This window comes from Salinicola sp. DM10, from assembly GCF_017306975.2.
Lineage (GTDB): Bacteria > Pseudomonadota > Gammaproteobacteria > Pseudomonadales > Halomonadaceae > Salinicola.
The window spans coordinates 1,751,754-1,915,105 of sequence record NZ_JAFLEN020000001.1; the positions used below are offsets into that span (position 1 = coordinate 1,751,754).

A 163,352-nucleotide genomic window follows, 5' to 3' on the forward strand; every position below is an offset into this window, starting at 1 on the left:
ATAGTTATAACGGTTTCACTATTATTCATTTACCCCGGCCGCAAAGGCCCTGCTACCGTCGACGGCCACCCGTGCATACCCAGATGCCGTTACCGGATAGTCGTCACCCTATCGCCATGACCAACGACACATCGTCATGACCAACAACAGCTACAAGGAACCCTTGCCGATGCGCTCTCATCCGCTCGCCCTCGCCATCGGTCTGGCCGCCGGCCTGACCTCGCTCTCACTGCCCGCTGCCACGCTGCACATGGGGATCTCGGGCGATCCCGCCTCGCTCAGCCCGGCCAAGATCACCGGTGGCGTATGGGAAGAGGACGTATTGCGCGATCTGTTCGAGGGGCCGATCGCGATCGACGCCGAGGGCCATATCATCCCCGGCGCGGCGAAGAGCTGGGAGATCTCCGACGACGGCAAGACCTATACCTTTCATCTGCGCGACGGGCTCGAGTGGTCCGATGGCCAGCCTTTGACCGCCGACGACTTCGTCTTCGCCTATCGTCATCAGGTCGACCCCAAGACCGCCTCCAACTACGCCCACCGCCTCTATCCGGTAGTCAACGCCCAGGCGATCAACGCCGGCAAGAAGCCGCTCGAGACGCTCGGCGTCGCTTCTCTCGACGATGGCAAGACGCTTCGGATCACCCTCAACGAGCCCACGGTCTACTTCCTCAAGACCCTGGTACTGCCGTTCGCCTATCCGATCCCCCAGCATCTCTACGCCAAGTACGGCGACGACTGGAGCGACCCGTCGCATATCGCGGTCAACGGCGCCTTCAAGCCAGTCAAATGGGTCTCCAACACCGAGCTGGAAACGGTCAAGAACACACACTTCCATGATGCCGACAACGTCAGCCTGGATGGCGTCGACTACTATCCGCTGGAGGACAAGGTGGCCGGCATCCAGCGCTTCCGCGCCGGCGAGCTGGATATCCTGCGCGACTACCCCGCGGCGCAGTATCCGCGTCTCTCGAAGACGCTCGCCGATGCCACCCACCGCTTTCCGTCGCTGGGTACCTACTACTACGTCTACAACCTGCGCGACGGCTCGCCGGTGGCCGACAAGCGGGTACGCGAGGCGCTGAGTCTGGCGATCCGCCGCGACGTGATCGCCGAACAGCTGCTCAAGGGCGCGGTCACCGCGGCCACCTCGCTGGTGCCGCCGGGGACCAGCGACTATCAGGCGCAGTCGCAGCCAGGGCTCGACGACCCCATCGATACCCGCCTGGCCAGGGCCAAGACTCTGATGCGGGAGGCCGGCTACGGCCCGGACAAGCCGCTGAAGCTGACCCTGCGCTTCAACAGCGGCGACGAACACCGCCAGATCGCGGTCGCCGTGGCCGCCATGTGGAAACCGCTGGGGGTCGATGTCGAACTGCGCAACACCGAGGCCAACATCCACTACGCCGACCTGATGCAGGGGGATTTCCAGGTCGCCCGCGCGGCCTGGATCTCGAGCTACGACGACGCCCAGAACTTCCTCCAGCTGCTCTCCGCCGAGACCAACAACTACGGCGCCTACCACGACGCGCGCTACGATCAGTTGCTGAGTGAATCGGATCGCGAGCAGGACCCGGCCAAGCGGGCCAAGCTGATGCAACAGGCCGAGGCGCTGGGGCTTGCCGACTATCCGCTGACGCCGATCTACACCTACAGCTCGCGCAATCTGGTCGCACCGGCACTCACCGGCTGGGACGACAACGCCCTCGACATGCATGCCTCACGCTGGGTGCACAAGCCGGAGTGATGCTCGCCCGCCGGCGGCCACGGAGCTCAAGCGCGCTGTGCCGCCGCCGATAAAAGGTGCGAGTGGCGGCAGGGCGCGGCGGTGCCGGCGTGACCGGCACCGACCTTCGAACTGCCCCGGGAGAGCTTCATGCGGCACCTTGCGCCAGCCGTCACCAAGCCGCGTCGCGCTATCCATGATCACTACTTCCGTGCCCACTGTGCCCGTCTCTGCCTGCTCCTGCTGGCGCTCGTCACGCTGATACACACCGGTCCGGCCCGTGCCGGCGCCCTAAGTCAGGGCGACTGGCTGCTGCGCGGTCTGGTGCTAGGCAGTCATGCCTCCCAGGTTCATTCGACGATATCGACCATCGGCGGCGAAGTGGAGATCGCCTCACGCGTCCAGCCGGGCGCCGACCTCAGCTACTTCCTGAGCGAGCGCTGGGCACTCCAGTTCACCGGCGGCATCTCGCGCACGCACTACCGGGTACGCGATTCCCTGATCGGCGACTTCGACGTCGGCCGCGTCGACAGCTACAGCGGAGCACTCTCGCTGCAGTACCACTTTACTCCCTGGGGCGCACTGACGCCCTACCTCGGCGCCGGCCTGTACCATGCCCGCGAACGTCGTGTCGAACCCGCAACCGGCATCCCCGATTTCTCGGTCGAGCCGGTTACCGGCCCCCTACTGGTGGCCGGTGCCGACTATCATGTGAGTGGTGACTGGTTCGTCAGTGCCAGCCTGCACTACCTGAAGGTGCCCACCTATCGTTTCGAAGGCGAAGGCTTCAGCAGCGAACTGCGGGCCAACATCTGGACGCTCGGCGCCGGGCTCGGCTACCGCTTCTGACACCGACGAGCCGGCACGGCCAGGGAAAAGATCATGCATATGACCGACGATGCCCTGCTCACGGCGACGCTGAGTCGCGCAGCCTTTCTGCTGGTATTCCTGACCGTGGTCCTGAGCCAGCTACATGAGCGTTTCCTGTGGCATTGGCTGTCGGCACTGATCGGCTCGTCTCTGGGGACGGCGCTGATGGCACAGTTTCCGGTCGACGGCGAGCCCGGTCTGGCACTCGGCCTGGCAACCTATCTGCTCTTCATGATCAGCCTGATCGGCTCCTGGAGCGGCGTGCGGCTCTTCTATCGACGGCGCGTCGACCCGCGCCTGCTGGGCGCCATAATACTGCTGCCACTACTGATCTATACCGTACTCGATCTTTTCCAGGTGGCACTGAACTACCGCCGCTTCGTCATCACCTTGGCCTGCACGCTACCGGCCTGCCTGACGGTGTTCGAGATCCTCAGACCCGCCTCGGAGCGCCTGTTTTCGCCGATCGTCGTGGCGCTGGCGTTCATCGCCTACGCCGTGGCCCTGGCCGGTACCGGCGTGGCGCTGCTGCTGAATCTCACGCCGCCGACGCAGGAGGCGGTCAACTACCCCTCCTTCGCCGTCGACCGTGTCGCTAGCATCCTGGTCTACTTCGGCTATATCGCCATGGCTGGCGAGCGCGCCAACCGCGCCCTGCGCCAGCAGGCCGAGACCGACCAGCTCACCGGGCTGGCCAACCGCCACGGCGCCCAGCGCGCTCTGAACCGTCTGGAGACAGCGCGCACGACGGGCGCAGAGGGAGTTCGGACCAGCGTATTGCTCGCGGATGTTGACCACTTCAAGCGCATCAACGACACCTATGGCCACGAGGTCGGTGACAGCGTGATCGTCGCGGTCGCCGCGCGCCTGCGCGGGGCCGTGCGCGACGGCGACGTCGCGGTGCGCTGGGGCGGAGAAGAGTTTCTGGTACTGCTGCCCGCCACGGACGCCACAGCGGCACAGGTGATCGCCGAACGCCTGCGCGATGCGGTGATACACACGCCGGTGCACGCCGACGGCCATGATATTCCGGTGACGCTCTCGATCGGCATCGCCGAGGCGACATCGGAGGGCGAGACGCTCAGCGCGGCCATCGTCAGCGCCGACCGCGCCCTCTACCGGGCCAAACGCCAGGGCCGCGACCGTGTATGTCTCGACACCACGCAGAGCGACGAGATCACGATCAGCTCCGCGTCTTGATCTGGCCACGCCGGGCCCAGCTTCCCCGCACGACCTCGCCATAGCACCCGCCACACTCCTCGCCGCCTGCCATCCGGCCTGCTATGCATGAGATGAAATACGTCATCGAGCATTTGAATTAGACGCATCAGGCCGATCGCGCGATGGTGTCGCATCGGCCGCTCGCCGGGCACTGTTCGAGCCCCGCGTGCGCGCCACAACAACAAACACATTCGGAGACATCGACGATGCCCTTCCCCGCTCTTCCCCGCGGCCTCTACGCCGTCAGTGCCCTCGCGCTCGCCATCGGCAGCCTCGCCGCCCCGGCCCAGGCCGACACGCTCAATATCGGCATCCAGGGCGAACTCGCCTCCTTCGACACCTCCCAAGTGTCAGGCGGGGTGTGGGAATCCCAGGTACTGATGGATGTCTTCGAAGGCCTGGTCGTGCAATCACCGACAGGCGAGCTGCTGCCGGGTATGGCGACGCGCTGGGAGGTCTCCGACGACGGCAAGACCTATACCTTCCATCTGCGCGACAACGCCAAGTGGTCGGACGGCGAGCCGGTCACCGCCGAGGATTTCGTGTTCGGCTGGCAGCATCTGCTGGCGCCCAAGAACGCCTCCAAGTACGCCTATATGCTCTACCCGATCGCCAATGCCGAGGCGATCAACACCGGCAAGCAGCCGGCCGAGAGCCTGGGCGCCAAATCGCTGGATGGTGGCAAGACCCTCGAGGTGACGCTCAATCACCCGACGCCCTATTTTCTGCAGCTGCTGACCCACTACACCGCCTATCCGGTGCCCAAGCATCTGGTCGACAAGTACGGCCGCGACTGGGTCAAACTGGACCACATTGCCACCAATGGCGCCTTTCACCCGGTACAGTGGGTCTCGCAGTCGCGCATCAGCGTCGAGAAGAGCCCGACCTACTATGACGCCGACGAGGTCGCGCTGGATGGGGTCAACTACTACACCACCGAGGATCGCAACGCCGGTATCTCGCGTTTCCGCGCCGGCGAACTGGACGTGCTGGCGGACTACCCTTCCAGCCGCTACCAGTGGCTCAAGGAGAACCTGCCCGACGCCACGCACATGAGTCCGATGCTGGGCTCTTACTACTACGTGCTCAACTTCCGCGACGGGCACCCGACCACCGACAAGCGGGTTCGTGAAGCGCTCAATCTGGCGATCCGCCGTAATGTCATCTCGCAGCAGATCATGGCCGGCTCGTTCAAGGCATCAACCGGGCTAGTGCCGCCGGGCACCAACCACTACCAGGCCCAGCATATGGACCTGGGCAGCGACGACATGAACGCGCGCATGGCCAAGGCCAAGGCACTGCTCAAGGAGGCCGGTTACGGCCCGGACCATCCGCTGACGCTGCGCCTGCGCTACAACACCAGCGACGAGCACAAGAAGATCGCCATCGCCGTGGCGGCGATGTGGAAACCGCTCGGCGTCGACGTGCAGATGGTCAACTCCGAAGCCACCGTCCACTACCAAACGATTGCCCAAGGGGATTTCGATGTCGCCCGGGCCGGCTGGATCGCCGACTACAACGATGCAGAGAACTTCCTCGCCCTGCTGCACACCGGTGTGGGCAACAACTACGGCGCCTACTCCAACCCCGCCTACGACAAGCTGATGGATCAGGCGGCGCAGACCCTGGACCTGGATGCGCGCGAGAAACTGCTCGAACAGGCCGAGGATCTGGCGCTGAATGACTACGCACTGGTACCGCTGCTCACCTACGTCACCCGCAACCTGGTCAACCCTGACCTACAGGGTTGGGAAGACAACGTCGAGGATGACCATCCGTCGCGCTGGGTGAGCTTCAAGGACTGAGCGCGCTCGCGCCGCACCGGGGGAACCGACCATGCCGCGTATCGCCGTCTCCGTCGCCGGCCTGTGGCGCTCGCCGCAGGCCGCCCGCACCCTCGATGCCCCGGCGCTGGCGGCGCCGGTCCAGCTCGAGCGCTGGCTGGCGGCACTCGATGACGACACCCGTCTGGCGCTGTGCCGCGACAAGCTGCTGGTCAGCCAGGTGCTGTTCGATGCCCCGGTGCAAGTGCTCGAACGCACCACCGACGCCGCCGGCCGCGAGTGGTGCCGGGTGGTGGTGCCGAGCCAATCGAGCACCCTCGATCCGCGCGGCTACCCCGGCTGGCTGCCGGCAGCGCAGCTCGCCGAGGTCGTCGACGAGACCGAGGGTGACATCGAGGGCGAGGTGGTGGTCACGGCGCCGCTCACGGAGCTGGTGGTGACATCCCCGCAACCCGGCCAGCCCGTGACCGACCGGCTGCCGCTGAGCTTTATGACCCGGCTGCGTCGGCTGGCCGTGACGCCGACACGGGTCGAGGTGATCTCACCGCTGGGCCGTGGCTGGCTGCCGCGCGACAGTGTACGGCTGGCGGAGACCCCGCTGCCCGCGGATGCCGCCACCCTGGCCTGGCTGGGCCGACGCTTCGAGGGGCTGCGCTATCTGTGGGCGGGCAATTCGAGCTTCGGCTATGACTGCTCGGGGCTGGTGCACAGCCTGTTCGCGGCGGTCGGGATCGCGCTGCCGCGGGACGCCGGCGATCAGCTCGCCAGCGGCACGCCGGTGGCTCTGGAGGCACGCCGCGCCGGCGATCTGCTCTACTTCGAGAAACCGGATGCCAGCGGGCGCCTGGTGGTCGACCACGTGGGGCTCTATCTGGGTGACGACACCCTGCTCCACGCGCCGACCAACAACGCCCGCGTCGAGCGCCGCCGGCTCAGCGGAAGCCACTATGCCGAGCAGTTGTGTGCGGTACGCCGCCACCTCGACTGAGTAAGTCGTCGTCAGCACAGGCCCCGGAGAGCCGTCAGCGCTGTATCGATAGAGAGCCCTCAGCGCTTTTATAGAGAGCCTCAGCGCTATCGAGTGCCGGCCTCCCCGGGATGACATAGGATCGAGACGGGTAAGGCGTCCATACAACGCCCCCGGGCGGTGCAGCCCCGAACGCTGCGCCTCGCATAACAACACAAGGACTCGATCATGTTCGATTCACGCACACGCCGTCTCACGGCCCGCTGCCTCCCCCTGCTGCTGGGGGCGCTGTCGCTCTCCGCCCCGGCCGCGGCGGCGACACTGGCCATCGGCATCCAGGGTGAGCCCGCCTCGCTGGACAGCGCGCGCATCGGTGGTACCACCTGGGAGAACGACGTGCTGGGCGACCTGTTCGAGGGGCTGGTCACCCTCGATCCCGCCGGCCACTATGTCCCCGGCGCCGCCCGCAGTTGGGACATCAGCGACGACGGCAAGACCTACACCTTTCACCTGCGCGACGACGCCGACTGGTCGGACGGCCAGCCGGTGGTGGCGGCAGACTTCGTGCTCGCCTTCCAGCGCCTGTTCGACCCCGCCAACGGCGCCGTCTACGCCAATCTGTTCTACCCCATCCGCGGCGCCGAGGCGCACACCAAGGGCAGAGCCGATGCCCTGCCGCTGGGCGTCGTCGCGCTGGACGCCAAGACGCTCCAGATCACCCTCGAGCGTCCCACGCCCTACTTCACCACGCTGCTGGCGCATATCGCCGCCTCACCGGTGCCAGCCCACGTGGTCGAGCGCTACGGCGATGCCTGGACCCAGATGGACCATATCGTCACCAACGGCGCCTTCACGCCCACCTCGTGGGTCTCCCACGACCATATCGCGGCACGCAAGAATCCCGAGTTCCACGCCGCCGCCGAGGTCACCCTCGACGGCGTCGACTACTACCCGGTGGAGGATCGCAGCGCCGCGCTGCAGCGCTTCCGCGCCGGGGGCCTGGATATCGTTCGCGACTTCTCGCCGGATCGCTATCAGTGGCTGCAAGACAACCTGCCCGACGCCGTCCACCTGGCGCCGCAGCTCGCCAACTACTACTTCGCGCTCAACCAGCGCGACGGCCATCCGACGGCCGACAAGCGCGTGCGCGAGGCGCTCAATCTGGCCATCCGCCGCGAGGTGATCGCCAAGCAGATCATGGGTGGCGTGGTCGCGCCGGCCAGCGGCTTCGTGCCCGGCGGCGTCGCCCACTACGACGCCCAGCGCATGCCCGGCCTGGATCGGCCGATGGATGAGCGGATTGCCCAGGCCAAGAGCCTGCTCGAAGACGCCGGCTACGGTCCCGACCACCCGCTCGAACTGACCCTGCGCTACTCCACCACCGAGGCCAACAAGCGCATCGCCGTGGCACTGGCGGCGATGTGGCAGCCGCTGGGGGTGAAGACACAGCTGATCAACGCCGAGGGCGCGGTCCACTATGCCGAGCTGGCCAACGGCAACTTCGACGTCGGCCGTGCCAGCTGGGTCGCCGACTTCGACGACGCCAGCAACTTCCTCGGCATCCTGCAGAGCGATGCGCCCAAGAACTACGGCGGCTATCGCAGCCCGGCGTTCGACGCGCTGATGCGTGCGGCCAGCCAGGAGACCGACGCCGACGCCCGCCAGCAGCTGCTCGAACAGGCCGAGCGCCAGGCTCTGGGCGACTACGCCATGGCGCCGATCTACATCGACGTCTCGCGCAACCTGGTCGCCCCCGACCTCTCGGGATGGCAGGACAACGCGCTCAACCGCCATCTGTCGCGCTGGCTCTCCCGCGACGATTGACATTCACCCCGCCGCCGGAGAGCGATGATCCGCGCGGCGGCCCGACAAGAACGCCAAAAAGATGCTTTCACGACAGCTCATGGCCGCCCTCGGCGGACTCGCGCTCGGCGCCCTGGCCACCTCGGCCCAGGCCTTCAGCGTCAATATCGCCAACGGTGCCGAACCGGGCACCCTCGACCCGCAGAAGACCAGCGGCACCTGGGAGACGCGCATCACCCGCGCGCTGTTCGAGGGGCTGGTCACCTATGCCGCCGACGGCAGCCTGGTGCCGGGGCTGGCCGAGCGCTGGGAGATCAGCGCCGACGGCAAGACCTACACCTTTCACCTGCGCGATGCCGAGTGGTCCGATGGTGAACCGATCACCGCCGAAGACGCCGCGTTCGCCCTGCGTCGGGTGCTCGAGCCGGCCATCGCCAACCACAATGCCAATCTCTACTACCCCATCGTCGGCGCACGCGCGATCAACGCCGGCGAGGCCGACCCGGCAAGCCTGGGCGTGGAGACGCCGGACGCCCACACCCTGAAGATCCACCTGACCCAACCCACCGCCTGGTTCCTGCAGGCGCTGGCGATGACCGAAGCCGCGCCGCTACCGGCACACGCCATCGAGGCCGCCGGCGAGCACTGGGTCGAGCCGGGCAAGACGGTCTCCAGCGGCGCCTTCACCCTGAGCGAATGGCAGCCCCAGGCGCGCATCGTGATCGCCAAGAACCCGCACTTCCACGCCGCCCAGAACGTCGCCCTGGATCAGGCCACCTTCTACCCGATCGACGACGCCGGCTCGGCGCTCAACCGTTTCCGCACCGGCGAGATGGATATCGCCTACTCCAGCGTGCCGTCGTCGCGCTTCGCCTGGGCCAAGCAGAATCTGGCGGACGCGCTGCGCGTGGGCCCGCTGACGGCGGAGTACTTCTACATGTTCAACCTGCGCGACGGCCAGCCGCTGGCCGACCGTCGCGTGCGCGAAGCGCTCAACCTGGCGGTACGCCGCGAAGTGATCACCGGCCAGATCCTGGGCCAGGGGCAGACGCCCTCGACCTGGTTCGTGCCGCGCGGCACCGCCAACGCGCCCGGCGGCCAGATGGCCTTCGCCGACATGTCGATGGAAGACCGCCTGACCCGCGCCCGGCAGTTGATGAAAGCGGCCGGCTACGGCCCCGAGCATCCGCTGCGGCTGACGCTCAACTACAACACCCTCGAGGATCACAAGAAGATCGCAGTGGCAGTGGCGGCGATGTGGAAGCCGCTGGGGGTCGAGGTCGCGCTGGTCAACTCGGAGGCGGCGGTGCACTACGCCACCATCCGCCAGGGCAAGTTCGAAGTCGCCCGCTACGGCATGGTGGCGACGATCAACGACCCGTTCGATTTCCTCGGCTCCTACGCCGACGACGGCTCGGCCAGCCGCGCCAGCGGCTATCACGACGCCGAGTACGACGCCCTGGTGGCCAGAAGCACCGGCGAGCTCGACCCGGCGACGCGCCAGCGCACCCTGACCCAGGCGCAGCAGCGGCTGCTCGACGACTATGCCCTGCTGCCGCTCTACGACTACGTTTCCGTGCACCTGGTCTCACCCAAGCTCGACGGCTGGCAGAGCAACCCGATGGACGTCCACCCGCTGCGTTATCTGGAGGAGCGCGACTGATGATCGATGCCCAGACCCCGCCGCGCGCGCCGCGAGGTGCGCCGACATGTTGAGTTACACCCTCAAGCGGCTGCTGATGGCGATCCCCACGCTGCTGATCGTGATCACCATCTCGTTCTTTTTGATGCGGGTGGCCCCGGGCGGGCCGTTCGACGGCGAGCGCCAGCTGCCGCCGGAGATCGAGGCCAACCTCAAGGCGGCCTACCATCTCGACGAGCCGCTGCCGATGCAGTATCTGCGCTATATGGGCAATCTGCTCCAGGGCGATTTCGGCCCCTCGTTCAAGTACAAGGACTTCAGCGTCACCGAGCTGATCATGCAGGGCTTCCCGGTGAGCCTGGAGATCGGCGGGCTGGCGATCCTGCTGGCCTTGATGATCGGCCTGCCGCTGGGGATCGCCGCGGCGATCAGGCGCAACTCCACCGTCGACTATCTGGTCATGGGCACGGCGCTGACCGGCATTGCAGTGCCCAATTTCGTCATCGCGCCGATCTTCGCCCTGGTCTTCGGCGTGCTGCTGGCGTGGCTGCCGGCCGGCGGCTGGAACGGCGGCGCCTGGCCCAATCTGGTGCTGCCGGTGGTGGCGCTGTCGATCCAGCAGATCGCTTACATCGCACGCATGATGCGCGCCAGCATGATCGAGACCCTGGGCAGCCACTTCATCCGCACCGCTCGCGCCAAGGGGCTCTCCGAACGCGAGGTGATCTGGCGCCACGCCATCCGCCCGGCGATGCTGCCGGTGGTCTCCTACCTCGGCCCGGCGATCGCCGGGATCATCACCGGCTCGGTGGTGATCGAGCAGATCTTCGGCATCCCCGGCATCGGCCGCTACTTCGTGCAGGGGGCGCTCAACCGCGACTACACCCTGGTGATGGGCACCGTGGTCTTCTACGGCGTGCTGATCGTGCTGATGAACCTGATCGTCGATCTGCTCTACTCCGCGCTCGACCCGCAAATTCGTTACGACGACTGACTCATGAACAACGACCGCCTCATGAACAACGACAGAGCCTCAACGCCATTCATTCGTGCCACCGGGGAGGCCGCCAATGACATCTGATTCCAAGCCCTACAGCGGCGAACAACGGGACGGCGCCCCGCTGCCCGCCGGCGGCCCCAACCCGCCGCCGGGCCCGGACCCCACGCCCGACCCGCGCGCCGCAGACGCCCCGGTGGGCGAAAGCCTGGCCAAGGACGCCTGGCGCCGGCTGACCCAGAACCGCGCGGCGATGGCCAGCCTGGGCCTGCTGATCGCCATCGTGGTGGTCTGCGTCGCCGGCCCCTGGTTCCTGCCCTGGGGCCTGGCCGAGGTCGACTGGAACGCCTTCGGCACCGGCCCGACGCTGGAGAACGCCCACTACCTGGGCACCGACGCCAACGGCCGCGACCTCTTGACCCGGGTGCTCTATGGCGGCCGTGTCTCGCTCTCGGTGGCGCTGGTGGCGTCTTTCGTCAGCCTGGTGATCGGGGTGCTCTACGGCGCCATCTCCGGCTATCTCGGCGGGCGGGTCGACAGCCTGATGATGCGCTTCGTCGACATCATGTACTCGCTGCCGTTCATGTTCCTGGTGATCCTGCTGATGGTGGTGTTCGGGCGCAATATCTTCCTGATCTACGCCGCCATCGGCGCGGTGGAGTGGCTCGACATGGCGCGCATCGTGCGCGGCCAGACCCTGGCCCTGAAGCGCCGCGAGTTCATCGAGGCGGCGCATGCCCTGGGCGTGCGCGACAGCAAGATCGTCACCCGCCATCTGATCCCCAACGCCATCGGCCCGGTGATCGTCTACGTCACGTTGACCGTGCCCAAGGTGATCCTGCTCGAGAGCTTCCTGTCGTTTCTGGGGCTCGGCGTGCAGGAGCCGCTGACCAGTTGGGGGGTACTGATCTCCGAAGGCGTCGACATGATGGAGAGCGCACCGTGGATGCTGCTGGTGCCGTCGTTCTTCCTCGCGGCCACGCTGTTCTGTCTCAACTTCCTGGGCGATGGGCTGCGTGACGCCCTCGATCCCAAGACCCGCTGAGGACGATTCGATGACGCACTCACTACTGGAAATCGACAAACTCAGCGTGACCTTCCAGCTCCCCACCGGCGCGGTGACGGCGGTCAAGGAGGTCAGCTTGCGCATCGCCGAGGGCGAGACCCTGGCGCTGGTGGGCGAATCGGGCTCGGGCAAGTCGGTCACCTCGACCGCCACCCTGCGCCTGCTGCCGGAGCTGGCCCAGACCCAGGGCGCGATCCGCTTCGACGGCGAGGACCTGCTCGCGGTCACGCCACGGCGCATGCGCCGCATCCGCGGCAACGACATCTCGATGATCTTTCAGGAGCCGATGACCTCGCTCAACCCGCTGCACCGGGTCGGGCGCCAGATCGGCGAGGTGCTGACCAAGCACAAGGGCCTGCACGGCAGCGCCAAGCGCCGCCGGGTGCTCGACCTGCTCGAGCAGGTCGGCATCCCCGAACCCGAGCGGCGCATCGACAGCTACCCCTACGAGCTCTCCGGCGGCCAGCGCCAGCGGGTGATGATCGCCATGGCGTTGGCCTGCGAACCGCGCCTGCTGATCGCCGACGAGCCGACCACCGCCCTCGACGTGACCGTTCAGGCGCAGATCCTGGACCTGCTCAAGTCGCTGCAGGCCCAGTACGGCATGGCGATCCTGTTCATCACCCACGATCTGAGTATCGTGCGCCACTTCGCCGACAAGGTGTGCGTGATGCGCTACGGCGAGGTGGTCGAGAGCGGCCCCACCCAAGAAGTGTTCGACGCCCCGAGCCACGACTACACGCGCATGCTGCTCGACGCCATCCCGCGCGGTCGCAAGACGCCCGCCCCGGCGGATGCCCCGGTGCTGCTGAGCGCACGCGACGTCAAGGTGCGCTTCGCGCTCAAGAAGCGTCTGTTCGGCAAGAGCGACTACTTCGAAGCGGTGCGCGGCATCGACCTCAGCATCCGCCGCGGCGAGACGCTGGGCATCGTCGGCGAGTCCGGCTCGGGCAAGTCGACCCTGGGCCGGGCGCTGCTGCGCCTGCTCAAGTCCGAGGGCGATATCCGCCTCGGCGAGACCGACCTCTCGGCGCTGGACAAGTCCGGCATGCGCCCGCTGCGCTCGCGTCTCCAGGTGGTCTTCCAGGACCCCTTCGGCTCGCTGTCGCCGCGCATGACCGTTGGCGACATCATCAGCGAAGGGCTCAAGGTGCACCACCCGGAGATGAACCGCCGCCAGCGCGAGGCCGAAGTGATCGCCGCCCTCGAGGAGGTCGCCCTAGACCCGGGAATGCGCAACCGCTACCCCCACGAGTTCTCCGGCGGCCAGCGCCAGCGCATCGCCATTGCCCGCGCGCTGATCCTCAAGCCCGAACTCCTGCTGCTGGACGAGCCGACCTCGGCGCTGGACCGCTCGGTGCAGGTACGGGTGATCGACCTGCTGCGCAATCTGCAGCAGAAGTACGGCCTCACCTACCTGTTCATCAGCCACGACCTCTCGGTGGTGCGCGCACTCTCCGACGACGTGCTGGTGATGAAGGAGGGGCAAGTGATCGAGCAGGGCCCGACGGAGCAGCTCTTCTCCGCCCCCCGCGAGGCCTATACCCAGGCGCTGATCAAGGCCGCCTTCCTCGACGACGACGCGGCCTGAGATGACGCAGAGCGTCAGCGGCGGCGCCACGCAATAGGCGCCGCCGTTCGACCCGGGAGAGACACGCTGACAATAAAAGACGGTTCGCACCGGATCCAATTTAATCAAGACACATGACAACGACTTTGGCCGCGCTTGCCCTGTGGCAGGCGTCACGGACAACTGCGGCCGAAAAACGGGGTTTTACCCCTTCATCCACTCCTTCAAGGGAGACATCCATGACCACGACACAAGGTCTTTTGAGCGCCGCCATCCTGGTGGCACTGGCGGGCTGCCAGAACACCCTGCCGTTCGGCGACGGCGCCGGCAGCTTCGAGCGCGCCAAGCTGGAGGGCAGCGCACCGCCGGCGCTGGCCGCGCAATTCCATCGGCTCGACAAGAACGGTGACGGCGTCATCGACCCGAGCGAGGCGCGCTCGGACGCCGATCTGATGGGTGCCTTCGGCACCGCCGACCGCGACGGCGATCGTCAGCTATCGCTCGAGGAGTTCCTCGACAGCCAGGCCACCGAGTCGCCCTGATCGCCGGCTCCGGTAATCCACTGGCTCACCTGGGAACTCATTTTGCCTTCAACAACAAATAGGTAACGCTTCACCATGTACAACAAGACTCTCTTGGCGAGCCTTCTCGCCACCGGCACGCTGCTGGCCAGCCAAACGGCCTTCGCCCTGACGCTCTACGAGACCGCGCAGGACAAGCTCACCTTCAGCGGGCGTATCGCCGCCGGCAGCAGCTTCGTCGACGATACCCACGACGATCACGACCCGACCAATGCCGGCTCCCGCGTACGCCTGATCCACGAACACAATTTCGCCGACGGCTGGTCGTCGATCGCCCGCGCCGAGTGGGCCTTCGATCCTTTCTTCGAGGATGGCACCGACAACCACTACAGGCGTCTGCTCTATGCCGGTGTCAGCAACGATGACTACGGCACCATCCTGATCGGGAAGCAGTATTCGCTGTGGTACGACATGGTCGCCTACTGGACCGACTGGTTCTGGTACAACGGCGCCACCGCCCAGGGCAGCTTCAACGGCGCCTCCAGCGACGGCGGCTTCGACGGCAACGGCCGCCCCGACAACGCCATCTCCTATCAGAATCGCTTTGGCGACTGGACCCTGGGGGTGCTCTATCAGACCTCGCGCAACGACGTGCCCCGCTCGGTGGGCTACAGCGGCAATCTCGTCGACCTTAAGCGCAAGTACACCGCCCAGGGTGCCGCGGTCTATCAGCCGAGCGACGAATGGGCGTTCGGTTTGACCTATACCCACAGCGAGATCGACGGCGAGCTCCAAGGCGGCAGCGACCGCGACGAGAACGTCGACGCCGGCCTGCTCGCGGCGCGCTGGACCCCGGGTAACTGGTACTTCGCGCTGACCGCCGGCGAGTATCACAACCTGGTTCGCGACGGTGAGTTCAAGGGTGTCACCAACAGCGACGGGATCGTCGACGAGGCCCGCGGCTACGAGGGCGTGGCGCTCTACAACGTCAAGCAACAGGTTCCCGGCACCGTGCAGCTCTACACCGGATTCAACCGCCTCGAGGATCGCGACTCCGACGCGCGCAGCGCCTTCTATCTCGCCGGCGCGGCCTGGCTGCTGTTCGACGACAACCTGATCCTCGCCGTCGAGCGCAAGTTCGACGACTCGCGCCGGGCCGACGACGGCCATACCGGCCATGACGAGACCGATCTGCTGGTGCGCTACGACTTCTGAGCGACACCGGTTCCGGGGGCGGACGCTCCCACTGCACGATCGTTTGCCGCTGCCCCGCGCAGCGGCTTTTTCATGCGGCTCGTGTGGGAGTCCGAGACTCCTATCCGCGGTGCGCGGTGCGCGGTGCGTGGGGCGTGGGGCGTGGGGCGTGGGGCGTGGGAATGAGAGTACGCCGCGCCAACGAAAAAACCCCGGCAGCGCTGGGCTGCCGGGGTCGTCGAGGGGGCACGCAGCCCGGGTATTACTCGTCGAGGAACGAGCGCAGCGGCTCGGAGCGCGACGGATGACGCAGCTTGCGCAGCGCCTTGGCTTCGATCTGGCGGATACGCTCACGGGTGACGTCGAACTGCTTGCCGACCTCTTCCAGGGTGTGGTCGGTATTCATGTCGATGCCGAAGCGCATGCGCAGCACCTTGGCCTCGCGCGCGGTGAGCCCACCGAGCACGTTGCGGGTGGCTTCGATCAGACCTTCGCCGGTGGCGGAATCGATCGGCAGCACCATGGTGCTGTCCTCGATGAAGTCGCCCAGGTGCGAGTCCTCGTCGTCACCGATCGGGGTCTCCATGGAGATCGGCTCCTTGGCGATCTTGAGCACCTTGCGCACCTTGTCTTCCGGCATCTCCAGACGTTCGCCCAGCTCTTCCGGCGTCGGCTCGCGGCCCATCTCCTGGAGCATCTGACGCGAGACCCGGTTGAGCTTGTTGATCGTCTCGATCATGTGCACCGGGATACGGATGGTGCGCGCCTGATCGGCGATCGAGCGGGTGATCGCCTGACGAATCCACCAGGTGGCGTAGGTCGAGAACTTGTAGCCGCGGCGGTATTCGAACTTGTCCACCGCCTTCATCAGGCCGATGTTGCCCTCCTGGATCAGGTCCAGGAACTGCAGGCCGCGGTTGGTGTACTTCTTGGCGATCGAGATGACCAGACGCAGGTTGGCCTCGACCATCTCCTTCTTGGCCCGGCGCGCCTTGGCCTCGCCGATCGAGAGGCGACGATTGACCTCCTTGAGCTGGCTTACCTGGAGCTGGACCATCTCCTCCTCGAAGCCGATCTTGCGCTGGGCGCGCTGGACGTCACCGCGGAACGGCGTGAGCCGATCGGCATACTTGGCGTGCTTGGCCACGAACTCGTCGAACCAGGCGTCGCTGGCTTCGTTGCCGAGGAAGGCGCTGATGAACGTCTTGCGCGGCACCTTACCCTGCTTGACGAACACCTGCATGATCGCCTTTTCCTGCTCACGCACCTGCTCCACGCTGATGCGCACCTGGCCCACCAGGCGCTCGAAGTGCTTGGGCGAGAGCTTGATCGGCGAGAACAGCTCGGCCAGACGCGCCAGCTCGGCCTTGGCCGCCTCGGCGTCGAAGCCGTGCTTGGCTACTGCCGCCTTGGCCGCCTCGTTCTGCTCGCGGATCTGCTCGAAGCGTACGCGCGCCTCTTCGGGATCGGGGCCGCCTTCGCTGGAGTTGTCGTCGCTGTCTTCTTCGTCTTCTTTGTCTTCATCGTCCTCGTCGTCGTCGTCACTCGCGGCGAGGCTACTCTCTTCCACTTCCGGCATCTCGACCTCGGCGACGCCGGGTATGCCCTCGTCGGGGTCGATGAAACCGGAGAAGAGATCGGAGAGGCGGCCCGGGGCCTCCTCGTCCTGGGTCTGATCGTAGGCGGCAAGGATGGAGTCCACCGCGCCCGGCAGATAGGCCAGCGACGACATCACTTCGCGCAGGCCCTCCTCGATGCGCTTGGCGATCTCGATCTCGCCTTCCCGCGTCAGCAGTTCCACCGTCCCCATCTCGCGCATGTACATGCGCACCGGGTCGGTGGTCCGCCCGACATCGCTCTCCACCGCCGCCAGGGCCGCGACCGCTTCCTCCGCCGCCGACTCGTCGGTGGAGTTGTCGGACATCATGAGGGTGTCTTCGTCAGGCGCTTCCTCGACGACGTTGATCCCCATGTCATTGATCATGGCGATGATGTCTTCCACCTGATCGGGATCGGCGATATCTTCGGGGAGGTGATCGTTGACCTCGGCATAGGTCAGGTAGCCCTGCTCCTTGCCGCGTGCGATCAGCTCCTTCAAACGTGACTGCTGTGCGTGTCCAGCCATAGAAACCCTACTCGACGAAGAAGAATGAAGCACCTGGGGTGACAGCGCGACGCCCCAAAAGCCTGCTAGTATAGCGCGTACCGGCATTTTGCTGCCAGTATCTGTTTGCCTTGTCTGCCAGGTGTGCTAGTGTGTTTGGTTACCCTATCTGGAGGCTTTCGCCGCCATTTCAACCGCTTCGATGCTCCTGCCGCGGTTCTTCACGCTTCCCTGTCGTATCCCGCCTATTTTTTCCTTGCTGATCGAACGTGCGGCCTGTCTGCTATATCGACCTGACGCGCTCGATTTACAGCCATCTCGATTTATAGCCCTATCGATATACCCTGTCGCATGAGGCCGTCCGGCAGGTGCACTCCCCCGCCGCGCCCCTGGGGCCATGCCGGTCTCGGCGATCCCGTCATGCCGAGCCGCCGGTGGCGAGCATGCCGATCAGCTCGCGCAGGCGCTGCTTCTCCTCGGCGCTCAGCGCGCCGGGCTGGCGACTCTTCGCCAGCAGCTGCTGATACTCCTGGGCCGGCGTCAGGCGCTCGCTCTGGCGTTCGAGATGGCGCACCCAGTTGGCCAGCTCGCTGGCCCTGACCTCGCGCGGAATCGCCATCTCGCGCCGCGCCAGCTGATCCAACCGCTCCCCCTCGGGGGTGCCGTGGAAATGCGCCAGCAGCACCTGCGGGCTACGGTAGCGACCGGCCCGCAGTAGCTTGACCACCTCACGGCACAAACGCCCGTCGGGCTCCGCCTCGGGGCACCAGTCGAGACGCTCCGGCAGCGTCTCGGCCAGCCCCGGCTCGTGCAGCAGCAGCTGCACGATACGCGCCGGCCAGCTCAGGGATAGCGTAGCAGTTCCGCTACGCGCCGCCGTCAGCCCACCCCGGGGGCCGCCGCTGCCGGCGCGGCTTTCTCCATACCCGGACCCATCGCCATATTCGGCCATGGGCGCCGACTCGACCTCGCCGGAGATCGCCATCATCGCCTCGAAACCGTCGTCGCCGGGCTCCGCCGTCGGCCGCGGCACGGGCGGTGCATGGCTCGCCAGCCAGTCGCTGAACTGCGAGGTTTCGATACCGCTGCGCGACGAGAGTTCCTTGAGCAGCAGCGACTTCAACACCCCGTCGGGCAACTGCTTCAACGCTTCCAGTACGGCGCTGACGAAACGCTCGCGCCCTTCGACCTGCTTGAGATCGTGGCCCTCGGCGGCCTGCTCGAACAGGAACTCGGACAGCGGACTGGCACAGGTGACGCGATTCTCGAACGCCTCGCGCCCCTCCTGGCGCACCAGGGTATCCGGGTCCTCGCCCTCGGGCAGAAACAGAAAGCGCACCTGGCGGCCATCGATCATCGACGGCAGGGCCGTGGTCAACGAGCGCCGCGCCGCCTGGCGCCCGGCGTTGTCACCGTCGAAGCAGAACACCACCTCGTCGACCAGCCGGAACAGGCGCTGCAGGTGATCCGCGGTGAGCGCGGTGCCCAGGGTGGCACAGGCGTTGCGAATGCCGAACTGGGCCAGCGCCACCACGTCCATGTAGCCCTCGACCACCAGCACCCGGGAGAGCTGGCGATTGGCCTGACGCGCCTCGAAGAGCCCGTAGAGCTCGCGCCCCTTGTGGAAGACCGGCGTCTCCGGCGAGTTGAGGTACTTGGGCTTGGCATCGCCCAGCACGCGCCCGCCGAAGGCGATGGTGCGGCCTTTCCAGTCGCGGATCGGAAACATCACCCGATCGCGAAAGCGGTCGTAGGTGCGTCCGGTCTCCTCACGATGGACCAGCAGGCCGTACTCGACCTGCACCGCCTCGCTGATGCCCTGGGCACTCAGATAGCGCTTGAGTGCTTCCCACTCGTCCTCGGCGTAGCCGATCCCGAAGTCGCGGATCACCTCCTGGCTCAGGCCACGCCGCTCGAGGTAGGCGCGCGCCGTCTTGCCCTGCCCCAGCGCCAGGCGCTCGCGAAAGAAGCGCGAAGCGAGTTCGAGCAGATTGACGCCCTCCTCACGCTTCTGCTGGCGCTTGGCCGCGCCCGGGTCATCGCCGCCCTCGCGCTCCACCTGCATGCCGGCACGCCCGGCCAGCTGCTCCACCGCCTCGGGGAAGCGCAGGTTGTCGTACTCCATCAGAAAACGCAGGGCATTACCGTGCGCGCCGCAGCCGAAGCAGTGGTAGAACTGCTTGTCATGGCTGACCGTGAAGGAGGGCGAGTTCTCCTGATGGAAGGGGCAGAGACCGCTGTGGTTGCGCCCGCTCTTCTTGAGCTGCACGCGCTCGGAGACGACGTCGACGATATCGGTCCGCGCCAGCAGGTCATCGATGAAGCGCTGTGAAATCTGTCCGGCCATGGCGTCAAACGCTCTCGTTGCGCCGGCCGCGGGCGCCCGGCGCCGACGGCCACTGTCTCGGGAATGGGACAGTCGAGGAGAGAGGGTCTACGCAGCGGACGACGCTGCGCGTGGGCCGCGTCTTGCGGCCGCCGGCTGGGTAGACACCCTCCGGGGGCGAGGAACAAAAACAAACGGCCACCGAGGCGGCGGCCGTTTGGGCTATCCCTCTGGAGTGACTCGCGTCACCCCCAGTACGGATCAATACAAGCGTTCGAAACGCTTACGCTCACGCTGGAGCTTCTTGGCGTGACGCTTCACGGCCGCGGCAGCTTTACGCTTGCGCACGGAAGTGGGCTTTTCGTAAGTTTCGCGACGGCGGACTTCAGACAGGATTCCGGCTTTTTCGCAGGAACGTTTGAAGCGACGCAGCGCGACGTCGAACGGCTCGTTATCACGTACTTTGACAGAAGGCATTAAGCACTCACCTACCTTGGGAATTGAGTTCGGTTTGAACGCACGCCCATGATGATCCGAGGGGATTCAGACGGCGCTACGGCTCACCCTGAGGGCGTGCCGCGTCGCAATCCCGGATCCGCCTCTTGCGCGGTATCGCACCGAAAAATCCGGCTTGACGACCGCTCGAGGGGCGTTAGAGCGCACGACCCAGTCCTGCAGAGCAGCGTATTCTAGTGCCGGCCTTCACGCTTTGCAAACGACTTTTCCTGACCGCCGCGCGTCCCGGCCGGCGTCGGGCGCGCCCTGCCGCAGGCTCAGTGGCAGGGGGACCACTCTTGAAGGCGCTGACCACTCTTGAAGGCGCTCCGTGGGGGCATGATCGGGGCCATGCAAAGCCCATCGCCAGCGCGTAGAATAGTGCGCCTTGTCATCCCCCTCCCCCTTTTGATTAGCGACGGAACCTTCGACCATGCGCGTGCTGGGCATCGAAACCTCCTGTGACGAAACCGGCGTGGCCCTCTACGATAGCGAGCAGGGCCTGCTGGCGGATACGCTCTACAGCCAGGTCGCGCTGCACGCGGAGTTCGGCGGCGTGGTGCCGGAGCTCGCCTCCCGTGACCACACCCGCAAGCTGCTGCCACTGATCGATCAGGTGCTGGCCGATGCCGGCCTGGAGAAGCGCGACATCGACGCCATCGCCTATACCGCCGGCCCGGGACTGGTCGGCGCGCTGATGGTCGGCGCCTGCACCGCCCACGGCATGGCGCGGGCGCTCGCGGTGCCGATCCTCGGCGTGCACCATATGGAAGGGCATCTGCTGGCGCCGATGCTGGAGCCGGAGGCGCCGGAGTTCCCGTTCGTGGCGCTGCTGGTCTCCGGTGGCCACACCCAGCTGGTCGACGTGCGCGGGCTGGGCGATTACCGCCTGCTCGGCGAGTCGGTCGACGACGCCGCCGGCGAGGCCTTCGACAAGGTCGCCAAGATGCTCGACCTGCCCTACCCCGGCGGCCCCCAGGTGGCGGCCCTGGCCGAGCAGGGCGACAGCAGCCGGTTCCGCTTCCCGCGTCCGATGACCGACCGCCCGGGTCTCGATTTCAGTTTCTCCGGGCTCAAGACCCACACCCTGACCGCGCTGCGCAGCCTGGAACAGCAGGCGGCGCTGGATGCCCAGGCGCGTGCCGATGTCGCCCGCGCCTTCGAGGATGCGGTGGTCGATACCCTGGCGATCAAGTGCCGCCGCGCGCTGGAGGCGAGCGGACGCCAGCGTCTGGTGGTGGCGGGCGGCGTCAGCGCCAACCGCCGGCTGCGTGCGACCCTGGATCAGGCCCTGGCCAAGCGCGGCGCCCGCGCCTACTACCCGCGCGGGCGCTTCTGCACCGACAACGGCGCGATGATCGCCTACGCCGGTGCCCAGCGCCTGCTGGCGGGCGAGCGCAGCGATACTCCTCAGCCGCGGCCGCGCTGGCCGCTGGCCGAGCTTACGCCGCCGCAGCCCTGAGCCTATCGGCTGTCGCCGCTAGTCGCTATCGAGACGCTGCCCAAGCGCGCCAACGTCACGCCGATCCTCGAGCGCGTCCTCTTCATCCAGCGGGTCGGCCAGCGCCGGCGCGACGGTCTCACGCCGGCGCTCGCGCCAGGTGCGGATATTGAAGGCGTGGCGGATGAGCACCAGGGTCGAGAACACACAGATCACCCCGCTCATCGGTGGCACCAGCCAGTAACTCAGCAGCGGCGCGATCAGCGCCGTGGCCAGCGAAGCCACCGCCGCGGTACGCACCCGCCAGGCGAGCAGGAACCAGCACACCGCGCAGATCAGCGCGACCGGGGTGGCCAGCATCAACAGCACGCCGAAAGCGCTGGCCACCGCCTTGCCGCCACGCCCGCGATGCCAGACCGGGCAGCTGTGACCCAGCAGCACGCCCAGCCCCACCAGCCCCTGTGCCCACACCGACAGCGACGCATGGCCGGCCAGCCACAGCACCGGCATGCCCTTGCCGGCGTCGATCACCAGGGTCGCCAGCGCCGGGCGCCAGCCGAAGGCGCGCAGCACGTTGGAGAACCCCGGGTTGCCGGAGCCGGCCCGGCGCGGGTCGCCCAGGCCCCACAGCCGGCAGACCCAGATCGCCCCCAGCAGCGAGCCGCTGAGATAGCCGGCTGAAGCCAGCGCGATGGTGATGAGCGTGGATGACGGCATCCGCCCTCCGGCAGTGGACGATCGGCATGGGTCGCGGACGACGCGAGCCCTGATTCTGCCACTCTCATGACGTACAATCGACGCTCGCGAGCGCAGCGCGTGGCGCGAATCAACCGGATGTGTACCGAACCTGGGTGGACTCAATCAGGATGGACCCAATCAAGATGGATCAAGTACTGATCGAAGGGCTGCGCGTCGAGACCGTCATCGGCGTCTACGAGTGGGAACGCCACGTGCAGCAGTCACTGGAGCTCGACCTCGAGCTCGCCACCGACATCCGCGCCGCGGCGCGCGACGACGACCTCAGCCACACTCTGGACTACGCCGCGATCTGCGAGCGTCTCACCGCCTATGCCGCCGACAACGCCCATGGCCTGGTCGAGACCTTCGCCGAGCGCGTGGCGCAGCTGGTGATCGCCGAGTTCGGCGTGCGCCGCCTGCGCCTGACCGTGCGCAAGCCCGGCGCCGTCGCCAGCGCCCGCGCGGTGGGCGTGCGCATCGAGCGCGAGGCCGGCTGATGCCGCTGGCGGTACTCGGGCTAGGCAGCAGCATCGAGCGCCAGCGCCACCTGGTCGGCGCTCTGGATGCCCTAGCGGCACTCGCCGCCCCGGCGACGCTGCGCGTATCGCGGGTATTCGAGAGTCCGCCGGTGGGCTTCAGCGACCCGCGCGACTTCTACAACCTGGTGGTAGCGTTCGACACCCCGCTCGAACCCGACGCGCTCAACGCCCGCTGCAAGGCGATCGAGCAGGCCCACGGCCGCCCCGCCGGCCCCACCAAGCAGGTCGCGCGCACCCTGGACATCGACCTGCTGCTGTGGGGTGAGGCCTGCGGGCGCCACGGCGACACCACCCTGCCGCGGGCGGACATCGAGCGCTACGCCTTCGTGCTGCACCCGCTGGCAGAGCTGCTGCCTGACCACCGTCATCCCGCTCGGGGGCTCACCTTCGCCGAGCTGTGGGCACGCTTCGATGCCCGCGCCCAGCCGCACTGGGCTGTCGCCTTCACCTGGCATGGCCGCGAGATATCGGCCCCCGACTGACGCGACCGACACGACCGGCGCTGGCGCCCGCCCGGATGCACGCCGGCGCCGGACAGGTCACAATCATCCCGATCGCTTCGCCCACTGATCGCCCTGATCGTCCCGATCGCCACATCCGCCGGCGCCGGCGATCTCCACGATCTTTACCCATTGGCTGGATCATCGCTGCATTGTGCGGCGGCATACTGATGAGGTCTTCCCGGTTCGTGAAAAAAACCGACCCCATGGCGCTAACCCTCAAAAGCCCGCGCGACTGGCCGCGCCTGTCGCGACTCAGCCTCAAGCTGTTCGTCATCATCCTGCTGACCAACGTGCTGATCAGCGGTCTCGTCTTCGTGTTCGTCTCGCGCAGTCTCGACCAGGGCTTCGTCAGCTACCTCGAGCGCAGCCAGGCCTCCCGCGCCGAGACCCTGGCCAATGCCCTCGGTGAGCAGTGGGCGAGCCGCGGCAGCTGGCGCTGGCTGCGAGACAACCCGCGCGCCTGGCAGAGCCTGGTGCGCAGTCAGCTATGGTCGAGCGAGCGCCGCCCGCCCAGCGGTATCGACCGCGAGCTGAGCGATGCCCGCGGCTACGTGCTGCTCGACGAGCTGAGCAACCCGGTGATCGGCGAGCCGCTGCTCGACCCGCCGCCGCAGCGCGATCCCAACCTGCCACCGCCGCCGGAGCCGCACTTCGTGCCCATTCGCAGCGGCGACAAGACCGTCGGCCAGCTCGGCTACCTGCCGCCGGAACGGCTGATGGCGCGCATGGACCAGATCTTTCTCGACCGCCAGCAGCGCAACCTGATGATCATCGTCGGCTCGCTGTTCCTCGCCTCGCTGCTGCTCGCCAGCGGGCTGGCCTGGTGGCTGGGGCGGCGCGCCCGCCACATGACCCTGGCCACCCGCCGGCTGACCCTGGGCGACTACAGCGTGCGCCTCTCCGAGCGCGGTCGCGACGAGCTCTCCAGCCTCTCCGCCGACTTCAACCAGTTGGCCGAGACGCTGGAGGCCAACCGCCGCGCGCGCCAGCGCTGGGTGGCCGATATCGCCCACGAGCTGCGCACCCCGCTGGCGGTGCTGCGCGGCGAGATCGAAGCGATGCAGGATGGCGTGCGCGAGCTGAGCGCGGACAATCTGGGCTCGCTGCAGCAGGAAGTGGATCAGCTCGGCCACCTGGTCGAGGACCTGCGCCTGCTGGCTCAGAGCGATGCCGGCGCGCTCGACATGCACCTGATTCCGCTGGATCTCGAGGATTCGCTGGTCCAGCGTCTCGAGGACAGCCGCCTGCGCCTGGAGAGCCTCGGCCTGGCGCTGACCCTTGAGACCGAACCCGCGCTGGTGCGCGCCGACAGCCAGCGCCTGCGCCAGCTATGGGACAACCTGCTCTCCAATACCATTGCCTACACCGATAGCCCCGGCTCGCTACGGGTGACCCTGAAGCGCCAGGCGCGCCACGCCGAGGTGGTCTGGGAGGATACCGCCCCGGGCGTGGCCGAGGGCGACCTGCCGCGGCTCACCGAACGCCTCTACCGGGTGGAAGGCTCGCGCAACCGCCGCAGCGGCGGCAGCGGCCTGGGGCTGTCGATCGCCAGCGCCCTGATCGAAGCCCAGGGCGGCACCCTGGTACCCTCGCGCTCGCCCTTGGGCGGGCTGCGCTGGACCCTATCCTTTCCGCTGGAGATGGCGACCACGCCATCCGACAAGGAACCGGCTTGATGAACGACACCATTCTGATCGTCGAGGACGAACCCAAGATCGCGCGACTGATCGCCGACTACCTCTCCAAGAGCGGCTACGCCTCGGACCATATCGACCACGGCAACGCAGTGATGGAGTGGCTCGCCGAGCAGACGCCGATGCTGGTGCTGCTCGATCTGATGCTGCCCGGCACCGACGGCCTCACCCTGTGTCGGCAGATTCGCGAGCGCTACCCGGCGCTGCCGGTGATCATGCTCACCGCCCGGGTCGAGGAGGTCGACCGCCTGCTGGGGCTGGAACTGGGCGCGGACGACTATATCTGCAAGCCGTTCAGCCCGCGCGAGGTGGTCGCCCGAGTCAAGGCGGTGCTGCGCCGCACCCACGGCGCCGCGGCAGGCGCCGAGAGCGGGCTTTCCGAGGAGGAGCGCCTGGTGCTCGACGAGGATGGCTGGCGCGCCCTGGCCGGCGGCCAGGACCTGGGCCTGACTGCGGTCGAGTTCCAGCTGCTCAAGGTGATGATGCAGAGCCCCGGGCGGATCTTCTCCCGCGACCAATTGATGGATCACATGTACCGCGACCACCGTATCGTCTCCGAACGCACCGTCGACAGCCACGTCAAGAAACTGCGGCGCAAGATCGCCGACATCTGGCCGGAGCGCGACATCATCCGCTCGGTCTACGGCGTCGGCTACAAGTACCAGCCGGAGGAGTGACGGCGGCGCGACAACGGCGCGACAACGGCCCTACCAGCCCGCCACCTGCACGAAGGCCTCGGCGTCCGCTGCGGAGAAGAACACTAAGGTGACCTCCAGACCCGGCAGTTGGGGTAGCCGCTCACGCATTACCTCGGCCACCACTGCCGCCGCCTCGGCGCTCGGGTAGCCGTAGACCCCGGTGGAGATGGCGGGAAAGGCCAGCCGGGTGAAGCCCTCCTCCTCAGCCAGCGCCAGGGCGTTGCGATAGCAGGCGGCGAGCTGCCCGCGCGGGTCCTCGGACTCGGCATACACCGGCCCCACGGTATGGATGACGTAACCGGCCGGCAGCCGAAAGCCCGGTGTCAGCGCCACCTCGCCCACAGGCAGGCCATCCGGCCAGTCGCGCTGGCGCAGGTCGCGGCACGCCTCGAGCAGTTGCGGCCCCGCCGCGCTATGGATCGCGCCATCGACGCCGCCACCGCCGAGCAGGCTGCGGTTGGCGGCATTGACGATGGCATCGCCGTCGAAACGGGTGATATCGCCTTCGGCGACCGTGAGGCCCGCCTGGCGGTAGTGAATCTGCATCGCAACCTCCTCTGACGGCTATCGCCTTCACTCTAGTCCCGCCAGCGGCGGGCGGCGAACGCCATCGCGAGTCTTCCTTCTGGATACCCCGCCCTCTTCTGGATATCCCGCCCCCAACGCAAGACGCCGGCGCAGGGCGCCGGCGTCGATAGCGTGGAGTGTGTCGGGCGTCAGCCGGCGCGCTGCTCGCTGGCAACGGCGCCGCTGCCCGCGTCGGCGACCGCCGGCAGTTCGCTCTCGCCGCGCTTGAGCAGCGCATAGCCGACCCCGGTGACCAGCGACCCGGCGGCGATGGCGACCAGATAGAGCAGTGCCATGTTGACCGCGTTGGGGATCAGCAGCACGAACAGGCCGCCGTGGGGCGCCATCAGCTTGATCCCGAACCACATCGACAGCGCCCCGGTGACCGCGCCCCCGATCATCGCCAGCGGGATTACCCGCAGCGGGTCCTTGGCGGCGAACGGGATCGCCCCCTCGGTGATGAAGCACAGTCCCAGCACGAAGGAGGCCTTGCCCGCCTCGCGCTCCGGCTGCGAGAACTTGCCCCGCGCCAGCAGCGTGGCGATGCCCATGGCGATCGGCGGCACCATGCCGGCGGCCATGATCGCCGCCATCGGCATGTAGGTTTCGGTGGAGAGCAGGCCGACCCCGAAGGTATAGGCCGCCTTGTTGACCGGGCCACCCATGTCGAAGCACATCATCGCGCCCAGCAGCAGGCCCAGCAGCACCGCGTTGGTGGAGCCCATGTTGTTGAGGAACTGGGTCAGCCCGGCGAGGATCGCCGCCACCGGCGTGCCCACCACGTAGATCATCACCAGGCCGGTGAACAGGCTCGCCAGCAGCGGGATGATCAGGATCGGCTTGAGCGACTCGACGCTGGCCGGCAGCTTGACGTAGCGGGTCACCGCCGAGGCCGAGTAGCCGGCCAGGAAGCCGGCGAGAATCCCGCCGATGAAGCCGGCGCCAAGGGTCGAGGCCAGCATGCCGCCGATCATCCCCGGGGCGATGCCGGGGCGGTCGGCGATCGAGTAGGCGATATAGCCGGCCAGAACCGGCACCATCAGCTTGAATGCGGTGCCGCCGCCGATCTGCATCAGCGCCGCGGCCAGGGTGCCCTCCTGCTCGAAGGCCTTGATCCCGAAGACGAACGAGAGCGCGATACACAGACCGCCCGCCACCACCATCGGCAGCATGAACGACACCCCGGTCAGCAGGTGCTTATAGAGACCGCGCTCCTTGACGCTCTTGCGCGCCCCGCCGCTGGCCCCTGCACTGCCGCCCTGAGGCGCGCCGCTCGACTCCACCTGGGCCTCGACCAGCGCCGTCTCCAGGGTCTGCTTGGGCTGCTTGAGTGCCGCGCCGGTGGAGGTGCGATAGATCGGTTTGCCGGCGAAGCGGGTGTCGTCGACCTCGATATCGCAGGCCAGCACCACCACGTCGGCGGCGGCGATGTCATCGGCGCTCAGCGCGTTCTGCGCCCCCACCGAGCCTTGGGTCTCGACGTGGATCGCGTGTCCCATCGCCTTGCCCGCCTGAGCCAGGGCCTCCGCCGCCATGAAGGTGTGCGCCACCCCGGTGGGGCAGGCGGTCACCGCGACGATGCGCCGCTGGGCGCTGCCGCCGGCCTGGGGCGCCTGCACGGCGGTGGCGGGCGCGGGCGCATTCGCGCTCGCGGCGTCGAAGGTCGCCGCCTCGCGCGCGGCGCGCTCGAGGAAGGCGTCCGGGTCGGGCAGCGCCTGATGGATCGGCGCACGGAACAGCCGCTTGCCGTCGAAGCGCTGCGGCTCGGGCACGCGCTCGGCCGCGACCACCACCAGCTCGGCCGCCGCGATCGCCTCGGCGGAGACCGGGGTCACCGCCTCCAGCTCGCCGTGCATCTCCACCGACACCTGCCAGCCCAGCCGCTTGGCGGCCTGTTCGAGCCGGCGCGCGCCGAGAAAGGTCGTCGCCATGCCGCTGGGGCAGGCGGTAATCAGAATCACGTTCATGCGCTCTCCCCCGCGTACGTCGCCTCGTCGAGCCGCTGCACGCGCGTTTGTTGAAGTAGTTCGGAAAAGTCTGCGGCCTCGGGCCGGCCCACGCCGACATGCCGTACCGCGTCCGCCGCCAGCGCCGTGGCGAAGCCCAGCACCTGGGCCGGCGGCTGGTCGGCGAGAATGCCGTGGAGCATGCCGGCGACCAGGGTATCGCCGGCGCCCACGGTGTTGACCACGCTCACCCGGGGCGGCTCGGCCAGCCACTCGCCGCGCCGGCTGACCCAGATCAGGCCCGCGCCGCCGAGCGACAGCAGCGCCTCCTCGACCCCCGCCCGATGCAGCCGCCGCGCCGCCTCGCGCTGGGCCTCGCGGGTCTCCAGCGGCGCGCCGGCCCAGGCCGCCAGCTCATGCTCGTTGGGTTTCACCGCGCTGGGCGGCACCGCCAGCGCCGCCGCCAGCGCCGGCCCGCTGGTATCCACCCACACCGGCACACCGGTGGCCTTGAGTGCGGCTACCAGCGCGGCGAAGTCCTCATCCGAGACCCCGGGCGGCAGGCTGCCGGTGAGCACCACCGCCCCCGGCGTCCGCTCGCGGCAGTGCGTGTCGAGGCGCTGGCGCAGCGCGGCCAGCGCCTCGGCCGAGACGCTCAGCCCGGGGCCGTTGATATCGGTCACCCGGCCGTCGGCTTCGGCGATCTTGGCATTGATGCGCGTCTCGCCCGGCAGGCGCAGGCTGGCGTCCGCGATCCCCGCACTGGCGCAGGCGGCGACGAAGGGGGCGTCGTTGTCCTCTCCCAGCAGTCCGGAGAGCGTCACCCGATGGCCCAGCGCGGCCAGCACGCGAGCCACGTTGAGGCCCTTGCCGGCGGCGGCCAGCTGGCTCGACTGGGTACGGTTGACCGCGCCCAGCGTCAGCGTCGGCAGCCCGATCGAAAGATCCAGCGCCGGATTGAGGGTCACCACCAGGAGCTCGTGCGCGCTCGCCATCACAGCGCCTCCAGCGCGTCACGCACGGCCTGGCTGGTGGCCTGGGCGAGTGCGGTGCGCGCATGGCGCTCGGCGCTCTCCTGGGTGATACCGCGCAGGCGCGCCTTGACCATCGGCACCTGACGCACCGAGACCGACAGCTCGTCGACCCCCAGACCCACCAGCACCGGCACCGCGGCGGCATCCGAGCCCAGCTCGCCGCACACCCCGACCCACTTGCCCTCGGCGTGGGCGGCGTCGACCGTCATCTGGATCAGCCGCAGCACCGCCGGATGCAGGCCATCGGCCTGGGCCGAGAGGGTGGCGTGGCCGCGGTCGATCGCCAGGGTGTACTGGGTCAGGTCGTTGGTACCGATGGAGAAGAAGTCGACCTCTGCGGCCAGGCTCGGCGCCAGCAGCGCCGCCGAGGGGATCTCGATCATCACCCCGACCTGGACGTCGCCAGCGCCGATCTCCGCCTGCAGGCGGTCGACGATGGCGCGCGCCTGGCGGTACTCGTCGACGTCCTTGACCATCGGGAACATGATCCGCAGAGGCCGCTCGCCGGCGGCGGTCAACAGCGCCCGCAGCTGGGTCTCGAGCACCTCGGGCCGGGTCAGCGCCAGGCGCAGCCCGCGCAGGCCGAGGAAGGGGTTGTCCTCCGCCGGCACCGGCCAGTAGGGCAGCGGCTTGTCGCCGCCCACGTCGAGCGTACGCGCCACCAGCGGGCGCCCGTCGAGGGCGTCGAAGGCGCGCCGATACTCGCCGATCTGGGTCTCCAGATCGGGGGCCTCCGGGTGCGCCATGAAGATGAACTCGGTGCGCAGGAGCCCCACGCCCTCGGCGCCCTGCTCCACCGCGTCGGCGGCGTGGGCGGTGTTGCCCAGGTTGGCGGCGACCTCGATACGCTTGCCGTCGGCGGTACGCCCCTCTTCGAAGCGCGCCCCGTGCGCCTCGCGGCGCAGCTTTTCGAGCTCCTTGAGGCGCAGCTCGGCGCGGTCGCGACGCTCGGCGGAGGGGCGCACGATGACACGACCGAGATCACCGTCGAGGATCAGGTCGTCGTCGTTGTTCAGGGTCAACGCGCGCTCGCCGGCACCGACCACCGCGGGGATACCCAGCGCCCGCGCCAGAATGGCGCTGTGCGAGGTGGCACCGCCGCGTGCGGTGAGCAGGCCGCGCACCTGAGCGGTATCCAGCCGCGCCACGTCGGAGGGGCCGATATCGTCGGTGACCAGAATGTAGGGGCGCTGCGGCGGCGTCGGCAGCTCCACGCCGCACAGCACGCCGAGCACCCGGCGACCCACGTCGCGCAGGTCGGCGGCGCGCTCGGCCAGCAGCCGGTCGGCGAGTACTTCCTGGGCCCGGGCCGCGGTGTCGATCGCCTGCCACCAGGCCGCCTCGGCGCTGAGACCGTCGCGCATGCCCTCGAAGGCCGCCTCGTGCAGCTCCGGGTCGTCGAGCATCTCGGCGTGCATGGAGAGGATCTCGGCCACGTCACCGCCCTTGGCGGTGCCGATCAGCGCCTGCAGCTGGCGCCGCGCCTCGTCGAGCGCCGCCTGCAGCCGCTCACGCTGGCGCTCGGCCGGACCCTGCTTGTCGGCCGCCAGATCACGGGCGCGTTCGGGGTAGTCGAAGTCCGGCGCGCGCATCACGTAGGCCGGGGCGATCGCCAGGCCCGGCGAGGCCGCCGTGGCCGGCAGCACGCCGTCGTCCTCGAGCGGTTCGAGCGGCGCCTCGGCCTCACGCCGGGCAGCGCGGTTGGCGCCCGCGGCAGCCACTTCGGCGAGCGGCCGTACCGCCTCGCCCAGACCGCTCTCCACGGCGTCGACCATCGCCGCCAGCGCGCCCTCGGCGCCCTCGCCCTCAGCCGAGAAGATCAGTGTCTGGCCGCGCCGCGCGCCGAGCCCGATCACCTTGGTCAGGCTCGCCGCCGAGACCGACTCGGCGCTGCCTTCGAGCAGGCGCACGCGCACCGGCAGCGCCTGCTCGCGCGCCTTCTGCACCAGCACCTTGGCCGGCCGCGCGTGCAGCCCGTGGGCGTTGAGCAGGGTGACCCGGGCGGTCTGGGCACTGCTCGACTCGCCGGAGAGGCGCATCAGCACGCCGTCGGCGTCGGCATCCACCAGCGCCTCGCCCTGGCCGCTGTCGAGCAGCTCGGCGAGACGTGCCAGCAGGTCGCGGTGGGCGTCGTCGAGGGCCGCCACGCAGAAGACCCCATTGACCGGCCCGCGCGGGCCGCTGAAGGCGCGCTCCGGCGTCGCCAGCGACAGCGCCGGCTGCTTGACACCGCGGTCGGCGCTGACCAGCCACAGCCCCTGCCCCAGCGCGACCGGCTCCTGAGCGTTGATCGCGGCGACGAAGCTGGCGTCGACACACTCCGCCTGGCGCAGCCGCGCCGCCGCCGCCAGCGCCAGCTCGAAGCGGTCACGCGCGGGGAAGTTGAGACACAGGGTGTCGGCATCCAGACGCGCCTTGGGCCGCGGGCGCGACAGCAGCGCGATCATCTCCTCGGCGCTGTCGGCGGCGGCCAGGCGTTCGGCCACGCCTTCAGCGTCGAGCACGTGGGTGAGCTGGCGCAGCACGTCGAGGTGCTCGTCGCTGGAGGCGGCGATGGTGACCAGTAGATAGACGCGATTGCCGTCGTGCCACTCGACCCCCTGCGGGAACTGCAGCAGGCGCACCCCAGTGTGGTGGATCTGGCTGCGGCTCTCCGGGGTGCCGTGGGGAATCGCGATGCCGCTGCCCAGGTAGGTCGAGCCCTGGGCCTCGCGGGCGTGCAGCGCATCGCGGTAGGCAGGCTCGACCAGCCCGGCCTGGTGGAGCGATGCCGCGGCCTGGTCGAGGGCGTCCTGCCAGCCGTCGGCGCGGCAGTCGAGGGCCGCGTCTTGCGGCGTGAGGGTCAGCATGTCGGTCTCTCCCGGAAGCGGTGTTGGCGACGCTCAGAGCCCACTCTACCCAGCTGCGGTCGGCGGCGTCACCGCTGCCGCCCTGGATGCGGCGGTCGCCGCCCACAGGCGCTGAGTCGACGTCGCGATCCAACAGCCGGCCGCAACGTCGTTCAGAATAAGCTGAATCGTGTCACCTAATGGCGTTATGCTCGTCGTTACGCGGGCATTTGACAAGCTAGACCTTCGCAGGACGCCGCCGCCCGCGGCATCGACCACACGCCTGGGGCTGGGCCGCCCTGGCGCGACGGGTTATGGTGCCAGGCGTTCGCACGCTCCGGAGACCGCTCGATGAAACTCGCCGATATCGCCCGCCTGGCGGGTGTGTCCCGCACCACCGCCAGCTATGTCCTCAACGGACAGGCGCGCGCACGGCGCATCAGCGAGGCCACGGTGGAACGGGTGCTGACGGTGGCCCGCGACCACGACTACCGCATCGACGCCCAGGCCGCGGCGCTGCGCGGCGGCGACAGCCGCACCCTGGGGCTGATCGTCCCCGACCTGGAGAACGGCAGCTATGCGCGCCTGGCCAAGCGCCTGGAGCATGGCGCCCGCAGCCAGGGCTATCAGCTCTTGATCGTCGGCTCCGACGACGACCCCGAACGCGAGCGCACCCTGGCGCGCTCGCTGCGCGCCCAGCGCTGCGATGCGCTGATCGTCGCCAGCAGCCTGGCCCCGGACGACGACTTCTACGCCGAGCTACTCGCCGCCGGGCTGCCAGTGATCGCCGTCGACCGCCCGCTCGACCCGCAGCACTTCATCAGCGTGGTGACCAACGGCCGCAGCGCCGGCGAAGCCTTGACCCGCTCGGTGCTCGACCCGGACGTGAACGAGATCGTGTGGTTCGACGCCGTGCCCCAGCTGTCGATCAGCACCGAACGCCGCCAGGGCTTTCTCGCCGCCTGCCGTAGTTTCGCCGGCGAGTATCGCTGCATCAGCGCCGCGCGCTACGACCGCGCCAGCGGCGCCGCGGCCATGCGCCAGCTACTCGGCGAATCGCGCCTGCCCGACGCCATCGTCACCGCCTCCTACACCCTGCTGGACGGCCTGCTCGACGCCCTGCTCGAACGCGGCGCACTACCCACCGGCCTGCGCCTGGCGACCTTCGGTGACGACCGCCTGCTCGACTTCCTGCCGTGCCGGGTCAACTCGCTGCCCCAGGACCACGACCGCGTCGCTGCCCAGGCGCTGGCGCGCGCGCTGCAGGCGGTGCGCGGCGACTACCGCCCCGGCCTCGATGTGATCGAGCGCACGCTCAAGCGCCGGCGGTGACCACCGCCGCCCGCCCGGGCTATGCTGAGGCCGCGTCGTCGACGCGCACGCCCTCCTCCCCCGAGCTGGAAGCGTTCATGCAAGAGACCCTGCCCGATATCCTGGCCGGCCCGCTGCTGCGCCGCTGCGATCCGCAGCGCCTGGTGCTGTGGCTGGTGGCCACGCGCCCGCTCGCACTGCGGCTGACACTGAGCGCCGACGGCGAGTCGCGCACCCACGACCTGGACGCTGCCACCACCTGCCTGGCCATCGGCGACCACGCCCACTGCCATCTGATCGATCTGGCGCTGGAGACACCGCTGCCGCAGGAGACGCGCATCGCCTACGACCTGGCCTACCGGGATCGCCAGGGCACCTGGTGCTCGCTGCGCGACTGGGGCCAGGCGCTCGCCTACCCCGGCGAGCCGCTGCCCACTCTGGTGCTGCGCGCGCGCCACGACGCCCTGCTCCACGGTTCCTGCCGCAAACCCCACCACCCGAGTGCAGATGGCCTGGCTCGTGGCGACCGCTGGCTGAGCGAACGCCACCAGGACGCCGCTGCCCGCCCGGCCGCGCTGATCCTGAGCGGTGACCAGATCTACGCCGACGATGTCGCCGGCCCCATGCTCGCCGCCATTCATGCGCTGATCGCGCGCCTGGGGCTCTACGACGAGTGCCTCGAAGGCACCGAGATCGCCACCGGGGAAGCGCTCTACGCGCGTGACGACACTTACTACCACCGCGACGCGCTGCTCCCCGCGGTAGCGTCGAACGCCGCGCTGCGCGACAAGTTCTTCGGCGGCAAGCGCAAGCCGATCTTCACCAGCGCCAGCGCCGAGAACCACCTGATCACCTTCGCCGAAGTGATGGCGATGTATCTGCTGGTGTGGTCGCCCACCCCCTGGCAACTGATCACGCTCGAGATGCCCACCCTCGACGCCGCCGAGGGCGAGCGTTACCGCCGAGAGCAGCGCCACATCGACGACTTCGTCGCCGCGCTGCCGCAGGTCGCGCGACTGCTGGCGCACCTGCCGACGCTGATGATCTTCGACGATCACGACATCACCGACGACTGGAACCTGACCGCCGCCTGGGAGGCCGCCGTCTACGGCCACCCCTTCTCGCGGCGCATCGTCGGCAACGCGCTGCTCGCCTATCTGCTGTGCCAGGGTTGGGGCAACGACCCCGACGGCCTGGCCGCGCCGCTGGCGGCGACCCGCGAGTGGCTCGCCCGGCGTGGCGCCGATGGCCGCCTCGACTGCGCCCGCCACGGCGACCTGATCACCCAGCTTCTGCGCTTCACCGGCTGGGGCTACACCCTGGATACCCAGCCGCGTCTGGTGGTGCTGGATACCCGCACCCGACGCTGGCGCAGCGAGCGCAAGCGCCACCGCCCCTCAGGGCTGATGGACTGGGAGGCGCTGAGCGAGTTCCAGCAGGACCTACTCGAACAGTCAGAAGTGATCATCGTCTCGCCGGCGCCGATCTTCGGCGTCAAGCTGATCGAAGGGGTACAGCGGCTGTTCACCGCCCTGGGCAAGCCGCTGATGGTGGATGCCGAGAACTGGATGGCACACCCGGGCTCTGCCCATACCATGCTCAACATCCTGCGCCACAGCCGCACGCCGCAGCGCTACGTGATCCTATCCGGCGACGTCCACTACTCCTTCGTCTACGCCATCACCCTGCGCCAGCGACGCCACAGCCCGCGGATGTGGCAGGTGACCAGCAGCGGCCTCAAAAACACCTTCCCCACCACCCTGCTCGACTGGTTCGACCGCCTCAACCGCTGGCTCTACGCCCCCTGGTCGCCGCTCAACTGGCTGACCAAGCGCCGGCGCATGCTGGTCGAACCCTATCGCCCGGCCCACGCCAGCCACGGCGAGCGGCTGTGGAACCGCGCCGGTATCGGCTACGTGCGGCTCGACGCCGAGGGCGCGCCGAGCGAGGTCAGGCAGCTGGGCGCCGATGACGTCGATACCCATTTCGATCGTATCCCCGACTGAAGCGCGGTGCTCAGTGGCGGCATACCTCACTCACGCGACCGCCGCCGGCTGACGGGCCGGCGGCGGTGGAAGTGACGATACGTCGAGTGGCGGCTGCCGTGGCTCAGGCCGGACGCAGCAGCGCGGCGTCGCCATCGACATCGCCATAGGTGCCACTGGTGCCCTCGACGTCGCGCAGCTCGACCACGATGCCCCGGTTCGGCGCGCTGTCGATGAAGCGCGCGATGTCCTCACGGATATCCGGGTCGACATAGTTGGCCCCGGTGGCATCGACGATCAGCTCGCCGCCATCGGGCACCGCGTCCAGATACTGGCGCATCTCCTCGCGGTTGAGAAACGACACATCCTGCTGAAACTTGAGCAGCACGTGATCGCCGCGACGGGTGTGGGCGATCGCCGAGCGATAGCCGGACTGCAGCAGGAAGTAGAGGCTGCACACCAGCCCCACCAGCACCCCCATCAGCAGATCGGTGGCGAGGATCGTCACCACGGTGACGGTGAACGGCACGAAGCGGCGCATGCCCTCGCGATAGTGGGCGACGAACAGCGACGGCTTGGCCAGCTTGTAGCCGGTATGCAGCAGAATCGCCGCCAGCGTCGCCAGCGGAATCAGCTCCAGCCACATGGCCAGGAACGCCACGCTCACCAGCAGCAGCCCGCCGTGAATGATGCTCGCCAGGCGCGTGCGGCCGCCGGCATTGGCGTTGGCCGAGCTGCGCACGATCACCGCGGTGACCGGCAGCGCGCCGAGCAGCCCGCAGACCATGTTACCGATGCCCTGGGCCTTGAGCTCGCGGTGCGGCGGCGAATGACGCTTGAGCGGGTCGAGCTTGTCGACCGCTTCCAGGCTCAGCAGGGTCTCCAGGCTGGCGATGATGGCAATGGTGATGGCCACGGTATACACCGCCGGGTTAGCGAGTGCGCCCAGGGCCGGGCTGGTCATCTCGGCGAGCAGGTCAGCCGGACCGCTGAGCCCGCCGAGCTGCACGTGGTGCGCCGTGTCCAGCGCCAGCGCCGGCATCGCCGTCCCCACCAGCCGCTCGATCAGGATGCTGCCGAGCACCGCCAGCAGCGGCCCAGGCACCAGGCTCAGCAGCCGCCGGCGCTTGATCAGCGGCTGCTCCCACAGCACCAGCACGGCGAGGCTGAACAGCGCAATCCCCACTGCCAGCGGCGCGACGCCGCTGAACAGCGCCACCGGGTCGGTGATCGCCGGCATGTCGTCCAGCGGGTGGCCCAGCGCCATGGGGAACTGTCCGAGCACCAGGATCAGGCCGATCCCCGCGAGCATGCCCTTGATCACCGCGGTCGGCACGAAGGCGCCGATCCGCCCGAGCCGGAAGATCCCCATCGCCAGCTGCAGCACGCCGGCCAGGATCACCGCGGTGAGAAAGGCGGAGAAGCTGCCCAATGTCTCGATCGCGTCGAGCACGATCACCGTGAGCCCGGCGGCGGGGCCGCTGACCGACAGCGCCGAGCCGCTGAACAGCGTCACCACCAGCCCGCCGACCATGCCTGCCACCAGTCCGGCCAGGGGCGGCGCGCCGGAGGCCAGCGCAATCCCCAAACAGAGCGGAATCGCCACCAAAAAGACCACGATGCCGGCGGGCAGATCGCGGGCCAGGTGGCGCAGGGAAAATGTTTCGGCACGCTCCACGTGCGCGTCGTTAGAAGTCTGAGTCGTCATTGTCTTGTCCTTGACCTGAAAAATCCGTCGATGTCGCGGGGTGCCAGCCTCAGCCCGCCGCGCGACGCCAACCGTTGGCCTCGGGGATGGCGTCAGCATCCGCCGGGGCGCGGCTCACCACGTCGTCGAGCTGGCCGCTGGCGAGGTCGTAGACCCAGCCGTGCAGGGTCGGCGCGCGCCGTGCCGCCCAGCTCTCGCGTACCAGTGACAGCTCGGCCAGGCGTTCGACCTGAGCGATGACGTTGAGCTCGACCACGTGATCGACCTTGTCACTCAGCTGCGTGAAGTGGCTCAGCTCGCTGGCGTGGGCCGCCACCAGCTGTCTGAGCTGGGCGACATGGGAGTCGACCCGGGGCAGCCCCGCCAGCGCCTCGTCACCGCTGATCGCGGCCTGGATGCCGCCGCAGCCACGATGGCCGCAGACGATGATGTGCTCGACCTCGAGGGCCTTGAGCGCATACTCGAGCACGCTCATCACATTGGCGTCGTCGTCGTCGACCAGGTTGGCGATATTGCGATGGATGAACAGCTCTCCGGGATTGGCGTTGCAGATCTGCTCGGCGGGCACGCGGCTGTCGCAGCAACCGATCCATAGCGCACCGGGCGCCTGGCCCTGATGCAAGCGGGAAAATAGTTCCGGGTCGGCGGCGCGCATGCCGGCAGCCCAGGCGCGGTTCTCGAGTAGCAGACGATCGGTGAATTGCATGGAAACTCCTCGGCAGCATTGGGGTCGCCAGTCGTGATCACACCCAGTCGTGCTCACACTGCGCTCGCATGGCGACGGATGAATGGCGATGACGGGAGCCGTCCGCGCCCCGGGTAACATGGCGGCGCCGGCTTCGCCTAAAGTCGTAACGGGAGAGCCAGGTCGGCGGCAACCATTAACCGCTTTGCACGCTGAAAATTTTGTAAGCCGAGGTGAAGGATTGTGCGCCTGGCGCCATTGATGACGACCGGCTCGCAGACAGGAATGAGGCACCATACCAGACCCGAAATGCCCACTAGCGCGGGCGATTCGAAACTATTCGGGTCGAAATAGTGATGAAGATGAATACCGCATGAACCGGGCGCTCATGCGGTTATCAACCAGCGAGGAACGTTTAAAATTTAATAAAAACTAATGTAACAGAAGCCGCGATTACCTGTCGCCAGGATGAACGCCTGATGAGCCCTGTTGCCCCACCCTCTGGGCATAGACAGCATGAATGTCAAAACGACTCACCGATTCATCTGACATTCATGAAAGTGCCGATTTTCACGATTAAAAGCGTGCAGCTGGATGCTGTCTCTGCAGAGATCAGATCTCTTGTCCTGGCGAGAGAGCCAGGCTATTCGAGCACCACCAGCGCATCGTTGACGCTCACACTGCCGGCATTTTCGGCCACCAGATTCTGCCCGAAATAGACCTTTCCACGCTCCCCGCGACGGTAGCCGGCCAGCGCCTTGAGCGGCTCGCGGTCGGCGCGTTTCTCGCCGCGTGCCGGGTCCACCGTGACCATGGCGCAGCGCGAACAGGGCGCATCGACGCGAAACGTCACCTCACCGATACGCACCCGCCGCCAGCCATCCTCGGCATAGGGCTCGGTGCCCGTCACCACCAGGTTGGGACGGAACTGAGCCATGACATGGGTGCCGTCGGTGCGCCGGTTGAGATCATCGAGAGAGGCTTGCGAGATCAACAGCAGCGGATAGCCGTCGGCGAAGCTCACGCGCACGCCGATGGCTTCACGGTAGCGCGGCGAGCGCTCGCCCAGCCACAGCAGCCGCGCCGGCTCACCGGCGACCTCGCTGAACCAGGCGTCGAGGGAGGCGTGGGTGGCCAGCGCGGAGAACTCGTCGCCCCATACCTGAGTCGTCACCGCCTCGCCGCTGAACTCCTCGCGGGAGACGTCGAGCGGCGCCAAGCTGTCGTGGGTCAGGGTCAAACGCTCGCCGTCGAAGCTCGGGCGCACCCGCTGCAGCTGCGGATGCGTGCGTGCGGTGAGAAAGGTGCCATCCGGCTTGATTGCCATGAAGCGGCGATCGAGCACCAGCCCCTCCTCCTCGACGCGGGCCTGGGCGAGCGATTCGCCGGCGGCGGACTTGATCGGATAGCGGTGGATCGCGGAGAGCGTGGGCATGAGTAGGCTCCTGGCAGGGAATCGGCTTAGGCTTTGTACGAAAACTGCCTGCGCTCGGCAATACGGCGTTAAAAATCGGCTGGAGCGCCAGCCCGGTCAAAAATGCTCATTTACACCCCGTAAACTGGAGCGCCAGCCCGGTCCGTTTTTCACCAATTTTTGCCTTAGCTACGCGCCCCGGTCTGGCCGTCGCTCGCCGACTTTTCGTACAAACCCTAACAAGGGTCTAAATGCATCAGCGGCGGCGCTGCTGATGCGCGCGCTTGGCACGCTTGTAGGTGGTGTCGGCGCGCACCGCATGGAGTGCGCGCTGGTAGTGTTCGGCAATACGTGCCTTCTCGGCATCGGCATCCCGCGGCTCGATCGGTCTGCCGCGCTGGTCACGCTTGCGCCCACCCGGGTAGCGGGCATAGCGACGCGCGCGGGTATAGCCCATCTGCAGGTACTTGCGCGCCATGTCCATGCCGACGAAATCGTCGGCGTCGCGATAGTCACGAAAACGCGCCGAGAGCGCCGTCACCGCCGCGCGGGCATCGGCCTCGTTGCGGATCGCCCACAGCGGCAGCAGCTCATCCTTGTAGGGCTGGACGTGGAACACGCCGCGCTCGCCGCGGCCGATGCGGTAGGCCTCGGGGTGGCGGCGGTAATCGATGCGGCTGTCGGGAAACGCCATCTTTGCTCTCCTTGAACACCAGCTGCGCGCCTTGAACATCAGCCCCGCGCCTTGAACACCAGCTTCGCGCCTTGAAACAAACGCCGCGCCGTGAAAAACCGCTTCACGCGCCTCGAGCACGCGCTTCGAAGGCAGGACGGCCGCCTCTGGCGAGGCGGCCGTCTGCATGACACCGAATGGCATACTGCCCGTCTATCGGGGGTGGCGCACCATCAGGCGAGCGCCTCGCGCGACTTGCCGGCGGCGCGACGACGGCGCTGCAGCAGCACGACCAGGGCGAACAGCAGCAGCCCGGGTATCCACATCAGCTCCTTGGGCAACTGATCGCGCGGAATACGCACCGAGACGATCTGCTGATCGAAGTCGAAGCCGAGCTTATCCGCCTGACTGCCGAAGTCGGTGGTGTCGACCAGTACCTTGCCATCTTCCTGCATCAGGTGCAGCCCCAGGCTATCGAGGCGTTCGCTGCCGCTGGCACCCTCGGTCGCCGGCACCTGGACCACGAAGCTGGTCGGCGCGCCGTAGGCATCCAGCCCGTCGACCCGTACCATCAGGTGATCACGCGGGCCGATCTCGCCCAGCGCCTGCTCGAACTGGGCCGGCGGCACCTCGCGGTAGGGCGCATCGGCCATGTCCATCCAGAAGCCGGGGCGGAACAGGGTGAAGGCGACCAGCAGCAGCAGCGCGCTCTCGTACCAGCGGCTCTTGACCAGCATGAAGCCCTGGGTCGCGGCGGCGAAGATCAGCATCGCCGCGGTGGCCACGACAAAGATCACGATGCCGTGCCACAGGTCGACGTTGATCAGCAGCAGATCGGTGTTGAAGATGAACAGGAACGGCAGCGCAGCGGTGCGCAGGCTGTAGTAGAACGCCTGGAAGCCGGTGCGGATCGGGTCGGCGCCGGAGATCGCCGCCGCCGCGAACGAGGCCAGCCCCACCGGCGGCGTGACGTCGGCCATGATGCCGAAGTAGAACACGAACAGATGCACCGCGATCAGCGGCACGATCAACCCGTTCTGCTCGCCCAGCTGCACGATCACCGGCGCCAGCAGTGCCGACACCACGATATAGTTGGCAGTGGTCGGCAGTCCCATGCCGAGGATCAGGCTGAGCACCCCGGTGAGTAGCAGCATCAGCAGCAGGTTGCCCATCGACAGCGTTTCGACCAGATCCGCCAGTACCAGGCCGACACCGGTCTGCGCCACGGCACCGACGATGATACCGGCGGTGGCGGTGGCGATGCCGATACCGATCATGTTGCGCGCACCGTCGATCAGGCCTTCCCACAGGTCGTGTGCACCGCGTTTGAGGTCGCCGGCGAAATCGCTGCGCCCGCGGAACAGCGCATCGAGCGGGCGCTGGGTCAGAATGATGAAGATCATGAAGGCGGTGGCCCAGAATGCCGACAGGCCCGGCGACAGACGCTCCACCATCAGACACCACACCAGTACGATCACCGGCAGCAGGTAGTGCAGCCCCACCATGACGGTGGGCTTGGTGCGCGGCAGCTGGGTGATCTCCTGATTGGGGTCGTCGACCTCCAGCTCGGGGTAGTTCGAGCCGAGCTTGAGCAGCAGCACGTAGACCGCGATGACCCCGGCACCGATCACCCAGGTGGCGGACTCGCCCAGGGCCGGCTTGAGCCAACCGATCCCGTAGTAGACCGCCGCCGCCAGCCCCATCACCCCGACCAGCCCGGTCAGGAAGCCAAATATCTTCGCCAGCCAGGGGCGCTGCGGATTACCGCTCGGCAGCCCCTGCATGCCCGCCTTGAGCGCCTCCAGGTGGACGATATAGAGCAGCGCGATATAGGAGATGACCGCCGGCACGAAGGCGTGCTTGATCACCTCGATGTAGGGAATGCCGACGTATTCGACCATCAGGAAGGCCGCCGCGCCCATCACCGGCGGCATGATCTGGCCGTTGACCGACGACGACACTTCCACCGCACCAGCCTTGGTGGCACTGAAACCGACCCGCTTCATCATCGGAATGGTGAAGGTGCCGGTGGTCACGGTATTGGCGATGGAGGAGCCGGAGATCAGCCCGGTGAGCCCCGAAGAGACCACCGCGGCCTTGGCCGGTCCGCCGCGATAGTGGCCCAGCAGCGAGAACGCGACCTTGATGAAGTAGTTACCGGCGCCGGCCTTGTCGAGCAGCGCACCGAACAGCACGAACAGGAACACGAAACTGGTCGAGACGCCCAGGGCGATGCCGAAGACCCCCTGGGTGGTCAGCCACTGATGGTTGACCAACCCCGAGAAGCTCACCCCGCGGTGGGCCAGAATACCCGGCATGTAGGGCCCGGCCAGCGAATAGATCAGAAAGATCAGCGCAATGATCGTCAGCGGCGGCCCCAGTGAACGGCGGCACGCCTCGAGCAGCAGCACGATACCGATCACGCCGACGATCACGTCCTGCAGGATCGGCGCGCCAGGGCGCTGTGCGAGCTGATCGTAGAAGAAATAGAGGTAGGATGCACAGAACGCCCCCACCAGGGCCATCGCCCAGTCGGACAGCGGCATGCGCTCGCGCGGCGAACGCTTGAATGCCGGATAGGCCATGAAGGCGAGAAATATGGCGAACGCCAGATGGATCGAGCGCGCTTCGGTGGCGCTGAACACGCCGAAGCCGAACACGAACGGCAGCGGCGAGGCGATCCACAGCTGGAACAGCGACCAGGCGGCGGCAACGCCCAGGAGCAATCGGTTGGGAAAGCCGGTCAGCTTGCGGCCACCGGTGTCGGTAGCGGCCAGCTCGTCCAGCTTGGCCTGATCGGGGCCGGAAGTCTTGGTATCGGTCATGGTGAGATCCTGACTGGGAAACACGCAGGCGCCGAGGAAGTGGCCCGCTCACGGCAGGGACGAAACGTCTGCTTGCGGCAACGCTTGGCGGACGGAGCCGGGCGTCGGTGCCCGACTCCTTCCAGGGCGCGGCGGCTGACGCCTCGGTGAGACGTCAGCCCACGCGTGCTTACAGCCAGCCCTGCTCTTGATAGTAACGCTTGGCGCCATCATGCAGCGGAGCAGAGAGCCCTTCGCTGATCATGTCCTTCGGCTCGAGGTTGGCGAATGCCGGATGCAGACGCTTGAAGCGGTCGAAGTTGTCGAACACCGCCTTGACGGTCTGGTAGACGACTTCGTCCGGCACCTCGGCAGAGGTCACGAAGGTCGCGCGCACGCCGAAGGTCTGGACGTCGTCCGGGTTGCCTTCGTACATCCCGCCGGGGATGGTGGACATGCTGTAGTACGGGTATTTTTCGACCAGCCCTTTGACCGCGTCATCGTCCAGCGGCACCAGGTTGGAAGCCACGGTGGTGGTCGCTTCCTGGATCGCGCCATTGGGGTGGCCGACGACGTAGGCCATGGCGTCGATGTTGTTGTCGGCCAGCGCCGAGGCCATCTCGGCGGCACCCAGCTCGGAAGCCAGCGAGAACACGCTGGTGTCCCAGCCTTCGGCGTTCATCAGCACTTCCATGGTGGCGCGCTGGCCGGAGCCCGGGTTACCGATGTTGACGCGCTTGCCCTTGAGATCCTGGATCGAGTGGATGTCGGCATCCTTACGCGCCAGGATGGTCAGCGGCTCACCGTGCAGCGAGAACACCGAGCGCAGATCCTTCATCGGCGTGTCGAACTGGCCGTCACCGTTGTAGGCGTTGTACTGCACGTCGGACTGGGCGACGCCCATGTTCAGCTCACCCGACTTGATGCCGTTGATGTTGGCCACCGAGCCGCCGGTGGACGGCGCGTTGCAGCGGATGCCGCTCTCTTCGGCGCTGCGGTTGACCATCCGACAAACGGACTGGCCGACCACGTAGTAGACGCCGGTCTGGCCGCCGGTACCAATGGTGATGTACTGCGTGTCCTGCGCCATAGCGGGGGCGGACAGCGTGGCCGCACCCATCAGGGCGGAGGAGAATAAGGCTGCAGTCAAAGCGTGGCGTTTCATGCGCATACCTCGAGTTTCCCGTTTATTGTGTGAGGCCGAACTGGCGACCCCGAACGTCGAGTGGTGGCGTGGCCCGGGCTTGTGTTGATTCTACCCCGGTTCGTCATGCCTGCCGCACCCTCCCTGGATGGAGCGCGGCGGGCGCGCCATGTCTCCCGATGCCGCGGCGTGACGCTTGGCGCGCGTCATGCCGGGTAGCCGGGAGCGTGTGCCGCGGCCGTAGCGGCCTCCGGCGCGGAGTCCGGTTCGAACGGCACTCTTTTACGTAGCCGATTCCCTACGTAGCCGACTCCCTACGTAGCCGACTCCCTACGTAGCCGATTCCCTACGTAACCGACTCTCTACGTAACCGACTCTCTACGTAACATAGCTTATCCCGACGGCGAGCCATCTTATAGAGAGTTTCGTGCTGGCAAAACCCGCGCCTTGCCACTTCTGCCTCGGGGTACGCGCGTGGCGCAGCGAAGACATACCGCCAGACACGCCGAAAGAAGAGGATCTCTCGCTGCCGGCCACGGCTGGGGCGGCGAACCGGGCGCGACCGCTATGGGGTATGCGCGACCGGCATGGGCTCAAGGCACCGTGAGCCAGGGGGCGAGATCGACCCGGTCACCCACGCCGAGGCCACGCTGCGCGAAGTAGCCGGCGTTGGTCTCCAGCGCGGCACGAAAGGCCACCCCCGCCGGGTACGCCGGGCAGCGGCTGGGCATCTCGGCGCGACACGGCGGCATCGTCTTGAGCGCGCGGATAGTGCCATCCGCGCCGAGAAAAGCGATATCCAGCGGAATCCGCGTGCGGTACATCCAGTAGGCACTGCTGCCGGGCTGCTCGGCGGGGTAGAGGAACAGCATGCCGGCGTCCTCGGGCAGAGCGTCACGCGCCATCAATCCGCGCGCGCGCTGCTCGGCGGTGGCGGCCACTTCGATCCGCAGCGTGTAGTCTCCGCTCGCCCCGCTCAGGCCCAGCCGGCCCGTCTCCGCGGCCCCCGCCACTACCGCCCATGCCAGCAGCGCCAGCGCCGTACCCCAGCGCAGCGTCGCTGCCGGCAACCGAAGCCCGGCTCGCCGCCGGGCGGTCTTACCCGAGTTCAGCATCGTCATCCTCACGGGTACGCGGTAACGCCTGGACGCTGGTGACCTGGCGCTGGACGGACTCACTGCCACCCTGGCGATGGTCGATCCAGGAGAGCATGGCCAGCTGCGTCACCAGCAGGCAGAGACAGATCGCGATTCCCTTCAACATCTTCGTATCCTCGATGGTCGACGACGGCGAGTGCCGGGCTCAAGATACCGCGTCGGCCGGGCTTGCCATAGCCCCCGGCATCCGGCTCGTCATAGTCCCCACCCCCGGGTCTGACATGGCCCCCACTCCCAGGCCTGGCATGGCCCCTTGACGGCCACGCCCGCGGCGTTGAAAGTCTGGACCTACGAGCCCCTCAGGGGCCTAGCCCAGTCATATCAAAGGAACTCCGCACGTGCCCCTCAAGGATTTGTCGATCGGCCTGGGCGTGATTGCCATCTGGGCACTCAACATCATCGTGATCAAGCTCGGCGTCGCGGAGATGCCGCCGCTACTGGTCATGGTGCTGCGCTTCATGCTGGTCGCCGCGCTGGTGGTGCCGTTCACGCGTATCACTCGCGACCAGCTACGCTGGGTCCTGCTGCTCTCGGTCACCTTCGGCGGGCTCCACTTTCCGCTGCTGTTCGTCGGTCTCGAACACGCCGAAGCCGGCACCGGGGCGCTGCTGGTACAGATGGGCACCCCCTTCGCCACCCTGCTGGCGGCGCTGTTCCTCAAGGAGCAACTGGGCCCACGTCGTATCGCCGGGCTGGTGCTGGCATTCGGTGGCGTGGTGGTCCTGGCCGGCGGCCCGTCGCTGCCGCCGCCGCTCTCCACCGCGCTGCTGCTGGCGAGCGCGCTGGCCTGGGCGGTGTCGACGCTGATCATCAAGCTGGCACCGCCGATACCGCCGCTGACTCTGACCGGCTGGATCGCGCTGTTCGCCACGCCGCTGGTAGCCCTCGGCAGTGCGCTGTTCGAATCCGGTCAGTGGCAAGCCATCCAGCACGCCGGCTGGGCCGGCTGGGGTGCGGTAGTCTATACCGCCGTGATGTCTTCGATCGCCGCCTACGGACTCTGGTATCGCCTGCTGCAGAAGCATCCGGTCAATCGAGTGGTGCCACTGACACTACTGATGCCCGTCTTCGCAGTGGCGCTGGGTGTCTGGCTGCTGGACGATCCGCTGGGCCTACACAAGGTGGTCGGTGGGCTGCTGGTGGTCGCGGGCCTCGCCGTGATCAATCTACCGCTGCGCCGCTGGTGGCGCATTCGTCGCACACCATGAAGCACGCCGGCGGCATTGCCGCATGGCGTCTCCCGGCCCCGCCGGACGAAGATCCACCTGCTGTACGGGATCTCCCGAACTGACAGGACCGACACCGGCACGCCGAGATGAGCGCAGCCCAAGAAATCATTTGAGGAACCCGCATGACCCGACCCGTCGATGCCGGCGTGATGATCGCCACCATGACCCTGGACGATCACCCCGATTTCGTCGCCATGATGCAGCGCACCCCTGGCGTGGTGCTGCGCCAAGCCGACGGCCGCGAAGCCACTGCACGCTATCTGGCCCGTAACCCGGGCATGAGCTTCGTCGCCCGCTGGCCCGGCAGATCGGGTATCGTCGGCTGCGCCATGGCGGGGCACGATGGTCGCCGCGGCTACCTGCAGCACGTCATGGTCGAGCCCGAGTGCCGCGGACTCGGCCTGGGGCGCCAGCTGACCGAGCGCTGTCTGCAGGCGCTGCTGGCCGCCGGCATCGAGAAAGTGCACCTGGACACCCTGGCCGACAACACGGCCGCACACCAGTTCTGGACACACCTGGGCTGGTCCAACCGCAACGCCGAGATCGTCAGGTTCTCGCGGCTGCTAGTCGACGACCCCAACGCCTGAGCGACGCCCCCGACGGCCAGGAGCCAACCCGAACATGACCATACTCTCCGCCAGCCATAACCAGCGTGTGCCCCGCGCATGCCGCATCGGCCCAGTTCAGGTGCTGAAATGGCTGCTGCTGGTGCTAGCGGTCAGCATGGCCCTGCCGGCATTCGCCGACACGCCCGGTAGCGCCCCCGAGACGCCGCCTTATCCCCGCGACATGCCACTGCTGCGGCTGACCGATACCGCCGGCAAGCCGCTCGCCACGCTGACCCTCGACGACCTCGAAGCGCTGCCCGGCCGCGAGGTGGTGGGGCCGATTCCGGACAGCGGCCTGGGCTCGTCCCGCTGGTACGGCGTCTCCCTGCGCACGCTGCTGGCGCGTCAAAAGCTGCCGATTCCGGAGAGCCTGCACGCCTACGCGCTCAACGACTACGATGCGATCATCCCCGCCGGCGACCTCACCCGCTACGACCCGATCGTCGCCTACCGGCGCGATGGCCACTACCTGCCGGTGGACGCCTACGGGCCGCTGATCGTGATGTACCCCTACGACAGCCATCCCGAGCTCTATACCCGTACCTACTACAACCGCACCGTATGGCAACTCGACGAACTGCAGCTGCGCTGAAAGCGGCGGTGCCGGATGCTGGCCGCTCATGGCACGCGCTGGCGCTGATGCTGCTGGCCGGCATCATGATGGGGGTGGCACTGGCAGGGCTGCGCACGGTGGCCGATCGTGGCCAGGAGTTCGCCTCGCCCGGGCGCTACAACGAGGTGTGGCAGAGCTACAACCTCAGCCGCCAGGTCACGGCTCTGGCCGCGACCGCCGACGCCGTGGCGAGCGGCGTCGAGCCGCCTATCCGGCTCAAGCTGCGCCTGGGGGTGATGCGTACCGCGCTGCTGCCGCTATTGCACACGCGGATCTTCGACGAACAGGCCGTGCAGCGTCCTGAGATCCAGGCCACCCTGACGCGCCTGGACCTGGCAAGCCAGCGCTGGAATCGCGCGCTGAGCTGGCAGGAGATGAAGGCCGCGCGCGAGTCGAGCGCCGCGCGCGAATTGGCCACCACGATCGCCGCGTCCCTTGCCAGCGAAGGGCCGGCACTGCACTCACTGGTCGTCGCCGCCAATATCGCCGTCGCCACGCAGACGGACCGTCAGCGCCAGGCGTTACAGCATACCTTCCACTGGCTCTCGCTGGCTCTGCTGCTGCTGGCCGCCGGCTGTGCGCTGCTGGCGCTGAAGATCATCCTGGGCCAGCGGCGCGCGCGGCGCCTGGCCAACGATCTGCACCAGCTCAATCTGTCGCTGGAACGCCGCATTCAAGAGCGGACCCAGGCGCTGCGCGACCGCGAGGCGCTCTTGCAGACCATCCTCGACTCCTCGCCCAGCGATGTCACTCTGATCAGCGCCGATCAGCAGCAAGTGTTCTATGTCAGCGACAATCTGCTCGTCCAAAGCGGCGCCGAACGTGTCGGCCGCTTCGACCTGGCGGCGCTGTTCGTGGATCCTGCCGAACACGCGCGCTTCGTCGCGCGGCTCGAGCGCGGCGAGCTGATCTATCAGATGGAAGCGCGACTATGCCCCGGGGCGCCCTACTGGGCACTACTCAACGCGCGCCAGCTGCGGGTGGGCGAGCAGCCGGCGTGGCTGGTGTGGTGCTTCGACATCACCCAGCGGCGGCGCCAGCAGGAGCGCCTGACCCAGCGCGCCGATACCGACGACCTGACCGGACTGAGCAACCGCCGCGCGCTGCTGCGAGCGACCGTGAAGCAGTTGCGCCGTCACCGCGATATGCCGCTGAGCGTGCTGTTGATCGATATCGACTACTTCAAGCGGGTCAACGATCTGCATGGCCACGATGTCGGCGACGAGGCGCTGCGTGCCGTCGCCAGCCAACTGCGCAGCGCGGTGCGTGACCCCGCTCTGGTCGGGCGGGTAGGCGGCGAGGAGTTTGCGGTGGTGCTGCCGGAGACGGTGCTCAGCGAAGCGGCAGGGGTCGCCGAGCGCCTGCGCCAACGCGTGGCCACCACCCCGCTGGCGGTGACCTCGGGGCCGAACCTGACGCTCACGCTTAGTATCGGCGTCGCCGAACGTCACGCCTCGGAGTCGCTCAAACAGTTGATGCGCCGCGCCGATCGTCATCTCTATCAAGCCAAGCGCAGCGGCCGCGATCGGATCAGCCAGGGCGACGGTTCAGCGCCTGAGTCGCAGGTTGGTGAGTAGCGGGCTGCCGGTGGCAGGATCGTCGATCAGCGTGCACTCGATGCCGTAAAGCTCGCGCACCAGCGCCTCGGTCACGATTTCGCGGGGCGGTCCCGCGGCGACGATACGCCCTGCGTACATGGCCACCAGATGGTCGGCGAAACGACAGGCGCTGGCGAGGTCGTGCAGCACCAAGGCCAGCGTCTTGCCGGCGGCAGCCAGCGCGCGGACGAGCTCGAAGACCTCGAGCTGATGGCCGAGATCGAGAGCGGATGTCGGCTCGTCGAGCAGCAACAGTGGCGTCTGTTGGGCGATCGCCATGGCGATCCAGGCGCGCTGGCGCTGCCCGCCAGACATCGCATCCAACCGTCGATGCGCCAGGCAGCGCAGGTCAGCTGCGGTGAGCGCCGCCTCGACGACCCGCTCGTCCTCGGCCGACCACTGCTGGAACATCCCCTGATGAGGCTGGCGGCCGAAGCGGATCAGCTCGCTGACGGTCAACCCTTCCGGCGCCTGCGTCTCCTGCGGCAACAGCGCCAGACGGCGGGCCATCTCTCGGGCCGGCAGGCGCTGGATGTCGTGACCGTCGAGCAGCACCGCACCGGCATCCGGCACCTGCAGCCGGGACAGGCTCGCCAGCAGTGTCGACTTGCCACAGCCATTGGGCCCGACGATAGCCGTCACCTGCCCGGCCGGTAGTTGCAGATCGAGCCCTTCGATCACCCGGCGACGCGTGCGCCCGCGACCGTAGCTCACCGCTAGCTGATGGGCCGCGAGGGGAGATTCCGCGGAAGAAACAGACGTCATGACACGAACCTCGAGGTGGGACGTAATAGCATCCAGAGCAGACATGGCGTACCCACGATCGCCGTGACGATGCCTACCGGCACCTCGACCGGCGCCAGCAATAGACGCCCGACCAGGTCCGCCGCCGTCATCACCAGGGCCCCGGCGAGCATCGCGGCGGTCAACGGTACGCCACGCGGTGACGACAGCTGGCGCGCGATCTCCGGGCCGATCAACGCGACCAGTCCGACAGGTCCGGCCACCGCAACGGCCAGCCCGGTCAAGCCTACCGCGATCACCAGCGCCAGATAGCGGCACGCCTTGACCCGATAGCCGAGCCCGCGGGCCACGGCGTCGGAAAAATGCAGCACCGTCAGCGCCCGCGACAACCAGGCTGCCCCGATACCGGCGACCAGAAGACCGACCCAGAGCCACGCTAGCGCAGAGGTATTGCGCGTATTGAGGCTGCCCACGGTCCATGGATAGGCAGCGTTGGCGGCATCGATCGCCACGCGTGCCAGCATCAGTTGGGTCAGCGCGCCGAACATCGCCCCTACGCCGATCCCGGCAACGATGAAGCGATAGCCACGTGTCCCGATATCCCCGGCCAGCGCGAAAGTGACCACGGTCGCGGTGGCCGCGCCAACCAGCGCCATTGGCGGCGGCGCAAGGCTGGTCCCGATGCCGACCACAGAGGCGACCGCAAAGGCGGTGGCACCGTTGTCGATGCCGATGATCCCGGGCGTGGCCAGACGATTGCGTGCCAGCGTCTGCATCAGGCAGCCGGCCAGCGCAAAGGCCCCTCCTGTCGCCAGGCCGGCTAGCAGGCGCGGCAAGCGCAATGCCTGTACCACGAAAACGGGCATGGCCTCGCCCTGGCCGAACAGCGCCAGCAGCGTCGTCGAGGGATCGAGCGCCACGCTCCCCAGACACAGCGAGAGCAGCGCCACCGTAGCGAGCGCCAGCAGCAGGGAGAGATTGGCCAGCGCCGCCCGCTGGTCGATCAGCAGCGAGAGATCGCGGCCGGCGACGCGCCAGGCCAGCCGCCAAGTGCCGCGGGGCGCCGCGATGCCGGTGTGGCGGTGATGCCGTCGAGGGAACCACAGTCTGCGTGTCTGCATGACCTTCATACCGCCGGTAACCGATGGGCGCGGACGACCGCGATCAGCACCGGTGCACCGACCAGCGCGGTGAGGACACCGAGCGGCATTTCCGAAGGTGCGACCAGCAGCCGCGACAACACATCCGCGCCCAGTACCAGGATCGGCCCCAGCGGGAGCGCCAACCATAGCGTGCGACGGATGTCCGGCCCGGCCAACGCCCGCGCCGCGAACGGGACCACCAGACCGACGAAGGCGATCGGCCCGGCGACCGCCGTCGCCGCCCCGACCAGCAGCGCGACCGCGACCACCGTCGCCAACCGCACCAGGCGCGGCCGCTGGCCCAACCCCACCGCGACGCGCTCCCCCAGGGCGAGGGCCGCCAGCGGGCGCGCCACAGCGAGCGTGATCGCTCCCGCCGCCGCCAGGCTCGGCAGAATCGCCTGCAAATCCGCGAGCCGGCGTCCGGCCAGGCTGCCGACGATCCAGAAGCGGATCTCATCGGCGGAGCGCTGGTCGACCAGCAGGATCAGCGAGGTCAGCGCGCCCAACAGCCCGGAAAGCACCGCACCGGCGAGCACCAGGCGCACCGGATCACTGCCGACACCATCGAGCCGGGCGACGGCGAGCACGCCCAGACAGCCGGCGAGCGCCCCCAGCTGCGCGACCGAGATCCGCAGCGTGGCTGCACTCGCGCCCAGGGCCAGCGCCACGGCGACCGCCAAAGCACTACCGGCACTGACACCGAGCAGGCCGGGCTCGGCCAACGGGTTACGTGCCGCGGCCTGAATCAGCGCACCGGCAACGCCCAGCGCGATGCCGATACCGATACCGAGTGCCGTACGCGGCGCACGCAGTGAGGCGACCACGAAGCGCGCCTCGCTACCGCCACCGCCGATGAGCACCGGCCAGGCCGCCCGCGGGCCGACCTCGCCAGCGCCAAAAAGCAGGCTGGCCAGCATCATCAGGACGAGACCCAACGACAATCCCAGCAGCAGCCGGGGCAGCGGGCAACGTGAAGCCAGATCGGTAGCACTCATGACTCTCGCCTGCGCTCTTGCGCTGCGGCACGCCAGCTCATGGCGCCAACGCAGCGGCGATGTCGTCGAGCACACGAGAAGCCGCTATCGGCCCCGAGGCACTGCTCCAGAGCTGACCATCCACCGGCATCACCCGGTCACGCTGGACCACATCGAGTCGCGCGAACGCCGGCGTCTGGCGCGCCGCTGCCATCGCCGCCTCGCCCTCGGCGTTGAGGGTGGCAAGAAACAGCCAGTCGCTATCGATGAGTGCCAGGTTCTCGAGACTGAGCGGATCGCTGTGCGGCCGCCCCTCGGTAACCAAGCCTCCATCCGTCACCGCGAAGCCAGCGGCGGCCATCAGGCCGGTGGCGAACAGCCGGGTCGACATCACCATCGGCCCATGCGGCATCCATCGGGCCAGCAGCGCCCTGGGGCGGCGCGGTGGCTGGCGCGCAGCCAGCTCGCGCGCGCGTGCGTCGATGGCATCGAGGGCCGCGTTCACCGTCGCCTCGCGATCCAGTGCGCGGGCGAACAGGCGCGCCTCGGCCTTCCAAGCCTCGGCTTCGAATCCCGAGGTCGCCGGCACCACGGTCGGCGCCAGTCGCGACAGCAACGCGTACTGCTCACGGGGCAGCCGCGGGGAGGCGAGTATCAGATCGGGACGCAGGGCCACCACCGCTTCCATGTTGGTCTCGCGCGCCGTTCCCACGATGGCGATGCCGTCGGCCGCCGTGCCGAGGTAAGCGGCGACGCCATCGCCGCCGCGTGTCGCGATGGCACCCAGCGGCGTGACGCCGGCGCTCAGCGCGGTATCCAGCGCGCCTTCGTAGAGCGTGACCACGCGCTGCGGCTGGCCCTCGATCTCGACCTCGCCGTAAGCGGTCTCGAGCGTCCGTGCCTGGGCGGCGTCGAGCATGCCGCCCAGTATCGTCAGGAGCAGCAAGCCCCACCAGCGTGACATCCCGAGACGTCTTGAACACATCTGCATGACACATTTCCTCTTGCGTCGAAACGCCACCGCGGCGAGCGCGATGTCGGTGTTGATGATCCCTGATCCGCCGTGGCGAGCGGCATAATCGTTCGCCACGGCAGCTATTGCCCTGGTCTCAGAAGGCCAGATTGATTCCGACCCAGTAGCGACGTCCGTCCTCGGTCAGGCCGTAGTCGTCGTAATTCACGCCCTTGTCCAAGAGGTTGTAGATGCCGAACAGGAAGCTGGCCTGGGGCGCGATCTCCCAGCTGCCGCCGGCGTCGACCAGGGTGTACGAGGGCGCCTGCAGCGTGCTGGCCGAACTACCGCCGGTCGGCTGGCTCTCCTCGCCACGGTAGGTCAACCGCGACCAGCCACTCAGGCGCCCGCGGGGGTTCCAGTCGAGGGTCGCGGTCGCCAGATGACGCGGCAGCTGGGTCAACGGCTTGCCCTTGTACTCGCCGGACTTCTGCTCGGAATCGGTGAAGGTGTAACTGGCAGTCAGCGACAGCGTTTCGGACAGGGGAGTGGTCAGCGAGAGTTCGACGCCCTGGGTGATCGCCTCGTCGACGTTGATGCGATAGGTCGGGTCGGCGCCAAAGTCGTTGACGCCATCGGTGCAGATATCGATCGGGCAGCCAACCCGGGTGATCTTGTCCTCGAATTCGTTGTAGAACAGCGTCGCACTGGCACTCATGCCCCCGTCACCGCTGTAAACCAGCCCCAGCTCGTGGTTGAGCGAGGTTTCCGGCTCGAGATCGGGATTGCCATAGACGTTGCCGCCGCGGCTCACCTGGCCCCAGCCCGGCGTGATCTCGCGCAGACCGGGCGAACGGTAGCCGGAGGAGACGCCGCCCTTGAGCGTCCAGTCGGGCGTCATGCTCCAGACCCCGTAGAGGCGTGGACTGTAGTGCGTGCCGTAGTTCTCGTTGTCATCCAGGCGCACGCCGCCGGTCAGCGAGAAGTCATCGGTCAGGAACCATTCGTCCTCGATGAACAGCGCCCATTGATAGACGTCTACGCTATCGATACCGGTGGCGAGATCGTTGCTGCTGGCGTCTTCCAGCGCCTGCTTCTCGTAGTTGGCACCGACGCTCAGGATATGCGCGGAAAACGGCATCACCAGGCGCGAATCGGCCACCGTATTGGTGATCTCCATCTCGCGAGTTTCGTTCTTGGCGATCTCGCGCTGGACATAGGAGTCGCTGGTGCCGATGCCCCAGCGCCCGGTATGCGTGATGGCAAAGTGCTCGCGGGTGAACTCGTCGTCGGTGTCCGTACAGGGCCCACGGCAACCGGTGTCGGAAGCCGACACGCCGACGCGGGATCGACGCTCCTGCTCGGTGCGGCCCGCCTCGAAGGTGAAGTCATGATTCGCACTCGGCGTCAGCGACAGACGCGCGGTGCCACTGCGCAGCGCCTTTTCCTCATAGCCATCGATGATCCGATCCTCTTCGCGCGTGGCGTAACGGCCGCTCACCTGGAGACCGAGTAGCCCCGGCTGGAGCGGGCCGGCAGCGTAGAACTGGGTCTGCTGTTCGTCGCCGGAATCGCGATCTTCCTGAAGGGTGGCATCGACCTGGAGGTTGCCATGCCAGGTATCGGCCACCTTGCGCGTGATGACATTGATGACCCCACCGATGGCGTCGGAACCATAGAGCGTCGACATCGGCCCACGGATCACCTCGATGCGCTCGATCGCCTGCAGCGGCGGCAGCCAGTCCTGCTCGAACCCTGCGCTACCGTTGGGGCGGGTCTCTCGGGTCGACTGGCGGCGCCCGTCGACCAGTATCAGCGTGTACTCGGGTGGCATGCCGCGAATGCTGATGTCGGCACCATTGTCTCCCGCCCCACCACCGGTAATGACGACACCCGGTACGCTACGCAGCGCGTCGGTGATGTCCCGGTAGCGATGATCCGCCAACTGCTCGCGGGTGATCACACTGATCGAGGCCGGCGCAGTGGCGACCTGCTGGGCATAACCGGCGGCGGTGACCACCAGCGGATCGAGCGACTCCTGGGCATGGGCATGACCGGCAGCGGCCACTGCCAGCGATAGGGTGGAGACACGCAACGGTGTGGACAGCGTCATGGAGGATCCCTTGAATGACATGCTCTCGGGCGGGACGAGGCCGTACCGCCGAGAAACTTAATACGAATATTTATCATTTAGATTCTTTCATACTCTTCTGGTAACGTTGCGCGACAGCGTGTTGCGTGTCGCGCAACGCCCACGGATTCCCATGTCCCCCGACGCCCGTTGACACCGCCACAGACGTCGGGCCCGACTTCAGAGCCACTTCCACATGTACGATCTCGATTCGCTGACCACTTTTGCCGACGTGATGCACAGCGGCAGCCTGACCGTGAGTGCCCGGCGTCTGGGCGTGGCCAAGTCGACCCTTAGCCGTCGGATCGCGCATCTCGAAGCCCAACTCGGGCAGCCGCTACTGAGACGCCAGGCCAACCGGTTACTGCCGACCGAGGCCGGCAGTCTGTTTCTGGGCTATGCCCGGGAGATGTTGCAGATCGCCGAATGCAGCCAGCGGACCTTGGACGACCTGCGCGCGGAGATCAGTGGAGAGGTGGTGATCGAAGTGCATTCGGCGCTCGCACGCGGGTGGATGGCACGCCAGGCGGAGCATTTCCTGGCCCAGCATCCGCAGGCGCAGTTGGTTCTGCGCACGCTACAGGCGCCGCCACTGGCCTCGGATGCCAACGCCATCTACGTCTGGCTGGGAGAGATCGACGAGTGCGGACTGCGCCAGGAGCGTCTCGGCTGGTTAACCTACGGTATCTACGCCAGCCCCGACTACCTCAGCCGCCACGGCACGCCCCAGCACCCGCGGGATCTGCGCCGCCACGATTGGATAGATCGTCTCGGTGAGGCGGAGAAAGGCATGGTGCTGCGACACCCGGAGCACGGTGGCTATCCGCTGCCGGCATCGACCTCGCGTCTGCAGGTCGACCAACTGGTACTGCATGCCGATGCCATCGTTCGCAGCCAAGGGCTCGGACTGATGCCGCACTGGATGGCTCAGCTGCGTCTGCGCCATCATCCGGGGTCGCTGGTCCCCTGCCTGCCCGACTGGCAGGCTCCGGCACAGCCGATCACGCTGCTCTACCCCTACGGCCACCAGCCGCGTAAGATCGCCGCGCTGCTGGAACAGCTAAGACACGCCGTCCCCGAGGCCTGGCAAATCGCCACGCCCGCTTCTCCCGGGCTCGCCATTTGCAGCTAGACTTGCCGATATGGCAGGTGTCTGCTGACCATGATCATCTGTCGACAATTTATTAAGCATGCTAATATTATCGCCGCTTCGACGGCTGCGCCAAGGGATGCCATGGGTCTTCAGGAAATCGCGCTAGGTGGCATCTATCTCAGCCCCCTACTGATCTACGCCATACTCGGCCTCGTCGCGACCCTGGTCACACGAACCCTGCTGCACTGGTTGGTGGGGCACCGCGCACTGTGGTACGAAGCCTGGTTCGACGTCTCGCTGTTCGTGATCTTCACCGCCGCGATCACCTTTCTGTTTACCGTCCTGCTCGAGAGCTCTTGATGCGCAACTCGCTACGTATCCTCTTGACCCTGATCGTCGTGGCCATCGCCGTCGCTGCCGGCGTATGGCTGTGGAACTACTACCTGTTCACCCCCTGGACCCGGGACGCTCGCGTGCGCGCCGAGGTGATCACCATCGCCCCGGACGTCTCCGGCTGGGTACGTTCGCTCAACGTCAGCGACACCGGCTACGTGACCCAGGGCGACACCCTGTTCGAGATCGATCCCTCGCGCTATCAGGCCGCGCTCGACAAGGCCGAGGCCAGCGTCGCCAACAATCAGGCCACGCTCGACCTGAAGCGCGCCGAGGAGCGCCGCCGCAACCAGCTCAGCAACCGCTCGATCAGCGCCGAGGATCGCCAGATCGCGCAGATCAACACGCGTATCGCCCAGGCCAACCTGGACCAGGCCAAGGCTACCCTCGACAGTGCCAAGCTCGATCTGCAGCGCACCCAAGTGGTGGCGCCGGTGAGCGGCCACGTGCTCAACCTGCAGCTGGCGGCAGGCAACTACGTCACCCGCGGCACGCCGGTGATGGCGCTGGTGCAGGCGAACTCCTACTACGTGATGGGGTACTTCGAGGAGACCAAGATGTCCTCGATCGCCATCGGCGATCCGGCCGAGATCATCCTGATGAACGGCGATACCCACCTGCACGGCCATGTCGCCGGTATCGGCCGCGGTATCGCCGACAGCAACACCAACCTCAACAACCAGCTGCTGCCGCAGGTCCAGCCCACCTTCAACTGGGTGCGTCTGGCCCAGCGCATTCCGGTGCGGGTGACCTTCGACGAGATGCCTGACCACACCCTGCTGAGCGCCGGCATGACCGCGACGATCCGCATCCAGCACGATGCCGATGCCGAGCGCACCGACGCAGGCCATACGCCGGCCCAGCCCGCCAGCACCGCCGCCCCGGCCGGCAAAGACGAGGATCGCCGCCCCACGCCGCAGTCTCAGCCGCAAGCGCCGCTGCCCGACGCGATCCCCACCGAGCGCGCCACCGACGACGCGTCCTGACCTCATGCCGACGCTGCTCAAGCACTACCTGATGCCGGACGCCGCGGCGGTCAAGTTCGCGATCAAGACCACCGTGGCGATGATGATCGCGCTCTACCTGGCGCTCTGGTTCAATCTCGATCGCCCCTACTGGGCGCTGATCTCGGCGGCGTTTCTGCAGATCCGTCCAATGAGCGGCATGGTGATCGAAAAGGGCATCTGTCAGATCGGCGGCACCCTGATCGGCGCCCTGGTCGGGATCGCGATCATGGCGCTGTTCGCCCAGGCGCGGATCCCGGCGCTGATCACGCTGACCCTGTGGATCATGCTGTGCACCTACGTCGGCTCGCTGTGGCGCAACAACTACACCTACGGCTGCATCATGGGCGCGGTCACCGCGATGCTGATCGTGGTGATCTCCAACGGCAGCTCGCCCGGCGGTATTTTCGACATCGCCGTCGCGCGGCTTTCTGAGCTTGGGCTGGGTGCGGTGTGCGCCACGCTGGTGAGCTCGCTGCTATGGCCCTCACGAGTCGGCGAGCATCTCGCCACCCAGGCCGACAGCGTGGTCAATCAGGCCTTCGAGCACGCCGCTTTGCGCCTGGCGGCGAGTGACGACATCCCCGCCATGCAGCAGGCCCTGCGCGGCAGCCTGGGCCCGCTCACCCTGCTCGAGACCGACAGCCAGGCGGCGCGCTTCGAAGGCCCCGAAGGCCCCGGACGCATGCGCGCCACCCACGTGCTGACACGCCGCACGCTGCGCCTGATGGCCACGCTGCACGCGCTGCATCAGTTGCTGCACGAGCACGCCGACAAGCTCGACCCGGGCAGCGTGGAGATCGCGCGTCGGGTCGCCGACGGCTTCCGCGATGCGGAGCACGGCAAGGGCGTCCCCCAGGCACGCCAGGAGCTGCGTGAGCTACGCCGGCTGGTCCACGAGAGCAACGAGTCCGGCCTGGCGCCGCTCGACCGCCGCGTGCGCCTGGGCATCCGCGAAGCGATCGGCCACGCCATGGTGATGCTGGACGCACGCGAAGCGATCGCCGACCCGGGCCGCCACCGCCTGCGCTCGGCGCCGCTGGCGTGGCACCGCGACCATCTGGCGGCGGGCATCAACGCCGTGCGCGCCGGGCTGGTGTTCACCTGCCTGGCCACCTTCTGGATTCTCACCGCGTGGAGCAGCGCGCTGGTGGCGCTGCTGCTGGGCACGCTGTTCTCGGCGTTCTTCGCCAGCCGCGACAATCCGGTGATGATCACCATGATGTTCTACAAGGGCATGCTCGCGGCGATCCCCAGTGCCTTTCTGTTCGGGCACGTGCTGCTGTCTCAGGCCCACGGTTTCCCCATGCTGGCGATGCTCTTCGGCACGCCGCTGTTCCTGGGGCTGATGGGCGCGACCAACCCCAAGATCATGGGTTACTGCCTGGCCTTCACCATCTTCAATATCCTGCTGACCATGCCCGGCAACGACATGGACTTCTCATTCGACAGCTTCGCCAACCGCGCCGTGGCGGTGATCATCGGCCTGAGCTGCGTGGTGATGGGGTTCCGTCTGCTGCCGGGGCTGGGCACGCGACTGCGCCGTCGGCGCCTGATCAACGCCATCTCCCGGGATATCCATCAGCTGCAGCGGCGCTCGATCCGCGATGCCGAGACCCGCTTCAGCGGCCACATGGCGGATCGCATGCTGCAGCTGGCACAGCACGACGACATGCTGCCGGAGGATCAGCGCCATCTGTTCATCCTGGGCCTCACCGGCCTGGATGTCGGCAGCGCCACCCTGCGCCTGCGCGACCGCCTCGACGAGGCACCGCATCCGCTGATCCGGCGCGCCCACCGCCAGTTGCTGAGGGCCCTGGCCAGCGGCTTCGAGGAGGCCGCCAACGGCCGCCCGCCCCAGGGCGTGCACGCCGCCGGCCAGCGCCTGGATGCGATGATCGCCGAGCACGGCGACGTTCCCGCGGATCGCCGCGTCCTGCTGGAGGGGCTGATCGAACGCCTGGAACTGGCGCTGGAGCGCCTGGCCAAGATCATGGCCGAGCGCCCGCACATCAAGGCGTCGACGGCAGCCGTGGCCAGCGATTGAGGCGCCGAGCCGCGCGCTGGCTCGGATCGGGCGCCGCCTGCTCAGTCGCCCAGGCCGAGATAGGCCTTGACCACCGCGGCGTCCTCGCGCATCGCCGCGGCGTCGCCCTGCATGCGGATCTCGCCGTTCTCGATCACGTAGGCGTAGTGCGCCAGGCGCAGCGCCAGACGTGCGTTCTGCTCGACCAGCAGGATGGTGGTGCCGGCCTCGTTGAGGCGCTTGATGATGCGCATGATCTCGGTCACCAGCTTGGGCGCCAGACCCATCGACGGCTCGTCGAGCAGCATCACGCTGGGGCCGTGCATCAGCGCCCGCCCCATCGCCAGCATCTGCTGCTGACCGCCGGAGAGCAGCGAACCATCCTGATGGCGGCGCTCGTGGAGGATCGGGAACAGCGCGTAGACCTCCTCCAGCCGCTGCCGGCGCAGCGCACTGTCCTTGACGGTAAAGGCGCCCAGTTCGAGGTTCTCTTTTACCGTCAGCCCGCGCAGCACGCGCCGGCCTTCGGGCACGTGGACCACGCCGCGGCGGGCGATCCGATGCGCCGGCAGCCGGGCGATCGACTCCCCCGCGAGGCAGACGTCGCCCTGACGTGCCCGCACCAGCCCGGAGATGGTCTTCAGCGTGGTCGACTTGCCGGCGCCGTTGCTCCCCAGCAGGGTGACGATCTCGCCCTGGCGCACCTCCAGCGACACCCCGCGCAGGGCCTGGATCTGCCCGTAGAACGCATCCACCCCGCTCAGGCTCAGGCGTACCTCGCCCTGGCGCCCTGCACCCTGGCGTAACTCACCCGGCCCGCCCGCTTCTTGAGGGCTCGCCGCCATTTCGTCGGCTCTCGTCGTCTGTGTCACAGCGCCAACTCCTCGTCGTCCTGGCCCAGATAGGCCTCGATCACTCTAGGGTCGTTGGCCACCGCCTGCGGCGTGCCTTCGGTGATCAGGCTGCCGTGGTCGAGCACACTGATGTGTTCGGAAACGTTCATCACCAGGCTCATGTCGTGCTCGATCAGCAGTACGGCGATGCCGCGCTCGTCGCGGATGCGCCGGATCAGCTCGACCAGCGCCTCCTTCTCGCCGCCGTTGAGCCCCGCCGCCGGCTCGTCCAGCAGCAGAAGCTTGGGCTCGGTGGCCAGCGCCCGGGCGATCTCCACCCGGCGCTGGTGGCCATAGGCGAGGTTGGTCGCCAGCCGCTCCTGGCTGTCGGCGAGGCCGACGAAGTCGAGACACTCAAGACTGGTCGCGCGAATCCGCTTCTCTTCGGCGCGCTGGCTGGGCAGGCGCAGCACCGCCGCCAGCGCGCCGGCGCGGGAGCGGCAGTGCTGGCCGGCCATGACGTTCTCGAGCACCGACATCTCGCGGAACAGGCGCACGTTCTGGAAGGTGCGCGCGATACCCAGGCGGGTCACGCTGTGGGGCTTGCGCTTGACCAGGCGCTCGCCGTCGAAGGTGATCTCGCCACGCTGCGGCCGATAGAAGCCGGTGATGACGTTGAACAGTGAGGTCTTGCCGGCGCCGTTGGGGCCGATCAGGCTCTGGATGCGCCCCGCGGCGACCCCGAAAGCGACCTCGTCGAGCACGCTGTTACCGGCGAAGCTCAGCGAGACCTGGTTGAGTTGGAGTAGCATCGGCGGCTCCTCAGGATCGTTTTTCGGGCCAGATACCGCTGGGTCGGAACAGCATGATCAGCAGCAGCAGCACGGCGAAGATCAGCAGTCGCAGGGTGTCGAACTCGCGCAGCAGCTCCGGTCCCAGCACCACGATGAAGGCGCCCAGGATCACCCCGGGAATCTTGCCCATGCCGCCCAGCACCACCGCCATCAGGATCAGCACCGACTGCTGGAAGCTGAAGCTCTCCGGCGAGATCGCACCCAGATTGACCGAGAAGAAGATGCCGCCGACGGCGCCGAAGATCGCGCCGATCACATAGGCCGCCAGCTTGACCGCGACGCGGTTGATCCCCATCGCCTCGGCGGCGTCCTCGTCGTGGCGCACGTAGAGCCAGGCGCGTCCCAGGCGCGAGTCGAACAGCCGCTGGCTGGCGATGTAGGCGAGCACCGCCAGCACCGCGAAGACGTAGTAGAAATCGATCGAGCTATCGATGTACCAGCCGAACAGCGACGGCTCGGGGATGTGCGACAGCCCGCTGGCGCCACCGGTGATCTCCAGATTGCGCGCGGTGAAGCGCACGATCTCGCCGAAGCCCAGGGTGACGATGGCCAGATAGTCGCTGCGCAGCCGCAGCGTCGGCCCGCCGATGATCACCCCGGCCAGCGCCGCCGCCAGCAGCGCGAACGGGATCGCGGCCCAGAAGTTGAAGCCGAACTGCTGGGTCAAAATGCCGATGGTATAGGCGCCCACGGCAAAGAAGGCGGCATAGCCGAGATCGAGCAAGCCGGCGTAGCCCACCACCACGTTGAGCCCCAGGCACAGCACCACGTAGAGCAGCGCATTGGTCAGGATCACGGTGACGTACTGGCTCGACAGCCACGGCGTGACGATCAGGATGGCGAGCAGCACCAGATGCAGCGCGCGCCGCCGCCCGGGGGAGTCGAAGGCGGCATACAGGCGCTGGGCCGGGTTGCCGCGGGGGCGCTCTTGCGGCGCCACAGGGGTCGGATTGGCCATGTCACATCCTCTCCACTTCGGATTTGCCGAGCAGCCCCGTGGGCTTGAACACCAGCACCAGGATCAGGATCGCGAAGGTGAAGACATCCTTCCATTCGCTGCCGATGAACGGGATATGGGTGCCGAACGACTCCAGCAGGCCCAGGATCAGGCCACCGAGCATGGCACCGGTGATACTGCCGATACCGCCGATCACCGCCGCGGTGAACGCCTTCAGCCCGATCAGAAAGCCCATGAAGTACCAGATGCTGCCGTAGTAGGCGCCGGCCATGGTGCCGGCGGCGGCGGCCAGCCCCGAGCCGATGAAGAAGGTGATCGCGATCACCGCCGAGACGTTGATGCCGAGCATGCGGCACATGTCCTTGTCGATCGCCACCGCGCGCATGGCGCGGCCATAGAGCGTCTTCGACACGAACAGCTCCAGCGCGATCATCAGCACCGCCGCTGTGGCCACCAGTACGATCTGGTTGTACGAGATGAACAGGTTGCCGAGGCTGAGCCCGCCGAAGCCGAGATCGGTGCGAAAGGCGGTGTACTGGCCGCCGGTCAGCGACAGCGCGGCGTTCTGCAGCACCAGCGACACCGCCAGCGCGGTGATCAGGATCGACAGCCTGGGTGCCGCCAGCATCGGGTGGTAGGCGATGCGCTCGATTACCACACCCAGGCAGCCCACTGCCAGCATCGCCAGCAGCATCGCCACGAAGATGCCCAGCCAGCCGGCGCCGAGCACCCCTGAGACCAGTGACAGACCGCCGAAGCCGGCGAAGGCGCCGGTCATGTAGAGATCGCCATGGGCGAAGTTGAGCAGCTTGATGACCCCGAACACCATGGTGTAGCCGAGCGCCACCAGCGCGTAGAAAGAGCCCAGCACCAGCCCGTCGGCGAGCTGCTGGAGCAGAGAGTCGTACCAGGTCATGGGCATGCGTCCCTGGGCAGCGAGGTGAAGAGGCCGTCACGGCGCCGCCCGCCGCGCACTCTGCACGCAGGCGGCGGGCGGGCCCTACGGCCGGCCGTGGATCAGGGCTGGTAGCGGGTCCACTTGCCGCCCTGCCCCTCGAGCACCACGAAGTTGCTGCGTGCCAGGGTGTGCTGCGGGGTGAAGCTGATCGGGCCGGCCAGCCACTCCTTGCCGTCGGCGCTGCCCAGCGCTTTGATGATGGCATCGGCGTCGGTGGAGCCAGCCTTGTCGATGGCCCAGGCCATCAGCTGCATACCGTCATAGGCCAGCGGTGCGTAGGGGCCGGGGGCGGTATCGAACTTGGCCTGATAGTCACTGATGAACTGCTTGGCGGCCGGCAGGAAGTCGGCGGTGGGGTTGGAGAAGGCGTAGACGCCTTCGGCGGCCTGCCCGGCGATATCGAACAGCTTGGGCGAGTTGGAGCCGTCGCCCACCGCGATGGTGCCCTGGAAGCCGCGCTGGCGCAGCTGCCGGATCAGCAGACCGCCGTCGGCGTAGTAGGCGGTCCAGAACACCGCCTGGGCGCCGGAGCCGCGGATCTTGTTGACCAGCGCCGAGAAGTCCTGCTCGCCCTTGTTGACGTACTCGAAGGCCGACACCTCATGGCCGGCCGCGGTCCAGGCGTCGCGGGTCAGGTTGGCCAGATCCTGGGAGTAGGCATCGCCCTGATTGACGATCGCCAGCTTGTCGATGCCCTTGCCGGCGAAGAAGTCGACCGCGGTCTTGGCCTGGTCGGCCCCGGTCGAATTGATCATGAAGGCGTTGCCGGGGTTGGCGGGGATCAGCTGGGTCGAGTTGGCGGCGACGATCACGAACGGAATATTGGCGTCACCGTAGATCTTCAACGTCGGCTGGGTGGCACCGGAGCAGTAGCCGCCGACCACGCCGACCACCTCCTGGGAAGCCAGACGGCTGGCAGCGTTGACCGACTGCTGCGGGTCACAGGCGGTATCGCCGCTGACCAGGGTGATCTGGCGTCCGCCGAGCAGGCCGCCCTTGGCGTTGATCTCGTCGGCGGCCAGGCCGATGGCATTGAGTATGTCCTTGCCGTAGGTCGCTTCGGAGCCGGTGGTGGGCGCCTGGACCCCGATGGTGATCGGTCCGTCCTGGGCCAGAGCCGGGCCGCTCGCCGCCAGATGGAGGGCCGCCGTGGAGGCGATGAGCTTGAGGATCGTTCTCAGGTTCATGATTGCCACTACTCCCTTCGCTTTGCGCTTTATGGTTGTTGGTACGACGCTGATCAGGAGACCGCCTGCGTTGAGCGACGGGATGGACAAGATTGCCCCCTTCCCCCCTCCTGACACGGCGTGTTACGCACTGATAGCACACCTCTTGTATAAAATATACATTTCTAATACTGGCAAATGGCCTTGGTCTACTCGTCAGACATGCCGCCCCTGTGGCGTGGCCAGGGAGTGGCACGAGACCTGAACCCAGAAACGTACATGCCCCGCCGAGCGCACTCGACGGGGCATGGCAGCGCGACCTCCAATCGCCTCAGTAGGTCAGGCCGAAGTGGCTCTGCACGCTGGTGTGCCAGCCATCGTCCACCGGCGAGCCGAAGTAGTTCAGCCCGTTCTTGTTGGTGACGATATCGAACCAGGCGTAGTAGCGCCCGGCGGTGACCTTCACCCCCAGGTCGTTGAGCATGGGGTCGTCCATGTCGCCGAAGCCGCCGTTGACCGCTGAGTAGTCGCCCGAGGCGGCGATATAGCTGAAGTCGTTGTAGAAGTAGAGGTTCTCCACCACGCCCCAGTCTACGTCCATGCTGTAGGCCAGGCTCGCCGAGTACATCTGCCCCTCTGCCGGGATCAGATAGTTGAAGCCGAAGGCCCCGATCTGCAGCGCGTTGTCCGAGATACCCGATACGGTCTCGTCGGGGTTCTTGGCGTTGTACTGGTAGCTGGTCGCCTGCAGCAGGGTGGTCCAGTTGCCGTAGTTGCCGTTCATGCCCAGCGCCACGGCCCAGTTGTCGCCGCTCTCGTGGGTGTTGTGGTTATAGAGCTGCCCCCCCTTGGCCGAGAGGTTGACCTCGGTGGTGTAGTCCGAGCCCTTGCCGAAGGTATAGGCGGCGCGCGCGGCCAGCTGATTCTCTTCGCTGTTGCCCTGGGCGCTGTCACCGATCGCGTTGGCACCGTAGTGCTCGTTGCCGTCGCCGAGCTGATCGCTCTTGAAGAACGCCAATGACGTATCCCAGGCGCCCTGGCTGTGGTCCCACTTGATGCCGGCGTTCTGGTTGTCGTTGAAACCCGCTAGATAAGGCAGGTTGCCGTACCAGCCGAGGTAGCCGTAATCCATGTTGCCGAACGGGGTCTGCACCAGGCCGAGCTTGACCGTATCGGCATCGCTGAAGGCGTAGCCCGCCCAGGCGTGATGCAGGAAGCGATAGCCGTCGTAGAAGCGGTACTGGAACGAGTAGGAGAGCGGGCCTTCGCCACCGTCCATGCCGAGGATGAACTTGCCGAAATCCATGTCACCGACGGTGTCCTTGCTCGACTCGCTCCAGTCGTTGAAGGTGTAGCCCAGCTCGATCGCGCCGCTGAATTGTGGCGTGCCGACGTTGTCCAGCAGCGAGCTGTTCTTCTCCGCCAGCTGGCGCGTCTGGGTATTCTCGCGCTGCTGACTCGCCTTCTGCGCGGCGAGTTCGCGCTTGAGCTCCTGCACCTGCTGCTGGAGCGCATCGAGGCGCCGCTGGATGGTGTCGCTATCCTGCGAGCTCTGCGCGAATGCCATAGGCGCGCAGGCCATCAGGCCCACGGTGAGGCCGATCGTCTTGTAGGTCTTGATCACGTTGTCATTCCCTTGTCGTTGTCGATGCGGCCTCTGCCGGGCCGCCGAAAAACCGTGTCGCACACGCGACATACGCGCCCTTTATCCGAGCCTATATACGAGTTAGGCGGCTCATATGGAGTATGACGCTTCATACAAAGTAGACGGTTTCGACGGTTTACCGTAACGAATCCGTTACGCATTCGACACACGTGGCATCGGCGCCCATGAGCGCACGCCGCAAGCAGCGGCATTCGTCATCCCGCTTCGGGCTGACTACGCTTGTGTCAGACGGGCCGGCGCGCCACAGAAAGCGGGCCGCCCCATTCAGAGCCGCCGCCGCGCAACGGTCAATGGATGGCGGACAGCCAGCGCACTCATTCAACGCGTTCATTCAAGGCGCTCTTTCAAGGGAGAAAAACGTGGCCAAATCCACCTCGTCTCGCGGTGCGAGCAGGTTGTTCGCCTGCATCGTAGGTCTCATCGTCGCGCTCGCCGGGCTCGCCCTGGGCGGCGGCGGGCTCTATCTGGCACTGCTAGGGGGCTCCTGGTACTACCTGATCGCGGGCATGGGGATGCTGCTCGCGGGCATTCAGCTATGGCGCGGCCGGCTCTCGGGCGCCTGGCTCTACGCGCTGGTCTTCATCGGCTCTTTCCTGTGGGCCGCGTGGGAGTCGGGGCTCGACTACTGGCGCTGGATCCCGCGCTTCGACCTGATCCTGATCCTGGCGATCCTGGTCGCCCTGGTCGCGCCCGCACTGCGCGGCGGCCCGCGCCCGCGGGTCGGCTTCGCGCTGGCCGGTGTGCTCTGCCTGGGGCTGATCGTCGCCGGCGCGCTGGCGTTTGTGCCCGGGCGCGGCTATCAGCACCTGGCGACGGTACCGGCGGTCGCCGACGGTTCGCTGGCCACCGATGTCGGCAACGCCCAGCCGGCGGACGTGCCCGCTCCGGGCGACTGGACCGCCTACGGCCGCGATTCGGCGGCGACCCGCTACTCGCCGCTGGAGCAGATCACCCCGGACAACGTCGGCCAGCTCCAGGTCGCCTGGCAGTACCGCACCGGCGACGTGCTGGATCACCGCTGGGGCGCCGAGACCACCCCGCTCAAGGTGGGCGATGATGTCTTCCTGTGTACCTCGCGCAATATCCTGATCTCCCTCGATGCCGCCACCGGCGAAGAGAACTGGCGCTACAACCCGGTGGTCTCCGAGGATGCCATCCCCTACACCGCCGCCTGCCGCGGCGTGACCTACTACGAAGTGCCGGCGGATCGCCTGCCCGCGGCGGACAGCGCCAGCGCCGATACTCAGGAGGCGGCCAGTGGCGCCCAGGAAGGTGACGCCAAGCGCGAAGAGCATCACAACGAGGGCGATCAGAACGGCGGCGATCAAGACAAAGAAAACGCGGTCGCCGACAGCGATGCCATCGCCTGCCGCACCCGGATCATCTCCGGCACCCTGGATGGGCGCATCATCGAAGTCGACGCCGCCACCGGCAAGCCGTGCACCGATTTCGGCGACAACGGCCAGGTCGATATCAAGCGCAACATGGGCGAGACCCCGCCGGGCTATGTCTCGATCAACTCCGCCCCGGTGGTAGTGCGCGATGTCATCGTCACCGGGCATCAGGTGCTCGACGGCCAGCGCCGCTATCCGCCCTCCGGCGTGATCAAGGGCTTCGACGCCGTGACCGGCGAACTGCAGTGGGCGTGGGATGCCGGCCGCCCCGACCGCAGCGAACCGCTGAGCGGCGACGAAACCTACGTGCGCGGCTCGCCCAACATGTGGACCACCGCCGCCGGCGACAGCAAGCTGGGGCTGGTCTACCTGCCCATGGCCAACAGCGCCGCCGACTACTGGAGCAGCTCGCGCACCCCGGAAGAGAACGCCTGGGCCAGCTCGATGGTCGCGCTCGACGTCGAGACAGGCCTGCCCAAGTGGCACTTCCAGACCGCGCACAAGGACGTGTGGGACTACGACCCCGGCTCGCAGCCGACGCTGATCGACTTCCCCACCGACAACGGCGAAGTGCCGGCGCTGATCATGCCCACCAAGCAGGGCGAGATCTACGTGTTCAATCGCGAGACCGGCGAACTGCTCGGTGGCGGCGCCGAGGAGCGCCCGGTGCCCCAGGGTGGCGCCGAGCCGGAGCAGCGCAGCAAGACCCAGCCGTTCTCGCTTTACGCCACCCTGCGTCAGCCCGACATCACCGAAAAAGACATGTGGGGCATGTCGCCGTTCGACCAGCTCTTCTGTCGTATCCAGTACCAGCAGGCCAGTTGGGAGGGCATGTACACGCCGCCCACCGCCGAGCAGCCGTGGGTCGAGTACACCGGCTACAACGGCGGCTCCGACTGGGGCAGCGTGGCGGTCGACCCTCAGCGCGGGGTGATCATCGCCAACTACAACGACATGCCCAACTACAACGAGCTGGTGCCGCGTGACGTCGCCAACGAGCTGGGCTGGGTCCCGCGCGAGGAGCAAAAATCCGACCGCGGCGGCGCCGAGGGCGCGGGAGATCCGCAGGCCAACACCCCCTACGCGATCAACGTCAACGCCGGCTGGCGGGTGCCCTACACCGGGCTTTTGTGCAAGCAGCCGCCGTATGGCCATATCCGCGCCATCGAACTCTCCAGCGGCAAGACGCTCTGGGACCGCCCGCTGGGCACCGCCCGCGCCAACGGCCCCTGGGGCATTCGCTCGGGCCTGCCGATCGATATCGGCACGCCCAACAACGGCGGCTCAGTGGTGACCGCCGGCGGCTTGATCTTCATCGCCGCGGCGACCGACGATCTAATTCGCGCCATCGACATCGAGAGCGGCGAGACCGTGTGGCAGGCTCCCCTGCCCGCCGGCGGCCAAGCCAACCCGATGGTCTACGAAGCCGATGGCCGCCAGTATCTGGTGATCGTCGCCACCGGCCACCACTTCATGCAGACCCCCACCGGCGACTACGTGATCGCCTACGCCCTGCCCAAGCAGAGCGACACCTGAGCGGCGCGCTACGCTCACCGCGAGACCGCATCGCCCCGGCCAACTGGCCGGGGCGATGCGTTTCAGCGAGACGCCAGGGCGCCGTGTCGGTTCAATCGCGGTCGACGGCGAACGCCGACCACGCCTGCCGCGTCGGCATCACCTCCAGCCGGTTGATGTTGATATGCGCCGGCAACGTGGCCAGATAGAACATCTGCTCGGCGATATCCTCCGCGCTGAGCGCAGTGGTGCCGCGGTAGAGCGCATCCGATGCGGCCTGGTCGCCACCGGTGCGCACCAGGGTGAACTCGGTCTCGGCCAGGCCCGGGGCCAGGTCGGTGACGCGCACGCCGCTACCCTGGAGATCGCAGCGCAGGTTGTAGCTGAACTGCTGCACGAAGGCTTTCGACGCCCCGTAGACGTGACTCCCCGGATAGGGCCACTGTCCGGCGATGGAGCCGACGTTGACGATACTCGCCCCTGCCCCGGTCTCGATCAGCGTCGGCAGCAGCGCATGGGTCACGTTGATCAGGCCGGTGATGTTGGTGTCGATCATGGTGTGCCAATCCGCGAGCTTGACCCGCTGGGCCGGCTCCGGCGCCAGCGCCAGGCCGGCGTTGTTGATCAGCGCTCGCACCCGCTCGAACGGCTCCGGCAGCGCCTCGATCGCCTGACGTACGGCCTGGTCATCGCGCACGTCGAGCACCAGCGTGTGCACCTCGACCCGGCTCGACAGCTCCTGGGCCAGCGCCTCGAGCCGCGCCTGGCGGCGCCCGGCGAGGACCAGTGCCCAGCCGGCCTCGGCGAAGCGGCGGGCGGCGGCGCGGCCGAACCCGGAGGTGGCACCGGTAATGAAAACGACGTCTTGCATGCTTGTCTCCTCGGCTTGATTGTCGGTGGTTGCGTGTCTATCGCGGTGCGCTCAGCGCATCAGGGTCTCCCGCGCCAGCACCCACAGCGAGAGCGCGATCAGCAGCGGCGCCACGCTCCAGCGCATCGAGCGCGGCGGCGAGCGCTCGAAGGCCCACTGCCCCAGCGCGTTGCCGAGCAGTGCCGGCATCAGCAGCCAGGCGCCGCGTGTCAGCGTCTGGGCATGCAGTGCACCGGCCAGCCACAGGCCACTCAGAGCGGCGCTGCTGCTGAGCGCAAAGAATAGGATCGCCGTGGCGCGCAGCACCGCCGGCGGCAGCCGCTGCTGCAGCAGATAGAGCATCAGCGGCGGGCCACCCGACGAGGCGAGCGTCTGGCACAGCCCCGAGGCCGCCCCGGCCAGCCAGGCAGTGCCAGCGCGCAGCTCGCGTGCCGCACTGGGCACCGCCGTGCGCCCCAACAGCAGCGCCAGCGCCCCGACCAGGGCCAACAGTGCGACGACGATCCGCAGCGGCGTGGGCGGAATGCTCGCCATCAGCCATACGCCGAGCGGTGTCGCCAGCGCCATGCCGCCGATCAGACGGCTCAGCCGGGGACGGTCGGCCAGGCGCCAGGCGCGCCGCCACAGCCCCGCGCTGGCGATCAGGTCGAGCAGCAGGGCCAGCGGCACGGCTTCGAGCGGTGGCAGCACGAGCATCAGCCCGAGCGCCAGCAGCATGGCGAAGCCGAAGCCGCAGTAGCCGCGCACCGCACCTGCCAGACACGCCAGTGCCACTACCCCACCCAGCGACGGCAGCGCCGGCATCACCGCCGCGACGTTCACCGCTGCACACTCCCCGGCCCAGTCCGCATCAACGTCACCATCGTCGCCCTCTCCTCATCGTGACAGCCGGGCTGTGAAAACCGGGCTGTCATAGGCGAGCACCTTAAGCGCCGCGGGCGGCACGAGCGTAGAGCCAGTTGCGGCGACTCCTCGGGACATGACACCGGCTGTCACGAGCGTGACGAGGTTCTGGCTCTAAGACGATTCTGCGGCGCCGCTTAGTCTGAACCTGAGCCAGACGCGTCTGGGCGCAAGCGGAGCGCCCGAGGCGCACTCCGCCTTTTCCCACCGGTGCCGATGGCGCCGGGCGACACAGGATGCAGACCATGACCCAAGCCTCGACCGCCACCCTCGGCGACGACGCCATCAGCAGCGATGCGATCAACCACGACGCAATCGACAATGACTATGTGCGCCAGCTCGACCGTCGGCACGTGTTCCACTCCTGGTCCGCCCAGGCCACGCTCGACCCGCTGGTGATCGCCGGCGGCAGCGGTTGCCGGGTGTGGGACTACGCTGGCAGGGAGTATCTCGATTTCAGTAGCCAGCTGGTCAACACCAACATCGGCCACCAGCATCCCAAGGTGATCGCCGCCATCCAGGCCCAGGCCGGCGCGCTCGCCACCGTGGCGCCGGCGCATGCCAATCTGGCCCGCGGCGAAGCGGCCAAGCGCATCCTGGCTCGGGCGCCCCAGGGCTTCGAGAAGGTCTTCTTCACCAACGCCGGCGCCGATGCCAACGAGAACGCCATCCGCATGGCGCGGGCTTACACCGGCCGTGACAAGATCCTTTCCGCCTACCGCTCCTATCATGGCAATACCGGTGCAGCCATTGCCGCGACCGGCGATTCGCGGCGCATTCCCAACGAGTTCGCCCGTGGCCATGCCCACTTCTTCAACCCCTACCTCTATCGCAGCGACTTCTGGGCCGGCGACGAGCAGCAGGAGTGCGAGCGCGCCCTGCAGCATCTGCAGCGGGTGATCGAGTGCGAAGGACCGGGGGCGATCGCCGCCATTCTGCTCGAGTCCGTACCCGGCACTGCCGGTGTGCTGATTCCACCCCAGGGCTATCTGGAGGGCGTGCGCCGGCTGGCCGATCACTACGGCATCCTGCTGATCTTCGACGAAGTGATGGCGGGTTTCGGCCGTACCGGGCGCTGGTTCGCCTTCGAGCACTTCGATGTCCGCCCCGATCTGATCGTATTCGCCAAGGGCGTCAACTCAGGCTATGTGCCGGCCGGCGGCGTGATCGTCTCGGCGCCGATCTGCCGTCACTTCGACGACCAGATGTTCTACGGCGGCCTGACCTATTCCGGCCATCCGCTGGCCATGGCGGCGATCGTCGCCACGCTGGACACGATGGCCGAGGAGGGGATCGTCGATAACGCCGATCGGGTCGGCAACGGCACGCTCGCCACGGGCCTGGCGCAGCTCGCCAGAGATCACGCCATCATCGGCGAGACGCGTGGTGTCGGCGTGTTTCACGCCCTGGAGCTGGTCAGCGATCGCACCTCGCGCGCGCCGCTGCCGGGGGCCGAGATGGCCAGGATCAAACGCGCCCTGATCGACAAGGGGCTACTGCCGTTCGTGGTCGAGAACCGCATCCACGTGACCCCGCCGTGTATCGTCAACGAGGCCGAGGTGGCACAGGGGCTGGCGATTCTCGACGAGGTGCTGGGCGCCGCCAGCTGAACCACGGCTGGGGCGAACGCCCCCGCCGGCGTCATCCCATGGCCCGGGCCAGCCGCTCGACTCCCGGGCCGATACGCGCCACATCGATGGCGCCGAAGCCCAGCCGCAGGAAGTGGCGCGGCGGCACCCGGTCGAAGAAGTGCTGGAAGCCGGGCTCGATCAGCACCCCGTGCTGGGCCGCCCGCCATGCCAGGCGCTGGGTGTCGACCTCGGCCGGCGCCTGCAGCCAGAAGACGCTGGCGTGGTCGCCCCCCATCCGCCGGCAGCTCGGCAGGTCGCGCTGGAGACAGGCATCGAGGGCCTCCCAGCGGCGGTACATCTCCTCGGCGAAGACGCGCAGATAGCGGTCGTAGTGGCCCTGGGACAGAAACTGCGCCAGCTGCTGCTGCAGGCTCGAGGGCGGGTGCCGGTACATCAGCCGGCGCAGCGCGCGCAGCTCCTCGATCAACTCGGCATCGGCGACCAGATAGCCCAGCCGCAGCCCGGGCGAGAGCGGCTTGGAGAGGCTGCTCATGTAGATGACCCGAGCCCCCGCCCGGCTCGCCTTCAGCGCTGGCAGCGCGTGGTGATCGAAGTTCACCTCGGCGTCGTAATCATCCTCCAGCACGATCTGATCACGGCGCTGGATCTGCTCGATCAGCGCCTCGCGCCGCGCCCGGCTCATGGTCACCCCGGTGGGTCCCTGGTGGCTCGGCGTGACATAGAGGTAGTCGCACTCGGCCGCCGCCGCATCCAGGCACATGCCCTCGTCGTCCAGCGCCTGATAACTGAGCTTTGCCCCCTGACGCAGAAAGACATTGGCCGCCTCGCGGTAGCCGGGGTTCTCGACCGCGACCCGGGTACGCGCATCGAACAGCAGCTGGGCGATCAAAAAGAGCGCATTCTGCGACCCCAGCGTGATCAGGATCTCGTCGCTGCGGGCGTGGATGCCACGCTTGGGCAGCACCCGGGTGCGCAGCTGCTCGATCAGCATCGGGTCGTCCTGATCGTAGCGGTCGCTCAGCCAGTGGCGCTCGCGCTGCCCGCCGAGCAGCCGGCGCGAGGCCTCGCGCCACTGCTCCAGCGGAAACAGCCGGGTGTCGAGCTGGCCGTAGACGAACGGATACGCGTAGTGCATCCAGTTGCTGGGGCGTAGCACGCCCTGGAAATGACTGGGGCGATGGGTGAAGCGCGCGTCCCATTCTGGTGCATCCTGCTGCTGCGCTGCACACGGCTGACTCGCTGGCTCGCCCGCCGCCGCGTGATAGGTGGCGTGCAGGTAGTAGCCGCTGCGCGGCCGGCTGACCAGGTAGCCATCCTCCACCAGCCCTTCGTAGACCAGCGCCACGGTATTGCGCGAGATGCCCAGCTGACTCGACAGCCGGCGGCAGGAAGGGAGCGCCTCCGCAGCGGGAATGGTACCGGTATGGATGGCGTCGAGCAGCGCCTCGCGCAGCTGCTCCTGCAGCCCCCGCGGGGCGTCGAAATCGAGCGCAAAGTAGTGATCGAGCATGGTGCACCTCGCTGGCCAGCCGTGACGTCGTCCTACCAGCAGGTCATTGCAAGAATCACACCAGCGCCAGCGCGGGTGGCATGCGCCTTGCTTTACCTTCGTCAGGCTTCGCATCTGGCCAGCCACTGCCGGCCAACTGGCTCTACGAGACGGAGCGGCGAGTTCTTTAGGGTGAAACCACCGCCGCACGGGTCGCGCCGTCGCCGACGGCCGCCCCGGCGGGGCGATCCATGACAACGACCCATGGCAGCGAAGCAATAACAACGACGCAATAACAACAAACGCGACAACGACATCACTCGATAGCGGCGTCACGCGATCAAGACGTCACGCCATAACAACACCTCGAGAGGGTTCTTCATGATGCGCTTCCCGACCCGTTCCACCACACCGACCCCGCACCGTTACGGCGCACGCCTGGCCACCCTGGTGGGCGGTGCCCTGCTGGCCCTCGCCATGGCCACGCCACCCTGGGCCATGGCGGCCGATCTACCCGAGATCGAGAGCCGCGGCAGCATGAGCGTGGCGACCGAGGACAACTACGCCCCGTTCAACTACATCGAGAACGGCCAGCCGGTCGGCTTCAATGCCGACGTGCTGGTGGCGCTGCGCGAGTATGCCGACTTCGACGTCAAGCAGGACATCCTGCCGTGGACCGGCCTGCTGGCGGCGGTCTCCACCGGCCAGTACGACATGGCACTGACCGGCGCCTCGGTCTCCGACGAGCGCCTGCGCGTGTTCAACTACACCGCGCCCTACGCTTCCGCCCAGCACTTCGCGATCACCCGTGCCGGCGACGACAGCATCAAGAGCGTGGCCGACCTGAGCGGCAAGACGCTGGGCGTCCAGGCCGGCAGCGTGCTGCTGTCGCGCCTGCCCGAGCTCGAGAAGATGCTCAAGGAGAGCGGCGGTGAACTGGGCAAGGTGGTGCAGTACGAATCCTACCCGGAAGCCTTCGCCGACCTGGCCAACGGCCGGCTCGACTTCGTGATCGACTCGGCGGTACCGGTCAACACCCTGGTGGCCTCCAAGCCGAACGTCTTCGCCAAGGGGCCGGCAGTCTCCGGCCCGGGCTATGTCTCCTGGCCGATCCCCAAGTCGAGCCCAGAGCTTCTGGCCTACATGAATGGCTTTCTTGACCACCTGCGCGAGAGCGGCCAGCTGGCGGCGCTGCAGAAGAAGTGGTTCGGCGAGAGCTTCCCCGATCTGCCCACGGTGCCGCTGACCAGCGTCGAGCAGTTCCACGAACTGCAGGCCAGCAGCCAGTAGCAGGTCACCGCGGCGGCGCCGCGAACCCCTCTCGTCGACCCGAGCGCGCCGTGGCCTGCCCGCGGTGCGCTGACAGCGACCACCCTGTGGAGAGCTCATCATGAACGCCAGTGCCTGGCACATGCTGCTGGAGGGCGCCTGGACCACGCTCTGGATCTCAGGCGTGTCCATCGCCATGGGGGTCACCGCCGGGCTGATCCTGGCGCTGATCCGACTCGCCAAGGTTCCGCTCATCGACCAGCTGCTGGTGCTCTACATCAGCCTGGCCCGTGCCACGCCCCTGGTCACCCTGGCGCTGTTCATCTTCCTCAGCGCCCCGACCTTCGGCATTCAGCTGGACCGCAACGTGGCGGGGATTCTGGCCCTCACCCTCAACACCACCGCCTTCAACGCCGAGATCTGGAGCAGCGCCTTTCGCAACTTCTCGCGCGAGCAGCGCGAGGCAGCGATGGCCACGGGCATGACACCCTGGATCACCTTCCGCCGCATCATGCTGCCGCAGATGGTGATCACCAGTCTGCCCGGGCTGATCAACGAGATGTCGTTCCTGATCAAGGGCAGCCCGGCGATCGCGGTGATCGGGATCGTCGACCTGACCCGTGTCACCAACCGCATCTCCGCGGTCACCTATGAGCCGCTGCCGCCGATTCTGGTCGCCTGCGTGCTCTACATGGCGATCATCGGCGGCCTGGTGTGGGCCCAGCGCATCGCCGAGCGCCGCGCCAACCGGCTCGCCGTCTAGGGCATCGCGAGGAGAAGGTCATGAGTAACTGGCAAATTCTGTGGCAGGCGCGGGATCAGTTCTGGTCCGGCTTTCTCAGCACCATGACGATCTTCGGCTGCGCGATCAGCGCCGCCTTCGTGATCGGCTGCGTCCTGCTCTATCTGCTCGAAGGCAGTCGCCCGCGGCTGGCGGTACCACTGCGGGTGTTCATCGACGGCATGCGCATGCTGCCGTTTCTGATCCTGGCCTACCTGCTCTACTACGGCCTGCCCAGCTTCGGTATCCGGCTCGACGCCTGGTGGTCGGGGGTCGGTGCCCTGGCGGTCTACCACGGCTGTTATATCGCCGAGATCTTCCGCGGCAGCCGGCTGACCTTCCCGCCCGGTCAGATCGAGGCGGCGCAGGCCCACGGCTTCACCCGCAGCCAGATGTTCCTGCGTCTGATCCTGCCGCAGATCGTCATGCAGACCCGCCCCTTGCTGGGCAATCAGCTGATCTACGCGCTCAAGGACACGGCCTTTCTGGTCATCATCACCGTGCAGGAGCTGACGGCCGCGGCCAACAGCCTCTCCGGTACCTACTTCATTCCCACCGAAGCCTTCATCGTGGTGATCGGCTTTTACTGGGCGGTCAGCATCGTGATGGAAGTGATCGTCAAACAGTGTGGGCGCTTCGGTAGCAGACGGGGGTTCGACAATGTCTGATCTTCACGCCACGGCCGGACGTCAGGCGACGCCCGAGTCGCCAGCGGCGCGTGATCCTCTCGCGAGTACAGCCGCGGTCTCGATCCGCAACCTGTCCAAGAGCTTCGACGACGTCGAGGTGCTGCGCGATGTCAATCTGGAGGTCAAACAGGGCGACGTCGTCACCATCCTGGGCTCCTCCGGCTCGGGCAAGTCGACGCTTCTGCGCTGCATCAACTGGCTGGAACAGCCGGAGCGCGGCACCATCCACATCGCCGGCGAGCGTATCGGCATCAACGCCGACGGGCGAGCCATGTCGGTGAAGGCGCTGGCGCGCGTGCGTGCCAGAACCGGCATGGTCTTCCAGAGCTTCAACCTGTGGCCGCACCTCAACGTGCTGCACAACGTCACCGAGGCCCCGATCCACGTGCTCGGCCAGTCGCGCCAGGAAGCCCAGGCGCGAGCCCGGGAACTGCTCGACAAGGTCGGCATGTCGCACAAGCAGGACGCCTACCCCAACACCCTCTCCGGGGGTCAGAAGCAGCGCGTGGCGATCGCCCGTGCGCTGGCCATGCAGCCGGAGGTGATGCTGTTCGACGAGCCCACCTCGGCGCTCGACCCGGAGCTGGTGGGCGAGGTGCTGGGGGTGATCAAGGCGCTCTCGGCCGAAGGCTACACCATGGTCATTGTGACCCATGAGATGGCCTTCTCCCGCGCCGTCTCCGATCAGGTGGTGTTTCTCGAAAAGGGGCTGATCATCGAACAGGCCGACCCCGAAACCTTCTTCACCCGACCGCGTACCGAGCGCGTTCAGCGCTTTCTCGAACACCACCAGTGACCGCTCGACAGCCACCCCTGGACGTGCCAACAATGGCAGCCAGTGTGACTGCCGAGGAGGCGCTGCCATGGCGATGACAGTAACGGTGCTGGATGACTATCAGGGATGCTGCGGCTTTCTCGACGCCGTGCGCGAACTCGACGGCTGCGACGTGCGGCTGGATATCGAGTACGCGCGGGTCGCCCCCTCGGCGCTGGCGGCGCGGCTGGCCGAGAGCGATGCGGTGATCCTGATCCGCGAACGTAGCGTGCTCAGCCGCGAGGTGCTGGAGAAGCTGCCGCGGCTCAAGCTGGTGGTGCAGACCGGACGCCTGGCCTCGGCGATCGATCTCGAGGCGTGTCGCGAGCTGGGTATCGCGGTGCGCGAGGGCTCCGGTTCGCCCATCGCCCCGGCCGAGCTGACCTGGCTGCTGATCATGGCGGGCTGTCGCCGTCTCGGCGGCTATCTGGCGCGCCAGGCCCGGGGCGAGTGGCAGCGCACCACCGAGCGTCTGGAGACGGAGTCGCTGGGGCATGCGCTGCACGGGCGCACCCTGGGCATCTGGGGGCTGGGCAAGATCGGCAGCCTGGTGGCCGGCTACGCCCAGGCCTTCGGCATGCAGGTGGTGGCCCACGGACGCGAAGCGAGCGCCGGGCGCGCCTTCGAGCTGGGTATCGCGTTCGAGCCCGATCGCCACGCCTTTCTCGCCCGCTGCGACGTGGTCACGCTGCATCTCAGGCTCACCGATGACACCCGCGGCATGATCACCGCGCGCGAGCTGGCCGCCATGCGCGCCGATGCGCTGCTGGTCAACACCAGCCGCGCCGAGCTGATCCGCGACGGTGCCCTGCTCGATGCCCTCGATGCCGGGCGTCCGGGGAGCGCGGCGCTGGACGTCTTCGAGCAGGAGCCGGAGGGGGCGAGCGCCTATCAGGCGCATCCGCGAGTACTGGCGACACCGCACATCGGCTTCGTCGAAAAGGATACCTACGAACGCTACTTCGCCACCGCCTTCCAGCAGGTCAAGACGTTCTTCGACAGCGAGCGCTGAGCGCCAGAGCGGTGTGCTAGAACGATGTTGTGCTAGAACAGTGTGATGGAAACGCGAGAGGCCCGGTGAATACCGGGCCTCTCTCTGGTTCCCCTAGCTTTCCTGGCCTCCCTGGTTATCCCGGCGGCCCTCAGCGCCCGAACAGGTGGCCTCGCGCCTCATCGGTCATCGCCACGTCGTTGTCCGGGTTGATCTCCAGCGCCCGGGCGTAGGCCCGGTTCACCGCGTCACGCCGCTGTACCCCGTCGAACCAGCGCTGCAGCGCGGGGAAGTCATCCAGCTCCTGGCCCTGCTTCTCATAGGAGCGAATCCACGGCCAGATCGCCATGTCGGCGATCGAATAGTCATCACCGGCGACGAAGTCGTTGTCCTCCAGTTGGCGGTCGAGCACGCCGTAGAGCCGCGCCGTCTCCTTGGTGTAGCGCTCGATCGCATACTCGATCTTGCGCGGCGCGTAGTGGCGGAAGTGATGATTCTGACCCGCCATCGGCCCCAGCCCGCCGACCTGCCAGTGCAACCACTGCAGCACGCGGTAGCGCTGGCGCCCGCTCTTGGGCAGGAATTTGCCGCTCTTGTCGGCAAGATACTCGAGGATCGCCCCGGACTCGAACAGCGCCAGTGGCTGGCCGCCGTCGATCGGTGAGCGGTCGACGATCGCCGGAATGCGGTTGTTGGGCGAGATCTCCAGAAACTCGGCGCTGAACTGCTCACCCTTGGCGATATCGATCGGCCGAATGCGATAGTCGAGCCCGGCCTCCTCGAGACACAGGGTGATCTTGTGCCCATTGGGCGTGGTCCAGTAATACAGATCGATCATGGCCAGCTCCTGTCGCCGCTGGCGGCACGTGCTCGCACCGCCGCTTTCGAACTCACACGTTCTGATACGCCCCTTCGATATCGACGAGGCGGGTGGCGTTGCGGCCCAGCCCGTCGTAGAGGTCGAGCATGCGCTGGTACCAGGCGTAGACCGGATCGGCATTGGAGACCAGATCGGCGCCCGAGCAGACCCGCGCCCACATGAACGCGCCCACGACCAGATAGTCGGCGGCCCCGGGGGCGGCGCCGTCGAGGAACTCGCTCTCGTCGAGACGCCCGCGCATCGGCTCCAAGGCGCGGTCGAGCATGGTCAGGCCCTGGCTCGGCGAGTGCATCTCCTCGAGCGTGCGGCCGAAGGCCTTCTCGCGCGTGGTACGGAAGTAGTCGCGATCGTCCGGATGAATGGTGTTGAAGACATCCATCAGGATGGTACGCACGATGCCCGGGGCCAGCGAGCGCTCGCTATAGAACTTGAAGAAGCGAGCCCGCTCCGCCGCGGCGCCCTCGCCCAGCAGCGGCTTGTCGGGGTAGGCACGGTCGAGATAGCGCAGAATCTCGTAGCTGTCGACGACGGTCTCCTCGCCATCGACCAGTACCGGCACCCGGCCCTGGCCGGAGAAGGCGAGCGCCTCCTTGTCGGTGAACTTCCAGGGTACGAAGTCGCACGCCAGCCCCTTGTGGGCGAGGGCGAACTTGACCCGCCAGCAGTAGGGCGAGAAACGCAGCCGCTCATCGCGACCGCAGAGATCGAACATCTTAAGCGCCATGACAGGCATCTCCTCGTGACAAGAGAACAATGTGACAAGAGGTCAATCGACGTGATCCAGCATGTCCAAGGGGTCGATGGGCGTCAAACGGAAACTGCCACCGGCGCGGCGCGCTGAGCGCGCCTCGGACAGGCCCCCTCGCCTGAATGGCCTCATGGACCCAGACCGAACTGGGCAAATGCGCAAGCGTTGCCATACTGTAACCGGTAGCCGGCACAGCGTGAGGGAAGCGCTGCATGACTACCCGCACGGACTCGGCGTCCCCAGCGAATGACTAGGTTGCGCGGTACTGGGGCGCCAGCCCGGCCGGAGGCTCGCCTGACCCCATGGCATGTCTCGCGTGGCGCGTAGCCTTCGGCAACTTGCCCTTCGGCTCGTTCGGCGATGTATTCAGCGCTTCCCGAGTTCGCGGTTCACTGGCAACGCTGTGCCGGCAGTTCGCAGGTCGATCAAGGAGACCACGGTCATGTCACATCAACTCAAGGATGATGAACTGCACGGCAAGCAGGGCGAGCACGACGCGCCGGGCGGCGGCTGGCAATCGGTGCAGGCCACGGAGACCCATTTTCTGCGCGAGAAGGTGCCGTTCAAGGGCAACTCGCTGATGCTCAAGATCAACCAGCCCGACGGCGGCTTCGAGTGCCCCAGCTGCGCCTGGCCCAACCCCAAGAAGCCCGGCCCGCTGGAGTTCTGCGAGAACGGCGCCAAGGCGGTGGCATGGGAAGCGACCGCGGCGCGCACCACGCCGGAGTTCTTCGCCCAGCACAGCGTCAGCGAACTGCTGGCGTGGTCGGATCACGCGCTCGAAAAACAGGGGCGGCTGACCCATCCGCTGCGCTACAACCCCACCACCGACAAGTACGACCCCATCGACTGGGAGACCGCCTACCGCGAGATCGGCGAGCGCATCCAGACCTACGACCCGACCCGGGTCGAGCTCTACACCTCCGGGCGCACCTCCAACGAGGCCGCCTTTCTGTGGCAGCTCTACGGCCGCATGATTGGCACCCACAACTTCCCCGACTGCTCCAACATGTGCCACGAGACCACCACGGTGGCCCTGCCGCAGAGCATCGGCGTGGGCAAGGCGACCACGGTGCTGGAGGATTTCGAGCACGCCGACTGCATCTTCCTGTTCGGCCAGAACGCAGGCACCAACAGCCCGCGCATGATGGGCCTGCTGCACGAGGCGCGCCTGCGCGGCGCCGAGGTGATCACCTTCAATCCACTGCGCGAGCGGGCGCTGGTCAAGTTCGCCAATCCGCAGACACCCAAGGACATGCTGACCAACCACGGCGTGCCGATCAGCAGCCAATACCATCAGCTGCGCATCGGCGGTGATATCGCCGCCATCCAGGGCATGTGCAAGCACATCATCGCCACCGACGACGAGGCCCGCGACAACGGCGGCAAGCGGGTGATCGATCACGACTTCATCCATATGCATACCGATGGCTTCGAAGCCTTCGCCGAGCACTGCCGCCAGCTACCCTGGGAGCGCATCGAGCGCCACAGCGGGCTGACTCGCGCCGCCATCAGCGAGGCGGCCGAGGCGTGGATTCGCGCCGAGCGCGTGATCTGCTGCTGGGGCATGGGCATCACCCAGCACATGCGCGGCGGCGACAATATCCACCAGATCCTCAACCTGCTGCTGATGGGCGGCCATATCGGCCGGCGTGGCGCCGGCGCCTGCCCGGTGCGCGGCCACTCCAACGTTCAGGGCGACCGCACCGTGGGCATCTTCCACAAGTCCGGCGAAGCCTTCCTCTCCAAGCTGGACGAGCTCTTCGGCATCGAGTGCCGGCGCGAGCACGGCCATGACGTGGCGCTGTGCTGCGAGGCGATCCTGCGCGACGAGGTCGACGCCTTCCTCGGCATGGGCGGCAACTTCTTCCGCGCCATCGCCGATCAGGCCCGGGTCTGCGCCCATGTCGAGAAGATCCCGCTGACCGTGCAGATCGCGACCAAGCTCAACCGCAGCCACCTGATCCACGGTCAGGCGGCCTATCTGCTGCCGGCGCTGGCGCGCACCGAGAAGGATATCCAGGCCGGAGTCGAGCAGACCATTACCATCGAGGATGGCATGTGCAACGTGCAGGGCTCCAAGGGGGCGCTGGAACCGGCCTCCGAGCACCTGCGCTCGGAGATCGCGATCGTCGCCGGGCTGGCGCGGGCGACCCTGGCCCCCAACCCCAAGGTCGACTGGGCGTGGCTGGCCGAGGATTACGCGCGCATCCGTGACAAGATAGAAGCGAGCCAGCCGGAGACCTTCTACGACTTCAACCAGCGTCTCGCCGCCGACGGGGTGTTCCATCTCGATATCGCCGCCCGCGACCGGGTATGGAACACCGACTCCGGCAAGGCGCACTTCCTGTTCCCGCAGGACCATCTGACGGAGGACGAGTCCGAACCCGGCGACGCCCACTTCCAGCTGCTCTCGATCCGCGGCCACGATCAGTACAACACCACCGTCTACTCCTACGACGACCGCTATCGCGACATCTACGGCACGCGCATGGTGCTGATGATGAACCCGCGGGATATCGAGAAGCACGGCTTCGAAGCGGGCAACAAGGTGACCCTGAGCACGCTCAGCGACGATGGCGTCGAGCGCACCGTCTCCGGCTTCAAGATCATCGCCTATGACCTGCCCGAGAACTGCCTGGGCGCCTACTACCCGGAGGTCAACGACCTGATCCCGGTGGCCAACCGCGACGCCGGCAGCAACACCCTGGCGGCCAAGTCGATCCCGGTGAACGTGACGCTGATGTCGACCGAGCAGATCGAAGCCGATACCGGCCTGCTCGCCACCGGCTGAGGCGTCAATCGCAGCGCCGAAATGTGCAACCTGCCAGCACGATCGAAGCGCCGGGGCGACCCGGCGCTTTTTTTTGCGCCCCCGGTTTTGGCGCCGCACGCCCAGCGGTCAACGGCCACCGACACCGTCCATTAGTCGCACCCCAGACGCCCCGCCGGCCCCGTGACGCGCCTCGATGCCGCCAGGCAAGCCTTGCAGTGCGAGGCCCGCGGGCAACCCCACATCAAAATCCTCATGGTCTGACCACTTACCCATGGATGGCGCGCGCCCTAGCGTCTGGCTATCGTGCCAGCATCCGCCCCTGCCCCGCAGCACGGGCGGCGGAAGAGGTCGAGGCGGCATCGAGGAAGAGCGCTTCCCGGTGTGCCCACGCTCCGCGACCCGAACGAACAACAAATGACACTCTCGTGAAAACCACGCGCTCATGAAAACCACGCTCTCATAAAAATCACAGAAGGGCTTTCGCTATGGACCATACGGTGTTGTCACTGCTTGCCTTCCTGCCGCTGATCCTGGCCGGGGTACTGCTGATCGGCCTGCGCATGGCGGCGCGCACGGCCATGCCGATCGTCTTCGTGGTGGCGGTGCTGATCGCACTGTTCGCCTGGGACATGACCGCCAACCGGGTGCTGGCATCGACCCTCCAGGGGCTGATCCTGACCGTGGCGCTGCTGTGGATCATCTTCGGCGCCATCCTGCTGCTCAACACGCTCAAGCACTCCGGCGGCATCATGGCGATCCGCAACGGCTTCTCCGGCATCAGCCCGGATCGCCGCGTGCAGGCGCTGATCGTCGCCTGGCTGTTCGGCTGCTTCATCGAGGGCGCCTCGGGCTTCGGCACACCGGCCGCAGTGGCCGCGCCGCTGATGGTGGCACTCGGCTTCCCCGCGCTGGGTGCGGTGGTGGTGGGGATGATGCTGCAGTCGACCCCGGTCTCCTTCGGTGCCGTGGGCACGCCGATCGTGGTCGGTGTCACCGGCGGGCTCAACCAGGCGGCGATCAGCCAGCAGCTCGCCGCCGACGGCTCGAGCTGGGAGACCTTCTTCCGCCTGATCACCTCCGAGGTAGCGCTCACCCACGGCCTGATCGGGGTGTTCATGCCGCTGATCCTGGTCACCGTGATGGTGCGCTTCTTCGGCGAAAATCGTTCCTGGCGCGAGGGCCTCTCGATCGCGCCCTTCGCACTCTTCGTCGGGGTCTGCTTCGTGGTGCCCTACATGCTGGTGGGGGTCTTCCTGGGGCCGGAGTTCCCGTCGCTGCTGGGCGGGCTGATCGGTCTGGCCATCGTGGTGCCGGCGGCACGCAAGGGCTTTCTGCTGCCCAAGGACACCTGGGACTTCCCGCCGCGCTCGCAGTGGCCGGCCGAGTGGCTGGGCACGATCGAGATCAAGGTCGAGGACGTCGCCGGGCGCGCCCCGATGTCGACCCTGCGCGGCTGGATGCCCTATGTGATCGTCGCCGTGCTGCTGGTGATCTCGCGCACCGTGCCGGCGGTCAAGTCGGCGCTCTCCTCGGTCAGCACCGGCTGGAGCAACATCCTCGGCGAACAGGGCGTCTCCGGTAGCGTGGAGTGGCTCTATCTGCCCGGCGGCATCATCCTGATCGCGGTGATCTGCACCATCTTCCTGCACCAGATGCGCGCCAGCCAGGTCAAGGCGGCATTCGCCGAATCCTCGAAGACCCTCCTCGGTGCCGGCTTCGTGCTGCTGTTCACCATCCCCATGGTGCGCATCCTGATCAACTCAGGCGTCAACGAGTCCGATCTGGTCTCGATGCCGGTGGCAATGGCGCAATTGGTGGCCGACGGCGTGGGCCACGTCTATCCGCTGTTCGCCCCTGCGGTGGGCGCGCTGGGCGCCTTCATCGCCGGCTCCAATACCGTCTCCAACCTGATGCTCTCGGCGTTCCAGTTCAACGTGGCCGAGGCGCTCAGCGTCTCCACCGCGATGATGGTGGCGCTGCAGGCGGTGGGCGCGGCGGCCGGCAACATGATCGCCATCCACAACGTGGTCGCGGCCTCGGCCACCGTGGGCCTGCTCGGCCGCGAGGGCACCACGCTGCGCAAGACGATCCTGCCGACGCTCTACTACTGCCTGTTCGCGGGCATCGTCGGCCTGCTCGCCTTCTATGTGTTCCATATCGGCGACCCGCTGATGGGCGGCTGAGCCAGCGTACCGACCACCGCGCTGCCGAACGACGGCAGCGCGGTGGTCTGACCAATTAACAACATCTACACCTTTTGGCTAATAGAGAGACCCCGGCCGCTTTCCCACAATGCTATAAGAAAATATGGAAACGCTTTCCATAAACCGGCGCCACGGCAATTTATACGCCCACGTCGGCAGTCCATACGCCCCAAGACGGCAATCCAGGGAGTAGACCGTGACCCTGCTCTACGATGAACGACTCGACGGCGAGATCGCCAGCGTCGACAAGTCCACGCTGATGGCGGCGATCCACGCCGAGGCCCCGGCGCTCACCCTGCTGGCGCGCGAAGAAGATTTGCGCCCGTTCGAGTGCGATGGGCTCTCCGCCTACCGCACCCTGCCGCTGCTGGTGGCGCTACCGGCAACCCTCGAGGAGGTGACGGCGCTGATGCGGGTCTGTCACGCCCAGCGCGTGCCGGTGGTGACCCGCGGCGCCGGTACCGGGCTCTCCGGCGGTGCGCTGCCGCTGGCCAAGGGCGTGCTGCTGGTGATGTCGCGCTTCAACCGTATCCTCGAACTCGACCCCGATGCGCGCCTGGCGCGGGTGCAGCCGGGAGTGCGCAACCTGGCCATCTCCGAAGCCGCCGGGCCGCACGGGCTCTATTACGCCCCCGATCCCTCGTCGCAGATCGCCTGTTCGATCGGCGGCAATGTCGCCGAGAACGCCGGCGGGGTGCACTGCCTCAAGTACGGACTCACCGTGCACAACGTGCTCAGCGTCGAGATCGTCACCATCGAGGGCGAACGCATGACCCTGGGCAGCGAGGCACTGGACGCGCCCGGCTTCGACCTGCTGGCCCTGTTCACCGGTTCGGAGGGCATGCTCGGGGTGATCACAGAGGTCACCGTCAAGCTGCTGCCCAAGCCGCAGGTGGCCAAGGTGCTGATGGCGAGCTTCGACGACGTCGAGCGTGCCGGCAAGGCGGTGGGTGACATCATCGCCGCCGGCTGCATTCCCGGCGGCCTGGAGATGATGGACAACCTGGCGATTCGCGCCGCCGAGGACTTCGTTCATGCCGGCTACCCGGTCGAGGCCGAGGCGATCCTGCTGTGCGAGCTCGACGGCGTCGAGGCCGATGTCCACGCCGACTGCGAGCGCGTGCGCGAGCTGCTCGAGCGCGCCGGGGCCAGCGAGATCCGGCTCGCCCGGGACGACGCCGAGCGCCAGCTGTTCTGGGCCGGGCGCAAGGCCGCCTTCCCCGCGGTGGGGCGCATGTCGCCGGACTACTACTGCATGGATGGCACCATTCCCCGGCGCGAGCTGCCACGGGTGCTCAAGGGCATCAACGACCTTTCCGCGACCTACGGGCTGCGCGTCGCCAACGTCTTCCACGCCGGCGACGGCAACCTGCATCCGCTGATCCTGTTCGACGCCAATCGCCCCGGCGAGCTGGAGACCGCCGAGACCATCGGCGCCAAGATTCTCGAACTCTGCGTCGAGGTCGGCGGCACCATCACCGGCGAGCACGGCGTCGGGCGCGAGAAGCTCAACCAGATGTGCACCCAGTTCGCCGCCGACGAGCTGACCCAGTTCCACGCGGTCAAGTTCGCCTTCGACGAGCATCGCCTGCTCAATCCGGGCAAGAACATTCCCACGCTGGCGCGCTGCGCCGAATTCGGCGCCATGCACGTGCACCACGGCGAGCTGCCCCACCCCGAGCTGCCCCGCTTCTAGGGTTTGTGCGAGAAGTCAGCGAGCGAAGGGAAGACAAGGCAAAAATCGGCGAAAACGCGGAGTTTACGGGGTGTAAATGAGCATTTTGAGCCGATTTTTAACGCCGTATTACCGAGCGCAGGTAGTTTTCGTACAAAGTCTAGCTAGTCGTTCGAGTCAGGAGATGCATGATGCCACACCCCCAGGACCAGCGCCCCGAGTTCACCCCTGCGGATCAGGCCGGGCCCACCCTGGATGACGGCCAGAACCTGAGCGACGCGCTCTGCGAGCAGGTGCGCCAAGCCCACCGCGAGCGCACACCGCTGGTGATCCAGGGCGGCGGTACCAAGGCGTTCTACGGCCGCCGGGTCGACGCCGAGAGACGCCTCGCGCTCGGCGAGCATCGGGGCATCGTCCACTACGATCCGGTCGAGCTGGTGGTCACGGTGCGCGCCGGCACGCCTCTGGCCGAGCTCGAAAGCGCGCTCGCCGCCAGCGGCCAGCGGCTGCCTTTCGAACCGCCACACTTCGGCGATGCGGCCACCGTCGGCGGCATGGTCGCCTGCGGTCTCTCCGGGCCACGCCGCCCCTGGAGCGGTGCGGTGCGCGACTTCGTGCTCGGCACCCGGGTGATCACCCATGACGGCAAACTGCTGCGCTTCGGCGGCGAGGTGATGAAGAACGTCGCCGGCTACGATCTGTCGCGGCTGATGGTCGGCGCCCAGGGCACGCTGGGGGTACTCGCCGAGGTCTCTTTCAAGGTGCTGCCGCTGCCGCCGGCGAGCGCCTGCCTGCGTCTGGAGATGGACGAAGCGCGCGCGCTCGAGCATCTGCGCGCCTGGGGCCGCGAGCCGCTACCGTTGAGTGGCGCCGCCTTTGCCGAGGGCGTGCTGCATGTGCGTCTCGAAGGGGGCGAAGGCTCGGTGGCATCGACCCGCGAACGCCTGGGCGGCGACGCCGACGCTGCCACCTTCTGGGAAGACCTGCGCGAGCAGCGTCTGGCCTTCTTCTCGCCGCAGGACCCACGGCCGCTGTGGCGGCTCTCGCTGCCGGCCCGCGCCCGGCGCCCGGCGCTGAGCGGCGACTGGCTGTGCGACTGGGCCGGTGCCCAGCAGTGGTTGCGCAGCGACGAGCCCGCACCGCACGTGCACGAAACCAGCATCGCCGCCGGCGGCCACGCCACGCGCTTCGGCCCCGCGCCAGACGAGTCTTCGATCGACGGCGCCTCGCCGTTCTCGCCACTGCCCAAGGTGCTGGCGCGCTATCACCAGCAGCTCAAGACGCGTCTCGACCCGCACGCCATTTTCAATCCCGGCCGGCTCTACGCCGACTGGTAGGAGCCACCATGCAGACACAATTCACCGACGCCGCGCGCGAACGGCCCGCGATCCGCGAAGCCGACCGCATCCTGCGCACCTGCGTGCACTGCGGCTTCTGCAACGCCACCTGCCCCACCTATCAGCTGCTCGGCGACGAGCGCGACGGCCCGCGCGGGCGCATCTACCTGATCAAGGAGCTGCTGGAGAGCGACGCCGGCGACGACCAGGTGACCCGCGAGACCCAGCTGCATCTCGACCGCTGCCTCACCTGCCGTAACTGCGAGACCACCTGCCCCTCCGGGGTCGAGTACCACAAGCTGCTCGACATCGGCCGCGCCGAGGTCGACCGCCGGGTCGGGCGCACCCCGCGTGAACGCGCGCTGCGCCTAGGGCTGCGCAAGGCACTGGCCGAGCCCCGGCGCTTCCAGGCCCTGCTGGTCCTGGGTCAGACCTTCCGTCCGCTGGCCCCGGCCGCGCTGCGCGACAAGATCCCGCCGCGACCGGCACCGCGCCGGGCACGCCCCGCGCCCGAGCGTCACGCCCGCCAGATGCTGATCCTGGAAGGCTGCGTGCAGCCCGGCCTGGCGCCCAACACCAACGACGCCACGGCGCGCGTGCTCGACCGCCTGGGTATCGGCGTGCGCGCGGCGCGCGACGCCGGCTGCTGCGGCGCGATCGACTTCCACCTCAACGCCCAGGAGGCGGGGCGTGCACGCATGCGCGCCAATATCGACGCCTGGTGGCCGCTGATCGAAGACGGCGCCGAGGCGATCTTGCAGACCGCCAGCGGCTGCGGCGCCTTCGTCAAGGAGTACGGCGAGATGCTCGCCGACGACCCCGCCTATGCGGACAAGGCTCGCCGCGTCAGCGAGCTGGCCAAGGATCTGGTCGAGATCCTGCGCGAGGAGGATCTCGAAGCGTTGGCCGGGAGTACCAGCGCCAACGACGCCCAGCGTCTCGCCTTCCACTGCCCGTGCACACTACAGCACGCGCAGAAGCTCGGCGGGGCGGTGGAAGGCGTGCTCATACGTCTCGGTTTCGATCTGGCGCCGGTACGCGACGCCCATCTCTGCTGCGGCTCGGCGGGCACCTACTCGGTCACCCAGCCGGTGCTGTCGCGCCAGCTGCGCGACGCCAAGCTGGACGCGCTGGAGGCCGGCCAGCCCGACACCATCGTCACCGCCAACATCGGCTGTCAGAGCCACCTCGGCGGCGCCGGTCGCACGCCGGTGCGCCACTGGATCGAGCTGGTCGACGAGCGTCTGGCCGCGCCCCAGGCATGAATCACCAACCCCTGTTGTCAGTTTCCCCAGGAGCCACACCATGAAGACCCAAGCCGTACTCGAACTCGCCGACGTCAACGCCCTGCTGGACAGCGCCCAGCGCGAAGCCGAGGCCCAGGGCTGGGCGGTCACCATCGCCGTGGCCGACGCCGGCGGCCATCTGCTGGGCCTGCGCCGGCTCGACGGCGCCGCGCCCTTCAGCGCCGGCATCGCCAGCGAGAAGGCCCGCAATGCCGCCATCGGCCGCAAGGAGACCCAAGTCTTCGAAGAGATGATCAACAACGGCCGCACCGCCTTCGTCAGCGCACCCATGCAGGCGCTGCTCGCCGGTGGCGTACCGGTGATCGTCGACGGTGAGGTGATCGGCAGCGTGGGAATTTCCGGGGTCAAGCCGGAGCAGGACGTACAGGTGGCCAAGGCCGCGGTGAAAGCTATCGGCTAAGCGCCCGACCTAACGCTTCTTGCCGCGCGGGCCCTTGGCGTTGGGCGCCCCCGGCTTTCCGCCGCGCCCCTTGGCGGCGGGCTTGCCGCCGGGTTTGCCAGTGACGCTCGGCTTGCCTTTAGCGCCGGGTTTGCCCTTGGCACCTGGCTTGCCGCCAGCGGCCGTCTTAGTCTTGGGATGCGGCTTGCCGGCGGCGCTCTTCGGGCCGGAGCGGGCGTTGGCGCTGCCGCGCTTCTTGGCACTGGCCGCACCGCTTTTGGCAGCGTCGCGGCCGGCACGCTTGCCAGCGGAAGACGGCTTGCTGCCGGGAGCGGACTTGCCACCGGCACGAGGCTTGCCGGTCGCCGGCTTCGCAGCGTTGCCGCTACGCGCGCGCTTGGGCGTGCGTTCCGGCTCGGCTTCGCTGCCGGAGTCGCGGGTCAGCGCGATGAGCGTATCGATCTCCTTCGGCGTGAGATCCCGCCAGTCACCCAGCGCCAGTCCCTTGAGCGAGATGTTCATGATCCGGGTACGGATCAGCTGCGTGACCTCGTAGCCGAAGTACTCGCACATGCGGCGGATTTGGCGGTTGAGCCCCTGCACCAGCGTAATGGTGAAGACGAACGTCGACTCGCGGCTGACCTGGCAGCGCTTGGTTACCTGACCGAGGATCGGCACCCCCTGCTGCATACCCGCGATGAAGTCGTCGGTAATCGGCTTGTCGACCGTCACCCGATAGACTTTTTCGTGATGGTTGTGCGCGCGCAGGATCTTGTTGACCAGATCGCCGTCGTTGGTCAGCATAATCAGCCCCTGGGAATCCTTGTCGAGCCGGCCGATCGGGAAGATGCGCGCGCCATGTTTGACGAACTCGACGATGTTGTCCTTCTCGCTGGACTCGGTGGTACTGACGATCCCCACCGGTTTGTTCAGCGCGATCAGCACCAGATCCTCCGCCTCCCGCGGCTCGATCTCCTGGCCGTTGACCTTGACCCGATCCCCCGCCACCACCTGATCGCCGGTGGTCGCGCGGCGGCCGTTGATCCAGACGTTGCCCTGCTCGACGAAGCGATCGGCCTCACGACGTGAGCACATACCGCTTTCGCTGATGTACTTGTTGATCCGGGTCGATTGTCGTTGCGCCATAAGGGGTCGTCCAGCCAGAAAAGAGATGCTTCGGCATCGGTCGGGTAGTCACCGATGAACCGGTATCGCCCTGCCAGGGGCGGTGATCATGCCTAGTTTGACGCTTCCAACGCGTCGATAAAACCGGCATCGCGCACAAGTCGACGCCTGTTCGGCCCCAGAGACGCCCCTGCACACCCCGGCCGGCCCCGTCTTGCCGCCACTCTCACCGCCACTCTCACCGCCACTCTCACCGCAACTCTGCCTGCCACTCTTACCGCCAGCCTGCCTGTCACTTTCCCCGCCAATTTCTCTACCAATTTCTCTACCATCCCCATCACAACAATTCTGCTAGATAGAACACCATAGTTCTCATGGATATTCTTTAGTCGCAAGTCGTGCCATCGCGATTGACCCGGTATGCGCAAGCCTATAGTTTTTTCTGACGCAACATGTTCTACAAAAGAGAATAATGGAGACGCCATGAAATCGTTGCCCATGAAGCCTTCCGCCCTCTATCTCGCGCTTTCGCTGGCGCTGCTGCCGCTGGGCGTGCAGGCGGCCGGTCCGAGCGGCAAGATCGACTGTATAGCCCCCGCCAATCCCGGCGGCGGCTGGGACTTCACCTGCCGCAGCGTGGGCCAGGTACTGAGCGAGATCGGTGCCATCGACGGCAGCGTGCAGACCACCAACATGCCGGGCGCCAGCGGCGGTGTGGCGTTCTCTCACGTCGTCACCAAGCGCGCCGGGCAGAACGATGTCATCGTCTCGGCGTCGACCTCGACCACCACCCGCCTGGCCCAGCATCAGTTCCCCGGGCTCAACGCCGACATGGTCAACTGGGCCGGCACCGTGGGGGCGGATTACGGCGTGATCGCCGTGAGCAAGGACTCGCCTTACCAGAATCTCGAGTCGCTGCTGGATGCCATGGAGAAGAACCCCGCCAGTGTCAGCTTCGCCGGCGGCAGTGCCAGTGGCGGCTGGGATCATCTCAAGGTGCTGATGATGGCGCGCGCCGACCACATCCAACCGCTGAACAAGGTCAAGTATCTGCCGTTCGAGGGCGGTGGCGAGGCACTGACCCAGGTCGTGGGTGGCCATATCGACGCCTTCTCGGGCGATGCCTCGGAGATTCTCGGCTTCGTCGAATCCGGCGACCTGCGTGTCCTCGCTGTGCTCGCCGACGGCCGCCTGCCCGGTGCGCTGAGCGAGTTCCCCACCGCCAAGGAGCAGGGTGTGGATGTCGAGGGCATCAACTGGCGTGGTTTCTATCTGCCGCCGAAACTCTCCGACGAGGATGTGGCCTGGTGGGAAGAAACGCTGCACAAGGTCTACGAAAGCCCTGAGTGGAAGGAGGTCATGAGCAAGAACGGCTTGATTCCCTTCGACCGCAGCGGTAAGGCGTTCAATGCTTACGTGCATCAGCAGATCGCCGATATCGAAACGATCTCCAGGGAAGTCGGCCTGATCCAGTAGAACCGGCCCTCGCGCCGGCTCGGATGGCTCATCGCCGTGAGCCATCCGAGCCATCGGTTCTCACTGGCGCCGCGGGCGGCTGCGACGCTGAGTCTCTCAGGAAGCCCGCAGTGCACGTGGCCATTGGCGCTCGAGACGCGGCCCGTACTGGGTCAGCAACGGCACATGGCGATCCTTGACCGCTAGGTTGAAGCGCTCGCTGGGGCCTGACAGTGCCAGCGCCCCCATCAGCTCGCCTTCGCCGTTGTAGATGCCGATGGCCGCCGCCGACAGCCCCGCCTGGCGCTCCCCACTCGAGACCGCTACCTGACCGCGTGGCACTTCATAGTTGAGCACTCGGCCCGCGGCACCGCGGCCCAGCGGCAATCTCACCCCCTCCTCCAGATGGTGCCTGACTTCCATGCAGCCGTTCTCGCGCAGGCGGCAGATCCGGTGGTCGCCATCGCGGACATAGAAGGAAGCGGTCTCTTCGCTGGCGTCACGCAGCGACTCGAGGATCGGGCGCACCAGATTCTCGAGCTGTGGCCCATCGCCTGCCAACGGCGCCAGACGCGATACCGCCGGGCCGATTCGGTAGATTCCGCGCTCGTCGCGGGTGACATAGCCGAAATGCTCCAGCGACGCCATCAGCCGCAAAATCGTGCTCTTGTAGAACCCCGAGGCATTGGCGAGTTCGGTCAGAGAGAACTCTCGGCGCTCCTGCGAAAAGGCTTCGAGCAGCGTCAGCGCTCGCTCGACGGCTTCGACTCGTCTCTGCGCCATGGCGCGCTCCTTGTCGGTCAGCTTGATAGGTCATGAAACTCAGGGCGATGTTGCGACAGGCAAAACGGTATTGCAACTCACTCTGACGAATCATATTCTCTCTGAAGGAAACAGTTTCACCAGGAGGAACTATGTCGTCACCATTGACCGGTTACCGGGTGCTCGATCTGACCAACGTGCTCGCCGGGCCATTCTGCTGCCATCAGTTGGCCCATCTCGGCGCCGAGGTGATCAAGGTCGAGCGCCCCCAGGGCGGCGATCTGGCACGTCAGTTGGGCGCCGACCCCGCGCTCAACGAGGCACTGATGGGGGTCTCGTTCCTCGCGCAGAACGCCGGCAAGCGCTCGGTGACGCTCGATCTCAAACACGCGCACGATCGTGACGCTTTCCTGACGCTGGTGGCGACCGCCGACGTGGTGGTCGAGAACTTTCGCCCCGGCGTCATGCAGCGCCTGGGGCTCGGCTTCGAGACGCTGCGCGAGGCCAACCCCGAGCTGGTCTACTGCGCGATCTCCGGTTTCGGCCAGGATGGGCCGCTGGCCAACTACCCGGCCTACGACCAGATCATTCAGGGCATGGCCGGGGTGATGAGCATCACCGGCGCGGCCGACAACGCGCCCTATCGGGTCGGCTATCCGCTGGCCGACACCGTCGGCGGCCTGACCGCGGCGATGGCGATCAATGCGGCCTTGGCCGAAAGACCGCGCAAGGCGCATTTCATCGATATCTCGATGCTCGAATCGGTGCTCGCCACCATGGGCTGGGCGGTCTCCAATCTGCTGATCGCCGGCAAGCCACCGCAGCCCCTGGGCAATGACAACGTCACCGCCAGCCCCTCCGGCACCTTCGCCACCGCCGACGGGCTGATCAATATCGCCGCCAACAAGCAGGAGCAGTTCGCCGCGATCTGCCACCTGCTCGAACACCCCGAGTGGCTCGCTGACCCGCGCTTCGCCCAGCGCCAGGCGCGCCTGGAGCATCGTCAGGCGTTGAGCGACTGCCTGGAGGCGGTACTGAAGCGAGAGACGACCGAGTACTGGTGGCCGCGGCTGGTCGAGGCCGGCGTGCCTGCCGGCCCCGTCTACAGCGTCGCCGAGGCCTTGGCGCACCCTCAGGTGCGCGACCGCGGGCTGATCGAGCAGTTCGAGAGCAGCGATCTAGAGCGGCCGCTGAAGGTGGTCAGTGGCGGTTACCGCTTCGACGGCCAGGCGCCCCGCGTGGCATCTCCGCCGCCCGGGCTCGGTCAAGACAACGCCACCCTGCTGCCCAACCGGGCCGCCAACGACGAATGAACGGGAGAGAGCACATGACCAAGTCCGCTACGCCGGCGTACCAGGCTCAACAGTGGTGGCATACCGACATCATCGATATGCGCCCCGGCGAGATCCGCTACCGTGGTTATCCCATCGAGGAGCTGATCGGCAACGTCGGCTTCGCCGACATGGTCTGGCTGATGACTCGTGGCGAGCTACCCAACCGGCCCCAGGCCGCCCTGCTGGAAACGGCGTTGATGAGCGCGGTCGACCACGGCCCACAGGCCCCCAGCATTGCCATCGCGCGCATGGCGATGACCTGTGGCGGCAGCCTCAACAATGCCATGGCCTCTGCGGTCAACGTGCTCGATGACGTTCACGGTGGCGCCGGCGAGCAGGCCGTCGAGCTGTATCAGTCGATTCTCGAGTACCAGGCCGGCGGATACACTCTGGAGATCGCAGTCCAGGAAGGCATCACCACCTGGCAGCGCGAGCGGACCAAGATCATTCCCGGCTTCGGCCACCGCTTCCATCCGGTCGACCCGCGCGGGCCGCGACTATTGCAACTGGTCGAGGAAGCCGCCGAACGCGGCGAGGTGGCGGGACATTTCGTCGCCATCGCCCGGGAGATCGAGCGCCAGTTGATCGCCATGAAGGGCAAGCCGATCCCGCTCAACATCGACGGCGCCACCGCCGTCATCTATGCCGAGTTGGGCTTCCCGGCACCGCTGGCGCGCGGCCTGTTCTGCCTCTCACGCTCGGTGGGCATTCTCGCCCACGCCTGGGAGCAGCAGTGCCAGGGCGGGCGCAACAAGGGCCCGCTGCCCAAGGGGTGGCTGTGGCCCTACGCTGGCCCGGCACCGCGTCCGGTACCGCCACGCGCGTAAGGCCGGTCTCTTCCGCCGCGCGGGCGAGCGCCGCATACTCCTAGCGGCACATTCATAGCGACACAGCCCCGGAGGTGGATATGACGTATCGGCTCTTTATCGCCAACAAGAACTACTCGTCCTGGTCGATGCGCCCCTGGGTGCTACTGCACGCGCTCGAGATCCCCTTCGAAGAGGTGATGACCCCGTTCGATGGGGATGGCAAGCAGGCAGCCTTCGCCGCTTTCTCACCCACCGCCAAGGTGCCCTGCCTGCATGATGGCGACAGCGTGGTGTGGGAGTCGCTGGCGATCCTGGAGTACATCGCCGAAAGCCATCCGGCGGCCTGGCCACAGGTGCGCGAGGCACGCGCCTGGGCCCGCTGCGCCAGTGCCGAGATGCATGCGGGCTTCTTCGCGCTGCGCGATGAGTGCTCGATGAACTGCGCCCTGCGTATCGAACTGGGTGAACCCAGTGCCGCCCTGGGGCGGGACATCGCCCGCCTCGACGCCCTGTGGCAGGAAGGCATCGCGCGCTTCGGCGGCCCCTGGCTGGCGGGTGAGCGCTTCACCGCGGTGGACGCGATGTTCGCGCCCGTGGCGGTACGCGTGCGCGGCTACGGAATCTCCCTGGACGGCCCGGCCCGAGACTACGCCGAGCGCCTGCTGGCGCATCCGGCGGTAGCGAGCTGGATCGAACAAGGCATCGCCGAGACGTGGGTCGACGAACCCCACGAGCAGGATTGCATCCGCGGACGTCGGATACTCGAAGACCGCCGTCGGCCGGCGTAGCGTTTCGGCGCCGCATACCTGCCACGGGGTTGCGGACGGCTGATTCAGTTGCTGGGGCGAATGCCCCAGCGCCGTAGCCGCCAGATCGTCACCAGGTTGGTCACCAGCGCCAGCAGTTCGGCGACGATGCCGCCGAGGGAGCCGATCAGCGCATTGTTGATCAGCCATGCCAGCGCGGCCGCGGCCAGACAAAGCCGCATGGGGATGCCACGCAGCATGAACATGCCCACGGTACCGAACAGCGTCGCCACCAGCGGCCACAGGTCCGCCGGACCGCGCGCTACGGCCAACGCCACCGCCAGGTTGAGCGCCAGCATGCCGAGCATCACCCGCCAGTCGCCGCGATAGCGGCGCGCCAGCAGAATCCGCACGATCACCAACAACGTGATACCCGCCGCCGTCCACTCGCCGAACAGCAGAAAATGCACGGCAAAAGCGACGTTGGCGAAGATCAGGTGGAGCAGCAGCCGATCGTCCTGGCGGCTGGCAAAGGCCAGAATGATGAAACCCAGCGCGATCAGCCCGCCGAGCTGTGCGGCCAGCGTGGTGGCATCGAGTGGCGGCATGCGTCCCTCTCCCTGTGACGGCCGCGTCCCCCCGGGCCGATGCTAGATAGCCTGCTATACTTTTTTCCCCGGGTTGCCCGGCTCGCTGCCGGGTGCCGTTTCAGCGGCCTTGGCCGGCAAGATGCTACTCGCCGGCCAAGGCCATTTACCCCGCACAGGAAGCCAGACATGTCCCAGACCCACATCAAGACCGAATGGATCGAGATCACCGCCGAGGACGGCAAGACGTTCAAGGCTTATCAGGCACTACCCCACAAGGGCAAGGGCCCCGGCATTCTGCTGATCCAAGAGATCTTCGGCGTCAACGGCCATATCCGCGGTGTCGCCGAGCAGTACGCCATGGATGGCTACAGTGTCATCGCGCCCGATGTCTTCTGGCGCGAGGCGCCCGGGGTCGAGCTAGGCTATGACGGTGACGACTGGAAAGCCGCCGTGGCGCACAAGCAGGCGCTGGACTACCCCACCGTGATCAGCGACCTGCGCGCCGCCACCCAGGCTCTGCGTGCAAGCCCGGTGTGCGAGGGGCCGATCGCCTCGGTGGGCTACTGCATGGGCGGTGTGCTTTCCTACCTGTGCGCGCTGGATGCGGGCGTCGACGCCGCGGTGTGCTACTACGCCGGTGGCCTCACCGAGTATCTCGATCGCGCCGGCGAGCTCGCGGTACCGGCCCAGTTCCACTTCGGTGCCGAAGACGACCACATCCCGCTCGCTCATGTCGAACAGACCCGCGACGCGTTCGCTGCCAACCGCGAGGTCGAAGTGCATCTCTATGACGGCGCCGAGCACGGCTTCAACTGCTGGTCGCGGGCGAGCTATCACCAGCAGGCCGCGGCGCTGGCACATGGGCGTACGCTGACCTTCCTCGCCGGCCGCAAGGCCTGAGGCGCCCAGTTGCCCCGCCGGACCTTCGTCAGGCGCTTGCCGGGCGCGACGACGCCGACTAGCTTCTGACCAGGACAGATACTGTCAGTCGTAGACCCCGTTTCTCATACAGCGCGCCATGTCGGCACGCGCCCACCCAGCCAGGAGGCACTCATGGGCATCATCACGTGGATCATTTTCGGTCTGATCGCCGGCGCCATCGCCAAGCTGATCATGCCAGGCAAGGACCCGGGCGGCTTCATCGTCACCATTATCCTCGGCATTCTGGGGGCGGTCGTGGGCGGCTGGATCGGCACCGCACTCGGTTTCGGCAGCGTCTCCGGCTTCAACTTTGGCAGCTTCGCGATCGCCGTGCTCGGCGCCATCGTGCTGCTGATCGTCTATCGCGTGGTGCGCAAATAGCGCCAGACCCCATCCGCCTCATCGCCGCCGCCGGCATGGCGCCAGCGGCGGCCACCCCCGTCGCGCCATCGCGCCCCCTCAGGAACCTTTCGCTATGCCCAGCAACGCCCACTTCTACCAGCCCCGAGAGGGGCATGGCCTGCCGCACAATCCGTTCAAGGCGATCATCGGCCCGCGCCCGATCGGCTGGATCTCGTCACAGGACGAGTCGGGGCAGTTGAACCTGGCCCCTTACAGCTTCTTCAACGCCTTCGCCGATACCCCGCCGATCATCGGTTTCTCCAGTGCCGGCTACAAGGACAGCGTGCGCAACATCGAACGCACCGGCGAGTTCTGCTGGCAGCTGGCGACCCGCCCTCTGGCCGAGGCCATGAACCAGAGCGCGGCGTCGGTGGCCCCGGAGGTCGACGAGTTCAGCCTGGCCGGGCTCACCCCGAGTGCTTCCCAGGTCGTCGCGGTGCCCCATGTGGGTGAAGCCCAGGTGGTGTTCGAGTGCCGGCTGAGCCAGACGCTGCGGCTGCGCTCTGCCGCCGGCGAAGAGATCGACAACTGGCTGGTACTCGGCGAGGTGGTCGGGGTACATATCGATCCGGCCCTACTGGTCGATGGCATCTATCAGACCGCCGCCGCGCGTCCGATCCTGCGTGGCGGCGGCCCGGCGGACTACTTCGAGGCCGCCGAGGCGCAGCGTTTCCAGATGCGCCGGCCGGGCTGAGTGCGGCTCAGCCGTTGCCGGTGTGGAAGCGCCAGGTATTGCGCCCGGCGCGCTTGGCCGCGTACATCGCGCGGTCGGCAAGTAGCAGCGCCTCCTGCGGCTCCTCGGTATCCACCCCGAGCAGCGCCACCCCGATGCTGACCCCGATGGTGATCGCCACCCCCGACTCGAGCTCGATCGGGGTCTGCAGTCCTGCGACGAAGCGCACCAGCAGCGCCTCGACCTCGTCGCGCTGCCCGCACCCCTCCAGCAGCAGCACGAACTCGTCACCGCCCAGCCGCGCCACGTAGTCACGCTGGCGCAGCAGCACCGCCAGCTCGCCGCCGACGTGGCGCAGTACGCGGTCTCCGGCGTGGTGGCCGTGGGTGTCGTTGATCTGCTTGAAGTGATCGAAATCGAGCAGCACGAGGGCATGGCAACGATCCGGATAGAGCCGATGATGGCGCCCCATCACCGCCAGACGACGGTCGAAACCACGCCGATTGCCGAGCCCGGTGAGCGGGTCGGTCACCGCCAGTTGCTCGGCCGCGTCCGCGGCGCGCTTACGCGCGGTGACGTCATGCGCGACCCCCTGCAAGCGCCCGGCCTCCAGCGGGTTGAGTACCAGGCTGACCCAGCGCCGTGGCTCCTCGTCGCCCAGCGCCACCTCCCACTGCTGCCCACGGCCGCCGGCGACCATCGTGGCCGGGCTGGCGCCAAAGCTGCCCTCGGGGTCGATCAGGGTGGCGAAATCGATCGGATGGCGGTTCAGGTCGCGATTGGCGGGCAGCTTGAACAGGCGCCGGAAGGCGGGGTTGGCGACGCGGATCGCGCCGTCGTCGTCGACCTCGAAGATGCCCGTCTCGACATTGTCGAAGATCGCCCGGTAGCGGCGCTCCTCGACCTCGCGCTCGAGGCGCAAACAGCGCTCGGCGTCGAGACTCTGGACCAGGTTATCGATCATGGCGTTGACGCTGTTCACCAACTGACCGATCTCATCGTCACGGTTACCTCTCGGCGCCTGCAGTTTCTGCCCGGTCTCCGCCTCGAGCGCTCGCAGCCGCTGCGACAGCCCGGTGATCGGGCGGGTCACGTAGCGCACCACCACCAGCACCACACAGAAACCGATGCCTAGAAGCTGCAGCAGCAGCGCACCGCCGACGAAGCGCGAGGCCTGATCGACCAGGCCATCGATGTAGCGCTGATTGGGGTCGATGATCAGGCGGCACAGGGGTGTCCCAGCATCGAATGGCGAGGATATCTCGCGCGTGAACAGGGCATCGCTGGATGCGTCGATCGGCCCACCCCGATCGACCAACAGCTTGCCGTCGAGGGACTCGATGCGTACCGCATGCACGATATCGTTGCTCAGCAGGCCATCGGCCAGCTCCCGTGCCAGCTCTTCGCCATTCAGGAAACAGGCGATCTGCGCCGTGCGCTCGACCGTGGTCAGCAAACCCTCGAGGCGTGCCTGCTGCTCCTGATGCACGCTCTGGACGCGGAAGTGCACCGCCAGCAGCAGGAAGGCGACGCCCAGCAGCCCCACGATGAGCAGGATGATCGCTGTAGTGCGCAGCGCCAGGCGGGTGTGTAATAGCGTCAGCAGTCGCGACATCTTTCACTCATTCAGTATCAGCACGACGTGCAGGTCGTCACCCACCTCGCGGCTGTCGAGATAGCCGACGGCGCTCGGGTTGTGCGCCACGAGCTGGCGCATCTCGGCGGCCGTCGCGACCTGCTGTGGCGGTGAGGCCTCGCCCGAGAACACCAGGCGCGCCCAATAGGCGTTGATCTCGGCCAGATTCTTGTTCACCAGCGTCCGATAGAAACGCGCCTTGAGCGGTGCCACGTCCAGTGGCAGCGCCGGATTGCCATTGGGCAGCTTGCGATAACGGCCCATGAAGATATTCACCGCATCGCTGCGGGTGAGCTGACCGACACCGCTGCCCGCCTTGACCACGATGGCGATATCCGCCATCGCCGGGAGTGCCAGCGTCAGTAGCGCTATGAGAAGACAGGCGCGCACGCGAATCATGCCCAGGTTCCTAGAAGATGAAGTCCAGCCCGAGGCTGAAGATCGAGCTCCAACCACCCTCCCAGTCGCTGTCGCCACGCCACAGGAAGCCGGGCCTGCGCGTATCGACACGATCGAGCTGCACCTTGAGTGCAATATCCCTGGCGACATCGAAGCGCGTGCCGAAGGTCCAGGTGCGCTGGTCGATATCGGTGACGTCAGGGTTGGTGGAAGAGGTCATGGCGCGGGAGTGGGCGACATAGGGCGTCACCTGCCCCACCCGGTAGCCGACCGAGAGCAGCGCCGAGTCGATCCGGCCGTGGTAGCGCGCGGTACGGCTACGGTTCCACATCGCCTGTACCTGCAGTGGGCCGCTGTCATACAGCGCCCCCAACGAGAACAGCCGCAGCCGCGAGAAGCCGAGTGCGCGTTCGATCTCGCGCTCGCCGTCCAGCCCGGGGATCTGCAGGCTGTCGATCTCGTTGACGACGCTCCCGGCGTAATCCACGTCAGAGTGTACTTCGGTATAGCTGGTGCGCAGACGCCAGGGGCCGTGTTCGTAGTCGAGATGACCACCGTAGACGGCGTCGGCATCGAAGTCCGCGACCAGGTCATCGATCACGTGAATGCGGCTGTCGGAGCTGCCGGCGTAAAGCTTGAGCCGTACCAGGTCGCTGCCCAGCGGCTGCTTGAAGGTGACGTCGGCACCGTCGATATGGGTCAACTGCAGCATGCCGAACTGATCCACCGGCGGTCTTACCCAAGGGTAGGCGTAACCCACGTAGCGCGAGTCGGAGAGCTGGAACACATCCCAGCCCAGGCGCCCGGCGCGCAGCTGCAGCGCAGGGTCGGGGCGATAGCGCACGAATGCCCAGCTCAACTCGGGGCGGTAATTGCCGCTGTCGTGGTAGCGGCTGATCCCCTGCACCACCAGATCCCAGCGCGGGTCGAAACGCCACCCGAGCTGCGCCCCCAGCAGGCTGTCGACCCGCGCGCTCCATCCCTCACCGGCGCCCTTGGGCTGGCCGATGTCACGCAGGAACTCGGCCTCGGAGTTGTCACTGTGGACCAGCCCCAAGGTGCCGAATCCGCTCAGTGTGAGACGGCCGTCGTCGCTTGCATGAAACGCCTGGGCCGCCAGACTCATGCTCATCAGCACGAGCCCCAGCCCTATCTGTCGCCATCGCTGCATATCGGGTCTCAGGGGCGGGCGGCGTGGCTGCCACGCGTTCCACCGCTCGAAGAAAAATTAGAATGTCTGCATTATTGTCGGCAGGTGACAGCCTTTCTGAAGTCGGCAACCCGCCGAGGGCGCAGGCACGGGCCGGTTCTGCCCACCCAAGCGACGCCACTCGGCGGGGAACGCGACGTGTTAGACTTTGTCTCTATAAGCCCATTTTTCACGCCAATTTGCGCCGATCGTTATTGGCCCGGATGGAGATAGCCGCTCAATGTCTCTGGAAGAACTGCATCTCAACCTGCGCAACCTCGCCTGCGAGGATTATCCGCAGCTCAAGCGGCTGATGGACGCCGTCTACGACGACATCGGCGGTGCCTGGTCTCAGCACACCATCGACAAGCTGATCGACGAGTTCCCCGATGGCCAGATCATCATCGAGGACGACGACAAGATCGTCGGCGTCGCGCTCACCGTGCGGGTCGACTACGACCGCTTCTCCAACCCGCACAAGTACGACGAGCTGATCGGCCACCGCGAAATCATCCTCAACGAACCCGAGGGCGATGCGCTCTACGGTCTCGACGTGCTGATCGACCCCGCCTACCGTGGCTATCGCCTCGGCCGGCGCCTGTATGAAGCGCGCAAGGACCTGTGCCGCTCGATGAACCTGCGCGCGATCCTGGCAGGCGGGCGTATCCCCAACTACCACCAGCACGCCGCGGAGATGTCGCCGGCGGAGTACATCGAGCGGGTCGCGCGTAAGGAGTTCTACGACCCCATCCTGTCGTTCCAGCTGGCCAACGACTTCCTGGTCAAGCGGCTGTTGAAGAAGTATCTGCCCGAAGACGAGAAGTCGATGGGCTACGCCACCTTGCTGGAGTGGAACAACATCCTCTACGAACCGGCCAGCCTGGTGATCGACACCCGGCGCACCCAGATCCGCGTGGGCGCGGTGCAGTGGCAGATGCGCGAGTTCGACTCGGTCGAGTCGGTCCTCAAGCAGGTCGAGTTCTACGTCGATGCCATCTCCGACTATCAGAGCGACTTCGCGGTCTTTCCGGAGCTGTTCAATACCCCGTTGATGGGGCTGACCGACCAGACCGACCAGGTCGCGGCGATCCAGTTCCTGGCCGGCTTCACCGAGCGCTTCAAGAGCGAAATCTCGCGCATGGCGGTCTCCTACAACATCAACATCGTCGCCGGTTCGATGGTGGAAAAAGGCGCCGACGGCAAGCTCTACAACGTCTCTTACCTGTGCCACCGCGACGGCAGCGTCGACCGCCAGGCCAAGCTCCACATCACCCCCCAGGAGCGCCGCGACTGGGTGGTCGAGGGCGGCGACGAGCTGTGCGTGTTCGAGACCGATGCCGGCCGCGTGGGCATCCTGATCTGCTACGACGTGGAGTTCCCGGAGCTGCCGCGGCTGCTCGCCGAGCAGGACATGGACGTGCTGATCGTGCCGTTCTGGACCGACACCAAGAACAGCTATCTGCGCGTGCGCCACTGCGCCCAGGCCCGGGCGATCGAGAACGAGTGCTACGTAGTAGTGTGCGGCAGCGTCGGCAACGTACCCTCGATCGAGAACCTGGACATCCAGTACGCCCAGTCATCGGTGTTCTCGCCGTCCGACTTCGCCTTCCCCCACGATGCGGTGCTCTCCGAGACCACGCCCAACACCGAGATGGTGATGTTCTCGGACCTCGACCTGAACAAGCTCAAGCTGGTGCGCGCCGAAGGTGCGGTGACCAACCTCAAGGATCGCCGCCTGGACCTCTACGACCTGCGCCTGCGCGACTGGTCGTGGAAGTCCGGGGCGCGTCAGGAGGAGAGCTGAGCCGTGCTGCGAGGCGAGCGTAACGCCACCCCGGAGAGGCCCGCGTGAAGCGGCCGGGCTGGTGGCCCATTCGGCGCGGCGCCCCCGCGTTCGATGCGGCGTGCTGGCAGGCGGTGCGTCAGGGCCTGCCGCTGCTCGCCGACCTCGGCGACAGCGACGCCGCACGCCTGGGTGAGCGCGCCTGGCAGCAGCTGCACCGCTGGCAGTGGGCGGCGTCCGAGGGCGTCGAATTCGATCTCGCCGCCCAGCTCGCGATCACCGCCCAGGCCTGCCTGCTGACGCTGGCCTGGAGCGACGACGACGCCAGCGCCGCCTTCGCCAACGTGCACGATATCGTACTGGTCGCCGACGCCTTCCATCGTCGGGTGGAGGAGCTGGACGACTTCGGCGTGATGCACGAGTACGAGGACGAACGCGCCGGCGAGACCTCCTGGCGTGGCCCGGTGGTGCTGGCCTCTCCCGAGGTCGGCGCCAGCGGCGACTACTCCGGCTACAACGTGATCATCCACGAGTTCGCCCACAAGCTCGACCTGGGCAACTCCCACGATGTCGACGGCTTCCCGCCGCTGGCCGCCGCGAGCGAAGTCACCGCCCAGGAGTGGCATCGCATCTTCACCGCGGTATGGGACGACCTGCAGGCGCACCTCGCCCGCGGCGAAGAGACGCCGATCGACGACTACGCCGCCACCCACCCCGGCGAGTGCTTCGCGGTCTGCTGCGAGCTCTTCTTCACCGCCCCGGATCAGTTGATCGAGGTCTATCCCGCGCTTTACGACCTGCTGAAGCGCTACTTCGGGCAGGACGCCATGACGCGTTTCACACGCCCCTCGCCATCCGCCTGAGGCCGATTTCAAAATTCGAACGCCATAGCGTAAAAAATCGCAGGATGGAGGATCAAGATGTCGGCGCCATTCGCCAAGCCCAAAGACGCGGTAACGACACCGCTGAACGAGGGGCCTTGCGTGCCATTCATCCCGCTGTCTCAGGGGTATTCGATAGAGGCCACACCGAAGGCGATACTTGGAGACAGGGTCGAATGGGGCGCCGTTCCCGAGGGAACCCGCATTTTCATTCCCCAGTTCCCGAAGAATACGCCCGAGGAGATGCTGGCGTGCGCCAAGCGATTGCAGGGCATGGGCTTCAAACCGATACCCCATGTGACCGCCCGTAGGCTAGCCGACAAGCGTGAATTCGAGCGTTTGCTATCGAAACTGGTGGCAGAGGCCGCCGTCGATGAGATCCTGCTGCTGGCCGGCGGCGACGACACGCCTCACGGCCAGCTCGGCAACACGCTCGAGCTGCTGGAGTCGGGTGTCATCGAGCGTGTCGGCATACGGCGTATCGGTGTGGCGGGGCACCCGGAGGGTCACCCCGAGGCGACGCAGGATGCGCTCGACCGTGCCTTGGCGATCAAGAATGCCTTTTCGGTCGAGACCGGTATACCGCTCTACATCGTCACCCAGTTTTTCTTCGATGCCGACCCTTTCATTGCCTGGGAGCGTCGTATTCGGGAGCAAGGCAATCGGTTGCCGATTCATGCCGGCCTGCCCGGCCTGGCCAGTGGACCCAGCCTGCTCAAGCACGCCATGGCTTGCGGGGTCGGTTCCTCGGTCAAGGTGCTACGCAGGAACATGACCGGATTGAGAGGATTGCTAGGCCTGAGCTGGCGAGGTCAGGATCCAGGCCGGATCGTCAAGGCACTGGCTGTCTCCAAGGAGCGCGATCCGGCCAGCAACCTGGCGGGCTTCCACTTTTATGCCCTGGGTGCGTTCGATCTCACGGTAAAGTGGGCCAACCGTTTCGCGCAAACTCGAGGATGACCGGGGTCATCGCCCCGTCGGCGTCGTCTCTCTAGCAACAACCCAACGGTAGCCAACGACCCACCGGTAGCCGGCAAGATACCGCGCATCGGTTACGCCCGCCCCCGCCCGACGGGCAGCGTGTCGAATGGAATTGGGATCGCCTCTACGCCGATCTCGCTGCCATCGCGCGTTCAAACGCCTCCCGCCAAGCCCCGGCCTGTCGCGCCGGATCGACGGGGAACCGCCCCAGTTCCACGGCAAGATCGAAGAAGCCCTGCGCGGGCAGCCCTTCCCCGCGGCGGCTGACGACCAGCGCGGCGATAAAGGGCCGGCCGTGCGCGGCGTCTTCACGCATCAGGGCTTCCAGCGCCTGGGCGACGCGCTGAATGGTGCGCGGCGGCTGCAAGCCCAGCGCCTCGGCGAGCTGCTGATAGGTGATCGGCAGTGCCTCGCGGGGAGCCGCCGCCAAGTATTGTCGAATACGCTGCGGGAGTGCGGAATCTTGGGTCATCGGCCTAGGCCCTTCACGAAAACTGGCTGCGCTCGCTGAATGTGTAAACACCCTCTAAGCATCGGCATCATGCGCCAAGCGCCTGGCATGAACAAACGCACCGCCGAAAGAAGGTGGCCAGTCTGCCAGGTTCTGCCAAGCGCTAGCGCTCGGGTATGCTAGCCCTTCAGCGATTGGCTCTGCCGTTACCCTACCGAGGCCCCATGCGAAAGATTCTACTCGTCGACAACGGCTCCCTGCGCCCCGCTGCCACGCTCAATCTGCGCCGGCTCGCCGCGGCTCTAAGCCAGGTCAGTGGCGAGGCGGTCGAGGCCGCGTCGCTGCTGCACTCGTTCAAGATCCCCCCCGAGCAGCTCGGCGGGCACAAGGCCGTCTCGCTGGGGCCGCTGGCCGAACGCCATGCCGCCGTGGGCGTGACCGAGCTGCTGATCCTGCCCTTCTTCTTCGGCCCCAGCCAGGCGCTGACCCGTTACCTGCCGGAGCGGCTAGCCGAGGTGCGGGCCAGCTACCCCGAGCTGGCGGTGAAGGTCGCCCCGCCGCTGGTGGATACGCTGCTGACGCCGGATTTGCGCCTGGCACGGCTCCTAGCCGACAACGTGCGCGAATGCATGACGGGCCAGTCCAAGCCCAGGGTCGTGCTGGTCGACCACGGCAGCCCGATCCCCGAAGTCACGGCGGTGCGCAACTACCTCAGCGGGCAACTGAGCGCACTGCTGGCCGACGATGTCGCGTGTGTGACGTTTGCCTCGATGGAGCGCCGCGAGGGCGACGCCTACCGCTTCAACGAGCCGCTGCTGGAAGACCTGCTGGCCTCGCCCGCGCTGGCCGAGGGTGACGTGATCCTCGCGATGCTGTTTCTCTCCCCGGGCCGCCACGCCGGCGAAGGGGGCGACATCGCCGAGATCTGTTCTCAGGCGATGTCGCGCGCCCCCGGCCTCAACGTGGTCACGACACGACTGGTGGGCGAGAACGATGCCATCGTCGAGATTCTCGCCACTCGCCTGCAGCAGGCACTCGCCGGCGAGCCGCTGCTGATGGCGCTCGCCCCGGCATCGCCGCCGGCGTGAGCGACGCTCGACCAGGCGCCTGGCCGAAGGCGGCCCTCAACCACGACCTTCTGCAACGACACCTCAAAGGCGCTCCCATGATCGATTTACGCAGCGATACCGTGACCCGTCCCAGCGCCGAGATGCGCCGGGTGATGTTCGACGCCCCCCTGGGTGACGATGTCTGGGGCGACGACCCCAGCGTCCATCAGCTGGAGCGCTACGCCGCCGACCAGACCGGCAAGGAGGCGGCGCTGTTCTTCCCCTCCGGCACCCAGAGCAATCTGGTCGCACTGATGAGCCACTGCCAGCGTGGTGACGAATACCTCGTCGGTCAGCAGGCGCACACCTATCGCTATGAGGGCGGCGGCGCGGCGGTACTGGGCAGCATTCAGCCGCAGCCGATCGACAACGCCGCCGACGGCAGCCTGCCGCTGGAGAAGATCGCCGCCGCGATCAAGCCGGTGGACCCGCACTTCGCCCGTACCCGACTGCTGGCGCTGGAGAATACCTTCCACGGCCAGGTCCTGGATGCCGGCTATGTGCATCAGGCCACCGCGCTGGCGCACCAGCACGGTCTCGCCACCCATCTCGACGGTGCCCGCGTGGGCAATGCCGTGGTCGCCAGCGGCTCGACCCTGGAAGCGCTGTGCGCGCCCTTCGATAGCGTCTCGATCTGCTGCTCCAAGGGGCTTGGCGCGCCGGCCGGTTCGGTGCTGGTGGGTAGCCAGGCACTGATCGATCAGGCCCGGCGCTGGCGCAAGGTAGTGGGCGGCGGCATGCGCCAGGTGGGGCTGCTGGCGGCGGCCTGTGAATATGCGCTGACGCGTCATCTGCCGGCACTGGCCGCGGATCATGCCAAGGCCGAGCGTCTGGCGGCGGGGCTCGCCGCCATCGACGGGATCGAAGTGACCTCACAGGCGACCAATATGGTGTTCGTGCGCTTCACCCGCGGCGACGCCCTCGACCCCGAGCACCTGCTCGCCTGGCTGAAGGCACGCGACATCCTCGTCGGTGCGCTCTACGCGCCGCGCTTCGTCACTCACCGCGATGTCTCCGAGGCGGATATCGATCAGGTGGTGGACGCCTTCACGCGCTACTTCGCCAGCCACTGACCAGCCAGCCACCGATCGACCAGTCACCGATCGACCAGTCACCGACACGGCCGACCCGCAGCGTCGCCTGCCGCGCGCCGGCAAGCGCCTCAATCGACCCGGGTGGATGAGCCGGAAGAGGGACGTGTCGGCGTGGAGCGCGTAGTCGTGGTGGTGGTCGTTGTGGTCGAGCGGGTGGTGGTCGAGCTGGCGCCCGGCCCGCCATCGCCGCTCGGCGCATCGGGATCGCAGACCCGTCGCGCGGTGGAGATAGTGGTGCCGCCGTCGCGGCCATGGCAGATCGTGCCGCCGGCCGAGTCGTCACGCACCGGTGGCGGGTTGGGCGCGGTGTTGATGCCCGGCACCACCTGAATCTCCAGGCGCCGCGGCACGTAGTCTGCGCGACCGTCGTGGTTGTTGTCGGGCAGATACACGCGCTTGCCGGTGTGCGGGTCGACACCGGTAACACCCTGCGCCAGGGCGACGCCGGCCGCGGGCAGCGCCGTCATCAGGGCCAGGCCCAGCGTCAGTGCCGCCTTGGCCAGCGGGCGACGGGATCGCGATAGCTTGGACATGCTCCACCTCGAAGTTGGCGGGAAAGGCCTTCAGCATAGCCCACCTGGGCCGTGGCCGGCTCGGCTCAGTGGTCCGCCAGCAGCCAGTCCCACAGCGCCGCCGCCGGCGCGCGCAGCTGACGGCTGGCCGGGCGTACCAGCCAGAACGCTTCGTCGGTGGCCATATCCAGAGCGAAGGGCGCCACCAGATCACGGCTCGCCTCGAGCAGGCGTCGGTGGGAGAGCGCAATCCCGCCGCCGTAGCCGGCCAGCGCCAGGGTGGTCACGTGGGTATCGCAGATCATCGCCCGGCAGCGCTGCTCGAGCCCGGCGACACCTGCCAGAGCCAGCCAGCTCGGCCAGCCGGCGGCGAACCCCGCGGCGTGCAGCAGCGTTTCGCCGGCCAGGTCGGCGGGCTCGCCCAGGCGCTGCGCCAGCGCCGCGCTGCACACCGGCAGCAGGCGTTCTTCACCCAGGCACTGCGCGGTGAGATCGGGCCACTCGCCGTGGCCGTAGCGCAGCTCCATATCCACCCCTTCGGCACCGAAGTCATCCGCCCAGATCGCGCTCACCAGGCGCAGGGTGACCTGCGGATGCGCCTGCTGGAAGCGCAGCAGGCGCGGCGCCAGCCAGGTCTGCTGCAGTGCCGGCGTGGCGCGCAGGGTGACCGGCGCATCGGGGCTGGGACCGAACACCTCGGCGGTACCTTCGGCCAGCCGCGCGAAGGCGTCCTGCACGCTGGGCAGCCAGGCGCGCCCGGCCGGTGTGAGCGCCAGACTGCGCGGATGGCGCACGAACAGCGGCTGCCCGACACGGTCCTCGAGCAGCCGAATGCGCTGACTGATCGCGGACTGGGTGACCCCTAGCTCACGCCCCGCGGCGGTGAAGCTGAGGGTGCGCGCAGCCGCCTCGAACGCGTGTAGCCAGAGCACCGGGGGTAGCTGGGACATAGTGACTCTCTTGCAGTTCGAGTGGACCGGAAGACGCTCTCACGCACCGACTGGCGGACGATGTCGGACACAGCCTACACGTTCTCTGAAATAAGCCCGGCATTAGCCCAGCTTGGCCTTAGCCGATAGATTAATCGTTTGTCACGCTTTGTCACTCTCCGCATCCTGTTTCGATATCGCGAGACGTGAGGCGTCGATGCGCCTATCGCTCGCCCGGCGTTCTGCCGCTCATTCCTCATTCACCTGCAAGAGATGGTCACGCCATCGGGAGTTCGAGTCTTGTCATCCGGTAATGCCTTCCACACCGCTTCTGTCCAGAGCGCCGACACGCGAGTCGAGATGGCCGAGTTGCGCCGCTATCGCCAGGGCGAGGGCGAGGGCGCGCCCGACGTGGCGCTGGTGGACGCCAGGCGGCAGTCACGCCGGGTAGTGCTGACCTGGGCCGATGGCAGCCAAGGCGAGTTTCCCCAGCGCTGGCTGCGCGATCACTGCGCTTGCTCGGCGTGCCGCCACCCGCTGACCCGAGAGCGTCTCTACTCGCTGCTCGACGACCCGCTGTGGGCACGTCTGGGCAACGACGATGCGGTGGCCGAGCTGAACGTTGCCGCCGACCGCCTGAGCCTGACCTGGGCCGACGGGCATCGTTCGCGCTTCGATGCCGGCTGGCTCCATCAGCGCCGTCCCGGCCAGGCGCGGGACACCCTGCTGCCCCGCGCCGCGCCGTGGCAGCCCGGCTTCGCGCCGCGCCACGTGGCCTATGCCGACTTCGACGACAGCCAGGCCGGGCGCCGCCGCTGGATCGAGGCGCTGCTGCGCGATGGCCTGGTGCTGCTCGATGACGGCCCGCGCGAGCCGGAAACGGTCTCCCGCATCGCCGAACACATCGGCCCCCAGCGCGCCACCAACTTCGGCGCCCGCTTCGATGTACGCTCGGTACCCAACCCGAACAACGCGGCCTATACCGCGATCGGCCTGGAGCTCCACACCGATCTGCCCAACTGGCGTCAGCCGCCGGACATCCAGCTGCTCTACTGCCTGGAGAACGATGCCGAAGGCGGCGAGTCGAGCTTCACCGACGGCTTTGCCGCGGCACGCGAGCTGCGTCAGCGTGACCCGCAGGCGTTTCGGATTCTCAGCGAAACGCCGATCGACTTCCGCTTTCAGGACGATGGCCACGATATCGCCGTGCGCCAGCCGGTCATCGACCTGGATGCCACCGGTGAGCCGCGCGAGATCCGTTTCAACAACTGGATTCGCGATACCCTGAGCCTGCCGGTGGCGCAGATCGACGCCTGGTACGACGCCTACCATACCTTCTGGCAGGTGCTGCGCGAGCCGCAGCGCCGGGTCGAGCTGACCCTGGCGCCGGGGCAGATGGTGGCGTTCGACAATCGCCGCGTGCTGCACGGACGTAACGCCTTCGACCCCAACACCGGCAAGCGTCATCTTCAGGGCACTTATCTCGACCTCGACATGCTGCAGTCGCACCTGCGCGTGCTGACACGCTGAGAGCGCACCACCGCTAGCCCTTACCCGCTATCAAGGAGAATGACAATGAGATATGCGACCACCCTGACCGCCCTGCTGCTGAGCGCCGGCCTGAGCCTGAGCGCCATGCCGGCGGCCCAGGCCGCGGACGACACCATCGTCTTCGGCGCGCCCGCCTGGCCCGGTATCAGCGTCAAGACCGAGATCGCCAGCCAGTTGCTGAGCGCACTCGGCTATCACCCAAAGGCTCAGGAGATCGGGCTGCAGGTCATCTACCAGGGCCTGGACAGCGGTGACGTCGATCTCTTTCTGGGAGCCTGGCTGCCGGCCCAGCAGCCGATGCTGGCGCCGCTGGAGGAGAAGGGCAGCGTGCGCCACCTGGCCACCAACGTGACCGGCGCGCAGATGACACTGGCGGTGCCCGAGTATGTGTACGACAGCGGCATCACCTCGTTCGCCGACCTCGATGCCCATCGCGATGAATTCGGCGGCGAGATCTACGGCTTCGGCGCCGGCTCGGCGGCGAGCGAGATCCTGAACAAGGCGATCGACGCCGACACCTGGGGCCTGGGGGATTGGACGCTGGTCGACACCAGCACCGTGGGCATGCTCAGCGCGGTCAAGAGCCATATCGACAACCACGAGCCAATCGTATGGGTCGGCTGGAAGCCGCACTGGATGAACCTCGAGTTTCCGATGCACTATCTGAGCGACAGCAAGAATCTGTTCGGCAAGGGCAACGGCGCCAGCGACGTGCGCACGCTGATGGCCAGCAAATACGCCGACGCGCATCCCAACCTGGTGACTTTCTTCGATCAGTTCAGCTTCTCCTCGGCAGAGCAGAGCTGGATGATCCAGCAGTACGGTCAGGTCGGAGAGTCGCAGCAGGCGGTGGCCAAGGCGTGGATCACCGCGCATCCGGAAGAGGTTCAGGCGATGCTGAAGGGTGTCGAAACCACCACCGGCGAGCCCGCCTGGCCGGCGGTGAAAGCGGCGTTCTCGCTGTGATCCACACTGGCTGAGGCCGCACCGGGCGGTGCGCCGAGCGCGCTCCGCCATTACGGCAAAAAAGCGTTACATTTTTTTCGCGATTTTTTTGACCCCAGCGGGAACTATCCCGCGCGCAGGCACTCTGAGTCAGTGTTCCCTTGAATGATCCCTTACTTGCCCACCATCCCCTGGTGGGCATTTTTTTGTCTGGCTGTTTTTCCGGGCCACATCCAGGCGCCGCACGGCAAGTGGCAGAACGCCGGTACGCGTCTTACTCAAACTAGGGTAACGGCGGCACCCGCCCCGCCATCTCCGCCACCATGAACTCGGCGAAGCGTTTGACCCGCAGACTCTCACGCGCACGCGCGCTGTAGAGCAGATGGAAATCCGCGGCCACGCCGCGCCATTCGGGCAGCAGCTCGACCAGCTCGCCGCGGGCGAGCAGCCCATGCACGTCCCACCAGGAGCGCAGCAGCACACCGTGGCCATCACGCGCCAGCCGGGTCATCGCCTCGCCGTCGTTGCTCGACAGCCGGCCATGTACGCGCACCGTGCGCTGCTCACGTGGGTCGGCCACGGCCTCGAAGCGCCACAGCGCATAGTCGGTGTCGTTCTCACGGATCACCAGGCAGTCGTGCTGGGCCAGATCTTCCGGCGTTCGTAGCGGTGGCCGGCTGGCGAGATAGGCCGGCGCCGCACACAGGATACGGCGGTTGGCGAGCAGCCGCCGGGCGACCCAGCGTGCGTCCGGCGGCTCGCCCACCCGGATGTGGATATCCACGTCCTGAGCGTCGAGTCTGCGGGGGAAATTGCTCAGCTCCAGCTGCAGCGAGAGCTGAGGGTGGCAGGCAGCGAAGCGCGACAGCAGCGGCGCCACATGGCGCCGGCCAAAACCGAAGGTGGCATTGACGTGCAGCCGACCGCTCAGCGCCGAGCCCTGCTCGCGCAATGAGTTCTCGAGCTCGCCGAGATCGTCGAGGATCAGAGCGCCGCGCTGCAGGTAGCGCTCCCCCTCCGGCGTGAGCGTCAGGCGCCGAGTGGTACGAACCGCCAGCGTCACGCCCAGCCGCTGCTCCAGCTGCTGCAACCGCTTGCTGACCGCTGAGAGTGACAGCCCCAGCTCACGGGCCGCTCCGGTCAGGCTGCGCGCCCGGGCGATATGCTGGAAAAAGGCCAGATCGTCGAGCGCCGCCACGCCATTCTCCACCTGTATTCAACAATGGCTTGCATGATAGCCCGATTATCGCCGCGGCGAGAGGGCCTACACTGCAGACAGCGAAACTAGGTGCTGTCTGAAAAGTCGACGAGCGAAGGCCAGGCGAGTCAAAAATCGGCGAAAACGCGGAGTTTACGAGGTGTAAATGAGCATTTTGAGCCGGTTTTTAACGCTGCATGGTCGAGCGCAGTTCTTTTCAGATAGTGCCTAACGGCACTGGCACTCGAACAGCGTGCACCGTCCTCCCATCGACTTCATGAGGTAATCCCAATGGCTAACCAGCCCCATCGCATTGCCGTCATCCCCGGCGACGGCATCGGCACCGAAGTGGTGCCGGAAGGCCTGCGCGTGCTCGAGGCCGCCGCCCGCCGTTTCGATATCGCGCTCGAGTTCGAGACGTTCGCCTTCGGTAGCTGCGACTACTACCTGGAACACGGTCAGATGCTGCCGGACGACTGGTTCGACACCCTGTCGCGGTTCGACGCCATCTTCTACGGGGCGGTGGGCTGGCCGGAGAAAGTACCCGACCATATCTCGCTGTGGGGCTCGCTGCTGCAGTTCCGGCGCCATTTCGACCAGTACATCAACCTGCGCCCCTGCCGGCTGATGCCGGGCATCAAGAGCCCGCTGGCGGACCGCCACCCCGGCGACATCGACTTCTACGTGGTACGCGAAAACACCGAGGGCGAGTACTCGAGCATCGGCGGCAAGATCTTCGAGGGCACCGAGCGCGAGACGGTGATGCAGGAGACGGTGATGACGCGTACCGGGGTGGATCGGGTGCTCAAGTACGCCTTCGAGCTGGCCCAGAGCCGCCCGCGCAAGAAGCTGACCTCAGCGACCAAGTCCAATGGCATCTCGATCACCATGCCCTACTGGGACGAGCGGGTGAAGGCGATGGCCTCGCACTACCCCGAGATCGGCGTGGATCAGTTCCATATCGATATCCTGACCGCCAATTTCGTCCTGCACCCGGACTGGTTCGATGTCGTCGTCGCCAGCAACCTGTTCGGCGACATCCTTTCCGATCTCGGCCCGGCCTGTACCGGCACCATCGGCATCGCGCCCTCGGCCAATATCAATCCCGAGGGCAAGTTCCCCAGCCTGTTCGAACCGGTCCACGGCAGCGCGCCGGATATCGCCGGCAAGGGCATTGCCAACCCGATCGGCCAGATCTGGTGCGGCGCGATGATGCTCGAGCATCTGGGGCACGACGCCGCCGGCGCGGCCATCGTCAGCGCCATCGAACGCGTGCTGGCCAGCGACGACCGCACGCTGCTCACCCCTGACATCAAGGGCCAGGGCACCACCGAAAGCCTGGGTCGGGCGATCGCCGAGGCACTTTGACGGCGATGCGACCGGCGAGCCCCGGGGTGGCGACGCTACGCCGGGGCGCGCGGCGGTAGAGGCCGGTCAACTGGCGGTACGAGTCAAACGATACTGCTGCTCCAACTCGTGGTAGAGCGCCGCGTAGAGCGGCTGAAAGGTCTGACTGAGTTCGCGCTCGGCACGTCGCTGGTCGATATAGAACGCCGCCCGCACACCGAGCAGCTCGACGGTCGGGCTCACCTGGGCGAAGCGCAGCCCGGCCCTGGCCAGCAGGCGCTGAAAGCGTGGCTCGATCATCGCCAGAACGTGGGGGCGGTCAAGCAGACCACTCAGGGCAGTAGCGCATAGGTTCAGACCAATACCGAGGGTCATGAACGCCTGACGGCCGTGTCGCTGCAGCAGTTGCTTCTCCTGCGCCGATGCACGCTCGCCTCCCCCGCCACCTGTACGAAAATAGTGGGGAATGGCGACACGCGATATTTCGCAAAGGTGCGCCCTGGAGAGTGGAACGTCGCCCATGTCGATGGTGATGCCCAAGTGCGAGCAGTGTTCTTCGACAGGGAGAATGACTGCATCACCATCATCCCCTGTCGCCTTGACCACCCGCAGACAACCGACGACCATCCCTGTTTCGCGATGCGCCACGAGACAGTGCAGGGCATTGTCATCGAAGGCGTCCCGTTCGACGCGATCCCGCTGGTCGATGCTGAAAAAACCGAGCTCTTCGCAAAACACTCGATGACGCAGCTGAAAAGCACACCGCTTGTCATCCTCGGACAACGCCAACCTGAACTGGAAAATTGTCAGCAATGCGTCCGTCACACCAGCGATCGAGCGGGGCCGCGAGCGCTCATCCAAATCCTGCGTCGCGAGCAAGCATTGGTTTGCCAAAATAGAACCCCTGAGCGTAATCGATATTATAATTGGCCAAGAAGGGCAAAATAGAAGGCTTATCGACGAATTCAGCGACCGTCTTCTTGCCCAACCCACGGGCGATATCGGCGATAGCTTTGACGATCAGACGACTCTCCTCGCTATCCAACAGCGTGGTAATGAATGACCCATCTATCTTGATATAGTCCGACGGCAGCTGCCCTAGATAGTAGAAACTGCTGAAGCCCACGCCAAAGTCATCCAGTGCTACTTGGCAGCCCAAGCGTCTGATTTCTTCGAGCACGCCTCTCGCCGAGGTGAAATCAGTCACCGCTGCAGTCTCAGTGACTTCCACCACCAAGCGATGGGGCTTCACCTGCCACTTATCAAACTCTTCACGCAGAAAGGTTGTCAATGTCCGGTCATTGAGAGACTGCCCAGAGAGGTTGACAGCCAGATTGATGATGTCATCGGACTGGTTTGCCAGCAGGGCGATACCGCGGGAAAGCACCCATCTATCGATGGGAACGACCTGTCCCGTGCGTTCGGCAACCGGAATGAAGGCGCCCGGCGATAAGTAGCTTCCATCTTCCTGGCGCATACGTAGCAGCGCTTCGTAATGCTGAATAGTGAGATCTTTCAATCGAAAGATAGGCTGAACCAGCAATTCGAACTGGTCATGCAGCAGGGCACTGCGAATTCTTTCGACCCAAAAGACACGATTCTTCAAGTCTTCACGCCCCTGCTGATCCGGCGTCAGCAAATGCCAGCGTTGGGTAGCGTCCTCTTTGGCGCGATACATCGCGTAGTCGGCATTGGCCATCAGCTCATCGGGACTGTCGCCGTTATCGGGATAGAGCGCAATACCGATACTGGCACTGGCGCGGTGGGTGCGACCATCCACGTGCAGACTGCGATGCTCCAACTCCTCAGCGATCTGTTTGGCGCGTTCGATCGCTAGATCCGCAGAGGCGTGCTCCATGAGCACGGCAAACTCGTCGCCTCCCAGGCGCGCCACGATACTACCCCGGTTGAGCTCTGCCAGCGTCGCTGCCACAGTCCGCAGCAGTTGGTCTCCTGAATGGTGGCCGCTCAACTCGTTGACGTCCTTGAATCGATCGAGATCGAGATAGAGCACCGCACCGAAGTGGCCCATGACCACGGCACGGCGCAACGAGTCCTCGAAGAAGCGCCGATTGTAGAGTTCCGTGAGTGGGTCGCGGTTGGCCAGCCAGGACAATTGATTTTCAGCCGTTTTCCTCTCGGTGATATCGACGCCGACGGAGATGACCTCAGTGCCCGCTTCTTCCGTTCTCAATGGGGTGTGATACCAGACGATCGTTCGGGTGGTGCCATCGACAGCAACGAACGTGCTCTCCTGCTGGCTGCCGTGTGAGAATATCTCCTCCTCGTCGAAGCGCTCGACCGCAAAGGTTGCCGGGAAACTGCGTTGCTTGAGCGCCTGCTCATCCAACCCCGTCATCACCTGGCAGAATCGATTGACCAGCGTCATGCGGCCATCCCGGCGGTGCGTGACAACCAGAACCTCTGCGGTATTCATGAGTCCACGAATGAAGTCACGCTCTCGAGCCAGTTCGCGTACTCGGGTTTCGAGTTCGCTTCCGCGTTTGCTGACCTCCTTTTCGAGACCCTCTAGCTGGATCTCGAGATCTATCGCCGTCTTCTCCAGCGTATCGATCTCGTCGACGAACAATGATCTGCGCGCCTGCCGTCCCTGCCGCATGACGTAGTATTGACGGTCTGCCAGTAGCGGAAGCTTACGGCTGATTTCCCGCAACTGGTCCATGCGATAACGCAGAATCAAGTAAAGAATGAACTCCGCCGCCAGCCAACCACCGAGGGAGATCAGCAGAATGGTATTGGTGGTGCTGGAAATGCTCGCCATCTGCGAGGTCACGTCCGAAACCAATAGAAAGCTGCCAAGCGCGCCGTCGTCGCTATCAGTTCCCGCGATGGGAATCGTCGACAGCTCATAGGTCCGGCCGCCGCGCGAGTAGCTCAGGGATCTGCCCTGGATCGCTTCCCAGGTGTACTGACGCGAGAGTGTCTTGATGAAGGGCAGTAGCTCGGACTCATGAGTCAAGGCGGTGAGCAGAGTATTCCAGCGTGGCAGAAAGCGCGCATCGTCCGCGTCCCCTGCCTGACGTACCAGCAGGGCGACCTCACTGCCAGAACTCTTCTGCACATAGCGCGTCACATCGGCCAGCGAGCGTGATAAGACCACAACCCCTGCATCGGTACCCTCAGCCAATACGGGTACTGCCTCGTACTGCTGGCACGACTGCCGGCATACCAGTCGATCGGCAGGCTCCTCACGGGTCAGAATGCCGCGCAGCCAGGTCAGGTCGATGCTGGCCGGCCCGAGTGTACTCTCTCTGCCGGTGCTGGTGATCACGTCCAGATGGCGGTCGTAGACAATGATTTCATCTACCCCGGCATCCAACTGCAGTGTGGGCCACAGCGTGCGGAGCGCACGACTGGCACGCGCTGTGTCTGCATTCAGCAGCGCCTTGCCCAGAGAATCAGAGGCGGCCACCAGGCTCGCCATCTGCCGCATGACATCCGCGGAGCGCTGAATATTGAAATGCACTTCCTGACGTTGACGCTCGTAAAAATCGCGCCGGGCGTCATCGAACTGGTCCACCAGCGCTCGATTGCTCACCCAGACGATCAAAATCGTCAAACCTAAAAGCAGAAAGCTGGTGAGCAGCATGGCTCGCCATTTCAGGTCCAGCTTGAAGGTCCGCTTATGAGCAATCATTCAAATGCCTTTCAGTGTTTCGTCGATGACATCAGAAAAAGTAAGAGACCTGAAAAAGCAGTAGATTCCAGTACTTTTCCTGGCTCATCAGTTCCGCCCTATCCTGGTAAGGCAGCCAGCCGGTGCCTTGAATATGGTGAAGTTCCGTCGACACCATGAAACGACCATAGGGTTGCCACTGCAGACCGGTCGTCCAGTCTTTGGCGTAGCGCGTGAAGGCTGGCACGCCTGATTCCCGAGCAAATTCTTTCCCTGAACGATCATCGATATCGGTCACCAGGGAGTCGTACCGCAAGAGCCACTGCCATTCACTACCTAGCCTGCGGCTCAGCTGCACGTACCAGCTCTCTCCCGTAAAATCGTAGTTATAAGGAGACACGAAACCTTTGGTCTGAATATTGCGAATGGCGTATTCGGTCGTAAAAGACCAATTCTCCAGATTGTACTGAAAAGAGAGAATCCAGGGCTGAAAGGAGAAATCACCCGATCCAGGTCGCGCACCGCGAGAGTCGAATTTCGCGTTGACATCGGCATAGGTCAACGCCAGCACGAATTCGCCGCCACCATGCTCGTAACGCATCTGACCGATGTAGGACGTTTTACCCGAAAAGTCACCATAATTGCCTGCCCCCAGGACACTGACTTCGGATTGATCGTCGAGACGAGGGCTGCCCATACCGAACTGAAACCGGACGGAGCCGTTATTCAGAAACGCCTCTGAGTAAAGCATGACACCGTCCGCGGAAAGCGCGGGCTGGCGAGTACGATCGAAGTAAATGGACTGTGGCAGCAAGATGCTGGGCCGTGTTGCGGCGACATCTCGCGTCTGGTTGTAGAGGCCAAGAGGATTCTTGAAACGACCGAGCTGAATACCCGCATTGGCGTTGCTGTCGGTGAAGAACTGATAGTCCACCACCCCATAGTCGAGTTCAGGCTCGTTCAGTTGCTGCATATCACCTGCCTGACGCGCTAGTACCTGCGCCGCCACCAGCACATTACTGCGCGGCCGCAGTGACGCGTTGAGCCCCAGCTCGGTGTACTCCAGACTGCCGGTGTCACGACTGCTCGGACCAAAGAAGTCGTTGTGGTCGGTCAAGATCAGCGCCTGGCTCATGAAGCCGTGGACCTGAAAAGTGTCCGGCACCTCCATTGCCTGGGCCTGCGCTGCCAGCGTCAGGCCAAGCGCGCTCAACCAGCTCGGCACTGCGCTTCGTAATAAGTTATTCAATGTCGAGCACCCGAACTTGATTCGTCAATTCTGAACGATAGACATAGCCGATACCGCCGGGGGTCGAGGCCACGGCCTTGAGCATCGCCGACGCCGTGGTGACTTCGTTCGGTGCCTGTCCGGTACCGGAAAAGACGGCCCTGTCCCAGGCCAGGCGAAGTTGATGGGGGTAGACGCCGAGAATTTTCTTGGCAAAAGCCTCGTGCAGCGGGGCGCCGTCCGGTAGCACGAAGACGTGCACCGCCTGACCATCGGCCAGGGTGCGTTGACGCATGGCAAAGATCGCTCTGACGGTTTCCAGCGATAGAGAGGTCTGAATGACTGAGGGATTGGCGATCAGGACCACCACAGGGTCGTCGCCACGGCTCTTGACGGTAAAGAGAAGCGCCGCCACCAGGCAGAGACAGGCGATCAGCGTTGGTCGCATGTGATGCGACTCCGCAGCTCGATCCCCTGGAGGCTTATTGTTGGTTTGCTCATCGCCAAGGACACGTTCGACTCCGAAATTGACCGCCGCGCTGCCGCAATTCTGGTCTACCACGCCATCCCTTGTGGAGATGCTCCTCCGGCGCGACCTGGGCTTCTCACTCCTAAAATAACAGCTTGTATCATTTTTATCTCATCGATAAACCTGCCAAAGATCGTCATCAAAGCGTCAAGAGAAATCAGACCGCCGCCCACGGTCGCCGGCTCACGCACTGACTCGCTTAAGCCGAGCGGAGAAAACGTAGAAAACCGGCGAGGCAAAGCGTCGCGCAGCGCTGGCCATTCGCCGGCGATGCCGCCGTGTGACGGCGAGATGGCGAGGATGCCGGGCGACCGGGACGTGCGGGTGTGCCGAGCATGACCTAACCTACAGGCATGATGCGGCGCATCGACACTGCGGGCTGTGACCGCTCGGCGATGCGCGGCGGCGGCTTTGGCACCGCGACCCATCATGCTACCCCCGGACGACCCCAAGGATGAGGAAGACCATGACCATTTTCGAAGCCCTGCGTGAAAGTCACGACAAGCAGCGCCAGCTGCTGGAGCTGCTGGTGAAGACCCACGGCGACAGCGAAGGCCGCGACGAGCTGTTCAAGCGCCTGCGCGCCGAGCTGGAGAACCACGCCGCCGCCGAGGAGCGCGCGCTCTATATCCCGATGATGGAGTACGATATGACGCAGGAGAAAGCGCGTCATAGCGTCGCCGAGCATCACGAAATCGATGAGCTGATCGAGACGCTGGAAAGCACCGAGTACGACTCTCCGGGCTGGCTGGCGAGCGCCAAGAAGCTGCAGCATCTGGTGACACACCATCTGGAAGAAGAGGAACAGGAAGTCTTCCAGCTCGCGGGCCGCGTGCTCGGCGATGCCGACAAAACCTCGCTGGCCCAGACCTACCAGCAGGAGATGGAGGCTCGCCGCGCCAGTTGAGCCACCGCTTCGGCAGGCGTCGCCGCCCTCTCTCCCTGGGGCGGCGACGCCGCGCTGAAAGCTCTGCCCTCCTCTATCTATTCCCCATCTTTCTTCCTTTCATTCCCTACCGTCCGCCGCTCACGAGTCTCTTCCCGCAAGCCTCGCAGCGCGCTGCGCCTCCGCTATCGCTTACCGCGCTAACGCCAGCGCCTTCTGCCGGCAGCCTTGGCGACGCCGAGGGGATCGCCCGGCATTGCAACTTTGTCTCATTTGGGCAATCTATTAGGATCTGGCGAACCTACGCCGCGCCGAGCCGTGGTGACGCTGCCGCTCAACAAGGATGGATCCTGTGCTGTTACCCTCGAGTCTGCCCCGTTATCCGCGCCTGACCTGGCTCGCCCCCTTCACGCTGCTGGCCGGCTGCACCGGTGTGCCGGAAGGCACCCAGCCGGTCACCGATTTTCGCATCGACCACTATCTCGGCCAGTGGTATGAGATCGCCCGCCTCGATCATGGCTTCGAGTCGGGTCTCGAGTGCGTCACCGCCAACTACAGCCTGCGCGATGATGGCGACATTCGGGTCATCAACCGCGGCTATGACCCCAAGGAGCAGCGCTGGGAGAGTGCCGAGGGACGTGCCAGCTTCGCCGGTGAGCCGGATGTCGGGCATCTCAAGGTCAGTTTCTTCGGCCCCTTCTATGCCGGTTACAGCGTGCTGGCGCTCGATCCGGACTATCAGCATGCGCTGGTGGCGGGCCCCGATCGCGACTACCTGTGGATACTCTCGCGCCAACCGACCATGCCCGCGGCGACCTATTCGGCCTACCTCGACCGAGCCCAGGCGCTGGACTTTCCCGTCGACGAGTTGATCAGCGTCGAGCAGGACCCGGCACACTGTCCGCCCCAGCCCGGCCACCCCTCGGCGGGCTGACGCCCGCGCAACCTGCACCCAGGCCCCGTGCTTTCGCCGTCAAGGAGCTTCGCCATATGGACATGAACCGTCGCCATTTCCTCGGTACCGGTGCGGCGCTCGCCGCCACCGCTGCGCTCTCGCCCACCGCCTGGGCGCAGGACGCGGGCCCGACGCCGAGCCGCTATCCCGATCCCGCCTGGGAGGTGCTGGATGCACGCTTCGAGCCCTACTATCTGTTCAACACCCCGCTCGAACGACACTGGTCCGACGGTCTTTGGCTTGAGGGGCCGGCATGGAACGCGGTCGGACGCTACGCGGTGTTCAGCGATATCCCGCGCGCCCGCCAGATGCGCTGGGACGAAGCCAGCGGTAGCGTCAGCGTGCTGCGCGAAGGGGTCGGCCATGCCAACGGCAACGCCTTCGACCACCATGGGCGTCTGGTCGTCTGCGAACACTCGCCGGCGCGGGTGGTGCGCTACGAGTGGGACGGTAGCGTCCGCGTGCTCGCCAACGCGTTCCAGGGCAAGCCACTCAATGCCCCTAACGATCTGGTGATCCTGCCCAATGACGGCGTGATCTTCACCGACCCCGGCTATGGCGCCCATGTCGATTACGAAGGCAGCAAACGCCCGCTGCAGCTGGCACCGGCGATCTATTACATCGACGACACGCTTGATGCGCCGCTGAAGCTCACCGAGGAACTGGCCAAACCCAACGGCCTGGCGCTCTCCGCCGATGGCCGCTACCTCTACGCCAGCGACACCGCCCCCTCGCACTTCCCCGAGCTGCCCGCCTCGGTGTCGCGCTTCGCCCTGTCCGAGCAGGGCCGCGCGCTGGGCGCGCGCGAGATGATCGTCTCCAGTCACGACGAGACCTACGACGGCATCACCCTGGATAGGGATGGCAACCTGTGGGCGAGCGTCTCCGGCGGCGAGGGACGCGACGGCGTCTCGATCTTTGCCCCCGGCGGTGAACGCATCGGCCGTATCCGCCTGCCGGAGGTGTGCGCCAACCTGTGCTTCGTCGGCGCCCAACGCAACCGCCTGCTGATGACCGCCAGCCGCTCGATCTACACCCTTTATACCAACGCCCGCGGGGTTTGAGCCGAGACGTGGCGCGGGTGGGTATCGGTCAGCCTGGCGGTCACGGCGCTTTCAAGATGCGGCCGCGCTTTTTCAGTCTATCGACGGCCGCGCTTGTCGCCGCCGGGCAAGCGGGTAATCTGAGTGCACACCCCGTCACACCGAGGCCCCGAGTGATCGAACCCGGTATTCGTTTTCCGCGCGCGCGAGACGCTCATGTCCCTGCTCGATGACTGGCTGGCGCTGACCCTCGACGGCGACACCGGCCCCCATCAGGGCGAGCTCGCCGGCGGGCGCTATCGCACACTCGCCCCCGGGGTGCTCGAGCTGACCCCGACCCGGCCCGCGCCGCAGGCGCGCAGCGTGGTGATCTCGGCGGGTATCCACGGCAACGAGACCGCGCCGATCGAGCTGGTGGGCGAGCTGCTCGCCGCGCTCGAAGCCGGGACGGTGACGCTCGGCGCGCCGCTGCTGGTGATTCTGGGCAACCTGCCGGCGATTCGCGCTTGCACGCGCTTCGTCGAGACCAATCTCAACCGGCTGTTCCGGCGCGACCTGGCAACCGACGGCGACGAGCCCGAACGCGCGCGCCAGCTCATGCAGCTGGTCGACGACTTCTATGCTCGTCATCCGGCGCATCCGCTGCATCTCGACATGCACACCGCCATCCGTGACAGCCGCTACCCGCGTTTTGCCGTGGTGCCGTTCACCGAGCACCAGCCGACCTCGCACTGGTCGGCGCTGGCCGCCGCCGACATGCAGGCGGTGCTGCTGCAGCATCAGCACAGCTGGACCTTTTCGCACTATTCGCGCCATTATCACTCCGCCGAAGCCTATACCCTGGAGCTGGGCAAGGTGCGCCCGTTCGGTGCCAACGATCTCGACGCCCTCGACGGCATGCGCCACTGGCTGACGTGCCTGGCTGCGGGGCGGGCACCCGATGCAGGTGATGTCGAGGCGCTGCGCTTCTTCCAGGTCGCGGTGGAGCTGATGCGCGATCATCCCTCGTTTCGGCTTACCTTTGCCGAGGATGTCGCCAACTTCACCGAATTCGCCCCGGGCACGCGGCTCAGCGAGGATGACACCGGTGGCGGCTTCGTGGTCGGCACCGAGCCGCTGGCGGTGGTCTTTCCCAACGCCCGGGTCGAACTCCACGCCCGCGCAGCGCTGCTGGTGCGGCCCTGCGCCGCCCCCGGCGACGATTGAGTCCGAACGATCATCGAAGATACCGACCACTGACGATACCGACCACTAACGATCGCCAAGGTCGGTTCTCCAGAACGATCGACAGTGACGATATCCCACGCGGATATCCAACAACGACAACATAGCCGCAGGAGCACTTTTGAATGTCACATGCCTATCGCCATTCCACCGTCTCGGGCCGGCCTGCGCCGCCCGCCTCTATAGAGGTCTCTGGCACCCGGCGCCGAAGCTGATAGAATCGCCGCATTTTTCTTAGCGCCCATTCCGGGATTTCGTTTCTCAGCCCGGCAGGGAGCCGCCCCGCTCACCCCGACTTTCGCGAGCCGGAGACCCGAGCGCGCCGCCGGCCCCGCCAGCCAACCCATTCGGTGGACGACCACATGGCCACGACCCCCATTCCGCTCGAGGCGCGCGACATCAAGAAGCGTTTCGGCTCCCACGAGGTGCTCAAGGGCCTCTCTCTCGAGGCGCACAAGGGCGATGTCATCACCCTGATCGGTGCCTCCGGCTCGGGCAAGAGCACCTTCCTGCGCTGCATGAACCTGCTCGAACAGCCCGACGCAGGCGAGCTGATCGTGCACAACGAGCCGATCCACTTCCGCGCCACCAAGCACGGCCGCGAGCCCGCCGACTGGAAACAGGTCGAGCGCCTGCGCGCCAAGCTCTCGATGGTGTTCCAGAACTTCAACCTGTGGTCGCACATGACGCTGCTCGAGAACGTCATCGAGGCGCCGGTGCACGTGCTCAAGAAGCCGCGCAAGCAGGCCATCGACGAAGCCCGGGCGCTGCTCGACCGGGTCGGCCTGCTGGAGCGAGCCGACTACTATCCGACCCAGATGTCGGGCGGCCAGCAGCAGCGCGGCGCGATCGCCCGGGCGCTGGCGATGGATCCGGAAGTGATGCTGTTCGACGAGCCCACCTCGGCGCTCGACCCCGAGCTGGTGGGCGACGTGCTCAAGGTCATGCGCGGGCTCGCCGACGAGGGCCGCACCATGATTCTGGTGACCCACGAGATCGCCTTCGCCCGCGATGTCTCGAGCCAGGTGATCTACCTGCACCAGGGCGTGATCGAAGAGTCCGGCACGCCGGCCGAGGTCCTCGACAACCCGCGCTCCGAGCGCCTGCGCCAGTTCCTGGCGCCCAAGCACTGAGGCGGCCATCATGATCGACCTGCAAGGCTACGGCCCGCGGCTGCTGGAAGGCGCCATGGTCACGCTCGAACTGGCGCTGTTGTCGCTGGTGCTGGCAGTGATCCTGGGCCTGCTCACGGCCAGCGCCAAGCTCTCGCGCAATCGCGCCATCCACGCCATCGGCACCCTCTACACCACGCTGATCCGCGGCGTGCCCGATCTGGTGCTGATGATGCTGCTGTTCTACGGCGGCCAGATCGGCATCAACATGCTCACCGATCAGCTCTACGACGCCTTCGATGTCGATATCTTCATCAACGTCGATGCCTTCGTCGCCGGGGTCATTACCATCGGCCTGATCTTCGGGGCCTACATGGGCGAGACCTTCCGGGGTGCCTTCCAGTCGGTCGAGGAAGGCCAGATGGAAGCCGCCCGCGCCTACGGCATGAGCCCGTGGCTGGCGTTTCGCCGCGTGCGTTTTCCGCTGATGATGCGCCATGCGCTGCCGGGGATCGGCAACAACTGGATGGTGCTGTTGAAGACCACCGCACTGGTCTCGATCATCGGCCTGACCGACATGGTGCGGGTCGCCGCCGAGGCGACCAAGGCGACCCATGAGCCGTTCTTGTTCATGCTGCCGGTGGCGGGGATCTACCTGCTCATCGCTTCGCTCTCGGAGTGGGGCTTCGCCAAGCTCAGCAAGCGCTACAGCACCGGTTTCGGGGAGGCCAGCGAATGGACCAACTGAACGCCTGGTTCACCCAACTGCTTGCGGGCAATGCGATCTTCACCGCCAACACCCTGGGCTTTTACTGGAACGGCCTGGTCACCACGGTGCAGCTGGTATTTCTGTGTCTGCTGCTGGGCATCGTGCTGGCGGTACCGCTGGCGATCGGCCGCGGCTCCAAGCGGTGGTGGATCAAGTGGCCGATCTACGCCTACACCTACGTCTTCCGCGGCACCCCGCTGCTGATCCAGCTCTATCTGGTCTACTACGGCGTGGTGTTCTTCAATGGCATTCAGGACACCATCTTCTGGGAGGTCTTCAAGGACGCCTTCTACCCGGCGCTGATCGCGTTCACGCTGAACACCGCGGCCTATACCACCGAGATCTTCCGCGGCGCGATCAAGAACACCGCCAAGGGCGAGATCGAGGCGGCACGTGCCTACGGCATGTCCAAGGGACTGATGATGCGTCGTATCATCCTGCCCAGCGCTTTCCGCCGCGCGCTGCCGGCCTACGGCAACGAGGTGATCTTCATGCTCCACGCCAGCGCCGTGGCCAGCGTGGTGACGATCATGGACCTGACCGGGGCGGCATACTACGTCTACGCACGCTTCTATGCCCCCTTCCCGGCCTTCATCTTCGTCGCTCTGATCTATCTGTGCCTGACCTTCAGCATCATGTTCGTCTTCCGCCGGCTGGAAAAACGCCTGCTGGCCCACCTGCGACCGCGCGGCGCCTGAGCGCGGTGGCAGCCGTGATGCCATCACGACGACCATCACGACGATAGTCATGACCAAAACAACCACACCTGCGATCACAACGAGAACCGACGCCATGACCAACTGGATCACCAAGACCCTGATCACCGCCACCCTGATCGCCGCGCCGCTGGCCGCGACCCCGGCGCTGGCCGACGACAACCAGACCGTGCGTCTGGGTATCGACGTGCCCTACGAGCCGTTCGTGATGCGCAGCGCCGACGGCCAGCTCGAAGGCTTCGAGATCGACCTCGGCAACGAGCTGTGCAAGCGCGCCAAGCTCGACTGCACCTGGGTCGAACAACCCTGGGACGGCATCATCCCCGGCCTGCTGGCACGCAAGTACGACGCCATCCTGTCGTCGATGGCGATCACCCCGGAGCGCGAGCGCCAGGTGCTGTTCTCGCTGCCCTACTACAACACCCCGAGCGTCTGGATCACCGCGCGTGACCGCAATATCGACATCGCCGACAAGGCCTCGCTCAAGGGCCTTTCCGTGGGCGTACAGCGCGGCACCATCCGCGATGTCTACGTCACCCAGGAGTATGGCGACGTGCTCGACATCCAGCGCTACGGTTCGTCCCAGGACGTGGTCAACGACCTCAAGGCCGGGCGTCTCGACCTGACCTTCGAAGACTTCCCGATCGCCGTCGACGCCATCGACTTCCGTGGCGACAACAGCCCCTACAAGCAGGTCGGGCCGAGTATCAAGACGCCGACCTCGATCTTCGGCAAGGGCGCCGCGATGGCCTTCCGCAAGCGCGACAAGGCGCTGGCAGCGAAGTTCGACCAGGCGATCTGCGCGGTCTACGCCGATGGCACCTTCGACAAGCTGATGCACCAGTACTTCGACTACGACCTGTCCGTGCGCCCCAGCCAGCAGGACTGCGCCCAGTAAGCGCCCCCCGATGCGCCAGCGCGCCGCCTTCACGGGCGGTGCGCCGCATGCCGCCACTCCGCGCCGAGGACTCCCCGTGGAACACCGCAGACACCCCCTGATCGGCCCGGTTCCGGGCACCGAGCGCGCGCTCGACAGCTTTCACTTCGGGCCCGCCGACGCCGAGCGCCACGTCTACGTGCAAGGCTCGCTGCATGCCGACGAGCTGCCGGGCATGATGGTCGCCTGGACGCTCAAGCAGCGCCTGGCCGAACTCGAACGCGACGGCCGTCTCGCCTGCCGGGTGAGCGTGGTGCCGGTGGCCAACCCGATCGGTCTCGACCAGCAGCTGATGGATACCGCGCTGGGCCGCTACGACTTCGAGACGCTCAAGAACTTCAACCGCCACTACGTCGATGTGGTCGACCAGGTGGCCGATGGCCTGGAAGCCGAACTCAGCGACGATATCGCCGCCAACCGGCGTCTGATCCGGGCGCGCTTCAGCGCCGCCCTGGCATCCCAGACGGCGACGACCAGCCTCGACTCGCTGCGCCTGACGCTGCAGCGCCTGGCCTGCGAGGCCGACTTCGTGCTCGATCTGCACTGCGACTTCAACGCGGTCGAGCATCTCTACACCACGCCGGCGGCGTGGCCGGTGTTCGAGCCCTTCGCGCGCTACTTCGGTGCCAAGGCGAGCATGCTCGCCACCGACTCCGGCGGGCAGTCGTTCGACGAATGCTTCACCCTGGTGTGGGAAGCGCTGCGCCAGCGCTTCGGCGAGCGCTTCCCGATCGATTACGGCACCCAGTCGATCACCGTCGAGCTGCGCGGGCAGCAGGACGTCTCCCACGAGCTGGCGGCCCACGACAGCCAGGCGATCATCGACTGGCTGACCCACCTCGGGCTGGTCGTGGGCGAGGCGCCGCCACTGCCGGGGCTGGCTTACCCGGCAACCGAGCTGGCGGCGATGGACTTCCTGCATGCACCGATCGGCGGTCTGGTGGTGTTCCATCTGGCCCCCGGCGTCGAGGTGGAGGCGGGGCAGCTGATCGCCGAGATCATCGACCCGATCAGCGACCGCATCGAAGCGATCCGCGCGCCCCAGCGCGGCATGTTCTATGCTCGAACCCAGCGCCGCATGGCCACGGCCGGGATGATCGTGGCCGATATCGCCGGCCACCAGAGCCATCGCAGCGGCTATCTGCTGGCGCCGTGAGGCCACTGACGCTGGTCGGATCGCCGGGCGCCGATATTCAAGCGTCGGCGCATTGGTTATGCTGCCAGCGTCAGGCCCGTATTACCGGTGCGGCATCGCTCACGAGGCCGCCGACGCCGGGACGCCATCGCTGACCAGGCGACCACTGAACAACAACGCCCGTACCACAAGAGAGACGCGATTCATGAAAAAACTGCTGACCACCACGCTGCTCGGCGCCGCGCTGATCGCCGGCGCGGCCAACGCCCAGGACAAGGAGCATCTGCGCATCGGCGTCGATGTGCCCTACGAGCCGATGGAGTACCGCACCGCCGACGGCGAGCTGACCGGCTTCGACATCGATCTCGGCAACGCCATGTGCAAGCAGATCAAGGCCGACTGCGAATGGGTGGTGCAGGCATGGGACGGCATCATTCCGGGCCTGCTGGCGCGCAAGTACGACGCCATCATGTCGTCGATGACGATCAACGACGAGCGCCGCGCCACCGTGCTCTTCTCCGACCCGTACATCAAGCCGCCCTCCGCCTGGTTCGTGCCCGCCGGCAGCAGCATCGAGACGATCTATCCCCAGTCGCTCAAGGGCAAGACCATCGGCGTCCAGCGCGGCACCCTGCAGGACAACTACGTCACCGACATGTACGGCGACGTGGCCAAGATCAGCCGTTACACCACCGCTGACGACCTGGTGCTGGACATGGACGCGGGTCGCGTCGATATCGCCTTTCTCGACTTCCCGGTGGGCAAGTCGACCCTGCTCGACAGCAAGGAAGGCAGCTACAAGACCATCGGTGGCATGATCACCGAGCCGGAGAAGTACTTCGGCGAGGGCTTCGGCATCGCCTTCCGCCCGCGCGACAAAAAGCTCGCCGAGCGTTTCAACGAGGCCCTGGCCACGCTGAAACAGGATGGCACCTACGACAAGATCTACGACAAGTACTTCAAGACCGGCGAGTGATCGCCGCTACCGACGCCGCATCGGCCTCCGGCTGAAGCGGCCCGGCAAGAGAAAAGCCCCGATCCAAGATCGGGGCTTTTCGTTGGGCGAAAGATCACTCGAGACACATCGCGACACCTCTCAGGCGCCCGCCCCGGCCTGACGCCAGAAAGCCAGCATCCAGCGCGCCATGGTCTCGCTGTCGACCTCGTCGGCCAGCGATGCCTGCCCGTCACGTACCCGATCCGCCGGCATGCGGTCGCCGCGCAAATTCATCAGATCCGCCGAGTACGCCTTGGTGAACTCAGGGTGGCCCTGAATGCCGAGGAAGCACTCACCGATCTGGATCAGATAGAACGGGCAGAAGTCACTCGCCGCCAGCACCCGGGTCTCGGCCGGCAACTGGGCGACCTGATCCTGGTGGCTGACCAGCAGATTGAGTGCCTCCTGCGATGGTGTCATCCAAGGCGCCTGGGCGGTGATACGGTTGTACGACACCCCCACGCCCCAACCACGCGGACTACGCTCGACTTCACCACCGAGCGCCTTGGCGATCAACTGGTGGCCGAAGCAGACGCCGATCAGCGGCCGGCGCTGTGCCCACAGCAGACGCACGAACTCGCACAGCCGTTCGATCCAGGCATCGCCATCGTTGACGCCGTACTTGGACCCCGTGATCAACCAGGCATCGATCGCGTCGATATCCGCCTGGGTGGGAATCTCGCCATCGAGACAGCGCCAGGTACGCCACTCGAGCCCAGGTTCCTGCGACTCGAGCAGGCGAGCGAACTGCTCGGGATAGTTGCGATGCGTCTCGCGTAGCGGCTCGGCGACATCGTCGCATTGCAGGATGCCAATGCGCATGGAGCTCTCCTCTTCTCGTGCTCTGACCTTGGTGATCTGGACTCAATATTCTGCTGAACCCGAAGCTGATCTCGATCTTCCGGCGATGCCTCGCTTACGTCTGCTGACAGCCTCCGCCAGCGACCCCTATCGCGCGTCGCCGTACAGGGCGCGAGGCTCCCCGAGGTGCTGCATACCGGGGCTGCGGGCTGAGCCTGACGTGCCGCCATTGTCCCACAACGGCGGCGATAATCCCTCTCGACCGCTACGTTGAGCTTCAATTGTTTACCGTTCTCGTATGGAGCCCACCAGTGGCGATCTTTATCCTCTAACGTGAGAGTGCGAGTCCCCATGAGCTGGCCAGCGGCCACTACCGAAATGTCGCCAGGGGCTCGATCGAAGAACGACGACTTGCCCACGCGAGAGGCGAGCGTGACTCACGCAGCAGGGTGACGTATGGCGCCATGGTTCGATCATCTGCAGGAAGCGGCCGCACTGTGTGTGGGTCTTTACGCCCTGCTGCTGCTCTGCCGCGGTAATGCCTTGCCGCCGGCGGCGGTGCCCGCAGCACTCATGCTGGCGGTGGCGATCAAGTCTCCGCTGCTCACCCCGACCGTCGCTCTGACCCTGAGCCTGGTTCTCCTGCTGACCGTCAGCGTGATGCTGCGCCCGGGACTGATGCCAGCTTGGCTGGCAAGCTCACTGCCCTCCCGCGGCACCGGCGCCGAGGCAGCGGTGCAGGTCACCGCGCATCCGGTGCGCGGCACGCTGCAGGTGTTCTATCTCTCGCGCTGGTTCGAAGCGATTCTGATCGACCCCGCCAACCCGCCGCTACGTGAAGGCGAGACGGTCTATCTGATCCGCCACGGCACCCGTCAGGCGTGGGTCAGCCGCGTGCGCAGCCATACCCCGCCCGATACGCCGAGCCGACGCTGGCACTGGCGTACCCAGTAGACAGGGCCTCCTAGATAGGGCCGCCGACGCTCGTCTCAGTTCGGCCGTGCGAAACGCGCCACCAGCCGCGCCATACCCGGCCCCACCATGACCACCGTGAACAGACGCAGGGTCTGCAGCGCCACCACCAGGCCGACGTCGGCGTGGGTATCGATGGCGATGATCGTCATCGAGTCGAGCCCGCCCGGGCTGGTCGCCAGATAGGCGCTGATGAAGGCGGTATGCATCAAGAGTGTCACCAGCCACGCCGACAGCGCACACAGCGCGATCAACACCAGCGAGGCCAGGATCATCTTACTCAGCGCACGGGCAATGGTGTGCAGCGTGGCACGGTCGAAACGCAGGCCCACATAGGCCCCGATCACGCCGTAGGCCAGTTCCAGCAGCGGTTGCGGCAAGCTCAGCTCCACCATCCCGCCAAGATGCAGCAGCGTGCCCAGCGCCACCGGCCCCAGCAGCGCCCCGGCCGGCAGGCGGCGATGGCACAGCCACACGCCGGCCACGACCACCGCCAGGGTCGCCAGCAGATCGAGCCAGGCGCGGGCCGAGACCGGTAGCGGTGCGGCGTGTCTGGCGCCGGTGTCGGTCACCCCCAGGTAGTGGCTGACCAGCGCACCGAGCAGCACCACGCAGACTACCCGCACATACTGCATCGCAGCCACGATCCGCGGGTCGGCATCGCTCTCCTCGGCCATCGCCACCATCGCCGCGGCAGCCCCGGGGGTGGTGCCCCAGGCCGCAGTCGTGCCCGGCAGGCCGCCATGACGCACCAGCGCGATACCCACCGCCAGACTCAACAACAGGGTGGTCGCGGTGGCCAGCAGCATCACCGGCCAGGCGTCCAGAATCTGACGCAGCACCGTCAGCGTCAGCGTCTGGGCGATCAGTACGCCAACCACGCCCTGGCTCAGCTTGAAGGCGCTGCGTGGCAGCGCGAGCCCACCCACCATGACCCCGTAGACGATGGCGACCGCCATCGGGCCGATGAACCCGCCGGCCGGCATGTGCACCAGTGAGAGTAGCCAGCTGGATGCGACACAGGCCAACGCCAGCAGCAGCCAGCGCCAGATAGGGGAGAGAGAAGTCAGAGAGCGAGACACGTGGGGAGAGGCCGAATTCCGTAAAAGACTAATTTTATCAGGCATCGCTAATAGCGTCAGTGTTTGTCGACAATCTTTCAAGACTATGCGGGACGACACTTGTCGGGACGACACTTAGCCGGAACGATCTCGGCGCTCGGCTCGCTCCCCATGGTCCATACTCTCTAGGTGTCGTCTTGTTCCGATTCTTACCGGTACCCGCCAGCCGGACACCGCGTTCGCTTCAGGAGAGCCTCATGCAGCCATCCGTGACCCTTCACTCGGCCCCGAACATGGCCCCGCACTTGGCAAGAACCACAGCGCCTCGCCTGGCTTCACGCATCGCCGGCATCGCCCTGCTCGCGCTGGGTGGCGACGCCCTGGCCCAGGCGCCGGTGCCCACCGGCCCACCCAACGCCCCGGAGCAGCGCCCCGCCTTCGCCGCGCAGACCCGCGCCCCGGCACTGCCGGCGAGCGCGCCGCTGTGCATCGAGCGTGTGGCCGAGGGGCTGGAGTACCCCTGGGGCCTAGCGTTTGTCGACAACGACACCGCCCTGATCACCGAGCGCCCGGGGCGACTGCGTCGGGTCGATCTGCGTAGCGGCAGCCTCTCGGCACCGATCGGCGGGCTACCCGAGATCGACGCCCGCGGCCAGGGCGGCCTGCTCGATATCACCCTCGACCCGAATTTCGCGCAAAATCGCCGGCTCTATCTGAGCTACGCCGAACCGCGCGAGGATGGCAAGAACACCACCGCCGTCGCCCGTGCCACCCTCGCCGCCGGGAGCCAGCAGCTCGACGAGATGACGGTGATCTTCCGCCAGACGCCGGCCTGGGCGTCGACCAAGCACTTCGGCTCGCGGCTGGTCTGGGACACTCAGGGCCGGCTCTACGTCACTCTCGGTGAACGCTCGCTGCCCGAACCACGCCAACTGGCGCAGGACCCGCACACGCATCTGGGCAAGGTGGTGCGTATTCAGCCCGACGGCAGTATCCCCGCAGACAACCCGTTCGCCGCGGGTCAGGCGGGGGCACCGGCGGTATGGTCCTACGGCCATCGCAACATTCAGGGCGCGGCGCTGCACCCCGACAGCGGCAAGCTGTGGACCATCGAACATGGCCCTCGCGGCGGTGACGAGCTCAACGTGCCACTGGCCGGGCAAAACTACGGCTGGCCGGTGATCACCTATGGTGAGGATTACAGCGGCGCGCCGATCGGAGAAGGCGTCACCGCCAGGGCGGGAATGGAGCAACCGATCTACTACTGGGACCCGGTGATCGCCCCGGGCGACATGACCTTCTATCAGGGCTCACGCTTTCCCGACTGGCACGGCAACCTGATCATCGCCTCGCTCTCCCCCGGCGGCCTGGTACGGCTGACGCTGGACGGCGAACGGGTGAGCGGCGAAGCGCGCCTGGCGTCCCAACTGGGGCGGGTGCGCGACGTGGACGCAGGGCCGGACGGCGCGCTGTGGGCGTTGACCGATGCCCGCGACGGCGCCCTGGTGCGGCTGCTGCCCGGTACGCCGTGACTTTGCCGAGCGTGTCTTACAGCGGTAGATGGAGGATCGCCGAACGCAGCCCGGCGGCGGTGACCCACAGCTTGCCCAGGGTCAGCGGCAGGCGAAAGCGCCGCCGCCCCGCCGCGCCCGGATTGAACAGCAGCTGGCGCCGGCCGTCGACATCGCGCCAGGTCTGGCGCGGCTTGTGCGAGTGGGCGTGGAGGATCGCCGCACAGGCCAGCCGCTCGTCGCAGTCGGCGATATCGTGCACCAGCTGCAACGGCTGGCCGTTGACGATCAGCTCGAGGTGGGTGGGCAGCGCCGCGCAGGGGCCCTCGCGGTCGATGTTGCCACGCACCGCATGGAGCGGGCCGCGAGCGGCCAGCTGCGTCAGAATCTCGGGGTCGCCGACATCGCCGAGGTGAATCAGCTGCGGGCAGTCGGCGAGCAGCGCCAGCGCCTCATCGCGCAGCAGACCGTGGGTGTCGGCGATGACCCCGAGCGGCGTCGCGCTGTCGATACGCAGCGTACGCCTCTCGGGCAGCCGTTCATCACCACTGTGGGTGTCGTTCATGGCGCGCTCCTAGCCACTCTCGAACGTCGCCATGTCTTCACACGACGCTCACGGCACCAGGCTTCAGTGGATTAACGCAAAACGGCCCCGAAGGGCCGTCGCGCAATGAGCCGTCGCAAAATGACGTGCAGCGTTTCAGGCACCGCCGGGATTGGACTTGACGGTGGATGAGGTCTCGACGCCGTCGAACGTCACCTTACCGTCGGCATCCACCTGGCAGGTAAGGTTGTACTTGGTATTGCCCGGCCCCAGCAGGTCGACCAGCAGCTCGAAGGTATCGCCACTGTCGAGCTCGTCGGCGGCATAGTCCCAGGCATTGGTGTCGTAGATCGCCTTGCCTTCGATATCGCGGTTCTCGCCGCTGTCGAGCGCCAGTGCCAGGCACTGCTTGGCGATCTCGGGTGCGCCCTCCTCCAGCACCCGGGTCTCCTTGGGGTGGTGCGGCTGGCTGGCGCCCGGCTCCTGGGCCATCGCCCCGGCGCTCGCCAGACACAGCGACACCCCGACGCCGATGGCCATCGTTCTCACCACGTTCATCGCACTGCTTACGTTCACCGCACGGCTTACGCTCATCGCCCCTCTCCCGGTCATGCCACCTCTCCTGTCATCACAAGCTGTTGGCGCTCGCAGCCAGTATAGAAGAGCACTGAACGCCGTGCCCTGACCTCGGCTTCAGCCCCACAGCCGCCGGGTGGCGATCGCCGCCCCTTCGCTCAGCGCCGCGAGCTTGGCCCAGGCCACGTCCTGGGCGACGAACTCGTAGCTGGCAAAGGTGCCGAAGCCGCAGTCGGTGCCTGCCACCACGCGTTCGCGATCGCCTACCGCGGCGACCGAGGCACAGATGCGATTGGCCACCACTTCGGGGTGTTCGAGATAGTTGGTGGTGACATCGATCACCCCCGGCATCAGCAGCATGTGATCGGGTAGCGGGTGGGTCTTGAACGAGACCGTCTCGTGCTCGTGGCGCGGGTTGCCCAGCGGGATGCTGAGCGCCCCCACCTTGGCCCGGTAGAGGATCGGCAGCAGCTCGGCCACCGGCACGTCGTCCTGGTGCGGCCCCTGCCAGTTGCCCCAGCAGACGTGCAGGCGCACCTTGTCCGCCGGGATGTTCTCCAGTGCCAGATTGATCGCCTCGACGTGCAGCTCGACGCGCTCGAGGAAGGTGCCCAGGTCGGCATCGCCGAACAGGATCACGCGCTCCATGGCCAGATCCGGGGCATCCAGCTGCAGCACATGGCCGGCGGCCACGATCGCCTCGTACTCCTGCTTCAGCTCCCGGGCCACGGCGAGCACATAGTCGCGGTCGGTGGGGTAGTCAGGGTTGTCCTGGGCACGCAGCATGGTGGTGGTGACCACGCCGGGGGAGGCCGCGGTCATGAAGGTCTCCCGCGGTGCCGGGCGCCCCGCCAGTGCGGCCGCGAACGAGGCCAGCTCCGTCTTGACTCCGGCCAGCGTCGGATCGTAGCGCACCGCCTGCTGCGCCAGCGGCGTGTTCCAGACCTTGGCCAGATCCTCGGAGACGCCGATCTGACGCGCCATGTGTTCGGCATAGCCGGGGAATTTCTGGATATCCAGCGTCGGCTTGCGCCGCCCCTCGCCGCCGAAGCCGCTCATACGCTCGGTGACATAGGTCGAGAAACCCACCCGCGGCGCCTCGCCGTTGTTGATGCTGTCGAGCCCGGCATCGAGCTGGGCGCCGATCACGCCATCCAGGCAGCGCGCGACCTCGGCCTCGAACGCTGCGCTATCCACTGGCTTGCCCTGCTCACGCAGCACCAGCATGCGCGACAGCGCCGGGGTACGCGGCAGGCTGCCGGTGTGGGTGGTAATGATGCGGTCGCGGCTGGTCTGCATGGGGTCCCCTCAACGCGGTCATGGTGATGAATCAGCCGCCAAGGATACCCAAGCCGCGCCGCGGAAACTGGCGTACACACGTGAAAATTCCGCGCCTCCAACATGAGCCGGGCTCATGCCGGAGACGCGAACCACTGAGTCGCGCTAGCGGCCGCCTCGGTCGTCCAGCCTTGCAGTCATCGGGCGCTCGATCGTCGAGCGCTCAGTCATCCGAGGCTCAGTCATCCAGGACTTCGGGCAGATCGGTCACCGCGCCGCGTGAAGCCGAGCTGACGGTCTTGGCGTACTTGGCCAGGGCGCCGCGGGCATAGCGCGGCGTCGGCCGCCGCCACGCCTCGCGCCGACGCTCGAGCTCGGCGTCGTCGACGTGCAGGGTCATGACGTCGTTCTCGGCGTCGATGGTGATCTCGTCGCCATCCTCGACCAGGCCGATCGGCCCACCGACGAAGGCTTCCGGGGTGATATGGCCGACCACGAAGCCGTGGCTGCCGCCGGAGAAGCGCCCGTCGGTGATCAGCGCCACCTGATCGCCCAGGCCACGGCCCATGATCGCCGAGGTGGGGGTGAGCATCTCGCGCATGCCCGGCCCGCCCTTGGGCCCTTCGTAGCGGATGACGACGACGTCGCCGGCGACCACCGTCAAATCGTTGATGCGCGCCTGCGCCTCCTCCTCGGAATTGAACACCCGCGCGCGGCCGGTGAAGCGGGTGCCCTCCTTGCCACTGATCTTGGCCACCGCACCTTCCGGGGCGAGGTTGCCGTAGAGAATGCGCAGGTGGCTGGACGCCTTCACCGGCGCATCCAGCGGCTTGATGATCTGCTGATCGAGCGGATAGGGCGCGACCTCGGCGAGGTTCTCCGCCAGCGTCCTGCCAGTGACGGTGACGCAGTCGCCGTGCAGCAGGCCGGCATCGAGCAGGGTCTTCATCAGCGGCTGGATACCGCCGATCGCCACCAGCTCGCTCATCATGTAGTGGCCGCTGGGGCGCAGGTCGGCCAGCACCGGCACGCGCTTGCCGATCGCGGTGAAGTCGTCCAGCGTCAGCTCGACCCCGATGGTGTTGGCGATCGCCAGCAGGTGCAGCACCGCGTTGGTGGAGCCGCCGAGGGCGATGACCACGGTGATGGCGTTCTCGAACGCCTGGCGGGTCATGATGTCCGACGGCTTCAGATCCAGCGCCAGCAGATTGAGCACCGCCTCACCGGCGGCGTGGCTGTCGTCGCGCTTGGTCTGCGATACCGCCTCCTGGGCCGAGGAGTTGGGCAGGCTCATGCCCAGCGCCTCGATCGCCGAGGCCATGGTGTTGGCGGTGTACATGCCGCCGCAGGAGCCCGGTCCGGGGATCGCCGTCTCCTCGATCTGCTTGACCTCGATCAGCGACTTGTTGCCCTGGGAGTAAGCGCCCATCGCCTCGAACACCGAGACGATATCGGTATGCCCGGCGCCGGGCTGGATGGTGCCGCCGTAGACGAAGATACCCGGGCGATCGAGGCGCGCCAGACCGATCATGCAGCCCGGCATGTTCTTGTCGCAGCCACCGATCGCGACCACGCCGTCGAAGCCCTCGCAGCCGGCCACCGCCTCGATGGAGTCGGCGATGATCTCGCGCGAGACCATCGAGTACTTCATGCCCTCGGTGCCGTTGGCGATGCCGTCACTGATGGTGATGGTGTTGAACACCACGCCCTTGCCACCGGCGGCATCGGCGCCGTCGCTGGCCGCGTCGGCGAGCACGTCGATATGGCTGTTGCACGGCGTGACCCGGCTCCAGGTCGAGGCGACCCCGATCTGCGGCTTCTTGAAATCTTCGTCGTTGAAACCGACGGCGCGCAGCATGGCGCGGCTGGCAGCCTTGCCGGGGCCATCGACCACCTTGGCCGAATGGCGCCGCCGCGGGTCGTTCTCGTGGGTGGCATCTTGCTCGCTCATCGGGAGCTCCTCTTCTCGCTTGTAACGCTGGGTATTGTGGTTCTGGCGTGTCATGCCGGCGGTAGTGCTGACGCCATATCTGACCGGCAGGTCTTGGCGCTACCCCGTGAGTGCCGGAGTGGCGCATTGACCCCATCCTCTCGCACTCGACGGCGTCGCGTCATGTTCGACGTCACGCCAATCGACGTCTCGAGCCGTTCCCGGAACGCCACTCAGCGCCAGTCATCGATACGCCAGGGTGAACTCCGCCTCGGCCTGGGGTGGGAGTGCTAAGATGCAGCCCCATGCTTCAGAAGGCCCTCCCCGTGTCGTCAGCTCCGATCACTCGTCCCCCGCTCCCCGCCTGGCTGTGGCTCGTGGCCTTCGGCCTCGCCGCGATCAATCTGCGCGCGCCGATCGTGGTGGTGGGGCCGGTGCTCGAACCGATCATGTCGACACTCGCCATCGGTGCCGGCACCGCCAGTCTCTTCACCACCGGGATGATTCTCTGCTTCGGGTTGCTGTCACCGCTGGCGCCGGGTTTTGCCGGGCGCGTGGGTCTCGACCGTGCGATCGCCTGGGCGCTCAGCCTGATCGCCCTGGGTGGGCTGCTGCGCGGGATCGAGAGCGTGACGCTGATGCTGGCGGGCACGCTGTGCGCGGGGCTGGGTATCGCCTTCGGCAATGTGTTCATGCCGAGCCTGGTCAAGCGCGATCGCGGTGATCGCCTGGGCCGTACCATGGGACTCTATACGGTGATGATGGGCGTGGGCGCGACGATCAGCGCCGGCAGCGCGGTCCCGCTGATGCGCGCCTCGGGGAGCTGGTCGACCCCGATCTGGCTGTGGGCCGGTTTCGGCGTGCTCTCGGCGCTGCTGTGGTGGCGTTTGGCGCTGCGCCTGCCTGCGGGCGACGGCGCTGCCGCCAAGCGCCCGCCGATGTCGCGTCTGTTCCGCAGCCCGGTGGCGTGGACGCTGACGCTGTTCATGGGCGCCCAGTCGCTCGGCTTCTATACCCTGCAGACCTGGGTGCCGGCGGTGGCGATCCAGGCCGGCGTGCCCGAAGCCACCGCCGGGCTGATGCTGTCGATGATCAACCTCACCAGCATCCCTGCCAGCTATTTCATTGCCCGTCTCGCCTCGCGCCTGACCCACCACAGTCTGCTGGTGCTCGGCCTGTGTGCGCTGATCGCCGTCGCCCTGCTGGGCTTGCTGCTGGCCCCCACCGCGGCACCGATCGGCTGGGCGCTGCTGCTCGGCGCCGGCCAGGGCGGCTGCTTCAGTTTCGCGTTGACCATGATCGTGCTGCGCACGCGCCAGCCGCAGCACGCCGCCATGCTCTCGGGCATGTCGCAGAGTCTGGGCTATCTGCTGGCGGCCTGCGGCCCGCTGCTGTTCGGCGCCCTGCACGGTTTGAGCGGCGACTGGCAGCTCTCGCTGGGATTCCTGCTGCTGCTACTGGCCGGCCAGAGCATGGCCGGGGTGCTGTTGGGGCGGCCGCGGATGGTCAGGCTCGGTGACGATTAGCGCCTGTCTGCAAAGTACTGCGCGCCAACGGCGGCTATGGTCGAAGTCTTACACGATGTGACGGCGATCGCTGATACTCAGCCGTCGTACCAACGGGCACACTACGCTTTGTCTGAAAAGTACCGCGCTGCGACTTTTCGGGCAGCGCCCCGGCGCCCCTCTCTCCTGTGATCCGATCGGTGGAGACACGATGGACTGGAACATGGCTTATGTCTGGCTGGTGGCAGCCCTGCTGCTGGGGCTGGCCGAACTGCTCTCCGGCGCAATGGTGCTGCTGGCGCTGGCGGTGGCAACGCTGGTCGCGGTGCTGCTGGCCGCGCTCGGCACCTCGCTCACCTGGCAGCTCTTGGGGCTGGGTCTGGCCGCCGGGGTGATGCTGCCGCTGGTGATCAAGGTGATCCGCCCCCGCTTCTCGCCCCGCGGGGTGGCCTACGGCACCACCGGCACGGGTACCGAACGCGGCCAGCGCTACCGCACGCTGAAGCGCGATTTCGATGGCGCCAGCGGCATCGAGATCAACGGCGACTTCTATCGGCTGCGCGTCGCCGACAGCGACACGACCGAGCTGCCCGCCAGCAGCGAGGTCATCTTCCAGCGTTTCGAGGGCACCCTCGCCATCGTCACGCTCCCCCATCATACGGAGTCATCATCATGAATTTCATCGGGCCCGGGCTGCTGATCAGCCTGATCATCGTCGCGCTGGGCGTGATCCTCATCATCAAGGGGCTGGTCATCGTGCGCCAGTCGGAGGTGATGGTGGTCGAGCGTCTCGGCTCCTTCAACCGCCTGCTGGAGAGCGGGATCAACGTAATCATTCCGTTCATCGAGCAGCCGCGGGCGATCAGCATGATCCGCTATCGCAAGCAGGGCGAGGAGTACTACCCGATCTCCACCGAGGAGGTGCGCATCGACCGCCGCGAGACGGTGATGGACTTCCCCGGCCAGCCGGTGGTGACCACCGACAACGTCACCGTCACCATCAACGGCGCGCTCTACTACCAGATCATCGACCCCAAGCGCGCGGTCTACGAGGTCGCCAACATGAGCCAGGCGGTCGAGGTGCTGGCCAAGACCACGTTGCGCTCGGTGGTGGGTAAGATGGAGCTGGACAAGCTGTTCGAGTCCCGCGCCGAGGTCAACAACGCCATCCAGGCGGACATGGAGACGCCGGCCTCCAAGTGGGGGGTCAAGATTACCCGCGTCGAGGTCCAGGACATCGCCATGCCCGAAGAGGTGGAGAGCGCCATGCGCCTGCAGATGGCCGCCGAGCGTAAACGCCGCGCCACGGTGACCGAAGCCGAGGGCGAGAAGTCCGCCGCCATCGCCATGGCCCAGGGCCAGCGTGAATCGGCGATTCTCAACGCCGAGGGCGACAAGCAGTCGGCGATCCTGCGCGCCCAGGGCGAGCAGGAGTCGATCAAGCTGGTGCTCAACGCCATCGGCGAGAGCGACGAGAACAAGCGCACCGTGGTGGGCTACCTGCTCGGCCAGAGCTACATCAAGGCGCTGCCGAACATGGCCAAGGCGGGCGAGCGGGTCTTCGTGCCTTACGAGTCTTCCGCCCTGCTGGGCAGCATGGGGATGTTCCGCGAGATGGCCGGCTCACCGGAAGATACGGTCGCCAAGCACCTGCGCGACAACGACCTGCAGCGCGGCATGGTCGGCGGCGCCGCCAGCCAGAGCTGAGCGTCGAGTGGCCCGGGCGGGCGCCCGGGCCACCTGAACCCGCCCCTCTCAGCCGAGCTGGAACGGATAGACGTTGCCGATACCCAGCAGGCGGGTGAGTTCGTCCAGCGCTGCCAATGTCTCCTCGGCGAGCTGCGGGTCGGCCAGATCGTCGGGCGTCAGCCGGTCACGGTAGTGACGCTCGACCCACGCCACCAGCTCGGCGTGCAGCCCCTCATCCAGCAGCACGCGCCCGCCCAGGGCGCCGCGCTCCTGCGCCGAGAGTGCCACGCGCAGGCGCAGGCAGGCCGGCCCGCCGCCGTTGCGCATGCTCTGCTTGACGTCCTTGACCAGGATCTCGCCGATCGGGTTGTGTCCGGCCAGCAGCAGATCCTGGATCGCCCGCCACACCGTCTCGTTCTCCTGGCACTCGCCCGGCACCACCAGCGTCATGTCGCCACCGGGGTTCGTGAGCAGCTGCGAGTTGAACAGATAGGTCGAGACCGCCTCCTCCAGGCTGATCGCCTCGCTGGGGACGCGCACCGGGATCAGCGGCGTGGCCATTCGGCTGCGCAGCGCCTCCAGGGTCTGCTCCTCGTCGAGGAACGCCATCTCGTGGTAGAGCAGTACCGGACCGTTGCCCACCGCGATCACATCGTTGTGGAACACGCCGGCATCGATCGCCTCGGGGTGCTGCTGGGCGAACACCGTCTGCGCCTCAGCCAGGCCGTGCTGACGCGCTACCGCCTGGCTGGCCTCCAGCGTCTGGCGCGCGGGGTAACGCTGCGGGCCGCGCTCGCCGCCGAACGCCTGACGTCCGTAGACGTAGAGATGCACGCCGGGCTCGCCATGGTCGCCGCAGAGCCGGGTGTGGTTGGCCGCGCCCTCGTCGGAGAACGCCGGGGTCGCCGGCAGCGCCGAATGATGGGCGAAGTGCGCCGGATCACGGAAGATCGCCGCCAGCACGCGGGCGGTGGTCTCCGGCTCCAGATAGCGGTGAAAGCTCGACTGCAGGTTGGCCGGGGTGAAGTGCACGCGGCCATCCGCGGCGTCGATACTCGGCGTCACCGTGGCGGCATTGGCGGTCCACATGCTCGACGCCGAACACACCGCGCGCAGCAGCTGCGGCGCCTCACGGGCGGCCCGGGTCAGCACCTCGGCATTGCTGCCGGTAAAGCCCAGCGCGCGCAGCGCACCGAGATCGGGGCGCTGCTGCGGCGGCAGCACGCCCTGGGCGTAGCCGGCATCCATCAGCGACTTCATCTTGGCCAGCCCCTGCAGCGCCGCCTCGCGCGGATGGGAGGCGAGCCCGCCGTGGCGCATCGAGGCCACGTTGCCGTGGGCCAGGCCGGCGTAGTTGTGGGTCGGCCCGACCAGACCGTCGAAATTGACCTCGCGCACATCGCTCATCGCGCCGCTCGTCACGTCGCTCATAACGTGACCCCGGGCGGCAGTTCGCCGGGCAGCGTCAGGGTGTCGGACTCCATCGAGGCGACGGGATAGGCGCAGTAGTCGGCGGCGTAGTAGGCGCTGGGGCGGTGGTTGCCGCTGTCGCCGATGCCGCCGAAGGGCGCGTCGCCGGAGGCACCAGTGGTCTGGCGGTTCCAGTTGACGATGCCGGCACGGATGCGCAGCAGAAAGTCGTCCCACTCCGGCTGGTCGCCGCCGATCAGCCCCGCGGAGAGGCCGTAGCGGGTGTCGTTGGCCAGCTCGATGGCATGATCCCAGTCACGATAGCGGTAGACCTTGAGCAGCGGGCCGAAGTGCTCCTCGTCGGGCACCGCGCAGCCGGTGACATCCACCAGCCCCGGCGAGAGCAGGCTGGTACCCGCCTCGAGCGAGGCCATGCGCACGATCACCCGGCCACCGCGTGCTTCGAGATCGGCCTGGGCCGCGAGCAGCCCCTCGGCCGCCGCCGGGCTGACGAGCCCTGCGTAGAACGGCGCCGGCTCGCTGAATGGCGCCGCCACGCGCAGTTTCTGCATCGCCTCGGCCAGCCGCGCGATCAACTGGTCGCCGCTCTCGCCCTCGGGCACGATCAGGCGACGGGCACAGGTGCAGCGCTGCCCGCCGGAGAGAAACGCCGACTGCAGAATGGTCAGCACCACCGCGTCGGGATCGCGTACGTCGCGCACCACCAGCGGGTTGTTGCCGCCCAGTTCGAGCGCCAGGATCTTGCCGATCTGGCCGCCGAACTGGCGGTGCAGCAGGCCGCCGATCTTGGCGCTGCCGGTGAACAGCAGGCCGTCGATATCGCTGTGGCCAGCCAGCGCCTGGCCCACCTCGGCCGCCCCCTGGACGAGATTGATCACGCCGGCAGGCAGACCCGCCGCGACCCAGCACTGCAGGGTCAGATCGGCGGTCATCGGGGTCTGCTCGCTGGGCTTGAACACCACACAGTTGCCCGCCAGCAGTGCCGGCACCATATGCCCGTTGGGCAGATGGCCGGGGAAGTTGTAGGGGCCGAACACCGCCATCACGCCGTGGGGGCGGTGGCGCAACACCGCGCGGGTGCCGTTGGCGTCGCGGGCGCGCTCGCCGGTGCGCTCGTGGTAGGCGTTCAACGAGATGGCGATCTTGCCGATCATCGCGCCGACCTCGGTGCGCGCCTCCCACAGCGGCTTGCCGGTCTCGCGGGCGATGCTCTCGGCCAGCGGCTCACGGTTGGCCTCGAGCTGGTCGCGAAAGCGTTCGACCACCGCCTGGCGCTCGGCCAGCGGGCGGCGGGCCCAGCCGGCAAAGGCGCGCCGCGCCGCACTCACCGCCGCGCCGACCTGCTCCGCGGAGGCGGCATTGGCTTGCCATAGACGCGTGCCGGCGACCGGGTCGTGCTTGGTGAAGGCAGCCGCGGCACCCGCTTGCCACTGGCCGTCGATCAGCAGTTGTTGTGTGGCGTCCATGGTTCCCTCCGGTTGGATTCTGAAAAGTCGGCTCGGCCCGCTGCGGCGCGCCCGCCGGATGCGGCCAGCGCGCCGTCGCTCTGGTGCCGCTCAGGTCTGAAGCAGGCGCAGGGCGTCGCCGCTGGTCACGTCGAGGCGCTTCGCTTCCGCCTCGCTCAGGTGGACCACGCCGTCGGCGTCGGGGCCACGGCCGATGAAGCTGCAGCGGAAGTCCGCCATGCCGGTGGTCGCCGCCAGCCAGCTGGGGCGCTCGGCGTAGTCGAGCTCGCCGCCACTGACCTCGACCAGCGCCCGCTGCGAGTGGCGAATGGCCCCGACGTCATCGATATAGGCCTCCACCGTGGGGCCGCCATCGAAGATGTCGATATAGCCTTCCCAGCGCAGCCCCTCTTTCTTGAGCATCTCCAGCGCCGGGCGGGTCTGCTCGTGGACCTGGCCGATGCACGCCCGCGCCGCCTCGGGCAGAAACGGGGTGTAGATCGGGTACTTGGGCATCAGTTCGCCGATGAAGCTCTTCTGGCCCAGCCCGGTGAGCTGATCCGCCTGCTTGAACTCCATGGGGAAGAAGTGGCTGCCCAGGCACTGCCAGAACGGGCTGATGCCATCGGCATCGATCACCCCGCGCATTTCGGCGAGCACCTTGGCCGGGAAGCCGTCGCGGAACTCCGCCATGAACAGCCAGCGCGCCTTGGACAGCAGCGTGCCGTTGCGGTCGCGGCGATAGGCCGGGCGCAAAAACAGCGAGGCGACCTCGGCATCGCCGGTGTGGTCGGAGCTCAGAAACAGCGTGTCGATGGTGCGATGTAGATCGAGCTGAACCGAGGAGTGGGCGAGTTTGCCCACCCGGTAGTGATAGAAGGGCGTCTCGCGCCCGACTTCCGCCTCGATGGCGCAGCAGCCGGCCAGCTCGCCGCTCTGCTCGTCTTCGAGCACGAAGAAGTAGAGCCGCTCGCACGCGGGTACACGGCCCTCGAAGGCCGCCACCGCCTTGTCGATCTTGGCGACGAGGAAGTCGTGGTCGTTGGGCAGCGAGGTGAAACCGACCCCGGTCTCCTGGGCCAGCGACTTGAGTTCGTCGATATCGTGATGGCTGATGGGTCTCAGACGCATTACAGGTCTCCCTCGTCCAATGCATCCTCGACGTCCGGCAGCGCCAGCGGCGCGACCAGGACCGCCCGCCCCTCCTCCACGCCGAGCAGCTCGGCCTGGGCCTCGGAGAGCAGCAACTGGCCGGTGGGCGTCAGCGCGTAGCGGGCTACGGTGCAGCGAAAATCGGCCAGACGCTGGTTGGCCACCATCGCCGGCTCGGCGTCCGGCAGCGAAGCCGCCGGGCGAATGCGTACCGGATGCCAGCCGCAGTGGTTGAGCGTGCGCAGGCGGGCGCGCTCGCCGCGCAGGACCGGCCCGGCATCGAAGATATCCACGTGGCGCGAGCGCACGAAGCCCTCTGCCAGCATCTCGCCCAGCGCCGGCTCATGGGCCGGATGCTCACGCCCGATCGCCGAACGCGCCTGGGGCGTGAGCAGCGGCAGGTAGAGCGGGAACTGCGGCATCACCTCGGCGATGAAGCTCTTCGAGCGCACCCCGGCGAGCTGATTGATCTCGTGGTAGCCGTGATTGAAGAAGTGGCGCCCGACGCTATCCCAGAACGGCGACGCCCCGCTCTCGTCGAGATAACCGGGAAAGGCCACGCCCAGGGTGTCGGCGAAGCGCTCCGGATACTGGGCGATGAACATCAGCCGCGCGCGCCGCAGCAGCGAGGCGGCGCTGGTACCGCGATAGCGCGCATCCAGCGACAGCGCACACAGTAGCGACACCTCGGACATCTCGTGGGAGAGCGACAGCGTCTGCACTTCATGGCGCAGGTTGAGCTGCTGCGAGGCGTGGATCAGCGTCTCCTGACGGTAGGTGTAGTAGACGTCCTGAGCCCCGGCCTGGGCGCGAATGGTCGCGGTCCCCACGATCTCGCCGATCTCGCGATCCTCGAGCACGAAGGTGTAGCTCTCGTCGCCGGGGAAATCGACATTGTGGGAGAGCGCACGGCAGGAGCGCGCGATGCGCTCCTCGAGGCGGTCACGGTGGGCCGGCAGGTTGGTCAGCCGCGGCGTGGCGCTACTGGCCAGACGCTCGATGGCGCCGAGATCGGACGCCTGGGCCGGACGCACCAGCAGCTGGCCGGCCTCCCGCGCGGTCTCGCCGGCGCGGGTCGCGGGGTCGATGCCACGCATGCCGGTCGACTCACGCACTGGCTGAGACGAGCCGTTCGATGGCCAGTTCCAGGCGCGCCATGCCCTCCTGGATGTCCGCCTCGGGGATCACCAGCGACGGCGCCATGCGCAGCACGTTGGGACCGGCGACCAGCGCCATCAGCCCCTGTTCGAGCGCCAGCGGCAGGATATCCCGCGCCTTGCCCTCGTAGGCGTCGCTCATCTCCGCGCCGATCAGCAGCCCCATGCCGCGGATCTCCTTGAACACGCCGTACTTGCGGTTGATCACTTCGAGATGCTCGCGGAACAGCGCATGCCGACGCTCGACGCCTTCGAGCACCTCGGGGGTATCGATGGTGGTCAGCGCCGCCAGACCCACCGCGCAGGCCAGCGCGTTGCCGCCATAGGTGGAGCCGTGGGTGCCCACCGCCAGCGACGGGGCGACGCGGTCGGTGGTGAGCATGGCGCCGATCGGGAAGCCGCCGCCCAGGGCCTTGGCCGAGGTCAGGATGTCCGGAGTCACGCCGTAGTGCATATAGGTGTAGAGCTTGCCGCTACGACCGACACCCGACTGCACTTCGTCGACCACCAGGAGCGCCTGGTGACGATCGCACAGCTCGCGCAGCCCCTGCAGGAACTCGGGCGTGGCCGGCGTCACGCCGCCCTCACCCTGGATCGGTTCGACCACCACCGCGCAGGTGTCGTCGTCGATCAGCTCGCGCACGCTGTCGAGATCGTTGAAGCGGGCGTGGTGAATGCCGCCGGGCACCGGCCCGAAGCCTTCGGAGTACTTGGGCTGCCCACCGACGCTGACGGTGAACAGGGTGCGGCCGTGGAAGCCCTGCTTGAACGAGATGATCTTGTGCTTGCGCTCGCCGAAGTTGTCGAACGCCCAGCGCCGCGCCAGCTTGAAGGCTGCCTCATTGGCCTCGCCGCCGGAGGAGCAGAAGTAGACCTTGTCGGCGAAGGTGCGCGACACCAGCTCGCGCGCCAGATTCAACGCCGGCTCGTTGGTGTAGACGTTGGAGAGGTGCCACAGCTTGTTGGCCTGGGTGGTCAGGGCATCGACCAGCTTGGGATGGCAGTGACCCAGCGCGTTGACCGCAATGCCGCCGGCGAAGTCGATGTACTCCTTGCCCGCCTGATCCCACAGGCGGCTGCCCTCGCCGCGCACCGGAATTGCCTGCTGCGGCGAGTAGTTGGGCGTCATGTAGCGGTCGAATTCGTCTCTCGTCGGGCTTGCGGCCATCGTGGTCTCCTCACGGTTGGATGCGGTGTTCCTGGCGGCGGGCTGGCGTACACGCCGGGCCAGGACGAATCCGGGCGCACGGCGCCCGGCATTCGCAGGGTATGCAATCGAGTATAAGCAGGCGCCTGGCGCGGGGCTTTCAGCGTTGGGACGGCAAATTGCGAAAAGCGTCCTACGCTTGAAAGTCACGTGAAGCCGGTGCGGGGCGGTGATCGGCGGCGCCGGGCTACGCCCCTGCCAGCCTGCAGTCTACCTGCGCGGCGCCCTCGAGGACCATGTCGGCGCCAGACCCGGGCAGGGTCAGTGCCATGTCAGAGCGCCCGCGTCTCCCCGGCTTCGATTCCCGGACTCAGAGGGTGTTTACAAATTCGTCGAGCGAAGGCAAGACAAGGCAAAATCGGTCGAAAAAGCGGAGTTTACATGGGGTAAATGAGCATTTTGAGGCCGATTTTAACGCCGTATTGCCTAGCGTAGGCATTTTGTAAACACCCTCTCAAGGAGGTTTGCATGCAGATCGATCTCAGTACCAAGCACGCCATCGTCACCGGCTCCACCGCCGGCATCGGCCTGGCCATCGCCAAGGGGCTGGCCCAGGCCGGCGCCAGTGTCACCGTGACCGGACGCACCCAGGAACGCGTCGACCAGGCGATCGCCACCCTCACCCGCGAGGTGCCCGGCGCCAGCATCGACGGCGTGGCCGCCGATCTGGGCAGCGCCGAAGGCTGCCAGACGCTGATCGCGGCGCGCCCCGAGTGCGACATCCTGATCAACAACGTCGGTATCTTCGGCCCCAAGGACTTTTTCGAGATCGAGGACGCCGAGTGGCAGCAGTTCTTCGACGTCAACGTGATGAGCGCGGTGCGCCTGTCGCGTCACTATGCCCAGGGCATGAAGCAGCGCGACTGGGGCCGCATCCAGTTCCTCTCCAGCGAGTCGGCGCTCAATATTCCCGCGGAAATGGTCCACTACGGCATGACCAAGAGCGCGGTGCAGTCGATCTCGCGCGGGCTGGCCAAGGTGCTGGCAGGCACCCGGGTCACCGTCAACGCGGTGCTGCCGGGGCCGACCAAGTCGGAAGGCGTGGGCAAGATGATTGCCAAGATGGCCGCGGAACAGGGCGTGAGCGAGGCCGAGGCGGAAGCCAACTTCGTCAAGGACAACCGCCCCTCCTCGATCATCCAGCGGGTGGCCGAGGTCGAGGAGGTCGCCAACCTGAGCGTCTATCTGGCCTCGGAACAGGCCAGCGCCACCACCGGCGCGGCGATGCGGGTCGAAGGCGGTATCGTCGATACCATGGCCTGACCCTCGGCACCGGCTCTGGCTTGGCATCTGGGGCTGGGCACCTCGAACGACACGTGCCAGCGGTATCACCGCTGGCACGCGTCTTGCGTCGAGCCCGCTGAAACGCCAGCGAGCGTAGCCCGTTTCAGCCCTCGAAGCGCTTGAAGATCACGCTCGCATTCACCCCGCCGAAGCCGAAGGCGTTGCAGATCGCGTGCTCCATCGCCATCGGGCGCGACTCGCCGTGGACCACGTCCATCTCTGCGGCCAGCGGGTCGGGGTCGAGATAGTTGCGGGTCACCGGCGCGACCTGGTCGCGCAGCGCCAGCAGGGTAAAGATCGCCTCGACGCCGCCGGCGGCGCCGAGCAGGTGGCCGGTGGCGGCCTTGGTCGCGCTGATCGCCGGGCGATGCTCGCCGAAGACGCGCTTGACCGCCGCCAGCTCGCCGCGATCCCCCACGGGCGTCGAGGTCGCATGCGCGTTGAGGTGGGCGATGTCGCTGGGGGCCAGGCCGGCCTGACGCAGCGCGATCTGCATCGCCCGGGCGGCGCCCTCGCCATCCTCCGGCCCGGCGGTCAGGTGGTAGGCATCCGAGGTGGTGCCGTAGCCGACCAGCTCGGCGATCGGCGTGGCGCCACGCGCCTGGGCGTGCTCCAGCGTCTCGATCACGATCACCCCGGCGCCCTCGCCCATGACGAAGCCGTCACGGCCCTGATCGAACGGCCGCGAGGCCGCTTCGGGGGTATCGTTGTAGTGGCTGGAGAGCGCCTTCGCCGCGGCGAAGCCACCCAGGCTGACGCGGTCGATACACGCTTCACTGCCGCCGCACACGGCGATCTCCGCCTCGCCGGCGTGGATCATGCGCGCGGCGTCGCCGATCGCCTGCAGGCCGGCGGCGCAGGCGGTCACCGGCGCGGCCAGCGGGCCCTTGAAGCCGTGGCGAATCGAGATGTGGCCGCAGGCCAGGTTGGCCAAAAACGACGGAATGGTGAACGGCGACAGCCGTCGCGGGCCGCGGCTGTCGGTGGTGCGCACCGCATCGGCAATCGCCGGGAAGCCGCCGATACCCGAGCCGATCAGGGTCGCGGTGCGGGTCTTCTCGTCTTCGCTCTGGGGGTACCAGTTGGCCTGTCTGAGCGCGTCGTCGGCGGCTACCACCGCCATCTGGATGAAGCGGTCCATCTTGCGCCGCTCCTTGGGGTCGATGGCGCGGTCGAGATCGAACCCGGCGCTGTCTTCCTCGATGGTGGGCACCGGTCCGCCGACGCCGACGGCGAGGCCCTCGACGGTCTCCGCGGGCAGGCGGCGCAGCCCGGAAGCGCCGGAGAGCAGGCGCTGCCAGACGGTTTCCAGCTGGCAGCCCAGCGGCGAAAGAATGCCCATACCTGTCACTACGATACGTCGCATGACGTTGTCCTTACTGGTCGTTGATCGAATATCACTATTACTGCGGCCGCTGGCCGGTGATCTCGGCGGATGGGGTAACGGCGGCCTCGGCGAGTGGATCTGCCACAGCGGTCTCCCCCGTGGCGGTATCCTGCGTGGGAGAGGTGAACAGGGCCTCCCCTTGGGCCCGTGCACGCTCGGCGCGCTGACGCATCGCCGGCGTGGCGTCGGGTCCGGCGACCATCGCCACGTCGCGTGGTACCAGCGGCGTCCCCCGATGGCGGTCGTAGATGACCGGCACGATCGGCTCGCCGCTGTCACGATGCACCAGTTCGATACCGCGGGCGTCGATCGGCAGGTGGTGCTCGCCCCAGGCGTAGAGTGTCAACAGTACCGGCGCCAAGCCCCGCCCCTTGTCGGTCAGGCGATACTCGAAGCGCGGCGGGCGGGTCTGATAGCGCTGCTTCTCGAGCAGGCCATTGTCGACCATACGCTCGAGACGCCGTGTGAGCATGTTGGAAGCAATACCGAGCCCACGCTGGAACTGATCGAAGCGCGTCGCCCCCTGAAAGGCGTCGCGCAGGATCAGCAGCGTCCAGCTATCCCCCACGCAGGCCAGCGCGCGGGCGATGGGGCAGAGGTCGGGCTCGTCGCTCACTTTCATAATGCAAGCGACTGTACCCGATTCCCCGCGGCAGGGAAAGCCGGTGGCGCCAGCCCCAGGCAGTCTACGGCCGGTCGAAGGCCAGCCGCACCCGCGGCAGCGACTCGCCGAAGCGCTCGACCGTCTCTTCGGCCAGCCGGGTCCAGCCGCGCGCCTCCAGCGCCGGTGCCAGCATCAGGCTGGCATCGATTAGCACGCGGGCGTGGCCGGCGGCGAGCAGCGCCTCCAGTGAGAGTTCAAGCAGGCGCGAGCCGACACCCTGGCGGGTGATCGCGGGCCACACGTAGAGCGTCTCGATGCGCCCGTCGTTGGCGTCGCGCTCGCAGAAGCCGACACAGTGGCCGTCGCACTCCGCGACCAGGGTCGGATAGAGGGCCTGGCGCGCCATCCACGCCTCGGCGGTGCGCGGCAGTGCCGCCGACCACGCCTCGCGCTGAGACAGGGTATAGCGGCTCGACGCCCCCTCCATGACCGCATGGTGAAAGACTTCGGCCTGATCGGCGGCATCCCGCGGCAGCGCTTCTCGAAAGCGGGTACGTTCCAGCATCGGGGTCTCTCCGGATTCGGCATGGGTGGTGAGCCGCGCCATCATCGGGCCAGCACCGGGTTTAGGCAGCTTCAGCGTAGAGCGCCTCAAAGCGTGGAAAGCGCAGCGCGATGTCGCTGGTGGTTTCCAGCAGATGATGCGCCGTCTCATCGCTCCAACTCAAGACCACGAAGTCGGGGCTGGGTCCCATGTCGAACCAGTGCGGCACACCCGCCGGGATCAACAGCAGATCGCCGCGCTCACAGCCGATGACATAGACGCGGCCATTGAGATGGAGATAGAACACCACCTGGCCGTGGAGCAGCAGGTGCCAGTTGTCACTGTCGCTGCGCGATTCGCTGGAGAGACGCTCACGCTCGAGCGTGCCTGCGCTACCGTCGTCGAGATAGTGCGGGCTCATGCCACGCAGCTCGACCCGCCGGCAGCCACTGGTCTGGCCGACCTCGTCGATGATCGGCGTGTAGTGTGCCAGCAGCGCCTCGCTCGGTGCGCGCTCCGGCATCGCCGGCAGCGGGTGATGGCGATAGTGGATCGCACTGGCATCGAGTTCGAGGCGCAGGCGCTCGGGTTCATGGGTCGTCAACAACGGCTGCTCGCCGTCAGCCTCGTGATAGACGCGTAGGAAACTCATCCAACCTCTCCCTGGTATGGCGCGACTCCGGCGCCGTCGAGATGCGTGCAGCCCGCTCCTTCGGGCCGCTCGCGGGGGTGCCACGCTGACAGTATGGCACCGCCTGCGCATCCGGCTAGGCCGGCGCGCGGCTACCCTGTCGTCGCCCCGCGGGTGCGAGTCACGGGCGATGTCGCGCATTGCGCACGGCCGCCGCAGCCGCCACCATGACGCTTTCTCATCCCGCCGCGGCGCTGCCGCGCGGGGTGGCGCCATCATCGGCTTCGGACACGCCCGCCTTGACCACGCCAGATTCCAGATTCGACGCCCCCTCCGGGCCGCTTTCGCTGACCCCGATCGGCACTCTCGCCAGCGACTACCCCGACAAGTTCGGCATTCCGCGCCAGCCGGGGCTGGCCCCCAGCGCGCGTGCCATCCTCTATCTGGAGGCGGCATTCGACGACCCGCTGGCAGTGGAAGGTATCGATGCCTTCAGCCACCTGTGGCTGAGCTTCGTGTTCGACCGCAGCCCGACCACCTGGTCGCCCCGGGTGCGCCCGCCACGCCTGGGCGGTAACCAGCGCGTAGGGGTCTTCGCCAGCCGCAGCACCCACCGCCCCAACCGCCTGGGGTTGTCGCTGGTAGAGCTGGTGGAGGTCGAACTCAGCACCCGGCCCACAGCGGCGGCCGAGCCCATCGCCGGCTCGCCGCTGGCCGCCCGGCGCAGCCGGGTGAAGCTGCACCTGCGCGGCCACGACCTGTGCGACGCCACCCCGATCGTCGATATCCGGCCCTATCTGCCGTGGGCGGAGTCACAGCCGCAGGCGCGAGCCGGCTTCGCCCCGGCTGCCCCCGCGCCCATGGCGGTCGGTTTCAGTGACAGCGCCCGGCGCGCCCTCGCCGCACATGCCGACGGCGCCGGGCTGAGCACACTGATCGAGGAGGTGCTGGCCCAGGACCCGCGCCCGGCCTACCACGCCCGGGCCGGCAGCGACTCGGGACGCGAGTACGGGGTCTGCCTGCGCGACGTCAATGTGCGCTTCCGGGCGATGTCCGACGATACCGGCGACAGCCTGCAGGTGATCGCCATCGAACCGCGCACCAACGGGGCGCTCTGAGATCACAGCGTTTTGGGCTGGTCTGCTGGCGCCGTCCCCGCTAGGGTGCTTACTTCACCGTGATACCGGAGTCTCTTCTACATGTTGAAATCGATCCTGGCGGCCGGGCTCGTCGCCCTGCCGCTGCTCTCGACCTCGGCGCTGGCCGATGCCGATCATCCCCATGTACGCCTGGAGACCAGCCAGGGCAACATCGAGCTCGAACTCGACGCCAAGGCGGCGCCGCGCACGGTGGCCAACTTCCTGCGCTATGTCGACGAGGGGCACTACCAGGGCACGGTGTTCCACCGGGTCATCCCCGACTTCATGATCCAGGGCGGCGGCCTGGATGCGGACCTCGAGCCCAAGCCGACCCATGATCCGATCCCGCTGGAGAAGAGCGGCCTGAAGAACACCCGTGGCACCATCGCCATGGCGCGTACCGCCAATCCGGACTCCGCCACCAGCCAGTTCTTCATCAATCTGGTCGACAACGACGCGCTGAACTATCGCGATCTCTACAACCCCGGCTACACCGTGTTCGGACACGTGGTCTCGGGCATGAACGTCGTCGACAAGATCGCCGAGACGCCCACCGGCCGCCGCGGGCCGCACGCCGACGTGCCGACCCAGCCGATCACCATCGTCGGCGCCGAGCGGGTCGACTGACGCGCGGCTCTGGCATCACAGCTGCGCGAGCCTCATAACGACGAGAGCCCCGGCACCTGGGTGCCGGGGCTCTGTTCATTCAAGCCATCTGGGCTATCGCGCCGCAGGGCGATCCTGGCGGCGGGCAGCCGGGCTCAGTCGAAGCTCATGCCCAGACGCCGGCCGACCTCTTCGTAGGCTTCGATCACCCCGCCCAGCCCCTGACGGAAGCGATCCTTGTCCATCTTCTCGCGGGTCTTGGCATCCCATAGGCGGCAGCCGTCGGGGGAGAACTCGTCACCGAGCACGATCTCGCCGTCGAACACGCCGAACTCGAGCTTGTAGTCGACCAACAGCATGCCGCCATCGAGGAACAGCTGCTTGAGCACCTCGTTGACGCGGAAGGTGAGCGACTTCATGGTCGCCAGCTGCTCGGGCGTCGCCCAGCCGAAGGTCTCGGCCAGCGACTCGTTGATCATCGGGTCGCCCTTCTCGTCGTTCTTGAGGAACAGCTCGAACGTCGGCGGCTCCAGCGCGATACCTTCTTCGACCCCGAGACGCCGCACCAGGCCGCCCGCGGCCAGATTGCGCACCACGCACTCCACCGGGATCATCTCGAGCTTCTTGACCACGCACTCGGTATCGGAGAGCAGCTGATCGAAGTGGGTGGGAATGCCCGCCTCGGCCAGCTTGCTCATGATGAAGGCGTTGAAGCGGTTGTTGACCATGCCCTTGCGTTCCAGCGCTTCCTTCTTCTTGCCGTCGAAGGCGCTGGTGTCGTCGCGGAAGTGCAGCACCAGCCGCTGGGGGTCGTCGCTCAGATAGACCGACTTGGCCTTGCCGGCGTAGAGAAGATCGCGTTTTTGCATGGAGCTGTCTCCGCGTCGCCGCCGTCGGGCGGCTGTCTTGAGGTTGGGTGTCACGCAACGCCGCAGCGGCCGGCCTGTTCAGGCCACCCGCTGCCAGTCGGTGCCGTGGTCCTGGGTCGAGATCATCAGCCGCGACTCGTCGCCGTCGAGCAGCGGCGTCAGCGTTTCCAGGACGCGTTCGGGGTGGTTATTTTGCGCCGAGAGGTGCGAGCACACAATCCGCGCCAGCCGATCCAGGCCGAGCCGCTGCAGCAGCGTCGCCGCCTGGGCGTTGGCCAGATGCCCCCAGCGGCCGGCGACACGGCGCTTGAGGTGGGGCGGATAGGGCCCCTCGGCGAGCATGCGCGGGTCGTGGTTGCACTCGAGGAAGAGCGCGTCGCAGTGGCGGAACGCCTCGACCACGTGCGCCGTGGGGTGACCGAGGTCGGTCAGCAGCCCCAGACTGCGCGCCTGGGCGCGGATCCGGAACTGGATCGGTTCACGGGCATCGTGGGGCACAGTCACCGGGTCGATCTCCAGCCCGCCGATGGCGAAGCGCGACTGGGGCGTGAGCAGATCGAGCTCGGGCACCTCGCCGAGCTTGCCCGCAAGCCAGCTGCCGGCGCTCAGGTGTACTGGCAAACGGTAACGCCGCGCCAGGGCACCGACGCCGGTGATGTGGTCGCTATGCTCATGGGTCACCAGCAGCGCCGAGAGCTGGCGCGGATGTACGCCGAGCCGCGCCATGCGACGTTCGGCCTCGCGCATGCCGAAGCCGCAGTCGACCAGGATCAGCGTCTCGCCGTCGCTGACCAGGGTCGCGTTGCCCTTGCTGCCACTGCCCAGCGAGGCGAAGTAGAGCCCGGGCGCGGCCCCCGGCGCCAGCGGCGACCCCTGCACCATCAGCGCAGGGTCGCGGCGATGGCGTCGAGCAGGTCGCGCGCTTCGATCGGCGGCACCGGCTTGCCTTTGGGGTCGGTCACGGTCACCGAGGTGAGCGCGGCCTGGGACGCGAGCTGCAGACGATACGGGCGCGCCTCGTCACTGCCGCCGCCGAACCAGTCGAACCAGCCGCCGCCCTGATCCTCGGGGCGATAGTCGACGAAGAACTCGCCGGCGCTGCGGTTCTGGTCGACCAGCTTGAGGCGCTGCTGGTCGAAGCCGTTCTGGAGCTGGTAGTAGAGCTCGGACCAGGCGCGGTTGGCATCCAGGGCAAGATTGAGCTGCCAGGTGCCGTCGCGATTGATCAGCTTGACCCGCTCGCTCTGGTCGAGCGGCTGGGCCGCCAGGGAGACACCGCTGTCGCTGGCGCCGCTGGCCTCCAGATAGGCCTTGATCCCGCTCAGGCACTGGCCGGCATCGCCGATATCGCAGCGCACCTCACTGGTGCCGCTGCGCAAGCCCTGACGCAGGCTGATCGCGCCCTGGGCGGTCTGAATACGCCCCTTGGCGGGGTCGATGTCGGTGGCGCGCACGCCGTGGTCGACGGCGAAGCCCTGCAGCCGCGGCCACACGCTGGCCGGCGCGGCGTTGACCAGCAGCCAGCGCTCGTTGCCCGCCTGGCGCGCCTCGACGAACGGCTGTCCCTCGCTCGGCCCCGCCGCCAGCGGCTGCGGCCGCGGCGCGTCGGTATCCGAAGAGGCCATGAAGTCGCTGTCCGCCTGGGGCACCGGCATCGAGTCCTGATAGCGGATCGGGTTGCTCGACGACGGCAGCTGCAGCGGTTCGCTCATCTTGGCATCGCGATACTCGTCATCGCGATTGTAGTAATAACCATCCTGGAACAGACCGCAGCCCGACAGCGTCAGCGTCGCGCACAGCACCAGGGGCATCCCTTTGAGGATGGGCTTCATGCATCCACCTTTGTTCGAAGCAAGTCTATTCGGCATCCGGCGTGCGCCGGCTCACGCGGTCTCGATTCCGGCCAGCTGCAATGCCTCGCCGACGCTGCCGTGGTAGCGCTCGGAGAGCCAGGTCAGCGGCAGGCGAATGCCCTTGTCGGCGTAGCCCATGCGGTTGAGCGCCCACTTCACCGGAATCGGATTGGACTCGATCCCCAGTGCGGTGTGCAGCGGCGCCAGGCGCGCGTTGATCTGGTGGGCACGCTCGTGGTTACCGCCGGCGGCGGCCACGCACAGTTCGTGCATCGCCTTGGGCGCGACGTTGGCGGTCACCGAGATATCGCCGTGGCCGCCCATCAGCATGAAGTCGCAAGCGGTGGGGTCGTCACCGGAGTAGAGCGCGAAGTCGCTGCCCTTGAGGCGGTCGATCAGCTCCTCGGCGCGCTCCAGGTTGCCGGTGGCATCCTTGAGCCCGACGATGCGTTCGAGCTCGGCGAGACGGAAGACGGTCTCGTTGTAGATATCCGAGCAGGTGCGCCCCGGCACGTTGTAGAGAATGATCGGCAGCTCGCTGGCCTCGGCGACCGCCTTGAAGTGCTGGTACAAGCCTTCCTGGGTCGGCTTGTTGTAGTAGGGCGCCACGGACAGGCAGCAGTCGGCCCCGACCTCGCTGGCGTAGCGCGCCAGCTCCACCGCCTCGGCGGTGTTGTTGGCCCCGGTGCCGGCGATCACCGGGATGCGCCCGCCGACCTCCTCCACCACCGTGCGGATCACATCGAAGTGCTCGGCGAACGACATGGTGGTCGGCTCACCGGTGGTGCCGGCGGCGACGATGGCGTCGGTGCCCTGGTCGAGATGGAAGTTCACCAGGCGGCGCAGCGCCTCCCAGTCGATCTCGCCACCGGGCTTCATCGGTGTCGCCAAGGCGACGATGCTGCCTGTGATCATGTTGCGTTTCTCTCCCTTATGACCTGACGGGCGCGTGGGCCTGGCACAGGATTGCAAGACATGGACCAAAAACAAGACATGGGCCAAAAACAAGACACGGGCCAGAATGGAGGCCATCGCCAGGCCCGATAGGCCGCTCCGGACGCCCGCGGCACTGCCCGCGCTACGCTTTTCGCAAACACCGAATGGTACTCAGGCTGCCGCGACCTGTACAGCCGCGCCGCCGCCCCTGCTGCCCCCGGCGGCGCCCACGCCACCGAGCATTGACCGCCGAGATCGGCTATCGTTCGATGCCAGTGGCACGCTGACTCGCATCAACCGCCGAAGCGTGCCCCTGTTTCCCCGTCTTCACGGCTCATGGGAGGCCAGCATGACACTCAGCATCGGACAACCGGTCGAGGACTTCTCCGCCGAGGCCACCAGCGACACCACCTTCCGCCTCAGCGACTACCGCGGCCAGCAGGTGGTGATCTACTTCTATCCCAAGGACAGCACCCCCGGCTGCACCACCGAAGGAGGCGACTTCCGCGACAACATCGACGCCTTCCGCGCCGCCAACACCGTGGTGGTCGGGGTCTCCCGCGACGGCCTCAAGGCGCACGAGAACTTCAAGGCCAAGCAGGGCTTTCCGTTCGAGCTGATCTCGGATCGCGACGAAGCGGTGTGCCGTCAGTTCGACGTGATCAAGCTCAAGAAGATGTACGGCAAGGAGCACCTGGGCGTGGAGCGCAGCACCTTCCTGATCGACGCCGAGGGCAAGCTCGCCCGCGAGTGGCGCGGGGTCAAGGTACCGGGCCACGTCGACGAGGTGCTCGCCGCGGCCCAGGAACTCAACGGCTGAACACCCTCACTGAGATGTGATCTCGGCCTGGTTGGCGATACCCCGCGGCCAGGCCTGGACCAGCGCCTTGATCAGGGTCGCCAGAGGAATGGCGAAGAAGATGCCCCAGAAGCCCCACAGCCCGCCGAAGAAGAGCACCGCCAGGATGATCGAGACCGGATGCAGGTCGACCGCTTCCGAGAACAGGATCGGCACCAGCACGTTGCCATCCAGCGCCTGCAGAATGGCGTAGGCCAGCAGCACGTAGAAGAACTGCTCGCCCATGCCGAAGTGGAAGCCCGCCACCGCGGCGACCGGCAGCGTGGCCACCGCCGCGCCGATATAGGGCACCAGCACCGACAGCCCCACCACCAGCCCTAGCAGCGCCGCATAAGGCAGCCCGAAGGCCCAGAAGGTGATGAAGGCGACACTGCCGACGATGATGATCTCGATGGTCTTGCCGCGCACGTAGTTGGCGATCTGATCGTCCATCTCCTGCCACACCCGCGTCATCAGCGTGCGCTGGCGCGGCAGCAGCGAGAGCAGGAAGGCCACCAGGCGCTCGCGATCCTTGAGCATGAAGAAGACCAGGATCGGCACCAGCACCAGATAGATGATCAGCGCCATCAGACTGCCCAGCGAGGCGAGCGAGAGGGTCAGCGCGCGCTGGCCCAGGGTAGAGGCCTGGCGCCCGGCGGAGGCGATCCAGCCCTGGATCTGATCCGGGGTCACCACCGTGGGATAGCGCGCCTGCAGCTCATCGAGCCAGAGCTGGCTGCTGGCGAACATGCGCGGCGCCTCCTGTACCAGCTCCACCAGCTGATTCCACACCAGCGGCAGCACGATCAGCGCCAGCGCCAACAGCGCGCCGAGGAACAGCAGGAACACCAGCCCCACCGCCAGCAGCCGTGGCAGCCCGCGGCGTTCGAGCCAGCCGACCACGCCCTGCAGCAGAAAGGCCACCACCAGCGCGGTGAAAAAGGGCGCCAGCGCCTGCCCCATCCAGATCACCACGGCGAAACCGCCGACCAGCAGCGCCAGCAGGACGATCGCCTGTTCGTCGGAGAGGTAGCGCTCGAACCACTGCCGCAATACGCCTTTCAAACTCATGCCTCGCTATCCTTACCCGCCTTGCGCAGCCAGTAGCGGTAACTCCCCGCCGCGGCCGTGCGCTCGACCAGAATGTGCCGGCTGTGCGCGGCGAAACTCTCGAAATCCCGCCACGAGCCGGCGTCGGTGGCGACCACTTCGAGCAGCTCCCCCGGCTGCATGCCGGCGAGCGCCTGCTTGGCCTTGAGCAGCGGTAACGGACAGCTCAGACCCGAGGCGTCGAGCCGATGATCGGGGGCGTGAGACATGACACTTCCTGCATCGGATGAGTGGGCAGCGGGGCGACAGTTGCATACCCTGGGGTTTGCAGGCAACGTCTGCCACAGGCTGCGGTCGAAGGCATCATAGCGCAGAACCGACAGCGACTTCCGTCGCTTTCGTCGGCGTCCATACGAGAAGGTCGATGATCAAGAGATTGCATGCGCGCGCGTCGCGCGGAGTGCTGCTGGGCACGCTGGCCGTCGCGGCTCTCGGGCTCGGCGGGGCGCCTGCCCTGGCACAGCAGACTGGCATGGAGAGCCCTCAGCGGGCTGGTATAGAGAGCCCTCAGCGGGCCGGTATGGAGAGCCCTCAGCGGGCCGGTATGGAAAGCCCCCAACCATCCGGCGGGGGGAGCTATCAACTGCCCGATATGGGCAGTACCAGCGCCACCGTCACCACCAGCGACGAGCACCGCCTAGGACGTGCCTGGCTACGCCAGTTCCGCGCCCAGACCGACCCCTGGCAGGACCCCATCGCCCAGACCTACGTCCGGTCGATTCTCGCCCGGCTGGTGCCCTACAGCGGCGTCGACGACCAGCTGGTGGTGACGCTGATCGACAGCCGCCTGCTCAACGCCTTCGCCGTTCCCGGCGGTATCGTCGGGGTCAACGCCGGCCTGTTCGCCTCGGCCCCGGACGAGGACGAATTCGCCTCGGTGCTGGCCCACGAGCTGGGCCACCTGGCCCAGCGCCACTACGCCCGGCGCATGGCGCGTATCGAACAGACCCAGCTACCGACCATGGCCGCCATGCTCGCCGGGATGATCATCGCCGCCGGTGGCGGCGGTGGCGCCGGGCTGGCGACCATGGTCGGCTCCACCGCCGCCTTCGCCCAGGACCAGCTGGCCTACTCGCGACGCTTCGAGCAGGAGGCCGACCGCGTGGGGCTCAACGCCATGGCCAAGGCGGGCTTCGACCCGCAGGCGATGCCGAAGATGTTCCGCTCGCTGCAGAAGCTGGCCACGCTGCAGGGCGGCAACCCGCCGGAGTTCCTGCTCACCCACCCGGTCACCGAATCGCGCATCAGCGACACCCAGGCGCGCGCCGACCAGCTACCCTCGCCACCCGCCCACGACGACACGGCTTACGCCATGATACGCGCCCGCGCGCTGCTGCTGCTCAATCAGGATACGCCCTCCCAGGCGCTGACCGAGCTCGAACAGGATCACCCGCCCGAAGCTGCGGTGCGCTATCTGCAGGCGCTGCTCGCGGCCCGGCAGGCACACTACAGCGAGGCGCTGGCGACCCTCGACGCGCTGGCCAAGTCCCACCCGGATCTATCGATGATCCCCGCTACCGCCGCGCAGATCGCCTTCGACGCCGACGACCGCCCCGGCGCCCTGGAACGGGCGCGGCGCATCCTGCGGCTCTCCCCTGGCTACTTCCCGGCGCAGTGGGTCGAGGCCGAGGCGCTTTTGCAGATGCAGCCGGGCCAGGCCTTCGATGTCCTGCGTGGGATGAGCGAACAGTACCCGGAAGACCCCAACGTGTTCGGCCTGCTGGCCGAAGCCGCCGGGCGCAGCGGGCGCGAAACCTGGGGCCAGCTGGCGCGGGCCGAGCAGTTGCAGCTCGAAGGACAGATCGACACCGCGATCCGCCAGCTCGACTCGGCCAGCGAGAGCGCCAAGCGCAGCGGCGACTACGCCATGGCCAGCCGGATCGCGCAGCGGCGCCAGGATTTTCTCGACTATCGCGAGGCGATGCAGAACTTCTGAGCGACGCACATGCTGGCGGCATCGGGACCCGCTGCTCGTCGCCCCAAGTCGTTATCTCAATCGCTCGCCAACGCCGCAGCGATCGCATCGAATAGCGACATCGGCTCGATCACCATCCGCCCCATCGGCTTGGGCGCCGCAGCGTGCTGCACGATCACCAGCTCGCGCCGCGGATTGACGTAGAGATACTGGCCGTGAATGCCGCGCGCCGCGAAGGCGCGATCGCGGCGCGAGGGCTCGGTCCAGCCGCTCCACCACATGTAGCCGTAGTCGATCGACTCGCCGCCGGCGAGCACGCTCGGCTGCGTGGCCTCGGCAATCCACCCTGACGGCAGCAGAGACGCCCCCGCCACACAGCCGCCTTCGATCAAAAACTGACCGAAGCGGGCGTAGTCACGCAGGGTCGCGGCGATGCCGCTGCCGCCGATCTCGACGCCCCGCGGCGACGCCAGCCACCAGGTGGCATCCGCTTCCATGCCATAGGGCTGCCACAGTTTCTGGGCCAGGTAGTCGGCCAGCGGACGCCCCACGGCACGGCTGACCATCTCCGCCAGGATCTGGGTCTCGCCGGTGCTGTAGTTGTGCCGCGTACCCGCCGGCGCCACCCGCGGCAGCGTCGCCATCAGCGCCATCGCCGCATCCGGGCGCTGTTCGAGCTGGGCCGCCAGCAGCGCCCGGCGGTCGGAGCCCGGGTCAGTGTAGGTCTCGTTCCAGCCCACCCCGGAGGCCATCAGCAGCAGCTCGCGCAGGGTCACCGCGGTATAGGCGCTACCGGCCAGCGCCGGCACGTAGTCGCCCACCCGCGCAGCCAGCCCCTCGGCGATGGCACCGTCGTGGATCGCCATGCCGGCGAGCGTCGAGGTCACCGACTTGGCCACCGACATCGACATCCAGCGGGTATCAGGGCCATTGCCGCGCTGATAGGTCTCGTAGCGGATCTCCCCGCGGTGCAGCACCAGAAAGCCGGTGACGCTGTTCAGCGCCAGGTAGTCGTAGAGATCGTAGTGCTCGTCACCCTGCGCCACGCTGATCTCGCCCAGCGCCCGGGGCGAGCGTGGCAACTCACGCACCGCTGCGCCGGCGGCGATGGTTCGCGACGGAAACAGGCGCTGGATATTGCGATAGGTCGATACCGCCAGATCCGGCGTCAGGTGACCCGAGTAGGCATCGGTGACGCTGCCGATCGGCTCCGCGGCATGGCGGTAGCCGGCGGTATGGGCAGCGGTGTGGTCGAGTGACCCTGGGGGCATGGCGATTCTCCTCGGCGAATCCCCCATCTCTATCACAATTGCGTGCCTGGTAGCTTCGCACTCGCCTGCCGCATCGACGATATGGGCGACGACATCAGCGACAACGCAAGACACAGCAGACTATGGGCTGTCGGAAACGGGCAACTGGAAACGGGGCGACGTGCCAGGGAGAGCGAAAACGAAGAAGCAATGGTGGGTCGTGTAGGATTCGAACCTACGACCAATTGGTTAAAAGCCAACTGCTCTACCAACTGAGCTAACGACCCATTGCAGACGATCGACGAGGGTGTCGGATCGATTGCCGAGAACGGCGAGGGAGAGATCGATGGTGGGTCGTGTAGGATTCGAACCTACGACCAATTGGTTAAAAGCCAACTGCTCTACCAACTGAGCTAACGACCC

143 protein-coding genes and 2 tRNA genes are annotated in these 163,352 nt (G+C 66.9%); 75 read left to right on the forward strand and 70 right to left on the reverse strand.

The window, feature by feature from the left end; genetic code table 11:
• Positions 1-136: 136 nt before the first annotated feature.
• The 12 genes from J0A90_RS07810 to J0A90_RS07865 all read left to right on the forward strand — a co-directional run bounded on the left by J0A90_RS07810 (position 137) and on the right by J0A90_RS07865 (position 15,382).
• Positions 137-1,747, forward strand: coding sequence for a peptide ABC transporter substrate-binding protein (locus J0A90_RS07810; protein WP_233076591.1), 1,611 nt, complete (start codon positions 137-139; stop codon positions 1,745-1,747).
• Between the two features lie 129 nt (positions 1,748-1,876).
• The gene (locus J0A90_RS07815; protein ID WP_207033283.1) at positions 1,877-2,575 is read left to right on the forward strand and encodes an OmpW family protein; all 699 of its coding nucleotides are present in this window, start codon (positions 1,877-1,879) and stop codon (positions 2,573-2,575) included.
• Positions 2,576-2,608: 33 nt separating this feature from the next.
• The gene (locus tag J0A90_RS07820; protein WP_207033286.1) at positions 2,609-3,796 is read left to right on the forward strand and encodes a GGDEF domain-containing protein; all 1,188 of its coding nucleotides are present in this window, start codon (positions 2,609-2,611) and stop codon (positions 3,794-3,796) included.
• Positions 3,797-4,023: 227 nt separating this feature from the next.
• Positions 4,024-5,622: a peptide ABC transporter substrate-binding protein gene (locus tag J0A90_RS07825; RefSeq protein WP_207033288.1), complete on the forward strand. Its 1,599-nt coding sequence runs from the start codon at positions 4,024-4,026 to the stop codon at positions 5,620-5,622.
• A gap of 31 nt (positions 5,623-5,653) precedes the next feature.
• Positions 5,654-6,589 carry a C40 family peptidase gene (locus tag J0A90_RS07830; protein WP_207033291.1) on the forward strand — a complete coding sequence of 312 codons (936 nt, stop codon included), beginning with the start codon at positions 5,654-5,656 and terminating at the stop codon, positions 6,587-6,589.
• A gap of 207 nt (positions 6,590-6,796) precedes the next feature.
• Complete coding sequence (locus tag J0A90_RS07835; protein WP_207033292.1) at positions 6,797-8,392, forward strand: peptide ABC transporter substrate-binding protein; 1,596 nt, start codon at positions 6,797-6,799, stop codon at positions 8,390-8,392.
• A gap of 79 nt (positions 8,393-8,471) precedes the next feature.
• The gene (locus J0A90_RS07840) at positions 8,472-10,034 is read left to right on the forward strand and encodes a peptide ABC transporter substrate-binding protein (RefSeq protein WP_233076592.1); all 1,563 of its coding nucleotides are present in this window, start codon (positions 8,472-8,474) and stop codon (positions 10,032-10,034) included.
• Positions 10,035-10,080: 46 nt separating this feature from the next.
• Entirely contained in the window at positions 10,081-11,007 is a 927-nt protein-coding gene (gene oppB, locus J0A90_RS07845) for an oligopeptide ABC transporter permease OppB (protein WP_035473945.1), read from the forward strand.
• A 76-nt stretch (positions 11,008-11,083) separates the two neighbouring features.
• On the forward strand, positions 11,084-12,055 hold the full coding sequence (locus J0A90_RS07850) for an ABC transporter permease (protein ID WP_207033294.1): 972 nt from the start codon (positions 11,084-11,086) through the stop codon (positions 12,053-12,055).
• A 10-nt stretch (positions 12,056-12,065) separates the two neighbouring features.
• Entirely contained in the window at positions 12,066-13,667 is a 1,602-nt protein-coding gene (locus J0A90_RS07855) for an ABC transporter ATP-binding protein (RefSeq protein WP_233076593.1), read from the forward strand.
• Positions 13,668-13,885: 218 nt separating this feature from the next.
• Positions 13,886-14,188: an EF-hand domain-containing protein gene (locus J0A90_RS07860; RefSeq protein WP_207033299.1), complete on the forward strand. Its 303-nt coding sequence runs from the start codon at positions 13,886-13,888 to the stop codon at positions 14,186-14,188.
• A gap of 75 nt (positions 14,189-14,263) precedes the next feature.
• Complete coding sequence (locus J0A90_RS07865; RefSeq protein WP_207033301.1) at positions 14,264-15,382, forward strand: porin; 1,119 nt, start codon at positions 14,264-14,266, stop codon at positions 15,380-15,382.
• 241 nt (positions 15,383-15,623) lie between these two features.
• On the opposite strand, the gene rpoD is transcribed toward J0A90_RS07865, so the two are convergent.
• The 3 genes from rpoD to rpsU all read right to left on the reverse strand — a co-directional run bounded on the left by rpoD (position 15,624) and on the right by rpsU (position 20,268).
• Entirely contained in the window at positions 15,624-17,486 is a 1,863-nt protein-coding gene (gene rpoD / locus J0A90_RS07870; protein ID WP_035474647.1) for an RNA polymerase sigma factor RpoD, read from the reverse strand.
• 397 nt (positions 17,487-17,883) lie between these two features.
• Positions 17,884-19,812, reverse strand: a complete 1,929-nt coding sequence (gene dnaG, locus J0A90_RS07875) for a DNA primase (protein ID WP_207033304.1) — start codon at positions 19,810-19,812, stop codon at positions 17,884-17,886.
• Positions 19,813-20,052: 240 nt separating this feature from the next.
• On the reverse strand, positions 20,053-20,268 hold the full coding sequence (gene rpsU / locus J0A90_RS07880) for a 30S ribosomal protein S21 (protein WP_081919436.1): 216 nt from the start codon (positions 20,266-20,268) through the stop codon (positions 20,053-20,055).
• A 451-nt stretch (positions 20,269-20,719) separates the two neighbouring features.
• On the opposite strand from rpsU, the gene tsaD reads away from it, so the two are divergent.
• Positions 20,720-21,748, forward strand: a complete 1,029-nt coding sequence (tsaD, locus tag J0A90_RS07885; protein ID WP_207033306.1) for a tRNA (adenosine(37)-N6)-threonylcarbamoyltransferase complex transferase subunit TsaD — start codon at positions 20,720-20,722, stop codon at positions 21,746-21,748.
• 18 nt (positions 21,749-21,766) lie between these two features.
• Here tsaD and J0A90_RS07890 read toward each other — a convergent pair whose 3' ends face one another.
• Positions 21,767-22,444, reverse strand: a complete 678-nt coding sequence (locus J0A90_RS07890) for a glycerol-3-phosphate acyltransferase (protein ID WP_207033308.1) — start codon at positions 22,442-22,444, stop codon at positions 21,767-21,769.
• Between the two features lie 164 nt (positions 22,445-22,608).
• Here J0A90_RS07890 and folB point away from each other — a divergent pair, with 164 nt between their 5' ends.
• The 4 genes from folB (at position 22,609) to J0A90_RS07910 (ending at position 25,878) form a co-directional block, all read left to right on the forward strand.
• Entirely contained in the window at positions 22,609-22,962 is a 354-nt protein-coding gene (gene folB, locus J0A90_RS07895; RefSeq protein ID WP_207033309.1) for a dihydroneopterin aldolase, read from the forward strand.
• A complete protein-coding gene (gene folK / locus J0A90_RS07900; RefSeq protein WP_207033311.1) occupies positions 22,962-23,486 on the forward strand; it encodes a 2-amino-4-hydroxy-6-hydroxymethyldihydropteridine diphosphokinase in 525 nt (174 codons plus the stop codon). The genes folB and folK overlap by 1 nt, the downstream gene beginning before the upstream one ends.
• Positions 23,487-23,710: 224 nt before the next feature.
• Positions 23,711-25,183, forward strand: a complete 1,473-nt coding sequence (locus J0A90_RS07905; protein ID WP_207033313.1) for an ATP-binding protein — start codon at positions 23,711-23,713, stop codon at positions 25,181-25,183.
• The gene (locus J0A90_RS07910) at positions 25,183-25,878 is read left to right on the forward strand and encodes a response regulator (RefSeq protein WP_207033315.1); all 696 of its coding nucleotides are present in this window, start codon (positions 25,183-25,185) and stop codon (positions 25,876-25,878) included. The genes J0A90_RS07905 and J0A90_RS07910 overlap by 1 nt, the downstream gene beginning before the upstream one ends.
• Positions 25,879-25,908: 30 nt before the next feature.
• Here J0A90_RS07910 and J0A90_RS07915 read toward each other — a convergent pair whose 3' ends face one another.
• The 4 genes from J0A90_RS07915 to ptsP all read right to left on the reverse strand — a co-directional run bounded on the left by J0A90_RS07915 (position 25,909) and on the right by ptsP (position 32,295).
• Complete coding sequence (locus J0A90_RS07915; protein WP_207033318.1) at positions 25,909-26,445, reverse strand: O-acetyl-ADP-ribose deacetylase; 537 nt, start codon at positions 26,443-26,445, stop codon at positions 25,909-25,911.
• A gap of 170 nt (positions 26,446-26,615) precedes the next feature.
• Positions 26,616-28,433, reverse strand: a complete 1,818-nt coding sequence (locus J0A90_RS07920; RefSeq protein ID WP_207033320.1) for a PTS fructose-like transporter subunit IIB — start codon at positions 28,431-28,433, stop codon at positions 26,616-26,618.
• Entirely contained in the window at positions 28,430-29,407 is a 978-nt protein-coding gene (gene pfkB, locus J0A90_RS07925; protein WP_207033322.1) for a 1-phosphofructokinase, read from the reverse strand. Before pfkB ends, J0A90_RS07920 begins: the two co-directional genes overlap by 4 nt.
• Positions 29,407-32,295 (reverse strand): phosphoenolpyruvate--protein phosphotransferase, encoded by a 2,889-nt coding sequence (gene ptsP, locus J0A90_RS07930; protein WP_207033324.1) that lies wholly within the window; start codon positions 32,293-32,295, stop codon positions 29,407-29,409. Before ptsP ends, pfkB begins: the two co-directional genes overlap by 1 nt.
• A 330-nt stretch (positions 32,296-32,625) precedes the next feature.
• Between ptsP and cra the strand changes: the two genes are divergently transcribed.
• Together cra and J0A90_RS07940 are read left to right on the forward strand one after the other, a co-directional pair.
• A complete protein-coding gene (cra, locus tag J0A90_RS07935) occupies positions 32,626-33,606 on the forward strand; it encodes a catabolite repressor/activator (protein ID WP_207033326.1) in 981 nt (326 codons plus the stop codon).
• Between the two features lie 77 nt (positions 33,607-33,683).
• Positions 33,684-35,591, forward strand: coding sequence for an alkaline phosphatase D family protein (locus J0A90_RS07940; RefSeq protein ID WP_207033327.1), 1,908 nt, complete (start codon positions 33,684-33,686; stop codon positions 35,589-35,591).
• A 103-nt stretch (positions 35,592-35,694) separates the two neighbouring features.
• On the opposite strand, the gene J0A90_RS07945 is transcribed toward J0A90_RS07940, so the two are convergent.
• The 8 genes from J0A90_RS07945 to J0A90_RS07980 all read right to left on the reverse strand — a co-directional run bounded on the left by J0A90_RS07945 (position 35,695) and on the right by J0A90_RS07980 (position 45,261).
• Positions 35,695-37,278, reverse strand: coding sequence for a SulP family inorganic anion transporter (locus J0A90_RS07945; protein ID WP_207033329.1), 1,584 nt, complete (start codon positions 37,276-37,278; stop codon positions 35,695-35,697).
• A 49-nt stretch (positions 37,279-37,327) separates the two neighbouring features.
• The gene (locus tag J0A90_RS07950) at positions 37,328-37,984 is read right to left on the reverse strand and encodes a carbonic anhydrase (protein ID WP_207033331.1); all 657 of its coding nucleotides are present in this window, start codon (positions 37,982-37,984) and stop codon (positions 37,328-37,330) included.
• Positions 37,985-38,606: 622 nt separating this feature from the next.
• Complete coding sequence (locus J0A90_RS07955) at positions 38,607-39,398, reverse strand: MOSC domain-containing protein (protein WP_207033333.1); 792 nt, start codon at positions 39,396-39,398, stop codon at positions 38,607-38,609.
• A gap of 235 nt (positions 39,399-39,633) precedes the next feature.
• Positions 39,634-40,071 (reverse strand): DUF4385 family protein, encoded by a 438-nt coding sequence (locus J0A90_RS07960; RefSeq protein ID WP_207033335.1) that lies wholly within the window; start codon positions 40,069-40,071, stop codon positions 39,634-39,636.
• A gap of 212 nt (positions 40,072-40,283) precedes the next feature.
• Positions 40,284-42,875: a TRAP transporter permease gene (locus J0A90_RS07965; RefSeq protein WP_207033337.1), complete on the reverse strand. Its 2,592-nt coding sequence runs from the start codon at positions 42,873-42,875 to the stop codon at positions 40,284-40,286.
• Between the two features lie 169 nt (positions 42,876-43,044).
• Positions 43,045-44,019 (reverse strand): TAXI family TRAP transporter solute-binding subunit, encoded by a 975-nt coding sequence (locus J0A90_RS07970; protein WP_207033339.1) that lies wholly within the window; start codon positions 44,017-44,019, stop codon positions 43,045-43,047.
• Positions 44,020-44,591: 572 nt separating this feature from the next.
• On the reverse strand, positions 44,592-45,113 hold the full coding sequence (locus tag J0A90_RS07975; RefSeq protein WP_207033341.1) for a DUF192 domain-containing protein: 522 nt from the start codon (positions 45,111-45,113) through the stop codon (positions 44,592-44,594).
• Positions 45,097-45,261 carry a hypothetical protein gene (locus J0A90_RS07980; RefSeq protein ID WP_207033343.1) on the reverse strand — a complete coding sequence of 55 codons (165 nt, stop codon included), beginning with the start codon at positions 45,259-45,261 and terminating at the stop codon, positions 45,097-45,099. The genes J0A90_RS07975 and J0A90_RS07980 overlap by 17 nt, the downstream gene beginning before the upstream one ends.
• A 232-nt stretch (positions 45,262-45,493) precedes the next feature.
• Between J0A90_RS07980 and J0A90_RS07985 the strand changes: the two genes are divergently transcribed.
• The 4 genes from J0A90_RS07985 (at position 45,494) to J0A90_RS18740 (ending at position 49,182) form a co-directional block, all read left to right on the forward strand.
• Positions 45,494-46,363, forward strand: a complete 870-nt coding sequence (locus J0A90_RS07985; protein WP_207033345.1) for an EamA family transporter — start codon at positions 45,494-45,496, stop codon at positions 46,361-46,363.
• A 143-nt stretch (positions 46,364-46,506) separates the two neighbouring features.
• Complete coding sequence (locus J0A90_RS07990; protein ID WP_233076594.1) at positions 46,507-46,971, forward strand: GNAT family N-acetyltransferase; 465 nt, start codon at positions 46,507-46,509, stop codon at positions 46,969-46,971.
• Positions 46,972-47,005: 34 nt separating this feature from the next.
• Positions 47,006-47,584, forward strand: a complete 579-nt coding sequence (locus J0A90_RS07995) for a molybdopterin-dependent oxidoreductase (protein ID WP_207033346.1) — start codon at positions 47,006-47,008, stop codon at positions 47,582-47,584.
• A gap of 8 nt (positions 47,585-47,592) precedes the next feature.
• Complete coding sequence (locus J0A90_RS18740) at positions 47,593-49,182, forward strand: sensor domain-containing diguanylate cyclase (RefSeq protein ID WP_207033348.1); 1,590 nt, start codon at positions 47,593-47,595, stop codon at positions 49,180-49,182.
• On the opposite strand, the gene J0A90_RS08005 is transcribed toward J0A90_RS18740, so the two are convergent.
• From J0A90_RS08005 to J0A90_RS08025, 5 genes are all read right to left on the reverse strand, one after another.
• Positions 49,153-49,968, reverse strand: a complete 816-nt coding sequence (locus tag J0A90_RS08005; RefSeq protein WP_207033351.1) for an ABC transporter ATP-binding protein — start codon at positions 49,966-49,968, stop codon at positions 49,153-49,155. The genes J0A90_RS18740 and J0A90_RS08005 overlap by 30 nt on opposite strands.
• Entirely contained in the window at positions 49,965-51,068 is a 1,104-nt protein-coding gene (locus J0A90_RS08010; RefSeq protein WP_207033352.1) for an iron chelate uptake ABC transporter family permease subunit, read from the reverse strand. The genes J0A90_RS08005 and J0A90_RS08010 overlap by 4 nt, the downstream gene beginning before the upstream one ends.
• A gap of 5 nt (positions 51,069-51,073) precedes the next feature.
• A complete protein-coding gene (locus J0A90_RS08015) occupies positions 51,074-52,012 on the reverse strand; it encodes a FecCD family ABC transporter permease (RefSeq protein WP_370635763.1) in 939 nt (312 codons plus the stop codon).
• A 112-nt stretch (positions 52,013-52,124) separates the two neighbouring features.
• A complete protein-coding gene (locus J0A90_RS08020) occupies positions 52,125-53,057 on the reverse strand; it encodes an ABC transporter substrate-binding protein (protein WP_233076595.1) in 933 nt (310 codons plus the stop codon).
• A 118-nt stretch (positions 53,058-53,175) separates the two neighbouring features.
• Entirely contained in the window at positions 53,176-55,131 is a 1,956-nt protein-coding gene (locus tag J0A90_RS08025; RefSeq protein WP_207033356.1) for a ligand-gated channel protein, read from the reverse strand.
• 214 nt (positions 55,132-55,345) lie between these two features.
• On the opposite strand from J0A90_RS08025, the gene J0A90_RS08030 reads away from it, so the two are divergent.
• The 4 genes from J0A90_RS08030 (at position 55,346) to J0A90_RS08045 (ending at position 59,686) form a co-directional block, all read left to right on the forward strand.
• Positions 55,346-56,281, forward strand: coding sequence for a LysR family transcriptional regulator (locus J0A90_RS08030; protein ID WP_207033358.1), 936 nt, complete (start codon positions 55,346-55,348; stop codon positions 56,279-56,281).
• A 102-nt stretch (positions 56,282-56,383) separates the two neighbouring features.
• The gene (locus J0A90_RS08035) at positions 56,384-56,602 is read left to right on the forward strand and encodes a DUF1656 domain-containing protein (RefSeq protein ID WP_035471252.1); all 219 of its coding nucleotides are present in this window, start codon (positions 56,384-56,386) and stop codon (positions 56,600-56,602) included.
• Positions 56,602-57,621: an HlyD family secretion protein gene (locus J0A90_RS08040; RefSeq protein ID WP_207033360.1), complete on the forward strand. Its 1,020-nt coding sequence runs from the start codon at positions 56,602-56,604 to the stop codon at positions 57,619-57,621. The genes J0A90_RS08035 and J0A90_RS08040 overlap by 1 nt, the downstream gene beginning before the upstream one ends.
• A gap of 4 nt (positions 57,622-57,625) precedes the next feature.
• Positions 57,626-59,686, forward strand: a complete 2,061-nt coding sequence (locus J0A90_RS08045) for an FUSC family protein (protein ID WP_233076596.1) — start codon at positions 57,626-57,628, stop codon at positions 59,684-59,686.
• A 41-nt stretch (positions 59,687-59,727) separates the two neighbouring features.
• Here J0A90_RS08045 and J0A90_RS08050 read toward each other — a convergent pair whose 3' ends face one another.
• The 6 genes from J0A90_RS08050 to J0A90_RS08075 form a co-directional block, all read right to left on the reverse strand.
• Positions 59,728-60,537, reverse strand: coding sequence for an ABC transporter ATP-binding protein (locus tag J0A90_RS08050; protein WP_233076598.1), 810 nt, complete (start codon positions 60,535-60,537; stop codon positions 59,728-59,730).
• Positions 60,534-61,310: an ABC transporter ATP-binding protein gene (locus tag J0A90_RS08055; protein ID WP_207033364.1), complete on the reverse strand. Its 777-nt coding sequence runs from the start codon at positions 61,308-61,310 to the stop codon at positions 60,534-60,536. The genes J0A90_RS08050 and J0A90_RS08055 overlap by 4 nt, the downstream gene beginning before the upstream one ends.
• Before the next feature lie 10 nt (positions 61,311-61,320).
• On the reverse strand, positions 61,321-62,310 hold the full coding sequence (locus J0A90_RS08060; protein WP_207033366.1) for a branched-chain amino acid ABC transporter permease: 990 nt from the start codon (positions 62,308-62,310) through the stop codon (positions 61,321-61,323).
• Position 62,311: 1 nt separating this feature from the next.
• Positions 62,312-63,226 (reverse strand): branched-chain amino acid ABC transporter permease, encoded by a 915-nt coding sequence (locus tag J0A90_RS08065; protein WP_035471257.1) that lies wholly within the window; start codon positions 63,224-63,226, stop codon positions 62,312-62,314.
• A 101-nt stretch (positions 63,227-63,327) separates the two neighbouring features.
• On the reverse strand, positions 63,328-64,455 hold the full coding sequence (locus J0A90_RS08070) for a branched-chain amino acid ABC transporter substrate-binding protein (RefSeq protein WP_207033367.1): 1,128 nt from the start codon (positions 64,453-64,455) through the stop codon (positions 63,328-63,330).
• Positions 64,456-64,765: 310 nt separating this feature from the next.
• Positions 64,766-66,058 (reverse strand): hypothetical protein, encoded by a 1,293-nt coding sequence (locus J0A90_RS08075; protein WP_233076599.1) that lies wholly within the window; start codon positions 66,056-66,058, stop codon positions 64,766-64,768.
• A 401-nt stretch (positions 66,059-66,459) separates the two neighbouring features.
• Between J0A90_RS08075 and J0A90_RS08080 the strand changes: the two genes are divergently transcribed.
• The gene (locus J0A90_RS08080) at positions 66,460-69,030 is read left to right on the forward strand and encodes a membrane-bound PQQ-dependent dehydrogenase, glucose/quinate/shikimate family (protein WP_370635755.1); all 2,571 of its coding nucleotides are present in this window, start codon (positions 66,460-66,462) and stop codon (positions 69,028-69,030) included.
• Positions 69,031-69,121: 91 nt separating this feature from the next.
• On the opposite strand, the gene J0A90_RS08085 is transcribed toward J0A90_RS08080, so the two are convergent.
• Both J0A90_RS08085 and J0A90_RS08090 read right to left on the reverse strand, forming a co-directional pair.
• Positions 69,122-69,880, reverse strand: coding sequence for an SDR family NAD(P)-dependent oxidoreductase (locus J0A90_RS08085; protein ID WP_207033369.1), 759 nt, complete (start codon positions 69,878-69,880; stop codon positions 69,122-69,124).
• Positions 69,881-69,931: 51 nt separating this feature from the next.
• Complete coding sequence (locus tag J0A90_RS08090; protein ID WP_207033371.1) at positions 69,932-70,702, reverse strand: sulfite exporter TauE/SafE family protein; 771 nt, start codon at positions 70,700-70,702, stop codon at positions 69,932-69,934.
• Between the two features lie 326 nt (positions 70,703-71,028).
• On the opposite strand from J0A90_RS08090, the gene J0A90_RS08095 reads away from it, so the two are divergent.
• Complete coding sequence (locus tag J0A90_RS08095; protein WP_207033373.1) at positions 71,029-72,393, forward strand: aspartate aminotransferase family protein; 1,365 nt, start codon at positions 71,029-71,031, stop codon at positions 72,391-72,393.
• A gap of 31 nt (positions 72,394-72,424) precedes the next feature.
• Here the strand turns inward: J0A90_RS08095 and J0A90_RS08100 are convergent, their stop codons facing one another.
• Positions 72,425-73,885 carry a PLP-dependent aminotransferase family protein gene (locus J0A90_RS08100; RefSeq protein ID WP_233076601.1) on the reverse strand — a complete coding sequence of 487 codons (1,461 nt, stop codon included), beginning with the start codon at positions 73,883-73,885 and terminating at the stop codon, positions 72,425-72,427.
• 360 nt (positions 73,886-74,245) lie between these two features.
• Between J0A90_RS08100 and J0A90_RS08105 the strand changes: the two genes are divergently transcribed.
• The 5 genes from J0A90_RS08105 (at position 74,246) to J0A90_RS08125 (ending at position 78,429) form a co-directional block, all read left to right on the forward strand.
• On the forward strand, positions 74,246-75,154 hold the full coding sequence (locus J0A90_RS08105; RefSeq protein ID WP_233076602.1) for a transporter substrate-binding domain-containing protein: 909 nt from the start codon (positions 74,246-74,248) through the stop codon (positions 75,152-75,154).
• A 100-nt stretch (positions 75,155-75,254) separates the two neighbouring features.
• A complete protein-coding gene (locus J0A90_RS08110; protein WP_207033375.1) occupies positions 75,255-75,896 on the forward strand; it encodes an amino acid ABC transporter permease in 642 nt (213 codons plus the stop codon).
• A 20-nt stretch (positions 75,897-75,916) separates the two neighbouring features.
• Positions 75,917-76,582 (forward strand): amino acid ABC transporter permease, encoded by a 666-nt coding sequence (locus J0A90_RS08115; RefSeq protein WP_207033377.1) that lies wholly within the window; start codon positions 75,917-75,919, stop codon positions 76,580-76,582.
• The gene (locus J0A90_RS08120; protein ID WP_207033380.1) at positions 76,575-77,399 is read left to right on the forward strand and encodes an amino acid ABC transporter ATP-binding protein; all 825 of its coding nucleotides are present in this window, start codon (positions 76,575-76,577) and stop codon (positions 77,397-77,399) included. Before J0A90_RS08115 ends, J0A90_RS08120 begins: the two co-directional genes overlap by 8 nt.
• A 67-nt stretch (positions 77,400-77,466) precedes the next feature.
• Positions 77,467-78,429, forward strand: a complete 963-nt coding sequence (locus J0A90_RS08125) for a D-2-hydroxyacid dehydrogenase family protein (protein ID WP_233076603.1) — start codon at positions 77,467-77,469, stop codon at positions 78,427-78,429.
• A gap of 130 nt (positions 78,430-78,559) precedes the next feature.
• Here J0A90_RS08125 and J0A90_RS08130 read toward each other — a convergent pair whose 3' ends face one another.
• The gene (locus J0A90_RS08130; protein ID WP_207033382.1) at positions 78,560-79,246 is read right to left on the reverse strand and encodes a glutathione binding-like protein; all 687 of its coding nucleotides are present in this window, start codon (positions 79,244-79,246) and stop codon (positions 78,560-78,562) included.
• Positions 79,247-79,298: 52 nt separating this feature from the next.
• Complete coding sequence (locus J0A90_RS08135; RefSeq protein WP_035471267.1) at positions 79,299-80,012, reverse strand: glutathione S-transferase N-terminal domain-containing protein; 714 nt, start codon at positions 80,010-80,012, stop codon at positions 79,299-79,301.
• 466 nt (positions 80,013-80,478) lie between these two features.
• Between J0A90_RS08135 and J0A90_RS08140 the strand changes: the two genes are divergently transcribed.
• The 6 genes from J0A90_RS08140 to J0A90_RS08165 all read left to right on the forward strand — a co-directional run bounded on the left by J0A90_RS08140 (position 80,479) and on the right by J0A90_RS08165 (position 89,735).
• A complete protein-coding gene (locus tag J0A90_RS08140) occupies positions 80,479-82,830 on the forward strand; it encodes an FdhF/YdeP family oxidoreductase (protein WP_207033383.1) in 2,352 nt (783 codons plus the stop codon).
• 467 nt (positions 82,831-83,297) lie between these two features.
• A complete protein-coding gene (locus tag J0A90_RS08145; protein WP_035471272.1) occupies positions 83,298-84,995 on the forward strand; it encodes an L-lactate permease in 1,698 nt (565 codons plus the stop codon).
• Positions 84,996-85,212: 217 nt separating this feature from the next.
• Positions 85,213-86,712, forward strand: coding sequence for a glycolate oxidase subunit GlcD (glcD, locus tag J0A90_RS08150; RefSeq protein WP_207033385.1), 1,500 nt, complete (start codon positions 85,213-85,215; stop codon positions 86,710-86,712).
• Positions 86,713-86,882: 170 nt separating this feature from the next.
• On the forward strand, positions 86,883-88,028 hold the full coding sequence (gene glcE, locus J0A90_RS08155; protein WP_207033387.1) for a glycolate oxidase subunit GlcE: 1,146 nt from the start codon (positions 86,883-86,885) through the stop codon (positions 88,026-88,028).
• Positions 88,029-88,036: 8 nt separating this feature from the next.
• The gene (gene glcF / locus J0A90_RS08160) at positions 88,037-89,293 is read left to right on the forward strand and encodes a glycolate oxidase subunit GlcF (protein ID WP_207033390.1); all 1,257 of its coding nucleotides are present in this window, start codon (positions 88,037-88,039) and stop codon (positions 89,291-89,293) included.
• A gap of 40 nt (positions 89,294-89,333) precedes the next feature.
• Entirely contained in the window at positions 89,334-89,735 is a 402-nt protein-coding gene (locus J0A90_RS08165) for a heme-binding protein (protein ID WP_207033392.1), read from the forward strand.
• Positions 89,736-89,744: 9 nt separating this feature from the next.
• On the opposite strand, the gene rluF is transcribed toward J0A90_RS08165, so the two are convergent.
• The gene (rluF, locus tag J0A90_RS08170) at positions 89,745-90,860 is read right to left on the reverse strand and encodes a 23S rRNA pseudouridine(2604) synthase RluF (RefSeq protein WP_207033394.1); all 1,116 of its coding nucleotides are present in this window, start codon (positions 90,858-90,860) and stop codon (positions 89,745-89,747) included.
• Positions 90,861-91,322: 462 nt separating this feature from the next.
• On the opposite strand from rluF, the gene J0A90_RS08175 reads away from it, so the two are divergent.
• Positions 91,323-92,315, forward strand: coding sequence for a tripartite tricarboxylate transporter substrate binding protein (locus tag J0A90_RS08175; protein WP_233076604.1), 993 nt, complete (start codon positions 91,323-91,325; stop codon positions 92,313-92,315).
• Positions 92,316-92,411: 96 nt separating this feature from the next.
• On the opposite strand, the gene J0A90_RS08180 is transcribed toward J0A90_RS08175, so the two are convergent.
• A complete protein-coding gene (locus J0A90_RS08180; protein ID WP_207033396.1) occupies positions 92,412-93,077 on the reverse strand; it encodes an IclR family transcriptional regulator in 666 nt (221 codons plus the stop codon).
• Positions 93,078-93,208: 131 nt separating this feature from the next.
• Between J0A90_RS08180 and J0A90_RS08185 the strand changes: the two genes are divergently transcribed.
• The 3 genes from J0A90_RS08185 (at position 93,209) to J0A90_RS08195 (ending at position 95,987) form a co-directional block, all read left to right on the forward strand.
• Positions 93,209-94,369, forward strand: a complete 1,161-nt coding sequence (locus tag J0A90_RS08185) for a CaiB/BaiF CoA-transferase family protein (RefSeq protein WP_207033398.1) — start codon at positions 93,209-93,211, stop codon at positions 94,367-94,369.
• 14 nt (positions 94,370-94,383) lie between these two features.
• The gene (locus J0A90_RS08190; RefSeq protein WP_207033400.1) at positions 94,384-95,217 is read left to right on the forward strand and encodes a citryl-CoA lyase; all 834 of its coding nucleotides are present in this window, start codon (positions 94,384-94,386) and stop codon (positions 95,215-95,217) included.
• A gap of 80 nt (positions 95,218-95,297) precedes the next feature.
• Entirely contained in the window at positions 95,298-95,987 is a 690-nt protein-coding gene (locus J0A90_RS08195; RefSeq protein WP_207033402.1) for a glutathione S-transferase family protein, read from the forward strand.
• Positions 95,988-96,031: 44 nt separating this feature from the next.
• On the opposite strand, the gene J0A90_RS08200 is transcribed toward J0A90_RS08195, so the two are convergent.
• On the reverse strand, positions 96,032-96,553 hold the full coding sequence (locus J0A90_RS08200; protein ID WP_207033404.1) for a YgjV family protein: 522 nt from the start codon (positions 96,551-96,553) through the stop codon (positions 96,032-96,034).
• A 168-nt stretch (positions 96,554-96,721) separates the two neighbouring features.
• On the opposite strand from J0A90_RS08200, the gene J0A90_RS08205 reads away from it, so the two are divergent.
• The 3 genes from J0A90_RS08205 to J0A90_RS08215 all read left to right on the forward strand — a co-directional run bounded on the left by J0A90_RS08205 (position 96,722) and on the right by J0A90_RS08215 (position 98,552).
• On the forward strand, positions 96,722-97,435 hold the full coding sequence (locus J0A90_RS08205) for a dienelactone hydrolase family protein (protein WP_207033406.1): 714 nt from the start codon (positions 96,722-96,724) through the stop codon (positions 97,433-97,435).
• A gap of 153 nt (positions 97,436-97,588) precedes the next feature.
• Positions 97,589-97,837, forward strand: coding sequence for a GlsB/YeaQ/YmgE family stress response membrane protein (locus tag J0A90_RS08210; protein WP_207033408.1), 249 nt, complete (start codon positions 97,589-97,591; stop codon positions 97,835-97,837).
• A gap of 94 nt (positions 97,838-97,931) precedes the next feature.
• Complete coding sequence (locus tag J0A90_RS08215; RefSeq protein WP_207033410.1) at positions 97,932-98,552, forward strand: flavin reductase family protein; 621 nt, start codon at positions 97,932-97,934, stop codon at positions 98,550-98,552.
• A 7-nt stretch (positions 98,553-98,559) separates the two neighbouring features.
• On the opposite strand, the gene J0A90_RS08220 is transcribed toward J0A90_RS08215, so the two are convergent.
• From J0A90_RS08220 to J0A90_RS08230, 3 genes are read right to left on the reverse strand one after another with little or no spacing between them, the layout of a single operon-like run.
• Complete coding sequence (locus tag J0A90_RS08220; protein WP_207033412.1) at positions 98,560-100,146, reverse strand: diguanylate cyclase domain-containing protein; 1,587 nt, start codon at positions 100,144-100,146, stop codon at positions 98,560-98,562.
• Between the two features lie 3 nt (positions 100,147-100,149).
• Positions 100,150-100,566: a hypothetical protein gene (locus J0A90_RS08225; RefSeq protein WP_207033414.1), complete on the reverse strand. Its 417-nt coding sequence runs from the start codon at positions 100,564-100,566 to the stop codon at positions 100,150-100,152.
• A gap of 10 nt (positions 100,567-100,576) precedes the next feature.
• Positions 100,577-101,737: a porin gene (locus J0A90_RS08230; RefSeq protein ID WP_207033416.1), complete on the reverse strand. Its 1,161-nt coding sequence runs from the start codon at positions 101,735-101,737 to the stop codon at positions 100,577-100,579.
• 259 nt (positions 101,738-101,996) lie between these two features.
• Between J0A90_RS08230 and J0A90_RS08235 the strand changes: the two genes are divergently transcribed.
• Genes J0A90_RS08235 through J0A90_RS08245 form a run of 3 tightly spaced genes read left to right on the forward strand, consistent with a single transcriptional unit; the run spans position 101,997 to position 105,379 of the window.
• Positions 101,997-103,559: a bifunctional GNAT family N-acetyltransferase/carbon-nitrogen hydrolase family protein gene (locus J0A90_RS08235; RefSeq protein WP_035477065.1), complete on the forward strand. Its 1,563-nt coding sequence runs from the start codon at positions 101,997-101,999 to the stop codon at positions 103,557-103,559.
• Between the two features lie 44 nt (positions 103,560-103,603).
• Positions 103,604-104,401 carry a M90 family metallopeptidase gene (locus tag J0A90_RS08240; RefSeq protein WP_207033418.1) on the forward strand — a complete coding sequence of 266 codons (798 nt, stop codon included), beginning with the start codon at positions 103,604-103,606 and terminating at the stop codon, positions 104,399-104,401.
• A gap of 57 nt (positions 104,402-104,458) precedes the next feature.
• Positions 104,459-105,379 (forward strand): methylenetetrahydrofolate reductase, encoded by a 921-nt coding sequence (locus tag J0A90_RS08245; RefSeq protein WP_207033420.1) that lies wholly within the window; start codon positions 104,459-104,461, stop codon positions 105,377-105,379.
• 145 nt (positions 105,380-105,524) lie between these two features.
• Here J0A90_RS08245 and J0A90_RS08250 read toward each other — a convergent pair whose 3' ends face one another.
• The gene (locus J0A90_RS08250; protein WP_207033422.1) at positions 105,525-105,872 is read right to left on the reverse strand and encodes a hypothetical protein; all 348 of its coding nucleotides are present in this window, start codon (positions 105,870-105,872) and stop codon (positions 105,525-105,527) included.
• A gap of 203 nt (positions 105,873-106,075) precedes the next feature.
• Between J0A90_RS08250 and J0A90_RS08255 the strand changes: the two genes are divergently transcribed.
• Positions 106,076-106,939 carry a sirohydrochlorin chelatase gene (locus J0A90_RS08255; RefSeq protein ID WP_207033424.1) on the forward strand — a complete coding sequence of 288 codons (864 nt, stop codon included), beginning with the start codon at positions 106,076-106,078 and terminating at the stop codon, positions 106,937-106,939.
• A 77-nt stretch (positions 106,940-107,016) separates the two neighbouring features.
• Positions 107,017-108,033 (forward strand): low-specificity L-threonine aldolase, encoded by a 1,017-nt coding sequence (gene ltaE / locus J0A90_RS08260; RefSeq protein WP_207033426.1) that lies wholly within the window; start codon positions 107,017-107,019, stop codon positions 108,031-108,033.
• Between the two features lie 89 nt (positions 108,034-108,122).
• Here the strand turns inward: ltaE and J0A90_RS08265 are convergent, their stop codons facing one another.
• Together J0A90_RS08265 and J0A90_RS08270 are read right to left on the reverse strand one after the other, a co-directional pair.
• Positions 108,123-108,587 carry a hypothetical protein gene (locus J0A90_RS08265; RefSeq protein WP_035477081.1) on the reverse strand — a complete coding sequence of 155 codons (465 nt, stop codon included), beginning with the start codon at positions 108,585-108,587 and terminating at the stop codon, positions 108,123-108,125.
• Positions 108,588-108,652: 65 nt separating this feature from the next.
• Positions 108,653-109,516, reverse strand: coding sequence for a LysR substrate-binding domain-containing protein (locus J0A90_RS08270; protein ID WP_035477082.1), 864 nt, complete (start codon positions 109,514-109,516; stop codon positions 108,653-108,655).
• A gap of 339 nt (positions 109,517-109,855) precedes the next feature.
• Here J0A90_RS08270 and J0A90_RS08275 point away from each other — a divergent pair, with 339 nt between their 5' ends.
• Positions 109,856-111,025 carry a TauD/TfdA family dioxygenase gene (locus tag J0A90_RS08275; RefSeq protein ID WP_207033712.1) on the forward strand — a complete coding sequence of 390 codons (1,170 nt, stop codon included), beginning with the start codon at positions 109,856-109,858 and terminating at the stop codon, positions 111,023-111,025.
• 45 nt (positions 111,026-111,070) lie between these two features.
• Positions 111,071-112,012 carry an ABC transporter substrate-binding protein gene (locus J0A90_RS08280; protein ID WP_233076607.1) on the forward strand — a complete coding sequence of 314 codons (942 nt, stop codon included), beginning with the start codon at positions 111,071-111,073 and terminating at the stop codon, positions 112,010-112,012.
• Positions 112,013-112,274: 262 nt separating this feature from the next.
• Here J0A90_RS08280 and J0A90_RS08285 read toward each other — a convergent pair whose 3' ends face one another.
• Positions 112,275-113,189 (reverse strand): LysR family transcriptional regulator, encoded by a 915-nt coding sequence (locus J0A90_RS08285; protein WP_207033429.1) that lies wholly within the window; start codon positions 113,187-113,189, stop codon positions 112,275-112,277.
• 291 nt (positions 113,190-113,480) lie between these two features.
• Between J0A90_RS08285 and J0A90_RS08290 the strand changes: the two genes are divergently transcribed.
• Complete coding sequence (locus J0A90_RS08290) at positions 113,481-114,557, forward strand: tartrate dehydrogenase (RefSeq protein WP_207033431.1); 1,077 nt, start codon at positions 113,481-113,483, stop codon at positions 114,555-114,557.
• Positions 114,558-114,623: 66 nt separating this feature from the next.
• Here J0A90_RS08290 and J0A90_RS08295 read toward each other — a convergent pair whose 3' ends face one another.
• From J0A90_RS08295 to J0A90_RS08310, 4 genes are read right to left on the reverse strand one after another with little or no spacing between them, the layout of a single operon-like run.
• On the reverse strand, positions 114,624-115,415 hold the full coding sequence (locus J0A90_RS08295) for a PEP-CTERM/exosortase system-associated acyltransferase (protein WP_207033433.1): 792 nt from the start codon (positions 115,413-115,415) through the stop codon (positions 114,624-114,626).
• Positions 115,390-118,194: an EAL domain-containing protein gene (locus J0A90_RS08300; RefSeq protein WP_233076609.1), complete on the reverse strand. Its 2,805-nt coding sequence runs from the start codon at positions 118,192-118,194 to the stop codon at positions 115,390-115,392. The genes J0A90_RS08295 and J0A90_RS08300 overlap by 26 nt, the downstream gene beginning before the upstream one ends.
• 31 nt (positions 118,195-118,225) lie before the next feature.
• Complete coding sequence (locus tag J0A90_RS08305; protein WP_233076611.1) at positions 118,226-119,398, reverse strand: hypothetical protein; 1,173 nt, start codon at positions 119,396-119,398, stop codon at positions 118,226-118,228.
• Positions 119,399-119,414: 16 nt separating this feature from the next.
• Entirely contained in the window at positions 119,415-119,849 is a 435-nt protein-coding gene (locus J0A90_RS08310; RefSeq protein WP_207033439.1) for a hypothetical protein, read from the reverse strand.
• Positions 119,850-120,396: 547 nt separating this feature from the next.
• On the opposite strand from J0A90_RS08310, the gene J0A90_RS08315 reads away from it, so the two are divergent.
• The 10 genes from J0A90_RS08315 to J0A90_RS08360 all read left to right on the forward strand — a co-directional run bounded on the left by J0A90_RS08315 (position 120,397) and on the right by J0A90_RS08360 (position 129,683).
• Positions 120,397-120,837, forward strand: coding sequence for a hemerythrin domain-containing protein (locus tag J0A90_RS08315; RefSeq protein WP_035477092.1), 441 nt, complete (start codon positions 120,397-120,399; stop codon positions 120,835-120,837).
• Positions 120,838-121,159: 322 nt separating this feature from the next.
• Positions 121,160-121,750, forward strand: coding sequence for a lipocalin family protein (locus tag J0A90_RS08320; protein WP_207033440.1), 591 nt, complete (start codon positions 121,160-121,162; stop codon positions 121,748-121,750).
• A 56-nt stretch (positions 121,751-121,806) separates the two neighbouring features.
• Complete coding sequence (locus J0A90_RS08325; protein ID WP_233076613.1) at positions 121,807-122,835, forward strand: SMP-30/gluconolactonase/LRE family protein; 1,029 nt, start codon at positions 121,807-121,809, stop codon at positions 122,833-122,835.
• A 201-nt stretch (positions 122,836-123,036) separates the two neighbouring features.
• The gene (locus J0A90_RS08330) at positions 123,037-124,020 is read left to right on the forward strand and encodes a succinylglutamate desuccinylase (RefSeq protein WP_233076645.1); all 984 of its coding nucleotides are present in this window, start codon (positions 123,037-123,039) and stop codon (positions 124,018-124,020) included.
• A gap of 380 nt (positions 124,021-124,400) precedes the next feature.
• Positions 124,401-125,171, forward strand: coding sequence for an ABC transporter ATP-binding protein (locus tag J0A90_RS08335; protein WP_207033447.1), 771 nt, complete (start codon positions 124,401-124,403; stop codon positions 125,169-125,171).
• A 10-nt stretch (positions 125,172-125,181) separates the two neighbouring features.
• The gene (locus tag J0A90_RS08340) at positions 125,182-125,898 is read left to right on the forward strand and encodes an ABC transporter permease (protein WP_207033449.1); all 717 of its coding nucleotides are present in this window, start codon (positions 125,182-125,184) and stop codon (positions 125,896-125,898) included.
• Positions 125,886-126,617, forward strand: a complete 732-nt coding sequence (locus J0A90_RS08345) for an ABC transporter permease (protein WP_207033451.1) — start codon at positions 125,886-125,888, stop codon at positions 126,615-126,617. Before J0A90_RS08340 ends, J0A90_RS08345 begins: the two co-directional genes overlap by 13 nt.
• Before the next feature lie 94 nt (positions 126,618-126,711).
• Positions 126,712-127,533, forward strand: a complete 822-nt coding sequence (locus tag J0A90_RS08350) for a transporter substrate-binding domain-containing protein (protein WP_207033453.1) — start codon at positions 126,712-126,714, stop codon at positions 127,531-127,533.
• A 76-nt stretch (positions 127,534-127,609) separates the two neighbouring features.
• Complete coding sequence (locus tag J0A90_RS08355) at positions 127,610-128,728, forward strand: succinylglutamate desuccinylase/aspartoacylase family protein (protein WP_035477099.1); 1,119 nt, start codon at positions 127,610-127,612, stop codon at positions 128,726-128,728.
• Between the two features lie 184 nt (positions 128,729-128,912).
• Positions 128,913-129,683, forward strand: a complete 771-nt coding sequence (locus J0A90_RS08360) for an ABC transporter substrate-binding protein (protein ID WP_207033455.1) — start codon at positions 128,913-128,915, stop codon at positions 129,681-129,683.
• 120 nt (positions 129,684-129,803) lie between these two features.
• Here J0A90_RS08360 and J0A90_RS08365 read toward each other — a convergent pair whose 3' ends face one another.
• Positions 129,804-130,526 (reverse strand): GMP synthase, encoded by a 723-nt coding sequence (locus J0A90_RS08365; RefSeq protein ID WP_207033457.1) that lies wholly within the window; start codon positions 130,524-130,526, stop codon positions 129,804-129,806.
• A 435-nt stretch (positions 130,527-130,961) separates the two neighbouring features.
• Between J0A90_RS08365 and J0A90_RS08370 the strand changes: the two genes are divergently transcribed.
• Positions 130,962-131,459: a hypothetical protein gene (locus J0A90_RS08370; RefSeq protein WP_207033459.1), complete on the forward strand. Its 498-nt coding sequence runs from the start codon at positions 130,962-130,964 to the stop codon at positions 131,457-131,459.
• Positions 131,460-131,494: 35 nt separating this feature from the next.
• On the opposite strand, the gene J0A90_RS08375 is transcribed toward J0A90_RS08370, so the two are convergent.
• Positions 131,495-132,559 (reverse strand): AbrB family transcriptional regulator, encoded by a 1,065-nt coding sequence (locus tag J0A90_RS08375; RefSeq protein WP_233076615.1) that lies wholly within the window; start codon positions 132,557-132,559, stop codon positions 131,495-131,497.
• A gap of 236 nt (positions 132,560-132,795) precedes the next feature.
• Here J0A90_RS08375 and J0A90_RS08380 point away from each other — a divergent pair, with 236 nt between their 5' ends.
• On the forward strand, positions 132,796-134,070 hold the full coding sequence (locus J0A90_RS08380) for a PQQ-dependent sugar dehydrogenase (RefSeq protein WP_233076617.1): 1,275 nt from the start codon (positions 132,796-132,798) through the stop codon (positions 134,068-134,070).
• Positions 134,071-134,086: 16 nt separating this feature from the next.
• Here the strand turns inward: J0A90_RS08380 and J0A90_RS08385 are convergent, their stop codons facing one another.
• The 4 genes from J0A90_RS08385 to ilvD form a co-directional block, all read right to left on the reverse strand.
• A complete protein-coding gene (locus tag J0A90_RS08385; RefSeq protein WP_207033463.1) occupies positions 134,087-134,614 on the reverse strand; it encodes a metallophosphoesterase family protein in 528 nt (175 codons plus the stop codon).
• Between the two features lie 135 nt (positions 134,615-134,749).
• Positions 134,750-135,187, reverse strand: coding sequence for a hypothetical protein (locus J0A90_RS08390; protein WP_207033465.1), 438 nt, complete (start codon positions 135,185-135,187; stop codon positions 134,750-134,752).
• Positions 135,188-135,286: 99 nt separating this feature from the next.
• Positions 135,287-136,468 carry a hypothetical protein gene (locus J0A90_RS08395; protein ID WP_207033468.1) on the reverse strand — a complete coding sequence of 394 codons (1,182 nt, stop codon included), beginning with the start codon at positions 136,466-136,468 and terminating at the stop codon, positions 135,287-135,289.
• Between the two features lie 217 nt (positions 136,469-136,685).
• Entirely contained in the window at positions 136,686-138,398 is a 1,713-nt protein-coding gene (gene ilvD, locus J0A90_RS08400) for a dihydroxy-acid dehydratase (protein ID WP_207033470.1), read from the reverse strand.
• Positions 138,399-138,754: 356 nt separating this feature from the next.
• Here ilvD and J0A90_RS08405 point away from each other — a divergent pair, with 356 nt between their 5' ends.
• The 3 genes from J0A90_RS08405 to J0A90_RS08415 all read left to right on the forward strand — a co-directional run bounded on the left by J0A90_RS08405 (position 138,755) and on the right by J0A90_RS08415 (position 141,589).
• Positions 138,755-139,903: an MFS transporter gene (locus tag J0A90_RS08405; RefSeq protein ID WP_233076619.1), complete on the forward strand. Its 1,149-nt coding sequence runs from the start codon at positions 138,755-138,757 to the stop codon at positions 139,901-139,903.
• Positions 139,904-140,093: 190 nt separating this feature from the next.
• Positions 140,094-140,558 carry an NfeD family protein gene (locus J0A90_RS08410; RefSeq protein ID WP_207033475.1) on the forward strand — a complete coding sequence of 155 codons (465 nt, stop codon included), beginning with the start codon at positions 140,094-140,096 and terminating at the stop codon, positions 140,556-140,558.
• Positions 140,555-141,589, forward strand: a complete 1,035-nt coding sequence (locus tag J0A90_RS08415) for an SPFH domain-containing protein (RefSeq protein WP_207033477.1) — start codon at positions 140,555-140,557, stop codon at positions 141,587-141,589. Before J0A90_RS08410 ends, J0A90_RS08415 begins: the two co-directional genes overlap by 4 nt.
• Before the next feature lie 48 nt (positions 141,590-141,637).
• Here the strand turns inward: J0A90_RS08415 and astB are convergent, their stop codons facing one another.
• The 5 genes from astB to J0A90_RS08440 form a co-directional block, all read right to left on the reverse strand.
• On the reverse strand, positions 141,638-143,002 hold the full coding sequence (gene astB, locus J0A90_RS08420) for an N-succinylarginine dihydrolase (RefSeq protein WP_207033479.1): 1,365 nt from the start codon (positions 143,000-143,002) through the stop codon (positions 141,638-141,640).
• Positions 142,999-144,468, reverse strand: a complete 1,470-nt coding sequence (gene astD, locus J0A90_RS08425) for a succinylglutamate-semialdehyde dehydrogenase (protein ID WP_207033481.1) — start codon at positions 144,466-144,468, stop codon at positions 142,999-143,001. Before astD ends, astB begins: the two co-directional genes overlap by 4 nt.
• A 90-nt stretch (positions 144,469-144,558) precedes the next feature.
• On the reverse strand, positions 144,559-145,578 hold the full coding sequence (astA, locus tag J0A90_RS08430; protein WP_207033484.1) for an arginine N-succinyltransferase: 1,020 nt from the start codon (positions 145,576-145,578) through the stop codon (positions 144,559-144,561).
• The gene (locus tag J0A90_RS08435) at positions 145,578-146,696 is read right to left on the reverse strand and encodes an arginine N-succinyltransferase (protein ID WP_207033486.1); all 1,119 of its coding nucleotides are present in this window, start codon (positions 146,694-146,696) and stop codon (positions 145,578-145,580) included. The genes astA and J0A90_RS08435 overlap by 1 nt, the downstream gene beginning before the upstream one ends.
• Positions 146,697-146,706: 10 nt before the next feature.
• Entirely contained in the window at positions 146,707-147,924 is a 1,218-nt protein-coding gene (locus J0A90_RS08440) for an aspartate aminotransferase family protein (protein ID WP_207033488.1), read from the reverse strand.
• Positions 147,925-148,431: 507 nt separating this feature from the next.
• On the opposite strand from J0A90_RS08440, the gene J0A90_RS08445 reads away from it, so the two are divergent.
• Positions 148,432-149,226: an SDR family NAD(P)-dependent oxidoreductase gene (locus tag J0A90_RS08445; RefSeq protein ID WP_207033490.1), complete on the forward strand. Its 795-nt coding sequence runs from the start codon at positions 148,432-148,434 to the stop codon at positions 149,224-149,226.
• A 124-nt stretch (positions 149,227-149,350) separates the two neighbouring features.
• Here the strand turns inward: J0A90_RS08445 and fabF are convergent, their stop codons facing one another.
• The 4 genes from fabF to J0A90_RS08465 all read right to left on the reverse strand — a co-directional run bounded on the left by fabF (position 149,351) and on the right by J0A90_RS08465 (position 152,434).
• Positions 149,351-150,613: a beta-ketoacyl-ACP synthase II gene (gene fabF, locus J0A90_RS08450; RefSeq protein WP_207033493.1), complete on the reverse strand. Its 1,263-nt coding sequence runs from the start codon at positions 150,611-150,613 to the stop codon at positions 149,351-149,353.
• Between the two features lie 37 nt (positions 150,614-150,650).
• On the reverse strand, positions 150,651-151,256 hold the full coding sequence (locus J0A90_RS08455; protein ID WP_207033495.1) for a helix-turn-helix domain-containing protein: 606 nt from the start codon (positions 151,254-151,256) through the stop codon (positions 150,651-150,653).
• A gap of 64 nt (positions 151,257-151,320) precedes the next feature.
• Positions 151,321-151,803, reverse strand: coding sequence for a GNAT family N-acetyltransferase (locus J0A90_RS08460; RefSeq protein WP_233076621.1), 483 nt, complete (start codon positions 151,801-151,803; stop codon positions 151,321-151,323).
• A 61-nt stretch (positions 151,804-151,864) separates the two neighbouring features.
• Positions 151,865-152,434, reverse strand: a complete 570-nt coding sequence (locus tag J0A90_RS08465) for a cupin (RefSeq protein WP_207033497.1) — start codon at positions 152,432-152,434, stop codon at positions 151,865-151,867.
• Positions 152,435-152,712: 278 nt separating this feature from the next.
• Between J0A90_RS08465 and tsaA the strand changes: the two genes are divergently transcribed.
• Together tsaA and J0A90_RS08475 are read left to right on the forward strand one after the other, a co-directional pair.
• Entirely contained in the window at positions 152,713-153,531 is an 819-nt protein-coding gene (gene tsaA / locus J0A90_RS08470) for a tRNA (N6-threonylcarbamoyladenosine(37)-N6)-methyltransferase TrmO (protein ID WP_233076622.1), read from the forward strand.
• A gap of 81 nt (positions 153,532-153,612) precedes the next feature.
• Positions 153,613-154,179, forward strand: coding sequence for a peptidylprolyl isomerase (locus J0A90_RS08475; RefSeq protein ID WP_207033501.1), 567 nt, complete (start codon positions 153,613-153,615; stop codon positions 154,177-154,179).
• 134 nt (positions 154,180-154,313) lie between these two features.
• On the opposite strand, the gene purC is transcribed toward J0A90_RS08475, so the two are convergent.
• From purC to dapA, 4 genes are all read right to left on the reverse strand, one after another.
• On the reverse strand, positions 154,314-155,027 hold the full coding sequence (gene purC, locus J0A90_RS08480; RefSeq protein ID WP_207033503.1) for a phosphoribosylaminoimidazolesuccinocarboxamide synthase: 714 nt from the start codon (positions 155,025-155,027) through the stop codon (positions 154,314-154,316).
• Positions 155,028-155,105: 78 nt separating this feature from the next.
• On the reverse strand, positions 155,106-155,909 hold the full coding sequence (locus J0A90_RS08485) for an MBL fold metallo-hydrolase (protein WP_035477161.1): 804 nt from the start codon (positions 155,907-155,909) through the stop codon (positions 155,106-155,108).
• Positions 155,909-156,859, reverse strand: a complete 951-nt coding sequence (gene bamC, locus J0A90_RS08490) for an outer membrane protein assembly factor BamC (protein ID WP_207033504.1) — start codon at positions 156,857-156,859, stop codon at positions 155,909-155,911. Before bamC ends, J0A90_RS08485 begins: the two co-directional genes overlap by 1 nt.
• Before the next feature lie 51 nt (positions 156,860-156,910).
• Positions 156,911-157,795 (reverse strand): 4-hydroxy-tetrahydrodipicolinate synthase, encoded by an 885-nt coding sequence (gene dapA / locus J0A90_RS08495; protein ID WP_035477167.1) that lies wholly within the window; start codon positions 157,793-157,795, stop codon positions 156,911-156,913.
• 370 nt (positions 157,796-158,165) lie between these two features.
• Here dapA and J0A90_RS08500 point away from each other — a divergent pair, with 370 nt between their 5' ends.
• Positions 158,166-158,636: a peroxiredoxin gene (locus J0A90_RS08500; protein ID WP_207033506.1), complete on the forward strand. Its 471-nt coding sequence runs from the start codon at positions 158,166-158,168 to the stop codon at positions 158,634-158,636.
• A 6-nt stretch (positions 158,637-158,642) separates the two neighbouring features.
• Here the strand turns inward: J0A90_RS08500 and J0A90_RS08505 are convergent, their stop codons facing one another.
• Together J0A90_RS08505 and J0A90_RS08510 are read right to left on the reverse strand one after the other, a co-directional pair.
• Complete coding sequence (locus J0A90_RS08505; RefSeq protein ID WP_207033508.1) at positions 158,643-159,725, reverse strand: AI-2E family transporter; 1,083 nt, start codon at positions 159,723-159,725, stop codon at positions 158,643-158,645.
• Positions 159,722-159,973 (reverse strand): sulfurtransferase TusA family protein, encoded by a 252-nt coding sequence (locus tag J0A90_RS08510; RefSeq protein ID WP_207033511.1) that lies wholly within the window; start codon positions 159,971-159,973, stop codon positions 159,722-159,724. Before J0A90_RS08510 ends, J0A90_RS08505 begins: the two co-directional genes overlap by 4 nt.
• Positions 159,974-160,128: 155 nt before the next feature.
• On the opposite strand from J0A90_RS08510, the gene J0A90_RS08515 reads away from it, so the two are divergent.
• On the forward strand, positions 160,129-161,700 hold the full coding sequence (locus tag J0A90_RS08515; protein ID WP_233076623.1) for a M48 family metalloprotease: 1,572 nt from the start codon (positions 160,129-160,131) through the stop codon (positions 161,698-161,700).
• A 56-nt stretch (positions 161,701-161,756) separates the two neighbouring features.
• Here the strand turns inward: J0A90_RS08515 and J0A90_RS08520 are convergent, their stop codons facing one another.
• The 3 genes from J0A90_RS08520 to J0A90_RS08530 all read right to left on the reverse strand — a co-directional run bounded on the left by J0A90_RS08520 (position 161,757) and on the right by J0A90_RS08530 (position 163,352).
• Positions 161,757-162,950 carry a serine hydrolase gene (locus J0A90_RS08520; RefSeq protein ID WP_207033513.1) on the reverse strand — a complete coding sequence of 398 codons (1,194 nt, stop codon included), beginning with the start codon at positions 162,948-162,950 and terminating at the stop codon, positions 161,757-161,759.
• A gap of 190 nt (positions 162,951-163,140) precedes the next feature.
• A tRNA-Lys gene (locus J0A90_RS08525) sits at positions 163,141-163,216 on the reverse strand.
• A gap of 60 nt (positions 163,217-163,276) precedes the next feature.
• Positions 163,277-163,352: transfer RNA gene (locus tag J0A90_RS08530), tRNA-Lys, on the reverse strand.

Coding starts and splice junctions, on each gene's coding strand:
- J0A90_RS07810 (WP_233076591.1), top strand. CDS start 137: ATGACCAACAACAGCTACAAGGAACCCTTGCCGATGCGCTCTCATCCG.
- J0A90_RS07815 (WP_207033283.1), top strand. CDS start 1,877: ATGCGGCACCTTGCGCCAGCCGTCACCAAGCCGCGTCGCGCTATCCAT.
- J0A90_RS07820 (WP_207033286.1), top strand. CDS start 2,609: ATGCATATGACCGACGATGCCCTGCTCACGGCGACGCTGAGTCGCGCA.
- J0A90_RS07825 (WP_207033288.1), top strand. CDS start 4,024: ATGCCCTTCCCCGCTCTTCCCCGCGGCCTCTACGCCGTCAGTGCCCTC.
- J0A90_RS07830 (WP_207033291.1), top strand. CDS start 5,654: ATGCCGCGTATCGCCGTCTCCGTCGCCGGCCTGTGGCGCTCGCCGCAG.
- J0A90_RS07835 (WP_207033292.1), top strand. CDS start 6,797: ATGTTCGATTCACGCACACGCCGTCTCACGGCCCGCTGCCTCCCCCTG.
- J0A90_RS07840 (WP_233076592.1), top strand. CDS start 8,472: ATGGCCGCCCTCGGCGGACTCGCGCTCGGCGCCCTGGCCACCTCGGCC.
- oppB (WP_035473945.1), top strand. CDS start 10,081: ATGTTGAGTTACACCCTCAAGCGGCTGCTGATGGCGATCCCCACGCTG.
- J0A90_RS07850 (WP_207033294.1), top strand. CDS start 11,084: ATGACATCTGATTCCAAGCCCTACAGCGGCGAACAACGGGACGGCGCC.
- J0A90_RS07855 (WP_233076593.1), top strand. CDS start 12,066: ATGACGCACTCACTACTGGAAATCGACAAACTCAGCGTGACCTTCCAG.
- J0A90_RS07860 (WP_207033299.1), top strand. CDS start 13,886: ATGACCACGACACAAGGTCTTTTGAGCGCCGCCATCCTGGTGGCACTG.
- J0A90_RS07865 (WP_207033301.1), top strand. CDS start 14,264: ATGTACAACAAGACTCTCTTGGCGAGCCTTCTCGCCACCGGCACGCTG.
- rpoD (WP_035474647.1), bottom strand. CDS start 17,486: ATGGCTGGACACGCACAGCAGTCACGTTTGAAGGAGCTGATCGCACGC.
- dnaG (WP_207033304.1), bottom strand. CDS start 19,812: ATGGCCGGACAGATTTCACAGCGCTTCATCGATGACCTGCTGGCGCGG.
- rpsU (WP_081919436.1), bottom strand. CDS start 20,268: ATGCCTTCTGTCAAAGTACGTGATAACGAGCCGTTCGACGTCGCGCTG.
- tsaD (WP_207033306.1), top strand. CDS start 20,720: ATGCGCGTGCTGGGCATCGAAACCTCCTGTGACGAAACCGGCGTGGCC.
- J0A90_RS07890 (WP_207033308.1), bottom strand. CDS start 22,444: ATGCCGTCATCCACGCTCATCACCATCGCGCTGGCTTCAGCCGGCTAT.
- folB (WP_207033309.1), top strand. CDS start 22,609: ATGGATCAAGTACTGATCGAAGGGCTGCGCGTCGAGACCGTCATCGGC.
- folK (WP_207033311.1), top strand. CDS start 22,962: ATGCCGCTGGCGGTACTCGGGCTAGGCAGCAGCATCGAGCGCCAGCGC.
- J0A90_RS07905 (WP_207033313.1), top strand. CDS start 23,711: ATGGCGCTAACCCTCAAAAGCCCGCGCGACTGGCCGCGCCTGTCGCGA.
- J0A90_RS07910 (WP_207033315.1), top strand. CDS start 25,183: ATGAACGACACCATTCTGATCGTCGAGGACGAACCCAAGATCGCGCGA.
- J0A90_RS07915 (WP_207033318.1), bottom strand. CDS start 26,445: ATGCAGATTCACTACCGCCAGGCGGGCCTCACGGTCGCCGAAGGCGAT.
- J0A90_RS07920 (WP_207033320.1), bottom strand. CDS start 28,433: ATGAACGTGATTCTGATTACCGCCTGCCCCAGCGGCATGGCGACGACC.
- pfkB (WP_207033322.1), bottom strand. CDS start 29,407: ATGGCGAGCGCGCACGAGCTCCTGGTGGTGACCCTCAATCCGGCGCTG.
- ptsP (WP_207033324.1), bottom strand. CDS start 32,295: ATGCTGACCCTCACGCCGCAAGACGCGGCCCTCGACTGCCGCGCCGAC.
- cra (WP_207033326.1), top strand. CDS start 32,626: ATGAAACTCGCCGATATCGCCCGCCTGGCGGGTGTGTCCCGCACCACC.
- J0A90_RS07940 (WP_207033327.1), top strand. CDS start 33,684: ATGCAAGAGACCCTGCCCGATATCCTGGCCGGCCCGCTGCTGCGCCGC.
- J0A90_RS07945 (WP_207033329.1), bottom strand. CDS start 37,278: ATGACGACTCAGACTTCTAACGACGCGCACGTGGAGCGTGCCGAAACA.
- J0A90_RS07950 (WP_207033331.1), bottom strand. CDS start 37,984: ATGCAATTCACCGATCGTCTGCTACTCGAGAACCGCGCCTGGGCTGCC.
- J0A90_RS07955 (WP_207033333.1), bottom strand. CDS start 39,398: ATGCCCACGCTCTCCGCGATCCACCGCTATCCGATCAAGTCCGCCGCC.
- J0A90_RS07960 (WP_207033335.1), bottom strand. CDS start 40,071: ATGGCGTTTCCCGACAGCCGCATCGATTACCGCCGCCACCCCGAGGCC.
- J0A90_RS07965 (WP_207033337.1), bottom strand. CDS start 42,875: ATGACCGATACCAAGACTTCCGGCCCCGATCAGGCCAAGCTGGACGAG.
- J0A90_RS07970 (WP_207033339.1), bottom strand. CDS start 44,019: ATGAAACGCCACGCTTTGACTGCAGCCTTATTCTCCTCCGCCCTGATG.
- J0A90_RS07975 (WP_207033341.1), bottom strand. CDS start 45,113: ATGCTGAACTCGGGTAAGACCGCCCGGCGGCGAGCCGGGCTTCGGTTG.
- J0A90_RS07980 (WP_207033343.1), bottom strand. CDS start 45,261: ATGTTGAAGGGAATCGCGATCTGTCTCTGCCTGCTGGTGACGCAGCTG.
- J0A90_RS07990 (WP_233076594.1), top strand. CDS start 46,507: ATGACCCGACCCGTCGATGCCGGCGTGATGATCGCCACCATGACCCTG.
- J0A90_RS07995 (WP_207033346.1), top strand. CDS start 47,006: ATGACCATACTCTCCGCCAGCCATAACCAGCGTGTGCCCCGCGCATGC.
- J0A90_RS08005 (WP_207033351.1), bottom strand. CDS start 49,968: ATGACGTCTGTTTCTTCCGCGGAATCTCCCCTCGCGGCCCATCAGCTA.
- J0A90_RS08010 (WP_207033352.1), bottom strand. CDS start 51,068: ATGCAGACACGCAGACTGTGGTTCCCTCGACGGCATCACCGCCACACC.
- J0A90_RS08015 (WP_370635763.1), bottom strand. CDS start 52,012: ATGATGCTGGCCAGCCTGCTTTTTGGCGCTGGCGAGGTCGGCCCGCGG.
- J0A90_RS08020 (WP_233076595.1), bottom strand. CDS start 53,057: ATGCAGATGTGTTCAAGACGTCTCGGGATGTCACGCTGGTGGGGCTTG.
- J0A90_RS08025 (WP_207033356.1), bottom strand. CDS start 55,131: ATGACGCTGTCCACACCGTTGCGTGTCTCCACCCTATCGCTGGCAGTG.
- J0A90_RS08030 (WP_207033358.1), top strand. CDS start 55,346: ATGTACGATCTCGATTCGCTGACCACTTTTGCCGACGTGATGCACAGC.
- J0A90_RS08035 (WP_035471252.1), top strand. CDS start 56,384: ATGGGTCTTCAGGAAATCGCGCTAGGTGGCATCTATCTCAGCCCCCTA.
- J0A90_RS08040 (WP_207033360.1), top strand. CDS start 56,602: ATGCGCAACTCGCTACGTATCCTCTTGACCCTGATCGTCGTGGCCATC.
- J0A90_RS08045 (WP_233076596.1), top strand. CDS start 57,626: ATGCCGACGCTGCTCAAGCACTACCTGATGCCGGACGCCGCGGCGGTC.
- J0A90_RS08055 (WP_207033364.1), bottom strand. CDS start 61,310: ATGCTACTCCAACTCAACCAGGTCTCGCTGAGCTTCGCCGGTAACAGC.
- J0A90_RS08060 (WP_207033366.1), bottom strand. CDS start 62,310: ATGGCCAATCCGACCCCTGTGGCGCCGCAAGAGCGCCCCCGCGGCAAC.
- J0A90_RS08065 (WP_035471257.1), bottom strand. CDS start 63,226: ATGACCTGGTACGACTCTCTGCTCCAGCAGCTCGCCGACGGGCTGGTG.
- J0A90_RS08070 (WP_207033367.1), bottom strand. CDS start 64,455: ATGAACCTGAGAACGATCCTCAAGCTCATCGCCTCCACGGCGGCCCTC.
- J0A90_RS08085 (WP_207033369.1), bottom strand. CDS start 69,880: ATGCAAGACGTCGTTTTCATTACCGGTGCCACCTCCGGGTTCGGCCGC.
- J0A90_RS08095 (WP_207033373.1), top strand. CDS start 71,029: ATGACCCAAGCCTCGACCGCCACCCTCGGCGACGACGCCATCAGCAGC.
- J0A90_RS08100 (WP_233076601.1), bottom strand. CDS start 73,885: ATGCTCGATCACTACTTTGCGCTCGATTTCGACGCCCCGCGGGGGCTG.
- J0A90_RS08105 (WP_233076602.1), top strand. CDS start 74,246: ATGATGCGCTTCCCGACCCGTTCCACCACACCGACCCCGCACCGTTAC.
- J0A90_RS08110 (WP_207033375.1), top strand. CDS start 75,255: ATGAACGCCAGTGCCTGGCACATGCTGCTGGAGGGCGCCTGGACCACG.
- J0A90_RS08115 (WP_207033377.1), top strand. CDS start 75,917: ATGAGTAACTGGCAAATTCTGTGGCAGGCGCGGGATCAGTTCTGGTCC.
- J0A90_RS08120 (WP_207033380.1), top strand. CDS start 76,575: ATGTCTGATCTTCACGCCACGGCCGGACGTCAGGCGACGCCCGAGTCG.
- J0A90_RS08125 (WP_233076603.1), top strand. CDS start 77,467: ATGGCGATGACAGTAACGGTGCTGGATGACTATCAGGGATGCTGCGGC.
- J0A90_RS08130 (WP_207033382.1), bottom strand. CDS start 79,246: ATGATCGATCTGTATTACTGGACCACGCCCAATGGGCACAAGATCACC.
- J0A90_RS08135 (WP_035471267.1), bottom strand. CDS start 80,012: ATGGCGCTTAAGATGTTCGATCTCTGCGGTCGCGATGAGCGGCTGCGT.
- J0A90_RS08140 (WP_207033383.1), top strand. CDS start 80,479: ATGTCACATCAACTCAAGGATGATGAACTGCACGGCAAGCAGGGCGAG.
- J0A90_RS08145 (WP_035471272.1), top strand. CDS start 83,298: ATGGACCATACGGTGTTGTCACTGCTTGCCTTCCTGCCGCTGATCCTG.
- glcE (WP_207033387.1), top strand. CDS start 86,883: ATGCCACACCCCCAGGACCAGCGCCCCGAGTTCACCCCTGCGGATCAG.
- glcF (WP_207033390.1), top strand. CDS start 88,037: ATGCAGACACAATTCACCGACGCCGCGCGCGAACGGCCCGCGATCCGC.
- J0A90_RS08165 (WP_207033392.1), top strand. CDS start 89,334: ATGAAGACCCAAGCCGTACTCGAACTCGCCGACGTCAACGCCCTGCTG.
- rluF (WP_207033394.1), bottom strand. CDS start 90,860: ATGGCGCAACGACAATCGACCCGGATCAACAAGTACATCAGCGAAAGC.
- J0A90_RS08175 (WP_233076604.1), top strand. CDS start 91,323: ATGAAATCGTTGCCCATGAAGCCTTCCGCCCTCTATCTCGCGCTTTCG.
- J0A90_RS08180 (WP_207033396.1), bottom strand. CDS start 93,077: ATGGCGCAGAGACGAGTCGAAGCCGTCGAGCGAGCGCTGACGCTGCTC.
- J0A90_RS08185 (WP_207033398.1), top strand. CDS start 93,209: ATGTCGTCACCATTGACCGGTTACCGGGTGCTCGATCTGACCAACGTG.
- J0A90_RS08190 (WP_207033400.1), top strand. CDS start 94,384: ATGACCAAGTCCGCTACGCCGGCGTACCAGGCTCAACAGTGGTGGCAT.
- J0A90_RS08195 (WP_207033402.1), top strand. CDS start 95,298: ATGACGTATCGGCTCTTTATCGCCAACAAGAACTACTCGTCCTGGTCG.
- J0A90_RS08200 (WP_207033404.1), bottom strand. CDS start 96,553: ATGCCGCCACTCGATGCCACCACGCTGGCCGCACAGCTCGGCGGGCTG.
- J0A90_RS08205 (WP_207033406.1), top strand. CDS start 96,722: ATGTCCCAGACCCACATCAAGACCGAATGGATCGAGATCACCGCCGAG.
- J0A90_RS08210 (WP_207033408.1), top strand. CDS start 97,589: ATGGGCATCATCACGTGGATCATTTTCGGTCTGATCGCCGGCGCCATC.
- J0A90_RS08215 (WP_207033410.1), top strand. CDS start 97,932: ATGCCCAGCAACGCCCACTTCTACCAGCCCCGAGAGGGGCATGGCCTG.
- J0A90_RS08220 (WP_207033412.1), bottom strand. CDS start 100,146: ATGTCGCGACTGCTGACGCTATTACACACCCGCCTGGCGCTGCGCACT.
- J0A90_RS08225 (WP_207033414.1), bottom strand. CDS start 100,566: ATGATTCGCGTGCGCGCCTGTCTTCTCATAGCGCTACTGACGCTGGCA.
- J0A90_RS08230 (WP_207033416.1), bottom strand. CDS start 101,737: ATGCAGCGATGGCGACAGATAGGGCTGGGGCTCGTGCTGATGAGCATG.
- J0A90_RS08235 (WP_035477065.1), top strand. CDS start 101,997: ATGTCTCTGGAAGAACTGCATCTCAACCTGCGCAACCTCGCCTGCGAG.
- J0A90_RS08245 (WP_207033420.1), top strand. CDS start 104,459: ATGTCGGCGCCATTCGCCAAGCCCAAAGACGCGGTAACGACACCGCTG.
- J0A90_RS08250 (WP_207033422.1), bottom strand. CDS start 105,872: ATGACCCAAGATTCCGCACTCCCGCAGCGTATTCGACAATACTTGGCG.
- J0A90_RS08255 (WP_207033424.1), top strand. CDS start 106,076: ATGCGAAAGATTCTACTCGTCGACAACGGCTCCCTGCGCCCCGCTGCC.
- ltaE (WP_207033426.1), top strand. CDS start 107,017: ATGATCGATTTACGCAGCGATACCGTGACCCGTCCCAGCGCCGAGATG.
- J0A90_RS08265 (WP_035477081.1), bottom strand. CDS start 108,587: ATGTCCAAGCTATCGCGATCCCGTCGCCCGCTGGCCAAGGCGGCACTG.
- J0A90_RS08270 (WP_035477082.1), bottom strand. CDS start 109,516: ATGTCCCAGCTACCCCCGGTGCTCTGGCTACACGCGTTCGAGGCGGCT.
- J0A90_RS08275 (WP_207033712.1), top strand. CDS start 109,856: ATGGCCGAGTTGCGCCGCTATCGCCAGGGCGAGGGCGAGGGCGCGCCC.
- J0A90_RS08280 (WP_233076607.1), top strand. CDS start 111,071: ATGAGATATGCGACCACCCTGACCGCCCTGCTGCTGAGCGCCGGCCTG.
- J0A90_RS08290 (WP_207033431.1), top strand. CDS start 113,481: ATGGCTAACCAGCCCCATCGCATTGCCGTCATCCCCGGCGACGGCATC.
- J0A90_RS08300 (WP_233076609.1), bottom strand. CDS start 118,194: ATGATTGCTCATAAGCGGACCTTCAAGCTGGACCTGAAATGGCGAGCC.
- J0A90_RS08310 (WP_207033439.1), bottom strand. CDS start 119,849: ATGCGACCAACGCTGATCGCCTGTCTCTGCCTGGTGGCGGCGCTTCTC.
- J0A90_RS08315 (WP_035477092.1), top strand. CDS start 120,397: ATGACCATTTTCGAAGCCCTGCGTGAAAGTCACGACAAGCAGCGCCAG.
- J0A90_RS08320 (WP_207033440.1), top strand. CDS start 121,160: ATGGATCCTGTGCTGTTACCCTCGAGTCTGCCCCGTTATCCGCGCCTG.
- J0A90_RS08325 (WP_233076613.1), top strand. CDS start 121,807: ATGGACATGAACCGTCGCCATTTCCTCGGTACCGGTGCGGCGCTCGCC.
- J0A90_RS08335 (WP_207033447.1), top strand. CDS start 124,401: ATGGCCACGACCCCCATTCCGCTCGAGGCGCGCGACATCAAGAAGCGT.
- J0A90_RS08340 (WP_207033449.1), top strand. CDS start 125,182: ATGATCGACCTGCAAGGCTACGGCCCGCGGCTGCTGGAAGGCGCCATG.
- J0A90_RS08345 (WP_207033451.1), top strand. CDS start 125,886: ATGGACCAACTGAACGCCTGGTTCACCCAACTGCTTGCGGGCAATGCG.
- J0A90_RS08350 (WP_207033453.1), top strand. CDS start 126,712: ATGACCAACTGGATCACCAAGACCCTGATCACCGCCACCCTGATCGCC.
- J0A90_RS08360 (WP_207033455.1), top strand. CDS start 128,913: ATGAAAAAACTGCTGACCACCACGCTGCTCGGCGCCGCGCTGATCGCC.
- J0A90_RS08365 (WP_207033457.1), bottom strand. CDS start 130,526: ATGCGCATTGGCATCCTGCAATGCGACGATGTCGCCGAGCCGCTACGC.
- J0A90_RS08370 (WP_207033459.1), top strand. CDS start 130,962: ATGGCGCCATGGTTCGATCATCTGCAGGAAGCGGCCGCACTGTGTGTG.
- J0A90_RS08380 (WP_233076617.1), top strand. CDS start 132,796: ATGCAGCCATCCGTGACCCTTCACTCGGCCCCGAACATGGCCCCGCAC.
- J0A90_RS08385 (WP_207033463.1), bottom strand. CDS start 134,614: ATGAACGACACCCACAGTGGTGATGAACGGCTGCCCGAGAGGCGTACG.
- J0A90_RS08390 (WP_207033465.1), bottom strand. CDS start 135,187: ATGAGCGTAAGCCGTGCGGTGAACGTAAGCAGTGCGATGAACGTGGTG.
- J0A90_RS08395 (WP_207033468.1), bottom strand. CDS start 136,468: ATGCAGACCAGCCGCGACCGCATCATTACCACCCACACCGGCAGCCTG.
- ilvD (WP_207033470.1), bottom strand. CDS start 138,398: ATGAGCGAGCAAGATGCCACCCACGAGAACGACCCGCGGCGGCGCCAT.
- J0A90_RS08410 (WP_207033475.1), top strand. CDS start 140,094: ATGGACTGGAACATGGCTTATGTCTGGCTGGTGGCAGCCCTGCTGCTG.
- J0A90_RS08415 (WP_207033477.1), top strand. CDS start 140,555: ATGAATTTCATCGGGCCCGGGCTGCTGATCAGCCTGATCATCGTCGCG.
- astB (WP_207033479.1), bottom strand. CDS start 143,002: ATGAGCGACGTGACGAGCGGCGCGATGAGCGATGTGCGCGAGGTCAAT.
- astD (WP_207033481.1), bottom strand. CDS start 144,468: ATGGACGCCACACAACAACTGCTGATCGACGGCCAGTGGCAAGCGGGT.
- astA (WP_207033484.1), bottom strand. CDS start 145,578: ATGCGTCTGAGACCCATCAGCCATCACGATATCGACGAACTCAAGTCG.
- J0A90_RS08435 (WP_207033486.1), bottom strand. CDS start 146,696: ATGCGTGGCATCGACCCCGCGACCCGCGCCGGCGAGACCGCGCGGGAG.
- J0A90_RS08440 (WP_207033488.1), bottom strand. CDS start 147,924: ATGGCCGCAAGCCCGACGAGAGACGAATTCGACCGCTACATGACGCCC.
- J0A90_RS08445 (WP_207033490.1), top strand. CDS start 148,432: ATGCAGATCGATCTCAGTACCAAGCACGCCATCGTCACCGGCTCCACC.
- fabF (WP_207033493.1), bottom strand. CDS start 150,613: ATGCGACGTATCGTAGTGACAGGTATGGGCATTCTTTCGCCGCTGGGC.
- J0A90_RS08455 (WP_207033495.1), bottom strand. CDS start 151,256: ATGAAAGTGAGCGACGAGCCCGACCTCTGCCCCATCGCCCGCGCGCTG.
- J0A90_RS08460 (WP_233076621.1), bottom strand. CDS start 151,803: ATGCTGGAACGTACCCGCTTTCGAGAAGCGCTGCCGCGGGATGCCGCC.
- J0A90_RS08465 (WP_207033497.1), bottom strand. CDS start 152,434: ATGAGTTTCCTACGCGTCTATCACGAGGCTGACGGCGAGCAGCCGTTG.
- J0A90_RS08475 (WP_207033501.1), top strand. CDS start 153,613: ATGTTGAAATCGATCCTGGCGGCCGGGCTCGTCGCCCTGCCGCTGCTC.
- purC (WP_207033503.1), bottom strand. CDS start 155,027: ATGCAAAAACGCGATCTTCTCTACGCCGGCAAGGCCAAGTCGGTCTAT.
- J0A90_RS08485 (WP_035477161.1), bottom strand. CDS start 155,909: ATGGTGCAGGGGTCGCCGCTGGCGCCGGGGGCCGCGCCCGGGCTCTAC.
- bamC (WP_207033504.1), bottom strand. CDS start 156,859: ATGAAGCCCATCCTCAAAGGGATGCCCCTGGTGCTGTGCGCGACGCTG.
- dapA (WP_035477167.1), bottom strand. CDS start 157,795: ATGATCACAGGCAGCATCGTCGCCTTGGCGACACCGATGAAGCCCGGT.
- J0A90_RS08500 (WP_207033506.1), top strand. CDS start 158,166: ATGACACTCAGCATCGGACAACCGGTCGAGGACTTCTCCGCCGAGGCC.
- J0A90_RS08505 (WP_207033508.1), bottom strand. CDS start 159,725: ATGAGTTTGAAAGGCGTATTGCGGCAGTGGTTCGAGCGCTACCTCTCC.
- J0A90_RS08510 (WP_207033511.1), bottom strand. CDS start 159,973: ATGTCTCACGCCCCCGATCATCGGCTCGACGCCTCGGGTCTGAGCTGT.
- J0A90_RS08515 (WP_233076623.1), top strand. CDS start 160,129: ATGATCAAGAGATTGCATGCGCGCGCGTCGCGCGGAGTGCTGCTGGGC.
- J0A90_RS08520 (WP_207033513.1), bottom strand. CDS start 162,950: ATGCCCCCAGGGTCACTCGACCACACCGCTGCCCATACCGCCGGCTAC.